165 protein-coding genes and 5 pseudogenes are annotated in these 175,917 nt (G+C 71.0%); 77 read left to right on the forward strand and 93 right to left on the reverse strand.

Translation table 11 applies throughout. The annotated features are described in order from the left end of the window. Positions 1-147 precede the first annotated feature (147 nt). On the reverse strand, positions 148-942 hold the full coding sequence (locus tag MMF94_RS29675; RefSeq protein WP_241040556.1) for a FadR/GntR family transcriptional regulator: 795 nt from the start codon (positions 940-942) through the stop codon (positions 148-150). A 194-nt stretch (positions 943-1,136) separates the two neighbouring features. Between MMF94_RS29675 and MMF94_RS29680 the strand changes: the two genes are divergently transcribed. The 5 genes from MMF94_RS29680 (at position 1,137) to fabG (ending at position 6,073) form a co-directional block, all read left to right on the forward strand. Further along, positions 1,137-1,814, forward strand: coding sequence for a PadR family transcriptional regulator (locus MMF94_RS29680; protein ID WP_241040557.1), 678 nt, complete (start codon positions 1,137-1,139; stop codon positions 1,812-1,814). Positions 1,815-1,909: 95 nt separating this feature from the next. Continuing rightward, positions 1,910-3,268, forward strand: coding sequence for an MFS transporter (locus MMF94_RS29685; protein WP_241040558.1), 1,359 nt, complete (start codon positions 1,910-1,912; stop codon positions 3,266-3,268). Beyond that, positions 3,265-4,263 (forward strand): substrate-binding domain-containing protein, encoded by a 999-nt coding sequence (locus MMF94_RS29690; RefSeq protein WP_241040559.1) that lies wholly within the window; start codon positions 3,265-3,267, stop codon positions 4,261-4,263. The genes MMF94_RS29685 and MMF94_RS29690 overlap by 4 nt, the downstream gene beginning before the upstream one ends. Beyond that, on the forward strand, positions 4,263-4,991 hold the full coding sequence (gene phtC, locus MMF94_RS29695; protein ID WP_241040560.1) for a 3,4-dihydroxyphthalate decarboxylase: 729 nt from the start codon (positions 4,263-4,265) through the stop codon (positions 4,989-4,991). The genes MMF94_RS29690 and phtC overlap by 1 nt, the downstream gene beginning before the upstream one ends. 320 nt (positions 4,992-5,311) lie before the next feature. Then, entirely contained in the window at positions 5,312-6,073 is a 762-nt protein-coding gene (gene fabG, locus MMF94_RS29700; RefSeq protein WP_241040561.1) for a 3-oxoacyl-ACP reductase FabG, read from the forward strand. A 99-nt stretch (positions 6,074-6,172) separates the two neighbouring features. Here the strand turns inward: fabG and MMF94_RS29705 are convergent, their stop codons facing one another. The 4 genes from MMF94_RS29705 to MMF94_RS29720 are packed head-to-tail and all read right to left on the reverse strand — an operon-like array spanning position 6,173 to position 9,099. Further along, positions 6,173-6,793, reverse strand: coding sequence for a hypothetical protein (locus tag MMF94_RS29705; protein WP_241040562.1), 621 nt, complete (start codon positions 6,791-6,793; stop codon positions 6,173-6,175). Next, the gene (locus tag MMF94_RS29710) at positions 6,790-7,545 is read right to left on the reverse strand and encodes a MerR family transcriptional regulator (protein WP_241040563.1); all 756 of its coding nucleotides are present in this window, start codon (positions 7,543-7,545) and stop codon (positions 6,790-6,792) included. The genes MMF94_RS29705 and MMF94_RS29710 overlap by 4 nt, the downstream gene beginning before the upstream one ends. Positions 7,546-7,597: 52 nt before the next feature. Next, positions 7,598-8,278 carry a methyltransferase gene (locus MMF94_RS29715; protein ID WP_241040564.1) on the reverse strand — a complete coding sequence of 227 codons (681 nt, stop codon included), beginning with the start codon at positions 8,276-8,278 and terminating at the stop codon, positions 7,598-7,600. A gap of 47 nt (positions 8,279-8,325) precedes the next feature. Then, positions 8,326-9,099, reverse strand: a complete 774-nt coding sequence (locus MMF94_RS29720) for an SDR family NAD(P)-dependent oxidoreductase (protein WP_241040566.1) — start codon at positions 9,097-9,099, stop codon at positions 8,326-8,328. Positions 9,100-9,223: 124 nt separating this feature from the next. Between MMF94_RS29720 and MMF94_RS29725 the strand changes: the two genes are divergently transcribed. Then, positions 9,224-10,222, forward strand: coding sequence for a zinc-dependent alcohol dehydrogenase family protein (locus MMF94_RS29725; protein ID WP_241040572.1), 999 nt, complete (start codon positions 9,224-9,226; stop codon positions 10,220-10,222). A 4-nt stretch (positions 10,223-10,226) separates the two neighbouring features. On the opposite strand, the gene MMF94_RS29730 is transcribed toward MMF94_RS29725, so the two are convergent. Together MMF94_RS29730 and MMF94_RS29735 are read right to left on the reverse strand one after the other, a co-directional pair. Continuing rightward, positions 10,227-10,691 (reverse strand): group II truncated hemoglobin, encoded by a 465-nt coding sequence (locus MMF94_RS29730; RefSeq protein WP_241040573.1) that lies wholly within the window; start codon positions 10,689-10,691, stop codon positions 10,227-10,229. A gap of 75 nt (positions 10,692-10,766) precedes the next feature. Continuing rightward, a complete protein-coding gene (locus MMF94_RS29735) occupies positions 10,767-11,315 on the reverse strand; it encodes a DUF1707 SHOCT-like domain-containing protein (protein WP_241040580.1) in 549 nt (182 codons plus the stop codon). Positions 11,316-11,581: 266 nt separating this feature from the next. On the opposite strand from MMF94_RS29735, the gene MMF94_RS29740 reads away from it, so the two are divergent. Next, positions 11,582-12,634, forward strand: a complete 1,053-nt coding sequence (locus MMF94_RS29740) for a hypothetical protein (protein WP_241040581.1) — start codon at positions 11,582-11,584, stop codon at positions 12,632-12,634. Between the two features lie 7 nt (positions 12,635-12,641). Here the strand turns inward: MMF94_RS29740 and ppk2 are convergent, their stop codons facing one another. The 5 genes from ppk2 to MMF94_RS29765 form a co-directional block, all read right to left on the reverse strand. Then, positions 12,642-13,628: a polyphosphate kinase 2 gene (ppk2, locus tag MMF94_RS29745; protein WP_241040583.1), complete on the reverse strand. Its 987-nt coding sequence runs from the start codon at positions 13,626-13,628 to the stop codon at positions 12,642-12,644. A gap of 326 nt (positions 13,629-13,954) precedes the next feature. Further along, positions 13,955-15,679 (reverse strand): phosphonate ABC transporter, permease protein PhnE, encoded by a 1,725-nt coding sequence (phnE, locus tag MMF94_RS29750; protein ID WP_241040586.1) that lies wholly within the window; start codon positions 15,677-15,679, stop codon positions 13,955-13,957. Beyond that, entirely contained in the window at positions 15,676-16,470 is a 795-nt protein-coding gene (gene phnC / locus MMF94_RS29755) for a phosphonate ABC transporter ATP-binding protein (RefSeq protein ID WP_241040588.1), read from the reverse strand. The genes phnE and phnC overlap by 4 nt, the downstream gene beginning before the upstream one ends. A gap of 26 nt (positions 16,471-16,496) precedes the next feature. After that, positions 16,497-17,450 (reverse strand): phosphate/phosphite/phosphonate ABC transporter substrate-binding protein, encoded by a 954-nt coding sequence (locus tag MMF94_RS29760; RefSeq protein ID WP_241040590.1) that lies wholly within the window; start codon positions 17,448-17,450, stop codon positions 16,497-16,499. Between the two features lie 202 nt (positions 17,451-17,652). Next, a complete protein-coding gene (locus MMF94_RS29765; protein WP_241040591.1) occupies positions 17,653-19,026 on the reverse strand; it encodes a diacylglycerol/lipid kinase family protein in 1,374 nt (457 codons plus the stop codon). Positions 19,027-19,229: 203 nt separating this feature from the next. Between MMF94_RS29765 and MMF94_RS29770 the strand changes: the two genes are divergently transcribed. Further along, positions 19,230-19,751, forward strand: coding sequence for an NUDIX domain-containing protein (locus MMF94_RS29770; protein WP_241040593.1), 522 nt, complete (start codon positions 19,230-19,232; stop codon positions 19,749-19,751). Between the two features lie 33 nt (positions 19,752-19,784). On the opposite strand, the gene MMF94_RS29775 is transcribed toward MMF94_RS29770, so the two are convergent. Continuing rightward, positions 19,785-22,355, reverse strand: a complete 2,571-nt coding sequence (locus tag MMF94_RS29775) for a winged helix-turn-helix domain-containing protein (RefSeq protein ID WP_241040594.1) — start codon at positions 22,353-22,355, stop codon at positions 19,785-19,787. Between the two features lie 539 nt (positions 22,356-22,894). Between MMF94_RS29775 and MMF94_RS29780 the strand changes: the two genes are divergently transcribed. From MMF94_RS29780 to MMF94_RS29795, 4 genes are all read left to right on the forward strand, one after another. Beyond that, on the forward strand, positions 22,895-23,443 hold the full coding sequence (locus MMF94_RS29780) for a hypothetical protein (RefSeq protein ID WP_241040595.1): 549 nt from the start codon (positions 22,895-22,897) through the stop codon (positions 23,441-23,443). Positions 23,444-23,657: 214 nt separating this feature from the next. Next, complete coding sequence (locus tag MMF94_RS29785) at positions 23,658-23,939, forward strand: hypothetical protein (protein ID WP_241040597.1); 282 nt, start codon at positions 23,658-23,660, stop codon at positions 23,937-23,939. A 118-nt stretch (positions 23,940-24,057) separates the two neighbouring features. Continuing rightward, complete coding sequence (locus tag MMF94_RS29790; protein WP_241040605.1) at positions 24,058-26,277, forward strand: phage holin family protein; 2,220 nt, start codon at positions 24,058-24,060, stop codon at positions 26,275-26,277. Further along, positions 26,270-26,560 carry a hypothetical protein gene (locus tag MMF94_RS29795; protein ID WP_241040607.1) on the forward strand — a complete coding sequence of 97 codons (291 nt, stop codon included), beginning with the start codon at positions 26,270-26,272 and terminating at the stop codon, positions 26,558-26,560. Before MMF94_RS29790 ends, MMF94_RS29795 begins: the two co-directional genes overlap by 8 nt. On the opposite strand, the gene MMF94_RS29800 is transcribed toward MMF94_RS29795, so the two are convergent. After that, on the reverse strand, positions 26,530-26,688 hold the full coding sequence (locus MMF94_RS29800) for a hypothetical protein (protein WP_241040855.1): 159 nt from the start codon (positions 26,686-26,688) through the stop codon (positions 26,530-26,532). The two genes, MMF94_RS29795 and MMF94_RS29800, sit on opposite strands and share 31 nt — an antisense overlap. Between MMF94_RS29800 and MMF94_RS29805 the strand changes: the two are divergent. Further along, positions 26,657-27,930: pseudogene (locus MMF94_RS29805) on the forward strand (DUF2254 domain-containing protein). The gene MMF94_RS29800 and the pseudogene MMF94_RS29805 sit on opposite strands and share 32 nt — an antisense overlap. A 17-nt stretch (positions 27,931-27,947) precedes the next feature. On the opposite strand, the gene cydD reads toward MMF94_RS29805, so the two are convergent. Continuing rightward, positions 27,948-31,343: a thiol reductant ABC exporter subunit CydD gene (gene cydD, locus MMF94_RS29810; protein WP_241040608.1), complete on the reverse strand. Its 3,396-nt coding sequence runs from the start codon at positions 31,341-31,343 to the stop codon at positions 27,948-27,950. Between the two features lie 128 nt (positions 31,344-31,471). Here cydD and MMF94_RS29815 point away from each other — a divergent pair, with 128 nt between their 5' ends. After that, positions 31,472-32,032, forward strand: coding sequence for a MarR family winged helix-turn-helix transcriptional regulator (locus tag MMF94_RS29815; protein WP_241040610.1), 561 nt, complete (start codon positions 31,472-31,474; stop codon positions 32,030-32,032). Positions 32,033-32,066: 34 nt separating this feature from the next. Here MMF94_RS29815 and MMF94_RS29820 read toward each other — a convergent pair whose 3' ends face one another. Then, positions 32,067-32,759 (reverse strand): DJ-1/PfpI family protein, encoded by a 693-nt coding sequence (locus MMF94_RS29820; RefSeq protein WP_241040612.1) that lies wholly within the window; start codon positions 32,757-32,759, stop codon positions 32,067-32,069. Positions 32,760-33,014: 255 nt separating this feature from the next. Here MMF94_RS29820 and MMF94_RS29825 point away from each other — a divergent pair, with 255 nt between their 5' ends. Continuing rightward, the gene (locus tag MMF94_RS29825; RefSeq protein WP_241040613.1) at positions 33,015-34,364 is read left to right on the forward strand and encodes a hypothetical protein; all 1,350 of its coding nucleotides are present in this window, start codon (positions 33,015-33,017) and stop codon (positions 34,362-34,364) included. Here the strand turns inward: MMF94_RS29825 and MMF94_RS29830 are convergent. The 7 genes from MMF94_RS29830 to MMF94_RS29860 all read right to left on the reverse strand — a co-directional run bounded on the left by MMF94_RS29830 (position 34,351) and on the right by MMF94_RS29860 (position 41,992). After that, complete coding sequence (locus MMF94_RS29830; protein WP_241040614.1) at positions 34,351-34,995, reverse strand: methyltransferase domain-containing protein; 645 nt, start codon at positions 34,993-34,995, stop codon at positions 34,351-34,353. The two genes, MMF94_RS29825 and MMF94_RS29830, sit on opposite strands and share 14 nt — an antisense overlap. Beyond that, positions 34,989-35,702, reverse strand: coding sequence for a TIGR04282 family arsenosugar biosynthesis glycosyltransferase (locus MMF94_RS29835; RefSeq protein ID WP_241040617.1), 714 nt, complete (start codon positions 35,700-35,702; stop codon positions 34,989-34,991). The genes MMF94_RS29830 and MMF94_RS29835 overlap by 7 nt, the downstream gene beginning before the upstream one ends. Further along, complete coding sequence (locus MMF94_RS29840; RefSeq protein ID WP_241040618.1) at positions 35,699-36,352, reverse strand: glycosyltransferase family 2 protein; 654 nt, start codon at positions 36,350-36,352, stop codon at positions 35,699-35,701. Before MMF94_RS29840 ends, MMF94_RS29835 begins: the two co-directional genes overlap by 4 nt. A gap of 74 nt (positions 36,353-36,426) precedes the next feature. Further along, positions 36,427-37,497, reverse strand: a complete 1,071-nt coding sequence (locus tag MMF94_RS29845; RefSeq protein WP_241040619.1) for an NAD-dependent epimerase/dehydratase family protein — start codon at positions 37,495-37,497, stop codon at positions 36,427-36,429. Between the two features lie 17 nt (positions 37,498-37,514). Next, a complete protein-coding gene (locus MMF94_RS29850; RefSeq protein WP_241040621.1) occupies positions 37,515-38,930 on the reverse strand; it encodes an NAD(P)/FAD-dependent oxidoreductase in 1,416 nt (471 codons plus the stop codon). Positions 38,931-38,971: 41 nt separating this feature from the next. Continuing rightward, positions 38,972-40,351 carry a glucose-6-phosphate dehydrogenase gene (gene zwf / locus MMF94_RS29855; RefSeq protein ID WP_241040623.1) on the reverse strand — a complete coding sequence of 460 codons (1,380 nt, stop codon included), beginning with the start codon at positions 40,349-40,351 and terminating at the stop codon, positions 38,972-38,974. Positions 40,352-40,387: 36 nt separating this feature from the next. Next, positions 40,388-41,992: a GMC oxidoreductase gene (locus MMF94_RS29860; protein WP_241040624.1), complete on the reverse strand. Its 1,605-nt coding sequence runs from the start codon at positions 41,990-41,992 to the stop codon at positions 40,388-40,390. Positions 41,993-42,301: 309 nt separating this feature from the next. On the opposite strand from MMF94_RS29860, the gene MMF94_RS29865 reads away from it, so the two are divergent. Next, positions 42,302-42,451, forward strand: coding sequence for a hypothetical protein (locus tag MMF94_RS29865; protein WP_241040625.1), 150 nt, complete (start codon positions 42,302-42,304; stop codon positions 42,449-42,451). A gap of 40 nt (positions 42,452-42,491) precedes the next feature. Here MMF94_RS29865 and MMF94_RS29870 read toward each other — a convergent pair whose 3' ends face one another. Together MMF94_RS29870 and MMF94_RS29875 are read right to left on the reverse strand one after the other, a co-directional pair. Then, the gene (locus MMF94_RS29870; RefSeq protein ID WP_241040626.1) at positions 42,492-43,592 is read right to left on the reverse strand and encodes an alkene reductase; all 1,101 of its coding nucleotides are present in this window, start codon (positions 43,590-43,592) and stop codon (positions 42,492-42,494) included. Between the two features lie 28 nt (positions 43,593-43,620). After that, on the reverse strand, positions 43,621-44,346 hold the full coding sequence (locus MMF94_RS29875) for a DsbA family oxidoreductase (protein WP_241040627.1): 726 nt from the start codon (positions 44,344-44,346) through the stop codon (positions 43,621-43,623). A 105-nt stretch (positions 44,347-44,451) separates the two neighbouring features. On the opposite strand from MMF94_RS29875, the gene MMF94_RS29880 reads away from it, so the two are divergent. From MMF94_RS29880 to MMF94_RS29915, 8 genes are all read left to right on the forward strand, one after another. Next, the gene (locus tag MMF94_RS29880; RefSeq protein ID WP_241040629.1) at positions 44,452-44,889 is read left to right on the forward strand and encodes a winged helix-turn-helix transcriptional regulator; all 438 of its coding nucleotides are present in this window, start codon (positions 44,452-44,454) and stop codon (positions 44,887-44,889) included. Positions 44,890-45,026: 137 nt separating this feature from the next. Beyond that, positions 45,027-46,868, forward strand: coding sequence for a glycoside hydrolase family 15 protein (locus tag MMF94_RS29885; protein ID WP_241040631.1), 1,842 nt, complete (start codon positions 45,027-45,029; stop codon positions 46,866-46,868). A 1-nt stretch (position 46,869) separates the two neighbouring features. Beyond that, complete coding sequence (locus tag MMF94_RS29890; protein ID WP_241040632.1) at positions 46,870-48,255, forward strand: cytochrome ubiquinol oxidase subunit I; 1,386 nt, start codon at positions 46,870-46,872, stop codon at positions 48,253-48,255. Between the two features lie 12 nt (positions 48,256-48,267). Then, positions 48,268-49,497: a cytochrome d ubiquinol oxidase subunit II gene (gene cydB, locus MMF94_RS29895; protein WP_241040633.1), complete on the forward strand. Its 1,230-nt coding sequence runs from the start codon at positions 48,268-48,270 to the stop codon at positions 49,495-49,497. A gap of 82 nt (positions 49,498-49,579) precedes the next feature. Then, positions 49,580-50,764, forward strand: coding sequence for an AI-2E family transporter (locus MMF94_RS29900; RefSeq protein ID WP_338104380.1), 1,185 nt, complete (start codon positions 49,580-49,582; stop codon positions 50,762-50,764). A 221-nt stretch (positions 50,765-50,985) separates the two neighbouring features. Then, positions 50,986-51,651 carry a GAP family protein gene (locus MMF94_RS29905; RefSeq protein ID WP_241040634.1) on the forward strand — a complete coding sequence of 222 codons (666 nt, stop codon included), beginning with the start codon at positions 50,986-50,988 and terminating at the stop codon, positions 51,649-51,651. A 92-nt stretch (positions 51,652-51,743) separates the two neighbouring features. Continuing rightward, the gene (locus MMF94_RS43805; RefSeq protein WP_420852452.1) at positions 51,744-52,394 is read left to right on the forward strand and encodes an amphi-Trp domain-containing protein; all 651 of its coding nucleotides are present in this window, start codon (positions 51,744-51,746) and stop codon (positions 52,392-52,394) included. Between the two features lie 188 nt (positions 52,395-52,582). Then, positions 52,583-54,025 (forward strand): DUF2252 domain-containing protein, encoded by a 1,443-nt coding sequence (locus MMF94_RS29915; protein ID WP_241040639.1) that lies wholly within the window; start codon positions 52,583-52,585, stop codon positions 54,023-54,025. A 16-nt stretch (positions 54,026-54,041) separates the two neighbouring features. Here MMF94_RS29915 and MMF94_RS29920 read toward each other — a convergent pair whose 3' ends face one another. Then, the gene (locus MMF94_RS29920) at positions 54,042-54,530 is read right to left on the reverse strand and encodes a DUF2000 domain-containing protein (protein WP_241040640.1); all 489 of its coding nucleotides are present in this window, start codon (positions 54,528-54,530) and stop codon (positions 54,042-54,044) included. A gap of 104 nt (positions 54,531-54,634) precedes the next feature. Between MMF94_RS29920 and MMF94_RS29925 the strand changes: the two genes are divergently transcribed. Further along, on the forward strand, positions 54,635-55,093 hold the full coding sequence (locus MMF94_RS29925) for an Lrp/AsnC family transcriptional regulator (RefSeq protein WP_241040849.1): 459 nt from the start codon (positions 54,635-54,637) through the stop codon (positions 55,091-55,093). A 16-nt stretch (positions 55,094-55,109) separates the two neighbouring features. Here MMF94_RS29925 and MMF94_RS29930 read toward each other — a convergent pair whose 3' ends face one another. The 3 genes from MMF94_RS29930 to MMF94_RS29940 are packed head-to-tail and all read right to left on the reverse strand — an operon-like array spanning position 55,110 to position 60,604. After that, positions 55,110-56,849 carry a SulP family inorganic anion transporter gene (locus tag MMF94_RS29930; RefSeq protein ID WP_241040642.1) on the reverse strand — a complete coding sequence of 580 codons (1,740 nt, stop codon included), beginning with the start codon at positions 56,847-56,849 and terminating at the stop codon, positions 55,110-55,112. Between the two features lie 18 nt (positions 56,850-56,867). After that, positions 56,868-59,615, reverse strand: a complete 2,748-nt coding sequence (locus MMF94_RS29935) for a cation-translocating P-type ATPase (protein ID WP_241040644.1) — start codon at positions 59,613-59,615, stop codon at positions 56,868-56,870. After that, complete coding sequence (locus MMF94_RS29940; RefSeq protein ID WP_241040645.1) at positions 59,612-60,604, reverse strand: polyphosphate kinase 2 family protein; 993 nt, start codon at positions 60,602-60,604, stop codon at positions 59,612-59,614. The genes MMF94_RS29935 and MMF94_RS29940 overlap by 4 nt, the downstream gene beginning before the upstream one ends. Positions 60,605-60,963: 359 nt before the next feature. On the opposite strand from MMF94_RS29940, the gene MMF94_RS29945 reads away from it, so the two are divergent. The 5 genes from MMF94_RS29945 to MMF94_RS29965 all read left to right on the forward strand — a co-directional run bounded on the left by MMF94_RS29945 (position 60,964) and on the right by MMF94_RS29965 (position 65,372). Further along, complete coding sequence (locus tag MMF94_RS29945) at positions 60,964-61,446, forward strand: SHOCT domain-containing protein (RefSeq protein ID WP_241040648.1); 483 nt, start codon at positions 60,964-60,966, stop codon at positions 61,444-61,446. Positions 61,447-61,711: 265 nt separating this feature from the next. Then, positions 61,712-62,518, forward strand: a complete 807-nt coding sequence (locus MMF94_RS29950) for an ABC transporter ATP-binding protein (protein ID WP_241040650.1) — start codon at positions 61,712-61,714, stop codon at positions 62,516-62,518. Positions 62,519-62,542: 24 nt separating this feature from the next. Next, the gene (locus MMF94_RS29955) at positions 62,543-63,598 is read left to right on the forward strand and encodes an aliphatic sulfonate ABC transporter substrate-binding protein (protein WP_241040653.1); all 1,056 of its coding nucleotides are present in this window, start codon (positions 62,543-62,545) and stop codon (positions 63,596-63,598) included. Beyond that, positions 63,595-64,437 (forward strand): ABC transporter permease, encoded by an 843-nt coding sequence (locus MMF94_RS29960; RefSeq protein WP_241040654.1) that lies wholly within the window; start codon positions 63,595-63,597, stop codon positions 64,435-64,437. The genes MMF94_RS29955 and MMF94_RS29960 overlap by 4 nt, the downstream gene beginning before the upstream one ends. A gap of 47 nt (positions 64,438-64,484) precedes the next feature. After that, entirely contained in the window at positions 64,485-65,372 is an 888-nt protein-coding gene (locus MMF94_RS29965) for an alpha/beta fold hydrolase (protein ID WP_241040655.1), read from the forward strand. Between the two features lie 87 nt (positions 65,373-65,459). Here the strand turns inward: MMF94_RS29965 and MMF94_RS29970 are convergent, their stop codons facing one another. The 3 genes from MMF94_RS29970 to MMF94_RS29980 all read right to left on the reverse strand — a co-directional run bounded on the left by MMF94_RS29970 (position 65,460) and on the right by MMF94_RS29980 (position 68,747). Beyond that, positions 65,460-66,212 (reverse strand): Clp protease N-terminal domain-containing protein, encoded by a 753-nt coding sequence (locus tag MMF94_RS29970; protein WP_241040657.1) that lies wholly within the window; start codon positions 66,210-66,212, stop codon positions 65,460-65,462. 81 nt (positions 66,213-66,293) lie between these two features. Further along, a complete protein-coding gene (locus MMF94_RS29975; RefSeq protein WP_241040658.1) occupies positions 66,294-67,832 on the reverse strand; it encodes a GMC family oxidoreductase in 1,539 nt (512 codons plus the stop codon). A 204-nt stretch (positions 67,833-68,036) separates the two neighbouring features. Beyond that, entirely contained in the window at positions 68,037-68,747 is a 711-nt protein-coding gene (locus tag MMF94_RS29980) for an SDR family oxidoreductase (RefSeq protein ID WP_241040659.1), read from the reverse strand. A 136-nt stretch (positions 68,748-68,883) separates the two neighbouring features. On the opposite strand from MMF94_RS29980, the gene MMF94_RS29985 reads away from it, so the two are divergent. After that, on the forward strand, positions 68,884-69,363 hold the full coding sequence (locus MMF94_RS29985; RefSeq protein WP_241040661.1) for an SRPBCC family protein: 480 nt from the start codon (positions 68,884-68,886) through the stop codon (positions 69,361-69,363). A 41-nt stretch (positions 69,364-69,404) separates the two neighbouring features. On the opposite strand, the gene MMF94_RS29990 is transcribed toward MMF94_RS29985, so the two are convergent. After that, entirely contained in the window at positions 69,405-70,142 is a 738-nt protein-coding gene (locus MMF94_RS29990) for a PDC sensor domain-containing protein (RefSeq protein ID WP_241040662.1), read from the reverse strand. A 14-nt stretch (positions 70,143-70,156) separates the two neighbouring features. Further along, positions 70,157-70,963: a FadR/GntR family transcriptional regulator gene (locus MMF94_RS29995; RefSeq protein WP_241040663.1), complete on the reverse strand. Its 807-nt coding sequence runs from the start codon at positions 70,961-70,963 to the stop codon at positions 70,157-70,159. 144 nt (positions 70,964-71,107) lie between these two features. Between MMF94_RS29995 and MMF94_RS30000 the strand changes: the two genes are divergently transcribed. From MMF94_RS30000 to MMF94_RS30015, 4 genes are read left to right on the forward strand one after another with little or no spacing between them, the layout of a single operon-like run. Then, on the forward strand, positions 71,108-72,517 hold the full coding sequence (locus MMF94_RS30000) for a (Fe-S)-binding protein (RefSeq protein ID WP_241040664.1): 1,410 nt from the start codon (positions 71,108-71,110) through the stop codon (positions 72,515-72,517). Continuing rightward, a complete protein-coding gene (locus tag MMF94_RS30005) occupies positions 72,514-74,070 on the forward strand; it encodes an FAD-binding oxidoreductase (protein WP_241040666.1) in 1,557 nt (518 codons plus the stop codon). Before MMF94_RS30000 ends, MMF94_RS30005 begins: the two co-directional genes overlap by 4 nt. 56 nt (positions 74,071-74,126) lie before the next feature. Continuing rightward, entirely contained in the window at positions 74,127-74,354 is a 228-nt protein-coding gene (locus tag MMF94_RS30010; protein ID WP_241040667.1) for a hypothetical protein, read from the forward strand. Between the two features lie 24 nt (positions 74,355-74,378). Further along, positions 74,379-75,425: an LLM class flavin-dependent oxidoreductase gene (locus MMF94_RS30015; RefSeq protein ID WP_241040669.1), complete on the forward strand. Its 1,047-nt coding sequence runs from the start codon at positions 74,379-74,381 to the stop codon at positions 75,423-75,425. A gap of 135 nt (positions 75,426-75,560) precedes the next feature. On the opposite strand, the gene MMF94_RS30020 is transcribed toward MMF94_RS30015, so the two are convergent. Next, positions 75,561-75,848, reverse strand: coding sequence for a PASTA domain-containing protein (locus MMF94_RS30020; RefSeq protein WP_241040670.1), 288 nt, complete (start codon positions 75,846-75,848; stop codon positions 75,561-75,563). Positions 75,849-76,080: 232 nt separating this feature from the next. On the opposite strand from MMF94_RS30020, the gene MMF94_RS30025 reads away from it, so the two are divergent. The 3 genes from MMF94_RS30025 (at position 76,081) to MMF94_RS30035 (ending at position 78,916) form a co-directional block, all read left to right on the forward strand. Continuing rightward, entirely contained in the window at positions 76,081-78,294 is a 2,214-nt protein-coding gene (locus MMF94_RS30025; RefSeq protein WP_241040672.1) for an alpha/beta fold hydrolase, read from the forward strand. Positions 78,295-78,404: 110 nt separating this feature from the next. Beyond that, positions 78,405-78,671, forward strand: coding sequence for a hypothetical protein (locus MMF94_RS30030; RefSeq protein WP_241040674.1), 267 nt, complete (start codon positions 78,405-78,407; stop codon positions 78,669-78,671). A 59-nt stretch (positions 78,672-78,730) separates the two neighbouring features. Then, entirely contained in the window at positions 78,731-78,916 is a 186-nt protein-coding gene (locus tag MMF94_RS30035) for a DUF2795 domain-containing protein (protein ID WP_241040675.1), read from the forward strand. Positions 78,917-78,940: 24 nt separating this feature from the next. Here the strand turns inward: MMF94_RS30035 and MMF94_RS30040 are convergent, their stop codons facing one another. Continuing rightward, on the reverse strand, positions 78,941-79,570 hold the full coding sequence (locus tag MMF94_RS30040) for a protein-L-isoaspartate(D-aspartate) O-methyltransferase (RefSeq protein WP_277398854.1): 630 nt from the start codon (positions 79,568-79,570) through the stop codon (positions 78,941-78,943). A 768-nt stretch (positions 79,571-80,338) separates the two neighbouring features. On the opposite strand from MMF94_RS30040, the gene MMF94_RS30045 reads away from it, so the two are divergent. Then, positions 80,339-81,250 carry a DMT family transporter gene (locus MMF94_RS30045; RefSeq protein WP_241040678.1) on the forward strand — a complete coding sequence of 304 codons (912 nt, stop codon included), beginning with the start codon at positions 80,339-80,341 and terminating at the stop codon, positions 81,248-81,250. 30 nt (positions 81,251-81,280) lie between these two features. Here MMF94_RS30045 and MMF94_RS30050 read toward each other — a convergent pair whose 3' ends face one another. Further along, on the reverse strand, positions 81,281-81,724 hold the full coding sequence (locus MMF94_RS30050) for a MarR family winged helix-turn-helix transcriptional regulator (RefSeq protein WP_241040679.1): 444 nt from the start codon (positions 81,722-81,724) through the stop codon (positions 81,281-81,283). Positions 81,725-81,800: 76 nt separating this feature from the next. Here MMF94_RS30050 and MMF94_RS30055 point away from each other — a divergent pair, with 76 nt between their 5' ends. Continuing rightward, a complete protein-coding gene (locus tag MMF94_RS30055; protein ID WP_241040681.1) occupies positions 81,801-82,175 on the forward strand; it encodes a VOC family protein in 375 nt (124 codons plus the stop codon). A 104-nt stretch (positions 82,176-82,279) separates the two neighbouring features. Beyond that, a complete protein-coding gene (locus MMF94_RS30060) occupies positions 82,280-83,218 on the forward strand; it encodes an alpha/beta hydrolase (protein WP_241040683.1) in 939 nt (312 codons plus the stop codon). Positions 83,219-83,395: 177 nt separating this feature from the next. On the opposite strand, the gene MMF94_RS30065 is transcribed toward MMF94_RS30060, so the two are convergent. Together MMF94_RS30065 and MMF94_RS30070 are read right to left on the reverse strand one after the other, a co-directional pair. Next, a complete protein-coding gene (locus MMF94_RS30065) occupies positions 83,396-84,295 on the reverse strand; it encodes a helix-turn-helix transcriptional regulator (RefSeq protein ID WP_241040686.1) in 900 nt (299 codons plus the stop codon). A 560-nt stretch (positions 84,296-84,855) separates the two neighbouring features. Next, on the reverse strand, positions 84,856-85,041 hold the full coding sequence (locus MMF94_RS30070; RefSeq protein WP_241040688.1) for a hypothetical protein: 186 nt from the start codon (positions 85,039-85,041) through the stop codon (positions 84,856-84,858). A 1,129-nt stretch (positions 85,042-86,170) separates the two neighbouring features. Here MMF94_RS30070 and MMF94_RS30075 point away from each other — a divergent pair. The 3 genes and pseudogenes from MMF94_RS30075 to MMF94_RS30085 all read left to right on the forward strand — a co-directional run. Then, the gene (locus MMF94_RS30075) at positions 86,171-86,533 is read left to right on the forward strand and encodes a hypothetical protein (RefSeq protein WP_241040689.1); all 363 of its coding nucleotides are present in this window, start codon (positions 86,171-86,173) and stop codon (positions 86,531-86,533) included. Between the two features lie 4 nt (positions 86,534-86,537). After that, positions 86,538-86,717, forward strand: a complete 180-nt coding sequence (locus MMF94_RS30080; RefSeq protein ID WP_241040690.1) for a helix-turn-helix domain-containing protein — start codon at positions 86,538-86,540, stop codon at positions 86,715-86,717. Positions 86,718-87,228: 511 nt separating this feature from the next. Next, positions 87,229-87,573, forward strand: a pseudogene (locus tag MMF94_RS30085) (histone-like nucleoid-structuring protein Lsr2); the annotation flags it as partial. A gap of 250 nt (positions 87,574-87,823) precedes the next feature. Here MMF94_RS30085 and MMF94_RS30090 read toward each other — a convergent pair. The 5 genes from MMF94_RS30090 to MMF94_RS30110 all read right to left on the reverse strand — a co-directional run bounded on the left by MMF94_RS30090 (position 87,824) and on the right by MMF94_RS30110 (position 93,676). Beyond that, positions 87,824-88,687 carry an alpha/beta fold hydrolase gene (locus MMF94_RS30090; protein WP_241040691.1) on the reverse strand — a complete coding sequence of 288 codons (864 nt, stop codon included), beginning with the start codon at positions 88,685-88,687 and terminating at the stop codon, positions 87,824-87,826. Positions 88,688-88,981: 294 nt separating this feature from the next. After that, complete coding sequence (locus MMF94_RS30095) at positions 88,982-89,593, reverse strand: TetR/AcrR family transcriptional regulator (RefSeq protein WP_241040693.1); 612 nt, start codon at positions 89,591-89,593, stop codon at positions 88,982-88,984. A gap of 128 nt (positions 89,594-89,721) precedes the next feature. Next, complete coding sequence (locus MMF94_RS30100; RefSeq protein ID WP_241040695.1) at positions 89,722-91,440, reverse strand: GMC family oxidoreductase; 1,719 nt, start codon at positions 91,438-91,440, stop codon at positions 89,722-89,724. 39 nt (positions 91,441-91,479) lie between these two features. Beyond that, complete coding sequence (locus MMF94_RS30105; RefSeq protein ID WP_241040698.1) at positions 91,480-92,289, reverse strand: hypothetical protein; 810 nt, start codon at positions 92,287-92,289, stop codon at positions 91,480-91,482. Between the two features lie 94 nt (positions 92,290-92,383). Then, positions 92,384-93,676: an MFS transporter gene (locus MMF94_RS30110; protein ID WP_241040700.1), complete on the reverse strand. Its 1,293-nt coding sequence runs from the start codon at positions 93,674-93,676 to the stop codon at positions 92,384-92,386. Positions 93,677-93,775: 99 nt separating this feature from the next. Between MMF94_RS30110 and MMF94_RS30115 the strand changes: the two genes are divergently transcribed. Next, positions 93,776-94,648, forward strand: a complete 873-nt coding sequence (locus MMF94_RS30115) for a LysR family transcriptional regulator (protein WP_241040702.1) — start codon at positions 93,776-93,778, stop codon at positions 94,646-94,648. 28 nt (positions 94,649-94,676) lie between these two features. Here the strand turns inward: MMF94_RS30115 and MMF94_RS30120 are convergent, their stop codons facing one another. Next, the gene (locus MMF94_RS30120) at positions 94,677-96,221 is read right to left on the reverse strand and encodes an FAD-dependent monooxygenase (RefSeq protein WP_277398855.1); all 1,545 of its coding nucleotides are present in this window, start codon (positions 96,219-96,221) and stop codon (positions 94,677-94,679) included. 35 nt (positions 96,222-96,256) lie between these two features. On the opposite strand from MMF94_RS30120, the gene MMF94_RS30125 reads away from it, so the two are divergent. From MMF94_RS30125 to MMF94_RS30140, 4 genes and pseudogenes are all read left to right on the forward strand, one after another. Next, entirely contained in the window at positions 96,257-96,994 is a 738-nt protein-coding gene (locus MMF94_RS30125) for a TetR/AcrR family transcriptional regulator C-terminal domain-containing protein (RefSeq protein WP_241040706.1), read from the forward strand. Between the two features lie 154 nt (positions 96,995-97,148). Further along, positions 97,149-97,343, forward strand: coding sequence for a bL9 family ribosomal protein (locus tag MMF94_RS30130; RefSeq protein ID WP_241040708.1), 195 nt, complete (start codon positions 97,149-97,151; stop codon positions 97,341-97,343). Between the two features lie 226 nt (positions 97,344-97,569). Next, positions 97,570-98,196 carry a LysE family translocator gene (locus MMF94_RS30135; RefSeq protein WP_241040711.1) on the forward strand — a complete coding sequence of 209 codons (627 nt, stop codon included), beginning with the start codon at positions 97,570-97,572 and terminating at the stop codon, positions 98,194-98,196. Between the two features lie 39 nt (positions 98,197-98,235). After that, a pseudogene (locus tag MMF94_RS30140) lies at positions 98,236-98,856 on the forward strand (DJ-1/PfpI family protein); the annotation flags it as partial. A gap of 291 nt (positions 98,857-99,147) precedes the next feature. Here MMF94_RS30140 and MMF94_RS30145 read toward each other — a convergent pair. The 10 genes and pseudogenes from MMF94_RS30145 to MMF94_RS30185 form a co-directional block, all read right to left on the reverse strand. Next, positions 99,148-100,134: an Acg family FMN-binding oxidoreductase gene (locus tag MMF94_RS30145; RefSeq protein WP_241040713.1), complete on the reverse strand. Its 987-nt coding sequence runs from the start codon at positions 100,132-100,134 to the stop codon at positions 99,148-99,150. Between the two features lie 6 nt (positions 100,135-100,140). Continuing rightward, entirely contained in the window at positions 100,141-100,584 is a 444-nt protein-coding gene (locus tag MMF94_RS30150) for a pyridoxamine 5'-phosphate oxidase family protein (protein ID WP_241040714.1), read from the reverse strand. A 99-nt stretch (positions 100,585-100,683) separates the two neighbouring features. After that, positions 100,684-102,495: a sensor histidine kinase gene (locus MMF94_RS30155; RefSeq protein WP_241040715.1), complete on the reverse strand. Its 1,812-nt coding sequence runs from the start codon at positions 102,493-102,495 to the stop codon at positions 100,684-100,686. Positions 102,496-102,631: 136 nt separating this feature from the next. Further along, positions 102,632-103,105 (reverse strand): CBS domain-containing protein, encoded by a 474-nt coding sequence (locus MMF94_RS30160; RefSeq protein WP_241040718.1) that lies wholly within the window; start codon positions 103,103-103,105, stop codon positions 102,632-102,634. Further along, positions 103,102-104,004, reverse strand: a complete 903-nt coding sequence (locus tag MMF94_RS30165) for a universal stress protein (RefSeq protein WP_241040724.1) — start codon at positions 104,002-104,004, stop codon at positions 103,102-103,104. The genes MMF94_RS30160 and MMF94_RS30165 overlap by 4 nt, the downstream gene beginning before the upstream one ends. Before the next feature lie 156 nt (positions 104,005-104,160). Next, the gene (locus tag MMF94_RS30170; protein ID WP_241040727.1) at positions 104,161-105,240 is read right to left on the reverse strand and encodes an acetamidase/formamidase family protein; all 1,080 of its coding nucleotides are present in this window, start codon (positions 105,238-105,240) and stop codon (positions 104,161-104,163) included. After that, positions 105,237-105,686: a RidA family protein gene (locus tag MMF94_RS30175; RefSeq protein WP_241040729.1), complete on the reverse strand. Its 450-nt coding sequence runs from the start codon at positions 105,684-105,686 to the stop codon at positions 105,237-105,239. Before MMF94_RS30175 ends, MMF94_RS30170 begins: the two co-directional genes overlap by 4 nt. Positions 105,687-105,688: 2 nt before the next feature. Continuing rightward, complete coding sequence (locus MMF94_RS43810) at positions 105,689-106,606, reverse strand: amino acid ABC transporter ATP-binding protein (RefSeq protein WP_379660295.1); 918 nt, start codon at positions 106,604-106,606, stop codon at positions 105,689-105,691. A 114-nt stretch (positions 106,607-106,720) separates the two neighbouring features. Next, a pseudogene (locus MMF94_RS43815) lies at positions 106,721-107,338 on the reverse strand (amino acid ABC transporter permease); the annotation flags it as partial. Further along, entirely contained in the window at positions 107,338-108,288 is a 951-nt protein-coding gene (locus MMF94_RS30185) for an ABC transporter substrate-binding protein (protein WP_241040732.1), read from the reverse strand. The gene MMF94_RS30185 and the pseudogene MMF94_RS43815, both read right to left, overlap by 1 nt. A gap of 137 nt (positions 108,289-108,425) precedes the next feature. Here MMF94_RS30185 and MMF94_RS30190 point away from each other — a divergent pair, with 137 nt between their 5' ends. Next, positions 108,426-108,614 (forward strand): hypothetical protein, encoded by a 189-nt coding sequence (locus MMF94_RS30190; RefSeq protein ID WP_241040734.1) that lies wholly within the window; start codon positions 108,426-108,428, stop codon positions 108,612-108,614. Positions 108,615-108,728: 114 nt separating this feature from the next. Here MMF94_RS30190 and MMF94_RS30195 read toward each other — a convergent pair whose 3' ends face one another. Beyond that, on the reverse strand, positions 108,729-109,328 hold the full coding sequence (locus MMF94_RS30195) for a hypothetical protein (protein WP_241040736.1): 600 nt from the start codon (positions 109,326-109,328) through the stop codon (positions 108,729-108,731). Positions 109,329-109,647: 319 nt separating this feature from the next. Here MMF94_RS30195 and MMF94_RS30200 point away from each other — a divergent pair, with 319 nt between their 5' ends. Further along, positions 109,648-110,409, forward strand: coding sequence for an SDR family NAD(P)-dependent oxidoreductase (locus tag MMF94_RS30200; RefSeq protein WP_241040738.1), 762 nt, complete (start codon positions 109,648-109,650; stop codon positions 110,407-110,409). A gap of 15 nt (positions 110,410-110,424) precedes the next feature. Here the strand turns inward: MMF94_RS30200 and MMF94_RS30205 are convergent, their stop codons facing one another. Together MMF94_RS30205 and MMF94_RS30210 are read right to left on the reverse strand one after the other, a co-directional pair. Further along, on the reverse strand, positions 110,425-111,249 hold the full coding sequence (locus MMF94_RS30205) for a LysR family transcriptional regulator (protein ID WP_241040739.1): 825 nt from the start codon (positions 111,247-111,249) through the stop codon (positions 110,425-110,427). Positions 111,250-111,433: 184 nt separating this feature from the next. Next, positions 111,434-111,952 carry an Lrp/AsnC family transcriptional regulator gene (locus MMF94_RS30210; protein WP_241040742.1) on the reverse strand — a complete coding sequence of 173 codons (519 nt, stop codon included), beginning with the start codon at positions 111,950-111,952 and terminating at the stop codon, positions 111,434-111,436. 118 nt (positions 111,953-112,070) lie between these two features. Between MMF94_RS30210 and hppD the strand changes: the two genes are divergently transcribed. Next, entirely contained in the window at positions 112,071-113,276 is a 1,206-nt protein-coding gene (gene hppD, locus MMF94_RS30215; protein WP_241040743.1) for a 4-hydroxyphenylpyruvate dioxygenase, read from the forward strand. A gap of 20 nt (positions 113,277-113,296) precedes the next feature. Here the strand turns inward: hppD and MMF94_RS30220 are convergent, their stop codons facing one another. Continuing rightward, complete coding sequence (locus tag MMF94_RS30220; protein ID WP_241040746.1) at positions 113,297-114,025, reverse strand: TetR/AcrR family transcriptional regulator; 729 nt, start codon at positions 114,023-114,025, stop codon at positions 113,297-113,299. A 123-nt stretch (positions 114,026-114,148) separates the two neighbouring features. On the opposite strand from MMF94_RS30220, the gene MMF94_RS30225 reads away from it, so the two are divergent. Continuing rightward, on the forward strand, positions 114,149-114,889 hold the full coding sequence (locus MMF94_RS30225; RefSeq protein WP_241040747.1) for an SDR family oxidoreductase: 741 nt from the start codon (positions 114,149-114,151) through the stop codon (positions 114,887-114,889). A 36-nt stretch (positions 114,890-114,925) separates the two neighbouring features. Here MMF94_RS30225 and MMF94_RS30230 read toward each other — a convergent pair whose 3' ends face one another. Then, positions 114,926-115,489, reverse strand: a complete 564-nt coding sequence (locus tag MMF94_RS30230) for a zinc-binding dehydrogenase (protein ID WP_241040749.1) — start codon at positions 115,487-115,489, stop codon at positions 114,926-114,928. A gap of 228 nt (positions 115,490-115,717) precedes the next feature. Between MMF94_RS30230 and MMF94_RS30235 the strand changes: the two genes are divergently transcribed. From MMF94_RS30235 to MMF94_RS30245, 3 genes are all read left to right on the forward strand, one after another. After that, the gene (locus tag MMF94_RS30235) at positions 115,718-116,719 is read left to right on the forward strand and encodes a DUF1996 domain-containing protein (RefSeq protein WP_241040750.1); all 1,002 of its coding nucleotides are present in this window, start codon (positions 115,718-115,720) and stop codon (positions 116,717-116,719) included. Positions 116,720-117,309: 590 nt separating this feature from the next. Then, entirely contained in the window at positions 117,310-117,858 is a 549-nt protein-coding gene (locus tag MMF94_RS30240) for a sigma-70 family RNA polymerase sigma factor (RefSeq protein ID WP_241040752.1), read from the forward strand. Further along, the gene (locus MMF94_RS30245; RefSeq protein WP_241040753.1) at positions 117,858-118,562 is read left to right on the forward strand and encodes an anti-sigma factor; all 705 of its coding nucleotides are present in this window, start codon (positions 117,858-117,860) and stop codon (positions 118,560-118,562) included. Before MMF94_RS30240 ends, MMF94_RS30245 begins: the two co-directional genes overlap by 1 nt. Before the next feature lie 6 nt (positions 118,563-118,568). On the opposite strand, the gene MMF94_RS30250 is transcribed toward MMF94_RS30245, so the two are convergent. The 7 genes from MMF94_RS30250 to MMF94_RS30280 form a co-directional block, all read right to left on the reverse strand. Next, the gene (locus MMF94_RS30250; protein ID WP_241040754.1) at positions 118,569-119,054 is read right to left on the reverse strand and encodes a potassium channel family protein; all 486 of its coding nucleotides are present in this window, start codon (positions 119,052-119,054) and stop codon (positions 118,569-118,571) included. 89 nt (positions 119,055-119,143) lie between these two features. After that, on the reverse strand, positions 119,144-119,314 hold the full coding sequence (locus MMF94_RS30255; RefSeq protein WP_241040755.1) for a hypothetical protein: 171 nt from the start codon (positions 119,312-119,314) through the stop codon (positions 119,144-119,146). Between the two features lie 76 nt (positions 119,315-119,390). Further along, entirely contained in the window at positions 119,391-119,912 is a 522-nt protein-coding gene (locus MMF94_RS30260) for a DUF7144 family membrane protein (protein ID WP_241040756.1), read from the reverse strand. Between the two features lie 128 nt (positions 119,913-120,040). After that, positions 120,041-120,544, reverse strand: coding sequence for a DUF1269 domain-containing protein (locus MMF94_RS30265; protein ID WP_241040757.1), 504 nt, complete (start codon positions 120,542-120,544; stop codon positions 120,041-120,043). Between the two features lie 94 nt (positions 120,545-120,638). After that, positions 120,639-120,881: a hypothetical protein gene (locus MMF94_RS30270; protein WP_241040758.1), complete on the reverse strand. Its 243-nt coding sequence runs from the start codon at positions 120,879-120,881 to the stop codon at positions 120,639-120,641. Positions 120,882-120,990: 109 nt separating this feature from the next. After that, positions 120,991-123,639: a winged helix-turn-helix domain-containing protein gene (locus MMF94_RS30275; RefSeq protein WP_241040762.1), complete on the reverse strand. Its 2,649-nt coding sequence runs from the start codon at positions 123,637-123,639 to the stop codon at positions 120,991-120,993. Further along, positions 123,636-126,251: a winged helix-turn-helix domain-containing protein gene (locus MMF94_RS30280; protein ID WP_241040763.1), complete on the reverse strand. Its 2,616-nt coding sequence runs from the start codon at positions 126,249-126,251 to the stop codon at positions 123,636-123,638. The genes MMF94_RS30275 and MMF94_RS30280 overlap by 4 nt, the downstream gene beginning before the upstream one ends. Before the next feature lie 527 nt (positions 126,252-126,778). Between MMF94_RS30280 and MMF94_RS30285 the strand changes: the two genes are divergently transcribed. From MMF94_RS30285 to MMF94_RS30310, 5 genes are all read left to right on the forward strand, one after another. Next, a complete protein-coding gene (locus tag MMF94_RS30285; protein ID WP_241040764.1) occupies positions 126,779-126,991 on the forward strand; it encodes a hypothetical protein in 213 nt (70 codons plus the stop codon). Between the two features lie 70 nt (positions 126,992-127,061). Beyond that, positions 127,062-128,414 (forward strand): chloride channel protein, encoded by a 1,353-nt coding sequence (locus MMF94_RS30290; protein ID WP_241040765.1) that lies wholly within the window; start codon positions 127,062-127,064, stop codon positions 128,412-128,414. A 253-nt stretch (positions 128,415-128,667) separates the two neighbouring features. Beyond that, on the forward strand, positions 128,668-130,197 hold the full coding sequence (locus MMF94_RS43615; protein WP_338104381.1) for a SigB/SigF/SigG family RNA polymerase sigma factor: 1,530 nt from the start codon (positions 128,668-128,670) through the stop codon (positions 130,195-130,197). A 133-nt stretch (positions 130,198-130,330) separates the two neighbouring features. Beyond that, positions 130,331-130,648, forward strand: coding sequence for a hypothetical protein (locus MMF94_RS30305; protein ID WP_241040766.1), 318 nt, complete (start codon positions 130,331-130,333; stop codon positions 130,646-130,648). A 1,141-nt stretch (positions 130,649-131,789) separates the two neighbouring features. After that, a complete protein-coding gene (locus MMF94_RS30310) occupies positions 131,790-133,274 on the forward strand; it encodes a DHA2 family efflux MFS transporter permease subunit (protein WP_241040767.1) in 1,485 nt (494 codons plus the stop codon). A gap of 64 nt (positions 133,275-133,338) precedes the next feature. Here MMF94_RS30310 and MMF94_RS30315 read toward each other — a convergent pair whose 3' ends face one another. Continuing rightward, positions 133,339-133,548 carry an FDXHR family putative zinc-binding protein gene (locus MMF94_RS30315; protein WP_241040768.1) on the reverse strand — a complete coding sequence of 70 codons (210 nt, stop codon included), beginning with the start codon at positions 133,546-133,548 and terminating at the stop codon, positions 133,339-133,341. A 144-nt stretch (positions 133,549-133,692) separates the two neighbouring features. Next, a complete protein-coding gene (locus tag MMF94_RS30320; protein WP_241040774.1) occupies positions 133,693-135,144 on the reverse strand; it encodes an amidohydrolase family protein in 1,452 nt (483 codons plus the stop codon). Between the two features lie 203 nt (positions 135,145-135,347). Between MMF94_RS30320 and MMF94_RS30325 the strand changes: the two genes are divergently transcribed. The 8 genes from MMF94_RS30325 to MMF94_RS30360 all read left to right on the forward strand — a co-directional run bounded on the left by MMF94_RS30325 (position 135,348) and on the right by MMF94_RS30360 (position 144,806). After that, positions 135,348-136,157 carry an IclR family transcriptional regulator domain-containing protein gene (locus MMF94_RS30325; protein WP_241040775.1) on the forward strand — a complete coding sequence of 270 codons (810 nt, stop codon included), beginning with the start codon at positions 135,348-135,350 and terminating at the stop codon, positions 136,155-136,157. A gap of 96 nt (positions 136,158-136,253) precedes the next feature. After that, the gene (locus tag MMF94_RS30330; protein WP_241040776.1) at positions 136,254-137,456 is read left to right on the forward strand and encodes a CaiB/BaiF CoA transferase family protein; all 1,203 of its coding nucleotides are present in this window, start codon (positions 136,254-136,256) and stop codon (positions 137,454-137,456) included. Then, positions 137,449-138,261 (forward strand): citryl-CoA lyase, encoded by an 813-nt coding sequence (locus tag MMF94_RS30335; protein ID WP_241040780.1) that lies wholly within the window; start codon positions 137,449-137,451, stop codon positions 138,259-138,261. Before MMF94_RS30330 ends, MMF94_RS30335 begins: the two co-directional genes overlap by 8 nt. Before the next feature lie 5 nt (positions 138,262-138,266). Beyond that, positions 138,267-139,256 carry a quinone oxidoreductase family protein gene (locus MMF94_RS30340; RefSeq protein WP_241040782.1) on the forward strand — a complete coding sequence of 330 codons (990 nt, stop codon included), beginning with the start codon at positions 138,267-138,269 and terminating at the stop codon, positions 139,254-139,256. 14 nt (positions 139,257-139,270) lie between these two features. Then, positions 139,271-140,329 carry a 5-methyltetrahydropteroyltriglutamate--homocysteine methyltransferase gene (locus MMF94_RS30345; protein ID WP_241040783.1) on the forward strand — a complete coding sequence of 353 codons (1,059 nt, stop codon included), beginning with the start codon at positions 139,271-139,273 and terminating at the stop codon, positions 140,327-140,329. A 2-nt stretch (positions 140,330-140,331) separates the two neighbouring features. Continuing rightward, a complete protein-coding gene (locus tag MMF94_RS30350; protein ID WP_241040785.1) occupies positions 140,332-141,192 on the forward strand; it encodes a dioxygenase family protein in 861 nt (286 codons plus the stop codon). Positions 141,193-141,326: 134 nt separating this feature from the next. After that, on the forward strand, positions 141,327-142,928 hold the full coding sequence (locus MMF94_RS30355; RefSeq protein ID WP_241040786.1) for an LLM class flavin-dependent oxidoreductase: 1,602 nt from the start codon (positions 141,327-141,329) through the stop codon (positions 142,926-142,928). A gap of 246 nt (positions 142,929-143,174) precedes the next feature. Continuing rightward, a complete protein-coding gene (locus tag MMF94_RS30360; protein ID WP_241040788.1) occupies positions 143,175-144,806 on the forward strand; it encodes an AMP-binding protein in 1,632 nt (543 codons plus the stop codon). On the opposite strand, the gene MMF94_RS30365 is transcribed toward MMF94_RS30360, so the two are convergent. Together MMF94_RS30365 and MMF94_RS30370 are read right to left on the reverse strand one after the other, a co-directional pair. Continuing rightward, positions 144,793-145,455, reverse strand: coding sequence for a P-loop nucleotide/nucleoside kinase family protein (locus tag MMF94_RS30365; protein ID WP_241040790.1), 663 nt, complete (start codon positions 145,453-145,455; stop codon positions 144,793-144,795). The two genes, MMF94_RS30360 and MMF94_RS30365, sit on opposite strands and share 14 nt — an antisense overlap. Positions 145,456-145,472: 17 nt before the next feature. Next, positions 145,473-145,790 carry a TFIIB-type zinc ribbon-containing protein gene (locus MMF94_RS30370; protein ID WP_277398856.1) on the reverse strand — a complete coding sequence of 106 codons (318 nt, stop codon included), beginning with the start codon at positions 145,788-145,790 and terminating at the stop codon, positions 145,473-145,475. 106 nt (positions 145,791-145,896) lie between these two features. Between MMF94_RS30370 and MMF94_RS30375 the strand changes: the two genes are divergently transcribed. Together MMF94_RS30375 and MMF94_RS30380 are read left to right on the forward strand one after the other, a co-directional pair. Then, positions 145,897-147,195, forward strand: a complete 1,299-nt coding sequence (locus tag MMF94_RS30375; RefSeq protein ID WP_241040793.1) for a wax ester/triacylglycerol synthase domain-containing protein — start codon at positions 145,897-145,899, stop codon at positions 147,193-147,195. Between the two features lie 43 nt (positions 147,196-147,238). Continuing rightward, positions 147,239-148,393, forward strand: coding sequence for an NAD(P)/FAD-dependent oxidoreductase (locus tag MMF94_RS30380; RefSeq protein WP_241040795.1), 1,155 nt, complete (start codon positions 147,239-147,241; stop codon positions 148,391-148,393). A gap of 12 nt (positions 148,394-148,405) precedes the next feature. Here the strand turns inward: MMF94_RS30380 and MMF94_RS30385 are convergent, their stop codons facing one another. From MMF94_RS30385 to MMF94_RS30405, 5 genes and pseudogenes are all read right to left on the reverse strand, one after another. Further along, positions 148,406-149,437, reverse strand: a complete 1,032-nt coding sequence (locus tag MMF94_RS30385; protein ID WP_241040797.1) for a DUF2278 family protein — start codon at positions 149,435-149,437, stop codon at positions 148,406-148,408. 140 nt (positions 149,438-149,577) lie between these two features. Further along, positions 149,578-150,359, reverse strand: a pseudogene (locus tag MMF94_RS43820) (SDR family NAD(P)-dependent oxidoreductase). Between the two features lie 144 nt (positions 150,360-150,503). Further along, positions 150,504-151,823 (reverse strand): ABC transporter substrate-binding protein, encoded by a 1,320-nt coding sequence (locus tag MMF94_RS30395; protein WP_241040803.1) that lies wholly within the window; start codon positions 151,821-151,823, stop codon positions 150,504-150,506. A 28-nt stretch (positions 151,824-151,851) separates the two neighbouring features. Continuing rightward, a complete protein-coding gene (locus MMF94_RS30400; RefSeq protein ID WP_241040806.1) occupies positions 151,852-152,694 on the reverse strand; it encodes a carbohydrate ABC transporter permease in 843 nt (280 codons plus the stop codon). After that, positions 152,691-153,560 carry a carbohydrate ABC transporter permease gene (locus MMF94_RS30405; protein WP_241040808.1) on the reverse strand — a complete coding sequence of 290 codons (870 nt, stop codon included), beginning with the start codon at positions 153,558-153,560 and terminating at the stop codon, positions 152,691-152,693. The genes MMF94_RS30400 and MMF94_RS30405 overlap by 4 nt, the downstream gene beginning before the upstream one ends. Positions 153,561-153,756: 196 nt before the next feature. Here MMF94_RS30405 and MMF94_RS30410 point away from each other — a divergent pair, with 196 nt between their 5' ends. Together MMF94_RS30410 and MMF94_RS30415 are read left to right on the forward strand one after the other, a co-directional pair. Next, positions 153,757-154,080: an antitoxin VbhA family protein gene (locus tag MMF94_RS30410; RefSeq protein WP_241040811.1), complete on the forward strand. Its 324-nt coding sequence runs from the start codon at positions 153,757-153,759 to the stop codon at positions 154,078-154,080. Beyond that, a complete protein-coding gene (locus MMF94_RS30415; RefSeq protein WP_241040815.1) occupies positions 154,077-154,706 on the forward strand; it encodes a Fic/DOC family protein in 630 nt (209 codons plus the stop codon). Before MMF94_RS30410 ends, MMF94_RS30415 begins: the two co-directional genes overlap by 4 nt. Positions 154,707-154,786: 80 nt before the next feature. On the opposite strand, the gene MMF94_RS30420 is transcribed toward MMF94_RS30415, so the two are convergent. The 16 genes from MMF94_RS30420 to MMF94_RS30495 all read right to left on the reverse strand — a co-directional run bounded on the left by MMF94_RS30420 (position 154,787) and on the right by MMF94_RS30495 (position 169,063). Continuing rightward, positions 154,787-155,572, reverse strand: a complete 786-nt coding sequence (locus MMF94_RS30420; protein ID WP_241040816.1) for an MBL fold metallo-hydrolase — start codon at positions 155,570-155,572, stop codon at positions 154,787-154,789. Positions 155,573-155,668: 96 nt separating this feature from the next. Next, complete coding sequence (locus MMF94_RS30425) at positions 155,669-156,271, reverse strand: TetR/AcrR family transcriptional regulator (RefSeq protein WP_241040818.1); 603 nt, start codon at positions 156,269-156,271, stop codon at positions 155,669-155,671. A gap of 37 nt (positions 156,272-156,308) precedes the next feature. After that, complete coding sequence (locus tag MMF94_RS30430; RefSeq protein WP_241040819.1) at positions 156,309-156,503, reverse strand: ferredoxin; 195 nt, start codon at positions 156,501-156,503, stop codon at positions 156,309-156,311. 40 nt (positions 156,504-156,543) lie between these two features. Next, positions 156,544-157,749: a cytochrome P450 gene (locus tag MMF94_RS30435; protein ID WP_241040821.1), complete on the reverse strand. Its 1,206-nt coding sequence runs from the start codon at positions 157,747-157,749 to the stop codon at positions 156,544-156,546. Positions 157,750-157,834: 85 nt separating this feature from the next. Next, entirely contained in the window at positions 157,835-158,596 is a 762-nt protein-coding gene (locus MMF94_RS30440) for a thioesterase II family protein (RefSeq protein ID WP_241040823.1), read from the reverse strand. Between the two features lie 117 nt (positions 158,597-158,713). Then, positions 158,714-159,520, reverse strand: a complete 807-nt coding sequence (locus MMF94_RS30445) for an ABC transporter permease (RefSeq protein WP_241040825.1) — start codon at positions 159,518-159,520, stop codon at positions 158,714-158,716. Beyond that, the gene (locus MMF94_RS30450; RefSeq protein ID WP_241040827.1) at positions 159,480-160,337 is read right to left on the reverse strand and encodes an ABC transporter ATP-binding protein; all 858 of its coding nucleotides are present in this window, start codon (positions 160,335-160,337) and stop codon (positions 159,480-159,482) included. The genes MMF94_RS30445 and MMF94_RS30450 overlap by 41 nt, the downstream gene beginning before the upstream one ends. Continuing rightward, positions 160,334-160,831, reverse strand: coding sequence for a MarR family winged helix-turn-helix transcriptional regulator (locus tag MMF94_RS30455; protein ID WP_241040828.1), 498 nt, complete (start codon positions 160,829-160,831; stop codon positions 160,334-160,336). Before MMF94_RS30455 ends, MMF94_RS30450 begins: the two co-directional genes overlap by 4 nt. Before the next feature lie 56 nt (positions 160,832-160,887). After that, on the reverse strand, positions 160,888-162,309 hold the full coding sequence (locus tag MMF94_RS30460) for an NADH-quinone oxidoreductase subunit N (RefSeq protein ID WP_241040829.1): 1,422 nt from the start codon (positions 162,307-162,309) through the stop codon (positions 160,888-160,890). A 38-nt stretch (positions 162,310-162,347) separates the two neighbouring features. Continuing rightward, positions 162,348-163,856: a complex I subunit 4 family protein gene (locus MMF94_RS30465; protein WP_241040853.1), complete on the reverse strand. Its 1,509-nt coding sequence runs from the start codon at positions 163,854-163,856 to the stop codon at positions 162,348-162,350. A 5-nt stretch (positions 163,857-163,861) separates the two neighbouring features. Beyond that, positions 163,862-165,694: a proton-conducting transporter transmembrane domain-containing protein gene (locus tag MMF94_RS30470; RefSeq protein ID WP_241040830.1), complete on the reverse strand. Its 1,833-nt coding sequence runs from the start codon at positions 165,692-165,694 to the stop codon at positions 163,862-163,864. A gap of 4 nt (positions 165,695-165,698) precedes the next feature. Beyond that, positions 165,699-166,004 carry an NADH-quinone oxidoreductase subunit NuoK gene (gene nuoK / locus MMF94_RS30475; RefSeq protein WP_241040831.1) on the reverse strand — a complete coding sequence of 102 codons (306 nt, stop codon included), beginning with the start codon at positions 166,002-166,004 and terminating at the stop codon, positions 165,699-165,701. Continuing rightward, a complete protein-coding gene (locus tag MMF94_RS30480) occupies positions 166,001-166,564 on the reverse strand; it encodes an NADH-quinone oxidoreductase subunit J (protein WP_241040832.1) in 564 nt (187 codons plus the stop codon). Before MMF94_RS30480 ends, nuoK begins: the two co-directional genes overlap by 4 nt. Continuing rightward, entirely contained in the window at positions 166,565-167,521 is a 957-nt protein-coding gene (locus MMF94_RS30485; protein ID WP_241040833.1) for a complex I subunit 1 family protein, read from the reverse strand. Positions 167,522-167,525: 4 nt separating this feature from the next. Then, positions 167,526-168,722 (reverse strand): hypothetical protein, encoded by a 1,197-nt coding sequence (locus MMF94_RS30490; RefSeq protein WP_241040835.1) that lies wholly within the window; start codon positions 168,720-168,722, stop codon positions 167,526-167,528. Then, positions 168,713-169,063, reverse strand: coding sequence for an NADH-quinone oxidoreductase subunit A (locus MMF94_RS30495; protein WP_241040837.1), 351 nt, complete (start codon positions 169,061-169,063; stop codon positions 168,713-168,715). The genes MMF94_RS30490 and MMF94_RS30495 overlap by 10 nt, the downstream gene beginning before the upstream one ends. Before the next feature lie 424 nt (positions 169,064-169,487). Between MMF94_RS30495 and MMF94_RS30500 the strand changes: the two genes are divergently transcribed. The 3 genes from MMF94_RS30500 (at position 169,488) to MMF94_RS30510 (ending at position 174,614) form a co-directional block, all read left to right on the forward strand. Beyond that, positions 169,488-169,769: a DUF1490 family protein gene (locus MMF94_RS30500; RefSeq protein WP_241040841.1), complete on the forward strand. Its 282-nt coding sequence runs from the start codon at positions 169,488-169,490 to the stop codon at positions 169,767-169,769. A gap of 6 nt (positions 169,770-169,775) precedes the next feature. Continuing rightward, a complete protein-coding gene (locus MMF94_RS30505; RefSeq protein ID WP_241040842.1) occupies positions 169,776-171,914 on the forward strand; it encodes a heavy metal translocating P-type ATPase in 2,139 nt (712 codons plus the stop codon). 1,059 nt (positions 171,915-172,973) lie between these two features. Further along, positions 172,974-174,614: a purine-cytosine permease family protein gene (locus MMF94_RS30510; protein WP_241040844.1), complete on the forward strand. Its 1,641-nt coding sequence runs from the start codon at positions 172,974-172,976 to the stop codon at positions 174,612-174,614. A 111-nt stretch (positions 174,615-174,725) separates the two neighbouring features. On the opposite strand, the gene MMF94_RS30515 is transcribed toward MMF94_RS30510, so the two are convergent. Beyond that, a complete protein-coding gene (locus tag MMF94_RS30515; RefSeq protein WP_241040845.1) occupies positions 174,726-175,511 on the reverse strand; it encodes an IclR family transcriptional regulator in 786 nt (261 codons plus the stop codon). 89 nt (positions 175,512-175,600) lie between these two features. Here MMF94_RS30515 and MMF94_RS30520 point away from each other — a divergent pair. Continuing rightward, positions 175,601-175,917, forward strand: a 317-nt coding sequence (locus MMF94_RS30520; RefSeq protein ID WP_241040847.1) for an aromatic amino acid lyase, incomplete at its 3' end; no start/stop codon positions are given.

Raw genomic sequence — 175,917 nt, forward strand, 5'->3', positions numbered from 1 at the left:
CCTCACCGAACACGACCAGCGCAAGATCTTCGAACTCAACACCCGCCGCGTCTACCCACGACTCGACGCCCAACTCAAAGCCGCAGGGCGTTAGGAGGGCGCTGAGCAACTCCGCCGCGCAGTAGGACCGAGTTGCTCAGCGCGCTCCTAACCGCCGTTGACCGAGCCCCCGTCCTGCGCGGCCGAGCGGTCGTTGTGCCTCAGGCGTTGGGCCGTGCGGGCGAGGTGCTCGGTCATCACCGCGACGGCCGCGGCCTCGTCCCTGCGCTGCACCGCGAGGACGAACTCGCGGTGCTCCGCCGTGCCGCGGATCCCGACGTGGGGATCCTCCTCCTGTGCGCGGATCAGCGACATCAGCATCGGTCCGTGGAACGACCGGGCGAGCATCTCGACGGCTGCGTTGTGGGTGGCGCGTGCGACCCGGACGTGGAACTCGGCGGAGAGCGCCGCGGGGTAGGTGTTCTCCGCCTTCAGGTGGGCCTCCGCGCGATCGCAGATCTCCAGCAGGTCGGCGATGTCCGCCTCGTCGGCGCGCTGGCACACGAGGGACACGATCCCGACCTCGAACACCTGCCGGGCTTCGGTGACGTCGCCGGGCTCGATCACGGAGAACGTGAGCAGGTCCGAGATGCCCTCTCCCACGAGGGCGCTCGTCGGTGCGGTGACGAACGCCCCACCGCGGGCGCCCACGCGGATGGTGACGAGACCGTTGGCCTCGAGCCCTCGCAGCGCCTCGCGCACCGTCACCCGGCTCACGCCGAACCGCTCGCCCAGCTCCCGCTCGGAGGGCAGGCGATCGCCCGCCTTGAGCTGGCCGTCGCGGATCAGCAGGCGGATCTGGTCGACGATGAGCCTCGACACCCGCCCCGCGTTCACGCGGTTGAACATGTCGCCGTACCGGTCGGGCGCCGACGTGTCAGGTGCGTCGGAGTGAGCGCTCATGGCCTGATGATAAGGCCACACTCACCTCGCACCGGTCGGCCCGGCTCCGACCCTGGTCAATCGGGCGGGTCCGCGATCTTGTCACGGGCGTCGGTCACCTGCCGACGTGGCGCGGCGGCACGGCGCCGTGGCGGGAAAAGCCCGGTCACACGGCTGTGGGCAGCATGGGTGGATGTCGCCCGCGTGCCAGGATCGTGGCCCACGCGCGAGTGCAGGAGGTCGACCCCGTGGCGTTGCGGTATGCACTGCTGGCCTTGCTCGAGGCCAAGCCGATGAGCGGTTACGAGTTGACCAGGCAGTTCGACGCCTCGGCCGCCTACGTGTGGCACGCCCACCATCCGCAGATCTACACGGAGCTGCGCCGGATGGAGGCCGACGGTCTCGTCGAGGCCGAGGAGGCGCCGCGGGGGGCCGGCGCGACGAAGCGGCACTACTTCATCACCGACCTCGGGTGTGACGAGCTCCTGCGCTGGGTCTCCGAGGTGGCCGAGCCCGCCCGCGAACGGGATGCCGCGTACCTCAAGGCCACCTACTTCGAGTTCGGCTCGTTCGACCTGGTCCGCCGCCACCTGCGCAGCCACCTCGACCACTACGAGCGGATGGCGGTGCGGTGGCAGCTGCACGCCGACCAGCTCGAACGGCGGGACACGCCGCTCCTGCGGCAGCGTCTCGCGCATGCGCCACGGCATGCGCAGGCCGCGATCGTCGCGTTCAAGGTGCACGTGTACCGGGGCCTGACCGAGCGTGCGCACACCGAGGTGCGGTGGGCCCGGCAGGGATTGGAGCTGGTGGATCGGCTCGAGAGCGAGACCGGGCTGCCGGCCGACGAGACCGTCTACCGGCCGACGCCGCCGGAACGGTCCACCACCTGAGTCCGCCGTGAACGAGGGCGTTCCGCGACGCTGTTTTATGTACATCTTTACGTATATGGTGACTCACATCGGCGGCGGCAACGGGAGGGTCGACGATGACCGGAACGGCGACCGTGAACGTCGGCGAGGTGATCGAGAGGGCGCGGCTCAACCCGGTCCGGGTGCTCTGCGTCGCGCTCTGCGCGTTGGTCGCTCTGTTCGACGGCCTCGATCTGCAGATCATCGGGCTCGCCGCCCCCTCCATCGCCGCGACGATGCACATCCCCGTGGGGGCCCTGGGCGCCGTGTTCTCCGTCGCCCTCGCCGGGTTGGCCGTCGGCGGACTCGTGATCGCGCCGTGGGCCGACCGCCTGGGCCGCAAGACGGTACTGGTGGCCGCGGTCGTGACCTTCGGCGTGTTCACGCTCGCCACCATCACCGCGAACACGGTGACGACATTGCTGGTCTTCCGTTTCCTCACCGGTCTCGGACTGGGCGCCGCTGTGCCCTGCGCGATCAGTCTCGCCTCCGAGGTGGTTCCGGCGCGGCGGCGCGCCGCGGTCGCCGGGCTCCTCTTCGCGGGTTTCCCCCTCGGCGGGGTGCTCGCCGGGCTGCTGGGCAGCGCTCTCCTACCGGCCGGCGGCTGGCACAGTCTCTTCGTGGTGGGCGGCGTCGGCCCCCTTCTCACGGCCGTCGTGCTCGTGGTGGCGCTCCCCGAGTCGCTGATCTTCCTGGTGTCCCGGCGGGCACCGCGTCGGCGCGTCGTGCGGTCGATGGCCCGGGTGGCGCCCGACGTCTCCGTCGATCCCTCGCTGCTGGTGGCCGATGCCCGCGACCGCGCCGCGGGCGCCCCGGTGGGCCGCCTCTTCGCCGCCGACCGCCGGCTCGGGACGGCGCTGTTGTGGACCGCGTCCTTCGTGGCGTTCGGCGTGCTCGTCGTCAACACCTCGTGGGCGCCCTCCCTGCTCGCACCCCTCGGGCTGCCCGTCGCCCGCACGGCACTGGCCCTCGCCCTGTTCAACGCCGGCAGCGTGGTCGCCACGGCAGCAGGCGGCTGGTTGATCACCCGCTACGGCGCCCGCCGCGTGCTGCCCGCCGCGTTCCTGCTCGCCGCCATCGGGCTCGTCGGGGTCGGTGCGCTCGCCCCGTCGGCGGCCGGGGTGGCCTCGGCGGAGGTGCTCGTCGGCCTCGGCCTCGGGTGCGCGAGCTCGGGAGTGATCGCGCTCGCCGCCGTGGCCTACTCCACCGCGATCCGCTCGACCGGTGTCGGCTGGGCGCTGGGCATCGGCCGGGTCGGCTCGTTCGCCGGCCCGCTCGTCGTCGGCGCGCTGGCCGCCGCCGCGTGGGCCGTGGCCGGCGTGTTCGCCGTGCTCGCGGCCGCATGCCTGGTGGGCGGCGGCGCGGCGGCCGCGCTCCGGCCCGTCCGCGACGCCGGACCGTCCTCCCGTTCCCCCCTCCACGAAGGAGCCGCATGAGCCGCATCCCGCTGACCCTCGCCTGCTGGGACTACGACCGCACGCAGGCGCTCGCCGACGGATCGGTCCGTCCGGACGGCCTGGACCTGACCTACCTGTGCCTGCCGGTGGAGGAGACCTTCTTCCGGATGCTGCGTCACCGCGAGTTCGAGGCGGCGGAGATGTCGCTGGGGTCCTACGTGACGAACCTGGCCGCTGATCCCGACGGCACGGCGTTCGTCGCGATCCCGGTGTTCCCTTCGCGCGCGTTCCGGCACAACGGGATCTACATCCACAGCGGGAGCGGTATCGAGAAGCCGGCGGACCTCGTGGGCCGCACCGTCGGCGTGCCCGAGTACCAGCTCACGGCCGTGGTGTGGATCCGCGGCATCCTCGCCGACCACCACGACGTGCCGGTGTCCTCGGTGAAGTACCGGACCGGAGGGATGCACCAGCCGGGCCGGGTGGAGAAGCAGGCGCTGAACCTGCCGCCGGAGATCGACATCGCGCCCATCGCGCCGGACCGGACGCTCGCCGACATGCTGGTGACCGGCGAGATCGACGCCCTCTACGCCCCGCGCATGCCGCGCCCGCTGCTGGAGGGGCGGCCCGAGGTCCGGCGCCTGTTCGCCGACCCGCGCGCCGTGGAGGAGCAGTACGCCACCGAGACGGGGATCTTCCCGATCATGCACGTGGTGGTGGTGCGCCGGGACGTCTACGAGGCGCGGCCGTGGGTGGCGCAGTCGCTGTTCGCCGCGTTCGAGCAGGCCAAGGCGTTGACGGAGAGCCGGATGTCCGAGACCGCGGCCAACCGCTACATGCTCCCGTGGCAGTACGACGAGGTGGAGCGCACTCGGCGGGTCCTCGGCCCCGACTTCTGGCCGTACGGGCTCGAGCGCAACCGCGCCACCCTCGAGGTGTTCCTGCGCTACGCCCACGAGCAGGGCCTGACCGCACGCCGTCTCGCGCCGGACGAGCTGTTCGCCCGCGAGACCCTCGAGAGCTACGTGATCTGATGGGGACGACGACGATGGATCTGGAGGCGGTCCGCCACGACATCGCCGACGCCTGCCGCGTCATGGCCGCCCGCGGGCTCGCCGACGGCGTGCTGGGACACGTGAGCGTGCGCGTCGACTCCGAGCACCTCCTCGTCCGCTGCCGCGGCCCGCGGGAGCGGGGCCTGGCGTTCACCGAGCCCGCCGACGTCCGGCTGGTGAACCTCGACGGGGAGGGCGACCTCGACGGCGGCTACAGCGTCCCGAACGAGCTGCCGCTGCACACCGAGGTGCTGCGCAGCCGGCCCGAGGTGCGTTCGGTGGTGCACGCCCATCCCTTCGCCGTGGTGGCGGCCGACCTCGCAGGCCTCGCGATCCGGCCGATGCTCGGGGCGTACGACATCCCGGGCGCTCACCTGGCCGCGGGCGGCGTGCCCGTCCACCCCCGGGCGGTCCTGGTGCGCGATCGGCGCCTCGCGGCCGAGATGGTGACGTCGATGGGGGACCGGCCCGTGGTCGTGCTGCGCGGGCACGGGCTGACCAGCACCGGCGACAGCCCGGCACACGCGGTGCTGCGCGCGATCAGCGTCGACACCCTCGCCCGCATGGCGCTCGCCGTCGCGAACGCGGGTGGCACGCCCGTGGACCTGCCCGACGCCGATCTCGCCGAGCTCCCCGACCTCGGCAGCGGGTTCACCGAGTCCACCGCGTGGCGCCACGAGCTCGCCCGCCTCTCCGGCGCCGAATAGCCCGCGAGTCGCCCGGATCCGGGCACGAGTCCGCCCCGTCCGGCGATTGCTCGGGGGGTCGTGCCCGGATCTCGCGGTGCTGAGCGGTCAGTGCTCGTCGCAGGCTGACGAAACCGGTGATCTCGACCACGGCATATGGACCAGCGGCGCAGTGCAGGGTCTGATCCGGGGCATACCGCTATGCGAGGCACGGGTCTCGCGCATCATCATGTCGGGGACGGCCGGGATCGAAATGGCCGCCTGGAGCTGTGCTGGAGCCCGCGACCACCGGGGCTGGACCCCCGCTGCGACGGCGCGCGGGGAGGACGAGAGGGAAGAGCATGACCACTGCGACGAACCGTGTCGCCATCATCACCGGAGCAGCGCGCGGCATCGGGGCCGCGACGGCGCAGCGGCTCGCTGCCGACGGGATGGCCGTCGCTGTGCTGGACCTCGACGAGCCCGGGGCGAAGGCCGTGGCCGAGCAGATCGTCACCGCCGGTGGGCGGGCGCTCGGGGTGGCCGTCGACGTGTCCGACCCCGAGGCGGTGCAGGCCGCCGTCGACCGTGTCGCGGCGGAGCTCGGCGCGCCGACCGTGCTGGTGAACAACGCCGGCGTCACGCGCGACAACCTGCTGTTCAAGATGACCGAGGTCGACTGGGACACCGTGATGGGCGTGCACCTGCGCGGCGCGTTCCTCATGACCCGGGCCGTGCAGAAGCACATGGTCGAGGCGAAGTGGGGCCGGGTCGTCAGCCTGTCGAGCACGTCCGCGCTGGGCAACCGCGGCCAGCTGAACTACTCCACGGCCAAGGCCGGTCTGCAGGGCTTCACCAAGACGCTCGCGATCGAGCTGGGCAAGTTCGGCGTCACCGCCAACGCCATCGCGCCGGGGTTCATCGCCACCGAGATGACCCGCGCCACCGCGGACCGGCTGGGCGTGCCGTTCGAGGACTTCATCACCGCGTCCGCGAAGCAGATCCCGGTGGGGCGGGTCGGCCAGCCCGAGGACATCGCCCACCTGGTGTCGTTCCTCGTGAGCGAAGGCGCCGGGTTCATCTCCGGGCAGGTCGTCTACGCGGCCGGGGGTCCGAAGGCCTGAGGCCACCTCACCTGATCACCGGGGCCGGCCGGGGCATCTGCGCTGCGGCCGGCCTCGACCTATCACCACCTCTTGCCTGGCAGGTGCGGCGAGGAGTTCTCAGACGGCTCGGTCCGGGATCACGTCCACTCGTGCCCGGACCGCCGCCACGAGCACGGCGGCATCGTCAGCATGGAAGCGGAGCTCGGTGATCTCTTCCGAGCGACCCCCCGTCAGCGTGACGGTGACGGGCCGGTTCAGCGTGACCTCCACCGTGGTCTGGTTGGACACCACCACGTGCAGGGTGGCTCCGTCGACCTGCATCGTGCGGCCGTCGCGGCTGCGGCGTACCCGCCGGGCACCCGCGACCGCGTCCCACGGGATGCGCACGTCGAGGCCTGCTCCGTACCGCACGCGCAGCCCCGACGGCCCGGCCGTGTGCGGGTGGACGAGCACCCCGGCGAGCATCCCGAGCACCAGCACCGCGCCCCAGACGCCGAGGATCAGCAGCACCACGCGCAACCATTGCCACGGCCACGGCACCATCAGGTCCAGCGCCACGACCTCGATGACCGACAGGACGAGTATCACCACGATCGGCGCCAGCATCGGACCGTGGTAGGCGAAGGCCGCGTCGCCGGGCCCGGCGTCGGGGCGCCGCAGCACCCACCGGGTGAGGCTGCGCCACCCGGCGGCCTCGAACTCCGCGGCGCGCCTCGCAAGGATCGGTAGGGGAGTCATCGCCCGCTCCAGATCCCGTACACGCGGCGGACGGCCTCGGCCTGCGCCGGGGCGAGGTCGCGGAGGAACGCCGCGGCGAACGGATGGGCGTCGAGGTCCAGACCCGGGTCGATTCCCGTCACGAGCTCGGCGGGGACGGCAGCGGCGAAATCCCGGGCGAGTTCGGTGACGTCCGGGTCGTCGACCGACCGCGTCGCCAGCTCGTCGAAACGGCGGTACAGCTCCGCCGTGCGTGCCACCACCTCCGGATCATGGAGGACCTCCCGATACTGCTCGGCGACGAGCGCGGCGGCCCCGCTGGTGTCGAGAAGCGCGAGGAACTCCCGGTCGCGCCGGGCCGCGTCGCTGCCGGGGAACGCCGTGGTCATCCGGTCGAGCAGCTCGGCAGTGGGCACCGACACCGCGTCGTCGGCGTCCAAGGGGCCATCGGCCGCCCGGCGCAGCAGCTCCGCCAGCCGCTCCCTGCGCCGCCGGATCTCCACCTCCTGACGAGCGAGGTCGGCGTCGATCTCGGCGAGGATCTCGCCCAGCTCCCGGCCCTCGTCGTCGGCGAGCACGTCGGCCGCCTCGTCCAGGCTCAGTCCCAGCTCGGTGAGGCGCCGCACCCGGGCGAGCCGCAGCACGTCACGCACGCCGTAGGTCCGGTACCCGTTGATCCGCCGTGGGGGCTCGGGCAACAGCCCGATGCGGTGGTAATGGCGGACGGCGCGGGTGGACACCCCGACCGCCTCCGCCAGCTCGCCGATGCGCATGCAGCAATCACAAACCCTGACGCCGCGACAAGGTCAAGCCCCGGGTCGGGGATCAGCGCGCGAGACGGAAGGTGGAGTACGTCACCGTCGCCCCGCGCAGCGTCAGGTCCCGGGACGCGACCACCTCCGCCCGGAGCCCGGCCGCCGTCGCGAGGCCGAGCACATGGTCCTGGTCGCCGGAGGTGCCGAAGAACATGAGCACGCGACCGTCGGGCGGCAAGCGTGCATCGATACCGGAGAAGAACCGGCCCACGGCGGCGTAGCCCTCGTCGGCCAACGCGCGCTCGAGCATGTCCCGCGGGGCGAACCAGCGAAACGGTGGATCGATGACCATGAGGTCGAAGCTGCCCTCCACCGCCGAGTAGACGTCGCTGACGCGGAACGCGGCGCGCACCCGGTTGCGGGCGGCGTTCGCCGTCGCCGCCTCGACAGCAGCCGGGTTGACGTCGACGCCGACAACGTCCGCCGCGACGCCGGCGGCGAGGATCGCGTTGACACCGGAACCGGTGCCCATGTCGAGCACCCGGTCGCTGGGGCGCACCTCGTCGAGCACGGCGCGCCCCAGCAGGTCGGACGTGGGGGTCGGGGCGAAGACGCCGGGCGGGACCACGAGGTCGAGCCCGAGGTAGGACAACCGCTGCTCCCCGGCGCTGCTCAGCGCGTGGTAGGCGCGCTCGTGCCAGCGTCGGAGGTCCGCGATCCGCGCGTCGGACATGGCGGGCCGGTAGGTCACGGCCGCGACGCTAGGGCGGCTGCGGCCGCGCCGCGACCGAATTGGCCCTACATGTGCATCCACCCGCCGTCGACGATCCAGCGCTGGCCCGTGCAGGCCCGGCTGTCGTCGGCGGCGAGCCACAGCACCATGCGCGCGATGTCGTCGGGATGAAGGACGTGCGGCAGCGCCTGGGCCGCGGCTCGGAGGGCGTCCGCCTCGGGGGTCAGCCAGGTCTCCCGCTGGCGCGGTGTCATCACCGAGCCGGGCAGCACGCAGTTGACGCGCACACCGTCGGTGCCGAACTCGCGGGCCAAGGACCTCGTGAGGCCTTCGATGGCGGCCTTGGCCGTCATGTAGGCGGTGAGGTCGAGCAGGTCGATGTGGGCGCTGATCGAGCCGATGTTGATGATCGATCCGCGCCCCGCGGCGCGCATCGCGGGGGCGACGGCCTGCGCGGCGAAGAACATGTGGTCGAGGTTCACCCGCATCCGCTCGTCCCAGTACGCCGGCTCGACCGCGGTGACGGCGTGGCGGGTGTCGTTGCCCGCGTTGTTGACGAGCACCTGCACGTCGCCCAGTTCGGCGGCGGTCTCCCGGATCACTGCCCGGTAGGCGTCGAGGTCGCGGATGTCGCACTCACGGAAGAGGGGCCGGGGGTGGCCTTGCGCGGTCACGTGCTCGACGAGCGCGTCCGCGGCCTGCGTCTGGATGTCGACGAATCCGACGCGCGCGCCCTGCGCCGCGAACTGGGCCACGTACTCCGCGCCCAGGCCGCTCGCACCTCCGCTGATGAGGACCACGGCGTCGCGCAGGCTCGGGTAGGTGGCGTAGCCGGTCATGCCGGAACCCGTCGATCGAGATTCATGAGATCCGACTCTAAGGCCGTGATCGACCTACGGCCTGGCGCTCATCCTGCTGCCCGCGGTGATACAGACCGGCTGCGTGACCGGGCATGGTAGGGACATGCGTGCATGGGTGGTGGAGCATCCCGGGCCGATCGAGACCCGTCCGCTGCGTGCCGTCGATCTGCCCGAGCCGGAGCCCGGGCCGGGAGAGGTACGGGTTCGGGTGCTGGCCTGCGGGGTGTGCCGCACGGATCTGCACCTCGGCGAGGGTGATCTGCCGCCGCGACGGCCGTCGACGGTGCCCGGCCACGAGGTCGTCGGAGTGGTCGACGCGCTCGGCACAGGCGCGGATCGGTTCGCGGTCGGCGATCGCGTGGGGATCGCCTGGCTGCGGGGCACTTGCGGCCGCTGCCGCTGGTGTCGCACCGGCCGGGAGAACCTGTGCCCGTTCGCGACGTTCACCGGCTGGGACGCCGACGGCGGCTACGCCGAGCACGCCGTGGTGCCCGAGGCGTTCGCCTACCGGATGCCCGAGGGGATCGGGGACACGCAGGCGGCTCCATTGCTGTGCGCCGGGATCGTGGGGTACCGGGCGCTGAAGCGCGCTGAGCTGCCTCCGGGCGGGCGGCTGGGGATCTACGGTTTCGGGGCGTCCGCGCACATCGTCGCGCAGGTGGCGATCGCGCAGGGAGCCACGGTCCACGTCCTCACGCGATCGGCGCAGGCACGGAAGCTCGCCCTCGACCTGGGGGCGGCCTCGGCCGGATCGTCGGACGACCCGCCGCCCGAACCACTCGACTCCGCCGTGCTGTTCGCGCCCGCAGGTGGGCTCGTGCCGGTGGCGATGCGGGCCCTCGACCAGGGCGGCACCCTCGCGGTGGCGGGCATCTACCTGTCCGACATCCCGCGGCTCGTCTACGGCGAGGAGCTGTTCCGGGAGAAGCAGCTGCGCAGCGTCACGGCCAACACGCGGGCTGACGGGGACGAGTTCCTGCGGCTCGCGGTCGCGCTGGGAGTGCAGGCCACCGTCACGCCGCATCCCCTCGCCGAGGCCGACCGCGTGCTCGCCGACCTCGCGGCGGGTCGCGTCACCGGCGCGGCGGTCCTCGTCCCCTGAGTGCTCATCTCGCGGGCTCGTCCTGGAGTCCGCCCCAGTACCAGCGCGGCATGGCCAGACCAGCAGGCACTGCGGTTCCGGAATCGGAGTACGACAGCACCTCGTCCACGGCCCATTGCATGTAGGCCCGCAGCTCGGCACGGAATTCGGGGTCGCCGGGAAGCTCGGCGTCGTCGGCGGCCCGAACGAAGCACTCGACGAACCGGCGGCCCAGCTCGCTCATGTCGCCGTTTCCCGCGTGCAGATGCAGAACTCCCGAATGGTCGCCGCATTCTCGCGAGTAGGCGGGCGGGCCGCCCATGACCTCCGCCCAGTACGCCGCCAATCGTTCGACATGCCGCGGGTGCCGGCCCGGATGGGAGAACGGGTGGTTCAGCTCGGGGTCCTGCAGGCATCGGGTGTGGTGAGCGTTCGCCAGCGCCAGGAAGGCGGGCGAGCCCCCGGCGAACTCGAACAGCGTCGGCTGCACGACGCGACCGTGGCACAAGGGGCCGACGGACACAACGCTCGTGGGACCGCCATACCCTCAGGGACGTCGCTGCGCTCAGTGCCGGACCGAGATGTTCCCCAGCACGGTGCCGCCCCGGACGACGATGTGCGGCGTGCCGCGTTCGAAGCTCGTCACCGTCTTGTCGGCGATGGTGCCGATGGTCGTACGTGCCTGGTCGAGGTCGACCGTCGCGCCGTCGGGGATCACGAGATCGACGTTCCCGACCGCGACAGCCGCGTCGACGGTCACGATGGGGGTGGTGAATCGGGCCTCGCTGAAGTCGATCCGGGCGTTGCCGAGCTTGGTCCTGATGCTGATGGTCGCCGGGACCACCCACTTGCCGGTGCGCTTGAGGTCGCCCGCGGTGTTGTGGAGTTCGAGTACATCCGTGACCAGCGAGTCCGGAACGGATGCGCCGGGAAGATCGAGCATCAGTGCGTTGAGCTGGGATCGGGTGACCGCCGCGGTCGCCGCCTGCAGGCGTTCGGCGTACTCGTCCGGCGTGAGGCGGCCGGCGGCCATGTGGTTGCCGAGAAGGTCGGCCACGTGCTCGCGCTCGGCGGTGGAGACCTGGAGTTCCCGCGGGGCTGTGCTCTCGCTCATGGCGATCACTGTAGGAATTGACGAATCGGTGGGCATCGGGGTGAACCCTGGTTCCGGATCGGTCTTATCCCCCACCTGAACCTGGGCCTCAGACGGTCGCGCATTGCCGGGACGTTGTCCGCAGGTGTACGGACGGGGACGAACTGTTGGCGGACCGAGACCTGCCGTAACGGCGCGCACCCGCGTCTGCTCTGCTCATCGAACCGGCCGCGGGGATGCTGGGGGTGGGCGTGCTGGGTTCGGCGGTCCTGGACACCGTAATCGGATTGTCGTTCGTGTTCTTCCTGGTGGCGTTGCTGAGTTCGGCGGTCATCGAGTGGTGGGCGAATCTGCAGCGGAAGCGTGCGAAGTTCCTGCTGCGCGGCGTGCAGGCGATGCTCGTCGATGACAGGGGCCACCGCCCGCGGTACTGGTGGTCGCCGCTCGCGCTGTTCGAGGCGGCCCGGGCGGAGGAGGCCCTCTACCAGTCGGTGCTCCGTCCGACTGTGGGGCAGGCGGCGGAGTCGGATCTGGTGCGGGTGATGGCCCATCCCTTGCTGCGGGCCCGCCGGCAGAGCGGTCCGGATGGCCGCTACACCCGGCTACCGTCCTACCTCCCGGCCGCCGATGTGGCCACCGCCCTCGTGGATGTCCTACTGGGAGGAGTGACCGATGGCCGGATCGAGGAGCGGATCGCCGGGCTCGACTCGCCGGCGCTGGCCCGCTCGCTCGCCGGGCTGTGGAAACGCGCGCAGGGTGACCCGGGGCAGTTCCTGACCGCGATCGAACACTGGTACGAGTCGCAGATGGAGCGGGTGTCGGGCTGGTACAAGCGCTGGACGAAGCGCGGAATCGTCGTGGTCGGGGTGCTGATCGCGATTGCGTTCAACGTCGACTCGGTCCGGATCGCCACCGCCCTCTACGGCGACGGGATCGTCCGCGAAGCAGTGGCGCAGGTGGCGGGCAACCCGGCCATGTGCGGCACCCCGACCCCAGCGCCGACCGGTGGCGCGCTGGCCGCGAACCCTCCCGGAGAGGGAGAGGAGATCGCCGGGTCGGGAGCGGCCGACTGCGCGCGGGGCGTTCTGGAGCAGCTCGACGCGGTCGGACTACCCGTGGGCTGGCCTGCGGGCTGTCCTCTGGACCTTGCCGCGTGTGTCCGCGAGCCCGGAGTGAGCACCGCGGCGGCACCCGGCGTGACCGACTGGCTCGCCGCCGCCCTCGGACTCGCCTTCACCGCGGTTGCGGCCGCCTTCGGTGCCCCGTTCTGGTTCGACGTCCTGAACCGGCTCGGATCGCTGCGCAACAACGGCACCAAACCGAAGCCGGCCAGGCGATGAGCGCGGGCTACGAGGTGCGTTCGCTGACCTCGTAGACATCGGAAGGCGACCCGACGATGAGCGGGTCGGGCGTGCCGATGACGTCCGGGTCCTTCGTCGGATAGTCCAGGTTGGACAGCACCCAGCTCAGTGCGGCGATCCGTCCGCGCTTCTTGTCGTTGCTCTTCACGACGGTCCACGGCGCCACTGCGGTGTCGGTGCGGGCGAACATCCTCTCCTTCGCCCGCGTGTAGTCGTCCCAGCGCTCCAGAGCCGCCAGGTCGACGGGGCTGAGTTTCCACTGCCGCAGCGGGTCGATGACCCGGACCGTGAATCGCGTGCGCTGCTCGGCGCGGGAGACGGAGAACCAGAGCTTCACCAGATGAATGCCGGTGCCCACCAACGCTTCCTCGAGCGCGGGCGTCTGCTGCATGAACTCCTCGTACTCGTCGTCGGTGCAGAAGCCCATGACGGGTTCGACCACGGCGCGGTTGTACCAGGAGCGGTCGAAAAGAATTATCTCCCCCGCCGAGGGCAGCTGACTGAAATAGCGCTGGAAATACCATTGCGACTGCTCGCGCGGCGAGGGCTTCTCGAGGGCCACCACCCGGGCGCCACGTGGGTTGAGGTGTTCCATGAATCGCTTGATCGTGCCGCCTTTGCCGGCGGCGTCGCGGCCTTCGAACAGCACTACGATCCGTTGCCCGGTGTCCTTGGCCCAGGACTGCATCTTCAGCAGCTCGATCTGGAGCGCGCGTTTGCGGATCTCGTACTCGTCGCGGGTCATCCGCTCGTCGTACGGGTAGTCCTGCTGCCAGGTGGCGACCTCGTGCCCGTCCCGCGACAGGAGAAGAACCTCGTCGTCGTCGAGCTCCTGGATCGTCAGATCGTCGAGGCCGTCGAGGAGGTCGACGGCCGACAGTGCCTCCCGGAGCTCCCGGCGGGTCCGCTCGGAGTGACCCGCGGCCCGAGGCGTCTGGCGAAACGAGCTCACGATCTGGTCAACGGAAGTCAATCGAATCCCATCCTCGCTGCTTGAGCCGGCGACGCAGAGCCTGTGACGACCACGGCCGCGCTGTCAACAGCGGGCGCACGGCAGCCGATGGTCGTTTCCCGTCGGGTCCGATGACCGACATAAAGGCGATCCGGCCGGACATACCGGCCACCGACAGGCGGAGTAGCACTATTTGTCCGAACGGCGCCACTGGCGCTACCCCAGCCGGTCAGTCCTACGTGTACTGGTCGGACGCTTCCCGTCATCCATTGTTCAGCTTTCCGCCGTGGTATCTGCCCCCACGGCTGCCGCACTCTTACGCTTCGTGACTCCGCAGGGCCACGAGGTCACGAGACCGCGCGGCGCAGCCACAGCGTGAGCAGTTCGACGGCCATGACCGTGGCGAACACCATCGACGTGATCGTGGTGACGACGCCGAACTCCATCACTCGCGAGGCGTTGAGCAGGTAGAAACCGATCCCGCCCGCGCCGACGATGCCCAGGAGGGTGGCCGAGCGGATGTTGACGTCGAGCTGGTAGAGCAGGTGCGCCGCGATGGCGGGCGCGGCCTGGGGCAGCGTCACGGCGACGAACACCTGCGAACGGGACGCGCCCGAGGCCCGCACCGCCTGCTGCACGCGCACGTCGGTCTCCTCCAGGGAGTCGGCCACGAGCTTGCCCAGCAACCCCGTCGCGCCGATCGCCAGCGCGAGCGCCCCTGCCACCGGTCCTAGGCCGGTGATCACGACGAAGACGATGGCCAGCACGAGCTCGGGCACGCCCCGCACCACGACGATGACCATCCGGAACACGGCGGCCGTCTCCGGAGTGGGACTCACGTTCCGCGCGGCGAGCGCACCGACGGGCAGCGCCACCATCGCGCCGAGGAGTGTCGCCGCGAGCGCGATCTGCACGGTGACCGCCAGCTCGGCGAGCAGGACGGACAGGATCCCTCCGGTCGTCGGCGGCCAGAACAGGGCCAGCGTGGTGATCATGTCCGGGAGGCCTGTGATGATCCGCCACGGCGAGAGGTCCGCGCCGGCCACGGACGCGATGACGACGAGCGCGGTCACCCCGCCGAAGAGCGCGCCCCGGACGCGGTGCGGCGTCCACGGCGGGGTCACCCGTCCGGCATCGGGTACGGCCCTACCCGGTCCCGGCAGCGGGTGCGCGCGCAGGGCGTCGACGCGTCGCCCCACGGCGCGGGCCGCACCGCCCCGGCGGTGGGCGCGTTCACCGTGCCCACCGAGCAGGGCCCGGCGGACGGCTCCGGACACGAGTTCCGCGGCCACGCACAGGCCCAGGACGACCAGCGCGAGCGCCACACCCCGCTGGTAGTCCAGGCGGCGCAGCGCGTTCGCGATCTCGAAGCCCAGGCCGCCGACCCCGACGAACCCGAGCAGCACGGAGATCCGCAGGTTGATGTCGAATCGATGCAGGGCCGTGGCCACGAACGCCGGAAGCACTTGCGGGAGCACGCCGGCCACCAGCTCCTGCAGGGGGCGCGCTCCCGTCGCGCGGACGGCGGTGCGTGGGCCTTCGTCGATCTGCTCGATCGCATCGGCGTAGAGCTTCCCGACCATGCCCACCGAATGCAGGCCCATCGCGAGCACGCCGGCGAGCGCGCCGAGGCCGAAGAGGCGGAAGAACACGATCGCGAGCACGACGTCGGGCACCGCCCGGGCCACCACGATCACGGTGCGGGCGCCGTAGCGTGCGGCGAGCGCGGGCGTGGTGTTGCCCGCGGCCAGCACCGCGATCGGCACACTGACCAGCACCGACAGCAGGGTCGCGCAGACGACGATCGCGATCGTCTGCCCGGTCAGCGCCACGAGCTCGCCCAGCGGCGGGAAGTCCAGCGGCAGGGTTCTGGAGAGGAAGTCGGCGGCGTTGCCCACGCTGTCCACCAGCGTGGCGACATTCAGCCGGAGCTCGCCGACCGACCAGACCGCTGCACACAGCAACACGAGGAGGACGAGGGCGGCCGCGGTGCCCGTCCGCGAAGGCGGTGCGACCGTTGTGCCCGGATGACGGGGACGTGGATCGGGCGGCGAGGTGCCGAGTGCGCTCACCGGCCGGATCGCTCCGCGCCGGCGAGCACGGCAGGCAATGGCGCGTCCGCGTACACGGCCATCGCCTCGGAGCGGCCGACGTCCTCGGCAGGCCGATCGAGCACCACCCGTCCCGACCGCAACCCGACGATCCGCACGCCGAACGACAACGCCACGTCGACCTGATGGAGGCTGCAGAGCACGGTGAGGCCGTCCTCGCGGCTGACGTCGGCGATCAGCTGCATGACCTGTGCGGAGGACTCCGGATCGAGAGAGGCGACGGGCTCGTCGGCGAGCAGGATCCGAGGCCGCTGCAGCAGGGCCCGCGCCACCGCCACGCGTTGCTGCTGGCCGCCCGACAACGTGTCGGCGCGCTGGAACCGCTGGTCCGCGAGCCCGACACGGTCGAGCTGTTCGAGAGCGGCGCGGCGGATACGGCGTGGGTAGCTCAGGAGCCCGAGACGCGGCCCGTACAGCCCACCCAGTGCGCCGGTGCAGACGTTCTCGAGGACGTTCGCGCTCCCCACGAGGTGGAACTGCTGGAATACGAACCCGATGCGGGCGCGCAAGCGGCGCAGCTCCGCACCGCGGGTGCGGCCGACATCGCTGCCGAGTACCCGCACCGTCCCGGTCGACGGCCGGTGCAGACCGTTGATGTGCCGCAGCAGGGTCGACTTTCCCGAACCGGAAAGACCGAGCAGTGCCACGATCTCCCCGGCGCGGACGGTGAGCGAGACACCGTCCAATGCGATGACGTCCGGCGCGAACCGCTTACCGACATCCGTCAGTTCGATCACGTTGTCGCCGTGCATCCGAACCCCCTCCTGCGGCACCGGGCTCAGCCCAGGCTCGTGCAGGACTCGGCCTTGGTGATGTCGCAAACGCGGCGCACGCCGTTGTAGAAGGCATCGTCGACGGTGACGTAGCCCCAGCCGCCTTCCTCGCCGACCTCGCACGTGTCGGCCGAGGCGCAGAATCCGTTGGCGGTCAGGTAGTCGACGTTGGCCTTCTGCGTGAACGCGTCGGCGATCTTCTGCCGCAGTTGCGGCTCGACGTCACTGGCAACAGCCACGGGGGATCCGGCGATCGTCTCCGACTTCCACACCGTGCGCAGCAGGCCGGGCTTCAGCTGCCCGGACTCGATGAGCTGGGTGTCGACGATCGAGTCGTAGGCGAAGCCCGCCGCACATTGCCCGCTCGCGACGGCGAGGGCCGACGCGTCGTGCCCGCCGGCGAAGACGGGAGTGACCCCCGTGGCCGGATTCACCCCCGCCTCGATCAGGCCCGCCGTCGGGTAGAGGTATCCGGATGTGGAGTTCGGGTCGACGAAACAGACCGTCTGTCCGGCGAATCCGGCGAGATCGGTGATGGGGGAGTCGTTCACCGTGATCGCGTACGATTGGTAGCCCGGCTCGTCGCCCTTCTCGTCCACCAGAGCTGCCACCGGTGTGATACCCGCATCCTGGTTCTTGGCGAGCACGTAGGAGAACGGGCCGAATCCGGCGATGTCGATCTGACCCGCGCGCATTCCCTCGATGACCGCCGCGTAGTCCGTCGCGTTCTGGAACCGGACCTTCTGGCCGGTCTCCTTCTCGAGCAGGCTGATAACCGACTGATAGCTCTGCTGCAGCGAAGTCGATTCCTCGGACGGCACGGCAGCGAACACCACGGTGCCCGATTCGCCGCCGGCTGCCCCGGAACTCTCGACCGCGCTCTGACCGCAGGCACTCAGCACGAGCAGCGCAGCGCCTGCCGCTGCCACGGCGGCGGTACGTCGGACCGTGAATCTCATCGTGGCTCCTCCACGTCCGCTGCGCGCTGGTGGCGCGCCGGAGGCGGACGGCAGCGAGGGTGGAGCGGTCGCATGCCCGGCCAGACACTGTGTGGTTACAGACGAACGAACGGATCACGTCGCTTCAACCGATCAGTTCGGACATATCGGGCTACGCGATCAGCGCGCCCGGAGCATCGACCGGCGATCGTCCTCGACGAGGTCAGGCTTCCGCCGGAGCCGGTCGTCCCGCCGGGCGCCCGGCCAGCACCCGGGTGAGCGCGGCAGTTGCACCCCAGATGCCCGGCGCCGCGACGGCGGCGGGGGATGCACCGGGTGCGTGGAGGGGCGTGCGCACGCGGAGCGCGCCCGGAAGCGAGCGGAAGACCAGCGGGGGTGGCAGGGCGAGGGCCTCCCCGTCGACGCCGACGTTGACGAGCTCGTCGCCGGAACGCACCACGAACTCCCGTGCCGTCCACTCCTTGTAGCCACGGAAGTCCGCGATGCGCCCGGTGGCCTCGGCCGCGATCAGGCCCGGGACGTCCCGGGCGCGGTCGACCGTCATCGAGACGATTCCGAGGACGCCTGCGTCCAGCCGCTCCCGGGTGCCGAAGCCGGAAAGTCGGTCGAGCCGGTAGACGCCGTTGGAGACGAGAACGATGTCGGCCGAGCGGGTGTCCGCTCCGTCGGGCCCGGTGAAGCGCAGGTCGAAGCGCTGTGCGTTCGGTCCGAGCAGCTCGGGCAGCAACTGCGCCGTGGTCGCGAGCTTGGCGTCACGGTAGGCGTCGGACTGCACGACGGTGGCGTAGACGCCGAGCGAGGCGTTGTTGACGAAGACGCGCTCGCCGAGCATCGCGAGGTCGACGCGCCACTCCACCGCCGCGTCATAGGCGTCCAACGCGGCCACGACGTCGTCGCGGTCGAGCCCGAGGTCGAGCGCGAAGTGGTTGCGGGTGCCTGCGGGGACGCAGACGAACCCCACGTCGTGCTGTCGCGCCACGTCCGCGACCAGGGCCTGTGAGCCGTCACCGCCCGCCATGCCGATCACGTCCGCCCCGTCGGCCACCGCCTGCTCGGCCAGCGACCGCAGGTCGTCGCCGTGGTGCAGCACGACCGACCTGATGCCCCGGCGCATCGCCTCGTCCTCCAGGGCGAACTGCTTGACCTTGCCGCCCCCCGACCACGGGTTCATCAGGAGGACGCCGTGGCGGGAAGGCCCGACCGACCGGGCACCTTTCCGCACGGGCGCCAGGTCCCGGCCGAGTGCTACCCGGGCGGAGACCGTCGACAGGACCATCAGGCCGATCAGCACCGCGAGCTCCGCCACCGAGCCGATCAGCAGCACGACGATCCCCGCGAGCGCCAGGATCCCCGCGGCCGCGGCCGCGATCCGGCGCCCGCGGCGGTTCACCAGCGCGGTCCACCCGGCGATCACCGCGATGACGACCAGAGCCAGCGCGATCAGGACTCGACCGGGGTTCTGCAGGACGTGCACGATCACGACCACGAGTGCGGCGAGGAGCGCGGCCAGCGCCAGTGCGGCTGCCGCTCGTCGTCGGAGGTCAGGGGGCGTCCGGCCCGCCTCGCCGATCTGCATGCCGACCTCCTCGATCCGAATGCCGCGGATGCCCGCCATGGGCTCCCGCTGCTACCGGATCCCACGGTGGCGCCCCGATATCCCTCCGTCGTCACCCGGCCGGAATGAGTCGAGAGTCACCTCAGATAGGGGATGTCCCGCTTCGCCCTCAGGGTGACCGTTGGCGTGCAGCCGTCGTATCGAGCAAAGGGAGGCGGCAGGCGATGACGGAGATGGACGTGGGGTCCGAGTTCACGTGGGACGACCAGGTTGCGGTGCGGAGCGTGCACTTCCACGATCCCGCCGCCCCGGCAGCCACCACTGTCACGCCTTCGGTATTCGTCGCCGTTCATGACGAGCAGGGCAGGTTCCTGCTCGTGCAACGCCGCGACAGCGGGGCATGGGAGTTTCCCGGGGGCCGCATGGACGTGGGGGAGACCGCCATGGCGGCCGCGGTGCGCGAGACCGCCGAGGAGGCGGGCGTGCGCGTGCGGATCACCGGGTTGGTCGGGCTGTTCAGCGATCCGGCATTCGTCATCCGGGCTGTTGACGGCCGCATCCGTCAGCCGTTCGTCGTGTGCTTCCACGCCGTGGCCGAGTGGGGGTCTCCTCGCCCGGACGAGATCGAGACCTCCGACGCCGGCTGGTTCGAACCGGAGCAGATCGAGACGATGACGCTGGAGCCCGGTGCTTGCCGCTGGATCCACCACGCGATCGCCGGCTCGGGCGAGCCGCACCTCGAATGACAGCAGTCGAATGATCACGAGCAGCCGGGCGGGTCACGCCTGGCGCACGCCGCCGCTCAACAGGCCGTGCTCGTGGGCGGCGAGCACTGCCAATCGCCTGCTGCTCACGCCGAGCTTCGTGTAGATCGACCGCACGTGGCTCTTCACGGTGTTGACCGATACGGCGAGATCGGTGGCGATCTCGTCGAGCGACAGCAACGACGGGAGGAGCCCGAGGACGGTGAGCTCGCGCTCGCTGAGCATGGGTTCACGCTTCCCGCGGCCACTCGCACCCGCCACCACCGCGCGCTCGGCGAACGCGTCCGATGCCCCGAAGCTGCCCCGCTGGTGCACGAGAAGCTCACGGATGTTCGGCCCGGCGTACGCGAACGGGCGGAGCGCGTCGAGCGGCTCGGCCACGGCCAGCGCCCTGCGGAGGGCAGCGCGGGCGGCGGATCGCTTGCCGGCGGTGACGGCGAGTGACGCCTCCAGCAGCCACGCCTCCACGACGGTCTGGGGGAGCACCATGGTGGCTGCCCCCTCCAGCACCGGCATGAGGAGAGATCGCACGTGGTCGTGGCGGCATCCGGTCGTCTCGGCCCATGCCTGCATCATCAGGAGCTCGGCGGTCTCGCCGGTGCGATCGGCGAGCCAGCTCTGCACGGTGCGCGCCGCCGCGGAGTGTCCGAGCAGCAGGGCCGTGCGGAACTCGAGCATGGCGAGCGCGGCGACCAGCTCCGCGGGTGCCGGACGGCCGCCGAACTCCGAGCGGGCCTGCTGCAGCTCGGCCAGCCCGCTGGCACGGCCACCGGCGTCGAAGGCAGCGGCGCCATGGATGGCCTTCAGGGCGAACCGCAGCCGAGGCGAGGACGCCGTGACATCCAGGGCCAGGCCCTCCGCCGCAGATCGCTCGGCGTCGGCGGTGTCCGTGCGCATCAGAGCGGTGTAGGCCAGCATCGCCGTGGCGACCGCTGCCCAGATGGAGTTCTCCCAGCCGTGCTCGGCAGCGGTGGCCGCGGCCTCGATGCTCACCGCCCGCATCGAGTGCATGTCTCCCGTGCCGCCCTCGACGATGCCCAGCAGCGCCAGGCTCTGCATCGTCACGTAGTCGAAATGGTGGATGCGGCTCAGGTACAGCGCTCCCTCGAACTCCACGCGCGCATCGACCCGGTCGCCGCACTCGAGGTGGAAGGTGCCCCGGCTGAGGCGGGCGAGCGCCTCCAGTTCGGGCTCGGCGGGTAGTTCGCCGGTGTATCCGACGGCCGCAGGCGACGAGCCCGGTTGTGCAGGGTCGGCCACGCCCGCAGTGAGTTGCTCTGCCACGGCGCGCAGCACCGCCAGGTCGGCCGGGCCGTCGGTGGGCCACGCCTGCCGTGCGCGCCGCAGATCGCCGCGGGCGGCCGGGAGCTCTCCCGCTTCGAGCCGGATCATGGCCGAGGTCAGCGCGAGCCATGGGTCCGCCGCGACGGTCTGGGCGCTGACGCAGGTCAGCGCGTCTCGCAGCGGAGTGTGGTCGCCGGAGAGGATGAGCGGAATCGCGAGCCGATGCAGCATGTCCGTCAACAGGCCGCTGTCGTGGCTCTGGGAGGCGTGCTCCAGGGCCCGGACCGGCTCGGACTCGGCCGCCCACCACCGTGCGGCCACGGCGTGCAGCGCCTCCGCCCGGTTCACCCCCTGCCTGCGGAGGTCGGCGAGGAGGTAGGTCCGCAGGAGCTCCTGGATGGTGTAGGAGTCACGCCCCCTGCCGATCGGCGAGAGCAGGGACGTCTGGTGCTCGAGCCGATCGAGCAGGCAGCCGGCATCCTCGCGCCCCGACAGGGTGGTGGCGAGCCTGGTGGGCACCGGTTGACTGATGCTGATCATCCGCAGGAATTCCTGCACGTCTTCCGGTAGCGCGCAGAGGATCTCACCGACCAGATAGTCGGCGACGGAGCGCTCGTCGCCGGAGAACTGCGTGAGGAACGCGTCACGATCCGCGGACTCGGCCACTCCGAGCGCCGCCAGGCGCAGCCCGGCCGCCCACCCGCCGGTGCGCCGGTGCAGCATCTCGACCTGGGCCGGGGTGAGCTGCAGGCCCGACTTCTCGAGCAGCGTGGCCGCTTCGGCGGGGGTGAACCGCATCTGCGACGCTCGCAGCTCCCAGAGCCGGCCCGCGAGCCGCAGCCGTGGCAGGGACAGCGGAGGATCGCGCCGGCTGGAGAGGACGAGCTGCAGGCGCGCGGTGCGGTTGCGGGTGAGGGCCTCGATGCTGTGCAGGGCATCGGGTTCGACCAGCTCGTGTACGTCGTCGAGGATCAACCGGATCGGTTGGGGCAGGGCCGCGATGGCGTGGACCAGCTCGGCGAGGCACTCCGGCAGCTCGTCGTGGTGCCAGACCCACGGGTCGTGGAGCCGGCTCCCGCCGGGGATCGACGGGCATGCGGAGAGCGCCGCCACGATCGCCGCCCAGAGTCGCCCCGGGTCGTTGTCGTCGCGGTCGAGAGACACCCACGCGGTGTCCACATCGGTGCTCGCGCGCGACCAGTCCGCGAGCAACAGCGTCTTGCCGTAACCCGCGGGGGCGCAGACGAGGGAAACGTCGGCGGCGGCGCCGGCGTCGAGGGCCGAACGGAGTGCTGGGCGCACGACGAACTCGGAAGGAAGTGGTGGAACCGCAATTTTTGCCTGCGGCACGAGCGGCACGGCGATCATCCCCTGAACTGATCGTCCGGCCCCGCTGTCAGTGCAATTGCGCGGTGCGGCCTTCGAATAGATCTCTCGGCGGTCCGGATCAGTAAATCGATCTCTACGGCGCTAGCCCCCAGCGAGCAGGTTATAGCGATCCGCGAGTGATGTCCATGCATCAGAAAATTGTGACGATCGGCCTGGTAGTCGGCTTGAAACTGTGGGAGTTTGCTGTGAACTCGCAGGTCGGAGCGGGCGTGTTGCGCGGTGATAAAGGATCTCTCGTGCATGTCCGCTCCGTCACTGCAGGAACACTTTCCGTGTTCGACGATTTGCTACATAGTTCCTTTGGTTGCAGTTCTGGGACGGCCGGGACGGGTGCTTCCGGTGAGGGCTCACCTGACGTGGATGAGGCGTGGGTGGCGGTATTCGGCGACCCTGGCTGCGTCGGTCGCCCGATCTCGTGGCTCGGGCCGGCCCGCCCCAGGGAGAGGAGAGATATGAGTATCGGACCTGTTCAGTTGATCGTGCTCGGATTCCCGCAACCGAACTTCCACGGCGAGATCATCGCCGAGTTGGAGCGCCTGCGGGAGACCGACACCGTTCGCGTGATCGACGCGCTCGCGGTGCACAAGGGCACCGACGGCGAGGTCGAGGTAGCCCATCTCAGCAACCTCACCGAGGACGAGGCGATCGAGCTCGGCAGTGTCGTCGGAGCCCTGATCGGCCTGGGGATCGACGGCGAGGAAGGCATGCAGGCCGGTGCCGAGGCCGGTGCCATGGCTGCGGCCGAGGGTGGCGCCGACGTGTTCTCCGAAGAGGACGCGTGGAACGTGCTGGACGAGATCCCCAACGGCTCGGCGGCGGCGCTGGTGCTGCTCGAGCACACATGGGCCATCCCGCTCCGGAACGCCGTGGCGGCCGCGGGCGGCTTCCGCATCGGCGACGGCTTCATCAGCCCGCTCGACCTCGTCGCGGTCGGGCTGGTGTCCGCGGAAGAAGCAGCGGAGATGCACGCCATGGAGACGGCGAGCGTCGGCAGTTCCTGAGTGCCTCGCCCGGGGCCGGCCCGATGGACGTCGAGAGGAGGTGGAACATGTTCGGATCACGCAGGGTCGCGCGTCGCACCTCGCGAAGGACCGCCCGGCGAGTGAGCAGGCGTCGCGGGTGAACGACTTGTCCGCCCGGCGCGGGGGCCGCCCGCGCCGGGCCGCTGGTCAGGGCCCGGCCAGATGGTCGTGACCGGACCCGAAGGAGCGCGCCGTGAGAGAGAACAGCACAGGTCGTGACGAGTCGGTCGATGTCTACGTCCGGGCACGGACGTACGAGTCGGTCCGGGCTGTGCTCTCCGACGACCACAACTACGCCGAAGGGGTCGCGGCGGCCCGGCGTGTCGCCGCCGCCGTCGTCGCGGAAGCCGGTGCCCTCGTGCTGGCGGACGTCGTCGTCGGACTGTCGCTGGAGCTCGCATCCGCCCTCGAGCGGATCGCCGCCGACCAGGGCATGGCGGCCGTCGACCTGGCCGACGTGTGGTTCGTGGAGTGAGCGCCGCGCTGGTCCGCCTCATCCGCGAGGGATGAGGCGTTCAGCGGGCCGGCGCTGCAGCATCGGTCGCAACGCGCGCGTGGCCGATCGGCGCGCCATTCCCGGGGAGGACCACCGTGTGCCTGTTCACGAGGCGTCGCGTGGGCGCGACCTGACCGTGTCCGACTGGTGGCCGGGGCGGCGGGAGTTCGGGGCAGCGGTGTTCCGTGCGGTCCTGCTGCTCCTCGCCGGATGGGGCGCACTCGCACTCACCATCGCGGTGTTGCCGGGGGTCTCCGCTCGGGCGGAATGGGACGTCCTGCTCGCCGCCGCGTTCCTCGGACTGCTCGCGGCCGCGCTGCGCCCGCTCTTCACTGCGGTGGCCGCGTGGCTCGGGTGGGCCGGGGTCTTCGTGGGCTGGCTCCTGACCCAGGCCGTGCTGATGTACCTGGTCCTCTCCGTCACGCCGGGCATGCGGGTCGACGGGTTCTGGGACGCCTTCTGGGCGTCGTGGCTGTACGCGATCGTGGTCAGCATCGTGAGCTGGTTCGTCACCGCGGGCGACGACGGCGCTGTTGCGGCGCACCTGCTGCGCAGCACACGACGGTCCACCCGCACAGCCCCGAGGACGGACGTCCCGGGCGTCGTCATGATCCAGATCGACGGGCTCTCCGCGCCGCTCGCACGCTGGGCCGTGCAGGCGGGCAACCTGCCGACGCTGAGCCGCTGGATCCGGTCGGGCGGCCACCTGCTCGCCGAGTGGCACGCCGAGCTGCCCGCGACCACGCCGGCGAGCCAGGCGGGACTCCTGCACGGTGCGAGCGCGCAGGTCCCGGCGTTCCGCTGGTGGGAGAAGAGATCGGGGCGGCTGGTCGTCACCAACCACCCGCGGGACAGCGCGCTGATCGAGTCACGGATGTCCGACGGCCGCGGGCTGCTCGCCGACGGCGGGGTGAGCCTGTCCAACATCTTCTCCGGCGACGCGGCCACCAGCATGCTGACGATGAGCACTGTCCGGGCGAACCGGGCCCGCCGCGGGCCCGCCAGGTCGCTCTCGGCGTACGTCATGGACCCCTTCGGGCTGACCCGTTCCCTCGTATTGACCGGCGGCGAGATGGTGAAGGAGCTCTACCAGGGCCGCCGCCAGCGAGCGCGCCGGATCGAGCCACGCGTGCACCGCGGCGGGACCTACGTGCTCCTGCGCGGAGTGACGAACGTGCTGCTGCGCGAGCTGAACACCTACCTCGTCGCGGAACACCTCCGGAGCGGCGTGCCGGTGCTCTACTGCGACTTCGTCGACTACGACGAGATCGCGCACCACGCCGGTCCGACACGGCCGGAGTCGCTCGCCTCGCTCGAGGGGATCGACCGGGTGCTCGGCACCCTGGAGCGCATCGCGCTGGCCGCGCCCCGCCCGTACCGGTTCGTCGTGTTGTCCGACCACGGGCAGAGCCAGGGAGCCACGTTCCTGCAGCGCTACGGCGAGCGGCTGGAAGACGTCGTGCGACAGCTGCTCAGCTCGCAGGCCGACGTGCTCACCGCGGCGGACGCGGAGACCAGCGAGCAGCAAGGACGGGTCAACACACTGATCGACGAGCTGGGCGCGGAGGGTGGGGTGGCGGCCGGTCTGCCCGGGCGCGTCCAGCGGCGACGCCGCGCGCACGCTGTGCCGCAAGCGTCTGCGGAACCGCGGCCGGACGGCCCGCTCCCGGAGCTCGTCGTGGCCGCGTCCGGCAACCTCGGCCTCGTCTACTTCCCCAGGGTGCCCGGCCGCCTGACGCTCGAGGACATCCAGGAGACGCATCCGCGGCTGCTCAGCGGCCTGGCGGCGCATCCCGGGATCGGTTTCGTCATGGTGCGCTCCCGCACCCACGGTCCGCTCGTGCTGGGTTCGGCCGGCATCCGCAGGCTCGACGACGACCATGTGGAGGGCGTGGACCCACTCGTGCCGTTCGGGCTCTACGCAGCTGATGACCTGCGCCGCCATGACGGGCTTCCGCACGTCGCCGACATCCTGGTGAACAGCCGGATCGACGCCTCCACCGGCGAGGTGGCCGCGTTCGAGGAGCTCGTCGGCTGTCACGGCGGGCTGGGCGGATGGCAGTCTCGCGCGGTACTGGTCCACCCGGCGGACTGGCCCGTCGACTCGTCCCTCGTCGGCGCCGACGCCGTGCATCAGCAGCTCGTGGTCTGGCTCGACCGGCTCGGGCTGAGGGCTTCGCCCGCGCGTCCGCCGCTGCGCTGGTCATCCCTGCCGGGTGATGCGGACAAGCGGCAGTCGTTGCGAGGGTCGGAGCGGCGGAGCGGGTCTGCCGCGCGTCGTGATGGTGCCGAACCAGAGGAGGCGGGAGATGACTGACCGCAGGACCGACCCGTCCCTGCAGGATCTCGACGGCACGTTGCTGCTCGGCGCCGGGGTGGCGCTCGCCGTCGCGAGCATCGCCGGGCTGGCCGGTTTCGTGATGTGCGGCATCGCGGTGATCACCGCGAGCAGACGCTGGTATCAGCGAGTGGACCTGCCGCCCCACGAGATCGCGAACCTGAAGTGGCGGCAGGCACGGGCGGCGATGGGGGCAGGCGCGGGAGCGTGGAGCGATGCCGAGCGGTCCGGCTACTCGCCGCGGTCGCGCGGGAAACGATGACGTGAGTACGGCGGAGCGGGGCGCGGGAGTGCGCTGATGCCCCGGGCGCTGTCCTGGGCCACCCGCTTCGAGTTGCTCCAGTCGATCAAGGGCAGCATGTGGGTGCTGCCGGTGCTCGGCCTGGTCACCGGGGCACTCCTCGCGCAGGCCGCGATCTGGGCCGACAGCTCGGTCCGGGTGCCGTCGGGCTGGAGCTACTCGGCGTCGACGGCCGGTGGCGTGCTCACCGCGATCGTGGGAGCCATGGTCGCCCTGCTCGGCTTCGTCGTGACGATCGGTGTGCTCGTCGTGCAGCAGGCCACGGGCACGCTGTCCCCCCGGTACATGCGGCTCTGGTACCGCGACCGCCTGCAGAAGGTGGTGCTCGCGATGTTCGCGGGCACGTTCACCTTCGCGTTCTCACTGCTGCGCCGCGTCGAAACCGACTTCGTTCCGGACATCGGCGTCACCGCGGCGGGCGCGGCGGTGGCGACGAGTCTCGCGTTGTTGCTGATCTACCTGGACCGCTTCACGCATCGGCTGCGTCCGGTCGCGGTCGCCGCGCTGGTCGGGCAGGCGGGGCAGGACGTGCTCGCCCGCGGAGCGGACGAGGCCCGCTCGCGAGTCGTCCTCGATCAGCCCGCCGCGTCGGCCCTGCCACGCAAGGAGCCCGTCCTCGTGGTGCGGGCGGGCCGCGCCGGAGCCGTTCAGGCCGTGAACGTGGCGGCATTGGTCGTCGAAGCGGAGCGGCACGACTGCACGCTCGTGCTGGTCCGCACCGTCGGGGACTTCGTCACTCGCGGAACCCCCTCCTCGAGGTCCACGGGACGGTGCCCCCGCCGGATCATCACCTCCAGGGCCGGTTCGCGCTCGGGCGGGAGCGCACGATCGAGCAGGACCCGTCGTTCGCGTTGCGCGTTCTCGTCGACATCGCGATCAAGGCGCTCTCCCCGGCTGTCAACGACCCCACGACGGCGGTCCAGGTCCTCGACCACATCGAGGCGTTCCTCGCGGCCGTGGCGGGCACCCGGCTGCGCCGTCAGTACGTGCTCGCCGGTCCGCACGGGACCGCGCGCGTGGTGCTGCCAGGACGTGACTGGGCGCAGTACCTGCAGCTGGCGGTCACCGAGATCCGGGAGTACGGCGCGGCGTCCACTCAGGTGTGCAGGCGGCTGCGGGCGCTGCTCGACGGCTTGCTCGACACGGTGCCGCCCGACCATCGACCCGCCGTGCTCGACGAGCTGCGGCGGCTCGACTCCAGCGTCGACACGGCCTTCGCGGATCTCGCGAGGCGCTCGCTGGCGCGCTGCAGCGACCGGCAGGGCATCGGCGGCCGCATCGTGGACGCCGCGGTGACCGCGCCCGATGGACGACGCACCTCCAGCGCCTGAAGCTCCGGCTCGCGCGCCTACCGGTTTCCGTGGCCGATCTGCGCAGGGGTGTCGTGTCGGATGGGCAGACACACCCTCGGGAGTCCGGGCAGCTCCTGGGGGCGGTGGGTGACCACGAGCGCCGTGCGCCCGGCCGTCACGCGCAACAGGTCGGCACACACGAGCGCGGCGGCGTCCGCGTCGAGGTGCGCGGTGGGCTCGTCGAGCAGCAGCACCGGGCGGTCAGCGAGAAGGGCCCGGGCGAGCCCGATCCGCTGCCGCTCCCCACCGGAGACGGCGCCGCCGTGGAGCCCCACCCGGGTGTCGAGTCCCTCGGGCAGGGCGGCCGACCAGTCGCCGAGCCCCGCCCGGCGCAGGGCGTCGGTGATCTCGTCCTCACGGGCGTCGGGCCGGGCCAGCAGCAGGTTCTCCCGCAGTGTGCTGTCGAACAGGTGCGTGGCGGGGCCGCACCACGCGATCCGGGCGCGCAGGTCGTCCCCGAGCACCTCGCGCGTGTCCACGCCGTCGACGTGCACGGCCCCGGCCGACGGGTCGAGGGTGCGCAGGAGGGCGGCGAGCACGGTCGTCTTGCCGCTGCCCGTCGGACCGGTGAGGAGTAGTCGTTCGCCGTGACCGAGCCGCAGATCCAGGCCGGTCACGGCGTCGCGATCGGAGCCGGGCCACCGGACGGCGAGGGCGCGGGTGTCCAGCCGCCGCCCGGGCGGGGCGGGCCGCGGGTCGTCGGGTTCCGACACGGCGGCGGGGGCCCGCTCCAGCTCGACCAGCCGGCGCGCGGCCGGAAGCGCCGTGGCCAGGCGCATGGCGGCGTCCGGCAGCGCTGCCACCAGCTCCGCGGTGGCCAGCGGGGTGAGTGCCAGCACGGCCAGCGCCGTGCCGGGCAGCACACCCGCCCGCAGCGCGGCCACGCCGAGCGCCGTGCAGCACACGGTGGCGACCCCGACGGCCAGCACCGTCAGCGCGATCCCGAGGCCGGTGGCGGTGGCCGCCCGCCGGTGGAGTGCGAGGAGGCGCCCGTCGAGCGTGGCCACCGTGCGGCGGCGCTCGCCCGCGGCGCCGAAGGCGATCAGGTCGGGGCTCCCGTCGAGCAACTCGACGACGGCGCTCACGACCGCGCCCCTGGCCGCCGCGGTGCGACGGGCCGCCCGCCGGGCGAGCGTCACGGTGAGGGCGGGCGCGATGATCCCGGCGCAGACCAGCCCTGCTGCGAGCACGACTCCCGCCTCCGGAAGGAGCACGCCGAGCAGCGTCGCGGTGCCCACGCCCACCACCGCGGCCGATGCCGCGGGCACCAGCGCCCGAACCAGCACGTCCTGCTGCTCGTCGACGTCGCCGACCATCCGCGACAGCAGCTCGCCGGACCGCTGCCGGGCGCTCACCGCGGGCCCCATCCGCACGAGCGCGTCCCACAGCCGGACCCGCAGGCCGGCGAGCACCCGCAGCGCGACGTCGTGGGAGGCCAGCCGCTCGGCGTAGCGGAGGATGCCCTTCGACAGCCCGAACGTGCGCACCGCGACGATCGCCACGATGAGCGTCAGCACCGGAGGGTGCAGCGCCGCGGCCGAGATCAGCCACGCCGAGGTGGCCGCGAGCGCGACCGCGCTTCCCAGCGCCCCGCTACCCGCCAGCACCGCGACGGCGAGCCGCCCGCGGTATGGGCGCACCAGCGCGAGCAGACCGCTCCGTCCGGCCCGCTGTGACTCCGGCGTCGGCGGCTCGGTGAGGACCGGATCCGGCGGGCGGGTCGGCGCCGCCGCAGCCGGAGTGGCTGCCGGCTCGCGAGGGGCCAGGTCCGGGGGAGCGGGCGAGCCGGGGAGCGCGATGACCCGGTCACACAGGCCAAGCACCGTGGGCCGATGGCTCACCACCACGGCGGTGCGCCCGGCGAGCGCCGCGGGGAGGGCCGCGAGAAGCGCCGACTCCGTGTCGGCGTCGATGCCCTCGGTCGGCTCGTCGAGCAGGAGCAGCGGACGGTCGGCGAGCAGCGCACGGGCGAGGGCGACGCGCCGTTGCTGACCAGTGGAGAGCCCCTCGCCGCGCTCGTGCACGGGGGTGTCGAGCGGCAGGTCCAGCGCGGCTGTCGCGGCAACGGCGGCCAGCTCCGCATCGGTGGCGTGCGGCGCACCCAGCCGCAGGTTCTCCCCGACGGTGCCGGCGATCAGCACCGGGCGCTGCGGCACCCAGGCGACGTGGCGCAGCCAGGCGTCGCGGTCGACGTCGGCGAGGTCGGTCCCGGCGACGGACACGACCCCCGAGTCCGGACGCCGCCAGCCGAGCAGGAGGTCGAGCAGCGTCGACTTGCCCGCCCCGCTGGGACCGGTGATGCCGAGCACCTCACCGGGGGCGATCGCGATCGTCACGGCGTCGAGGACCGGGCCGGACCGTCCGTTCACCCCGACCGCGTCCAGCCGCACCGGCCCCGTCGACGGGTCGGGTGCGGCCGTCTTCTGCCCCGGTGCCGGCGCGTCGGCGGGCGTGTCGAGCACCGCGAAGACGCTTCCCGCGGCGGCGGCGCCCTCGGCGCTGTCGTGGAAACGGGCGGCCACGGCCCGCAGCGGCTGATACACCTCGGGAGCCAGGACGATCACCAGCAGCCCCGTCGCGAGGTCCAGGTCCCCACCGACGAGCCGCAGCCCCACCGACACCGCGACCAGCGCCACCGACAGCGTGGCCAAGAGCTCCAACGCCAGCGACGAGAGGAACGCCACCCGCAGCCCGCGCATCGTCTCGGCGCGGTACCGCTCTGACATCTCCGCGATCTGCCCGCGCTGCCGGCGCGCCCGCCCGTACGCGGTCAGCACGTCGAGCCCGGCCACGACATCGAGGAAGTGGTGGCCGAGCACCGAGAGCGCTCGCCACTGCCGGGCGGTCCGGGCCTTCGTGTGCAACCCGATCAGCACCATGAACAGCGGGATCAGCGGGATCGTGACGCCGACGACCAGCGCCGAGACCCAGTCGGCGGTGAGGATTCGCACGGCGACGACGAGCGGCACGATGGCGCCGATCACCAGCTGGGGGAGGTAGCGGCCGACGTAGCCGTCGACACCGTCCACCCCGCGGCCGGCGAGCGTCGCGAGTTCCCCCGTGGGCGGGAGCCCGGGATGGCGTGGTCCCAGCCGCAGCACGTGGTCGAGCACGGCGGCCCGCAGCTGAGCGACCGTCCCCGCCGCCGCCCGCTGGGCCGCGACCTCCCCGCCCCAGCCCAGCGCAGCCCTGCCCACCACGACACCCAGGAGGGCGACGAGCGGCACCGCGAGCTCGGCGAGTCCGGCGCCACCGAGGAACGCCCGCGCGACGGTGCTCGACAGCAGCTCGGCCTGGGCGATCACCAGCAGGGCTGTGACCACCCCGATCGCGGCGCCGAGCCCGATGAAACCGCGGACGGCCGGGGCATGGTGCAGCAGCCGCCGAGCCACCGCCCCACTCCTCTTCGCCGCCATGCCTCCCGCCTACCGGGGATGTGCCACCCGGCACAACACCCGCAAAGGACGGCTTTCCCGTCGCACACACGTCCCGGCCCCCGCACGAGGGTCCTGCCCAGCAGGTGGCAACCGGCCGCGACACCCTCGTGGGCAACCGCGACCCTCAGCGCGGGGAGCGTCGTTCCGGCTGGGAGAAGATGGCAGGCATGGCGGACGCAGACGAGCCCACGATGCCGGACTCGATGGCACTCCTGCTCGTGGCTGCCGGGCAACTGCTGAGCCGGCGGGTGGAGGACGAGCTCGCAGCGCTGGGGCTCACCTTGCGTCACTACGGAGCGCTGGGTCACCTGGCACACCGGCCGGACATGTCCTACTCCGACCTCGCCCGGCGGGCCGGGATCACCTCACAGAGCATGCACGCCACGGTGCGCATGCTGGAGCAGTCCGGCGCCGTGAAGCGCACCTTGCCCGGTCATGGCCACGCCGCCCGCTTGGAGGTCACCGACCACGGGCGACGACTGCTCGCCGCGGTCGGCGAAGCTGCCGTACATCTCGATCAGGAACTGTTCGCCCACCTCACCGACGAACAGCGAAGTGGGCTGCGAGCAGGCCTGCTGGCGCTCGCACCGCCATCGAGGAGTCCCCGCAGCGGGCCGTCAGAACAATCGGCTCGTGACCGGTGAACCTCTCGTGGCGTGACCCGCAGGACGGGTTTTCTCACACCGTGGCAGGTGGCTTCCAGATGCGATCGAGCACAGTTCGGCAGACCTCGCTGAAGGGTGCAAAAGCCTCGCGGGATGCCCTGGTCAGGTCCGGGCCCGCCAGGGCTGGACTGCCCGTGCCGAACGGTGGGTGCGGTGCGTACTCGATGTCCAGCTCGGTACGCCTGGCGACCTCCACCCCGCGCAACTCGGCCAGCACCATGAGGGCGGCTTCGTAGGAACCGCTGGCCGGTCCGGCCGTCCAGATGTTGCCGTCGCGGACGACCTCACCACCTTCGACCGGAGTCGCGCCGAACCGGGGCAGCTGGTCCAGGATGTGGAAGTTCGTCGTGGCACGCCGGCCGTCCAGCAGACCGGCCACTCCGGCCAGGATCGTCCCGGCGCACACAGCTATCACGTGCTCGGCCCTGCGGGCAGCGTTACCGAAGAACTCGATGACCTCCGGATCGGCGAGCACGTCCGGCATGATGGCGCCGACCGCGAGGACGTCGAGTTCTTCCGGGCAGTCGGCGAAGGACGTGGTCGGCACGGTCGGGAACGTCGGAAATCCGGTGACGGGTTCCAGGTCCCTCCAGAGCAGGTGAAGGTTCGTGCCGGGCTGGATGCCGAAAACGGTCTGCGGACCGACGATGTCGCAGACGGAGTAGCCGGGTGAAATGAGAATGCCGATGGTGAGGGGCTTCGACATGGGTGTCCTTCGCGTGAGTTGAGCACTGCTGTCCAGGAGCGGTGGCGCCGGGCGGAGCGGATGATCGGTTCGCTGACGGTGCGTCATGCGAGACCATCTTCTACTGGCTGTCGAACTTCTTGAAGTTTATCTGTAAGCCAGACTGAAAGTCCAGTGTCGAGGCGTCTGCGTCGATCCGTCCTCGGGCGGCTGTCGTATCTCTTACGGATCGCCGCAGGCGCCGCGGCCTCGGGAGATGCCGCGTTAACGTCGGGTGTGAGCTCACGTCCCACCCGAACGGCGTCCGTGGGCCGGGCTCCGGGCCTCGGGCCTGATCTGGCGGCTGTCTGCGCGGTCACCGGTCTCGTCGTCGCTGCCGCCCTCGTCGGATGGCGCCTTCTCCGCGCGGGTGTCGACATCTTCCTGGGCTTCCCGCCGCTGCTGGCGCAATGGCTTCCGCACGTCGGCCCGGGCACTCCGGTCGCGCTGGTCACGGCCCTGCTCGTGGCCGTACACGGGCCTCGGCTCGCCGCGCGCATGGACTGGAGGCCGCTCCTGTCCGCATCATGGGGCGCGGCGGTGGTCTGGACCCTCTCCCTCGCGCTCGTCGACGGCTGGCAGCGCGGCGTGGTCGGGCGGCTGACCAGCGACCAGGAGTACCTCTACGACGTTCCCAAGGTGGGGAGCGTGCTCGGGATGCTCCGCACGTTCTCCGACCACATCCTCACGAACCAGCCGGTGCACTGGACGACGCATGTCGGCGCCCACCCGCCGGGCGTGTTCCTGCTCTTCGTCCTGCTGGACCGGATCGGGCTGGGTGGCGGAGGGGCGGCCGGCCTGTTCGTGGTTCTGGTCGGCTCGTCGGCCTGCGTCGCGGTGGCGGTCGCGCTGCGCGCGCTCGGCGCCGAGGACGTGGCCCGGCGCACGCTGCCGTTCGGTGTCCTGCTGCCGGGTGCGGTGTGGGTCGGGGTCTCGGCCGACGGGATGTTCGCCGGTGTGCTCGCCTGGGGGGTGGCGCTGCTCGCGCTCGGCGCGACCCGCCGGGGGCGCCGAGCCGATGGGGCGGCGCTCGTGGGCGGGCTCCTGCTGGGCTACGTGCTCTACCTCTCCTACGGTCTGGCGCTGGGTGGCCTGCTGCCGCTCGTCGTCGTCGCGCTGACCCGCGCGTGGCGGGCGGCGGGCTTCGCGCAGCTCGGCGCGGCGCTCGTGGTCGCCGCGTTCACCGCAGCCGGGTTCTGGTGGCTCACCGGGTACGAGGACGTCCGCGTCATCTACGCGGCGAGCATCGCGCAGACCCGTCCCTACGAGTACTTCGTGTGGGCCGATCTCGCCGCGTTGGCCTTCGCCGTCGGGCCTGCCGTCGTCGCCGGCCTGCGCCGCGCGGCGGCCGCCCCGCGAGCCCTGCCCGCGGGGCCGGCGCTGCTCACGTCAGCCGCTCTGGCCGCGATCCTCCTCGCCGACGTCTCCGGGATGTCCAAGGGCGAGGTCGAGCGGATCTGGCTCCCGTTCGCCGTGTGGCTGGTGGTGCCGTGCGGGCTGCTGCCCCGGCGGCAGATCGGCTACTGGCTCGCCGCTCAGGCGGTGCTCGCGTTGGCCGTGAACCACCTGCTGCTCACCGTCTGGTGACCGTCTGACGGCCACGGCCGACCGTCAGCTCCACGAAGCTGCGCGCCCCCGTGTGGCATCGGGTCAGGTACAGGCCGGCTTCGGCGGCGATCCGGGTGACCGCGCGGGCGCCCACCGCCGCCCACGGCACGGGAGCGCCCGCCATGGCGGCGGTGCGGACGCGAGCCGTGCCGCGCCAGAACTCCTCCGGCCGGGCACCGGTCTCCACGAGTACCGTGCCGCCCCGGCGCACGAGTTCGGCGGCCCGTCTGAGCAGGCGTAGCGGGTCGCCGCCGATGCCGATGTTGCCGTCGGCGAGCAGCACGTGGCCCCACCGCCCCTCGCCCGGGAGCGGGGCGAACAGGTCGGCGCGCACCATCGGCGCCCGCCGCCTGCGGCACGCGGTCTCCGCCACGGCCGAGACGTCCACGCCGAGTGCCGGGAGACCACGTCCGACCAACGCCTCGACGAGCCGGCCGGGACCACAGCCCAGGTCGAGCGTCGGGCCCGTGCAGTTGTCGAGCAGCCACCGGTCCTCACCCCCTGCCTGGTGCCGCCAGCGATGCACAGCGAGCTCGACCTCGATCCCGTCGCTGCGGACGAGCCGCGCCGCTGCACCGGTGAGCGCGGGGTCGAAGCCTGCGATCAGCACGGGCCCCTCGCGGTGCGGAACGCCGGGATCGCCCCGAGGGTCGCCGCGAACCTCGTCCACGGCGCAGCCGAGGCCACGGCCAGGGCGTCGGCCGCGGTGTCGACGTCGGTGAGGGTCGGCAGCACACCGACCCGCAGTCCCGCGTCCTGCAAGGCTCGCAGCGTGCGCTCGCCGGTGTCGGCCCGGGACGTGGGCACATCGGCGATGACGGCCGCGGCCCGCGGGTCCCGCAGGCCCAGCGCCCACCAGCCGCCGTCGGCCGCCGGGCCGAGAACGGCATCGACGGGCCTCGGGCCGTCGGCGATCAGCGGGGCCGCGGCGTCGCCGAGCAGGGCGGCATCAATCTGCGGGGTGTCCATCCCGAGCTGCAGCGTCGGCAGCCCGGGGGCCAGTGCGGCGGTGTCGTCGTGCGCGGCGGCGATGCGGTGTCCCAGGTCGCAGCCGCGCTGGATCACGATCGGGACGCCGCACAGTGCCGCGCCGACCTCCCGTGCCCTGGCGGACTCCGCGAGCTTCCCCGTCATCGCGACGACCGGGCAGCCGCGGGGGACCGCGCGCACGGCGTCGAGCGTGTCCAGCAACGCTGCGGCGGCCAGGTACGCGGCCTCGTCGGGGGTGGCGGGGGGACAGAGCCGGGTCTTCACGCGGTGCGGCTGCGGTGCCTTGGCGAGCACCAGGAGCGCGACGCCGGGTCTCGCGGGGCTCACCGGAGCAGCCCGGCCATGTCCCTCGCGGCACGCAGGGAACCGCGCACCGACCCCGACACCTTCGACCGCCCCCCGGCGCGCGCCCGGTACGGCACGGGCATCTCCGCGATCCGCCAGCCGGCCGCGCCCGCCCGCAGCAGCATCTCCAGTGGATAGCCGAAGGCGCGGTCCGCGATCTGCAGGTCGAGCAGGGCCTGCCGGTGCGCCACCCGAACCGGCGCGATGTCGTGGACCGGAACGCCGCGGTGACGCAGCATCGCGGCGATGGCCGCATTCCCGGCGCGCGCGTGCCACGGCCACACCGACGCCGAGTCCGGAACCCGGCGCCCGACAGCGAGGTCGGCCCGGCCGGAGTGGACGGCCTCGGCCATCGCGGGCAGCACACCGGCGTCGAGCGAGCCGTCGCCGTCGAGGACCGCCACGACGTCGGCGCGCGCCGCCAGCAGGCCTGCGTGGACCGCGGCGCCGTAGCCGCGGTGCGGCTCGACCACCACGCGGGCGCCACAGGCGCGCGCGACGTCGCCGGTGGCGTCGGTGGAGCCGTTGTCGACGACGAGGACCGGCCAGCCGTCGGGGAGTCCGGCCAGCGCGGCCGGCAGGGCCTCCGCCTCGTCGAGGCAGGGCAGGATGATCTCAACAGAGCCGTACACGACCCTGATGGTGGACGGGATCAGTGTCTGGTGTGGCCACTCCGGCCCTTACCGATCCGTGACGTCTGCGCTGGTCATGCCCCTGCGGATGATCCAGCCGGGGCTCGCATCGGATCACGGGCGAACCGCGTGACGCCCTCGGCGAAGGTCGTCGCCGCCCGCACACCCAGCACGGCGGCTGCCTTCGCAGGGTCCGCGACGACGTGCCGGACGTCGCCCGGCCGGGCGCCTCCCGCGATGACGGGTGGCGGGCCGTCCATCGCCGCCGCGAGGGCGGCGGCGAGCTCCCCGACGGTGTGCGGTTCACCCGAGCAGACGTTCACGGCGTTCACGCCGGGTCCGGGCGGCTCGGTGGAGAGGGCAGCCACGTTCATGGCCGCCACATCCGTGACGTGGACGAAGTCGCGCCGCTGGCGGCCGTCCTCCAGCACCCGAGGCGCCTCACCCCGTTCCAGCGCGGAGCGGAAGAGCGAGGCCACGCCCGCGTAGGGGGTATCGCGTGGCATGCGCGGGCCGTAGACGTTGTGGTAGCGCAGCGACCAGACGCTGCCGGCCGTCTGCCGCGCCCACGCTCCCGCCAGGTGCTCCTGGGCCACCTTCGTGGCGGCGTAGGTGCTGCGTGGGTCGAGCGGGGCGTCCTCCGGGACGAGCCCCGGCACGAGCTCGCGGCCGCAGAGCGGGCACGTCGGTTCGTAGCGGCCCGCGTCGAGGTCCTCCTGGGCGCGCGGGCCGGGCCGCACGACCCCGTGCTCCGGGCAGTCGTACCGGCCCTCGCCGTACACCACCATCGACCCGGCGAGCACCAGCCGGTGCACCCCGGCGTTGTGCATGGCGGTGAGCAGCACCGCGGTGCCGAGGTCGTTGTGCGCGACGTAGTCGGGAGCGTCCCCGGGGTCGACGCCGTGCCCCACCATCGCGGCCTGATGGCAGACAGCGTCCATCCCCGGGAGCAGCCGGCCGAGCAGCTCGGCGTCGCGGACGTCGCCGTGCACCAGCTCGTGGCCCTGGACCCACGCCGGCGGCGCACCGGCGTGCGCCTGGGGCAGGAGGGCGTCGAGCAGCAGGACGTCATGTCCGTCGGCGGTCAGGCGATCAGCGACGTGCGAGCCGATGAAGCCCGCTCCGCCCGTGACGAGTACGCGCATGCTCCGGAGGCTAGGGGCTACTGGCTGCGCGCCGGTCCGTCCGGTGTGCTCGCCGGGGTGTGGCGGGGTGCCGGTCCGACGGCGGGCCGGCCCTGTCCCGGCTGCGCCTGATAGACGTCGCGCAGCTGGTCGATCTGCTGTGTGGTGTACGTGCGCTCGTGGCGCTGGTCGCGGATGAAGGAGGAGGCCCACGTGATCACGGCGCTGAGCCGATTGCGGTAGCCGGTGAGGAAGGCGAGGTGGATGAACAGCCAGGCCAGCCAGCCCGGAAGCCCGGCGAAGCGCAGCGGCCCGGCGGAGACGATCGCGTTGCCGCGCGACAGGTAAGCGGCCGATCCGAGGTCGTGGTAGCGGAACGGGCCGACCTCCCGGGCACCGGGGTTCTCGACCTTGTGCTTGACCCGGCGCCCGGCATACAGCCCCGCCTGCATCGCGACCTCGGCCACGCCGGGCAGCTCGTCGCGGCTCATCATGTCGCCGACGACGGAGATGTCAGGATGTCCCGGAATCGTGAGATCTGGCCCCACCTGGATGCGCCCGGCGCGGTCCTGCTGGGCGTCCGTGGCGGCCGCGAGCGCCGTGGCGAGCGGTGGCGCCTCCACCCCCGCGGCCCAGATCACGGTGCCCGCCTCGTAGCGGGCGGTCGTTCCGGCCTTGTCCCGGACGTCGATGCCGCGGGCGTCCACGTTGCTCACGATCGAGCCGAAGTGCAGCTCCACACCCATCTCCTGCAGCGCCTCGGCAGCCTTGCCCGACAGGGACTTGCCGAAGGACGGAAGCGGTGCGGTGCCGCCGTCGAAGAGCAGGACACGGGCGTCCTCCGGGCGGATGCGCCGGAACTCCGACCGCAGGGTCCGGGTGGCGAGCTCGCGGATCTGCCCTGCCAGCTCCACCCCGGTGGGCCCGGCACCGACCACGGCGAAGGTGAGCCAGCGCCGCTGCTCGTCGGGGTCCGAGGCGGTCTCGGCGAGCTCGAACGCACCGAACACCCGGCGCCGGATGTCCAGTGCGTCGGCGATGGTCTTCATCCCGGGTGCCCATTGCGCGAACTCGTCGTGCCCGTAGTACGACTGCTGCACGCCTGCGGCGATGATCAGGTCGTCGTAGGGCAGCGTCATCCGTTCGCCGCCCGGGCGCAGAGCCACGACCTCGCGGCCTGCCGGGTTCACGTCGACCACCTCCGCCAGCACGCACTCGACGTTGGTGTGCCGCTTCAGGACGTCGCGCAGGGGCGCGGCGATCTGGCCCTCGGACAGGATCCCGGTGGCGACCTGGTAGAGCAGCGGCTGGAACAAGTGGTGCTGGGCGGAGTCGACGAGCGTGACGGCGATGTCCCCGCGGCGCAGTGCACGGGCAGCGAACAGCCCGGCGAAGCCGCCCCCGACGATCACGACACGGTGTGCGGTGCTCCGACTCAGATCATCTGCCGACACGGTGTCCTCCGGTCTCGTACCCGTACTCCCTGCTCTGCCCGTCAACCCGTGGGGTCGTGCCAGTCGTCGCCATTGGACAGCAGGCTATCTGCCTCCTTCGGGCCCCACGTGCCCCGCTGGTACGGGTGCACCGGGACGACGTCACCCAGCACCGGGTCGACCACCCGCCAGGCCGCCTCCACGGTGTCCTGACGGGCGAACAACACGCGGTTCCCGTCGAGTGCTGCGCCGATGAGGCGGTCATAGGGTCGCATGTCCGCCCCGCTGTCCTCCGCGAACACCAGGTCCTGCAGCTGAGGTTCGCGTCCGGCGCCGGGTTTCTTCCCCGCGAGGGCGAGCCCGATCTCGGTGCTCGGCCAGATCCGGAAACGCAGGGTGTTGCGCAGGCGGGTGCGGCTGACCCCGAAGACGTCGAAAGGAACGGGCCGGAACCGGATGCTGACCTCCGTGGCGGTCACGGGCATCGTCTTCCCGGCGCGGATGAGGATCGGCACGCCCGACCAGCGCCACGAGTCGAGGGCGAGCCGGACCGCGACGTAGGTCTCCACCGTCGACTGCGGGTCGACGCCCTCCACGTCGTGGTAGCCGTCGTACTGGCCGCGGACGGTGTCGGCGGGGGTCAGCGGGCGGAGCGCGGAGATCACCCGTGCCTTGGCGTCGAGCCACGAGTCCGGCCCCGAGCCGTCCGGCGGGTCGGCGATGACGGTGGCGAGCACCTGCAGCATGTGGTTCTGCACGACGTCCCGGATCGCGCCGGTGTGGTCGTAGAAGCGGCCGCGGTCGGCGACGTCGAACGCCTCGGCCATCGTGATCTGGATGCTCTCCACGTGGTCGCGGTCGAGCAGGGGTTCGAACATCGAGTTGGCGAACCGGGCGACGAGGACGTCGTTGAGCGGGTCCAGGCCGAGCCAGTGATCCACCCGGTAGATCGCGTCCTCGGGGAAGTGGGCGTGCATCGTCCGGTCGAGGGCGATGGCGCTGGCCAGGTCTGTGCCGAACGGCTTCTCCACCATCACCCGGGCTCCGTCCGCCCGGCCCGCGCCGGCGATCCCCTCGGCGATGCGTCCGAACAGTACGGGGGGAACTTCCAGGTAGAACAGGGCACGCCGGCAGTCCTTGCCCATCTCCTGCGACATCGCCTCGTAGGTGGCGGCATCGTCGAGATCCCCGTCGACGTAGCGGAGCAGACCGAGCATCTTCCGGGCCGCCGGTGCGGCCGGGTCCATGTTGTTGTCGCGCAGGGACTGCGCCGCGTACTCGCGGAACCGGTCCAGGTTCCACCCGCTCTTCGCCACACCGATCACCGGCACGGTGAGCACGCCCCTGTCCACCAGCCCGACGAGCGCGGGGAACGTCTCCAGCTTGGCCAGGTCGCCGGTCGCCCCGAAGATGACCAACGCGTCGACTCGGTCCGTCGCCATGATGTGCTCCTGTCCGTCCGATGTCGTCGGGTCTGGTCAGCCGAGGCGTTCGAGCACGTGGTCGCCGACGCGCAGGGCGTTCGCCATCGCCGTCAGCGACGGGTTCACGGCTCCGATGCTCGGGAAGAAGCTCGTGTCGACGACGTAGAGGTTGTCGACCTCGTGCGTCCGGCAGTTCACGTCCAGCGCGGAGGCGAACGGGTCCACGCCGAACCTGACCGTGCCGGCCTGGTGCGCCGTCGCGCCGATCGGCATGCCCTTGTGAAGGTAGATGCTGTGGTGCAGCAGGTTCTCGTGCATCCCCAGGTCGCAGAGCCGTGACTCGAGCTCCTTGCGCAGCCGTTTGAGCCCTTCGAGGTTGTTGTTCTCGTCGAGGGTGAGCCGGATGCGCCCGTCGCGGTCGAGGGTCACCCGGTTCTCGGGCAGCGGGAGGTCCTCGCCGCAGAGCCAGAAGTCGACGGCGTGGCGGGCGAGCTCGTCGAAGGGCATCTCCGGGCTGACCCGTCCGGCCCAGTGCGGGGCGTTGGCCCGGATCTGCTCGGCGTCGGACTTGCCGAGCATCTGGATGCCGCCCATCGGGTGGTCGAAGTCGTCGGAGCCGAGGTACCAGTCGTGCAGCGCGAGGGTCTTCTGGAACCGGGTGGGGTTCGGTTCCTTCGACACGGCCATCAGCGCCAGGTTGTTGTGGCGCATGTAGTGCCGCCCGACCATGCCCGAGCCGTTGGCGAGTCCGTCGGGGTGCCGGTCGTTCGCGGAGCGCAGCAGGAGAGCCGCGGAGTTCACCGCGCCACAGGAGACCACCACGATGTCGGCGCTGAAGCGGACGACCTCGCCGTTGCCGAGCTCGGTCACCACGGCGGTGACCGTGCGGCCGCTCGGGTCCGTCTCCAGCGTGGTCACGTGGGCACCCGTGATGAGCTGGACGTTCTCGTGGCGCAGCGCCGGGTCGACGCAGATGACCTGGGCGTCGGACTTGCCGTCGACCAGGCACGGGAACCCGTCTACCCGGTCGCAGCGGATGCACGTGCTGCCGTGGGCGGCGGCGCCGTTCGGCTCCTGGGTCAGCCGCACCCCGATCGGGAGGTGGAACGGGTGCAGGCCCTGCTTCTCGAGATCGTCGGCCAGCTGCTGGATCCGGGGCGCGTGCATGACCGGGGGGAAGGGGTAGTCCGAGGTCGCGTCGCCCCCGGTCGGGTCCTCGCCGTGGCGGCCGTGCACGTCGTAGAGGTGCTCGGCCTCGGTGTAGTACGGCTCCAGGTCGGAGTACCCGATCGGCCAGGCGGGGGAGATGCCGTCGTAGTGGCGCAGCTCGCCGAAGTCCTGCGGGCGCAGCCGGAACAGTGCGGCCCCGTAGAACTTCGTGTTGCCCCCGACGTAGTAGTTCACCTCGGGCGGGAACTCGTTGCCGTTCCTGTCCAGCCAGAACTCCGGCGCCCGGTAGCGGCCCTTCACGAACACCTCGGTCGAGTCCCAGTTGGCCCGCTCCCGCGGCAGGTAGCCACCGCGCTCGAGCATCAGGATCCGCTTTCCCGACGGGGCCAGCCGATGCGCGAACGTGCCGCCGCCGGCACCCGTGCCGATGACGATGACGTCGTAGTGGGTGTCGGGGCGCGTGATGTCGGAGTGCGGATCCTCAGGCACCGGGCCTCCTCGTGGTGGGCGCGCCGGCGAGTGGCGCGGGCGCGCCCACGGTGCGACGGGTCGCGGGACGGCACATCACCTGCGTGAGGTGAGCGGGATCCGGCAGCCGGAGGCGCCGTCACCGGCCCAGGGAACTGGGCTCCCCGCCCTGCGTGGGACGTGCTCCCGCACGCCGTGGTGGTGGGGCACCCCCGCCACCACAGAGGTGGGTACACCCCGGCGGCCCGGGTGCTGCCTCCCTCCTCGCGAGAGGTGACGTCGCGGATGCTCGGTCGTGACATCGTCGCGAGAACGAGAGGGGAGGCGGTCGTGACAGCTCGAATCGTCGCGCATTGGCACTGCGGATCCTGCGACGTCGCGGGCCGTGATCCCGAGTCGGAGCCGAGCTGCTGGAACTGCGGCGGCGCCGTCACCGTCACGGCGCGGCCGTCGCAGGTGTGGTCGGAATCGGTGGACTGAGCGGTCGGTTCGAGGGCCGGGCGGGGACCGCTGGTTTCGGCTAACCGGTCTGCCCGTCGTCGTCAGGCGTCGCCTGCGACAGGGTCGGGTAGTCGGTGTAGCCCCTGTGGTCGCCGCCGTAGGCCAGGCTGAAGTCGGGGGTGTTCAACGGCCCGCCGTGCTGCAGCCGTCGCGGCAGGTCCGGGTTGGCCAGGAACAGCGAGGCGAAGGACACCAGGTCGGCCGCGCCGGTCTCGATGAGCTTCAATGCCTCCGGTCCGGTGAATCCGCCCGGGGTGTACGGATTGAGGATGAACGTTCCGTTCCAGCGTTCCCGCAGATGTTCGGTGAACTCCGTGTCGGTTCCCTCGGCGATGTGCAGATAGGCCAGGCCGATCGGGCCGAGCGCATCGAGCAGTGCGAGATAGGTGTCGCGGTGGTTGTCCTCGAGGATGTCCTGGTAGCCGCTGACCGGCGAGATTCGCACTCCCAGCCGGTCGGCGTCGATCGCATCCGCAATCGCCGTGGCCACTTCCACCGTGAACCGGATCCGCCCCTGAACGGTGCCGCCCCACCCGTCGTCGCGCTGGTTGGCATTCGTCGACAGGAACTGGTGTGGCAGGAAGCCGTAGCCCGCGTGCACCTCCACGCCGTCGAAGCCTGCTGCGATCGCGTTGCGCGCCGCCGCCGCATAGTCCTCGATCGTTGCCCGGATGCCCGCTGCGTCCAGCGCTCGCGGGGTGACGAACTCCTGCGGACCGTCCGGGGTGAACGTCGTGCCGGCAGCCTTCACCGGCGACGGGCCGACCGGGGTGAGGTTGTCCTCGTGCAAGCTGGGGTGCCCGACGCGGCCGGCGTGCATCAGCTGCGCGAAGATCAGGCCCTCCTGCTCGTGGACACCTCGGGTCACCGCGTGCCACGCCTCCACCTGTTCTCCGGAGTGCAGGCCCGGCGTGTTCGGATGAGCCTGGCCGATCCGTGACGGTTGAGCGCTTTCGGCGATGATGAGCCCGGCGCCGGCTCGCTGGGCGTAGTAGGTCGCCATCAGCGGGGTCGGGCCGCGCCCCGGCCCGTATGCGCGGTTGCGCGTCATCGGCGCCATCACCACGCGGTTGCGCAGGGTGTAGCGGCCGAGGGTGGTTGGTTCGAATGCGAGGGACATGTCTCTGCTCCTTGGTGGGCGCGCCGGCTCAGTTGCCACTGGCGGCGGACGTCGCGCAGCCGTCCGGGGCGCACATCCCGTCGGCTTCGGTCACGGGCAGCAGCGGCGTGACGCCGGTCGAACGGCCCTCGTGCCGGACGGCGGCCATGGCCGAGTGGAGTTCGTCGGTTCCGACGGCGCCGGAGAGGGCGTACCGGCCGTCCAGGACGATGAAGGGCGTGCCGCGAGCACCGAGTCGTCGGGCTGCGAGCTGGTCGGCCGCCACCTGCGTGCGGTAACGCCTGCTCTGCAGTGCCTCGGCCGCGCCGTCGCGATCCAGGTGCACCTCCGCGGCGAAGTCGAGCACCTGTTCGGCTGTCCACAGCTTCCGGGCCTGGCCGAAGTGGACCCGGAACATCGCCGACCAGATCTCGTTGCCACGGCCCTGTTCGGTTGCGTACGCAAGCAGTTCGTGAGCGAAGTCGGTGGGGCCGAGCGTGCGATCCAGCGCGTAGTAGGGCGAAAGCCCTTCGGCTGCAGCGAGCTTCTCGATCGATCCCACGAGCTGTTCACCAGCGGCGCGTTCCACACCGAACATCTCGAACAGCCGACGTTGCGTGACCCCTTCCCGTGGCAGATCGGGATGCAGCTGAAACGACCGGTGAGTGATCCGCACGTCCGCGCCGTGTTCGAAACGGTCCACAGCCCGTCGCAGCCGGTGGTCCATCAGCCCGCACCAGGGGCAGACGATGTCCGACCAGAATTCGATGTTCATCTCGCTCCTTACTTACGATTTGTGCGTAGCCGCATCCTCTATTAGTTTCGAGAGGCCTACAAAAGGCACATTCATGTGCGTGGCGGCGACGAGCTGGGAGCGGCTGTGAGCGGGAAGACCGTGCGAGCGGCACGCACCGGCGTCCGGAGGGCCGTGCGAGAGGTGCCGGGTCCCTGCGCGCACTGGAACGACGAGGACGCGGACTTCATCCGGGAGATCCTCGACCTGGTCGGCGACAAGTGGAGCGTGTTGATCATCGGCTCCCTCGAGCGGGGCCCGACCCGCTACTCCGACCTCGCCGACCTGATCCCCGGCATCTCGCAGCGGATGCTGACACTCACGCTGAAGCAGCTGCAGCGCAACGGGCTCGTCACCCGAACCGCCTACCCCGAGGTCCCGCCGCGCGTCGAGTACGCCCTGACGGAGCTGGGCACCTCGTTGCTGTCCACTGTGCTGGCGCTGGCTGCGTGGTCGGCCGACCGGCACGGCGAGATCCGTCGCCACCAGCAGGCGTTCGACGCCGACGTGGCCTCCCCGTCCTGAGCGTCGCGGACCCGCGTCGGATTGCGGCGGGTCCCGCGGCGGTGTACGCGCTCCGGTCTCCTCCTTATCGGGTGATGCATCGGTGCACCGGCAACCGCGACGGTTGGCCTGCCGGCTCCACGACGCAGGAGGCCACCATGACCGAGGCAGCGATCTCCGACCACGGCCTGATCGGTGATCTCCAGACTGCTGCGCTGGTCAGCACGGACGGTTCCGTCGACTGGTTCTGCTGCCCGCGCTTCGACTCGCCGAGCGTGTTCGGCGCCCTCCTCGACGACGAGAAGGGCGGCCACTTCCGGATCCGGCCGCACGCCGACTACGACTCGCGGCAGCTGTACCTACCGGACACCGCTGTACTCATCACCCGGTTCACCACCGCGAGCGGGATGGGCGAGGTGGTCGACTTCATGCCCCCTGCAGGCAACGTTGCCACCGCGAACCACAAGCTCATCCGGATGGTGCGTTGCGTCCGCGGAGAGATGACCTTCGACTTCGACATCGCGCCGCGCTTCGACTACGGCCGCAAGGCCCACCGCACGGACATGACGCGCAACGGGGTGGTCTTCAGCACCGACACGCAGACGCTCACCCTGCACGTCGTGCGCGAGCCCGGCGACGAGCTGCTGGCCCAGGTCCGCATCGACGAGAACGACCTGCACGTCTCGGTCGCGCTGAAGGCCGGTGACGTCCGGGGTGTGGTGCTGGAGTCGGCCGCGGAGGGCCCACCGCGGGAGATCCGGGTGGCGGAGTTCCAGCAGATGCACGACGAGACCGTCCGGTACTGGCGCACCTGGCTGCACCGCAGCACCTACACGGGTCGCTGGCGGGAGATCCTCCAGCGCTCGGCGATCACCCTCAAGCTCATGACCTACGCGCCGAGCGGTGGTCTGGTGGCTGCGCCCACGACCGGGCTGCCGGAGCAGGTCGGCGGTGAGCGCAACTGGGACTACCGCTACACCTGGGTGCGGGACGCGTCGTTCTCGGTCTACGCGCTGCTGCGGCTCGGGTTCCTGGAGGAGTCTGCGAAGTTCAGCCAATGGCTGCGAGACCGTGCCGACGAGCGGGTGGGTGGGGAGGGCGGCCCGCTCAACATCATGTACCGGGTCGACGGGTCCTCGGACCTCAAGGAGGAGTCGCTGGACCACTGGTCGGGCTACCGGGGCTCGCGCCCGGTCCGGATCGGCAACGGCGCGGCCGACCAGCTCCAGCTCGACATCTACGGCGAGGCGCTCGACAGCATCTTCTTCGCCGACAAGCGCGGCCTCGAGGTCGGGCACCGCGGCTGGCTGGCGGTGCGGGAACTGCTGAACTGGCTCACGGAGCACTGGGACCAGCCGGAGGAGGGCATCTGGGAGACGCGCGGCGGGCGCAAGGATTTCACCTACGGGCGGCTGATGAGCTGGGTGGCGTTCGACCGGGGGATCCGGATGGCGGCCGTGCACGGGCGTCCGGCCTCTCTCATGCGGTGGACCGAGGCACGTGACGCGATCTACGAGCAGATCATGGAGAAGGGCTGGAACCCCGAGAGCCGGGCGTTCGTCCAGCACTACGGCAGCGACACGCTCGACTCCTCGTTGCTGCGGATGTCCAGCGTCGGGTTCATCTCACCGTACGACCCGATGTGGGCCTCCACGCTCAGGGCGATGGAGGACCAGCTGGTCACCGACAGCCTCGTCTACCGGTACAACCCGGAGGCCTCGCCCGACGGACTGCGGGGCTCGGAGGGCACGTTCTCGCTCTGCTCGTTCATGTTCGTCGACGCGCTCGCGCGGGCAGGCAGGCTGGAGGACGCGCGGCTCGCGTTCGAGAAGATGCTCACCTACGCCAACCACGTGGGGCTCTTCTCCGAGGAGATCGCCCTCTCCGGCGAGCAGATCGGCAACTTCCCCCAGGCCTTCACCCACCTCGCTCTGATCGACGCCGCGATCACGCTCGACGAGGCGCTCGACCGGGGCCGTCCGGCACTGATGGGGGACTGAGGTGGACGCGGTCGACCTGGCGCGCCTGCAGTTCGCGAGCACGTCGATCTACCACTTCCTGTTCGTGCCGCTCACGATCGGGTTGGCATTGCTCGTCGCGCTCCTGCAGACGCAGTGGTACCGCACCGACCGGTCGGAGTACCTCCGCCTGACCAGGTTCTTCGGCATCCTGCTCGTGATCAACGTGGCGGTCGGGGTGGTCACCGGCCTCGTGCAGGAGTTCCAGTTCGGGATGAACTGGTCGGGCTACTCGCGGTTCGTGGGCGACGTGTTCGGTGCCCCGCTCGCGATGGAAGGGCTCGCCGCGTTCTTCCTCGAGTCGACGTTCCTCGGGCTGTGGCTCTTCGGCTGGAACCGGCTGTCGCGCCGGGTGCATCTCGCGACGATCTGGATGGTCGCGCTCGGAGGCGTGCTCTCGGCCGCGTTCATCATGGCGGCGAACTCGTGGATGCAGAACCCGGTCGGCTACACGATCAACCCGGACACCGGACGTGCGCAGCTCACCGACATCGGGGCGGTACTGACCAACCCCGTGTTCCTGCGCAGCTACCTGCACGTGCTGCTCGCGTCGCTGATCACCGCGGCCGTCGTCATGCTGGCGATCTCGGCGTGGCACCTGCGCCGCCGGCCCGACGACTCCGGTTTCCGCCGCTCCGCGCAGCTCGCCCTGGTGGTGCTGGCGCCGGCCACGATGATCAACCTGCTGGTCGGCAGCGAGCTCGGCGTCACCGAGGGCGAGTTCCAGCCGATGAAGATCGCGGCGGCCGAGGCGCAGTGGGACACCTGCCAGCCGTGCTCGTTCTCGATGTTCCAGATCGGCGGCGGCAACAACGACCAGACCCCGGACAAGATCATCGCGATCCCGCATCTCCTGTCCCTGCTCGCCACGAACTCGTGGGACGGGAAGGTGGTGGGCATGAACGAGCTGCAGGCCCAGTACGAGCAACAGTACGGGCCGGGCTACTACATCCCCAACGTCTTCATCCAGTACTGGGCGATGCGGGTGATGGCCTACCTCGCGAGCCTCATCCTCCTGATATCGCTGTGGGGCCTGTGGCGATGGAAGCGGCTGGAGTCCTCGCCGTGGTTCCTGCGGGTGGCGTTGTGGAGTCTCCCGCTGCCGTTCATCGTCAACACCGCGGGCTGGGTGCTCACCGAGAACGGCCGCCAGCCCTGGATCGTGCAGGGGTTGCAGCTCACCCGCGACGCCGCGTCGCCGTCGGTGAGCGCGGGCACGATCGTCGTGAGCCTCGTGGTCTTCGTCGTGCTGTACGGCGTGCTCGCCGTCGTGGACTGGACGCTGATGGCGCGCTACGCCGCTCGGGAGCTCGAGCCCGAGGAGGCTCCGGACGAGGCTGAGCAGCCGGTCCACGCGCCGAGCTACTGAGCGGGAGGCCCGATGGAGATCTTCTGGTTCATCGTCCTGGTCGTGGTCTGGATGGGCTTCCTGCTGCTGGAGGGCTTCGACTTCGGCGTCGGGATGCTGCACCGTGTGGTGGGCCGCGACGAGGAGGGCCGGTCGCTGGCCATCCGGACGATCGGTCCGGTGTGGGACGGCAACGAGGTCTGGCTGATCGTCGCCATCGCCGCGACCTTCGCCGCGTTCCCCTCCTGGTACGCGACGGCGCTCTCGGCCTTCTACCCGGTGATCCTCATCGTGCTGGTGGCGCTGATCCTGCGTGGGGTGTCCTTCGAGTTCCGGTCGCACACGACGTCCGATCGGAGCCGGAATCTGTGGTCCGGCGCGCTGGCCGTCGGGAGCCTGGTCGCGCCGCTCGGCCTCGGGATCATGCTCGGCGGCTTCCTGGGCGGGATCCCGATCGACGCACAAGAGGAGTTCGTCGGAGGGTTCGGTGACCTGTTCCGGCCCTACGCCGTGCTGACCGGTGTGACGATCACGCTGGTCAGCCTGCTGCACGGCGCCGTGTTCCTCGCCATGCGCACCACGGAGGACATCCGCATGCGGGCGCTGGGCATCGCGAAGGTCCTCGGACCCGTCGTGGCGCTGGTCGTCATCGCCTGGGTCGCGCTGACCCGCTTCGACTCGGGGGGCGCGCTGCTCTCGGTGATCGAGCTCGCCACCGCGATCGTCGTGATCGCCGCCGCGCTGCTGGTGCACGTGGAGCGGGAGGTCGCCGCGTTCGTCGCGACGTGTGCCACGACGGTGGGTGTGGTGGTGTCGCTCTTCTCGGAGCTCTACCCCCGCGTGATGGTGTCGAGCCTCGGCGCCGCGAACGACCTGACGGTGGCCGGTACGGCATCGGGACCCTACGCGCTGGGCGTGATGACCGTCGTACTCGTCGTGTTGTTGCCGATCATTCTGATCTACCAGGGCTGGACGCTCCACGTGTTCCGCAACCGCGTGACCCGGGCGGACCTGCCGGAGGACGGTGGCGGGCACGGTCCGCCGCCCGCTGCGCCGGCCGTCGTGGGCGCCGAGCGTGACGGTGGCCGCAACGGCCAGGACCTGCCCCCGGGCGAGCCCGAGAACTCCTACCGTCGCGGCTTCCGGTTCGCCGCGTGGGTGCTGTCGTGGGCGGCGGCGCTGGCTGTCGCCCTGTTCAGGGGGCGTGGTGGCCGCTCCGGTGCGGGCCGCACTCCGAGGCCGCGGCCTGCGGCCCAGCGGTAGGGGAGCGGAGGACACCATCGGCACCCGGTTTCGCCCGTCGCGGGTGACGTAGGCGGACAGACGCCGGTCCTACCGTTTCGCGGTGGCCACGCCCGTCGTCCCGAACGCGCCTCCCCCGAGCGAGGAGGGCGGGCAACGGAGTATGTTCCCCCGCGCTCTCGTCATCCTGCTCGGCATCGCCGCCGCGGTCATCGTCGCCGCGGGGGTGCAGGCCGTCGCCTGGCTGATCGGGCCGGCGTTCATGGCGCTCATCATCGTGATCGCGGTGGCGCCGGTGCAGGGCTGGCTCAAACGCCACGGTTGGCCGGGATGGGCGACGACTGTCGTGGTGATCCTGCTCGTCTACGGGATCCTGGTCGTGCTCGCCCTCGGGATCATCATCTCGGTGGCCCGGCTGGCCACGGAGGTGCCGCAGTACGCCGACAAGTTCGACGGCCTGGTGGCCTCGGCCACCGCCGAGCTGGCCAGGTGGGGTGTGGGCCCGGAGCAGCTCCACAAGGCGGCGAGCTCGCTGAACATCAGCAACCTCGCGGGAGTGCTCACGGCGCTGCTGGGAAGCGTGGCCGGACTGGCGACGAACCTGGTGTTCCTGCTGGCGCTGCTGCTGTTCCTCAGCGTCGAGTCCGGCGGGTACGGCCAGCGGCTCGCCCAGATCGAGGCGGACCGCCCGCGGATCACCGCGGCACTGGAGCACTTCGCGTGGGGCACCCGCCAGTATCTGCTGGTCACCACCGTCTTCGGGCTCATCGTCGCGGTCCTCGACACGATCGCGCTCGCGCTGCTGGGCATCCCGCTCGCGTTCACCTGGGGCCTGCTGTCGTTCATCACCAACTACATCCCGAACATCGGGTTCGTGCTCGGCGTGATTCCGCCTGCGCTCCTGGCGCTGCTGACCGGCGGCCCGAAGCTGATGGTGATCGTCATCGTCCTCTACTGCGTGATCAACTTCGTGGTTCAGTCGATCATCCAGCCGCGATTCATCGGGGACGCCGTCGGGCTGTCGGTCACGGTGACGTTCCTGGTGCTGTTCTTCTGGGCGTGGCTGCTGGGCCCGCTCGGCGCGATCCTGGCGATCCCGCTGACCCTCCTGGCGAAGGCGCTGCTGGTGGACATCGATCCGCAGGCCAAGTGGGCCGCCGTGCTGCTGCGCGACAGCCCGACGGAACCGGACCCGCAGGCACCCCCGAAGAAGTCGCGCCGCGAGCGGCGACGTGAACGACGCCAGCCCGCGCCGGACCTGCCACCCGCGCCGCCCGCGCCGACCTGACCTCGTGCGATCGGAGCGGCGGCAGAGTGATGGGAGCTTGAGGTCCTGACACCCGTTGGGGCGGCGTGAGCGAGCTTGCGAGCGAGCGATCGGACACAGCAGCTTTGCGAACGTGACCGGCGAGCGTCAGCGAGGAGGGCGGCGTGAGCGAGCTTGCGAGCGAGCCATCGGACACAGCAGCTTTGCGAACGTGACCGGCGAGCGTCAGCGAGGAGGGCGGCGTGAGCACGGAGGCGCTCGTCCTCGCCCTGACCACTGTGGTCCGTCCGATGAGCGCGGCCGCCGTGGTCGCGATGCTCTCGACGGCGCACCCGCGGCGCCTGCTCGTGTCCTACATCGCCGCAGGCCTCGCCTTCAGCCTGGCCGTCGGCACGGCGGTGGTCCTCCTCGCCCAGGGGCTCGGCCCGGCGACGGATGCGGGCGGGCGTCCCCTCATCGACACCGCACTGGGTGCGCTGGCACTCGCCTACGCCGGAGCCGCCGCGTTCGGGTGGCTGCCCCGGCCCCGGTCCGGTAGCAGGCCGGGCTCGGAGTGGATGCGCAAGCGTCTGCAGCACCTGTCGCCTACAGCCGCCGCGGCGGCGGGCGTGGTGACCCATCTGCCCGGGCTGGTGTACCTGGCGGCGCTGAACGCGATCGTGGGCGATGCCACCGGAACGGTGGACGCGGTGGTGCAGGTGGTGCTCTACAACGCCATCTGGTTCAGCCTTCCGATCGCGGCGCTGGTGCTTGCGCATTACCACCCGGAGCTGGCGAAACAGAGCCTCGCGGAGGTCGGTACCTGGATCCGGCGCCACCAACGTGTCATCACCATCGTGTTCCTCGTCGGGCTGGGCGGCTACCTGCTCGTCATCGGGGTGCTCGGCCTGGTGTATCCCCCCAACTGACGCTCGACCATCCGTCGCAGGCGATGCCGCCGGGCGCCGCCCGGCCGACACTGCGGGGTCCGGAAGCCCTCGCACGCGGAACGGAGCACCCGATGTCGGACGTCGAAGTCAGCCGCACCGAGACCCTCAGCCGCCGGCAGGCAGCCAGCAGGCTCTCGGCGCTCGCCGCCGCGCTCTCCGAGGGCGCAGGCGTCGAGGTCGAGCTGGGTGCGAGCGCTCTCAAGATGCATGTCCCCGATCAGGTCAGCTACGAGGTCGAGGTGGAGGTCGATGGCGATGAGGTGGAGCTGGAGATCGAACTCACGTGGTCGAGGGCGAAACCGGCGTCGGCTGCCAAGCCTGCAGCGACCCCGGCCAAGTCTGCGGCGGCGGCCAAGCCGGCAGCGACCCCGGCTCGGTCTTCGGCGGCTGCCAAGCGTGCGGCGGCGAAGCGCGCGCCCGCCAGGAAGCCTGCGGCGGCTGCGGCTCGGTCTTCGGCGGCTGGCAAGCGTGCGGCGGCGAAGCGCGCACCGGCCAGGAAGCCTGCGGCGGCTGCGGCGAAGCCTCCCGCAGCGGCAAAGCCTGCGACGGCCTCGGCGAGGCCTGCGCCCGGCAGGAAGCCTGCGGCGGCTGCGGTCAAGCCTGCTGCGGCGGCGAAGCCTGTGACGGAGTCGGCGACACCCACGAAGCCCGCCCGCGGCTCGTCCGGGTCGTCCCGGGCACGCAGCACGAATAACGTCGCTACGGCTCGATCCCGCCGCTGAGTCGGCCTGGTCCGAGCGGTGCCTGCCTGAACCTCGCACGCAGCACCGCGGCCCTCACCCGGTGCGGACGATGCCGCTGACCGGTTCGTGGCCCACCGTGGGACCCGCGCGTCCGGTGTGGAAGCGCCCGCCCCCGAAGCCGCAGGGCGAACGGGGGTGCCCAGCGCTCGACCGAGGAGGACCCGGCGATGGGTCAGGCGACCAGCGCACGAGCCCGCAAGGTCACCGACGCGGAGGGAACGACCCGCCCGACGCGGGAAGAGCGGATGGATCGGGGCCGATCCGCCCGCCGGGCCGTCCCGCGGGCAGGCCAGGCGGAGTTCACTCCTGCCCCCGACCGCCCCGACCCGCTCGGCCTGCTGGAGAAGCAGGCACAGCAGCGTGTGCAGGAGCTGCTCCCGATCCGGTACGGACGGATGGCCGCGTCCCCGTTCGCGTACTTCCGCGGGGCCGCACTGCCGATGGCGAGCGACCTCGCCGGCACGCAGAGCACCGGGCTCGTCGTCCAGTGCTGCGGCGACGCCCACATGACGAACTTCGGTGTGTTCGCCTCCCCGGAGCGACGCCTCGTCTTCGACGTCAACGACTTCGACGAGACCCTGCCCGGGCCGTGGGAGTGGGACGTCAAACGGCTCGCGACGAGCATCGAGATCGCCGGCCGTGACAACGGCTACCCGCCGAAGACGCGCCGGGAGATCGTGACCGCCACGGTGGCCGCGTATCGGCGGGCGATGCGCGAGTTCGCGGACATGACCACGCTGGAGGTCTGGTACGCCCACGCCGACATGGACAGCGTGCAGGCCCGCGTCGATGAGCATCTCGACCGCGAACGGCGCAAGCGCCTCGCCCGCAGCATGGCGAAGGCGCGGACGCGGGACAACCTCGGAGCGCTCACCCGCTACGCCGGGGTGAAGGACGGCCAGGCCGCGATCCTCGCCGACCCGCCGCTGGTCGTGCCCGTCGCCGACCTCGCAGGCGCCGGGACGGATCCGGATCAGCTGTTGAGCCAGCTGCAGGCGATGCTGATGGACTACGGGGAGTGCCTGGAACCCGAGCGGCGCGCGCTGCTGGACCAGTACCGGCTGGTGGACTTCGCCCGCAAGGTCGTCGGGGTGGGCAGCGTGGGTACCCGCGCGTTCATCGCGCTCCTGCTCGGGGACGACGACCGCGACCCGCTGTTCCTGCAGGCGAAGGAGGCGGGCCCGTCGGTGCTGGAGGAGTTCGTCGGGGCGAGCGAGTACGACCCCGGCCGTCGGGTGGTCGTCGGGCAGCGTCTCATGCAGGCGGTCGGCGACATCTTCCTCGGCTGGGTGCGCGTGCAGGGGTTCGACGGGCAGAGCCGGAGCTTCTACGTGCGCCAGCTGCGGGACTGGAAGGGCTCGGCCGACGTCGAGGTGATGGTGCCGAAGGGGATGCTCGCCTACGGCGAGCTCTGCGGGTGGACGCTGGCCAGGGCGCACGCCCGCACCGGCGACCGCGTCGCGATCGCTTCCTACCTCGGCGCCGGCACCACGTTCGAGCGTGCCATCGCGGAGTTCGCCCGCGCGTACGCCGATCAGAACGAGCTCGACCACGCGGCGCTGGTGGAGGCGATCGGCTCCGGCCGGATCGATGCCGTGGCCGGGGTGTGAGTGTCCGGGAACGTGGTCAGGCGAGTAGCGCGAGCCTCCTGACCAGCTTGCTGACCCGGTTGCGTGGGCCGATGATGCTGACGGCGCTGCACGCGAGCTTCTCCGGCTCGGTCTCGGCGAGCTCGGAGAGGTAGTCGTCGTAGACACGGTGCGACTGCGCCGCCTCGGGCATGTCCACCACGAGCACTCCCTCGGCGGAGGCCGCTGCGGCGCGGGTGGCGGCCAGCGCGTCCGGCGTCGCGGCCAGGACCGTGCAGCCCGCCCAGGGCAGGCCGGGGTGCTCGTCGCCGGACGCGTCCGGCCCGCCGTGTGCGATCAGCCCCTCCACGGCGGCGCCGGTGGTGGCGGCGACACAGGCGACGGCGTTGGCCGCCCGCCCGGCCGAGAGCGTCTCGTCGACCACGACCACCCACTTCAACCGGGTCGAGCGCGTCGGCTCGCTGGTGACGACCTCGTCGGGCGCGTACCCGATCCGGTGACGAGCAGGCGCGGGCTCAGCTCCCACGGTGACCTCCATATATACGAGAAACTCACTCGATGCTATGAACACATGCGGCAGAGGGGCAATGAATCCGTACTTAATCCGGCGAGGGGCTCGTGGTGGCGCATCTGGACGAACTTGATAAGGCGATACTTGCGGAGCTGCAGGCAGATGCACGGCGCACGAACCGCGACATCGCCGCGGCAGTCGGGGTCTCGCCGACCACGGCGCTGGACCGGACGCGAGCACTGCGCGAGCGCGGCGTGATCCGGGGCGCCATCCTCGATGTCGATCTCGGCAAGATCGGCCGGCCGGTGCAGGCCCTGATCGCGGTGCGGATCCGGCCGCCCTCGCGCCGCAACATCGACGCTTTCCGCAACTGGGTGAGCACTCTTCCCGAGACGATCGGCGTCTTCGTGGTCACCGGCGGCGAGGACTTCCTCATCCACGTGGCCGTCGCGGACAACGAGAACCTCTACGCCTTCGTGATCGACCGGCTCACCGAGCGGCCGGAGGTCGCCGACGTGCGCACGAGTGTGGTCTACGAGCACCTGCGCAACACCACGGTCACACCGGTGACCGGCTGAGTCGCCGGTCGCACGGTCAGCTTCCCTGTGGTGGGCTCACCCACTCCGCCCCCGTGTCTCTCCGGAACGCCTCGACCGCGTCGTCGAGCGTCGGGAAGAAGTGCGACGGCCCGATCGCCGGGATGAGCCCGTAGCGGTCGAGCTTGCGCCGGACCGGATCCTTCATCTCGGCGAAGACGAGGGTGGTGCCGCCGGCGTCGAGTGTGCCGTCGAGGTCGCGAAGCATGTCGGCGGCGGTGACGTCGACGTCGGTGATCGGCTCCGCGGCGACGATGATCCATTTCGGATGTGGGTCCGACCGGGCGATCCCGGTCAGCTGCTCGCGGAACGTGCGTGCGTTCGCGAAGAAGACCGGAGCGTCGAAGCGGAAGATGCGGCATCCCGTGAGTTGCTCGGCATGCGGATAGCTACTGATGTCGTGGTATCCCGCGATTCCCGGAACGCGGCCGAGGGTCGCCTGGTAGGGCCACCATGCTCGGCGGAACACGTTGCCGATCGAGAGGGCGACGGCCACCAGGATGCCGAGGAGCACACCGAATGCCACGACGCCGGCGAAGGCCGCGATCGACAGGTAGAACTCGGTTCGCCGGAGACGGAAGAGGCGGAGCGTGCCCGGGATGTCGGAGAGCGAGAGGGACGCGGCGATCACCACGGCAGCGAGCGTCGGCTGGGGCAGGTTGCGGAGCAGTCCGGGAGCGAGCAGCAGGATCAGCGTGATCGCGCCCGCCCCGACCAACCCGGTGACCTGTGTCTTGGCGCCCGCCTGTTCCGCCACCGCCGTGCGTGACCCGCTGGTGCTCACCGGGAACCCCTGGAACAGCCCGGCGGCGATGTTGGCGACCCCGATCCCGGTCATCTCCCGGTTCCCGTCGACCGTCCGGCCGGCACGGGCAGCGAACGCGGTGGAGGTCGAGATCGTGTCGGCGAGCGACACGAGCGCGATCCCGAAGGCGCCACCCACGAGCAGTGCGATGTCGGAAAGCGCGACGTGCGGCACCGTGAGTGGCGGGAAGCCCTGGGGGAGCACGCCCACGAGTGCCACTCCGCGTGCGGCCAGCCCGAACACTCCTGCCGCGGTGATCGACAGCACCACCACGACCAGTACACCGGGGATCCGCGGAGCCACGCGCTGCAGTACCAGGATCAGGATCAGCCCGCCTGCGCCGATCGCCAGGGCGGCCGGCACCATCTCACCACCCGACACACCGCCCACGAATGCCGCGATCTCCCCGAGGAAACTCTCGGCGTCCACCGAGAATCCGAAGATCTTGGGAAGCTGGCCGACCAGGATCGTCAGGGCCAGGCCGTTCATGTAGCCGATCATCGTGGGCTTCGAGATCAGGTCCGCGACGAACCCGAGCTTCCCGATTCCCGCGAGCACCGTGATGGTCCCGGTCATGAGCGCGAGCGCAGAGGCGAGCGCGACCGCGCGTGCCGGGTCCCCGTTCGCTCCGACCAGGGGCAGCACCGTGGCCGCGATCATGGGGCCGAGCGCGGAGTCGGGCCCCAGCACCAGAATCCGCGACGGTCCGAACAGCGCATATCCGAGAAGGCACAGGATCGACGTGTACAGACCGGTGATCGCGGGCAGGCCGGCGAGTTCCGCGTAGGCCATTCCCTGGGGAACCAGGAGAGCGGTCAGGACCAGGCCTGCCACCACGTCCTTCGGCAGCCAGCGCGCCTCGTAGGAGAACAGCGTCGCGAGCCCCGGGGCGAACGTCGACCCGAGCCTGCCGGCCATCCTGCGACTCGTCACCGGCTGCACGGCAGCCGGTCAGGTCACGGCCGGTTGTGGTGTCGCCGTCTGTCGCTCGAGTCGCCGCGCGACGAACTTCCCGGCCTCCCACAGGATCAGCAGCCCTACCGGAGGAACCAGGGCCCACAGGAACTGCTGGAAGTTGATGTCGACGGTGCCCAGTAGCCGCTGGAACCCGTCCATCTGCGTGACGAGCACCGCAAGCGCGAACTCGCCGAAGATCGCCCAGTTCATCTGTTTGCTGTCGAACGTGGACGTGGTCAGCACGGTCTCCGTCTCGCTGCGGCACTCCAGGGCCGCGACGATCAGGCAGAGCGCGAAGGACGTGAAGGCGATCGATCGGCCGATCTCGAGGTCACCGAAGCGCGTCGTGCCGGCGACGATCAGTCCCAGCAGCCCGACCGCGATAGCCAATCCGGTGAGCCCGACCGTGATCATCAGGCCCGGGGTCAGCACGGACTGGCCGCGTGGGCGCGGTCGCATCCGCATGAGCCCGGGGGTCTCCCGGTCGAAGCCGAGCGCGAACCCGAACGCGGCGTTGACGAAGAAGTGGATCCAGAGCACCTGGGCGGGCGTGAACGGCTCGCCTGCGGCGATGTTCAGCAGGCTGGCCCCGAGGAAGGTGAGGACGAACACGACCAGCAGGATCAGCACGAACCGGATGTACTTCGTCAGGTTGTCGTAGATCTTGCGGCCTTGTTCCACCGCGAAGACGATCGTCGCGAAGTTGTCGTCGGACAGGATCATCCGCCCGGCGTTTTTCGCCACCTCGGTGCCGGTGCCCATGGCGATGCCGATGTCCGCCGCCTTGATCGCGGGCGCGTCGTTGACACCGTCGCCGGTCATCGCGACGACGTCGCCCTTCTTCTTCAAGGTGTCGACGAGGAGCACCTTGTGCTCCGGGGCGACCCGCCCGACCACACCGATCTCGTCGATGCGGGCGAGCCGCACGTGCTCGGGCAGCGCGGCGAAGTCGGCGCCGAGGACGGCCTCACCGGGAATCCCGAGCTGCCCGGCGATGGCCGCACCGGTGGTGACGTCGTCGCCGGTGACCATCCGGACCCGGATGTTGGCGGCCTGCGCGCTGGCCACGGCCCCCTTCGACTCGTCCCGGGGCGGGTCGACCATGCCGACCAGGCTCGTCAGCTCGAGATCCCGGACGCACGCGAGCAGGTCGCCGTTCGGGTCGAACCCGGCCGGGTCGACGTCGCGCACGGCCGCCGCCATCACCCGCCTGCCGTCCTGCTCCATGCGGTTCATGTGGACGTTCATCCGGTCCTTGAGCCCGGCATCCCACGGGATGCTCCCGCCTGCGCACAGCGCGGTCGCCGCCCGGGCCATCACGGCAGGTGCGGCCCCCTTCACGAAGCACCGCACCACCGGGCGTCCCGTGGCATCGGTAGCTGAGGTGAACGTGGCCATCAGCTTGTAGGTCGGGTCGAACGGCAGGGTGGCGAGGCGGGGCAGCGCCTCGCGCGTGGCGTCGATGTCGAGCCCGGCCTTGTGGGCGAGCACGAGCAGCGCCCCCTCCGTCGGGTCGCCCACGACCCGGCCGTCCACGAGCTGGGCATCGCTCGCGACGAGGTAGGGCAGAACGGCCGCCTCGATCGACGGCGCCGTCCCCGCGGCGTGGTGGACCTTGCCCTCCAGGTTGTAGCCGGTTCCCGAGACGGTGTAGCGGTCGCTCGGGGTGACCACCTCCGCGGCCGTCATCTGGTTCATCGTCAGCGTCCCGGTCTTGTCCGAGTTGATCGCTGAGGTGAACGCGAGCGTCTCGACGGACGGCAGCTCCTTCACGATCGCGTTGCGCTTGGCGAGGTCGACGCCGCCGAGCGAGAGGATCATCTGGGTCACGGTCGGCAGCGCCTCGGGGATGGCCGCGATCGCCAGCGCGACGGCGCTGATGAACAGCACGTCCCAGGCCTCACCGCGGGTGCGGCCCAGCACGAACATCACGACCATCGTGATGCCGGCGGCCGCCGCGATCCACAGGGTCAGCCGGTCGAGCTCCCTGGTGAGCGGCGACTTCTCCCTCGCCGTGGCAGAGAGCATCGCCGAGATCCGGCCGAGCTCGGTGGCGGAGCCGGTCCCGGTGACGATCATCGTGGCGCCGCCGTGGGTCACCGGCGTGTTCATGAACGCCATGTTCGTCTGGTCGCCCGGGCCGAGCCTGCTGCCGTCGAGGGTGCGTGCGTCCTTGGCCGCGGGCGTGCTCTCGCCGGTGAGCGACGACTCGTCGATCTGCAGCGCACTGGCGTCGACGATGCGCCCGTCCGCAGGCACCTGGTCCCCGGCGGCGATGAGCACGACGTCCCCGACGACGACCTGTTCGGCCGGGATCTCCGCCGCGTCTCCGTCGCGCCGCACCCTGGCCGTGGCCTTCATCATCGACCGCAGGGCGTTCATCGCACTCTCGGCCTTGCCCTCCTGGCGCAGCCCGACCACGGCGTTCAGGACGGTCAGCACGAGCAGGAGCAGGGCCGTGCCCCATTCCGCGATCACGGCGGACACGACGGCCGCGGCGATCAGGATGATCTGCATGTAGCTGCGGTACTGCTCGAGGAACCGTTGCCAGCCGGGCTTGCGGCGTTCCTCGGGAAGCGCGTTGGGGCCGTTCGCGTGCAACCGCTCCGCTGCCGTCGCCGAGGACAGGCCGGTCCCGGGGTCGACTCCGACGGCCTCTGCCACGGCGTCCGGCGACCGCGCGTACCACTCGTCCCGGTCGGCGCTGCCGGTCTCCGGAGCGGGCCGGACCGGCCCGGTCATGCCCGCACCTTCTTTCGTTTCTCGGCCCTCTTACCGTCACGTGACGCGCCCTCGTGTTCTGCGAGGTAGGGATCGCGCGCGGCGCCGTGCGGGGCCTCCGCCTCGAGCTCCTTGCGGGCCTCGGCGAGGTCCCGCCGGACCTCGTCGCTGACCGTCGGATACTGCGGATCGATCCCGATCAGGGTGTGGGCGAGCACCGCGGCCGCGCAGATCCGGGCCAGCCACTTGCGGTCGGCAGGCACGACGTACCAGGGCGCCCACGGCGTGCTGGTCGCCGACAGCATCTCCGAGAAGGCCCGCTGGTAGTCGTCCCAGTACCCGCGTTCGTGCACGTCGGCGGCCGAGAACTTCCAGTTCCGCTCCGGCACGTCGATCCGCTTGAGGAAACGGGTCCGCTGCTCCTCCTTCGACAGGTTCAGGAACAGCTTCACCACGGAGAATCCGTTGTCGCTCAGGTAGCGCTCCCAGTCGTTGATCTCCCGGTAGCGCCGCTCCCACACATCCGCGCCCTTCGCCGACTGCGGCAGCTTCTGGCGGTCCAGGTTCTGCGGATGCACCCGGACGACGAGGACCTCCTCGTAGTGCGACCGGTTGAAGATCCCGATGTCGCCCCGCGCTGGCAACCGGCAGGCGTAGCGCCACAGGTAGTCGTGGTCGAGCTCCTCGGTCGACGGCACTTTGAACCCCTCGACATGTACGCCCTGTGGGTTCACCCCGCTCATGACGTGCCGGATCGTGCCGTCCTTGCCGCCCGCGTCGAGCGCCTGGAGGCAGAGGAGCACGCCGTGGGTGTTCTCGGCGGCGAGGCGCCGCTGGTAGTCCGCCAGGAGCGCGATCCCCCGGTCGAGCAACCCGGCGGAGTTCTTCCGGCGGAGTCCGAGCGGCCGGAAGGCCGGGTCGAAGTCCTTCGCCAGGTTCACCTTTCTTCCCGGCCGCACCCGCAGCGGCTCGATGAACTCCGCGATCCGCCTGGCCTGCTTGCCGGTCATGCCAACCAGCCCCTCCCGCTGACGCCGGCCGACAAGACTGCGCCACCGCACGCGGTGGCCGCCTCGTCCGGGCCGGGTGATAGAGCGTCGACGCGCACTCCCCGCTCGTGACGAGACGAGGAATCTGCACCGGGCGACCCGTTCGGTCTCACCCGCTGCGGGTGACCGCTCCGGCACGGAGCGCGCGCGTCCCAGGAGGCCGTCGACCGGTGTGTCCGGTTCGGCCCTGGCCCGAGCGGGCGATACGAGCCGCGGAACGGTCCCGCCGGGTGCAGGAACCGTGTTTCCTCCGTTGCGGGTGAGGTCGGACGACGTCCGCGCGGCCACTGTGGTGCGAGGCGAAATCCACCTGCGGCTCAATGGCTGGAGTGATCGAGATGGTGCTGGCGGCGAACCAGGACAACAGCTACCCGTTCCTCGAACTGATCTGGACCATGTTCGTCCTGTTCGGCTTCGTGCTGTGGTTCTGGCTCCTCATCGTCGTGTTCAGTGACCTGTTCCGCCGGCACGACATGTCGGGCTGGGCCAAGGCGGCCTGGACCATCTTCGTGATCGTGCTCCCGTTCATCGGGATCCTCACCTACCTGATCGCGCAAGGCAGGTCGATGGCCGAACGCCGTGGGAAGGATGTCGCAGCGGCGCGCGAGGCGTACGAGAGCGACGTCCGGTCCATCGCGGGGAAGGCGGACCAGCCGGCCGACCAGATCGCCACGGCGAAGCGCCTGCGTGACTCCGGCGACATCACCGCCGAGGAGTACGAGACGCTCAAGCGAAAGGCCCTCGGCGCGACCACCGCGGCAACCAGCGGGGACACCCCGGCAGGCTCAGGTTCCGCTCGCTGAACCGGGCTGCCGTGCCCGCGGACGTACCGGAGATGTCCTGAGCCGGTGTGACAGCGAGCTGAGTGGTGCCCCGGCTGGTTCGTGCCTTGCGCCGCTCAACAGTCACCCCATAGCGTGATCACGTGGCGCACACGGTTCGCGGAGTCGGCGAGGATCTCGCCGCGCGGCTCTGGCTGGATCTGGGTTACGCCGCCAGCGCTGCCTGTCGGGCCTGAGGCACGTTCTCGCTCCCCTCAGCACCTCCCGACAAGGAACCGAACCCCTCGTGCAGACCACCGCCACGCGAGTGGCCGCTGTGACCGTGACGCTGCGTGGCGTCGACCGGACGTTCGGCGCCGCCGACGGCGCGCATCACGTCCTTCGCGGGATCGACCTCGACGTCGATGCAGGCGAGGTGGTGGCGCTGCTCGGAGCGTCGGGCTGCGGAAAGTCCACCTTGCTGCGCCTGGTCGCAGGGCTCGACCGGCCGTCGGCGGGCCAGGTCATGATCGACGGGGCCAGGGTCGACGGGATCGAGGCGCGGGCGGCGGTGGTCTTCCAGGAGCCGCGGTTGCTCCCGTGGCGCACGCTCGCCGAGAACGTCGCCTTCGGCCTGCCGGACGGCTCCCCGCGGGGCTCGCGTCACAGCGAGGTGACCCACGCGCTCGACACCGTCGGCCTCGGGTCGTTCGCCGGGTACCGCCCGCGGGCCGTCTCCGGCGGGATGGCGCAGCGCACGGCGCTCGCCCGTGCGCTGGTGCGGCGTCCCGGCGTGTTGCTGCTCGACGAGCCGTTCGCGGCGCTCGATGCGCTCACCCGGCTGCGGATGCAGGATCTCGTCGACGACCTGCAGCGCACCACCGGCGCCACCGTGCTGCTGGTCACCCACGACGTGGACGAGGCGCTGCAGCTGGCCGACCGGGTGGTGGTGCTGGCGCCGGGCGCCGACCGCGCGGCCGGCTCCGGGATCGCGCATCTGCTCGACGTGCCCGGCGCGCGCCCGCGTGACCGGGCCGATCCGGTGCTCGCCGCGCTCCGCGTGGAGCTGCTCGACCGTCTCGGGGTGCCCCGCCAGAGACCCCTCCCCGCCTGACCCGCCTCCACCCAGGAGACACCGATGCCCCGTGCCCCGATGCCCCGTGCCCTGCCCGCCCTCGCCCGCCTCGGGGTGCTCGCCGTGCTCGTGGGGGTGCTCGCCGGCTGCGTCTCCGGTGAGAACTCCGACGGCTCCGTCGGCGCACCTGCCGCATCCGGGGTCCAGGTGCGACTCGACTACGCCTACTACAACCCCGAGAGCCTGGTGATCAAGGAACAGGGCTGGCTGGAGCAGGAGCTCGGCCCCGGCTCGGTGGAGTGGGTGCTGTCGCAGGGCAGCAACAAGGCCAACGAGAACCTGCGGGCCGACGCGATCGACATCGGCTCCACGGCGGGCACCCCGGCGCTGCTCGCGAGGTCCAACGGCTCGCCGATCCGCGCGATCGACGTGTTCAGCCGGCCGGAGTGGTCGGCGATCGTCGTCGCGAAGGACTCGCCGATCACCGAGCCCGCACAGCTGCGTGGGCAGAAGATCGCGGCGACCCAGGGCACCGACCCGTACTTCTTCCTGATGCAGACCCTCGCCGTGGCCGGGCTCTCCGCGTCGGACGTCGAGATCGTCAACCTGCAGCACTCGGACGGGAAGCTCGCGCTCGAACGCGGTGACGTCGCCGCGTGGGCGGGCCTCGACCCGTTCATGGCCCAGACCGAGCTGGAGGCCGGGTCGCGGCTGATCTACCGCAACCTCGACTTCAACTCCTACGGCCTGCTGAACGCCAACGAGAAGTTCCTCCAGGAGAAGCCGCAGGTCGCCCAGACCGTCGTGACGGCATACGAGCGGGCCCGCGCATGGATCACGGAGAACCCTGACGCGGCTGTCCAGGCGCTCGTGACCGCAGCGAACATCAAGCCGGAGATCGCCCGCCAGCAGCTCTTGACGCGCACCGACCTCGCGATCGACCCGGTGCCCGGCGAGCCGCAGCACGCCGTCCTGTCTCGGCTGCTGCCGCTGCTCGTGGCCGAGGGGCTGGTGCGCTCGGAGCAGGAGGCGACCGCCGCGCTCGCATCCCTGTTCGAGCCGCGCTTCGCCGAGCAGGCGAAGGGCACCTCGTCCGCCGGTGGAGCGGCCGGCTCGTGACGCTCACCGACCCCGACACCGCGGCACCTGCGCCGAGCACCCCGCGGGCCCCTGGCGATTCGGCTCCCCGATGGGGGCGCCGTGCCAGGGGAGCGGCGGGCTCGATCGTGCTCGGAGCGCTCGTCCCGGTGCTCTTCGTGCTGGTGTGGCAGATCCTCGCGACATCGGGGGAGTTCTCGCCGTCCCAGCTGCCCACCCCGGGCGCGGTGCTGGCGGCGCTCGTGGAGCTGGTGACACGCGGGGAGCTCTGGCAGCACATCGCGATCAGCACCCAGCGGGTGCTCCTCGGCTTCGCCGCGGGTGCCGGATTCGGGCTCGTGCTCGGCGGTGTGGTCGGGCTCTCCCGCCCGGTCCGGGCGCTGTTGGCGCCCTCGATCCAGGCGCTGCGGGCAGTGCCGTCGCTGGCCTGGGTGCCGTTGTTGCTGCTCTGGCTGGGAATCGGCGAGACCCCGAAGATCGTGCTCGTCGCGATCGGCGCGTTCTTCCCGGTCTACACCACCGTGTCGGCCGCGCTGGCTCACGTCGACCGCCACCTCGTCGAGGTGGGCCGCGCCTACGGACGCTCCGGCGTGCGGCTGTTCCTGCAGGTCCAGCTGCCGGCGATCGCCCCGGCCGCGCTGTCGGGGCTGCGCCTCGGCCTGGCCCAGGGATGGCTGTTCCTGGTGGCGGCGGAGCTGATCGCGTCCTCGATCGGGCTCGGGTTCCTCCTGATCGACAGCCAGAACACCGGCCGCACCGACATCCTGCTCCTCGCGATCGTGCTGCTCGCGGTGATCGGGAAGGTGACCGACGGGTTGCTCGGCCTCGCCGAGCGCCGGCTGTTGCGCCGCTGGAGCTGAGCGCGTCGAGGCATCCGGCTCGCTCACCACGGATCTACGGTGAGGGGATGCAGCCCACGGAAATGCGGCGCAGCACTGCCGTCGACGGATTCCGGCTGGCCTATGACGATCACCGTCCGGACGGATCTCCCGAGATCGCCGCCGCCGTGCTCCTGCACGGGTGGCCGGGGGACCGGCGCGACTTCCGTGAGGTGGTGCCGCTGCTGGCGGGCCGGTGCCGGGTCGTCGTTCCCGATCTGCGCGGCTTCGGCGAGTCCGAGATGCCGCAGGGCACCTCCCCTGCCGACTACGCGGCGGTCGCGCAGGCGCGCAGCGTCCTGGGTCTGATCGAGGAGTTGCAGCTGGGGCCCGCCGTCATCGCCGGCTACGACGTCGGCTCGCGAATCGCGCAGGGCGCCGCGCGGGCACGCCCCGATCTCGTACGGGCGCTCGTCGTCTCGCCGCCACTGCCGGGCGCGGGTGACCGGGTGCTCTCGCCCGACGCACAGCGCGAGTTCTGGTACCAGGCGTTCCACCGCCTCGAGCTCGCCGAGCAACTGTTGGACGGGAACCGGGCGGCAGTGCGTTCGTACCTGGAGCATCTCTGGACGCACTGGTCCGGGCCGGACTACGTGCCCGCCCCCGCCGAGCTGGACCGGCTGGCCGACGTCTACGCACGTCCGGGCGCCTTCGTCGCCTCGATCAACTGGTACCGCTCCGGGTCGGGAACCGTGGCGATGTCACTCGCCGAGCGTCCACCCGCGCCGTCCGAGCGCATCGCGGTGCCCACGACCGTGCTGTGGCAGGAGCATGACCCGCTCTTCCCGCGCGCGTGGTCCGACCGGCTCGACGACTACTTCGCCGACGTGCAGGTGCGGTCGCTCGACGGCGTCGGGCACTTCACACCGTTGGAGGCGCCGGGCGAGTTCGCCGACGCGGTCCTGGAACGGATCTGACGCAGGAGCGTGGCACCGGCTGACGCCGCCCGTGCTGGGGCGGCCATCAGCGCGATCGTGCCCGACGCGCTTCCTGCCCGGCGACGGTCAGGGTCGGTCGCCGACGCCGACATGGCGTTCCAGGGCGGTGAGCCTCTCGGCGAGCGGCGCGAGCTCGCGGCGCACGGCTGCGGCGACGAGCCCTTCGGCGGCCGCGGGGGTCGCCACGGTCTGGGCACGGAGGTGGACGTAGCCCGCGAGGGCCGCGACGACCGCGCGCCGGAGCGTCTTGTGTTCCGCTCCCTGCGCGCGCAGCGCCCGTCCGGCGATCCCCTCGGTCTCCGCCGCCAGCCCGAGGAGGAGGTGCTCGCATCCGATGTAGTTGTGGTCGAGGGAGATCGCCTCCGTGACGGCCGCCTGCAATGCGGAAGAGGCCGGGGCGCTGAACCGCCGGACGCCGTCGGCGGCATCGCCCGACAGCGGTTCGGGCGTGGATCGCGAGCCGAGGGAGCGCGTGAGCTGGTCGACGTCCACGTCGGCGGCGCGCAGTACGTGGAGGGCCAGATTGGTGCCCTCGGACAGGATCCCGCCCAGGATGTGCCCGGTGTCGAGGGCGGGCGCAGCGTCGGCCTGGACCTGCTCGATCGCGAGCGTGAGTGCCTGGCGCGTTCGTGGCGTGAGCGCGGTCAGCCGGTCGAGCGCGGCCTCGGGGGCCAGCTCGCCGGCAACGGCCGCACGCACGTCGGCAACGCGGCGGACCGCCTCCTCCAGCGATCGCTGGCAGATCGCGGAGACGGGGATCCCCGCCTCCTTCACGGCATCGGCCAGGTCGTCGGGCAGGTACACGTTGATCTTGGGCATTGTCGGCCACCTCCGCCCGAGACTATACCCCCAATTTATGACCCCAAGAAGGGGGTATAGTCGCGCGACGGCGAAGCCGGTCTAGGGAGCCTGGTCGGGGCTTCTGCCGAGGATGAGGTCGGCCGCCTTCTCGCCGATCATGATCGACGGTGCATTGGTGTTCCCGGACGGCACGGCCGGCATCACCGACGCGTCCGCGACCCGCAGGTTCTGCAGCCCGTGCACGCGCAGATCCGGGTCGACGACCGAGAGCGAATCCTGGCCCATCCGGCACGTGCCGCACTGATGGTGATAGGTGGAGACGGTGCGACGCACGAACTCGCGCAGGTCGTCGCGGGTCTTCGCGTCGGGGCCCGGCGCCACCTCCGTCTTGAGCCAGTCCTTGAACGCGTCGGCGCGGCCGATCTCCCGGCAGATCTCCAGTGCGTCGACCATCCGCTCCAGGTCGTGCGGCTCGCCGAACATGTTGGGGTCCACCAGCGCCGGGCTGTCCGGGTCGGCGGAGGCCAGTCGGAGCGTGCCGCGGGACAGCGGCCGGACCATGCCGGGCGCGATCGTGTATCCGTGTTCGGGCACCGGATATCCGTCCGCCGGGTAGGCGAGGTGGAGGAACAGTGGCTGCAGATCGGGTGCGACGAGCCGTGGGTCGCTCTTCCACAGCAGGCTGCTCTCCATGCTGCTGTACCGCCCCGCCGGCATGGGCTGCTTCGACTCGTAGAGGTTCGAGGCGAGGGTGTGGTCGTGCAGGTTCTCCCCGACGCCGGGCAGATCGTGTCTGACCTCGACACCGACCTCGCGCAAATGGTCCGCCGGCCCGACTCCGGACAGCATCAGCACTTTCGGTGATCCCATCACGCCGGCGCTGAGCACCACCTCGCCGGATGCGTAGGCCTGACGCATCGCACCGTCGACGCTGTATTCGAGGCCGACGGCGCGCGTGTCGTCGAACAGCACCCGATGCGCCCGGGCGTTCGCTGTCACTTGCAGTGAGGGCATCGCGCGCACCGGTTCCACGAATGACACCCACGCGCTCGCCCGCTTCCCGTCGCGGATGGTGAAGTGGTGATACCCGACGCCCAGCGGTTGCTCGCCGTTGAAGTCGTCGGTGAGTGGGAACCCGAGTGACGTTCCGGCCTCGACGAACGCCGTGGACGTCGGGTGTGGGTCGGCGACCCGGCTGACGTGCAGCGGGCCTCCGCTGTGGTGCCACGGTCCCGGCCCGTCCTCGTGGTCCTCCGACCGGAGGAAGTACGGAAGAACCGAATCCCAGTCCCATCCGGTAGCGCCTTCATAAGCCCACGTGTCGTAGTCGCTGCGGACACCGCGGATGTAGATCATGCCGTTGAGGGAACTGGATCCGCCGACGATCCGGCCCCGGGGAAAATGCAACGAACGGTCGTTGATGTGCGTCTGCGGCGTGGTCGTCACCGCCCAGTCGAACTCGCTGTGGAAAAGAGCGGGCCAGCTGGCCGGATTGGTCACCAACGGGCTCTGGACGTCCGGCCCGGCTTCGATGACGTGGACCGAGTGGCCGTGGTCGAGCAGTCTCCGGACGATCACGCTTCCCGATGAGCCTGCGCCCACCACGACGTAATCATGCTCGGCGCGTGCAATGACCATCGTGCTCCTTGTCTCCCGCGACCGTTCCGGTCGTCGGCGGATCACCCCCGCGCCTTGCGGCATGGTTGTGCAGGGAGGTGTCGCTGATGGCGGATCGACCGAATTATGAACTAAACGACTAGTTTAGTTTAGCTGCCGCGAGATGGAGCTTGTGAAAGAGCTGGGGCGGAGGTCGTCGCGTGGCTGGTCGGGAGCGTCGAACGGCTATCGCGTTGTGATACCGACCGGGTCGATGCCCTGCACCGTGTGGGACAGAGCCGCCTTGACGCTCCGCGTGGTCTCGTCGGTGAGAACCTCGGGCTGGTCGTGGAGGATCGCCTGCATCGTCTGCTCGGCCACCGACTCCGCCGAGATCTTGGGTGCGTCGATGTGGGACACGAGCTCGGTGTCGACATACCCGGCGTGCACTCCCACTACGAGCGTTCCCTGCTCCCGCAGTCCCGTGCGCAGCGCGTTCGTGAGTGCCCACTCGGCGGACTTCGACGCCGTGTATCCCAGCGTCTCGACGCGGGCGCGCCACGACGCGACGGACAGCATGTTCACCAGTGCGCCGCCCCCGTTGCGGGCGAGCACGGGTGCGAAGGCTCGGGCGAGGGACCAGGTGCCCAGGTAGTTCACTTCCATCTCTCGCCGAGCCCCGTCCAGCGCGCCCTCGAACAGTCCGGTCCCGCTCGCGGTCCCGGCGTTGTTGATCACGATGAGGGCGTCGCCCACGCGCTCGGCGGCCGCTGCCACCTGGTCGGGATCGGTGATGTCCAGGGCGAGCGGAACGAGTCGTGGATCCGCGACGGTGGAGGGGTCGCGGACGCCTGCATAGACGGTCGCTGCACCGTGGTCCAGCAAAGCCTGTGCGAACGCCAGGCCGATCCCGCGGTTGGCTCCGGTCACCAGCGCTGTTGCACCTTCGATACGCATCTGACGCTCCACTTCTCCCGATCGGTGTCGGCCTTCTGAGTACTGCTTTTAAACTCAGACGACATGCCAGGCCTTCCCGGCCGGCGTGACTGTGACGAGAACGACGGAGGACGCCCGGCCCTTAGGGTCGTCGGCCATGTACTCGACGCAGGTCTCCCGCCACGTGAAGGCGCCTCGATCAGCTGTCTATCGGGCACTCCTGGATGCCGACGCGATCGCGAGATGGCGTGTCCCGGCCGGGATGAGCAGTCAGGTCCACGAGTTCGATGCCCGTGAAGGTGGCACCTTCCGTGTGTCGCTCACCTACGACGTGCCGAGCGGGACCGGCAAGTCGGACTCGAACACCGACACCTATCACGGGCACTTCGCCAGGCTCGTGCCGGACGAGCAGGTGGTCGAGGTGTTCGAGTTCGAGGCGGTGGATCCCGCACTCGGCGGGACCATGACGATGACGACCAGCCTCCGCGACGTCGACGGCGGCACGGAGGTCCTCATCGTGCACGAGGGGATTCCGGACAGCGTGCCTGCCGCCGACAACGAGACGGGAACGCGGATGGCGCTGGACAACCTCGCGGCGCTCGTCGAGGAGAGGGAGGCGATGCCACGAGGGCGTTGAGTTACCCCGGCGAGTTCCCCCGGCCCTGACGCGCCGACGGCTCAGCCAGGGAAGACCACGACCTGCCACGGCGGATCGGCCAGCGTCACCGTCCGGGCCCGGTCCGCATCCTGCATGGCGCCGGGGGTTGCGAGCGATCCCGCCAACCATCGCGCCGACGTCGACAGCACCACGCGGTGCTCGGGATTGACCACCACGACGTCGACAGCGAGATCACACAGCTCCCTCAGCACCAGCGTCTCGAAGCGCGCCACCGGGATGTCCGCACCCGCGACGCCGACGAACTCCCCGTCGGCGACGACGGGCACGGTGAGCGTCAGCAGGTACCGGTCCGTGCCGTGCACGTCGACGTACGGGCCGACGACGTGCCGGTGGCCGGTCCGGCGCGGCACGACGAACCACTCCGCCGCGGCGTAGTCGTAGAAGCCGACGCTGTGGGGGTTGAGGTCGACCTCGAGCTGTCTCGGGTCGCCCCGCTCCGGCTCGCACTGCCACCACTCCAGGCGCAGCGGCTGATCGGCGAGGAAGCCCGGCGCGACGATCACACCCAATCCGACCGCGATCTCACGCTTTTCGTGGAGCAGGTCCACCAGCGTCTCGCGCATCGCGGTGACGTCGCAGTCGGCCATCGGCTCGCCGCGCTGCCGCGCCGTGCGGTGAGCGTCGAGCACGCTGTCCCGTACCGTCGCCACGGAATGGAAGACACGCTCGACGACGGTGCCGATCAACGCCGCCGCCTGCCGGGCCGCGGCGTCGTCCACGCGGTCGGACGTGCTCACCTGATGCTCACTCATCACCCTGCCCCTGCCGCTGCGGGAGGAAAGTGCGAACCGTGCCAGGTGCTGCGGTGCTGTCCTCGGCGGGTCAGGCGGAGGTGTACGTCGATCAGGTGCCCGGTGACCTCGCCGATGTGGTCCTCGGTGATCCGCCGGGCGCGGTCGCCGTCGCGCGCCTCGATCGCGTCGACGACCTGCCGGTGGTTCGCCACCGTCGACGCCAGTTCGGGGGCCGAGCGCGGGGTGCCCCACAGCAGCTGGCCCAGCTCGGCCTGCAACTCGATCTCCTTGCGCGCGAGCCGGACGGACTGGGCGGCGGCTGCCGTGTCGATGTAGTAGCGGCTCTCGATCCGGCGCTGCTGGATGCCTTCCGGGGAGGCCGCCATCCGGTCGAGGATCTCGCGCAGGCGGGCGATCTCGCTCGCGGTGGCCCGCTGGGCGCACAGCCGCGCCGCGGTGCCCGCCACCGCCGCGTGGACGTCGCCGAGCTCGCGCAGGTCGGTGCTGCCGATCTCGTGCAGCCGGCCGAGCGACAGCTCGGTGAGAGCTGCCTCCGAAGCGCGCACGAAGCTGCCCCCGCCTCGTCCGCGTCGTGTCGACACCAGGCCACGGGCCCGCAGCTCGGACAGTGCGTCGCGCAGGGTGACGGTGGAGACGTTCAGCATGGCGGCCAGCTGGGTCTCGGACGGCAGCTGTTCGCCGTCGACAATGATGCCGAGCGCGATCGCGCTCCCCAGCCGGCGGACCACCGCCTCGCTGCGTCCCGAGCCGTCGTCGAGTGGTGCGAACACCGCTTGTCGCGCATCGCCGGAGAGCAGCCGCATCAGCGCACCTCCCGCACATTTCGTCTCGCGGTGGAGTCTGGCACGAGAGCGGGCGCGGGTCGGGGGCGGTGTGTGGCTTGACCGTTGAAATGTGATCTCATAGGTTTCGCGTGCTCGTGTCCTACCTCACATCCAGGAGACCTCGTGACTCCGATCGACCCCGACGCGCATCTCGCTGGTGACGCGCTCACGCGGCCGTTCACTCCCGGGATGGCGTCCAACGATCCCGGTCTGGCCGGGTACCCCGAGTCGGTCGCCGCTCCCGTCGACATCGAGATCGTCGATCGTGAGACCCGTGAGTTCGTCGAGGAGTGGCGTAACGCCTCGTACAACTGTTATTCGTCGGGCCACAAGTTCTGCCGTGAGGTCTGCCCGGTGATGCAGGTGACGCGCAACGAGTCCTGGACGCCGACGGCGTTTCACGCGAACGTCGTGGCGATGGAGCGCGGTGAGCTCGAGGTGGCCGACGTCGCCGCGGATTACGTCAACTGCACCCAGTGCGGTGCCTGCGAGCTGCGGTGCCCGAACACGCTGTTCACCGGCGACTTCTACCGGTTCCGGACGCGCACGGTGGATGTGGTGAAGGCGGTGCGCGCCCTGGCCGTGGACAAAGGGGTCCACCAGCCGGGGTGGCGCACCTGGAACGCGCGCACCGACGAGCGGACCCACGAGCCGGTGCTGGGGGACGTCGAGGTCAGCCAGGACGCCGTGCGTGACTGGGCCGAGGGCCTGGAGCTGCCCATCGGTGGTGAGACGGTGCTGTTCGTCGACTGCGAGGCCGCGTTCTACCGCACGTCGGTGCCGCGGGCGGTGGCGCAGATCCTGCAGCGGGCCGGGTATGAGTTCGGGTTGATGGGCGAGCAGTGGTGCTGCGGAGGCCCGGCCGCGGAGATGGGTTACGTGGAGCAGGCGCAGCGGTTCGCCCGGCACAACCTGGACAACTGGCGGTCCACGGGCACGCGGCGGGTGCTGGTGCTGGATCCGCATGACTACATCTCTTTCACCGAGGACTATCCGCGGTATTTCGGCGAGGAGTTCGATATCGAGGTCGTGCTGGTGGTGGAGTTGCTCGCCGAGCTGTTGCGCGACGGGCGGATCACGCCGTCGGTGCCGGTGGAGCGCACGATCACCTATCACGATCCGTGTCGGCTCAACAAGCGTAAGGGGGTCTGGCGGGAGCCGCGGGAGATCCTGCGTGCGATCCCGGGGTTGACCTTCACCGATGTGGACCGGGTGACGCAGTGGTCGTTCTGCTCCGGCGGGGGTGGGGGCCTGCCGGTGGAGAAGCCGGAGTTGGCGGCGGCGATCAGTGACAGGAGGCTGGACGCCGCCGCCACTCTGGGAGTCGACACGCTGGTGAGTGCCTGCCCGTGGTCGGAGCGGCCGCTCGCGGCGGCCGGGGACGCGCGTGACATCGATGTCGTGGACATCCACGAGCTGCTCGCCGAATCGCTGGGGATCACCGTCGGCGGCAGCCGCGGCGAGGTCGGTGACCGGCGCGGTGGCTGCTCCGGAGGCGGCTGTGGTGGCGGCGGGTGCGGGGGTGCGTCGTGAGTGTCACGACCGAGCGGTTGTCCGCCGAGCAGGTCGAGCGGGTCGTGCAGCGGCTGCGGACCGTGCTGGGTGAGGAGCAGATCCTCACCTCGAAGACCGACCGCTACAACCGGGCTCGGGTGCCGGCGCCGTTCCCGGTGCACCGGTGGGCCGAGCGGGTGCCGGATCTGGCGGTCCTGCCGACGTCCACCGAGGAGGTGGCGGCGGTGGTGCGGATCGCCAACGAACTGCGGGTGCCGGTCGTGCCGCGGGATGGGGGCACCGGGTTGACCGACGGGGCGGTCCCCCTGCGGGGCGGCATCGTGGTGGATGTCAAGCGAATGAACGAGGTCCACGAGCTGGATCTGGACAACCGCACGGTGACCGTCGGGGTCGGGATCAACATGCTCAAGCTCAACGAGCAACTGGCCGCGCACGGGCTGATCTATCCCGACAACCCGGCCTCGTATCCGTGTTCGCTGGTGGGTGGGCGGATCGGGACCTCGGGGTGGTCGCTGATCGGTGCCCGTTACGGGCACACCCGTGACCTGGTGCTGTCCTTCGATCACGTCCTGCCGACCGGGCAGGTCATCCACGTCGGCGACGGGATCGGCGGCAAGATCTCCAAGTCCTCCAGTGGGTATCAGCTCAAGCATCTGTTCATGGGGCATCAGGGCACGCTGGGCATCGCCACCCGGGCCACGTTGAAGCTCTACCCGAAACCCGAGGCGGAGCTCTCGCCGTTCTGGGCGTTCGACAACTACGACGACGCCTACCGCTGCGTGGGGGCACTGGCCCGGGCGGGCGTCGCGACGTTCGCCGGGGCGGTGTTGTTCGACGAGTGGAAGGTGGCTTACCTGCGCCGGGATGACGAGGCCTACATCCCCCAGCCCGCCGACGTGCGCGCGCTGGTGTGCGCGGTGATGTACGGCTACGAGGACGAGGTCCGCCCGGCGGGGCGGCGGCTGTTCCGGATCGCGAAACAGCACGGGGCCCGCTACCTGGGCGACGAGATCTCGCAAGGCGACTGGGCAGCGCGGCACGACCGTTACGCCACCCCGCTGCACGGGCGCACCAAGGCCGGGCAGGTGGTGCCCATGAGCTGGCACTGCGAGGACGCCGCCATCAGCTACACCAAGATCCCGGCCGTCACGAAGGCCTGGCACGAGATCGTCGCCGATCTCCGGCGCCGCAGCGACGTGTTCGACGACTGGGGGATGTTCGCCTACACCTCCGCCGACACCGGTGTGGACTACCTGACGGAGATCGACATCGGGATCTGGGAACAGCACCTGGGTGATCAGGCCTGGGACATGTGGGTGAACGCCAAACGCGACATCGCCGCGGCCGCGTTGCGCCACGGCGGCTCGATCAGCGCCTGCCACGGCTCGTGCCGCGAGGGCGAAGTCGATCTCGTGCCCCAGGAACTCGGCGGCGGGTTCGAGGTGATGTTGCAGCTCAAACAGGCTCTGGACCCCAACAACATCATGAACCCGGGCAAGTACCACCTCGACCTCGCCTACGCACCCGACGCTGCCGCGGCACTGGCCACACTCCGGGGAGGGTCAGGATGAATGGGACGAACGGGTACCGCTACGGTGAGCAACACACCCCACCCGCACCGTACCGAGTGAGTGATGTCGCGCTTACCACGTTCGAGCACGTGTTCGAGGTCGACCCTCGACTCATGCAGCGGTGGGTGCTGCAGCAAACCTTCCCGAACTGGGACACGCTGCGGATCATGAATGCACGCCACGACCACCTCGACTGGATGCACCGGCACTTCGCAGACAAGGTCCTCTCCGGATCCGAACTGCTCGCGGAGGTCGACGGCGAGGACGGCTCCCCTGATTCCTGACACACCCCCCACCAGGAGTTCATCGTGAAGTTCAGCTACGCCATGCTGCCCGACTACCCGCTGACCGAGTCGATCGAGTCGATCAAGCTCGCGGACGAGCTCGGCTTCCACGCCGTGTACGCGGCGGACGAGACGTGGCACAAGGACCTGTGGCTGCTGTTCGCGGCTGCCGCCGACAAGACGAGCAACATCCGCATGGGCCCGAGCGTCTCGCCGGTCGTGCTGCGCGAGCCGAGCCTGATCGCGCAGGCCGCGGCCACCCTCGACGAGCTCACCGGCGGCCGTGCCGAGGTGGTGCTGTCCTCGGGCAACTTCGGGCTGCTCGCCCAGTACGGCATGGACTGGAGCACGCAGAAGCCGCTGTCGCGGACGAAGGAGGGCGTGCAGGTTGTCCGCACGCTGCTCGACGACGGCGCGATCACCTTCGACGGTGAGTTCTTCAGCTACAAGGGCCTGTTCAGCTTCGCCCGCCCGGTGCAGGAGCGGCTGCCCGTCAAGATGGGCGCGATGCGTGGCCCGAAGTCGTTCCAGGCGGCGGCGGAGCTGTCCGACGGCTGCCACCACGCGCTCAGCTACACCAAGGGCGCGTACGAGTACATGTACGAGAACATGAAGATCGGTGCCGACCGCGCCGGGAAGAACGTCGACGACCTGGACATCGGCGCCTGGGTCGTGTTCGCGACGGGCGAGGACTCCGCGATCGCCAAGGACGCGGCCCGCTCGATGGTCGGCCTGTACGCCTCGGCCATGCCCGACGAGCAGCTCGAGCGCAACGGCGTGTCGCCCGCTTCGATGAAGCCGATCATCGACGCGCTGGGAGCGGGTGACCTCGCCGGTTCCATCGACGCGACCACCCCGGAGATCGGCGAGACGCTCTCGATCGCCGGCACGCCCGAGGAGTGCGTGGCCAAGCTCAAGGAGATCGAGGCCGCGGGGGTCAACCACATGATCCTCGCGATCACCGACGCAACCCTGGTGAAGACGTTCATGGGCCGGGAGATCGAGGGGGTCGCGGACGTGAACGCCCAGCTGCGGCTCATTCACGACCGGATCATGCCCGAGTTCGCCTGAGCGAACCGCTACACAGCACGATGGGCGGCGTCCTACGAGAAGGACGCCGCCCATCGGCGTTCCGGCGCAGTGCCGTCGCGGCGCGACCGGGGGAGCGATCACTCACCGATCGACCTGTACCGGTGGTTCTGCGGCCTACTTGGTTCCGGCGGGATCCATCGGTCCCGGCGGGGGTGGCTCGGCCAGGCTCCCGCCACCGCCGCCGCCGCCACCACCGGGGTCGACGGCGATGATGACCGGCGCGGCGGGCACCACCCGGGTGCCGGGCGCCGGGGCCTGAGCGGTGACGGTGCCGGTGATGGGCAACGGAGTGTCGGGGTCGGGCGCGACGGCGACAACTCTCGCCGTGAAGGCGAGCTGGTGGGCGTCACTGACCTCCAGCCCGACGAGCGCCGGCACCAGAACCTTCTCCTGCTTCCTCACGGCTCCCCCCAGCAGGTCGTATCGGGCGCGCGCTCGCATGGCGCCGCGAGCGCTCAGCTGGTCTACCCGCTCGGGGCTGATCGAACACGCCCGGCAACAAGCTTCTGACGGCCCGTCGGACAGCATCCGAATTCTGGCGCGCGAGGGCCTGACTGTCGGCGTGGCCCGTCGGGGCGTCCCGCGCCCGGGTCGTTCGTCCCATAGGTTTCGGATGGCGCGACGTCGTCCACGGATGACCGGAGCGGGCCGTGGAACCGGATGGGGGCATGTGGTGACGGTGCTGGAGCTGACCGGGCGGCCGAGGACGCGCGACGGCATCTCGAGTCGCTGGACGCAGGTGGACGACCTGCGGATGCATGTCAGGGTGACGACGGCCGCTCCGGACGGTGCGCCGGATGTGGTGCTGCTCCACGGGTTGGGCGTGTCGAGTCGTTACATGCTCCCGCTGGCCCGAGAGCTTGCGCCGCATTTCCGTACGTCGGTCCCGGATCTTCCGGGGTTCGGCCACAGCGATCATCCGTCTGCGGCGCTGGACGTGCCTGGGCTCGCTGGTGCCCTGCTGGCCTGGATCGACGCCGCCGGGCTCACCACGCCTGCGCTGGTCGCCGACTCGGTGGGCTGTCAGGTGGCCGTTGCAGCGATGCGACGCTCGCCGGAAGCGTTCGGGCGGGCGGTGCTGATCAGCCCCACCGTCGACCGGCGCGGCCGCAACCCCGTGGCCCAGGTGGGCCGGCTGTTGCGCACCGGCCTGCACGAGAATCCCGCGCTCGCCGTCGTCCTGGGGAGGGACTACCTGGCGTGCGGTGCCCGACGGGCCCTGGCCACGGCATGGCACGCGCTCGCCCACCCGATCGAGGACGATCTGCCGGAAATCGAGGTCCCCGTGCTGGTGGTGCGGGGCGGCGCCGACGCGGTCGTGCCGCAACGGTGGGCCGAGGAGGTGGCCGAGACGCTGCCGGACGGGCGGCTCGCCGTGCTGCCCGGACAGAGCCACAGCCTCAGTCACTCCGCTGCGGGGCCGCTCGCCGCGGCGATCGGGCCGTTCCTCGGCGGGCCGCCGCCTGGTCCTGACGCGCCCACCATCCGGCAGGCGGCCGACAGCATCGCCTCGTTCGACTCCGCCACGGTCGTCCTGCGCGCGGCGGCCACCGCCCTGCACGGCAACGACCTGCCTGCGCTCGGCGCCGTGCCGCGGCCACTCGCCCCGCTGCTCGAACGGGTGATCCCGCTGGCCGACGCGCTGCCTGCCCCGGTGCGGGAGCAGGTGCACCGGCTCGGCCGCGGCAGCGCGGCCGTGCCGCCCGCTGAGCTGCACGCCGTCAGCGCCGAGGCGGTGGCGCGATGGATGGTGGCGCAGTACCCGCGGCGGTCCTTCCCCGTGGCGATCGTCGGCTCGACGAGCGGCGCCGTGGCGCACCTGGCCGCCGCGCTCGGCGCGCCCTTCCTCCCGCAGACCTTCCTGCTCCCCGTCGCGCGGCCGGACGTGGATCCGGGCGATCCGCGCGGTGTCATGACCGCCGGCATCGGCCCGGCCGAGCTGTTGCTCGACGCCAACCCCGAGGTGGCGCTGCACCACACGCACGATCCGGCCCAGGATCGGCTGTCGCACGCGCGCATGACGTACTTCCGTCTCAAGCGGCGCCGCCTCGGCGCCGCGTTCACCGGGTTCCTCACGGAGACGCTGCCGCCGGGCGCCACGTTGTTCGTCGCCGACTGCCGGCTGAGGTGGCCGGTCACCCGGCTCGGTGATCAGCACGTCTTCCAGTTCGGGGCGTCCCGCGGCACGTCATCTGAGGAGTTCCGCAGCGAGAGCGAGTGCCGGGGGTGGGACGTGCCGCCGGCCGACGAGGACGCCCCGGAAGCCGAGTGGGGGTTCGATGCGGCGCTCGGCGACGATCTGGCCGCCCTCGCAGCCGCACGGGGATGGCGGTTGCGCCGCGTGGTCTTCGACGAGCCCGCGGCGCTGAGCCCGCTGGTCGCCGACCTCTACCGCTGGTGGTACCTCCGTCGGGGGCGCCCGGCGCAGCGACTCCTGGTCGAGTCGTTCATGCGGCTCGACCCGCACCTCGCACTGGCGACGGGTTCGGTGCCCTTCTGGTCGCAGTTCCCCGTGGAGCGCTCGGCCGACGCGCTTGAGCACTACCTCGACCACACCGAACCCTTCGACGAGATCCTCATGACGCTGTTCCCTCCCGGGACGGAGGACGTCGCAGTGGCCCCGGCGAAACGGTGGCGGGATCTGATGGGCCGCGCCCGCCGTCGCAGTGCGTTCCTCGGCATCGATCCGGCCGCCTTCCCCCGGGACACCAGCGGCTTGGGGCGCTTCCACCGCGAGCTGTCCGCCTTGCCGCGGGTCGACCCGCCGGCGCCCCTCACCCTGTCCGAGCTGGACGTCTTCCTCGGCGAGCGCTCCTCGTCGGACGGGCCGCCGATCCACTGGGAGTGATTCGCTCACGACCGGGGGACCTCGCTGTTGCCGGGGACGGACGCGGGTACCCCTGTCCGTGCCGCATCGCGGAGGCGTGCGGCCCGACCCGAGCGAACGGAGGCATCGCGATGGCTCAGTGCGAGGTGTGCGGGAACGACTACGACATGGCGTTCGAGGTGCACGCCCAGGGCGCCGTGCACGTGTTCGACAGCTTCGAGTGCGCGATCCACCGGATGGCACCGGTGTGCGAGCACTGCGGATGCAAGGTGGTCGGCCACGGTGTGCAGGCGGACCGCAGGTTCTTCTGCTGCGTGCACTGCGCGCAGACCGAGGGTGTGGGGGCGCAGCTGCGCGACCGCGTGGACGAGCCCCAGGCGACGGGCAGCGCCCGGTGATCACTCGACCACCATGCCGCATCGTGCGTGGCGGCCGGGGGTAAGGCATCGGCATGGCGATGACGGCGAGCACCGTGGTGCAGAAGTACCTCATGGGTGACTACCCGGCGAGCCGGGACGAGCTGGTGGACCGGGCGCGGCGGCAAGGAGCGGACCAGGCGATCGTGAGCCTCGTGCGCAACCTGCAGGTCGAGCGGTTCACGTCCGCCGCCGACGTGGAGCGGGCACTGGGGGAGGAGCACTGATCCTCGGCGCGCTGCCGGTACGTCTCAACGTCTCGCCGGCAGCCCGCTCACCAGCGGAACGAAGACGACCTCGGCGAGCTCTTCGGCGCAGCCGTCGCGGTACCGGACGAGGATCCCCTCCTGGCCGTGCCCGACCGGGCAGATCATCGCTGCGCCCGGCGCGAGCTGGTCCAGCAGCGCCGGCGGCGGCTCGGTGTCGGCCATGGCGGTGACCACGATGCCGTCGAACGGGGCGCGGTCGGGAGCACCGAGCGACCCGTCGCCCGTGCGAACCTCGACGTTGTGGCAGCCGGCCATTGCGAGCGATGCCCACGCCCGTTCCGCGAGCTCCGCATGACGTTCGATCGTCACCACGGAGCGGTGGCACCGCGCGAGCACGGCCGCGCCGTAACCGGAACCGGTGCCGATCTCGAGAACATGAGCGTCGTCGCGGGCCCCCAGGGCCGCCGTGCTCAACGCGACGATGATCGGGGCCGAGATGGTCTGGCCGTGCCCGATGTCGAGTGGTTCGTCCTGGTAGGCCGCGGACGCGAGACCGACCGGCACGAAGAGCTCCCGCGGGAGCGCGCGCATCGCGCAGAGCACCCGGGGATCGTCGATCCCGCCGGCGCGCAGCCGTTCGACCATCAGGGCACGATCTCGTTCAGCGGTCACAACGCCTCCGGTTCACGCGCTCCGGGCCGGCATGACCGCGGCATACCCGCCGTAGTGCGCCGCAATTCGTGTGGTCGTGCCGGCAGCGGAGGACCGGGGCCACCCGGGCGTCGGTTCCGGGCCGGGACGAGGAGGCGGGATGGGCGGTGTGGGCCGCGGTCCGGGGACCGGGGGCGGCCCCGGTGGGGGAACGGGCGGTGTGGGCTCCGGGCCTGGTTCGGGCGGAGGGAGTGGCCCGGGACCGGGCGGTGGCGGTGGGACAGGTGTGGGTACTGGTCCGGGACCGGGTGGCGGCGTCGGGACGGGTGGCGGTGTCGGGACGGGCGGTGGCGTCGGGACGGGCGGTGTCGGCTCTGGTCCCGGACCCGGGATCGGTGGCGGCGTCGGGATGGGCGGTCCTGGTTCCGGATCCGGGCCGGGGGGCTCCGGCGCCGGGATCGGCGGTCCGGGTTCCGGTCCGGGGGGCGGCACCGGTACCGGCACCGGCGGCGGCTGCGGGCGCGGCCCCGGCTCAGGCGGCTCGGGCGTTCGCGATTGCGTGGGAGGCGGGGTGACTGTGGGCGCACGAGTGATTGCGGTCATGCCCCCGGCTACCCGCGTCGGCCGTGGCGGACTCATCCGGCCGGTCGCCGCGGTGCCGCCCTGCTCCGTCGCCCTCGTGGAGCAGCTGAGTGCGGCCACGGCTGTTTCGATTGCGCTCGGGTGAGGGAAGGGTGGCCACGTGGATCTTTCCGCGCGCTGCCGTGGAAGCCGGAGAAACGGCAGCCGATGCTGAGCATCGTCCTCGCAGTGCTCGCCTCGATCGGCAACGCGGTCGCCTCCGTGCTGCAACGCCGGGCTGCCGCCGCTCTACCGGAAGACCAGTCCGGCGGCCCGATCACGATGCTCTGGCGGCTCGCCCACCGCCGTGACTGGATCGGTGGCATCGCCGCGATCATCGTCGGGTTCCTGTGCCAGGCGGCGGCGCTGGCGACCGGTCCCATCGCGCTCGTGCAGCCGATCCTGGTGCTGGAGCTGGCGTTCGCCCTGATCCTCGCCCAGGTGGTGTTCCGATCGCGGCTGCACCGGCGCGAGTGGGGCGCGGTGATCGGGATGTCCGCCGGGCTCGCCGTCCTGCTCTACGCGCTGCAGCCCGGTGGGGGAGACCCGGCACGTGCCGCCGCAGGCGCCTGGGTCCTGGGCATCGGGGTCACGTTCGCGGTCAGCGCCATCTTCGCCGTCATCGGGTACCGCTCCACGGCATCGCGGCGAGCGGCGTTCCTGGGACTCGCCACCGGAGTCGGGTTCGCCCTCACCGCCGTGCTGCTCACCAGCATCAGTGCGGCCTACTCCACGTCGGGCTGGAGCGGTGTCGCCGGCTCACCGCAGACCTATCTGCTGATAGTGCTCGGCCCGGCGTACTTCTTCCTCCTGCAGAAGAGCTTGCAGGCGGGCAGTCTCGTCGCCGCCCAGCCGGCACTGACGCTGTCGAATCCTGTTGTCGCCATGGCCTTCGGGGTGGTCGTGTTCGGTGAGCGCGTGCGCACCGGCGGCTGGCTCGTCCTCGCCGTCGCCGGAGCCCTGGTCATCGCCGCGTCCACGGCGGTGCTGGCCCGATCCCCGCTCCTGCACAGTGGCGAGGCCTCGGCTTCCGGCATCGGCCGACGTGACAGACGTCCTCCTCGCGACGAGCGGCAGTGATCGCCCACCCGGCCGCGGGTCAGCCCGTGCTCAGGCTTCGACCTCCGACGCCAGTCGCTGCAGATAGCCGGCGAACTGCGCGCGGTCTCTCTCGTCCCAGGTGGCGGTGAGCTCGGCGAACGTGGCGCGTTGCCAGCGGTGCGAGGAGTAGATCAGGGCGCGGCCCGCGGGGGTGAGACGGAGGACGCTCCGTCGGCCGTCGGCCGCTGCCCGCGAGCGCTCGACGTACCCGGCGGCCGCCGCGGCTGCCACCATCCGGCTCGCTCCCGACTGATCGAGGCCGAGCCGGCGGGCGACGTCACCGACCGTGGCACCGTCCGGGTTGCCTGCACCGCGCGCGCAGGCGATGACGGCCTCGACGGTGAGTACGTGCTGCGCGGTGTCCCCCGCTCCCGCAGCGACCCCGCGAACCCATCGTCGAGACCAGAACCTCACGAGCCGGAACAGCGCCGGCCCTCCCTCCGCGCTCGTCATGATCACACCGTAGCCAACGTATGCGTGTCGCATCTAATATGTATGCGATACGCACACGATGTGCCGAGAGGAAACCGTGACGATCATCCTGAACCACACCGTCGTCCGCGCCAGTGACAAGGAGCTGGCCGCACGGTTCTTCGCCGACCTGCTCGGCCTGGCCGTCGGCACGCCGGCCGGCCCGTTCACCCCGGTTCAGGTCAGCGCCGACCTGACACTGGACTTCGACGACCGTGGGCCGGTGGCGGCAGGCCACTTCGGGTTCCTCGTCGACGACGCCACCTTCGACGCACTGCTGAAGCGCCTTCACGACCGTCCGCAGATCCCGTTCGGATCCGGGCCCGAAGGCGGGTGGGACCGGCGGATCAACCGGCTCTGCGGCGGCCGGGGCGTCTACGTGGGCGATCCCGACGGCCACAGCTACGAGTTCTTCACCGCGGTGCCCGAGTGACTTCGCGTAGTCATGAATGATATTTCCGGCGTGTGGCGGATGCCGGTGGTGACGGGAGCGCGCATGATCGGGTCGTAACGTGATCGATCTGGAGGAATCCTCGCATGACGTACGCCTTCGATCCCGAGCTCGCCGCCGCCATCTCGATGTTGCCCGTTCTCGACGTCAACGATCTGCCCGCCGCCCGCGCTCGCGGCGCCGAGCTCCGGGCCGAGCTTCCCGCGCCCGACGCGACGGGCGTGCAGGTGGAGGACCGGGCCGTCCCCGGCCGCGACGGCGACCCCGACGTGACCCTGCGGATCTACCGCCCCGAGCGGCAGGCGGCCCCGGCGGCGATCTACCACGTCCACGGCGGTGGGTTCATCATCGGTGACCTGGAGATCGACCACGCGCGCAACCTCGAGCTCGCTCGCGAGTTGGGTGTCGTCGTGGTGTCGGTCGACTACCGGCTCGCGCCGGAGACCCCGTACCCGGGCCCGATCGAGGACGTCTATGCCGGGCTGGTCTGGACGGCGAAGAACGCCGCCGAGCTGGGCGTCGATGCCCAGCGGATCGCGATCCACGGAGTGAGCGCCGGTGGTGGACTGTGCGCCGGTCTGGCTCTGCTGGCGCGCGACCGCGGAGGGCCCGACATCGCGTTCCAGTTCCTCGCCATTCCCGAGGTCGACGACCGGCTGTCGACCCCGAGCATGGTCGCCTACACCGACACGCCGGTCTGGAACCGGCCCAACGCGGTGGTGAGCTGGGACTCCTACCTCGGTGCCGGCGTGGCGGGCAGCGCCGACGTACCGCCCTACGCCGCACCGGCGCGCGCCACCGACCTGGCCGGACTGCCGCCTGCGTACGTCTCGGTGATGCACTTCGACCCGTTGCGTGACGAGGGGATCGCCTACGCGCTGGCGCTGCTCTCCGCAGGGATCACGGTCGAGCTGCACCTCTTCCCGGGCACGTTCCACGGCTCCGCTTTGGTGGAGCAGGCGGCGATCGTTCAGCGCGAGCGCGCCGAGGAGGTCGCGGTACTGCGCCGGGCACTGGCGCTGTAGCGACAGGCCGGTGGTCTCGGTGCCTTCGCTGACGGCTCGGTGGCGAAGGTCAGCCCGTCGCCGACGGCCTCGAACCGCGTGGCCGTCGGCGGCTGTGTGTGGCCGAGCCTGCGCGGCGGTACCCCTCGTAACCGCCGCGGGTGTGGAGATCCCCACATGCGCGGGAATCCGTCCATCTCACTCTTGTTGTCGGTCATCGGTTCTTTCGGCCGCCGAATGGATGGACTGCAGATTCGGGATGTTCATGGCGAGCAGGCGCCGCAGCCGCTCGGGAGCGTCGGTGGTCAGCACCGGCGTGTAGATCAGCAGGCGCACATGCGGGTGGTCCGACGGTGCGAGACGGTGCTGCTCCAGATGGAGGTCGCCCACCACCGGATGGCGAAGGAGCCGTTCCCGCGAGGAGAACCCTTCGATGTCGTGGTTCTCCCAGCCGGCGCGAAACTCTTCACTCGCCTCCATTAGTCGCTTCACCAGCCGTGCGCACGACGGGTGGCCCAACCGAGGTCCGGCCTCGGCGCGGAACTGGGCGAGGTGGCTGCGGCTCACGCGCTCCCAGTCCGGGGTCATCTCGCGTACGTCGGGATCGGTGAAGATCAGCCACAGCAGGTTCCGGTCCGCGATCGGGATGCGCGACAGGTCCTTGTACAGGGCCGTGAATGCCGCGTTCCAGGCCGAAATCGCCCAGTCCGGAGATATGGCATAGGCGGGAAATCCGCCGAGTGCTTCGAGCAGCCGCTGCACGGGTGCGGGGGCCGCCTGGGAATCCGGCTCGGGCACGGGTTGCGGGGCGGAGTAGCCGGCCAGCGACAGGATGTAGTTGTGTTCGGTGACCGACAGGCGCAGGGTGCGGGCGAGCGCATCCAGCACCTGCCGGGACGGCTTGATCTCGCGGCCCTGTTCCAGCCACGTGTACCACGTGACACTCACGCCGGAGAGATAGGAGATCTCCTCACGGCGTACGCCGGACGCGGTCTTCCCCACGACCGGGGGCAGGCCCAGTTGTGTGCGCACGAGTTGCCGGCGGCGTGCCTTGAGGAAGGCGCCCAGTTCGTGACGCTGTCGTGCTTCGGGATTCACGCTCGGCGCCCCGGCTCGTCCGTGTCGCGGGGGAGAGCCCCGCGATGGGCCGGCGGCACGACGAAGTCGCCCTTCGCGGCCACGACATTGCCACGACGCATCCTGTTCTCCTGTTTCCAGACGGCTCGTGTCCTGGTTCTCGACTCGTCACTCGAGCCCGCCGGCCTGCGGGTCCCACAATGGTGCCCGCGGCGGCTTTCCCACCCCGGAGTTGTCCCTGGTGAATACCCTGGCGGGCCGGGCCAGGGTGTCGGGGGCTGCCCCGGCGCGGCCGCGCCCTGGTCGGGTGCAGCCACGCTCAGCGTGAACGGCACGACGTGAGTTGCCCAGGTGGCCACTACGTTCCGGCACTGCGCTCCTCGGTCGGTCACACGCCTCGTGCGCATGAACTCGGCCTCCGTCGGCGAACAGCACGAGCGGCGGCCCGTCGTCGAGACGGGCCGCCGGGAGCATGCCGATCCCGATCGCGGTGACCGCGCCGGAACTGGACAGAGATGCCTTTCTTCCGTTCCGGGGCCGGACGGTGGAACTCGGGCGTGCCGATGTGGCCCGGCGTGGAGTCAGCGCGCCGGGTGGAGCCGGCGATGCAGCGCTCTGCGGGTCAGTTCGAGTTCGTGCGTCACTTCGGCGGAGATGAGCTCGGCGTGGAGCCCACTGTGCAGTTCGGCGGTTTCCCCACCGCCCAATGAGAGGGTTCGATGCCGCTTCACGAGTCGTTCGAGCGAGCTGAGCAGATGGTCGGCCACGGACGCCTCGTCGGATTCGCGGTCCATGGGAGGAGTTGTTTGTGGCATCGAGCAGGATCTCAGCTCTGGCATGTACCCAGAATTCATTTCGATTTGCCGACGGGTGAAGACGGCACTAGTGCTAGTAGTGAGACCAACAGGGTGAACGGGCGGTCTCGAAACTCTCGAGATTCCCCTCGTCGGAAAGCGGTGATAGGTCCGCCCGGTTCCGGATACGAGGATCATCGTCAACCGTGAATGAGCTGTTTCATCAGAGGTACCAGTAGGAACACCAGTCCCGCGAGCCCTGGGGGCGGTGAGGACGGCGAGCGTGGTCCCCAGGGCGTTCGAGCGGTCGAGTCCGAGCGCCGACCGGTCGAAGCCGTGCTCGGGCACCTGTCGCGCCACGATCGTGCAGACCGTTGCGACGAGGTGGACCAGCAGGTCAGAGGGGTCCTTGGGGCCGGGTCCATCTGACCGGGGGCGAGTGTGACGTCCGGGGTCGGGATCGGCTCGGGCCGAGGTGCGCGGTGGTGCCGAGCCGGTCGACGGGTGTGGGCAGGGCGCGTCGGCCGACCTTGTTGTGTGGGGCCATCGGAATGGCGGTGACATGGTCGAGCCATGTGGGGATCATGTATGACGGGACCCGTTCGCGCAGACTGGAGGTAATTTCGGTGGGTCCGGGCGGGGTAGTGCCTGCGTACACACGGTAATGGTCCACGAGTTCCCCGATGCCCGGTGCCGGCTCGACCGTGTCGACCGCGACCGCGGTGACGTCCGGTACGTGCCGGTGCGCGGATTCGATCTCGGCGACATCGATGCGGCGGCCCCGGAGTTGGAACTGAAGTCACGACGAATTCCCGGTAACACCGAGGAAATCGGGAATCAAAGCACTGTCAGACGGGTCGCCGAAAACCCACGCTGCTAGATCGATGCAGCACGATCTACGAGGACCGGCATAGCAGGCGTGCGCGTCTCGTAGTCGCGAGCGTCCGGTTGCCCGGCGGGGCAGCCCCCGCTCCTACCATCGGGCATGGTGAGGCGCATCGGCTCACCCGGATCCGGGTTGCGCGGCCGGCGCCGCGAGCGAAGACCGCGTTGCTCGATGTCGTCAGCGAGCAGGCGTCGGGATGTCGCGTTTGCGCGTGTCGTGGGCGTCGATTTGAAGGCGGACCTCCCGTACGCCGGCCTGCAACGGCTCTGCACGTCGATGGTGGGTCGGCTGGAGGGTCTACCCGGTCCGCAGCAGGATGCGCTGCGCATCGCGTTCGGGCTGCGCGACGGAGCACAGCTTGCACCGCAGGCTCCGGGGCGCCCGGCTGGCCTGCTCCTGGACGGCCTGACGACATGGTTCACCGAGGGCTGCGCAACGGCCCTGCCGCCGTGGCTGCGCCGGGAGGGCCGGCGCAGCGCTGCGCGCGAGCACCTCAGCGATGCACACGACGCTTTCCGTGAGATGGGGCGCGGTCGCGTTCGCCGAGCGTGCCCGCCGGGAGTTGCCGGCCTGCTGTGAGCCCGTGCCCGCGGGCAGTCCCGAGGCGCGCGACGAGCTGACCGCCCAGGAGGCGCAGGTCGCCCGGCCGGCCCGGGAGGGCCGCACGAACCATGAGATCGACGCGGGGCTGTTCCTGAGTCCCCGGACGGTCGAGTGGCACCTACGGAAGGTGTTCGCCAAGCGCGGGATCAGCTCGCGCTGAGAGCTCTGAGGAGCCCCCGCGGAGGAGGGTGCTCCATATTCTCGGACTATCAGTGCTGCCGATAGCCCGCATGGGCCACCGTTAGTCCGAGAACGGGCCGGGCGGCTATCATCGGATGCGCACGGGTTCACGAATCCCGTCTGCAACATCCACCGTCATCTTGTGCCGGCGCGGCACCCTGTAGTGTCGGCGGCCTCCGTCACACCTCGACGCCGGGTTCGTGCACCGACGTTCGTCCGGATTGGGTGGGCCGCAATTGTGTCACCGGTACCACGAGGCCGTTCCTCAGGCCGTCTGACCTGTGCGAACGCACTCCGCCGCGAGCATCCAGTTCGTCACGTCCACACCTCCGCCGTAGTGCATGATCGGCGGCTTTGGGCTGGTGGAGTTGCCGTTGCTCCGTGTGCTGCCGCAGGGCGCGTACCGGGTGTCGCTATGCCAACTTGACGTTCTCGGCGTTTTCCGGAGAGTATCGGCCGGTCTGGACAGATCTAACCGAACGGAAGTGACCGTGGCGCAGCACGTTGAAACCCGGCTTGTCGACGACCTGGATGGTTCCGAAGCCGACGAGACGGTGACCTTCGCTCTCGCAGGGCGCCAGTACGAGATCGACCTGTCGGGCGAGAACGCGGCCAAGCTTCGCGACTCCTTGGCGTCGTTCGTCGCTGCAGCCCGGCGTAGCGGTGGCCGTCAGCGCCCCACCTCCACCCGATCCGCCGGCCGAGCCGTGAGCGCGGTTGCGAGCGACCGCGAGCACACGGCAGCGGTTCGGGAGTGGGCCCGGCAGAACGGCCACGAAATCTCCGACCGCGGACGAATCCCCAACTCCGTGCTCGAAGCCTACGAGCAGCGGAACGCGGCTCCGTCGGCCGCGGCGGAGGAAGCCCCTGCGGAGAAGGAAGCCCCTGCGGAGAAGCGCAAGTCGGCGCCGGCCGTGGCCAACCCGTTCGCGGTCGGTCAGTAGGTCGGGCTCAACCGGCGGCCGACCGGCCCCGGCCCCGGGGCCGGTCGGCATCACAGGCGTGCTTCGAGACCCGAGGTGACCCGGTCTCGATCGTGAATGTGCCGACGGTGGCCCATTTCCACAGTGGGAAACAGATCGCCGTTCACCGTCGAGCAGTGTGACCGCCAGTGAACGGATAGCGGCGGACGAACCCCTCGATCGTCCGTGCGACCGCAACCGGATCCTGCAACGGCATTGCATGCGTGACGCCCGGGACGCACACCTGATCGGCATTCGGGAGCTCGCAGGCGAGTGCGCGATTGCGTTGTGAGTACGACGTGGTGAAGTACACGCTCTCGGCTCCGTCGACGAGGAGGACCGGTTGCCGGACAGACGCGATCTCCCGCACCCCGAATGTCCACTCGGTGAGCGCCGGGAGGTCGTGGCCGAAGAAGTACGCGCTGCTGCCGATCGCTTCCGCGAGCCCGTCCACGCCCAGTTGCTGCACGAAGGCCTCGCGGTAGCCGGGCCCGCACGTCGCCCGCAGGAAAAGGTCGAACCCGTCGTCGAACCGTCCGCCGGCCACCGCGTTCATCGCGCGGGGCATCGCCGGAACAGGTGGCTCGTCCGGAGCGTGCGGGCGGGCCGGCTCGATCAGCACCAACGACCGGACCAGCTGCGGGTGCGTGACTGCCATCTGCAGGGCGACGCTGGCGCCACTGGAATGTCCCACCACGTGCGCCCGTTCGATGCGCAGCGATCGCAACGCCTCGGCGCAGTGGCGTGCGTGGTCGAGCACTGTGAGTGATCCGGTCAAATTGCGGCTGCGACCGTAGCCCGCGCGATGCGTGCGGACCACGCGGTATCCCCGCAGCTCCCGGGCGACCGGCAGGAACCAGTCGGCGCACAGGCCTCCGTGCACCAGCAGCAGCGGCTCGCCCGTGCCGCTCTCCCAGAACGTGATGCCTGCGTCGGAGAACTCCAGCTGGTGCGCGGTGGGCGTCAGGTCGAGGCCGGTGCGGGACACCTCCCGTGAGAGTCGTCGGACACGGGGATGCAGCAACCGGTGTGTGAGGGTGTCGAGCTGTCGGTCCATCTCGGCATTTCCATCGTAAGGTCCGTTTCTGCGGGTTCGCGCACCTCGTGCAGGCCGGTGTTCTGAACGGCTTTTCGAGACGCTGCACGGGAACGGATGTCCTCGGGGCGTCGGCGGCCGGATCGAGACATGCTGAGTATTGCGGCATGACCGCCCACACACCACGGGTTGTGATCTAGATTCCTACTGCTCGGTCGGAAATTGACTTCGTGAGCAGTGCAGAAGTCAGGCGCTCCAAGCGGCCATACGCAGGGAGAGGCCGTCGAGGGCCCGGTGTGCGGAATCCTCCAGCTCCGTGCGCGGCACACCGCCACAGGCGAGCACGGCGAGGCCGTGCCGTACGACGCTGATGTAGCGGGCGAGCGACGCCGGATCTTCGTCCGGAGGGAGCTCTCCCTCGGCCTGGGCCTGTTCGTACCGTTCTCGAAGGGCGCGTTCCGCCGCGACGCGCAGCCCCACCATGTGGTCGGCGACGTCGCGGTTCTCCGGCCCGCACACGAAGGCGCCTTGGAGGACGAAGCATCCCATCGGGCGCTCGGGATCGGTGAGCTGTTCGACGCTGCGCAGGAGGTACTGCCTCGTGACCTCCTGTGCGGTCGGCGCCTCCAGCGCCTGGAAGGTGTGGACGGCGTCGACGGCGTAGTAGCGGTCCAGCGCCCGGAAGAAGAGCTCCTTCTTGCTGCCGAACGCGGAGTACAGGGCTGGGCGGTTGATGCCCATGGCCATGGTGAGGTCGGTGAGGCTCGTGCCCTCGTAACCGTGCCGCCAGAAGACCTCCAGCGCGGCGTCGAGCGCACGCTCGGGGTCGAACTGTCGGGGCCTGCCCACTGCAGCCATGACCAACTCTCTCTTGCGACCTGCCAACCGCCCACGACAAGTCGCGACAAGAGACATGTTATTCCACCGCTTCGGGGCAGGTTCTGCGATCTGCGGTGTGGCGGACGCGACCATGCCGACGGCATTCGTCAGTCTCCTTCTCTGACCAGCTCGGCGCCCCGTTCCGCGATCATGATCGTCGCGGCGTTCGTGTTCACGCAGACGATTCGGGGCATGACGGACGCGTCGATCACCCTCAGGTTCTCCACGCCCCGCACCCGCATGTCCGGGTCGACCACGGCCTCGTCCCCGGTGCCCATCGCGCACGTTCCGACGGGATGGAAGTAGCTGCCTGTTCCGCGGCGCACGAAGGCCTCGATGTCCTCGACGCCCGTCACCGAGCGCCCAGGGTGCACCTCGGGGCCGCGCCAGTCGTCGAATGCGCTGTCGGCGACGATCGTGCGCGCCACCTCCACCCCGTGGACGAGGCGGTCGATATCGCGAGGTTCGCTCAGATACTGCGGATCGATGAGCGGTGGCGAATCCGGTTCGGCGTTCTGGAGCCGGATTGTGCCACGGCTGTCCGGTACCGCTGCGACAGCCAGGGTGAAGGAGTTCGGCGGTACCTGCAGGGCCGCCACATGGAACGGAACATGGATGCACATGATCTGCATGTCGGGCCCGGCAAGTGCCGCGTCGCTGCGCCACAGCAGCGAGGACTCGGCGAGGTTTTCCCTTCCGGGTGGAATCTCTTTCTTCCCCTCGTAGATCACGGACGTCAGAGGATGGTCGTGCAGGTTCCGGCCGACGCCCGGAAGGTCCTGCACCACGTCGATGCCGACGTCGAGCAGTTCCGTCCCCGGCCCGATCCCTGACAGCAGCAGCAGGCGTGGAGAGTCGACGGTGCCGCACGAGACGATGACCTCGCGATCGGCCCTCATCTCCGTGGCCTCACCGCCGTGGCGCACCAGCACCCCCTCGCAACGGGCACCGCGGAGCAGCAAGGTCATCGCTCGCGCCTCGGTGAGTACGGTCAGGTTCCGTCGTCCCAGTACGGCGGGGGTCAGGTAGGCGGCGGCCGTGCTCTGCCGCTGACCTTGCGTGATCGAGAGGTCGTGCCACCCCACTCCCTCCTGGTCGTCGGCGTTGAAGTCGGTGGTGAGCGGGTGCCCGAGGCGGACGGCCGCGTCGACGAAGGCCCCCGACACCGGGTTCGGCTCCTGCGCCGGCGCCGGTCGCATGGGCCCGTCCGTGCCGCGAAAGCATGGATTGCCCGTGGGCACCGATTCCGCTCGCCGGAAGTAGGGGAGCAGGTTGTCGAACTCCCAGCCCGAAGCGCCTGCCCTGGACCACGCATCGAAGTCGTTGCGATGTCCGCGCAGATAGACCATTCCGTTGATCGACCCGCTACCGCCGACTGTTTTTCCGCGCGGCCAGTGGTGCCGGGCTCCATCCATCTCGGCTTGTGGTGTCGTCCGGTACGAGTAGTCGATTTCGCTGCCCAGGAGTGTCGGCCACATCGGGGGTGTCCGAATCTCGGGCAGGACGTCGTATGAGCCGTTCTCGAGCAGGAGGACGTTGACGTCGTCCTGCTCGGAGAGCCGGGATGCGAGAACGCATCCCGCTGATCCTGCGCCGACGATGATGTAGTCGAAGGTGGATGTCATCAGAAACCTTCCGATGGCTCGAGCCGCGCGGCCGACGGCGACGCTGGGAGCGGGCGTGGCAATCCGCGGGCCCGCCGCGTCGACGAGCCCGTGTGAGGTGAAGGAGTGCCGCCGTATTTCCGACTGTTCGGTAGGAAAGGAAGCTAGCACGGTCCCGTCGCGCTGACAACGGCCCGGAATTGTGCGGGCCTGATCAGGCACAGGGAGAAATGCGGCCGATCCGGCGGCGACGCAATTTCCTTACAAACCGGTGAAAATCGCCACGACGACGACCATTGTCGCGTAAGCGACGGCGGCCGCGGCGACCGCCCGCACGCGACGCCGTTCGCTCCAGCTCGTGCGTCCGAGCGCCCATGCCAGCGCGGGCAGCACCAGGATCGCGTGCAGAGCCACGCCGTGCACCGGCTTGAGCGTGCTGATCGCGCTGTAGGCGAGCTGCGCGTTGCCCGTACGCGCCTCGGAGACGCCCGAGCCGATCATCACGCCTCCGACGGCCAGGCCGACGACCAGCAGGGTGAACCCCGAGCGCACGGCCAGGCGCATGCTCGGGGGAAGACCGCGGGCGCCCCCCACCGCGCCCGCGGCGAACCCCAGCACCGTCACGATGATCAGCCCGCCGCCTGCGGCGAGGGTCATCGAGACCGCGGTGTCGAATCCGGTCGCGAAGTTGAGGTGGGAGGGGACACCGCGCCAGGCCTGCATCGTGACCAGCGCCGTCTCCAGCACGCTCACCGCGGTGAACGTTCCGAGCAGCACCGTCCGGAGCGCCGGCCGCAGCGCCAGGGGCGACGTCACCCGGGTGACCGCGGCCAGCGTCAGTCCGAACGACAGCCCGAACGTCAGGGCCTTGCGCAGGGACACCGGCCCCAGCCAGGGGCTGCCGGTGGCGACCAGCACGCCCAGGTGGGCGAGCCCACTCGCGACGAGCAGCGCGGCGACGAGGTACGCGGCGCGCTCGATGCTCCGCGCCCCGCTCCCGACGCCGAGCGGGGCCCGCTCACCCGCGGGCCCTCGCTCGTCGAGCGTGATCGGCTGCCCGTCACCGTTCATGGCAGCGACGCTAGGACCGGGCCGGCGATCAGCGCGTCCTCTCGGCGGAGGACCCGTGAGTACCACCACGGGTGTAGCCCCGGCCGGCCCTCGATCACCCCGCGGTGGCCTGCGCCACCGGACCGCGCTGCGTGAGCCGCCCGCGTGCCTTCAGCCACAGCACGAGCCCCACGGCCACCGCGGCGAGGGCCGGGACGATTCCACAGAACGCCATGGCGACCCGTGGTCCGTAGGCCGTGGTGATCCACCCGATCATCGGGCCACCCAGCGGCGTGCCGCCGACGAACACCAGCATGTAGAGCCCCATCACCCGGCCTCGTACCTGTGGGTCCACCCACGACTGCACCGAGGAGTTGGCCATCGCCTGGAAGATCAGATTGACCATCCCCAGGGCCACGAGCGCGGCGAGGAAGGTCGGGACCCCGGGGGCCAGCGCGGCGGCGGTCTGCGCGAGACCGAACCCCACCGCCCCCAGGACCAGCGTGCGCAGCCGCGTGTCGGTGCGCCCGCCCGCGATGAGCGCACCGGCAACCGAGCCGACCGCGAGCACGGCGTTGAACAGGCCGTAGAGGTCGGCGCCCCCGCGGAACGTCTGGTCGGCCATCGCGGTCAGCACCACCGGGAAGTTCAGGCCGAAGGTCCCGATCACGCCGACGAGGAAGATCGTCCAGACGATGTGCGGACGCGCCCGCACGTAGCTCAGAGCCATCCGGAGCTGTCGCGGTGTCCGAAGCGCTGCGGGAGCGCGCGTGAGCTCGGCCGAGCGGATCAGCGCCAGTCCGATCACGGGTGCGACGTAGGACGCCGAGTTCGCGGCGAACGCCCATCCCGTGCCCACCGTGCCGATCAGCACACCGGAGACGGCGGGCCCGATCAGCCGGGAGGTCTGGAACACCGCCGAGTTGAGTGCGATCGCGTTGCGCACGTACGGCGCCGGCACCAGCTCGTTGACGAACACCTGGCGCGTCGGGTTGTCGACGACCATCACCAGGCCCTGGGCGAGTGCGAACGCGTACACGTATTCGACGCGTACGTGCCCCGTGAGCGTCAGGACGGCGAGGCTTCCGCTCAGCGTGCCGTTGAGGGACTGGGTGATGATGAGGATCGTTCGTTTCGGGAAGCGATCCGCGAGCATGCCGCCGTGCACGCCGAACAGCAGCATCGGCAGGAACTGCATCGCCATCGTGACGCCGACGGCTGCGGAGCTGCCCGTCAGCTCCAGTACCAGCCAGTCGAGTGCGATGCTCTGCATCCACGTGCCTGTGCTGGCGACGCCGTGACCGGCGACGTAGATCCGGTAGTTGTGCACGCGGAGCGCGGCGAATGTGCCCCTGCGGTGCGTCGTAGCGGTGGTGCTTGCGGGTATTTCGGCCGTAGCCGTTGTCACAGAGAGCCCTTCATAGCGTCGAAAGATCACCTCCAGTCTGGAAGGAGAACGGGATATTGTGAACGTCGATCAGCCGACTTACTGTTATTGCGGGGCGTTATGGCCATCACGTACGACCCGATCCAGCTCCAGACCTTCCTCGCCGTCGCCCAGACCCGCAGCTTCACGCAGGCGGCGGCCCGCCTCGGTATCCGCCAGCCCACCGTGAGCCAGCACATCCGCAAGCTCGAGGAGGCCACCGGCCGGGTGCTCGTGCAGCGCGACACGCACTCGGTCACGATCACCACGGACGGCGAGGCCATGATCGGGTTCGCCGGCTCGATCCTCGCCGTGCACGAGCAGGCGGCCGCCTATTTCAACGGCGAACGCCCGCACGGCAGGCTGCGCATCGGCATGTCCGACGACCTCGCGCTCACCCGGCTGCCGCAGATCCTGCGCGACTTCCGTCGTGACCACCCCCTGGTCGATTTCGACCTCACCGTCGACCAGAGCGGCAGCCTGCACCGGAGGCTGGAGAACGACCGGCTCGACCTGTTCGTGGGCAAGCGGCCCCGCGGAGAACACCGCGGCCAACTCGTGCGCCGTGACCGCCTGGTGTGGGTGGGCAACGGCTCCACCAGGCTCGACTTCGACAAGCCGCTCCCGCTCGTCGTCTACCCGATGCCGAGCCTCAGTCGCTCGGCGATGCAGAACGCGCTGGAGCGCACCAACACGGCCTACCGCAGCGCGTGTATCTGCCGGGGCGTCAACGGCCTGATCGCCGCCGTCGCTGCCGGCATCGGGATCTCCGCGCTGGCGAGCAGCCTCGTCCCGGTGCAGCTGACGTCGCTCGGCCCGCAGCATCGCCTTCCCGAGCTCGGCTACATCGATCTCGTCTTGCTCACCAACCCCCGCACGGAGCAGCGGCCGGCCGCGAAAGCACTGGCCGCGGCCGTGCTCGCGAGCGGTCCCACCAGCCTGTCGGCCACCTGACGGCCGGACGAGTGGGCGCTGTCGTCCGCTAGGTCCGGACCGCCGCGGCGCTCGTGCGGAGGCACTTAGCGGCGCCCGTCAGAAGCCTGCGCAGCACGTCGGCGGGTGCCGTGGGATCGGTGCCGCGCCACCCGACGACCTGATCGGGGCGCAGCAACAGCGCGCAGCCCTCAGGGAGGAACCCGGCCGCCAGCCGGTGTACCGGCAGGGGCAGCGGTGCGGACGCGGCGCCGTGCTCCCAGCCGGCCGGGTCGTCGTTCACGACGAGCGCCCATCCGGGACCGGCCAGGTCGAGGGTGGAGCGCGTGTGGGCCTCGTCGAGCCATTCGTGCGGTACCCGTGTGCCCACGCGGCCCGCGGGTGCGAACACGTCGACGGGTTCGATCTCGCCGCCTTCGTCGGGGCCGCCCACCAGGGCGCCGGACGGGTACTGGAACCCGCCGGCGGCCAGCACGAACGGGTGCGCGAGGGCTTCGTCGGCCGTGGCCGCCGACCGCAGGTCTGCCGAACGCCTGCTCGACTGGTCCGCGGCGAACCAGCCGGCGGGCCGCCGCTCGGCGTCGTAGCTGTCGAGGAGATCCGGTGCCGCGGCACCGGTCAGCACGGCCGCGAGCTTCCAGCCCAGGTTGTGTGCGTCGGCGATGCCGGTGTTGGCGCCGGTCGCTGCGAACGGTGGCATGACGTGCGCGGCGTCGCCCGCCAGGTGCACCCGCCCGGCAGAGAACCGGTCGGCGACGAGCATCTCCGGCTGCCAGGCCAGCACGCTCAGAACCTCGAGATCGGGCGCGGGCACGCCGAGCGCGGTCCGGAGCAGGGCCGCCCAGTCCCGCTCGGTCCCGCCGCCTGCCATGAACACCCAGCGGGAACGACCGTCGATGGAGGCGAGAGCGCCGGGAGCGTCCGGGTGCTCGATCTGGCAGAGATTGAACTCCCGGCCGTGCACGACTTCGGCGAGGTCCGCGCGGAAGTAGACGTTCACGGCGGGGCCGCCGATCGCCCCACGTCCGGAGCGGCCGATCCCGAGCGCGGTCCGTACCGGGCTGTGTGCGCCGTCCGCCGCGACGAGGAACGGCACATGCAGCTGCTCGTGCCGCCCGCTCGCCCGGTCGTGGAGCTCGGCGACCACACCGTCCGGCCCGGAGGTGAAGCCGGTCAGCTCCGTGCTGAACCGGACGTCGGCGCCGGCCTCGGCCGCCGCGCTACGCAGCACGGGCTCCAGGACGTCCTGGGCCACGAGGCAGGGCAGCTCGGGACCGGGCTCCAGATACGTCCCGTCGGGAGCGGACGGTAGCCAGAGCGGCAGCTGCTCGGCCTCCGCGAGCGTTCGCCCCGCGGCCATGTGGTGGTGTTCGGCCAGGTCGCGGGCGGCCTCGTGCACGAGGCCGGCGATCCCGAGCTCGCGGAACACCTCCATCGTTCGCCTATGGAACCGGCGGGCCTTGGGCTGCGGCGACGTGGTCGCCCGCTTCTCCACGAGCGTCACCTCGACGCCGTGGTGGCGCAGTACGAGGGCTGTCGTCAATCCGACGAGCCCGCCTCCGGCGACCAGCACCCGTGTACTTTGTACATTCACGGTGTACTTAGTACACGACAGCTAGGATCCCGGCAATGTCCTCGTCGACCGATCCGAGTCAGGTGCCGGGCGGGCTGGTCTGGTTCGACGAGCCCCCGCCGCCGCGTGCCACGGAGCAGCTCAGTCGCGAGAAGGTCGTGGCGGCCGCGATCGCCGTCGCGGACGCCGAGCTGCGAGGCGACGTCACGATGCGCGCGGTCGCGGCCCGCCTCGGCGTGCGCAGTCCGATGGCCCTCTACCGGTACGTCGGCAGCAAGGACGGGCTGGTCGACCTCATGGTCGACGAGGTGTACGGCGAGATCGACGTGCCTCCGGCCGGCGACTGGCGGGAGTGCCTGCATGGGCTGGGGTGCTCGACGTGGGACGCCGTGCGGCGGCACCCCTGGTTCGCCCGGCTCGCCTTCAGTCGTCCGCCTCTCGGACCGCACGCCCTCGCCACGTACGACGCGGCGCTCGCCGGGCTCGCCGGGCTTCGCCTGGACGCTGCGACCCGCATGGGATTCATCGACACGGTGCTCGGCCAGGCGCTGGCGTCCGGGCTCGCGCTGCTCGAGGAACGGGCCATGCGCGAGCGCGTCGGCCTGCTCACCGACGAGCAGCTGGGCGCCGCCGCTCGTCCCTACCTGGAGCGGATCACGGCCGAGGGTCGCTACCCGCACTTCATCGCGTGGGCCAACGACCCCGGTCGCTTCCAGCAGCCGCCGAACTCCTTCGAGCAGGTGCTGCAGTGGCTTCTCGACGGCCTTGCCCGCCTTGCCGACGATCGCGCCTGACGCGCGGACATCCCTTTCGTCCGCCGGTGTGCAAGCGTTGATGCCGATATGTGACCGACGCGGCAACCATGATCACACTGATGCAACGCCGGGCGAGGCGGTGCCGATGGATCGATGGCGTCCACGGCAGGACGCAACGCGATGTGTGGAGGCGATGGTGCAACACCTGGTGGCGACGCGGTTGCTGCAGAACCCGCTGGGCCAGCCTGCGGCGCCCGGGACCCGTGGCGACATCGTCCGGGTGAGCGACGGGCGGGCCTCCGTGTACCTGCTCCCGCACGAGTACGAGGCCGCCGACGACCGCTCGCTGCGGTGGTTGCTGGCCCAGAAATCTGCGCGGGCCTCGTAATTGACCGCCTCGTCGCGATGAGTGCCCTGATCCGACAACCGTCGGCCGAAAAGAGACATGAGATGCCGATGGGTGACGAGTGGGATTGGCCGGACGAATTGTGATCGCTTCTCGATAAGTGCTGTGCGTACACTGAGCATCTCCGGTGATCACCTTCGAATGTGATCAGCCCACGATGTCGCCGAGTTGATCAGCCGGATTCGAGTCGAACAGATCCGGGGGACGCATGAGCTTGTCGTTGATGGGTGGTTTCCTGCTGGCGGTCGTCGTCGGCGCGATGGTGCCCGGTGCGACGACCGCGCTGGTCGTCCGCCGCAGCGCGCTACACGGCCCCGCAGCGGCGGTCCCGGTGATCGCAGGCGTGGAGCTGGGGTTGTTCGCCTGGGCGTTCGCCACGGCGGTGGGTACGGCGGCCCTGGTGGCGGTCAGCGAGGCGGCGTTCCTGGGGCTGAAGATCGCCGGTGCCTGCGTGCTCGTGTACCTCGGGATACAGGCCTGGCGTGCCGCCCGGAAGGACGTCGTCGACGAGTTGCCGCAGGCCGGGGCGTCGCGCGGCCGCTGGCGGGACGCGGGCGCCGGCCTGCTGACGAACCTGGCCAATCCCAAGGTCGCGGTGTTCACCTTCGCGTTCTATCCCCAGTTCGTCGCGGCCGGGCCCGGGATCGTGCACCGCACACTGCTGCTGGCCCTGGTGCAGGTGGTCGTCGACGGCTCGTGGTTCCTGCTCGTCGCGATGATGGTGGGGCGGGTCCGCGGGCTGTTCTCCCGGGCGAAGGTCCGGCGCGTCCTGGAGCGCGCCACGGGCACCGTGCTCGTGGCGCTCGGGCTCGGCGTGCTCGCCGAGAACGGTTGATTTCGGCTTCCCACGGTTTCGCTTCTCGCCACCGAGCACGGCGCTGTGGCGGAATGCGACCGACATCTTCTCGGTCCGGGTTGGCGCAACCCGTTCCCGGCGGAGCCCGCGGTGGTCGCCACATACCACCGCATGGCGGCTTCCCCGAACTTCCGACGGCCGATCCGGTACTCGGAGATCGACGCTTCGCAGTTCGACGCGGTGCATCTGCCGGGCGGCCACCCGCCGGGTATGAAGCAGTATCTGGACAGCCGGCTCCTGCAGGAGAAGGTGGCCACGTTCGACGCCGCCGGAAAACCGATCGGCGCCGTGTGCCACGGAGTGCTCGTCGCGGCGCGAGCACGCAACCAGAAAACGGGAAAGAGTCTGCTCGCCGGGCGTACCGTGACCACGCTGATCAAGCCGATCGAGCAGTACGCCTTCCGCAGGACGTTCTATCGAGTCGGGCGCCGCTACCGCACCTACCGGACGTACACCGAGGACGAGGTGCGTGCCGCCGTCGGTCCTGGCGGCCGGATCGAGCACGGTTCCTCGTGGCAGGAGCCGCTGGTGGTGGTCGACGGAATGATCGTGACGGCCCGGTACCCGGTCGACGTCGAAGCGTATGCGGAGCGTTTCGCGCGGTTGGTCGAGAATGCGAGGTCGAAGCCCGTCAGCTGACGATCGGCGCCGAGCGGGTAGTTGCACCTGATGAGTAGGGACTTTCGCCTCTGCTCGTTTCCCGCCCGATCCGGCGATTCTCGACGGGTCGGAGGGAACGCAGCACCCGCCGGCCGACGGCCGGCCGCGGCAGCGTCCGTGCCGGAACGGCGCGGGATGCGTGACGCGCTGTGAGCCGTGACGGACGGCTCGCACGCACCTCCGGCAGGCCCGGGGGCTGTGCCTCGTGTTGGGGAGCGACGGAGCGCCGCCCCCGGGCACCTGGCCTCTCGGCCCCGATCCGGACGACCATCAGGTCAGGAGGAGATCGGCGACGTCCCTGCGTCGTGTGGCCGGAACGGGCCATCCGCGGCCGATCCGCAGCCCTGCCTGCGGCGGCCTGCTGTCGCCCACGAGCCGGCCCAGCTCCGCGCGCGCCTGCGGCACCTCGACCACATGCGACAGGAGCGACACGGCCAGACCATCGGCGGTCGCCGTGAGCAGCACACGCTGAAGGGCCTGTCCCGCCTGCACGTCCCCGGCCGGGCCGGGCAGGCTGGTCGTCAGAACGGCGATGAGTGGCTCCTGCTCGAAGTCCTTGCCCGGCGCACGCACCTGGCCCGAACCCGCCGTGAAGTCGCGCAGCACCCATCGGTCCTGCGGTTCGGGGAGTGGGCCGCCTGCCGGTAGGGGCACCCCGTCCGACCGGTCCGGAGCGACGCCCGTCCATCGTGCGGTCTCGGCCTGGACGAGGGGGTCGGCCAGTTGGATGCGGTGTGCCTCGGCCGCGATCCGCTGCATCTGCGCCCGTTGTCCGCGGTGCTCGATGATGTGCAGGCGCCCGCCCTCCTCGGCGGCGGCGCGGCACAGTTCCCGCTGCTCGGCCGCGGAGACCCGCACGTCGCTGTACGGATGGCGGTTGCTGCGCCGTTGCGGGATCGCACGGAGCAGACGGAGCTGTTCCGGCGAGGGTGGAGCCGCAGCGCCACGGTGTACGAGGGCGACGAGGCCTGGCCGATCGTGGTCGGGGAGGACGGTGACCCGCGGGCGGAAGCCGAAGCCGTGCACGGCGATGCGGAGGTTGAACAACGCGGCGCCACACGCGAGCCGCAGTTCGCGGTCGTGCGGGTCGGTCGCGGGGAGCCGGCGGTCCGGATCGGCGTGCAGCTCGATGACATCGTCCGTCACACGGAAGAGCCACGGCTGGGAGTTGTGCAGCGAGGGCGCTCGCCCCGCCGCCCGCAGCACGTCGGCGACCTGAGCCGGGGAGAGGCCGAGTGCGCCGGGAACCGTGGTCATCGGACGTCAGCCCGCGGCGGCGCGTCGTGGGCAGAGGCGGTGTCCCGTGAGGCGCTGCAGGGGGACGGCGACGACGTGTGCGGCGGGGCCGGACGCCCACCCCTCGGGCACACCGCCGGTGATCACGGCGAGCCGTGCGGAGTCGACCACCTCGTATGCCTGTCCGACTCCCAGCACGCTCCACCCGGTCCGCGTCGCCGGGTCGAGGTTGTCGACCTGGAAACCGACGACTGCCGGGCGGGCCGCCGTGAAGTAGCGCCCGCCTCCGGTGCGGAAGAGGACTTCCTCACCCTCGAGGAGGTAGTGCACGGGCAGCGCGGCAGGCATCGCGGCCTCGGTGAAGACGATCCGGCCGACGTCGACCTGGGCCAGCAGCCTCAGGCATTCGCTGCGGTCGAGTTCCACGAGCTCCGCGACGGCGGCCGCGCCACGCGGGTCCGATCCGGTCACGCCGTCGAGCTTCTCGGACCGTTACCGCGCCGGGGTAGGGCCGGACGCCTCTGCCGATTCTCCAACGGACCCGATCGGGCCTGGGATCGTGTGCTCGCCTCAGCCGTTCGGGATCGACCAGATGACCACGGTGCCGCTCGGCTCGCGCGCACCGGTCTCGAAGCTGCCTCCGTGCCGCTCGGCTCGTCTCTGCATGTTCGCGAGCCCGCTGCGACGGGTGGCGTGCACCATGCCGGTGCCGTCGTCGCGGACGGTGAGGACCAGCCGGTCGGGCCGGACGACGAGGTCGACCTCCGCGGTGCGGGCGCGCGCGTGGCGGGCCACGTTGGTGAGCGCTTCGCGCACCACCGCGACGAGGTCCTCGGTGACGTCGGTGGGCAGGGCGTCGACCGTGCCGGTGAAGCGGACGGCCGGGTCGAAGCCCAGCGCCGGAGCGGCCTCGGCGGCCACGGCGAGTATCCGGGCCCGCAGACCGGCAGGGTCCGTCCTCGGAATGTCGTGGAGCTGGAAGATCGTGGTGCGGATCTGCCCGATGGTGGCGTCGAGGTCGGCCACGGTGCAGAGCACGCGGTCGGTCATCGGCCCCGGCCCGAGCCCCATGGCCACGCTCTGCAGGGACAGGCCCGCGGCGAAGAGCCGCTGGATGACGTGGTCGTGCAGGTCGGCGGCGATGCGGTCGCGCTCGTCGAGCATGGCAGCGCGTTGCTGCTCGGCCCGGGCCTCGGCGAGCTCGATGGCGACGGCTCCCTGGTTGGCGAAGCTGCCGGCCATGTCCAGGTCGTCGGCGGTGAACGCGGTGCGTCCCCGAACCCGGGCGGCGCTGAGCACGCCCTGGACCCGCCGCGAACCGACCAGTGGCAGGACCATGATCGGGCCGACGTCCAGAACGGCCGGTGCGACCGACCCGAGGCGGGTGTCGCCGTCGGCTCGGGAGAGACGCAGCGGTTCTCCGGTGAGGAGCACCTGCCCTTCGAGGGATCCGTCTACCGGGAGGGACCGGCCGGCAAGCTGCTCCGCCCCGATTCCGACGGCGACGTCGACACTCAGCTCGCCGACCGCATCTCTGTCACCCGGAGGGAGGGCGACGGTCACCAGGTCCGCGTCGGCGATCTCCCTGCTCCGCTCGGCGATCATCTGGAGCGGGTGGACGGGCTCGCTGTTCGTACTCGCGTCGGGGGAGGCCAGGAGCTTGCGGGTGATCGCGGCGGAGGCCTGCAGCCACTCACCGCGGGTGCGGGCGGAGGCGTAGAGCCGGGCGTTGTCGACGGCGACCGCGGCCGTGGCGGCGATCGCCGTGGTGAGCTCCTCGTCCTCGGCGCTGAACGCACCCCGGGTGCTCTCGGCGAGGTAGAGGTTGCCGAAGATCTCGTCGCGGATCCGGATGGGCACGCCGATGAAGCTGCTCATGGGCGGGTGTCCGGGTGGGAAGCCACACGAGCGGGGATCCTCGGCGATACGGACCAGCCGGATGGGACGAGGGTCCTGGATGAGCGCACCCAGGAGCCCCTTGCCCTCGGGGAGGTTGCCGATCCGTTCGACGGCGTCCGGCGGCATCCCGATGTGGATGAACTCGGACAGGCCGCCCGCCGGGGAGATCACGCCGAGCGCGGCGTACCGGGCGCCGACGAGCTCCCGCGCCGCCTCGACGATCCGCCGCAACACGACTGGGAGCGTCAGATCGGTGATGATGAGCTGGTTGGCCTGGAGCAGCCCGCGCAGCCGCCCCTGCGTGGCCATCACCTCCTGGGCGCGATCGACGAGCTGACCCAGCAGCTGGTCCAGCTCCAGCCTCGGCAGGTCCGGGAAGGTCAACCGGGCCCGAGCGCTTTCCGCGCTGCCCGGCCCGTCGGCCCGCGGCGCGTCAGCCGGCCGGTGGGCCTCAGGAACCGATGCACCGTGGTCGGTCGACACGAGCACCTCCTGCGCTCGGTGGACGCCCACCTGGGCCGGCAGGGCGGCGTTCCGAGCCGAGGCGGGTCTGCCTGTGCCGTCCACCGTACCGGCCTGCCGGTCGCGCGCATGCCCGACGACCTGGTCAAATGCCGAATCACCCCTCTTCGTCCGGGTCCTCGTCGCCGGGTCCCGAGCTGCCGGCGAGTGAGTGGACGAGGTCCGTGGCCGTCACGATTCCGACGAGGCGGCCATGGTCGGAGACCAGGACGGCGTCGCCGTGCTCGTCCTGCATGCGGCGGGCGGCATCGGAGCGGCGAGCCGTCACGGGCAGCGGCGCGGCGGGCCGGGTCAGGTCACCGACCCGGAAGTTCGCGCGCACGAGGGGCGAGCAGGCCGACGTGGCGAAGCGCGCGAGGTCGATCTCGAAGACGACACCGCAGCAGCGGTTCCCGTCGAGCACGGGCAGGTGCCGGACGCCCGTTGCGGCCATCAGATAGAGGGCCGTCGTGCACGGGGCGTCGGCGGTGATGGCCACCACACGAGTGGTCATGAGGTGGGTGAGCAGCGGGTCCTCGTCCGCTGTCTCCGGGGTTGCCGCAAGTCGTCGGCGGTCGGTCGGCACGGTCACGCCACCAGATCGGCCGGATGGGGGCGGACGACAGCCACCGGGCACGGCGCATGCTGCAAGACGGTGTCGCACACCGAGCCGAACACCCGCTTGCGGAAGGTGCTTCGCCCCCGCGAGCCCACGACGACAAGTTGGGCGAGAGCGGCCTGTTCGAGAAGCGCGTGAGCGGGACGGTCCCTCGCCACCACCCGCCGGATCTCGACGTCGGGCTGCTTCTCGCTCCACTGCGCCAGCCGCGCCGCGAGCATCTGGTCCTGGTCGGCGTCGATCGCACCCCATTCCTGCACCGGCCACACCGCTGGGTCGGCGATGTACTCCATCCAGGCGTGCACGGCCACCAGCGGCACGTCGCGGGCAGCGGCCATCTCGAGCGCGAAGATGAGTGCCGCGTCGCTCGTCGCGGAGATGCCGATACCCACGACAACGGGTCCGGAGGCCGCAGGTTCCGGCTCTCCACCGCGGACGACCACCACGGGGCAGCGTGCCTGGGTCGTCAGCCCGACGGCCACCGAGCCGACGAGCAGTCCGCCGTACCCGCCGAGGCCGCGTTTGCCGACCACGATCGTGCCGGCGTGCTTCGACTCGTCGACGAGCACCGAGAGTGGACGGCCGTCGACCACGTCCTCGGTGACCTCGATGCCGGGCGCTGCGGCCGCGGCCACCGTCGCCGCCTCAGCAACGGCTGCCCGGGCGCCCTCCAGCATCACCTCGCGGTAATCAGGGTCTGGTCCGGGTGCCCCGATGCGCTTGGACGGCCGCTCGAGAAACGCCTTGACCACGCGCAACCCGACCCGCCGGCGCCCGGCCTCACGCGCTGCCCACCGGGTGGCCGCGAGTGCGGGACCGGACCCGTCGACGCCGACGACCACCGGTTGGGCGAGTCGCCATGCGCCCGCCATGACCCCTCCTCGGCTCGACGGTTCCAGGTTCGCGAGCGAGCATGCTCCACGGCAGCGGCGGTGGTCCCGGATCCGTAGGTCGTTCGGCCTATCGGGGGCCCGGCGTCCGGACCCCGGTGCTCGGCCTCAGCTGTGCCCGCGACGTCGGTGCCGAGGTCAGAACCACTGCGCGAAGTCGGCCTTGCGGATCATGCAGTGCACGCCCTTGGTCCTGTCCACGACCTGGCTCACCTCGAAGTCGCCCGCGGCCGAGAGGTAGGCCATCGCGGTCGACCGCTCGAACCCGAACCGCTCCACCAGAAACGTGATCGCGTGGCGGACGCACTTCCGCATCGCCTCACCGAGGTCGGGGTCCATGCCCGTCGGAATCCAGTACCCAGGGGACTCCAGCAGCGGGTTGCGCAGGCCGCCCATCGCCGCCGTCGCATCGGCCCCGGAGAGCACGGTCAGCCGGAGGGTGGCGCGCAGGGACGCCTCCAGCGCGGTGAGGGCGACCTCGCCGTTGCCCTGCGCGTAGTGCGGGTCTCCGGTGTAGAAGAGGGCACCGGGCACCGAAACGGGGAGATAGAGCGAGCTGCCGACCTGCGCCCACTTCACGTCGATGTTGCCGCCGAAGTCGCCGGGCGGCACCGAGTGCACCGGTTCGTCGGTTGCCGGGGCCACCCCCATCAGGCCGAGGAACGGATCCAGCGGGAAGCAGGCCTGCCTGCCGTCGGTGGCAGCCATCCAACTGACCATCCGCCCGCCGCTGAGGCCGACGCGGCAGAACTCGTACGTGGCTCCGGGTCCCTCGGGCAGTTCATCGGGCAGTGCGCTGTAGCCGTGGCGGCTGCTCACGAAGCCGTACGGCGTGCGGGGCAGGAGTTCGAGTACGTCGATCTTCAGGACGTCGCCCGGCTCGGCGCCCGCGATCTCGATCGGCCCGGTCACGACGTGGGGCCCGTCGTCCGGGCCGTGGGGGATCCCGCTACCCGCGATCGCCGTGGCGTCGTGCAGCACGTCCGTGGCCTCGACGCCGTAGCTGCCCAGGAACTCGACGGGGTTACGCCCCTGGTCGGGAAGGATCCCCTCGTGGCTGAGCGTGTCGATCGTGACCGTGTCGCCCGAGTCCACCGTGATGCACGGGGTGGACTTCTCGTTGGGAAGCCAGCCCCAGCTCACCGTCTCCGTCGTGGAGGTGAGCAGATGGCGGCCGGCGATGGTGCCCTCGCCCGGCTGGAGCAAGGTCGAGTTCATGCGGGATCTCCAGGGTTGTCGTGGCCGGTGTTGTCCACTGCTTCGTGGCCGGGCAGGCCGACGATCAGGTCGATCTCGACGTCGGCGCCCACGGCGAGCGCGGTGGTGCCGACACAGGTGCGGCTGGGCAAGGCGCCGGTGAACCAGGAGCGGTACACGGCGTTGAACGCCTCGAACTCGGTGAAGTCGGTGAGATAGACGCGCGCCATGAGCACGTCGTCCATGTCTACCCCGAACGGGGCGAGGCAGGCGAGCAGGTTGCGCCGTACCTGCTCGGCCTGGGGGAGCAGGCCACCGGCCACCAGCTTTCCGGTGGCCGGGTCGGTCGGCATCTGCCCGGTGACGAAGAGCAGCGTTCCCCACCGCGTGACGTGGGAGAACGGGGCCACTGCCGGCGGCACGCCCTGCTCGGGCGTGAAGCTGAAGGACTCCCGATGCGGTATCACGATCAGACCTCCACGGTATGCACGGCCCGGAGGAACCGGGCGGCGGTCGGATGCTTGGGGTGGTCCAACACCTCCGTGGTCGCGCCCTGTTCCAGCACCCGGCCGCCGGCCATGAAGACGGCCCGGTCGGCGACCTCCCGGGCGAAGCCCAGCTGGTGGGTGGCGATCAGCATCGTCAGGCCTTCGTCGAGGGCGAGCGAGCGGATCACCTCCAGTACCTCCTGGACCCGCTCCGGGTCGAGCGCCGAGGTAGGTTCGTCGAGCAGTAGCACCTGGGGGCGCCCGGCGAGCGCCCGCGCGATGCCGACGCGCTGTTGCTGCCCACCGGAGAGATGGCGGGGGAGCGCGTGTGCCCGCTCCGCGAGCCCGACCCTGTCCAGCAGACGATCCGCCTGGGCCATCGCCTCGTCCTTGGGCACTCGGTGCACCCAGCGCAGCGGCACGGCGACGTTCTCCCGTGACGTGAGGTGCCCGAACAGGTTGAAGTGCTGGAACACCATGCCGACGCCGGCGTCCACCCGCTGCCGGGCGACCTCCCGCTCCGGCAGGGTCGCGCCGTCGTCCCGGTATCCCACCTCGATGCCGTCGAACGAGATCGTGCCCCGGTCGATGGTCTCGAGGTGGTTGATCAGGCGCAGGAGCGTGCTCTTGCCCGAACCGCTGGGACCGAGCAGCGCCACCACCTCGCTCTTGCGGATCTCCAGATCGATGCCGCGCAGCACCTCGTGATCATCGAACGACTTGTGGACGTCGGTGATGGTCAGCGCGACCCGGGCCCGGCGGACGGCGGCGTCGCGGGACACGGCCCCGTTGACGACCGTAGCGTTGGAGACGGCGCCTTCGGGAGCGGCACCGTTGGTGACCGCGCCGTTGACGAACGCGCCGTTGACGAACGCGCCGTTGTGCACCGCACCGTTCATCGGCTGTGGAGCCGGCGTCTCCGCGGGCTCCGGGGTGGCCGCGGTGTCCGGAGCCGTGGGTCTGCCGCGGCGGCGGCTCCCGATCCGGCTGAGATCGGCGGCCCGCTCGATGGTGAGCTGCAGGCCGGTGATCGCCCCGGTCAGCACGAGGTACATCAGGCCGGAGGCGAAGAAGATGCTGAAGTAGTCGAACGTGGCAGACGCGAGTTGGTTGCTGCGCAAGGTCAGCTCCGGCACGGCGATGATCGAGGCCAGCGCGGAGTTCTTCATCGTCGCAACCGCTTCGCTCCCGATCGCGGGGATGGCCGCGCGCGCTGCCTGCGGTCCGACGATCCGGCGCATCACGATCCAGGGCCGCAGCCCGACCGCACGCGCCGCGTCCGTCTGGCCCTTGTCGACGCCGAGCACCGCGGAGCGCAGGATCTCGGCGAAGAAGGTGGCCTCGTTCGCGGCCAGGGCGACCCCGGCGGCCATGACCGGGCTGAGGACCACGCCTGCGTGCGGCAGCGCGGTGAACACGAACACCAGCTGCAGCACCAACGGGGTGCCGCGGAAGATCACGCTGTAGGTGCGCGCGATCCCCGAGACGACGCGATTGCCGCTCAGCGCCATCCCCGAGAGCACCAGGCCTCCGGCGAACCCGCCGAAGAAGCCCAGTGCCGTCGCCTGCAGCGTGACCAGGATCCCGCCCAGCAGGTAGGGCATGGACAGGTAGTGCAGGAAACTGCTCATCAGCTCGCGGTGACGAGAGACGGCGCCTGGATGGCGGACTCGTCCAGCTGCCACTTCTGGGCGAGCTGCGTCTGCAGCCCGCTCGTCTGGATCTGGGTGAGCGCCGCGGTGAAGGCGTTGCGGATCGGCATCTGGCCCTTGGGCACGGCGATGCCGATCGAGTAGGGAAGAGTCAGGGTGGTGGCCCTGGCCAGCTTGTCGGACTGGTCCTTGACGAACCGGTTCACCGTGTTGACGTCGTTGATGTAGGCATCGGCGCGGCCGGAGAGGATCGCCTGCTCGCAGTCGGCGTTGTTGTCGAACAGTGCCGTCTGGGCCTGCGGCTTGCCCTTCGACTGGCACGTGGTGTTCTGGGCGTTCACCAGCGGTACCTCGACGAATCCCTTGTTCAGCGCCGTGGTGGTGCCGCACAGCGAGTCGTCGATTCCGGTGATCTTCTTCGGATTGCCCGCAGCGACCAGGACGCCGTCGAAGACCTTGGAATAGGTGATGAAATCGGCGGACGCAGCCCGCTCCTTGGTCGCGTAGATGTCGGAGACGATGAAGTTGGCCTGCCCGCTCTGCAAGGTCGGCAGCAGCGCGTCGAAGGCCACCGGCAGGTAGTCGACCGTGAAGCCGAGGCATTCCCCCATCGCCTCGGCGAGGTCGATGTCGAAGCCCTCGTACTTGGTCGGGTCGTTCACCGAGATCGACTCGTATCCGGGTGTGTGCGGATTGATCGCGTCGGTCAGCGTCTTGCCGTTCAGATCGGGGTTCTGTGAGCGCAGTTGCATGCAGGCCGGTGACGACACCAGCGCCGGGTAAGCGGGAGCGCCGCCGCCGGGGGAGGGGGACGAGCCGCCACTGCCGCAGGCGGTCGCCAGCATGGTGATGGCACCGGCGGCGGCGAGGAGCGCGGCAGGCCGGAGCAGGCGGTTGAGCATGTCGGAGGAGTTCCTTCGCGTGGTCACCTGGATCGAGAATCCGTTGGTCGGACCAGCGCACTGTAGGTCGGAAGAAAACGTGGAATCGGACGGTCGATATTGTGTTTACGCTGCAGAAACGCGGCTGTGACCGCCCGAAACATCGATCGGGAAAAAGGTCGCAAATGCTGTGTTCGGTCCTCTGTGCGGGCCGCGCGGGTGCCTTCCCATGGCTCGAGGTCGAGCATCTGGTCCAGCGGCGCGAGCAGGCGGAGCGGGTGAGCCGGCAGTACTCCGAGCTGGACGGCGGCACTGCCGCCTCGCTCGGCGACGCCACCGGAGGATGCGCTCACTCGCTCCGCGCTGCGGTTTGACGCGGAGTTCCTGCAGCTCGACCTGCTGCTACCGGACGGTGCGGGCGCGCGACGCCGTGATCGCCCGGCGCCCCGACGGAGAACGCTTTCCCGGGCTCGGCCTGCTCGGTGGTCTCACCATGCGGAGACCCGGATCGCCACGAGGATGGCCACTGCGGAGATCGCCGAGAGAACGAGCATGGCGAGTGTGATCTGGACGTGCAGTACCTGCTGCCCGTGTGGGATGAGATGGACGTAGAGCATCAGACTGACCGCGGGCGCGGCCGTGGCCGCCAGGGTGCCCGCGACGAGCTCCGCCGGGACGCGGCGGACGAGGTGGCCGACCCGCGCCAGCAGCCGCGCTACGCGGGCCGGGTCATAGGCATCGTTGTTGCGTGACCGGGCATCCGTGATCAACCGGCCCACGATCGGCAAGGAGAGGAAGCCCACGAGGAACGTGCCGAGCGAGGCCAGCGCGGCCGCAACCTGCGAGTCGGACGGGAGGAACTGCTCGGCCAGAACCAGGCCGGCGGCCACGCCGTAGGCGAAGAAGGCAAAGCGGTCGATAGTCGAGCAGAGCTGCGCCATGACGACGCGGAACGCCCGGAGCGTGCGATGCAATATTTCTTCCGTGTGGCGGGTTTGCCCGCACGCAGTTCTCGGCGGATGGGGATTGTCCGCGGTAGGGTTGGCCATGACGAATCCTTTCGGGGAGCCGGTGTACTCGGCGGCCACGTCGAACGGTACGCGATAACCGTTGAGAAGCGCGACAGGTCGTTAATCTGTGACCTGTGAAGATCAATTCGCAGGTGCGGTTTAGTCGGTCGTTTCGGCGGCGCGTCTGTGGACGTTTCCTGCCGACGTCTCGCGAACGTGACCGTTGGCCTGCTCCAGTCGCATCGTCCGTTGCCGGTCGAGAACGGACAAACTCCACCGGCTCCGGGATCGATACCTCGGCGACATCGCGCCGATACCCGAATCGTCATTGCTGGGGGATATGCGGGCTGCTGGACTCGTGGTGTCCGGAACGGAATACGGCAGCGGGGACAGGTGCATGGGAAAGCTCGACGGCAAGATCGCGATTGTTACGGGTGGGAGCGCAGGTATCGGCCTCGCCACCGCGCAGCGATTCGCGCAGGAGGGGGCCCTCGTCTACCTGACCGGGCGCCGTCCGACCGAATTGGAATCGGCGGTGGCGAAGGTCGGGCACGGCGCCGTCGGAGTGCAGGGCGACGTGGCGAAGGCCGAGGACATGGAACGCGTGTACGACACGGTGCGGCACAACGGACACCGGATCGACGTCATCGTCGCAAACGCCGGCGGTGGTGGCTTCGCGCGTCTCGAGGACGTCACCGACGAGCATGTCGAGACGATTTTCGCGGTCAACGTGAAGGGCGCGCTGAACACCGTGCAGAAGGCGCTTCCACTGGTGAACGACGGGGCGTCGATCGTTCTCGTCACCTCCATGGCGGCCACGACCGGGCGGGAAGGCCTGGGTGTCTATTCCGCCGCCAAGGCCGCCGTGCGCTCCTTTGCGCGCACCTGGGCGTACGAGCTGCGCGGGCGCAACATCCGCGTGAACGCCCTCGCCCCCGGCGCCACGGACACACCTGCAGTCGATCTCGCGATCAGCCCGTTCGCCGAGGACGACGCCGCACGGCGGGAGTGGAAGGCGAACCACGCGGCCGACGTGCCGCTCGGCCGGATGTCCCAGCCCGAGGAACAGGCCGCGGCTGCGCTCTTCCTCGCCTCGGCGGAGAGCAGCTATGTCACGGGCGCCGAGTTGGTGGTCGACGGGGGAATCACGCAGGTGTGAACTCGGCGCCCACGGTCACGAGGCCCGGTCGAGGGTCGCCGCGGCAGCGATGATCCTCGCCGTGCGAACGAATGCGGTGCGCGCGGCCGATGCGGCGCCCGCGGACCAGCCGATTACCAGCACGGTCGGCGGAAGATCGACCACGGGAACCGCCAGCACAGAAGGTCCGAGCCGGTCGGAGACCTTCGCGCCGACCACGACGATCATGTCCCCCAGTGCCACCCGGTCGACGATCTGGTCCAGGGACTCGATGGGCCAGTCGTCGCGGTATGCCGGCTCCTGCGCGAGATCGGCGGCTGTGACGGCGGGGCGCGCGGTCAGGGGGTGGCCGGCCGGCAACAGCGCGACGGGCTTCTGCTCGGTCAGCTCGACCGTTTCCAGGCCGGCAAGGTCGTTGCGGCTGCACATCAGCCCGATGTCGGCGGTGCCGTTGCGCACCGCCGGCACCGGGTCGCGGGTGAGAACGATCTCGAGCTCGGCGGCGCCGGGCTGCCTCCGGTAGGCGCGGATCACGTCGGCGAGCAGGCCGGTGTCGGTGCCCGCCCGGACCGCCAGCACGAGCCGGTCCGGGTGGCCGCTCTGCTGGGCCCGCAGCACGGCGGTGTCCACGGCGTGGAGTGCCTTGCGGCTCTCGGCGAGGAAGACGTCTCCGGCTGCCGTGAGCGTGACGCGGCGGCTGGTGCGCTCGAAGAGCTGCACGCCCATCCGGCGTTCGAGCCGGCTGATGGCCCGGGACAAGGGTGGTTGCGCGATGCCGAGTCGCTCGGCCGCCCGCCCGAAATGCAGCTCCTCGGCCACAGCGACGAAATAGCTCAGCTCGCGCGTCTCCACTCGATCCACACCCCAAGCGTAGGAGTGGCCCGAGCCGGGCGTGCCGGACGGAGGGTTAGGGAACCGTTCGATCGCATGCTCGTGGCCCAGGCACGTGTGGAGGGGCTCACCATCGTGACGGCCGACAAGGCCGTCACTGCGTACGACGTGGCGATCCTCCCGGCCACCGAGTGACGAGGCGGGCCGTGAGCACTTACCGTGCGTCGCGGTATGCCGGGGCTCGTCGTGGGGCCGTGCGGGGGCGGTTCTCGAGCAGCTGCAGCGTGCGGGGGGCCACCACCACCGACAGCACCACCACGCTCGTCGAGCGGGACACGGTGGGCGAACGGTTGAGCTGCAGCAACGTGTCCTGCAGATCTTCGTGGGACGACGCCGCGAGCCGGCACAACACGTCGGACGTGCCGGTCGTCGCGTACGCCTCCAGCACCGCCGGCCGCGCGGTGAGCTCGGCGGCGACGTCGTCGAGGGCGCCCTGTGCGATCTCCAGGGTGACGAACGCCTGCACGGGATATCCCGCGGCGACCACGTCGACGTCGGGGCCGTAGCCGGTGATCACCCCGGCGCGTTCCAGGCGCTCCAGCCGGGCCGCCACCGTGCCTCGTGCGACGCCCAGCGTCCGCGCCAGCTCCAGGACCCCCGCACGCGGGCTGTCACGCAGCGCGCGGAGCAGGTCGACGTCGAGTGCGTCGAGTGTGAGCGGTGCTGTCATCATTCCGCCTCATCTGGTCGATATGCACAGCAGATGTCCGAATGGTCTCGTCGATCTGCCATTGTTGCCACTTCGGTGCGCCTCTCTTGCCCAGAACAGGCAGCCGCGGTGTCATGCGGCCATGACCGTTGAGCACACCCTCACCGACCAGGAGCGCTCGGCCGAGCTGGACCTGCAGCAGCTGCGCCAGCTCGTGGGGCTGGTCGAGTACGACCCGGAGGGCGATCCCTTCCCGGTCACCGGCTGGGACGCGGTGGTGTGGGCGGTCGGCAACGCCACGCAGGCGGCGCTGTACTACCAGCTCGTCTTCGGGATGGAGCTCGTCGCGTACTCCGGTCCCGAGACCGGCAACCGCGACCATCACGCCTACGTGCTGCGTTCCGGCGCGGTCCGCTTCGTCCTCATGGGCGGGGTGGACCCCGCGAGCCCGCTGCACGACCACCACCGCCGCCACGGTGACGGCATCGTCGACGTCGCCCTCGAGGTGCCCGACGTCGATCGCTGCATCGCGCATGCCCGCCGCGAGGGTGCGCAGGTGCTGGAGGAGCCGCACGACGTCACCGACGAGCACGGCACGGTGCGGATCGCGGCGATCGCCACCTACGGCGAGACCCGTCACAGCCTGGTCGACCGGTCCCGCTACACCGGCCCGTACCTGCCGGGATACGTCGCCCGCCGCTCGGGCTACGTCAAGCCTGCGGGTGAGCCGAAGCGTCTCTTCCAGGCGCTCGATCACGTGGTCGGCAACGTCGAGCTGGGTCGCATGGATCGGTGGGTGGAGTTCTACAACCGCGTCATGGGTTTCACGAACATGGCCGAGTTCGTGGGCGACGACATCGCGACGGAGTACTCCGCCCTGATGAGCAAGGTGGTGGCCAGCGGCAACCACCGCGTGAAGTTCCCGCTCAACGAGCCCGCGGCAGGGAAGAAGCGCTCGCAGATCGACGAGTACCTCGAGTTCTACGGCGGGCCCGGCGCCCAGCACCTCGCCCTGGCGACGAACGACATCCTGACCACGGTGGACGTGCTGCGGGCCAAGGGCGTCGAGTTCCTGTCGACGCCGGACTCGTACTACACCGACCCCACGCTGAGGGCGCGCATCGGCGAGGTGCGGGTGCCGATCGAGGAACTGCAGTCGCGCGGCGTCCTCGTCGACCGCGATGAGGACGGTTACCTGCTGCAGATCTTCACGAAGCCCCTCGGCGACCGGCCCACGGTGTTCTTCGAGCTCATCGAGCGGCACGGGTCGCTCGGATTCGGCAAGGGCAACTTCCAGGCGCTGTTCGAGGCGATCGAGCGCGAACAGGCCCGTCGCGGCAACTTCTGAGCCGTCCGGCCCCGGGTGGGTCAGCCGGCTCCGTCGGCGATCCGGTCGAGCCACTCGCCGAGCAGGGCCTGCTCCGTTGCGCTGAGAGCCGCCGTGGGCTCGGAGCGCAGTGCTGCCTTGAGGGCGACGGCCCGGGTGCGGGCGGCGTCGCCGGGTTCCGACGCCGCCCGGGATCCCGGCACGCCGTCGATGGTGACCTCGCGCAGCACGTTCTCCCGAGCGATGGTCAGCAGTTCGAGGTCCCGGTCGTCCTCGGGGGTGGCGATGAGCGAGAGGACCAGGCCCATGGCGGTGCCGTGGATGAGCCGGGCGGCCCGGTCGACGCTGTAGCGGAGCCGGCCGGCCGCGGCGACCCGGGAGACCATGCGCAGAAGCACGGCCTCCGCCTCCCGTGCGGCGGGGCAGGGGGCGGAGTCGGCGTACATGAGCGTGTAGAACGCGGGACGGGACAGCCCGAACTGAACATGCATGTCCCAGCCTCGCCGTAGGTCGGCCACCGGATCGTCGGACTCGTCGAGACCGTGCTTCTGCACGAGGTAGGACTCGAATCCGTAGGCGGCGACCGCCTGGAGGAGGCCGGCCTTGTCGCCGAACAGGCGGTAGAGCGTGGGCGCCTGGACACCCGCGGCCGTGCCCACCGCGCGCGTCGACACCGCGTCGCGGCCCTCGCGTTCGAGCAGGGCCGCCGCGGCCCGCAGGATCCGATCCCGGGTGGTGGGCGCGGCTGAGATGTCGGTTTCGACGGACATGTGGCGAAGTTACCGCTCCGCTCCCGAGTGTTGGCAGTGCTAACGCCAGCTTCTTACCGTAGCTATGGTAACAATGGTAACGTTCAAACGTTAGCAAAGTTCCGTACGGCAGGAGTAACAGAGATGACCACTTCGGTCCCACGTCGCGTCGCGATCGTCACGGGCGGAACGCGCGGTATCGGCCGTGCGAGCGCCGAGCGGCTGGCCGCAGACGGCATGGCCGTGGTCGCGGTGTACGCCGGCAACAAGGATGCGGCCGAGGAGACGGTCACCGGAATCATCGCCACCGGCGCGCGGGCGGTGGCCGTGCAGGCGGACGTCGCCGACGAGCACGCCGTCGCCGCCGCGTTCGACGTGGCGGAGCAGGAGTTCGGTGGCGTCGACGTCGTGGTCAACGCCGCAGGTATCATGCTTCTCGGTCCGCTGGCCGAGTTCGACCTCGACGCGCTGGACCGGATGCACCGCACCAACATCCGTGGCACGTTCGTGGTGAACCAGCAGGCAGCTCGCCGGGTGCGCAGCGGCGGCGCGATCATCAACTTCTCGTCCACGGTCACGAAGCTCGCCCTGCCGTCGTACGCCGCCTACGCCGCGAGCAAGGGTGCCGTCGACGCGGTCAGCCTCATCCTGGCGAGGGAGCTTCGCGGACGGAACATCACCGTCAACGCGGTGGCACCGGGCCCCATCGCGTCCGACCTGTACTTCGAGGGCAAGGACCAGGAGACGATCGAGCGGGCCGCCAAGGCCAACCCCATCGAGCGGCTGGGTGTGCCGGCCGACGTCGCCGAGGTCATCTCCGCCCTCGCCGGACCCGCCCGCTGGATCAACGGTCAGACGATCTACGTGAACGGCGGGGTGATCTGACGACGGTGCCGGTTGCGGCGCCGGTTCGGACGGGTATCAGGGCCGCAGGATCAGGCGGATCGGGTTGCCCTTCTTCTGTGCCAGCCGGTCGACGGCGTCAGCGGCGCTCGCGAGGGGGAGTACTCCGCTGACCGAGCGGGAGAAATCGAGGCGTCGGCGGCGGACGAGGGCGACGAGCTCCTCGACGTGCACGGCGAGCGAGCCGTAGTGCCCGAGGACCTGCTGCTGGAGGTAGCTGAAGCGGGTGCCGCCCGTGATCGTCAGGGGCTGGTCCGTGAGCCCGACGAGGACGAGCTTGCCCTGAGGTGCCAGGCACCCCACCGCCTGCTCGCGGACCGCGGGCACGCCGGCGAAGTCGAACGCGACGGCGAGACCCCCGGACTCCGCGAACACGCGCTTCGCGAGGGCCGGGTCGTCCGGATCGAGGGCGAGGTCGGCACCGAACTCGAGAGCGCGGTCGCGGGCGGCGGGCAACGGGTCGATGGCGATGATCGGCGCCGCTCCGACCATGCGGAGCAGCTGGACGGCGTGAGCGCCGAGACCGCCCGTGCCCCAGACGCCCACGGCCTGCGCCGGTCTGGTCCCGGCCGTCGCGGTCACGGCGGCCCACGGCGTGGATACGGCGTGCAGCCCGGGATGCTGCTGTCGGGCGCCTGCGCCGGGAACGTGCCGGAATCGGTGAAATACGGGCGAATTTCTCGGACAGAACGTGACGCGCAGCCGGGATCGGCTTCCGTAAATGATTGTGATCGGCATGGCTGTTGTGGGTCAATTGGTGACCGAGAGTGCGCACGGACCATGGCTCGGTGACTCTGCGACAATGCGAGTGTGCGCGGAATCGAGGCGTGGAGTTCATCGTCCGGGAGCTTCATCCACATCTTTGTGGCTTTCGTGGCGGTGGCCGCGCTGGCCGCCTGCAGCGCATCGGGCGATTCCGGCGGAATGGATGACTCCGGTGCTCCGCCCGCCGACTACGTCGACATCTCCCAGGTTCCCGTCGCGCCGCCCGTGCCTGCGGTGCAGCTGGGCGGTTCGACGGGAACCTGGCGTATCGACTGCGGGCGCAACATGCAGGGGATCCACAACTCGGACAACGTGGTCGCCGACCCCGGAATCGTCGGCGGAGCACATCACTTCCACGACTACGTGGGCAACGTCTCCACCAACGCGTTGTCCACCGACCAGAGCCTGGCCGCAGCGGCGACGACCTGCCCTGACGACGACAAGTCGACGTACTACTGGCCGGTGCTGCGCGAGCCCGGTCCGGACAATGCCGCCAGGTTGGACAACTCGGCCGACCACAACATGGGCCGCATCCTCGTGCCGGACTCGGTGCTGCTGGAGTACCGCGGCAGCCCGGTGAGCTCCGTGGTGCCGATGCCGGAGTTCCTGCGGGCGAGCACCGGCAACCCCCACGGGTTCAGCCAGGGCGGCGTCAACTCCGAGCATGTGCAGTGGACCTGTTCGGGGACCAGGGACCGCATCACGCGTCAGCAGTACCCACGCTGCCCGCAGGGCCAGCAGGTGGTGCGGATCTTCGACTTCCCGAACTGCTGGAACGGGCGCACCACCGACAGCCCGAACCACCGGGCGCATCTGCAGTTCCCGGACGCGGCCGGCGCGTGCCCGTCCGACACGTTCCCCGTGCCCCAGCTGCGCATGGAGATCTCCTACACGGTCACGCCGGGCTCCAACTACACGATCGACAGTTTCCCGGAGGAGTTGCACAGCCCCATCAGTGATCACGGCGACTACATCGATGTGATGCCCGACTCTTTGATGGACAGGGTGGTCGCGTGCATCAACTCCGGACAGCAGTGCACGGCGTGAGTGTTGCCACCGACATCTGCCGGAAATCGCCGGAATACGCCCGAGATGTCCTGTTCGAGTAGCGCTGAGAGGGCTTCTGTGGCGGTGCCGCCGGCCGGTAGACGCACTCACCGCGGAAAGACGGTGAACCATTTTGCTGCGCCGCCCGTCATCTCAGGCGATGCGCTCCACAGCTCCCCGTCCGCTCGCATCGGGCCAATGCGCGAAGGGCGATGAAACGATGAAGGCGTCCGTGACTCGGCTGCCGCTCGCAGAGAGCGGTGCTGCCCGTGATCGCGCCTGTCGTCATGCCCGCATCGGCGGCTGCCGGCCGGGCGGCGGAGCAGGTGGATGCGCTCGTTCCACCGCCTTCGGGGGACGTCCTGTGCTCGCAGGGGTGATCGGGGGAGCCCTTCCGTTCCACAGGCGCGTCCAGAGGCCGGGGCCTCATTGGGTGGAGTCGCATCTCGTGTGCCGCTGGGTGCTCGGCGTGCGGCGAAGTGGGTGTTCGTGATCGACAGGCCGGCCGGCAGGCCGCGTGGCCTGCCGTCGTCGCGCCGCGTTCAGGCACGACTCGAGGGGACCGCATCGCGGGGGAAGGTGGTGGGGGGATGGCGGGGCCGAAAGCCCGTGACCGCCGGAACATGGCGGACGAGGCGCTCATCCGCTCGTTGTTCAACGAGCACGGGAAGGCCATGCTCGGTTACGCCACGCGGCTGACGAACGACCGTGCTGCCGCAGAGGACGTCGTGCAGGAAGCGATGCTGCGGGCGTGGCGCAGCCCGGACAGCCTGATCAACAGCAAGGGGTCGGTGCGGGGCTGGCTCCTCACCGTGATCCGCAACATCGTCATCGACCGGGCCCGCGCGCGCAACGCACGGCCACCCGAGGTCGCGGAGACCCAGAACACCGTGCCGGTCGAACGCGACCACGCGGAGCAGGTGGTGGACCACATCGTCGTGCTGGACGCGCTGGAGCGCCTGTCCAGCGAGCACCGCGACGTTCTCGTGCAGATGTATCTGCAGGGCCGGACCGTGGGGGAGACGGCCGAGGTACTCGGCATCCCGAGCGGCACGGTGAAGTCGCGTTCCTACTACGCGCTGCGGGCGCTTCGCGACCTCTTCCCGAAGCGCCCGACGGGCATGGAAGGAGCGGCCTGATGAGGTTGTCGGACAATCACGCTGACATCGACGGCTATGTCATCGGCGCGCTCGATCCCGCGAAGGTTCGCGTCGTCGAGGAGCACCTCGCCCGGTGTCCCGGCTGCCGGGAGGAGGTGCGGTCGCTGCGCGAGGTGCAGCGGCTCCTCGCCTCGGTCCCGATGGAAGCGATGCTGGACGGGCCACCCGACGACGCGGATCTGCTGCTGCAGCGGACGCTGCGCGAGGTACGGACCGAGGAGACGGGCACGACCGCCCGCCGCACGAAGTGGGCCGCTGCCGCGGCGGCGGTCGTCGCGGTCGCCGCGTTGTGCGTCGGCGTGCTCGTCGGCTGGACCACGGCGGACTCCCAGCAGATGGCCTCCTCCGCGGTGCCGTCCCCGACTCCCATGAGGCCCGGCACCCGCTTCGTCACCGCGCAGGACCCGGGCACGGGGGCCCGCTTGACGGTGCGCCTCGTCCCGGCGCCCGGGTGGGTGCGGCTCAACGCGGCCGTGAGCGGAATCCCGGCAGGTCAGGCGTGTCACCTGGTCGTGATCGGCCGGAACGGCGACCGGGAGACGGCCGGGGGCTGGCTCGTGTCGGCAAAGGCCGCGACCATGGGCGTCACGCTGGACGGCGCGGCGCTGATGGACCCCGCCAAGGTGTCGATGGTCGTCGTGGAGAGCACCAACGGGAGCCCGCTCGTCTCGGCGGACGTCTGATGCCGGTCACTCGGAGGGCGGCGTGGCGTCCGGGCCACCCCGCTCGCGCCGGCGTACCGCCACCTGCACAGCACTCAGCAGCATCCGGGCGACGAGCCCGACCAGGATCAGCCCCATGACCATCTGGAGCATTGTGACGATCCGGGCGACCTCGGTGCGCGGCACGATGTCCCCGAACCCGACGGTCGTGAAGACGGTGAGCGTGAAGTAGAGCGCGTCGGTGCGATCCAGCGTCTCGGAGAAGCTGTCGGGCCGGTTGTTCGCGATCACCAGGTAGATCGTGGCGAACAGGAGAATGAAGATCGGTAGCCCGGTTGCGGCGGCCTCGATCGCGCGCACCCGCGGGGTCTCGGACCTGAGCACGGCCTGCACCTGCCGAACGGCGAGCACGCCCAGTAGCAGGAGCACGAGCGCGAACCGGAGCCAGGTGCGCAGGTCGAGTGTCATGCGCAGCGGTGCGAGGTAATAGACGGCGACCAGGGACGTCGTCATCACCAACGACCGGAGCAGGCTCACTGCGACAGCGCGGCGGTACCGATGCTTCCTGTCACCCCCGCTCGGCACGGCCCGTCCCTGGCGGCTCAGTCCGTCCGCGTCGTCGCGGGCCCGATGGACGAGGGTGTCGTGTCGGATGACCCCCCGGCCTCGCGGTCGGGTCTGCCGCCCAGACGCTCCTCGACCCGTTCGAGCGCGAGCACCCCCGCGATGATCGACGGCGGCAGCAGCGCTGCCAGGAGGAACTCGACGACCATCACTCCTCCAGAGGGACGGCGAGGTGGACCTCGATGCCGGCGGCCCCGACGGCGGCCGGGTGCTGGTACCGGCGCATCAGATGGCGAGGGCCTTGCGGTCGGCCGAGCACAGCGCCCAGATCACGAAGACGTCGAGAGCGATGATCAGGAGGGACCAGAGCGGGTAGTACGGGATGAACATGAAGTTCGTCAGCATGCTGATCACGGCCAGCCCGACACCGACGACGCGGCCCCAGATCTGTCCGGTGAGCACCGCGGCACCGGCGAGGGCGACGATGATGCCGATGATCAGGTGGATCCAGCCCCAGGTCGTGACGTCGAAGGAGTAGACGTAGTTCAGGCCGACGACGTAGACCTCGTTGCGGAACAGCGCCACGAGCCCGGCCAGGAACTGGAAGATGCCCCCGACGATCATGATCGTGCCGGCGAAGACGAGAAGGCCGGTCTTCCAGGGCGACGTTTCGGTACCGGTCGCGTTGTCGTAACCGCTTGTCGTGTCGGTGGGGCCGGCGCCGGTCGTGCCGCCGCCGGTGGTCCCGCTGCCGGGCGTGCCGCTGCCGGTCGAGCTGGTGGGAGTGGCCTCAGGCGATGTGGACATCGAAACTCCTCCTCGGCGTGCGTTTCGGTGGGATCGTGTCTCGCCCGCAGGGCTCACCCCTCATCCGTGGGGGGTGAGCCGGGCTACCCGTGGCGCCTCCGGTCACGGCGAGTGAGCGGGGGCCTGTGTCAGACCTTCTCGGGGTCTGTCTCGGAGAAGGCCTCCCGGAGCTTCGCCTCCTGGTCGGCCGACAGGTTCGTGCTGATGAGTTCGGCACGGGTGCCATGGAAGGCATCGACGACACGGTCCGTGACGGCGTCCTGGGTCATCGCGAACAGGGCGGACGTACCGGGAGTGACCTTGTCGCGCACCTTCTTGATGAAGTCGTCGTCGATGCCCACGTCGGTGAGGGAACCGGCCAACGCCCCCACAGCGGCACCGACGGCGAGGCCGAGCAGCGGCACGAAGAAGATGAGGCCGAACAACAGACCCCAGAAACTACCGCCGAGCGCGCCTGCGCCGGTGAGGTTGTGCAACTGCTGCGTCCGTGGCTTCTTCCGATCGGCGGGCCAGGTCACCACCGCCGCGTCCACCACACGGATCAGCTCCTGCTTCTGCAGCCGTTCGAGTGTGGTGAGCGCGTTCTGCGCACCGTCCCCCGTGTCGAACTTCCACACCGTCAGCGTCGCCATGTGGGGCCCTCCTCGTGAGCGATCGGTCGCGGCGACTCTGCGGACCGCGGACCGCGCGGGCATCACCCCGCCGGGGTGAAGGTCCACGCGTTCGCTATCCCGGCCGCTCCACGTCCCGCGGCTCGTCCTCCCGGTTGGCGTCGAGCCGCTGCATCGACACCACCTGCAGACCGAGTGACTGGATCAGTGCCAGCACGGAGTGCATCTCCGCGTCGTCGACCGTGCCGGTGAGGACGGTCTGCGCCGGCACCTCCACCACGTCCATCCCGGCGAAGGCGTCCCGGGCGCGCTCCGACAACCGCCCCGCCAGACGGAACTCGTAGCGTCGTCCCGGCACGGCAGGCCTCCTCCCACTCGCACCGGCCGACACACCGGCGAGAGCCGAACCACGACAACGATCGTCCCGTCGGTGCGCCGCGTCCTCCCCCGGCGCAGGTGATTCCCCGTCAGGGCAGAAGCCCGCGCTCGGACGCCCGCTGCACCGCCTCCCGCCGGGTGGAGACACCGAGCTTGGCGTAGATCGAGCGGATGTGGCTCTTGACGGTGTTCACCGAGACGGTCAGCTCGGAGGCGATCTCACCGGCGCCGCGCAAAGACGGCAGCAGCGCGAGCACCACGAGCTCGCGTTCGCTGAGCACAGCGGCCGGTTCGGCGCACACCATCAGCGTGGCGAGCCGCGCTTCGAGCTCCGGTGATCCGGTGGGCCTGCCGCGGTCGGCCAGCAACTGGCGGGTCCGTGGCCCGGCGAGGGCGAACGGCCGGACGACCCCGATCGTGCCGGCCGCGGCGAGGGCCGCATCGAGCGCCCCGCGTGCCTCGGCGTCGTCACCGCTCTCCAGCGCCGACTCGACGTCGAGCAGGTGGATCTCGAGCAGGGTGTGGGCCAGCAGAACAGGCACGGCGCCGGCGCGCACCGGGTCGACGGTGGCCCGTGCGATCTCGTACCGGCCGGTGATCATTTCCGTCCAGGCGTGCAGCAGCAACACCTCGCCGGTCGGGCCGATACGGGATTCGAGCCAGTGCTGGATCTCAGCGGCGACCGGGGTGTTGCCCTGCAGCAACGCCGTCCGGTGCTCGATGACGCCCAGCGCGGCGCGGAGCACCCGCGGTGCCGGTGCGCCGCCCAGCTCACGCCGTGCCGCCCGCATCTCGGCGGCTCCGCGGTCGCGTTCGCCCTCGTCGGCGAGGGCAGCGCCGTGCACGGTACGCAGTGCGTACGCGGCCTCCGGCGTGATCGGGTCCGATGCCGCGAGGGCCGTCTCGGCACGGGCCCGTGCTCCGGCAGCGTCGCCCTCGAGCAGGTCGGCGTAGGCGAGCATCCCGGTGGCGCAGGCGGACCAGCGCGACGGGTGCAGGTTGTGGCGCAGCGCCGCCGCGGCAGCCCTCCCGGCCGCGGCCACCATGCCGCGGTGGTCGCGCCGCAGCGCTGCCACGGCCGCGGCGAGTGTGCTGCTCTGCACCTCGACCCGGCCGAGGTCGTGGGTCGTCGCGAGGATCGTGCACTCCGCCAGCTCGGCGACCGCGACGTCGAGGTCCCCGTGGCCGTCCGGGGACAGCTCGGCCGCAGCGCGGCTGAGGTGCAGCAGCGCCGTGAGCTCCGGCCGGACGTCGGGCGACCCGTCGCCGGGCACGGGTGGCGCGGCCACGTCATGGGTGGGGATGCCGGGCGCGAGCAGCTCGGCGGTGCTGCGCAGGACCTCGAGCTCGCGATCGGCCGTTGCGGGCCAGGTCAGCCGGGCGTGCTGCAGATCGACGGCGGCCGCCGCGAACGCGCGCTCCTCGAGGTGGGCGATCGCCGAGACCAGGGCGAGCCATGGGTCGGCTGCCCGGGCCGTCGGGCCGACGGCGGTCAGCGCGCGGCGCAGCGGCGTCAGGTCGGCGCTCGCGAGCAAGGGCACCGCGGAGCGGAGCAGCTGGGCGAGCTGCTTCTCGTCGCCGGCGCGTTCCGCGTGACGGAGCGCGTGGACGTGTTCGCCGCGTTCCGCCCACCACCAGGCCGCCACCGTCTGCAGCCGTTGGTGCAGGCCGGGCCGGTGCCGATGCAGGCTCGCGCGCAGGTACGACCGGAGCAAGGCGTGAATGCGGTGCTCACCCGGCCCCGCCCGCTCCACGAGCGCCGTCTCCCGCCCCATCTCGTCGAGCAGGCGCCCGGCGTCCGGCCGGTCCGAGAGCGCGACGGCCAGTGCGGTCGGCAGCACGGAGCACACGCTGACCGCGCGCAGGAAGTCCTGGGCGTCGTCGGCCAGACCGGAGAGGATCTCGCCGGTCAGGTAGTCGGCGATGGACCGCTCGTCGCCGGAGAACTGCAGCAGGAACGCCGCGGGATCCTCGCTGCGCCGCAGGGCCAGCGCCGCGAGCCGCAGTGCGGCCACCCAGCCGTCGGTGCGCGCATGCAGGAGCGCTACCTCGACCGGATCGAGGTCCAGGCCGGCGCTCTGCAACAGCGTCACCGTGTCCGGCACGTCGAACCGCAACTGCTCGGCGCGGATCTCGTGCAGCCGCCCCTCCCGCCGGAGCCGCGGCAGCGCGAGCGGCGGGTCCACCCGGCTCGAGAGCACCAGGCGAAGGCCCGCGGGGCGGCGGGCGACCAGCCGGCCGAGCTCGCGCAGCTGCCGTGGAGCGGTGAGCTCTTGCAGGTCGTCGAGAACCAGCCGGACCGGCGGGTCGACGCCGTCGAGAGCATCGCCCAGCCAGTCGAGCACGTCGCCGTCCGGGATCTCGTGGCCGGGACCGCTGCCCTGGACCGCGTGCCGGACGGCGCTGTCCGCGGGCACCGACGGGAGGGCGGCGAGCGCGGTGAGAACGGCCGGCCACAACCGGCCCGGATCGTCGTCGTCGGCGTCGACCGACACCCATGCGGTGTCGGGGAGCGCCCGGCTGCGCACCCAGTCGGCGAGCAGGAGCGTCTTGCCGTAGCCGGCGGGGGCGCTCACCACGACCAGCTGCGCGGCGCCGGCGGCGTCGAGCCGGTCGCGCAGCGCGGGCCGGGGGACGAACTCGGCTGGCAGTTCGGGCACCGTGGTCTTGCCGCCCGGGATCCGCGCCGCATGGCCGCGGGCGCCTCGGGTCGTGCCGGTCGGTGAGTGCCCGATCACGTGAGCAGGCCCTGTTCGTGGGCGGTGAGGACCGCGGTACGGCGGCTGCTCACGCCGAGCTTGCCGTAGATCGCCCGGACGTGGCTCTTGATGGTGTTGAGCGAGACGTCGAGATCGTCGGCGATCTCGTCGAGGTTGTGCAGGGACGGCAGGCGGGCCAGCACCTCGCGCTCACGTGCGCTCAGTTCGGCCGCCGGGTGTGGTGCGCTGTCGCGGCCGGCGGCGAGCGCGCGCACGGCGAAGGCCCCGCGGTCCTCCGTCCCACCGAGCTGGTCGACGAGCACCGCGCGCAGCTCGGGGCCGACCAGGGCGAAGGGGCGCAGCGCGTCCTGCGGCTCGGCGAGCTCCAGCGCCGTCTGCACCGCGTGCCGGGCGGCGGATCGCTCGTCCGTCGCGATCGCCGCCCGGGCCACGACCAGCCATGCCTCGACGATCGTGTACGGCAGCAGCGACGGGATCCGCCCGTCCAGCACCGGCTCGACCGCGCTCCGCAGCACGTTCGGTGCGGCAGCACCCGTTCCCGATGCGGCCTCCGACCAGGCGCGCATGACGGCGAGCTCCCCGCACGCGGGGCTGCGGGCCGCGAGCCAGCCCGCGGTGGTGAGGGCGGCCGTCGCGTGGCCGAGCAGGAGTGCGGCACGGTGTTCGAGGACCGCGGCAGTCGCGGCGAGCGGGGCCGGGACCGGGTCCTCGCCGAGCTCGGTGCGGGCGTGCTGCAGCTCCATCAACCCCGCGGTCCGGTCGCCGGTGTCGGCGAGCGCCGCGCCCCGTGCGGTGCGCATCGCGAACCGGACCACCGGGTCGATATCGTCGGGCGCCCCGCGTAGGCCGTCGGCGGTGGCCTGCAGGGCGACGGTGGGGCGGGCCCGCAGCACTGCCGCGTGCGCGCGCACCGCCTGTGCCGCCGTGGCCCACGCCGAGCAGTCCCCGTGCCGGGCCGCCGCTTCGCTGTCGACGGCTTCGGTGGCGGCGGTCTCGGCGGCCGGCAGGTCGCCCAGTACGCACGCCGACACCCCGATGAGGGTGAGGCAGTGCACCTCGAGCAGATGCAGGCGCTGGTCCCGGGCGAGCTGCAGCGACGCCTCCAGCTCCGCCTGCCCGGCCAGGACCACCCCGGTGGCGAGGTACGCGACCGCCCGGCCGGCGAGCGTCCACGCCGCCAGAACGGGGTCGGCCGGCGTGGGCTCCTCCGGCGAGGGCACGGGGCCGATCCCGGCGAGCCGCTCCGCCGCGCGGTGGAGGACCGTCAGGTCGGCGCCGACCTGGTCGCCGTCGTCGGGCGGCTTCCGCGAACGACGCAGCGCGGCTCGGGCGGCGACGCGATTGCCGTGTCCGAGGTGCAGCAGCGCGCCGACCAGCGCCGCCCGCGGGTCCGCGCCGGCGCCCTCGGCCAGGGTGCCCGCCGCATCGAGCGCGTGGCGCAGCACTGTGTGATCGCCGCGCGCCGCCAGTTCCGCTGCCGAGTGCTGCAGCAGGCGGGCGATGCGGCCGGCGTCACCGGCGTCCACGGCGTGCCGGAGGGCCACCGATGACCTGCCGTGATCCGCCGACCACTCGGCGGCGCGGCCGTGCAGCCGGATCCGCGCGCCGGGAGTGCACCGCTCCAGGTCGGCGAGCAGGTAGGAGCGCAGCAGTTCCTGGGTGCGGTATCCGCCGTTCCGATCCACCCCATGGCCGTCGGTCCGGACGACGAGACCCGTGTCTCGCTCGAGACGATCGAGGACGGCGGGGGCGTCGTCCCGCCCGGACAGCTCGATGGCGAGCTCGGCCGGCAGGACGTCGCAGATGCTCGTCCGGCGCAGTAGCTCCCGCTCGTCCTCCGGGATCTGCGACAGCACCTCGCCGACCAGGTACTCGGCCACCGGCTGCGCGTCCCCGGAGAAATCGGCGAGGAACGCGTCGGGATCGGGATGCCCGCGCAGCGCGAGTGCCGCCAGCTGCAGGCCCGTCGCCCACCCACCGGTACGGGCGTGCAGCAGCCCGGCCTGTGGCGGCGTCAGGCGCAGCCCGCAGCGCGCGAGCAGCGCCGCGGTCTCGTCGGGGGAGAACCTCAGCTGCTCCGCCCGTAGCTCGCACAGCCGCTCCTCCAGCCGGAGGCGGGCCACCGGGAGCGCGGGATCCACCCGGCCCGCGAGCACCAGCCGCAGCCCGCTGCGGGTGGCGCGCACGAGCGTCTGCAGGCCGTGCCGGACCTCCGGCGCGCGCAGGTGGTGAGTGCCGTCGAGGACGAGCTGGACACGCACGGGCAGGGTGTCGAGGCCGTCGAGGAGGTCGTCGAGGAAGTCCAGCCCGACGGTCGTGCGGGAGGGGACCAGCCGGCACAACCGGCTCGACGGGGGGACGGCAGGGCAGGAGCGCAGTGCGGCGAGCACACCGCCCCACAGCCTGCGCGGGTCGTCATCCTTCTCGTCGAGCGCGAGCCAGGCGCTGGGCACCTCGCTGGTGCGGACCCAGTCCGCGAGCACCAGCGTCTTGCCGAAGCCGGGCGGGGCGCACACCAGAGTGAGTGGGCGTTCGAGGCCGCGCTGGAGGATGTCGGAGAGCGCCGGCCGCGCCACGAATTCCGGCGGCGGCACCGGGGGCGTGGTCTTGCACCGCGGCACGTGGCCCATCACACCCCCCTCCCGCCCGTGATCGGGGGCGGTGCACGGATCCGGAGGGTTTCCGCCATTACGCGCGGGGGCGGGAAGCCCTGCCGGCGCGTCGGGGACCGGGACGCGATTGGTGGCGTCACTTTAAGAGCGCGAACACCGGCCGTCCAGCCCGCGGACCAGCCACGACCGGCGGGCGAACCAGTTACCGGGAACGGGGGGACCAGCGTTGTCACCGCCCGCGCAAACACCACGTCGACTCGGTGTCTGCCGTTCGGAGAATGCTGCGGCCGAGTGAGTGACGGTGCAACCGAAACCGGTTTGCGAATGGTGTGGAGACCCGGCGACGAAGCATGGTTCCGGACGCCGGAAAGGCGAGGAAGCGGGTTGCCGGGTGCGTCCGCGGCGACAGTCACCCCCGTCGGGTGGTCCACCGGGGCCTTCGCACATCGACACTTCGACACTGCCCGCGCGGCCCACCCTTGCGGGTCCCGCGTGCCGACAGTGAGAGCTGCGACCGAGAGCACCGACCGAGAGAGCACCGCGCGATGTCGATGGACTACGAGTTCCGGGTGGACGGCCTGCTACCGGAATGGGGCCGCGACGCCTTCTGCGACATGCGGATCGAGGAGGTCCCGGCGCAGACGGTCATCTCCGGCACGGTGATCGACGAGTCGCACCTGCACGGCATCGTGGCGCAACTGCGGGCACTCGGGCTCACCGTCGTCTCGGCGCGCCCCGTGCCGCAGGCGCCGCCGTGAGCGTCCCCGGGCGCACGACCTGGCCCGTCGAAGGGGCCACGGCAGGGGCCCGGCGAGGGGAAACGCGACGATGACGACGGACATGGCGCACCCCAGCTCTCGCGAATACCTGCGGCTCGTGTTGCTCGGAGCGCTGGTCGGCGTGCCGGCCGTGCTGGTCGCGGCGGGGTTCCTGGCGCTGGTCCACACCGTCGAGCACGCTCTCTGGAACGAGTTGCCCGCCGCGCTCGGGGCGTCGTCGCCGCCGTGGTACCTGGTGATGGGGTTGCCGCTCGTGGGCGCCGCGCTGGTGGTGGCGGCCCGGAAGCTGCTTCCGGGCGACGGCGGGCACCGGCCGCTGCAGGGGTTGAGCATGGCGGGCCAGCCCCTGCGCGCCGTGCCGAGCGTTGCGCTCGCGGCGTTCGGCACGCTCGTCTTCGGCGCCGTGCTCGGCCCGGAGGCGCCGCTCATCGCCCTGGGTTCCGCCGTCGGGGCGGTGGTGGCCGGGCTCGCGCGCGTGAACCAGAAGCACGCCCAGCTGCTCACGATGGCGGGTGCGTTCTCGGCGGTCTCGGCGCTCTTCGGCGGCCCGCTCGTCGCGAGCTTCCTCCTGGTCGAGGTCGGCATCGCAGCAGGTGCGGCGCTGATCCCCGCGCTGCTGCCCGGCCTGGTGGCGGCCGCTATCGGCTACCTCATCTTCGTCGGGCTGGGGAACTGGGGCGGGCTGGGGGCCACGGTGCTCTCGGTGCCCGGCCTCCCCGCCTACCAGGAGACCCACATCGTGGATCTCGTGATCGCCGTCGTCGTGGGCGTGGCGGTCGCGGTCGTGGTGGGAGCGGCTCGCCGGCTGGCGCTGGGAGTCGCGGCACGGTCGGAGGGGAGGATCGCGGTCCCGCTGTTCATCGGTGCGCTGTGTGTGGGCGCGCTGGCCATGATCGTCCGGGCCCTGGGCGGTGACTCGCAGGACGTGCTCTTCTCGGGGCAGGCCTCCTTGCCGGCGTTGGCCGTGGCGACCTCCGTGCCGATACTGGTGATCCTCATGCTCGCGAAGGCGATCGGCTACGCCATCTGCCTGGGGTGTGGCTTCCGCGGTGGACCTGTGTTCCCGCCGATCTTCATCGGCATCGCGGCGGCGATGATCCCGGTACTGCTGTTCGACCGGTCACCGACCGTCGCCGTGGCGATCGGAGCGGCCGCCGGTATGGCCGCCGCGACACGGCTGCTGTTCTCCCCGGCGTTGTTCGGCGCGCTCTTCGTGGGCATCGGCGGCCATGACGCCGTGCCGCCGGCCATCCTCGCCGCCGTGGCCGCGTGGCTCACGATCACCGCGATGTCGAAGGGCCCGACCACGGATGCTCACGAGGCGCAGGCCACGACGGCAGAGGGACCCCGCGCCGCTGACGCGAGCAGGCCGCAGGCCCCGGAACCGCGGGAACAGCAGTGACCGTGATCACCGTTACGCCGCGGATCCCTGATCCCGCGAGCTGCGACGTTCCCGTGCGGGGTCCGGCATCGCCCCCTCCCGCGTCCGGGACGAGGCCCGGCGAGGAGGACCGCCCGTAGACTGACCTCGTACGGTCCGGCAGTGGGCCAACCGCTGCCGTGTGCCGACCGGAAGGGCCATTGCCATGTCATCTGGCTTGTCCTCCGCCGCATCGGCTGCCGATGGAGCCGCTCCACCCACACCGAGGTCTAATGTGCGGCCTCCGCTGGAGGTGGCGGTCGGGCGGCACGGGCAGGAGACGCGTCTGCTGATCCAGGGCGAGGTGGATCTGTCCACTGCGGCGCAGTTCTCGGCGGCGCTGTCCGTCGGGCTCGCGGTGGGAGCCGATCGGCTCGTCGTCGATCTCCGAGGCGTCGCGTTCTTCGACTGCGGCGGTCTCGAGGCCCTGGCGCGAGCCGCCCGGCAGGCCTGCACGGAGCGCACGAGGCTCCACGTCGTCCCGGGCGCCGTGGTCGGTGATCTGGCCGCCATGCTGGGCGGCTGGGCGGAGCTTCCCGAATGCGTCGCGGTGTCCGCGGTGTCGGAGGACGAGCCGTCGGCGATCCGGCAGGGGAACGCCCTGACGGTCGGCGTGGACGAGCCGCGTCGCGGAGCGCTCGTGCTGCGGCCCGACGGCGACCTCGACCTCGCCACGGTCGACCTGTTGGACGACGTCGTCACCGCCGCGCTGGCGGACGCCGGCCGTGTGGGGTCCCGGTCGATCGTCGTGGATCTCGACCGTGTCCGGTTCATGAGCGCTGCGGGAGTCGCGGTCCTCTGCCAGGGGCAGCTCAGAGCCGGTGCGGACGGTGTCTCGTTCCGGCTGGCCGGCGGCTCTCCGGTTGTGCGGCGGATTCTCGGCGTCACCGGGGCCTCCGCGGTTCTGGAGCCGTACGGCTCGGTGGCCGAGGCGCTCACACCGGCGGTCCCCCTCCCGCAGACGGTGGAATCGGGCGCCGCAGACCCGAGACGCCGCGATGACGACTACGCGCGCTTGGCACCCCTGTTCACTGAGCGGGTACGGCTCCCCGCCGACGATCCGCGGCAGCAGATCCTGCGGACCGAGCTGATCAAGGGGTACCTGCCGGTGGCGCGCAACGTCGCCCGCAGGTATCAGTACCGGGGCGAGAACCTGGACGACCTCGAGCAGGTCGCGACGATCGGGCTGATCAACGCCGTCGACCGGTTCGATCCCGCGCGCGGCGTCGAGTTCCTCTCGTTCGCGATTCCCACCATCAACGGCGAGGTGCAACGTCACTATCGGGACCGCACCTCCACGATCCGGGTGCCGCGCCCGATCCGGGAGCTGCAGGTCCGGGTGTACCAGGTTGCGGACGAGATGAGCCAGAAGATGGGACGCGCCGCGACGCCGAGGGAGCTCGCACTCCACCTGGGCGTCAGTCTGGAGACGGTGATCCAGGCGCTGCAGGCCGCCTACGAGACCCGCCCCTCCTCCCTCGACGAGCCGCGGCACCACGACGACGGGGGCAGCGACGCCACCCCCATCGCCGACACGGTCGGTGACGTCGATCCGGAGTTGGACCTCGTCGACAACCGCGAGTCCCTCACGCCCCTGCTCGACAGGCTGCCGGAGCGCCGCCGCAAGATCGTCCTGCTGCGGTTCTACGGCAACATGACCCAGACCGAGATCGCAAAGCGCACGGGGATCTCCCAGATGCACGTCTCGAGGTTGCTGGGCTCGACCTTGGCGCAGCTGCGCCGTCAGCTGGTCGAAGGGGCCTGAGGCGCCGGTCCGGCTCACCGGTGTGCGGTGCGGGCCTGCCGGATCGGCCTGCCCGATGGGCCTGGTGGTGCGGGTCGCCGGGCCTGGTCAGTCGAGGTGGGGAAGGCCCGGGGTCGGGTGCGGTGGTGGTGAGGTGACCGGACTCGTCGTGGCCGGTGTCGTACCGGCGGGCGGGGCCGAGGTCGGTGGCGCCGAGGTGGGTGGCGCAGACGTGGGTGGCGTGGTCGGTCGGACCGTGGTCGGGCGGGGCGCCGAAGTGGTGGTCGGGGGAGCCGGGGCGGTGGAGGTGGGCGGCGGGGTCGTGACCGGCGGCCTGGTGGTCGAGGGCGGGGCCGGCGGGGCAGGCGGGCGCGTCGACGTGCTCGGCGGTGCCGGTTGCGGCGGAGCGGGATGTGGCGGCGCGGGATGCGGTGGCGCCGGGTGTGGCGGCGCCGGGCGGGGCGGACCCTGATGTGGAGGCTCCGGGTGCGGTGAATGCGGGTGGTGCGGGGCCGGCGGCGGCCATGGGCGGGGCGGCAGCGGGGCGGGCGAGTGCGGCCGTGGTCGTGGATCGGGTGAATAGTCCGGGGCCGGTGCCGCGGCCGGCGGGTCGACCCGCTCCGGGCGTGCCACGGCAGGCGGGGGTGCGACCGGGCGTGGCGGGGCGGGAGCAGCTGCAGGGGTGGTGACCAGCTCGCCGGCCTGCGGTGCGGGAACGGGTAGGGGCGCGGGCTGCTCGCTCGGAGCCCGGCCGGCGGTGGGGGCGGCCCAGCGCACCGGCGGTGAGGGGGCAGGCGGTGGAGGCGGCGCGGGCGCGAACGCCGACGGAGCCGGGGTGGTCGACGGGGCCGGCGCGGCGGTGGCGCGCGCCGGGGCCGGCTCGTTCGCCGGCCGGGGCGCAGCGACCGGAGGGCCGGGCTGCGGGGACGTCGTGAGCGTCCAGACCGCGACGAGCGCTCCGACGCCGACGACCGCGGTCACGGTCGCGAGTGCGGCACGGGTGCGGGCACGCACCGGGGAGTCGGGGCGGTACAGCAGCATCGCCACCGACACGGCTGCCCAGCCGAAGATCGCCAGTGTCGCGATGACGACCGCCCACCGCTGGGACACGCGGCACTCCCTTTGCACAGCGCCGTCCAGGCGCCGGACGGCATTTCGATCATTCTGCGCCGAGGAGCGCATCACTCGTCAGGGGGTACGAAGCAGAACTTCGCCCCTTTTCCTACGGGCAGCAGCGCGCGGTGGGACCCGCTCCGGCCCGGCCGAGCAGGTGGGCAGCTCGCCGGGGTCGCGATCGCACACGGTGAAGAGAACCGGGTGGAGTGGCCGGATTCTGCTGATCCGGTTCGAAGCGGACGAACGGGCGTCTGTGATGTCGATCTCCCGTACGCTTTGCCCACGGCTGGCATCTCGCGGCTGACCAGGTGCACTGCGCCTGTCCAGCGGTCGGCGGGACGCACCGGGCGGCAGTGGCGCTCCCTGGAAACCGCCGGTCTCGGTTCGCCGAGCGATTAACCCGACGCTTCCTGTCGGTCCTAGCTCATAGATTGGAACCAGATGATCCGGGCGCAGATCGCCCGGATCATGCGCCTCCTGCTCCCAGAAGGAAGATCGTGACCAACCCATCCGACGTCCTCGATCCGTCGGCGTCCACTCCCGACAGACCCGATCGGCTCAGCCCGCGGGATCGCACGGTGATCGCCGTGCTGCTCGTCTCGACGTTCGTGGTTATCCTCAACGAGACGATCATGAGCGTCGCTCTGCCGGTCCTGCTCACCGACCTGCAGGTCGAGGCCAGCGTGGGCCAGTGGCTCACCGCCGGATTCCTCCTCACGATGTCCGTGGTCATCCCGGTCACCGGCTTCCTCATCCGCCGCGTGCCCACGCGGCTGCTGTACGGCGTCGCCATGTCCCTGTTCAGCGCAGGCACGCTCATCGCGGCGCTGGCGCCGGGATTCGCGGTTCTGATGGTTGCGCGGGTGGTTCAGGCCGGCGGCACCGCGATCATGCTTCCGCTGCTGATGACCACCGTGATGACGCTCGTGCCCCCGGCACGCCGAGGCGCGCTGATGGGCAACATCTCGATCGTCATCTCGGTCGCGCCGGCGATCGGCCCCACCGTGTCGGGGCTCGTGCTCGGCGTCCTCGGCTGGCGCTTCATGTTCTGGCTCGTCCTGCCGATCGCGCTCGTCGTGCTGGTGCTGGGTCTGCAGCGGATCTCCGACGTGGGAGAGCGCAGCAACACACCGATCGACGTGGGCTCGGTGGTGCTCTCCGTGCTGGGCTTCGGTGGTCTGGTCTACGGCCTGAGCACGATCGGCGAGTCGGCCACGGGCGTGTCCCCGTCCGTGTGGGTGTCGTTCGCCGTCGGCGTCGTCGGGCTGGCGCTCTTCGTCGCCCGCCAGATCGTGCTGCAGCGCACCGACCGCGCGCTGCTCGACCTGCGCACGTTCAGGGCGCGCACGTTCACCGTCGCCACCGTGATGACGATGCTGATGATGAGCACCCTCTTCGGCGCCATCATCCTGCTGCCCATCTACATGCAGAGCGTGCTGATGCTCACGCCTCTCGCCACGGGTCTGTTGCTGCTGCCGGGCGGGCTGCTGATGGGCCTGCTCGGCCCGGTCGTCGGCAGGCTGTACGACCGCTTCGGGGCGCGCGCCCTCCTCGTGCCCGGCACGGTGGCCACGAGCGCTGCGCTCTGGTTCACCACGCTCTTCGGCATCGGCACGCCCGTCGTGCTGGTGCTGGGCTTCCACCTGCTGCTCAGCCTGGGGCTGGCGCTCAGCTTCACCCCGCTCTTCACCGCGGGGCTCGGCGCCGTGGAGCCGCGGCTGTACTCCTACGGCAGCGCGATCGTCGGCACCACCCAGCAGCTCGCGGGTGCGGCCGGGGTGGCGCTGCTGGTGAGCGTGCTCAGCGTCCGGTCGGCCGATCTGGCCGCCGAGGGGGCATCCGTGATCGAGCAGACGGCGGGCGGGGTGCACACCGCGTTCGTCGTCGCCGCCGTTCTCTCGGTGATCGCGATCGCCGGCTCGTTCTTCTTCGGCCGCAAGCCGGCCGTGGGCGGCACGACGGTGCAGGCGGCGATGCACTGACCTCTCTGCCCGGGCCGTTACCGGCGGCCCGGGCGGGACGCCGCGGTCCTGGAGAGCACCGCGCTCAGGAGGCGGTGCTCTCCAGCCAGATGCCGTTCTTGGTCTGCACGAGGTCGAGGGAACGCGGATCGATGCAGCCGGCCTGCGGGCGGTGGGCGTCCCACAGCTGCGCTGTGTCGAAGACGTGCCCGCATCCACCGGTGCGCCTGCAGCAGTGCGCGCGCTCGACCCCGACCCAGGACGAGCCGCAGCACGCCATCCGCAGCAGCTCCATGATCGGGAGGTTACGACGTGGCCTCCGCCGGCTCATGATCGGTAGGTGTCGTGATCGAGATGCCGCGCATGATCGTTGCGAGATCCGGATTTTCCGCCCTCACGAGGGCGCGCAACCGCATCTCGCGGCGACCTTTGCGCCGGCTCAGCGTCCGTGTGTGCTGGCGCTGTGGTACTCGGTGTAGGTGTAGGGGTTGTCGAGGATCGTGGTCTCGGGAACGTCGGGGTTCATGCCCTTCTCCCAGGCCTCCTCGCCCAGCACCGACCGCAGGTGTTCGACCGTGGCCTCCACCTCGCGACGAGCGGCGGCGAGGTCGACGCCCACGAGCTCGTGCTCGTGCTTCACCACGCGTCCGTTGACGATCACGGTGTGCACGTCCCCGCGCTGGGCCTGGAAGGCCACGTGGCCGTAGGGGTTGAGCACCGGGAACGACACGGGCGAGCGGTCGTTCCTGAGCAGCACGACGTCGGCCTTCTTGCCCGGCTCGAGGCTGCCGAGCTCGCTGTCGCGGCCGAGGGCATGGGCTCCGCCTCGGGTGGCCCACTCGACCACGTGCTGGGCGCGCAGTGAGACGTGGGTGACGGTCTCGCCCGTGGCGTGGGCCTCGAAGTGCTCCCGCGAGCGGTCGGCGCCCAGCGTGGTGCGCATCGCCGAGAACAGGTCACCGCTCCACCAGACGCTCGTGTCCATCGACAGCGACACGGGGATGCCGTGCGCGCGCAGGGCCCACGTGGGCGGGTAGCCCTGCCCGGCGCTCTGCTCGCTCTCGGTGGAGACGGAGACCGATCCGCCGGTGGCGGCGATGCGGTGGTAGGAGTCGGCCGAGAGGGTGGCGGCGTGCACGAAGACGCTGCGCTCGTCGAGGAAACCGGCCTCGTGCGCGAGACGGATGCCGTCGTCGTTGGTGGCGCCCCAGACGCCGGCGTGCGTGGTGACGGGCACGCCGAGCTCGCGGGCCACCTCGTACGCGGCCTTCTCCGGGAAGGCGGGGTCGCCGGTGACGTCGAAGGCGATCTGGAAGCCGAGCATGTCGTCGGCGGCGTCGATCCGACGGCGGGCGAAGGCCTGGAAGTCGGGGGAGGTCGCCCACTCCCACGGAGCCTGCTGGATGTTGCCGTAGGCGAGCACGAACCGGCCGGGAACGGCCCGCAGGGCGTCGACGGCGGCCTCGGCGTGGTCGGTGGTCTGCAGGCCGTGGGACCAGTCGACGGTGGTGGTGACACCGGCGTCGATCGCCTCGATCGCGGCGAGCAGGTTGCCCGCGCGGACGTCCTGGGGGCGGAAGTGCTTCCCCGACTCGAGGTAGTACCAGACGAAGTACTGCGTGAGCGTCCAGTCGGCGCCGTAGCCGCGCATGGCCGTCTGCCACATGTGCCGGTGAGTGTCGATCATGCCGGGCATGACGATCCCGGTGCGGGCGTCGATCTCGGTAGTGCCCCCCGGCACCTCCAGCCCGGGGCCGACGGCGGCGATCCGGTCGCCGACCACCAGCACGTCCGTGTCCGGGAGCACCCGGCGCGCGTCGTCGAGGGTGATGACGAGTCCGCCGCGCAGCACCACGGAGCGGTCGGCGCCGACATCCTGCGGGTCCGTCATTCCAGACGCTCCTTCGAACACGGGGGCATTTGCGGACGTCTGTCCGTATGCCGTCAGGGGGCTGCCGATCACCTTCTCGGACGGTGGTTGCGGTGTCAATCCGCCGTGATGGGGCCCTCCATCTGGCACCTATCGTGTGCTGCGTCCGCACAACGGACGTTCGTTACGCTATCGGGACGCCACATCGAGCTGGGGAGTGAGTCATGCCGCGGGCTGGGACCGGACCGGACTTCATCGAGGCGCTCGCCCGCGGTCTCGAGGTGATCGCGGCCTTCCGCACGGGCCGGCCCGCCATGTCGCTCACCGAGGTGGCCACGGCCACCGGACTCGCCCGCCCGACGGCCCGCCGGATCCTGCTGACGCTGGAAGAGCTGGGCTATGTCCGGACGGGAGACGCCGGGTTCACCCTCACTCCTCGCGTGCTGGAGCTCGGGGTCGCCTACGTCCGGTCCACCGGCCTGTGGGACGTGGCGCGTCCGCACATGGAGCAGCTGGTCGCGCGCACCGAGGAGTCGTGCTCGATCGCGCAGCTGGACGGCTCGGACATCGTCTACGTGGCGCGTGTCGCGGTGCCGAAGATCGTCGGGCTGTCGGTGCAGATCGGCACGCGGTTCCCCGCGCTGCCCACATCGCTGGGCAAGGTGCTGCTCGCCGCGCTACCGGCCGACGAGCTCGAGCGGGTGCTGGAGCAGCCCACGCGCTCGGGGCTCACCCCGCGCTGGCAGCCCGACCGCGCCCAGCGCGACACGGAGCTGCGCGAGGTGCGGGCGCGGGGATGGGCGCTCACCGACGAGCAGCTCGCGCTGGGCATCCGGTCCGTGGCCGCGCCCCTGCGCGACGGCACCGGCCGGGTCGTGGCGAGCATCAACGTCAACACCCACGCGGCGGAGACCCCGGTGGAGCGCCTGCTCGAGGAGCACCTGCCGCTTCTCCTGCACACCGCGGGGGAGATCAGCGCCGACTTCGCCCGGCTCGACACGGTGCCGCATCTGTTCCGCACCGCCGCGTCCTGACCCGCCCCCGCGGGCTACGGCTTTGCCTCGCCCCGGGCATATGTCACGATCGAGCTGCGGACGGTCGTCCGTGACGCGGACGGAGAGGCCGATTTGATGTCAGGTGGTACGCCGGAGGGCGCCGGGGGAGCGGGACCTCTCTCAGGTGTGCTCGTGGCCGACTTCTCACGGGTGCTCGCCGGCCCCTACGCCACGATGCTGCTCGCCGACATGGGCGCCGAGGTCGTGAAGGTCGAGGGCCCCGATGGCGACGAGACCCGCACGTGGATGCCCCCGGTGCGCGACGGGGTCTCCACGTACTACCTGGGCGTCAACCGCGGGAAGCGGTCGATGGCGCTCGACCTGCGCGACGAGGGCGATGCTGCGCTCGGCCGCGAGCTCGCCCGCCGCGCCGACGTGGTGATCGAGAACTTCAAGCCGGGAGGCCTTGCGAAGTTCGGGTTGGACTTCCCCTCCGTGAGCGCCACGAACCCGGGGGTCGTGTACGCCTCGATCAGCGGCTTCGGCTCCGGGAAGGGGGCACACGTCCCCGGCTACGACCTCATGGTGCAGGCGATCTCGGGGCTGATGAGCCTCACCGGCGACCCGGACGGTCCGCCCTACCGGGCGGGCATCTCGGTGTTCGACGTGATGGCGGGCAACCACGCGGTGATCGGGATCCTGGCCGCACTGCGGCACCGCGATGCCACCGGGCAGGGCCAGCACGTGGAGGTCAACCTGTTGTCCTCGGCGCTGACCGGCCTGGTCAACCACAGCTCGGCCTACGTCTCGGCAGGCGTGGTGCCCTACCGCATGGGCAACGCCCACCCGAGCGTCTTCCCGTACGAGCCGCTGCCGACAGCCGACGACGACCTGATCGTCGCCGCGGCCAACGACCGGCAGTTCCGCAAGCTGTGCGACGTGCTCGAGATCCCGCAGGTGGCCGACGACCCGCGGTTCGCCCGCAACGCCGACCGCACGGCCAACCGGGAGGAGCTGCGGCCGATCCTGGTGGAGCGGCTCGCGCAGCGCAGTGCCACGGAGTGGTTCGATGCGCTGGTGGCTGTCGGGGTGCCGTGCGGGCCCATCCAGACGATCGACGGCGGCTTCGCCATGGCCGAGCGCTTCGGGCTCGACCCCGTGGTGCATGCCGGGGAGGGCGAGCGCGCCGTGCCGAGTCCGCGGCACCCCATCCGGTTCTCCGAGACCCCGGCCCGGTACGAGCTACCGCCCCCGGAGCTGGACGAGCACGGCGCGGAGCTGCGCAAATGGCTCGCGACCCCCCAGGATCAGGCGACGCAGGAGGACACGCGTGGCTGAACAGCCCACCTACCCGACGGCGCTCGGCGCGTCGAGCCCCACGACCATCACGCTCCTCGGCCAGGACCTCGCCACGGACGTCATGGGCAACGTCGGGTTCGGCGAGCTGGCGTTCTGGCTGGCCACGCAGGAACGCCCGTCGAAGGGGCAGGTCCGGGTCTTCGAGGCCGTGCTGGCCGCGCTCGCCGACCACGGGTTCACGCCGACGGCGATCGTCACGCGGCTGACGTACCTGTCGGCACCCGACTCGGTTCAAGGCGCGCTCGCCGCCGGGCTGCTCGGTGGCGGCTCGCGGTTCCTCGGCGTCACCGAGGACACCGGCCGATTCCTGCACGACGTGCTGGCCGATGCGCAGGACGTGCCGTCCGACGACGCCGGCTGGGACGCGCTCGCGCTGGAGACCGTCACCGCGCAGCGGGCGGCGAAGCGATTCGTGCCCGGCCTGGGGCACCACGTGCACAAGGACGGCGACCCTCGCACGCCGCGGCTGATGCAGATCGCCCGCGAGGAGGGCCAGTTCGGCCCGCACCTCGCGCTGTTCGAGGCCATCGGCCGTGTCCACCCGCAGGTGCTGGGGCGGACCCTGCCGCTCAACGGCGCCGGGGTGTGCGGGGCCGCGCTGGCCGATCTCGGGCTACCGCTCCCACTGCTGCGCGGCTTCGCGCTGCTCGCTCGCACGGCGGGGCTCATCGGGCAGCTCGCGGAGGAGCTGCGGCACCCGGTCGGCAACGACATCTTCCTGTCGGTCGACCTGAACAACCGTTCGGTCGCCCCGGACCCGTGGACCTCGGACGGCGCGCGGTGAGCGCCGTGAACGCAGTCCCCGCGGCCGTCATCGAGAGCCTGGGGGCGCCGCCCCGTGTCGTCGACAGGGACATCGCGGAGCCTGCCGCGGACGAATTGGTGGTGGCTGTCCGCGCCGCCCCGATCACCCCGCTCGACCTGCTCTGCGCTTCCGGCACGTCCTACTTCGGCCGTCCCGCGACGCCGTACGTGCCGGGGGTGCAGGGTGTCGGCGTCGTCGAGCGGGGAAACGGGCAGATCGCCCCCGGCACTTCCGTGTGGTTCGCCACCTCGGCGGGGATGCGCCCCGGTGACGGGAGCATGCGCGCGCGGGTGCCGGTCCACGAGCGCGACGTCGTTCCGCTGCCGGACGGGGCCGACCCCGTGCTCGTCGCCGCCCTCGGGCTGTCCGCCGTCGCGGCGTGGATGGCGCTGACCTGGCGCGGCGAGCTGGCGGCGGGGGAGCAGGTGCTCGTCCTCGGCGCCGGTGGCGTGGTCGGTCAGGTGGGCGTCCAACTGGCGCGAGCCGGCGGAGCCGGACGGGTGGTCGCCGCAGCCCGATCAGCGCGGTCGCGCGAGCAGGCGCTCCGGCTCGGGGCGGACGCGGTGGTCGCGCTGGAGGCGTCGGACACCGTCGACGACCTTGCGGAGCGGATGAGTTCGGCGTGTGACGGCCCGGTCGACCTCGTGCTCGACCCGCTGTTCGGCGTCCCCGCCGCCGCGGCCGTGCGTACCCTGCGGACAGGGGGGCGGCTGGTCAACCTGGGCAGCTCGGCGGCCGAGACCGCTCCGATCGACTCCTCGACGCTGCGGAGCAGACTGGTGCAGGTGATCGGCTACACGAACAACGCGCTGACTCCGCAGCAGCGCAGCGACGCCCTCAACCGGGTGGTCGCCGAGGCCGTCGCCGGCAACGTGACGGTGGCGCACGAGCAGATGCCACTCGCCCACGCCGCGCAGGCGTGGACCCGGCAGGCCGAAGGCCGGGCAACCGGCCGGATCGTTCTCACGCCCTGAAATCTGGAGGCCCAGTGACAGCTGTTCCGGAGACCCCTCTGCCGTTCCTGCCGACGTCGCTGGTCGGAAGTTACGCCCAGCCGGACTGGCTGATCGACCGGGCGAAGCTCGCGGGCCGGTTCCCGCCGCGGGTGCGGGCGAAGGAGCTGTGGCGGGTGGAGCCCGCGCTGCTCGCCGAGGCCCAGGACGACGCCACCCGGCTCGCCATCCGGGCACAGGAGCGGGCCGGGCTCGACCTGCTGACCGACGGCGAGATCCGCCGTGAGAGCTACTCCAACCACTTCGCCACGGCGCTCGACGGCGTGGACGTCGACAACCCGGGCACGGCGCTCGACCGCAGCGGCCACCCCAACCCGGTACCGCGCATCACGGGCCCGATCCACCGGCCGCACCCCGTGCAGGTGCGCGACCTCGAGTTCCTCCGGGCCAACACCGACCGGCCGGTGAAGATCACGGTGCCCGGCCCGTTCACGATGAGCCAGCAGGCACAGAACGACCACTACCCCGACCTGGAGTCGGCGGCGATGGGCTACGCCGCTGCCGTCAACGCGGAGGTCAAGGACCTGTTCGCCGCAGGTGCCGACGTGGTGCAGATCGACGAGCCGTACATGCAGGCCCGTCCGGATGCCGCTCGCGCCTACGGACTCGCCGCCCTGAACGCCGCGCTCGACGGGGTCACCGGCACCACCGCCGTGCACATCTGCTTCGGCTACGCCGCGATCATCCACGAGCGCCCGGAGGGGTACTCCTTCCTCCCCGAGCTCGCAGGCTCCCCCGTGCAGCAGGTCTCGATCGAGACGGCACAGTCCGGGCTCGACCTGGGCGTGCTCACCGACCTCGCCGACAAGACCGTGATCCTCGGGGTGATCGACCTGTCGAACCCCGAGGTCGAGACCACGGAGATCGTGGCCGACCGCGTGCGCCGGGCGTTTCGCTACCTTCCGCCCGAACAGCTCGTGATCGCCCCCGACTGCGGAATGAAGTACCTGCCGCGGGACTCCGCTGCAGGGAAGATGCGCGCGATGTCGGGCGCGGCGGCGCTCCTGCGCGCTGAGATCCAGGAGGGACGCTGAGAATGCAGCTCGTCACCGAGGACAACGTCACGGAGCTCGCCGAGGCGCGCTGGGGCACCGCCCGCGACCCGCGCACCGCCGAGGTCCTGACCGCGCTGGTGCGCCACCTGCACGCGTTCGCGCGTGAGGTCCGGCTCACCGAGGCGGAATGGATGGCCGCCGTGCAGTGGCTCACCCGCACCGGGCAGATCAGCGACGAGAAGCGCGAGGAGTTCATCCTCGCGTCCGACGTGCTGGGCCTGTCGATGCTCGTGGTGCAGATGAACCATCGCTTCGACCAGGCCGCGACGCCCGCCACCGTGCTGGGCCCGTTCCACATCGACGGGTCCCCGGAGCTGGAGTACGGCGCCGACATGTCCGACGGACTCCCCGGCACCCCGCTCTACGTCCACGGCACCATCCGTGACCTCGACGGCAAGCTCGTCGGCGGGGCGGTGCTCGACGTGTGGCAGGCTGACACCGATGGCGCCTACGAGGCGCAGCTCGACGTCGACGAGGCGCGGTTGCGGGCGAAGTACACCAGCCGTGAGGACGGCACGTACTGCGTGCGCACCGTCGCCCCGCTCGGCTACGGCATCCCGTTGGACGGCCCGGTCGGTGAGCTGATCGGGCGCACCGACATCAGCCCCAACCGGCCTGCCCACGTCCACTTCCTCATCAACGTGCCCGGCTACGAGCCGCTGATCACGCACCTGTTCCGCGAGGGTGCGCCGTACCTGGACAGCGACGTGGTGTTCGGCACCAAGCAGGAGTTGGTGGTCGCCTTCACCGAGCACGAGCCCGGCCCGACTCCCGAAGGCGGGGAGTCCGCGGTGCCGTTCCTGACGGCAGAGTACGACTTCGTGCTGCAGCCGAAGGCCTGATCCACGCCCGGGTCGCTCGGCTCTCTCGGCCGGACAGGATCGTCTGTGATGCAACTCGTCTAGATAGAATACTATCTAGACGTAGACCGGCATCGGCGCGCGTGTGCGCGTCCCGAGAGAGTCGAGGCGTACCCATGGCCGATCATGGCCACGACCTGCTGTTCGGCACGTTCCTGACGCCGACGGCCGATCAGCCGGCCGAGGTGGTGGCGCTCGCCCGCCTGACCGAGCAGGTCGGTCTCGACCTGGTGACGGTGCAGGACCACCCCTACCAGGCGAAGTACCTCGACACCTGGACGCTGCTGTCAGTGATCGCCGCCCGAACGGTCACGCTGCGGGTGGCGCCGAACGTGGCGAACCTGCCCCTGCGGCTGCCCGCGGTGCTCGCGCGCAGCGTGGCGTCCCTGGATCTGCTCAGCGACGGCCGTGTCGAGCTCGGGCTGGGTGCGGGCGCGTTCTGGGACGCGATCGCCGCCAACGGTGGCGCCCGGCTGACCGCGGCGGAGAGCGTCCGGGCCCTCGAGGAGGGGATCGCGGTCATCCGCGCCATGTGGGCGGTGGACGGCGGGAGCGTGCGGGTCGACGGGCGCCACCACCGGGTGTGGGGTGCCCACCCCGGTCCGGCTCCGGCGCACGACGTCGGCATCTGGCTCGGTGCGTACAAGCAGCGGATGCTCGCGATGACCGGCCGCCTCGCGGACGGGTGGCTGCCCAGCAGCCCGTACGCGGCACCGGACGCCCTCCCCGCGATGAACGCCGTGATCGACGAGGCTGCTGCATCGGCAGGGCGGCAGCCGTCCGCGGTTCGGCGGCTGTACAACATCGCCGGCACCTTCGCCGAGCGCGGGAGCGGGTTCCTGCAGGGGCCGGCGGGCACATGGGCCGAGCAGCTCGCCGAGCTGACCCTGACGCAGGGGATGAGCGCCTACCTCCTCATGACCGACGACGCCGAGGTCATCCGCCGTTTCGCTGCCGAGGTGGCACCGGCCGTGCGGGAGACCGTGGCGGCGGAGCGCGGTGCGGTGTCCGGAACGGTGCGGCCAGGGGCAGCCGAGGGTTCGACGGAGGTCCCTGCCGCCCGTCCGGTGGCCGCGCGTGCGGACACTCCGCGGCCGACCGCTCGGGGGGCGGCGCGCTCTGCGTTGCGGACCGTGCCCACGCCCGACGGCGGCACCCGCCGCAGCGACGTCCGGGTCTGGGACGAGTCCGCCCGCCCCACGGGCCCCGCGCCCGATCCCGGGCGCACCTACACCGCCCACGAGCAGGCCACCGGCCGGCACCTCGTCCAGGTGCACGACAACCTGCGTGCCGAGCTGCAGCAGCTGCACGATCTCCTCGATCAGGTCACGGCCGGTGCGATGGACGCGGGCACCGCGCGCGATCACATCAACGCCATGACGATGCGCCAGAACAACTGGACCCTCGGTGCGTACTGCGAGTCGTACTGCCGCATCGTCACGGTGCACCACACGATCGAGGACCAGAGCATGTTCCGGCATCTGCGCCGCGCCGACCATCGGCTCCGGCCCGTGATCGACCGGCTCCAGGAGGAGCACGGGATCATCCACGACGTTCTCGACAGCGTCGACCGCGCCCTGGTTTCCTTCGTCAGCGGGCCGGACGGGGTGAAGGAGCTGCGTGCGGCCGTGGATCTGCTCACCGACGCCTTGTTGTCGCACCTCTCGTACGAGGAGCGGGAGCTCGTCGAGCCCCTCAGCAGGCTGGGCTTCTACTGACCGGCCGAACCCCGGATCAGGGGCGGGAAAATCCCTCGCGGATCTGTTGCCCGATTCGACGCCGTATCGAATTGTGCCCGGTTCAGGGCTCGTTGTCGTCGTGGCCGCCATGCGAGTCACCGGCGTAGCGTGGCAATCGAAATCGCGCATGCCGATCATCGATGTGCTGCATATCTGTCGGCAGCATGATCTGCGTTTCCGTGGGGGGCCTTTCCTGTGCAGCATTCCACCTTGCGGCCATCCGAGGTGCGAGCGACGGAATACCGGTCAAGCGGCATCTGGCGCAGTTCGGGGCCGATCGGGGATCTTCGCCAGTGGCGCGTCGAGACGCCGGATGCGATCGCGATTCGTGCGCACCGGTCGGGAGGGCCGCAACGGCAGATCAGCTACGGCGAGTACGCCGGTCACGTGGAGCGGTTCGCAGGCGCGTTGGTCGAGCTGGGCGTGCGGCCGGGAGAGGTCGTCGCGCTCCAGCTGCCGAACTGGTGGCAGGCCGGTGCGCTGATGCTGGCGGCCGCCCGGGTCGGCGCGGTGCTGACGCTGATCCCCCCGAACATTCGTTCCCGCGAGCTGGAACGTGTGCTGGCCGGCACGGATGCGAGCCTGTGCGTGACGGCGGATGAATGGACCGGCTTCGACCACGCCGCGGCGGTGCGGGAGATGGCGCCACGCTTGCCGCAACTGCGGACTCGGGTGGTGCTCGGGCGGCCAGCCGGAGGCGACGAGATCGGCTTCACCTCGTTCTTCGAGGACACTCCGTGGGAGCGGCGTCATCCGGTGGCGTTGGAGGACGCGCAGGAGGATCCGGATCGGGTCGCCGTCGTCTGTTTCACCTCCGGCACGTCGGGCGAGCCGAAGGGGATTCTGCATACCTGGAACACGTTGCACGCCACTGTGGCCCAGCTTGTCGAGATCGACGGAGGTGGGCCTGGAGAAGCGCTGTTCACTCCTATTACGATCGTGCACCTCTTCGGCGTGGTCTACAGCGTTCTCACCCCGCTGCTCACCGGCGCGTGCAGCGTGTTGCTCGATGCCTGGTCGGGTGAGACCGGATTGGCTGTGCTCGCCGAATCGGGCGCTACACAGTTCACCGCGACCCCGCTCCACTTCTTCGACCTGGTGGCGGCTGCGGGTACAGGAGCCCTCGCCTTGCCGGCCCTGCGCGTGCTCTTCGCTGCAGGCACGACCATCCCGAAGCAGCTCGTGACCGAGGTGCGGGACGCGCTCGGGGTGCCGTTGCGGGCGGAGTACGGGATGACCGAGATCGGATTGGGAACGTCGACCCGGGCCGATGACCCGGTGGACTGGGCCGCGCACAGCGACGGACGTCCCGGGTCCGCCACGGAGATCGACGTCCGGTCCAACACGGTCGTCACCCCGGACCAGCCGGGCCGGCTGTTCGTCCGGGGTCCCGGCGTGTGCCTGGCGAGCGTGGGTCGCGACTCCGGAAAGGTCACCGTCATCGCGGATCACGACGACGGCTGGTTCGACACCGGCGACCTGGCTGCTCCGGACGGGCGCGGTGGAATCCGGTTGGCGGGCCGAGTCGGGGACCGGATCGGTGGCAGCGCCATGATCCCGGTGACCGACGTCGAGTCGCTGCTGCTGTCCCACCCCGGCGTCACGGACGTCGCGCTGGTCGGCTACCCGGACGGCAAGGGTGGCGAGCTGGCGTGTGCGGTGATCCGTCCGGCGACGACGCCACCGGTCGGCCTCGAGGAGCTGCGCGTGTACCTGAGCGATCAGCGCATGACCGACTTCTACCTGCCGTCCCGCCTCGAGCTGCTGCCGCAGCTGCCGCGCAACACCATCGGAAAGGTGCGCAAGGAGCTGCTCCGGCGCTGGCTACGCGGAGAGGCCGACCTCACGGACGCATGACGGAAAGGCTTCGCTGTTCGGTGTCGGCGCAGCCCTGCCGGACCCAGCTCGTGACCGCGCGGACGGTCTCGTCCTGGGGGATCGTGGTGGTGTCGATCAGCTCGACCGGCGGCCGGAGTGTCGGACCCTCGCGACGGAGCCAGTCGTTGAACGCCAGTGTTTCGTCGATGCGCCGCTCGTCCCAGCCCCGCCACGCCGGCCGCGCCCGCAGCCTCGCGCGCAGCGCCTCGGGCTCCGACACCAGCGCGAGGTAGTGGATGTCGCCGAGGAACGCCCGCTCGGGCAGGCGTTCGAGCTGGGCCGGGACGACCGTGCCGACCAGCACGACCGGTCGCCCACTCTGGTGGATCATCGCGGCCATCCGCAGCCAGGTGGAGCGGAACAGCCGGAAGTCGTCGGCGGGGTCCTGCAGTCCCGCTGTCCACAGGACGTCCTGCTCGACCACGACGGCCAGGTCGCCGAGGGCGGGCGTGAGCAGCCGCCCGACCGTCGACTTGCCGGCGCCGCTCGGGCCGGTGAGCGCGAAGAGCGGCAGCCGTCGGAACGGCTGCCGGTGACCGCACTGCGCGCAGACCAGGACCGCCGCGTCGGGTGCGACCACCGGGGTGGTGAACCGGTCGCCGCAACCGACGCAAATCTGAAGGTCCACAGGAGTGGGCTTGCTGATCAGTCGAACAGCCCCTCGAGGAAGCTCTTCTTCCGCCGCCCGTGGCCCGAGTGGCCCGAGTGGCCGTAGGGCGGCGGGGAGTCGGAGTAGTGGCCGCCGTGGTGCCGGTCGTGGCCGTGTGAGCCGTAGGGCGGCGGGGAGTCCGAGTAGTGGCCCGGCGCGCCTCCCGTCGGCCCGTAGTAGCTGTGCTCGGCGTTGGAGATCTGCTCGAGCTCACCGCGGTCGAGGAAGATGCCGCGGCAGCCCTGGCACTGCTCGATGTGGATGCCGCCGCGGTTGACGGTGTGCATGACATTTCGACATTTCGGACAAGTCACCCTGTCATGGTACTGAAAGTTGATCGGCGGCGGCGGAACGTGATCGGGTGACGGCGCCCGCACGGGTGTCTTGTCCGGAAAGACGCAGGTGGGCGACAGTGTCTGGATGACGGCACCGCTGACGGCCGAGGACAGGGCGATCCTCGAGCTGGAAGGGCCCACGGTGGTCGGGCACACCTGCAAGGTGATCACGCTCGGGACTGGAGCGATCACGGCCGCAGCGCTGCAGGCCGCCGTGAGCAGGCGGCTGGCCGGCGCTCCCCGGCTGACCTGGCGGCTGAGCGGGCCCCCGACCGAGCCGGAGTGGTGTGTCGACCCGGCGTTCGACGTCCAGGAGCACATCTCGGAGACCCGGTCGCCCGCCGAGCTCGACAGCGTCGCGCTGAGGGCCGAGGTGGCCCGGCTGTTCGAGCAGCACCTCGACCGGCGCCGCCCGCTGTGGCGCATGGATCTCCTCGGACCGCTCGTGGGCGGAGGCACCGCACTGGTCTGGCGGCTGCACCACGCGCTGGCCGACGGGACCACTGCGATGCGGCTGGCGCGCAGCGTGCTGTGGGACATCGGTCCCGCGCAACCGGCCGCGCGGACCTCGCCGCCGGTGACCCACGCGGCCGACGACGTCCGCCGCCGCCACCACCTCGCAGGCCTGATCGAACGGGAGTTCCTGCCCAGCCTGCGCCGTTCGCCGTTCGACCTGCCGATCGGTCCCGACCGGCAGATCGCCTTCGCGCAGACCTCGCTGTCGCGACTGCGGACGGCGGCGCGGTCGCTTGCGGGTGCCACTGTGAACGATGCGGTGCTCGCGGTGCTCGCCGGGGCGCTGCGGACATGGATGCTGCACCGGCACGGGCCCATCCGCCGGGTCCGCGTCAAGGTGCCCGTCAGCCTGCAGAACGAGAGCGCGCCGGCCGGTAACCATGACTCCTTCTTCTGCGTCGGTCTCCCGCTGGACGTGCCCGAGCCGGTTGCGCGGCTCCGCGCGGTGCGCCGCGAGACGGCGTTGCGCAAGTCGAGCCACGATGCCGAGGAGATGGCCGAGCTGCTCGACAAGCTGGGGCGGGCGTCGCCCCGGCTGCGCCGCTGGTGCTCCGAGCTGCAGGCCGCCCCCCGCGCGTTCGCGCTCACCGTGTCGAACGTGCCCGGGCCGAGGCAGGATGTCTCCGTGCTCGGTGCGGAGGTCGAGGCGATCCACTCGATCGCGGAGGTGGGTGAGCGGCATGCGCTGCGCGTGGCGGTGGTCTCGGTGGCCGACCGGCTGTGCTTCGGTCTCTGCGGTGACCGGGGCGTGATCGCCGACCTCGACGTACTGGCCGCAGCGATCGACGACGAGGCTGTCGCGCTGGTCGCGGCCGGCGGCACTGGGACCGGAGCGACCCGGCAGGGACGTGCGGGCGGCGGCCGGTGAGCCGGATCGCTGTGCGCGTCCAACGGCCTGCGAGAGTGTGACGGTGCAGGTCGTCGTCATCGGAGCCGGTGTCGTGGGCGCGGCGGTTGCTCTCGGGCTGGCCGAGCGCGGGGCCGACGTCACGGTGCTGGAGGCGGGCCGGCCCGGCGCCGGAACGTCCGGCACGTCGTTCGCCTGGGTGAACTCGGCGAACAAGGAGCCGGAGCACTACCACGCGCTGAACCACGCCGGGGTGCGCGCCCACCACGAGCTCGCCGGTGATCGTTCGCCGTGGTTCTTCCCGACCGGCAACCTCGAGTGGGCCGTCACCGGGCAGCACCGTGCGTCGCTGGCGGCGAGGCTCGATCGGCTCACCGCCCGGGGCTACCCGGCGCAGCGGCTGACCGCGGAGCAGGCCCGGGAGCTCGAACCGGATCTGATGGTGACCGGTGAGGACGTCGACTTCGCGTTCTTCCCGGAGGAGGGGCATGTCCTTCCCCTCGTGCTGCTCGGCAGGCTTCTCGGCGACGCCCGGGACCGTGGGGTGCGCGTGCGCGTCGGGAGCGCCGTCGTCGAGATCGAGCGCACGCCGACGGGGGCGGTGATCGGCACGGCCGACGGTGCCCGTTATGCGGCCGACGTCGTCGTGAGCTGCACCGGACGATGGACGGGCGCGGTGGCCGGCCTGGCCGGGGCCGACGTGCCCATGGTCGACACCACCCGGGCCGGATCGGCAGCCGTCGGTCTTCTGGCTGCCACGGAGCCCGTGGCGGTGCGGTTGTCGCGAGTGCTCACCGGACCGCAGTTGAACGTCCGTCCCGATGGCGGTGGCCGGCTGCTGCTGCAGGGGCTCGACCTCGATGCGCGGGCGGACCCGGCTGTCCCTCTGACACCGGGCGGTGTGGAGGGCAAGGAGCTTCTCGGCAGGCTCGCGCAGGTGCTCCGGTCCACCGCGGACGCGGAGATCGCCACCGTCCGACTGGGACAGCGGGCGCTCCCCGGCGACGGCCTCACGGTGGCGGGGTTCACCGACGGCGATGCCTGGTTCTACGTCGTCGCGACCCACAGCGGCATCACGCTCGCCCCGCTGCTGCGACGTCTCGTGGCGGGCGAGGTGTTCGGTGAGGAGTCGGGGCTGCTCACCGAGTTCCGGCCCGGCCGGTTCGGCGACGGCCAGCAAGCCGCCGTCGCACCGGCTCGGCAGCCGGGCGAGCAGTGAGCCGACTGCTGGTCAGAAGACGAGCGTCCAGCCCTCGTCGTGCGCCTGCTCCGCCGTGTAGGACACGCCGTGCACCTTCAGCCCCTGTGGGTCCAGCAGGGTGATGGCGCCGCCGCTGTTGCCGAGCGTGACCCCGTCGGTAAGGGCGACGGCCAGCGTGGTGCCCGCGGCGAGCGGCCCGCCGGGCACGGCGCACGTCCGCTTCGCGCGGTCGGCGATCCGCCATCCGGTGAGGTCGAGGGGATCGGGAGAGACGTTGATCAGCGTGACGGTCTCCGCCTCGGGTGCGGGGCCTACCGGGTTGACCAGCGCGGCGACGATGCGGGCCATCCCATCACCGGTCGGTGCCGCCCCGCCGTCGCCCGGTGCCGGATGGGGCTCCTCGGCTCCCGGGATCGTGCGCCCCGTGGTGTCGTCGGTGTGCCACGCCTGGCTCTGGAACGCCAGGAAGATCGCCACCCACCGCGACTCGTCGGCGAGGTGCAGGAGCAGCCCACCGTCCTGCCAGACGCCGTCGTCCCGCGCGAACTGGGCCGAGTTGCCCTGGTTCATGTGGATGTCGTGCACCCCGTTGCCCGGCCGGAAGTCGAACACCTGGTCGGCCTGGTCCTCCGGGCCCCAGCGTTCGCCGAACACGTACGCGGTGACCTGCTGGTTCGCCTTCGCGCGCAGGATGTAGTGGTCGAGCAGGTCGGCGAGGTCGTTGTCAGGGCCGCGGGCGTCCGGCGGCAGCAGCCGCATGTCCGCCGGGTCGAAGAGGTTGGCCCGGATGTAGTCGAGGTTCGCCCCGCCCGGCCCCGGGTGCAGTGGCGTCCAGCCCGAGCCGGCCTCGGGCAGCGCTGCGGTGACCGGGTGGCGGAAGTCGTCGACGACGAGGTAGCGCAGCTCCGACGGCGCCTCAGCCGACTCGACGTTGACGGCCGCCCGGTAGTGCACACCGCCGTCGTCGACGAGGTGGATCTGGTAGTGCGGAGAGTCGGACGACCCCTCGCGGCGTGTGTCGACGACACGCCCGGACAGCACTCCGTAGGCCTTCAGTGGCATCGCAGCCCCCCAATCCCCATGTTCCTGATGCTAGGAACACGCAGGTCAGGTGTTGATGCGTTGGCCGGCAGGCGGACGGTGGGCGACGTGCGGGTGTGGAATGGGCGACTCGCGGGCGGGTGCGCAGCCGCGCTGATCGGTCAGAACAGGTGGGGGATGTTGCCGGTCAGGCCGCCGTCGACGGTGATCGTCTGCCCGGTCAGGTAGCTCGCGAGATCGGACATGAGGAACAGCACCGGTCCCGCGATCTCGGACGCCTGGCCGGCGCTGGCACGGGGGATGTTGGCGTCCACGCGGGCCCATCCCGCCTCGTCGAGGAGCGCGTCGAGGTGGGGTGTGTGGGTGAATCCGGGGGCGACGGCATTGACCAGGACGCCGAGCGGAGCGAGCTCGTGTCCGGCCGATTCGACCATGCGGTGGAGCGCGGCCTTGGCGGCGCCGTAGACGGTCTGGCCGGGGCGAACGTGTGCCCGGCGATGGAGCCGATGAACACCATGGACCCACCGCCTGCCTCGGCGATGGCCTGGCCACCGATCCGCAGCGCCAGGAAGGCGTGCCGGAGGACGACGTCGAACTGGTCGTCGTAGCGATCCTCGTCGTAGCTCAGTACCGGGCCCATCAGACCCCTGCCGACGATGTCGACGAGGCCGCTGACCGGGCCGATGCGGCTCGCCTCGGCGACGACGTGTTCCATGCCGTCGCGGCGGATGACGTCGGCCGTCACGGCGACCCCGCCGATCTCCTTCGCCACGGCCTCCACCGGCTCGATCCGCCGTCCCACGCAGACGACCGTGGCGCCCGCCTGTGCCAGCGCGTGGCTGCATTGGCGGCCGATCCCGGCGCCCGCGCCCAGCACCACGACGACACGGCCGTCCAGCCGCAGCTGGTGCGGGTTGTCGGGCACCGCATCGGGGCTGCTCACCGGTTCGGCCCGAGATGAGTGGGACGGACGAACGTGAGCCTCATGGGGCGCCTCCTTCGACGGCGGGCCGGACCCGACTTCCGTCGACGCTAGGTCGCCCCGGTCCGCTCGCGCTGCTCGTGGTGACGCAGGAGACGGGTCGGTTCAGCGCAGCGCGGCGTTGCCGGCGTCCTGGGCCGCCTGCAGTCCCTGCGGTACGGGCGTCCGGCCGGCGAACACGTCGTTGAGGATCGGCTCGAACGCCGTGGCGCCCGCACCGAACTTCGGTCCCGACGGCGCAGGGATCGTGGCGGTGCCGCCGTCGGCGCCGAAGTACCGCGTGTCGACCCCCCGCGCGGTCCAGTAGTCGAAGTAGCCCTTCTGGGCCGCGGAGACGGCGGGAAGGGCGGCACCTTCGGCGCCGACGAACGAGGCGCCCTGCTCCGAGCCGAGCCAGCGCAGCACCCGCAGGATGGCCTCGTGTCGCGGGCTGTCGGCGTTGCCTGCGGCGATCACGCTGTTCACGACGCTGACGCGACCCGTCGGCCCGGCGAGCAGCGGCGCGATGCCCCAGTCGAAGGTGGCCCCGTCGTCGATGTTCTTGAGGTTGTAGGTGCCCGACTGGAACAGCGCCATCTTTCCCTGCAGGAACTGGTCGCGGCTGAAGTCGGGGTTGTCGTTGGTGGCGGACGCGGGCGGGCTCACGTGCTGGGTGTTGATCAGATCGACGAGGTAGGAGAACGCCTGCTCGGTGGGCGGTTCGGTCATCACGAACGTGTCGTCGGGGGCCTGGAAGCGGCCACCGTTCGAGCCGATGAAGTTGTAGTAGATCGCTTGCAGGTCGCGCGCGGCGTTGAAGCCGTACTGGGTGACGGATCCCGGGTCGAAGCCGGGCTGGTCCGCGGTGCGTCCCGCCGCGTCGCGGGTGAGCCGGCGCGCCGCGGGCAGGAACGTGTCGGCGGCCGGGTTCGTCGGGTTCCAGGTCAGGTTCGCCGGATCCACACCCGCGGCGTCGACCATCGCCTTGTTGTAGTAGACGACGATGCGCCCGTCGGTGAGTGCCGGCACACCCCACAGCGTCCCGGCGCGGGTGTACTGCTGCACCGCGGCCGGCACCCAGGCGCCGCTCTCGCCTGCGAGCTCCCGGCCCACGTCGATCAGCTTGCCGCCGTCGGCGAGCGCGCCGAAGTACAGCGCGTTGAGCCAGTAGATGTCGTCGGCGGTGCCGCTGGCCACGTCGAGCGTCAGCCCGGTGAAGTAGTCGGCGTAGGGCACCGTCCGGATCTGCACGCGGATATCCGGGTTCTGAGTGCTGAACTCGGCGAACGACTTCTCGTACGCCGCGGCCACCTGGTCGTCCCACACCCGCATGGAGACGGTTGTGACGCCGTCGGCCGCGGGCCCGTCGTCCGGGCCCGCGGGAGAGCACGCGGCTAGCGGTACGAGCAGTGTGGCCGCGAGAACGGCCCGCCGGCTCAGTCTCATGCTGGGACTCCTGGTTCTCCTGCGTTCGTCACCGGAAGCCGGTGATGGTGATCGAGCGGATGACGTGGCGCTGGAAGACCAGGAACAGCACGAGCAGCGGCAGGATCGCGACGGTCGTCGCCGCCATGACGATGGTCCAGTTGCCGTTGTACTGCGACTGCAGCCCGGCCGTGGCCACCGTCAGCACCTGCCACTGGCGCCCGGTGGTGATCACCAGCGGCCACAGGAAGCTGTTCCAGTGCGTGACCACGGTGATGATCGCCAGCGTCGCGAGGATCGGCCGGCTGATCGGCACCACGACGTGGCGCAGGGTCCGCAGGGTGCCTGCGCCGTCGAGCTTCGCGGCGTCGAGGAGGTCAGCAGGGATGGAGCGGAAGTACTCGCGCAGCAGGAAGATCGCGTACGGCGAGCCGAAGACCTGGGGGAGCACCAGCGCCCAGAACGTGTTGCGCATGCCGAGGTCGGCGAACATCGTGTAGAGCGGGATGATCGTCACGGCCTGGGGCACCATCAGCGTGGCCAGATACACCCAGAACAGTGCGTCGCGGCCGGGGAAGCGCAGCCGGGCGAACGCGTAGGCGGCGAACACCGAGAAGAGCAGCTGCCCCACCAGGATCACGGCCACGACCTGCGCGGTCACCACGATCGGCGACACGAAGTCGTAGCGCCCGCCGAAGAGGTCGGTGAAGTTGGCCACCGTCGGCGGGTCGGGCGGGTTGAGCACCGGCTGGGAGGCGAACTGCAGCGGTGACTTGAGCGCCGTCATGATGCTGAGCACGAACGGGGCCAGCGTCACCACCGCGCCGAGGGCGAGCAGCAGGTACGTGGCGCCGGTGGGGACGGCCCGCCGGAACCGGGCGGGGGCCGTCACGTCGAGAGGTCGTAGGTCGTGCGGCGGGCGAACCACCGCTGCTGCGCGAGGGTGATCACCGCCAGGATCAGGAACAGCACCACGGCCATCACCGCTGCCTGCCCGATCGCCCGCGACTCGAACGCCTCGTAGTAGATCCGTCCGGCCACGACGTCGGTGACGCCCTGCGGGCCGCCCAGGGGGGTGAGCGCGTAGACCGAGTCGAAGACCTGGAAGCTCGAGATCACACCCGTCACGAGCACGAAGAACAGTGTCGGGCGCAGCAGCGGCAGCGTCACCAGGCGGAAGGTCTGCCACGGGCCGGCACCGTCGAGCAGTGCGGCCTCCAGCACCGTGGACGGGATCGCGCGCAGCCCGGCGACGAAGAACAGGGCCACGTACCCGACCTGCGTCCACACGGTGACCGCCGCGACCGACGGCAGTGCCAACGCCGGGTCGGCGAGCCACTCCACACGGATGCCGAGCAGGGCGTTGAGGGCGCCGTCGGTGGGGGCGAGGATCCAGCGCCACACCACGCCGAGCACCAGCGGCGCACAGATCCACGGCAGCACGTACACCACGCGGAAGACGGCCGAGCCGCGTAGCCCACGGTTGAGCAGCAGCGCCGCGCAGAGCCCCAGCACCGTCTGGGCGGGAATCACGATCGCCACGAAGACGGCGGTGACCAGCAGCGATCGCGCGAACTGCCCGTCGTGGGCCACCTCGACGACGTTGTCGAAGCCGACGAACGTGCGTGGGCCGATCAGGTCCCAGCGCTGCATGGCGAGCCAGACCACGATCAGGATCGGCAGCACCAGGAACGCCGCCACACCGAACAGGCTCGGGGCGAGCAGCAGGTAGGCAGTGCGCGTCTCACGGGATCTCATCGTGGCGAGCTACTCAGTGGGCTCCCGGTCCGACGCTCCGCCGGAGCGCTTCGTGCTGCCGTCACCGTGGTCCCCGAGATGCGTGTCGTCCGAGTTGGATGGTCATCGGAGCTAAGATCCTCTTCGCGTCGCTGTCAAGAAATGCGCTCACGTCCAGGCCGCCGGGATGCGTACGCATTCGTGTACCTTCGCGGACATGCGACCGCCGGAAGTCCTGTCGTTCCGGGAGTTCCGCGCCGGCCTCGCCGCCACGCTGAAGCGCGTGCAGAGCCCCGGGAGTGAGCCCGTCTTCGTGGGCGCCCATCGCAGGCCGGAAGCCGTGGTCATGTCCGTCTCACACTACGAGGCGCTCGTGGCCGCCGCCGAGCGGCGCGAGGCCGTGGCGGAGGCGCTGGCCTCGGTGCGGGCCGAGGGCCTCGAGCCCAGCGCGGAGGCACAGCAGCTGTTCACGGCGGTCGCGGCGGGCGACCTCGACACCGATGAGCTCCGCGAGCGGGTGCTGGCGCGCTACCACCGGTGAGCTGGGATCCCTACCTCGACCTGGACACCGGCGTCCTGCACAACCGGCTCGGGATCAGCGACCGCCTGGAGCTGGCGAGGGCCGAGGCCGACCTGACGGCGTCGCGGCTCTACGACCTGCAGCGCACCCGGCTGACCGGTGACTACGACATGGACCACCTGCGGTCCTTCCACCGGGTGATCTTCGGGGACGTCTACGACTGGGCGGGGGAGCTGCGCACCGTCTCGATCGGCCGCGGCGGGCTCTTCTGCCTGCCCGGCGATCTCGTCTCCTCCGGCAGCGCCGTGTTCGACCGCCTCGCCCACGCCCAGTACCTGCGCGGACTGGACCGGGAGACGTTCGTCGACCGCATCGCCGATCTGCTGGCCGACGTCAACTACCTGCACCCGTTCCGCGACGGCAACGGCCGGACGCAGCGCGCCTTCCTCGCCCAGCTCGCCCGCGACGCCGGTCACCGCATCCGCTGGGCGCTGATGGACCCCACGACCAACGTCGCCGCGTCCGCTGCGGCGCTTCGCGGTGACAACCGGCAGCTGCGTCACCTGCTCGACCTGCTCGTCGTCGGCGGAGGCTTCCCCGCCGGCAATCGGCCCGAGCAGCCGCCGCGGCCCTCCGAGCCGGGGTAGGACGGGGCCCGGGCGGGCAGGAGGCGTGCTGCACAACTCCGCCCGTAGCGCGCAGTAGGGCCGAGTTGTTCAGCGCGCTCCTATGTCAGGTGGTCGAAGTCACCCCGGACCCAGCCGATGTGCCGGTCGGCGGAGCGGCGCACGATCGCCCGGGCGTCGGAGTCGATCTTCAGGCCGAAGTTGCCGTAGAGCCGGTCGAACTCGAAGCCCTCGACCGCCTGGGCGATCCGCTCGACCACGGCGCCGGAGAGCGGGATGCGATTCGGATAGCTGCGCATGAAGCTGACGGACGTCCGGTCCGGGTTGGGCATGATCGTGTCGCCGCTGAGCAGCACGCCCGCGCCTGCCGCCCCCGCCGCCCAGTGGGCGACCGCGCTGCCGGGGAAGTGGCCGCCCGGCTGTGTCAGCGTGACACCCGGCAGGAGCTCCACCTTGCCCGACCACGGGCGGATGACGGGATCGGGCCGGGCCACCCAGTCCATGTCCCGCTCCGCGACCAGCACCTCGGGATCACCCAGTGCCCGGCTCCACTCCACCTGCACCCCGAACATGTGCGGGTGGCTCGGCACGATCGCGACGACCTCGCCCAGCTCGCGGATGACCGCGGCGGTCTCCTCGTCCAGGTAGCCGATCGGGTCCCACAGCAGGTTGCCCTCCGACGTGCGGATCAGCTTGGTGTGCTGACCGATGCCGACCTGGGGGTCGCTCGTGATGGAGAAGAGGTCAGGCTCCAGTTCGGACACGACGAGCCGCTGGCCCGCGGCCTCCAGCTCGTCCAGAGTGGTCCACTGCTGCCCCTCGGCCGGCACCCACTGCCGCTCGTCGGCGCAGATCCGGCATACCCCGATCGCTTCGGTGTGCTCCACCGCGCATGTCCGACAGATCGAGAAACCCACGGCTGTCCCCTCCACCTCGACGCTAGCCCCACACCACCTTGCCTCGTAGCGACAGTCTTGTCCTCGTCAGACGCCGTGAACGTCCGGGGTCGAGGGCGGTGGCAGAACGGTCGGGGCCGGGCGCAGCCCGTCGATCAGCAGGGCGAGGTAGCGCTTGCGATCGGCGCCTCCCGGATCGCGGGGGTGGACGGTGGCCAGAGCCATGATCGTGACGGCGGCGAGGTCACGCGCCACCAACTCCGGGCGCACGACACCGGCCTCGGCGGCGCGCCGCAGGGGCCGGTCCATCGTGGCGACGAAGCGGCGCATGCTCTCCAGGTCCAGCGCGCGCGTCTCGCGGGCGATCGCGAGCACCACCTTCCGCCCGGCGAGCACCTCGACCGTGGCCTCCAGCGAACTGACCAGGTCGCGCCAGGGGTCGTCGGTCTCCACCGCCATGGCGGGCTCGATCTCGGCGGCGACGATGTGCTGGAAGACGGCGCGTATGAGCTGTTCCCTGTTGCGGAAACGCCGGTACACGGTGGCGACGCCGACCCCGGCGCGGCGCGCGACCTCCTCGAGCGTGACGGCCGACCCGGCCTCCTCGAAGGCCTGGCCGGCCGCGACGACGATGCGCTCGTAGTTGCGCGCGGCGTCGGCTCGTAGGCCGTGCCCGTCCGTTGCCGTCATCCGCGCACGCTAACAACCACGTGGTGTGCGCGTGTCCTCAGTCGTCCAGGGCGCGCAGCGCACCGGACGGGCACAGGGCGACGGCCTGCCGGGCGGCGTCGGCGTCGCCCGGGGGAACGTCCTCGACCAGCAGCTCGACGATCCCGTCGTCGTCCTGGTCGAAGACGGCGGGAGCGGTGAGCACGCACATTCCCGCGCCGATGCAGGTCTCGCGGTCGGCGGCGATCTTCATTCCTGTCACTCCGTCCTGTCCGTGGTGGTGTCGGGGGTGGTCACCAGGTGACCGGCAGCGAGCGCAACCCGTAGATCGCGTTGTACACGTGGAAGTCGACCTCGTCGTCAGGCACCGCCAGCGCGAGGTTCGGGAAGCGCCGGAGCAGCGCAGGGAAGGCGGTGTGCATCTCCATCCGGGCGAGCGGCGCCCCGAGGCAATGGTGCACCCCGTGGCCGAACGCGACGTGGCCGGGCGCACCGCGGGTGATGTCCATACGTCCCGGGTCCTCGATGAAGCCCGGGTCGCGGTTGGCCGCCGGGAGGGCGACGACGAGCAGCTCGCCCTCGGGAATGACCTGACCGGCGATCTCGACCTCGGTGGTGGTGGTGCGCGGGATGCCGGAGTGCACGATCGACAGCCAGCGCAGCATCTCCTCGACGGCGGGCGTGACCATCTCCGGGTCGTCGCGCACCATCGCGAGCTGCTCGGGGTGGCGCAGGAGAGCCAGCGTGCCGAGACCGAGCATGTTCGAGGTGGTCTCGTGTCCCGCGATCAGGAGCAGCGAGGCGATGCCGACCAGCTCGTCGAAGCTCAGGTCGTCGCCGTGCTCCCGGATGAGCATGCCGATCATGTCCTCGCCGGGTTCGGCCATGGCGCCCTTCACCAGGCGCGTCATGTACGCCCGGTTCTCGCGCATCACGGCGACCCGATCCTCGGCGGACAGCGACACGTCGAGCAGTCGCCCCGTGCGCTGCTGGAACTCGGAGCGGTCGGCGTAGGGCACACCCAGGAGCTCGCAGATCACGAGCGAGGGCACCGGGAGGGCGAAGGTGGCGACCAGGTCGGCGGGCTTGCCTGCCCGCTCGATGTCGTCCAGCGCGGACTCGACGATCTCGACGATCCGGGGCTCCAGCCTGCGCATCCGGCGCACGGTGAACTCGGGCGTGAGCATCCGCCGAAGCCGGGTGTGGTCGGGCGGATCGAACGCGAGCATCTGTCCGGCCCGCATCTGCTCGAGCTCCTGCTCGGTGAACTGGGGACCGTCGGGCCGCTCGAACCTGCGGGTGCGGGCGTTGCTGAACCGGACGGCGTCGGACAGGACCTCGCGGACGTCCTCGTACCGGGTGATCAGGTAGGCGGGTGGGCCGCCGAAGAGCGTGGGCACCTTCGTGATGCCCCCACTGTCGCGGACCTGCAGAAGCTCCTCGACCGGGTCGAACTGCTCGCGCCGCATGTGCAGGGGCAATGCCGGTGCTTCGGTCATGTGCCTGCTCACCTTCTCCTTGCTGAACGGACAGCACCGATGCTAGCACCGAAGTGAAAGTGACCTATCGGATCACGTGACCAGGTCAGCGTTGTCCCGGGAGCCCGGAGAGCAGCTGGGAGATGTCGGCGAGCAGCTGCTCCTGGGCCGTGGTCAGGAAGAAGTGGTCTCCCGGCAGCATGCGAAGCTCGAACCCACCGCTCGTGTGCTGCGCCCAGTCCTGCGCCTCCGACCTGCTGACATGTGGGTCGGCCGCTCCGGAGAACGCCGTGATCGGGCAGGGGAGCGGAGCCTCGGGCGTGTACTCGTAGGTCTCGCTGATGGCGAAGTCGGCACGCAGCAGCGGGAGCGCAAGTTCGAGAAGTTCCGGGTGCTCGCGGATCTCCGGGCTGGTCCCGTTCAGCTCCAGGACGGCATCCAGGAGGCGGTCGTCGTCCATCTTGTGCATGGGCTCGCGCTCCTCGCTCGTGACGTGCGGCGGACGGCGGCCGGACACGAGTAGATGCTGGGGCAGCGGGCCACCGGTGCGCCGCAGGTAGCGGGCCAGTTCGAAGCTGACCAGGCCCCCGAGGCTGTGCCCGAAGGTCACGTACGGGGCATCGAGCAACTCACCGAGCGCGCCGGCGAGCGGCGGCAGCAGGTCCTGCATGCGGCTGTAGGCGTCCTCGCCCAGCCGGGACTCCCGACCCGGCGGCTGTACGGCGCACACCTCGACGTCGGGCGGGACCAGGCGTGGCCAGTCCCGGTAGACGGTCGCGCCGCCCCCCGCATAGGGGAAGCAGAACAATCGCAGGCGCGGCTGCGCCACCATCCGCCGCCGCACCACCCACGGGTTCTCCGTGCTCATCGCGCTCACCCTCACCTCTCGGCCCCCCGGACCTCCCCGATGTTGCCCGCTCGGTGGCGGGCGGGCAGCACCTCGACGGGGCAGATCACGGGACCCATCGGCCCGGCCGGCGTCGGTTCAGCGCACCAGCCGGCCCAGGAGCGATGCCGCCCCCATGATCCCCACGACGGCGGCGACGACGAGAACCGCGAAGTCGAGCCCGATGTCGGCAGGTGCGCCGACGAGCAGCCCGCGCAGGGCGTCGACGAGGTAGGTCAGCGGGTTGATCCGGCTGATCACCTGGAGCCAGGTGGGCATCAGCTCGATCGGATAGAGCGCGTTCGACGCGAAGAACAGCGGCATCGTCATGAGCTGTCCGATGCCCATCAGGCGGTCACGGGTCTGGGCGACGCCCGCGATCGCCATCGACAGGCAGGCGAAGAAGCCGGCGCCGAGCATCAGCGCGACGGCGGCGCCGATCAGCTCGAGCGGGTTGACGGTGATGGACACGCCGAGCAACAACGCCACGGGCACGAGCACGACGACGGGCGCGAGACCTCGCACTCCCGCGGCGAACGCCTTGGCCAGCACGATCGCGGCCCGCGGCGTGGGCGTCACCATGACCTTGGTGAGGATGCCGGCATCGCGGTCCCAGATGATCTGGATGCCGAGGAAGATCGAGATGAACAGGGCGGACTGGGCGAGGATGCCGGGCGTCAGGTACGCGAGGTAGGACAGGTCGCCGGTCGGGATCGCCCGGATGCGGTTGAAGATCGTGCCGAAGACGAGCAGCCACAGCACCGGCTGCGCCATGCGCGTGACGAGCTCGGTCTGGTCGCTGCGGAGCTTCTGCAGCTCGACCAGGCTGAGCGCCCACGTCCGCGCCCCGAGCAGGCGGACGGGCTCAGCCCAGCTTACGGGCGGTGTTGCGACTGCGACGGACATCCCTCATCCCCTTCTGCTCCTCGGCGTCGGCCAGGTCGGCACCGGCGTACTTGCGGAACACGTCGTCGAGCGTGGCGTCCGGGCCGATCTCGGCGCGCAGGGCGGCGGGGGAGCCGGTGACCCGCAGCCTGCCCCGGTGCATGAGGGCCACGACGTCGCACAGCTCGTCGGCCTCTTCCATGTAGTGCGTGGTCAGCAGCACGGTCATGCCGTAGTCGGCACGCATCTGGCGCACCCGCTCCCACACCCCGGCGCGGGCGATCGGGTCGAGCCCGACCGTCGGCTCGTCGAGCACGAGCAGTGGGGGATGGTTCACCAGCGCCTGGGCGAGCTCGAGCCGGCGGATCATGCCGCCGGAGTAGGTGCCCGCCTTGCGGTCGGCGACGGGGAGCAGGTCCATCGCGCCCAGCGCCTCGTCGACCCGCGCCGGCCGCTCGGCCCGGGGCACGTCGAACAGCCGGGCGAACCACATCACGTTCTGCCGCCCGGTGAGCGCCGCCTCGATGGAGAGCTGCTGAGGCACGTAGCCGAGCTTGCGGCGAACATCGGTGGCATGGCGGCGGACGTCGAGCCCGAAGACACGGACGCTGCCCTCCTGCACGGGGAGCAGCGTGTTCAGCACGCGGATCGTGGTGGTCTTGCCCGCCCCGTTGGGGCCGAGCAGCCCGACCACCTCGCCCGCGTTGATGCGTAGGTCCAGGTGGTCGACGGCGACGGTCTCGCCGAACCGGTGGACCAGCCCCGTGCACTCGAGCGCGATCGCCGGTTCCGCTTCGCGCGCCGACGCCTCGTCCGAACGCGTGGCCGACTCGCTCACGGCTTCACCTCCTCGCGTTCGTGCTCGCGCTCCAGCACCCGCAGCGCCTCGGCCAGCGCCTCCAGCGCGTCGATGCCGGTGGCCAGGTCGGCAACCTGCTGGGGGCTGAGCCGGTCCAGCGCGTCGTGCAGCACACTGCGCCGCCGCTCCCTGACGAGCGTTGCCTTCTCCTGGGCTCGCGGCGTGAGGGTGAGCCGCCCGACGCGTCGGTCGAGCGGATCGGTCTCGCGCACCATGTGACCCGCTCCGACGAGCTGCGTGACGATCGTCGAGACGCTGTTGGGGGCCAGTCCGAGCTCCTGGGCGACATCCGCCACGGGGCTGCCCGGGCGCTTGCTGACCGCCGCCAGCACCTCCCGCTGCGACACCGAGAGCGTGTCGCGCTCGAACATGTGGCCGGCGGCCCGGCGCAGCAGCCTGCGCAGCGCGCCGATGGCGGGCATCAACGCGTCGGAGACGGCGTCAGCGGTAGCAGGGGTGCGGGGCGGTGGCATGCCCGGCAGCATATACCTCTGAAGCAGAGTTAATCTGCCGCAGACATGATCACGCGTCAGCCGAGGAGTGAACCGGTGAGGACGGGCAGCACCGCGCCACCGGCGATCCCGAGCAGCAGCGACAGGGCGGCTGCAGTGAGAGCGCTGCTCCGGGTGCGGATTCCGGCCGGGCTCAGGACGTCCTCCCGCTCCGGGTCGGAGCCGCGGAATGCCGGCGCGATCCAGCGCAGGTAGTAGAAGACGCTGGCCACCGTGTTGACCACGGCGAGGACGGCCAGCCATGCGAAGCCCCCGTCGATGGCGGCGGTGAAGACGGTCAGCTTGCCGAGGAACACCGCGGTCGGCGGAGTGCCGACCAGCCCGAGCAGACACACGACGAGCGCCGCTGCCAGGCCGGGCAGGCGGCGTGCCAGACCGCGGTAGTCGTCGAGCGTGCGAGCGGCCGGCAGGGCGGCGACCACGGCGAACGCGCCGAGGTTCGTCACGGCGTAGCCGGCGAGGTAGAACAGCAGTCCGGGCAGCGCCTCGGCGGACCGCCCGGCGACGCTCACGGCGATCAGCAGGTATCCGACCTGCGAGACGGTCGAGTAGGCGAGCAGTCGCTGCACCGAGCTCTGGAAGAACGCCGCGAGGTTGCCGAGCGTCATGGACAGCGCGGAGAGCACCGCCAGGAGCAGCGGCCAGTCGATGACCTGCTCGGGGATCGCGACGTCGAGGAGCCGGTAGGCACCGGCGAGCGCGCCGATCTTGGGAATCGTGGTGATCACGGCCGCGACCGCGGCCGGAGTGCCGTCGGTGACGTCCGGAACCCAGAAATGGGCGGGCACGGCGCTCGCCTTGAACGCGAGTCCCGCGAGCACGGCGACCAGCCCCACCGCGGCGACGGTGGCAGGACCCGTGCCGAGCCCGGCACGCAGAGCGGCATACCCCGTGGCGCCGCCTGCCGCGTAGAGCAGGGCGGTGCCCGCGAGCATCGCGACGCCCGCGAACGCACCGGACAGGTAGTACTTCATCGCGGCCTCGGTGGCCCGCCCGGCCTTCGCCCAGCCGGCCAGGCCGTACATCGGCACGCTGGCCAGCAGGAACGCCGCGAACAACAACAACAGGTCGGCCGCGCCCGCCAGCAGGATCGTCCCGAGGGCGCCGAGCTGCAGCAGCACGGAGAACTCGCTCTCCCGGGGGTGCCCGTCCACCGTGTCGGCCGCGAGCCAGAGGGCGAGCAGGGTGGCGACGAGCACGATCGCGCGAGTGGCGTTGGTGGCGGTGTCCACCGCGTAGCTGCTGCCGAACACGACCTGCGGAGGGGCGGTCGCGGCCACGCCGGTCGCGACGAGCCCGACGACGCAGGCTGCGGCGGCGAGCAGCCGGACCGGCCGCTGGCGCCGTCGTGGGAGCCACGCCCCCACGAGCAGCCCGAGCACGGCACCGCAGAGCAGCGCCAGTTCCGGGATCAGCGCGGCGGGGTTCTCGTTCGTCATCGGCACCCGTCGTCACCCGCGCCGTGCCGGTCGTCGGCTCACCGCGAGACCAGCTGGTTGACGGTCAGTGCGGCCGGTTCGATGACGTCGAGCAGGAACCGGGGCGCTACGCCGATGACCGTGGCGAGGACGAGCAGCGGGATGATCGCCGCCGCCTCGCCGGCGCGCAGGTCGGGGAACGGGTGGGGAGTGCCCGGAGCGTCGGGAACCCGCAGCGGGCCGAGGAAGAGCCGCTGCAGTGCGAGCAGGAAGAGCCCCGCGGTGACCAGGATGCCGGTGACCGCCACCGCCGTGGCCACCGGCGCGGAGGACAGCGACCCGGTGAAGATCTGGAACTCGGCGATGAACCCGGAGAACCCCGGCAGCCCGAGCGAGGCGAACGCGGCCACCGCGAACAGCGTGGCGAAGCGGGGCGTGCGCGGCGCGAGCCCCGAGTACTCCGCCATGTCGTACGTGCGGCCTCGGTCGTACAGGACCCCCGTCAGCAGGAACAGGGCACCGGTGATCAGTCCGTGGGACACCATCTGGGTCACGGCTCCGGTGGTCGCGAGCTGGCGGGCCTGCTCGTCGGTGCCGGCGACGAGTCCTGCCGCGCCGATCCCGAGCAGGACGTAGCCCATGTGGTTGACCGAGGTGTAGGCGATCATGCGCTTGAGGTTGCTCTGGGCGAGCGCGACCAGCGCTCCGTAGACCACCGACACCACCCCGACGACCACCACGACCAGCGCGTACTGCCGCCAGGAGCTGGGCAGCACCGGCATCGCGATACGCACGAACCCGTAGGTGCCGAGCTTCAGCAGCACCCCGGCGAGGATCGCCGAGCCGGTGGCGGGTGCCTCGGTATGAGCGGGCGGCAGCCAGGTGTGGAACGGGACCGTCGGGGTCTTCACCGCCAGCCCGACACCGATCGCGAGCAACGCCAGACCGGCGTAGAGCCCGCCGCCTGCCAGCGGGTTGGCCGCGACCAGCTCCGGGACGTCGAACGTGTGCGGCTCGGCGGCCAGGAACAACAGGATGAACCCGAGCAGCAGGGCCAGCGAGCCCAGGAACGTGTAGAGGAAGAACTTCAGCGCCGCCGCCCGCCCCCGTTCGCCGTGGCCCCACCCGGCGATCAGGAAGTACATGAACACGATCGAGAGATCGAAGAACAGGAAGAACAGGATCAGGTCGAGCGCCACGAACACGCCGAGACACACCGTCTGCAGGGCGAGGAACAGCGCCACGTAGGCCTTCACCCGGCGGGTCTCCCGCAGCGCGAACACCGCGCACGTCGTGAACAGCACTGCCGTGAGCATGAGCAGCGGGACCGACAGGCCGTCCACGCCGACGTGGTAGGAGATCCCGGCGGTCGGGATCCACGGGAGCTTCTCCTCGAAGCCGAATGCGGGTGGGGCGGGCAGCCCCACCCAGACGGCGACGAGCAGCCCGATGTCCGCGAGGCCGGTGGCGATCCACGCGGCGACGAACACGCGGCGCGGCACACCGGCGGGCACACACAGCAGCGCTGCCGCGACCGCGGCGGGCAGGAACACGATCAGCGACAGCATCGCGCTCACCGCACCGTGATCACGACGGCGAGCGCGGCCAGAACGGCGAAGCCGACGGCCATCTGTGCGTAGTACTGGTGCAGCTGCCCGGTCTGCGGCCGCCGGGCCCACCGGCCGAGGGCCCGCGCAGCTGCGGCGATGGCGCTCACACCCGAGTCGAGGGGGTGCTCGGCCCGCCGGTCCAGCATCCGCGCCGCACGGAGCGTGGCACGGCCGGCACCATCGACAGCCCGGTCGAGCACCCGGTCGTCGAACCGGGCGAGCGCCGAGGCGAGGGCGAGTGCCGGGCGCACCAGCACCGCGTGCACCGCGCGCTCGATCCCGAGCCATCCGTGCAGCAGCGCCGGTGCCGGGAGCCGCGCGGCCAGACCCCAGGTCAACGCCGCGGCACCGAGAGCGAGGACCGCGGACACGGCCGGCTCCCATCCGGCCGGCGCCGGGACGGGCGCGAGAACGCCGGTTGCGAGGAGGGGCAGCAGGCCGAGCCCTGCCGCGAGCAGGGCGAGTACGACGAGCGGCGGACGCACCACAGCGGCGACGCGATTGGCAGGCTCCCGCTCGATCCGCCCGGTACCGGACACAGCGGGCTGCCACACGTACCAGAGGGCCTTGACGCTGTAGCACGCGGCGATCACCGCGGCGGCGAGCCCGGCCGCGTAGAGGGCGGGCGAGCGTTCGAGAGCGGCGGCCAGCACCGAGTCCTTGGTGGCCCACAGCGAGAGCGGCGGGATCCCGGCAAGGGTCAGCGCACCGACGGTGAAGGTGAGTCCGACCAGCCGGAACCGCCGGGCCGCGCCGCGCAGACCGTCCAGCCTGCGCGTGCCGAGCGTGACCAGCCAGACCCCGGCGACGAGGAACAGCAGGCTCTTCGTGGCAGCGTGCGCCACCAGCTGCAGCGTGCCGGCAGCCGTTCCGCCGACGCCTGCGGCGAGCACCATGTAGCCGATCTGCGCGCAGGTCGACGCGGCCAGCAGCTGCTTGAGGTCGCTCTGGGCGACCGCGACGAGCCCGAGCAGCACGGCGGTGGCCACACCGGTCCAGGCCACGGCCGGGGCCGCCCATCCGCTGGCCTCCAGCAGCGGCGCCAGGCGTAGCAGCAGGTACGCGCCCGCGGCCACCATGGTCGCCGAGTGCAGCAGCGCCGAGACCGGGCTCGGCCCCCGCATCGCACCGGAGAGCCAGAAGCTGAACGGCAGCTGCGCCGACTTGCCCAGCGCCGCCACCACCACACCGGCGGCGACGAGGTGCAGCCAGCCGCCCTGTGTGGCGGGCAGGGCCGAGAGGCCGAGCGAGCCGATCCCGCCGGCCAGCGCCGCACCCGTGGCGAGGTACAGGCCGAGGTCGGCGGTGCGGGTGGTGAGAAATGCGGTGTGGGCGGCACGGACGGCAGCGGGGTCACCCCGGTGGTAGGCGATCAGCGCCCAGCTGGTCGCGCCCATCACCTCCCACGCCATCAGCAGCACGGCGAGCGTGGTGGCGGTGACCGTCATCAGCATCGCTCCGGCGAACAGCAGCATCAGGCCGACGAATCGGCCGGTGCGCAGCCCGGGCTCGCCCGCCGCGACCAGCAGCACCGCGAGAAGAGCGCCGGAGACCGTGACCACCATCGTTGCGGACAGCCCGTCCACCGCCAGCCCGGCGCGGATCCCGGCGAACAGCGGCGCATCGGCGGTCGGGCGGAGCACCGCGGCGGCGATCGCGAGCGCCAGCACCGCCGCCGCGAGCAGGGCCGAGACGGGCGCGGCGAAGCGGTCGGCCCGGCGACCGGCGAGGGCGAGGATGCCACCGGCCCCGACTGGGACTGCGACGAGCGAGCACAACAGCGCCGATGCGGGCATCCGGTCAGCCCCGCAGGTCGGTCGCGCTGTCGGTCATGTCGACCTGGCGAGCGCGGTAGATCGCGGTGACCACGGCGAACCCGGCAGCCATCTCCACCGCCATCGCGGTGATGATCACGACGATGAGGACCTGGCCGTCGGTGCCGCCGGGGGCGAGGAAGTACCAGAACGCCGCCGTGGCGAGGATGACGCCGTTCAGCATGAGCTCCAAGCCCATCATGAGCATCACGATCGACTGCTGTGACAGCGCCCCGTAGAGGCCGATCGCGAAGAGCGCGGCCGCTGCGAGAAGGAACAGCTGGAGGGTCACCGTCCGGCCCTCCCGGCCGCGGGGTCGTCGGCGGGCCGGGTGCGTAGGTCGTCGCCGAACCGGTCGTAGCGGCCGCGGTTCGTGGCCAGCACGACGGAGGTGACGATCGTGGCGAAGAGGGCCACGCCGAGCGTCATCATGGTCAGCATCTGGCCGCCCATCAGGGCCTCGCCGAGTGCGAACGTCAGGTCCGGAGCCGGTGACCCGCGGCGCGCGGGCCAGTCGACCAGCAGGATCCCGGCGGCGAGCGCGACGAAGGTGGCGATCGCGATCGCCATCGAGCCCGCCTTGTTGTGATACATCGCCATCGGCATCAGCCCGGCGGGGTTCATCATGTACATGATCATGAAAACCGCCATGATGACCATCTCGATCACCATCATCAGGGCGATGAGCACCCCGAGGTAGCCGAGCCCGAGAAGCAGCACGAGACCGGCGACGGCCAGGAACGAGCCGAGCAGCGCGAACGTCACCCGTGCCATCGAGCCCAGCCGGAACACCGCGAACCCGGAGACCACCGCGGCGATCGCGAGGATCCAGAACAGGGCGGTCGAGGCCATTCACATCCCTCCTCCGCGGCCGAGCACGACGAGCGCGACGGCCAGCGCCTGGGCGATCATGAGCGGGACCAGCACGATCCAGGAGAACTCGGTCCAGCGATCCATACGGATCGTCGGGAAGCGGTGGCGCAGCCACACCACGGCGCCGAGCACCGCCGCGGTCTTGATCGCCACCCACAGCCAGGCGGGCAGCCACGGCCCGTTGCCGCCGCCGAGGAACAGCGGTACCGCCATGGCGGCGGCCACCACCAGCAACAGCCACCGCCCGCCTGCGAACACGAGCCGGTCGACGCCGGACAGTTCCGCGGCGGCCCCGCCCGCGACGCCGCGATCCACCGGCGCGTCGAACGGGCCCCAGAACGCCATGGCCGCGGCGGAGACCAGGTACACGACGAAGGCGACCGGCATGATCGCCACGAACCACAGGCCCTGCTGGGCAGCGACGATGTCGGTGATCCGGAGGCTCTGCGCACCCAGCGCGGCGGTGATGATCGCGAACATGTGCGGTAGCTCGTACGCCAGGCCCTGCGCGACGAACCGGTAGCCGCCGACCAGGCTCAGCGTGCTGTCGGGTCCCCACCCGGCCATCCAGACCGCGGCCCACGCCAGTACCTCCATGGCGTTGAACCAGACGACGCCGACCGCGAGATCGGCCACGGGCCGCGACCCGAGCGGGAGGACGGCGGCGGCGAGCACCGCGGCCACCGGCAGCACCGCGGTGCCGAGCCGCCAGAGCACCGGATCCGCGGCGACCGTGCGACGGCGCTGCCCGACCAGCAGCCGCGCGGACTCGCGCAGCGGCGCAAGCGTGGCAGGGACCGGACCGGTCGGTCGTCCGGCGGCGCGCGCGGTGAGGGCGGTGTCGAACGCGGTGGTCGCCCACGCCGCCAGCGCGAGGAGGAGCGGCAACAGCAGGACCCACCACACGGGCAGTGCGCCGGGCAACTCGGTGGGCATCGGCTCACCCATGCGGTGCCTGTCCCGCTCGGGGGACGGTGATGCGGTCGGTGTCCGGGTCCACGGCCGCGACGATCAGCCGCGCTGCGGCGAGCTCGGCCCCGACGAGCAGCGCCGCCAGCTCGTCGGGAGTGCGGGTGTCGGTGTCGCCGGGGTCGTCGTCAGCGTGCGCGGGGTCGTCGACGGCGGCCAGCGCGGTCGGCAGAGCCGCGAGCCGGGCGGCCAGCAGCGCGGTGACATCGCCCGCGCCGGAGCCGACCCCGCGCAGCATCCGGCGCAGCATGCGTGACCGACGGACCCTCTCCACCAGCGCATCCGCACGCGGACGTAGCGCCTGCTCCGGGGCGCCGGCGAGGAGCTCGTCACGCAGGTGGCGGGCCGTGGCCGCGGGGTCGCCCCAGCCTGCTGTGCCGAGCAGGCGGGCCAGGGCGTCGAGGTGGCGGGCCGCGCGACGGCGCGTGTGCTCCACGCTGCTGTCCGCATCGCTCCAGAACGCCGGCAGGGCGGCGTGGTCGTGGGCAGGCGGATCGAGGACCCGGGCACTGGCCTCCTGCACGACGTCGCCCTGGAGGACCACGTCGACGACCAGGCCGGCGGGCCAGTCGGGCAGAACCGGGCCGAGCGGGACGCGCAACCGGTCGAGCATCAGCCCGTCGCGGTCCGGGCCGACGTCGGCCATCGGCAGCCCACCCGCCATCCCCATCCCGCCGCCGTGCTGATGATGCCCGCTCTGCTGATGACCGGCGTGCTGGTGCGAGCCGGGTTGATGCTCGCCGTGTTCGTGCTGCTCGTGCTCGCCGTGTTCCGTGCCGCGCTCGCTCGGCAGGGGTTCGCGGTGTTCTCCGTGCCGGGCATGGGTGGAGGGCCGGGCGGGTTCGCGGCGTTGCCGGGCGGTGTCGGCGAGGTCCGCCGCGGCCCGGTCCAGTGCGGGCGCGGCTGTGCTCGCCGTCGCGACGTCCACGCGGGCGCGTGGGGCGGGTATCTGCTGCCACAGCCGTTCGACAACGGCTGCGAGCTCCGGTCCGGGGGTTCCCGCCACCACCAGCACATCGGTGTCGGCCGGACTCGGAGCGACGGGCCAGCCACGCCTGGCGAGCTCGGCCTCGACCGCCAGGCGCTGGGCGGTGCCGCCGACAGCCGGCACGACCAGCACGTGCGGCCGAGCGGCGGCGAAGCGCAGCAGGCGGGCGGTCAGGTCCACCGCAGGGCTCCCTCCCGCCACGCGTAGACGACCCCGGCCAGCAGGATGGCCAGGAACGTGAACATCTCGATCACCGCCGCCGGGCCGACCCGCGACACGACGAGCGTCCACGGGTACATGAACACCATCTCCATGTCGAAGGCCAGGAAGACCATCGTCACGGGGTACCACCGGACGTGGAAGCGGGAGAACGCGTGCTGGGCCGGGGGCAGGCCGCCGCTGAACGGGGCGACCTCCAGCGCCGGCGGGCGTACGGAGAGCATGCGGGACGCCCCGTAGATCAGCAGCACTGCCGCCACGACGACGCCGAGCAGGACGAGCACCGGCCGGAACTCGGCCATCGGCACTCCTCCCGTTCACTCGATTGATACCTATACCCCGCACGGGCATCGTTGCCCAGCCGTGGAGCGGTGTCCACCCGGAGCGCTCGTCCGGGTACTCATGTCGCCACCGCTTCGGAGCGCCCGGGTCGGGCCGCGAGGTGACCGTTAAGTCTGATTGTTCATGATTCTTCTGTACCGGCAAGGAATCGCCGCTGTAACGCCATCACATTCGGTGCGCGTTTTGTGCTGAACGGTGACTCCCGGAGATGGGCGAGGGGAGCGCCCGCCTCCGGGTTCAACGGGCTGGTACGAACCGACTACTGACCGCAAATGGTGATCGTTATCATGTCATTATGGTCGGCCATATGGGCGGAGAAGGCCGAATATGCGGGAGGCTGTCACGTACGCTCACCAGGTTTCTTGCGGACGAGGAGCTGGTGAGATGATCGGCGGATTCCTGGGCAAGGCCACAGGATTGGTGGCCAGCGGCGCGGTAGGTGCAGTCGCCTACGACGGGGTCAAGAGACTGATGCGCAGCGACGTGTTCCACGGCGCGGCGGTCACCGTCACCTCGTGGGGGCTGCGAGGAGCGCGGCTCGCAGAGACCGGAGCCGAGAAGGCCCGGCTCACCACCGCCGACATCGTCAGCGAGGCGCGGGACAAGGTCGGCGAACAGTCACCTGCTCCCGGCGGAGCGGCGTCGATCCACAACCACGAGCACTAGGCACGCGTGGCGATCACCGTTGTATCGGATGCGGCCGGCCGCGTCCGGTTCGATGCTCCGGAGCTGATCGGTAGTCCGCCACTCGCCGTCGCGGTCGAGGATGCCGTCGACGCCGTGCCGCACGTGCGTCAGGTGTACGCCTACCCGCGCACCGGCAACGTCGTCGTCTGGTTCGACCCGCAGCGCTGCGACCGCACCGAGCTCGTCGAGGCGATCGGCAAGGGACTGGGTGCCGACCCCCAGGCCACCGCCGAGCGCACTCCGCGTTCGGCGGACACCACCAACGGCGGACTCGTCCGCCTGGTCGTGGGCGGGCTGGCGCTGGCCGGGCTGGGACTGCGCCGGTACGGGCTGCGCAGGCCCCCGATGCTCGGGCCCACCAGTCGCACGGTGGCCACCGGGGTCACGATCTTCACCGGCTATCCGTTCCTGCGCGGTGCCCTGCGCTCGCTCACGGGCCGCAGAGGAGCCGGCACCGACGCACTCGTCTCCGCGGCCACCGTTGCCAGCCTGGTGCTGCGGGAGAACGTCGTCGCGCTCACGGTGCTGTGGTTGCTCAACATCGGCGAGTACCTGCAGGACCTGACGCTGCGCCGCAGCCGGCGGGCGATCTCCGAGCTGCTCACCGGCGCGCAGACCAGGGCCTGGATCCGGCTCGCGGACGGCACCGAGCTCGAGGTCGACATCGACCAGCTCGGGATCGGCGACCAGGTGGTGGTGCACGAGCATGTCGTGCTGCCCGTCGACGGAGTGATCGTCGAGGGTGAGGGCATCGTCGACCAGGCGGCGATCACCGGTGAGCAGCTGCCCATCACCGTCGCGCCCGGCAGGTCGCTCTACGCAGGCACCGTGGTGCTGCGCGGACGGCTGGTGGTGCGGGCATCGGCGGTGGGCCGCGACAGCGCGATCGGACGCATCATCAACCGGGTCGAGCAGGCCCAGCAGGACCGGGCGCCGATCCAGACCGTGGGCGAGAACTTCTCCCGCCGCTTCGTGCCCACGTCGTTCGCGCTGTCGGCGCTCACGCTGCTGGTCACCCGTGACGTCCGGCGCGCCATGACGATGCTGCTGGTCGCATGCCCGTGCGCGGTCGGGTTGGCCACACCCACGGCGATCAGCGCCGCCATCGGCAACGGCGCCCGGCGCGGGATCCTGATCAAGGGCGGCGCGCACCTCGAGGCAGCCGGTCGCATGGACGCGGTGATCTTCGACAAGACCGGCACGCTCACGATCGGCCACCCGATCGTCACCAACGTCGTCTCCTTCCACGACGCCTGGACACCGGAGCAGGTACTCGCCTACGCGGCGAGCTCGGAGATCCACTCGCGGCATCCGCTCGCCCAGGCCGTCATCCGGTCCACGGAGGAACGGCTCATCACGATCCCGCCGCACGAGGAGTGCGAGGTGCTGCTCGGGCAGGGGATGCGGGTGGAGTCCGACGGGCGGATCCTGCTGATCGGCAGCCGCGAGCTGCTGGCGCAGGAGGGGATCCCGATCAGTGCCGCGGCCGGCGACTGGGTCCGCAGGCTGCAAGCGGCCGCCGAGACCCCCCTGCTGCTGGCTGTGGACGGCACCCTGGTCGGCCTCGTGTCGCTGCGGGACACGCTGCGGCCGGAGTCCCGCGAGGTGCTCGACGCGCTGCGCGCCGACGGCGTGCGCCGGATCGTGCTCCTCACCGGCGACCACTCGGAAACGGCCGCCGCCGTGGCCGCCGAGCTCGGGATCGAGGAGTTCCAGGCGCAGGTCTCGCCCGAGATGAAGCAGGATCTCGTCCGATCCATGCAGGACGAGGGATACACCGTCGCGATGGTGGGCGACGGCACCAACGACGCCCCCGCACTGGCGCTCGCCGACATCGGCATCGCGATGGGCGTGGCGGGCACCGACGTGGCGGTCGAGACCGCCGACGTCGCCCTGGCCGGCGACGACCTGCGCAAACTCCTCGACCTACGAGACCTCGGGCGGCGCAGCATCGGGCTGATCCGGCAGAACTACGGCATGTCGATCGCGGTCAACGCGGCCGGCCTCGTCGTCTCGGCCGGGGGAGCGATGAGCCCGGTGGTGGCGGCCGTCCTGCACAACGCGTCGTCCGTGGCCGTGGTGAGCAACAGTTCGCGGCTGATCCGCTACCGGCTGGGTGGCTAGCCGACCCCTTCCGGGAGAGCACGGGCCGGGCGCCGATCTGCGGGTCGACGGCGTCCTCTGGCGTCCGGCGCAACGAAACCGAACCCGCCCGGTCCCGGCCCCTCCTGGGGATCGCGTGTTGCCCGGTCCGCGATGGCCGGCGGGCCGCGGACTGGGGCGGGCCGCCCGCCGCGGGTGTTGATCGTCATTTCGGGACGTGGAGCCGTGTGTGGCCCTGCTGCCGGTCCCGGACTGGTGATCATGGCCGGGGACGGGGGCTTCCGGTGCGCCTTTCGGAGGTTGATCACCGTTGTGGGACGCGGGGCAGTGTGCGGCGCGGTTCCCCGTTCCCGGTTGGCGATCATGACCGGGCGCGGGGCTGATGCGGGCCGTGCCGGCAGGGTCGCCGTCGCGGGTTGATCATCGCTTCGGGGCGCGGAACCGTGTGTGGCCCTGCTGCCGGTCCCCAGCCGGTGATCATGGCCTGGGGCGCGGCCCGGACGTCCGGCCTGCCCTATGTGGCCTGGGCCGTGATCACCATTTCGGTACCTGGAGCCGTGCGCGGTGCGGGTGGCGGTCCCCGATTGGTGATCATGGCGCTGGGGGTGCGGGTTGGTGCGTCCTGGGGCTGTGCTGACACGGTCGCTGTCGCACGTTGATCATCGCTTCGGGGCGCGGAACCGTGTGTGGCCCGGTTGCCGGCCCCAAGACGGTGATCATGACGGGGCGTGGGGGCGATACGGCCGGGGGACCGTGCCGGCACGGCCCCCTCCGGTGGTGATCGTTGTTTCGGGACGTCGAGCCTCTTGTGGCACGGTGGCCCGTCCCTGATCGGTGATCAACGGTGGCGGCCACTGCAAGAGGCTCTGCCGCCTCGGGGCGTTCGCCGAGGTGACTGCGCCCGCCCGGGCCGGCCTGTCGACCGGGTGCGGGTGCTGAACCGTGTCCTCGCGCGTGATCACGGGATTAACACAGCCATTATCGCGCGGAAACCGACTCCGGCGATTGCTGACTGATACTCGCAGGAGTATCTCAGCGTGAATAGTCGGAGGTCAGTGCGTGTCGCATGATCCGTCGCTCATGATGACCAAAACCGCTACTGGGGCAGGCGATGTGGGTAACGCCGCCCGGGAAACCTTGGAGGACTACACGCTGCGCTTCGCTCCGCGCAGCTATCGGAAGTGGTCCACCGGCGTGGTGGCTGTTTCCGCGCTCGGTGGCATCGCCTATCTGGCCGATTTCTCCATCGGTGCAAACATTGGAATCTCCTACGGCACCACGAATGCGCTATGGGGCATCCTGGTGTTCGCGGTCGTCATCTTCGCCACCGGGTTTCCGCTCGCGTTCTACGCAGCGCGGTACAATCTGGACCTCGATCTGATCACCAGGGGCAGCGGGTTCGGGTACTACGGGTCGGTGGTCACGAACGTCATCTTCGCGACGTTCACCTTCATCTTCTTCGCGCTCGAAGGCTCGATCATGGCGCAGGGCCTCGAACTCGGCCTGCACATCCCGCTCTGGCTCGGGTACGCCGTGTCGACGCTGATCATCTTCCCGCTCGTCGTCTACGGAATGTCGTTGCTGTCGAAGCTGCAGGTCTGGACCACGCCCCTGTGGCTGGTGCTGATGGTGCTGCCGTTCGCCTACCTGTTGATCACGCAACCCGACTCGGTGGGTTCGTTCTTCGCCTACCAGGGTCAGAACGGGCAGGGTGCGCCCAACCTCGGCTCGGTGATGCTCGCGGCCGGTGTGTGCCTGTCGCTCATCGCCCAGATCGCCGAGCAGATCGACTACCTGCGGTTCATGCCGCCCCGCACACCGGAGAACTCACGGCGCTGGTGGACGGCCATGATCCTCGCCGGGCCGGGCTGGGTGATCTTCGGCGCGATCAAGCAGGTCATCGGGCTGTTCCTGGCCGTCTACATCATCGCCAACGTCGCCGAGGGCGCCACCGTGGCCAACCAGCCCGTGCACCAGTTCCTGGAGATCTACCAGGACATCATGCCCGGCTGGGCCGCCCTGACCCTCGCCGTGGTGCTGGTCGTGATCAGCCAGATCAAGATCAACGTCACCAACGCCTACTCCGGGTCGCTGGCCTGGACGAACTCCTACACCCGCGTCACGAAGCACTACCCGGGCCGGCTGGTGTTCCTCGGCGTCAACCTGGCGATCGCGCTGATCCTGATGGAAGCCAACATGTTCGACTTCCTCAACACCATCCTCGGGTTCTATGCGAACTGCGGCATGGCCTGGGTCGTCGTGGTGGCCTCGGACATCGCGATCAACAAGTACCTGCTGAAGATCTCGCCGAAGAAGCCCGAGTTCCGTCGCGGGATGCTGTACGCGATCAACCCGGTCGGCTTCGGCTCCATGGTCATCGCTGCGGGCGTCTCGATCGTCGTCTTCTTCGGTGGCCTCGGAGCGGCGGTCCAGCCGTTCTCGCCCCTCGTCGCCATCGGCCTCGGCGTGGTCCTGCCCCCGATCATCGCGCTCGCGACCCGGGGGAAGTACTACCTCCGGCGCGACGACGACGGCATCGCCGAGCCGATGTACGACGAGCACGGCAACCCGTCCGGCGAGGTGCTCGACTGCCACGTCTGCCGTCAGGAGTTCGAGCGGCCCGACATGGTCGCCTGCCACACGCATGATGCCCACGTGTGCTCGCTGTGCCTCAGCACCGACAAGGTCGGCGACCACGTGCTCCCGGCTCGGAGTGGGTGACCGCCACGGGGCGTGAGGTCGCGCCACGCCCGGGAACGCCGGCCCGGCGGCTCGGGGACGCGTCGCTTCGTGTGACGGGGTCCCGGCCGCCGGGCCGGTTCCGCGTCCGGCTCACTCGGTGGCCGAGTGCAACTGCCCGCCGATGCGGTGGGCGACAGCCCGGGCGGTGCGGTTCACCTCGGCGACGAGCACGGTCTGCTCCTCGGCGGGTGCGTAGTCGGGGAAGGTGAGGGTCACGCTGGCCACGGGGTAGCCCGCGCTGTCGAGCACCGCCACGGCGACGGAGACGAGGCCGGGGGTCACCTCGCCGTCCTCGATCGCGTGGCCGCGGCGGCGGGTCTCCACCAGGATCCGGCGTAGCGCCGACAGCGACCGCGGCCCCACCTCGTGACGGGTGACGAACGCGTCGGGCTCCGGATACAGCGCTCGCACGTGGGCCCTGGTCAGGGCGGCGAGCATGGCCCGGCCGCTGGCGGTGAGGTGGGCGGGCAGCCGCACCCCGACGTCGGTGACGAGGGGCGGGCGACCGGGCGCGCGCTCCTCGATGACGTAGATGACCTCCCGGCCGTGCAGCACGGCCAGGTGAGCCGTGTGTCCCGTGCGGTCGACGAGCCGCCCGAGCGGCACCCTCGCAATGCGCTGTAGCGGCGCTTGCCGGACATACCCCGTGCCGAGCTCGTAAGCGGCCACTCCGAGGCTGTAGCGCCGTTCGTCGGCCAGGTGCACCACGAACCCGCTCTCGGCGAGCGTGGTGAGCAACTGGTAGGTGGTGGAGCGGGGAAGCCGCAGGTCACGGGTGATCGCGGCCGCGGGCACGGGTGTGGCCTGTCGGGCGAGGTAGCCCAGGACGGCCAGCACCTGGTGCGCCGCGGGCACCTTCACCGCCTGACCGGGCACCAGCTGACGCTAGCAACTGTCCGGGATCCCGGACAGTGATCTTGGGTGGCATGTGGTGGTGAGGTGGGCGTTCGGTGTCCCATGCACTGATGCAGCCAGTCACCGTCGGAACCGGCCCGCTGTCCCGTACAGAGATCCTCGCCGTGGCCCGGGAGGGGGCCGCTGTCGTTCTCTCGGCGGACGCGGAGTACGAGATCGCCGCAAGCCGCAAGGCCGTCGAAGCGCTCGCATGTGATGTGCGGCCGCACTACGGGGTGTCGACGGGGTTCGGGGCGTTGGCGACCCGGCACATTCCGGTGGAGCTTCGGGGGCAGCTGCAGCGCAGCCTGGTGCGGTCGCACGCGGCGGGGTCGGGGCCGGAGGTCGAGCGGGAGGTGGTGCGCGCGTTGATGTTGCTGCGCCTGTC

It is taken from the genome of Pseudonocardia alaniniphila (genome assembly GCF_022524485.1).
Lineage (GTDB): Bacteria > Actinomycetota > Actinomycetes > Mycobacteriales > Pseudonocardiaceae > Pseudonocardia > Pseudonocardia alaniniphila.

What these genes read in the sequence shown, in the direction of transcription:
- MMF94_RS29770 (WP_241040593.1), top strand. Translation starts at nt 19,230, where the DNA reads ATGACGGAGATGGACGTGGGGTCCGAGTTCACGTGGGACGACCAGGTT.
- MMF94_RS30510 (WP_241040844.1), top strand. Translation starts at nt 172,974, where the DNA reads ATGATGACCAAAACCGCTACTGGGGCAGGCGATGTGGGTAACGCCGCC.
- MMF94_RS30495 (WP_241040837.1), bottom strand. Translation starts at nt 169,063, where the DNA reads ATGGCCGAGTTCCGGCCGGTGCTCGTCCTGCTCGGCGTCGTCGTGGCG.
- MMF94_RS30355 (WP_241040786.1), top strand. Translation starts at nt 141,327, where the DNA reads ATGGCCGATCATGGCCACGACCTGCTGTTCGGCACGTTCCTGACGCCG.
- MMF94_RS29820 (WP_241040612.1), bottom strand. Translation starts at nt 32,759, where the DNA reads ATGTCGAAGCCCCTCACCATCGGCATTCTCATTTCACCCGGCTACTCC.
- MMF94_RS30440 (WP_241040823.1), bottom strand. Translation starts at nt 158,596, where the DNA reads ATGAGCACGGAGAACCCGTGGGTGGTGCGGCGGCGGATGGTGGCGCAG.
- MMF94_RS30265 (WP_241040757.1), bottom strand. Translation starts at nt 120,544, where the DNA reads ATGGCGACGCTGACGGTGTGGAAGTTCGACACGGGGGACGGTGCGCAG.
- MMF94_RS30050 (WP_241040679.1), bottom strand. Translation starts at nt 81,724, where the DNA reads ATGACGAGCGCGGAGGGAGGGCCGGCGCTGTTCCGGCTCGTGAGGTTC.
- fabG (WP_241040561.1), top strand. Translation starts at nt 5,312, where the DNA reads ATGACCACTGCGACGAACCGTGTCGCCATCATCACCGGAGCAGCGCGC.
- MMF94_RS30290 (WP_241040765.1), top strand. Translation starts at nt 127,062, where the DNA reads ATGACGACGGACATGGCGCACCCCAGCTCTCGCGAATACCTGCGGCTC.
- MMF94_RS30330 (WP_241040776.1), top strand. Translation starts at nt 136,254, where the DNA reads ATGTCAGGTGGTACGCCGGAGGGCGCCGGGGGAGCGGGACCTCTCTCA.
- MMF94_RS30245 (WP_241040753.1), top strand. Translation starts at nt 117,858, where the DNA reads ATGAGGTTGTCGGACAATCACGCTGACATCGACGGCTATGTCATCGGC.
- MMF94_RS29965 (WP_241040655.1), top strand. Translation starts at nt 64,485, where the DNA reads ATGCAGCCCACGGAAATGCGGCGCAGCACTGCCGTCGACGGATTCCGG.
- MMF94_RS30030 (WP_241040674.1), top strand. Translation starts at nt 78,405, where the DNA reads ATGGCTCAGTGCGAGGTGTGCGGGAACGACTACGACATGGCGTTCGAG.
- phtC (WP_241040560.1), top strand. Translation starts at nt 4,263, where the DNA reads ATGGGGACGACGACGATGGATCTGGAGGCGGTCCGCCACGACATCGCC.
- MMF94_RS30350 (WP_241040785.1), top strand. Translation starts at nt 140,332, where the DNA reads ATGCAGCTCGTCACCGAGGACAACGTCACGGAGCTCGCCGAGGCGCGC.
- MMF94_RS30165 (WP_241040724.1), bottom strand. Translation starts at nt 104,004, where the DNA reads ATGGCGGGCGCATGGCGACTCGCCCAACCGGTGGTCGTCGGCGTCGAC.
- MMF94_RS29915 (WP_241040639.1), top strand. Translation starts at nt 52,583, where the DNA reads ATGGGTCAGGCGACCAGCGCACGAGCCCGCAAGGTCACCGACGCGGAG.
- MMF94_RS30105 (WP_241040698.1), bottom strand. Translation starts at nt 92,289, where the DNA reads ATGAACGGTGACGGGCAGCCGATCACGCTCGACGAGCGAGGGCCCGCG.
- MMF94_RS30240 (WP_241040752.1), top strand. Translation starts at nt 117,310, where the DNA reads ATGGCGGGGCCGAAAGCCCGTGACCGCCGGAACATGGCGGACGAGGCG.
- MMF94_RS30220 (WP_241040746.1), bottom strand. Translation starts at nt 114,025, where the DNA reads ATGTCCGTCGAAACCGACATCTCAGCCGCGCCCACCACCCGGGATCGG.
- MMF94_RS30325 (WP_241040775.1), top strand. Translation starts at nt 135,348, where the DNA reads ATGCCGCGGGCTGGGACCGGACCGGACTTCATCGAGGCGCTCGCCCGC.
- MMF94_RS30260 (WP_241040756.1), bottom strand. Translation starts at nt 119,912, where the DNA reads ATGTCCACATCGCCTGAGGCCACTCCCACCAGCTCGACCGGCAGCGGC.
- MMF94_RS30060 (WP_241040683.1), top strand. Translation starts at nt 82,280, where the DNA reads ATGACGTACGCCTTCGATCCCGAGCTCGCCGCCGCCATCTCGATGTTG.
- zwf (WP_241040623.1), bottom strand. Translation starts at nt 40,351, where the DNA reads ATGGCGACGGACCGAGTCGACGCGTTGGTCATCTTCGGGGCGACCGGC.
- MMF94_RS29735 (WP_241040580.1), bottom strand. Translation starts at nt 11,315, where the DNA reads ATGAGCGAGAGCACAGCCCCGCGGGAACTCCAGGTCTCCACCGCCGAG.
- MMF94_RS29870 (WP_241040626.1), bottom strand. Translation starts at nt 43,592, where the DNA reads ATGTCCCTCGCATTCGAACCAACCACCCTCGGCCGCTACACCCTGCGC.
- MMF94_RS30410 (WP_241040811.1), top strand. Translation starts at nt 153,757, where the DNA reads ATGCGACCGCCGGAAGTCCTGTCGTTCCGGGAGTTCCGCGCCGGCCTC.
- MMF94_RS30115 (WP_241040702.1), top strand. Translation starts at nt 93,776, where the DNA reads ATGGCCATCACGTACGACCCGATCCAGCTCCAGACCTTCCTCGCCGTC.
- MMF94_RS30405 (WP_241040808.1), bottom strand. Translation starts at nt 153,560, where the DNA reads ATGAGATCCCGTGAGACGCGCACTGCCTACCTGCTGCTCGCCCCGAGC.
- MMF94_RS30385 (WP_241040797.1), bottom strand. Translation starts at nt 149,437, where the DNA reads ATGCCACTGAAGGCCTACGGAGTGCTGTCCGGGCGTGTCGTCGACACA.
- MMF94_RS30485 (WP_241040833.1), bottom strand. Translation starts at nt 167,521, where the DNA reads ATGCCCACCGAGTTGCCCGGCGCACTGCCCGTGTGGTGGGTCCTGCTG.
- MMF94_RS29935 (WP_241040644.1), bottom strand. Translation starts at nt 59,615, where the DNA reads ATGACCGGGCCGGTCCGGCCCGCTCCGGAGACCGGCAGCGCCGACCGG.
- MMF94_RS29725 (WP_241040572.1), top strand. Translation starts at nt 9,224, where the DNA reads ATGCGTGCATGGGTGGTGGAGCATCCCGGGCCGATCGAGACCCGTCCG.
- MMF94_RS30250 (WP_241040754.1), bottom strand. Translation starts at nt 119,054, where the DNA reads ATGACGACGTCCCTGGTCGCCGTCTATTACCTCGCACCGCTGCGCATG.
- MMF94_RS30145 (WP_241040713.1), bottom strand. Translation starts at nt 100,134, where the DNA reads ATGACCACGGTTCCCGGCGCACTCGGCCTCTCCCCGGCTCAGGTCGCC.
- MMF94_RS29985 (WP_241040661.1), top strand. Translation starts at nt 68,884, where the DNA reads ATGTACTCGACGCAGGTCTCCCGCCACGTGAAGGCGCCTCGATCAGCT.
- MMF94_RS29720 (WP_241040566.1), bottom strand. Translation starts at nt 9,099, where the DNA reads ATGACCGGCTACGCCACCTACCCGAGCCTGCGCGACGCCGTGGTCCTC.
- MMF94_RS29975 (WP_241040658.1), bottom strand. Translation starts at nt 67,832, where the DNA reads ATGGTCATTGCACGCGCCGAGCATGATTACGTCGTGGTGGGCGCAGGC.
- MMF94_RS30125 (WP_241040706.1), top strand. Translation starts at nt 96,257, where the DNA reads ATGTCCTCGTCGACCGATCCGAGTCAGGTGCCGGGCGGGCTGGTCTGG.
- hppD (WP_241040743.1), top strand. Translation starts at nt 112,071, where the DNA reads ATGACCGTTGAGCACACCCTCACCGACCAGGAGCGCTCGGCCGAGCTG.
- MMF94_RS29945 (WP_241040648.1), top strand. Translation starts at nt 60,964, where the DNA reads ATGGCTGGAGTGATCGAGATGGTGCTGGCGGCGAACCAGGACAACAGC.
- MMF94_RS43805 (WP_420852452.1), top strand. Translation starts at nt 51,744, where the DNA reads ATGTCGGACGTCGAAGTCAGCCGCACCGAGACCCTCAGCCGCCGGCAG.
- MMF94_RS30375 (WP_241040793.1), top strand. Translation starts at nt 145,897, where the DNA reads ATGACGGCACCGCTGACGGCCGAGGACAGGGCGATCCTCGAGCTGGAA.
- phnC (WP_241040588.1), bottom strand. Translation starts at nt 16,470, where the DNA reads ATGCACGGCGACAACGTGATCGAACTGACGGATGTCGGTAAGCGGTTC.
- MMF94_RS30035 (WP_241040675.1), top strand. Translation starts at nt 78,731, where the DNA reads ATGACGGCGAGCACCGTGGTGCAGAAGTACCTCATGGGTGACTACCCG.
- MMF94_RS29955 (WP_241040653.1), top strand. Translation starts at nt 62,543, where the DNA reads ATGCCCCGTGCCCCGATGCCCCGTGCCCTGCCCGCCCTCGCCCGCCTC.
- cydB (WP_241040633.1), top strand. Translation starts at nt 48,268, where the DNA reads ATGGAGATCTTCTGGTTCATCGTCCTGGTCGTGGTCTGGATGGGCTTC.
- MMF94_RS30445 (WP_241040825.1), bottom strand. Translation starts at nt 159,520, where the DNA reads ATGTCCGTCGCAGTCGCAACACCGCCCGTAAGCTGGGCTGAGCCCGTC.
- MMF94_RS30315 (WP_241040768.1), bottom strand. Translation starts at nt 133,548, where the DNA reads ATGGAGCTGCTGCGGATGGCGTGCTGCGGCTCGTCCTGGGTCGGGGTC.
- MMF94_RS29710 (WP_241040563.1), bottom strand. Translation starts at nt 7,545, where the DNA reads ATGCGCATCGGCGAGCTGGCGGAGGCGGTCGGGGTGTCCACCCGCGCC.
- MMF94_RS29995 (WP_241040663.1), bottom strand. Translation starts at nt 70,963, where the DNA reads ATGCGGCTGCTCTCCGGCGATGCGCGACAAGCGGTGTTCGCACCACTC.
- MMF94_RS29780 (WP_241040595.1), top strand. Translation starts at nt 22,895, where the DNA reads ATGAGTATCGGACCTGTTCAGTTGATCGTGCTCGGATTCCCGCAACCG.
- MMF94_RS30280 (WP_241040763.1), bottom strand. Translation starts at nt 126,251, where the DNA reads ATGGGCCACGTGCCGCGGTGCAAGACCACGCCCCCGGTGCCGCCGCCG.
- MMF94_RS29795 (WP_241040607.1), top strand. Translation starts at nt 26,270, where the DNA reads ATGACTGACCGCAGGACCGACCCGTCCCTGCAGGATCTCGACGGCACG.
- MMF94_RS30130 (WP_241040708.1), top strand. Translation starts at nt 97,149, where the DNA reads ATGGTGCAACACCTGGTGGCGACGCGGTTGCTGCAGAACCCGCTGGGC.
- MMF94_RS29845 (WP_241040619.1), bottom strand. Translation starts at nt 37,497, where the DNA reads ATGCGCGTACTCGTCACGGGCGGAGCGGGCTTCATCGGCTCGCACGTC.
- MMF94_RS29685 (WP_241040558.1), top strand. Translation starts at nt 1,910, where the DNA reads ATGACCGGAACGGCGACCGTGAACGTCGGCGAGGTGATCGAGAGGGCG.
- MMF94_RS30225 (WP_241040747.1), top strand. Translation starts at nt 114,149, where the DNA reads ATGACCACTTCGGTCCCACGTCGCGTCGCGATCGTCACGGGCGGAACG.
- MMF94_RS30470 (WP_241040830.1), bottom strand. Translation starts at nt 165,694, where the DNA reads ATGCCCGCATCGGCGCTGTTGTGCTCGCTCGTCGCAGTCCCAGTCGGG.
- MMF94_RS43810 (WP_379660295.1), bottom strand. Translation starts at nt 106,606, where the DNA reads ATGAACGGTGCGGTGCACAACGGCGCGTTCGTCAACGGCGCGTTCGTC.
- MMF94_RS29760 (WP_241040590.1), bottom strand. Translation starts at nt 17,450, where the DNA reads ATGAGATTCACGGTCCGACGTACCGCCGCCGTGGCAGCGGCAGGCGCT.
- MMF94_RS30210 (WP_241040742.1), bottom strand. Translation starts at nt 111,952, where the DNA reads ATGATGACAGCACCGCTCACACTCGACGCACTCGACGTCGACCTGCTC.
- MMF94_RS29705 (WP_241040562.1), bottom strand. Translation starts at nt 6,793, where the DNA reads ATGACTCCCCTACCGATCCTTGCGAGGCGCGCCGCGGAGTTCGAGGCC.
- MMF94_RS30135 (WP_241040711.1), top strand. Translation starts at nt 97,570, where the DNA reads ATGAGCTTGTCGTTGATGGGTGGTTTCCTGCTGGCGGTCGTCGTCGGC.
- MMF94_RS30465 (WP_241040853.1), bottom strand. Translation starts at nt 163,856, where the DNA reads ATGCTGTCGCTGATCGTGTTCCTGCCCGCCGCGGTCGCGGCAGCGCTG.
- MMF94_RS30200 (WP_241040738.1), top strand. Translation starts at nt 109,648, where the DNA reads ATGGGAAAGCTCGACGGCAAGATCGCGATTGTTACGGGTGGGAGCGCA.
- MMF94_RS29980 (WP_241040659.1), bottom strand. Translation starts at nt 68,747, where the DNA reads ATGCGTATCGAAGGTGCAACAGCGCTGGTGACCGGAGCCAACCGCGGG.
- MMF94_RS30425 (WP_241040818.1), bottom strand. Translation starts at nt 156,271, where the DNA reads ATGACGGCAACGGACGGGCACGGCCTACGAGCCGACGCCGCGCGCAAC.
- MMF94_RS29875 (WP_241040627.1), bottom strand. Translation starts at nt 44,346, where the DNA reads ATGAACATCGAATTCTGGTCGGACATCGTCTGCCCCTGGTGCGGGCTG.
- MMF94_RS30095 (WP_241040693.1), bottom strand. Translation starts at nt 89,593, where the DNA reads ATGGCTGCAGTGGGCAGGCCCCGACAGTTCGACCCCGAGCGTGCGCTC.
- MMF94_RS30395 (WP_241040803.1), bottom strand. Translation starts at nt 151,823, where the DNA reads ATGAGACTGAGCCGGCGGGCCGTTCTCGCGGCCACACTGCTCGTACCG.
- MMF94_RS30500 (WP_241040841.1), top strand. Translation starts at nt 169,488, where the DNA reads ATGATCGGCGGATTCCTGGGCAAGGCCACAGGATTGGTGGCCAGCGGC.
- MMF94_RS29675 (WP_241040556.1), bottom strand. Translation starts at nt 942, where the DNA reads ATGAGCGCTCACTCCGACGCACCTGACACGTCGGCGCCCGACCGGTAC.
- MMF94_RS30480 (WP_241040832.1), bottom strand. Translation starts at nt 166,564, where the DNA reads ATGGCCTCGACCGCCCTGTTCTGGATCCTCGCGATCGCCGCGGTGGTC.
- MMF94_RS30320 (WP_241040774.1), bottom strand. Translation starts at nt 135,144, where the DNA reads ATGACGGACCCGCAGGATGTCGGCGCCGACCGCTCCGTGGTGCTGCGC.
- MMF94_RS29940 (WP_241040645.1), bottom strand. Translation starts at nt 60,604, where the DNA reads ATGACCGGCAAGCAGGCCAGGCGGATCGCGGAGTTCATCGAGCCGCTG.
- MMF94_RS30430 (WP_241040819.1), bottom strand. Translation starts at nt 156,503, where the DNA reads ATGAAGATCGCCGCCGACCGCGAGACCTGCATCGGCGCGGGAATGTGC.
- MMF94_RS30190 (WP_241040734.1), top strand. Translation starts at nt 108,426, where the DNA reads ATGCTGTGTTCGGTCCTCTGTGCGGGCCGCGCGGGTGCCTTCCCATGG.
- MMF94_RS30455 (WP_241040828.1), bottom strand. Translation starts at nt 160,831, where the DNA reads ATGCCACCGCCCCGCACCCCTGCTACCGCTGACGCCGTCTCCGACGCG.
- MMF94_RS30285 (WP_241040764.1), top strand. Translation starts at nt 126,779, where the DNA reads ATGTCGATGGACTACGAGTTCCGGGTGGACGGCCTGCTACCGGAATGG.
- MMF94_RS30435 (WP_241040821.1), bottom strand. Translation starts at nt 157,749, where the DNA reads ATGACCGAAGCACCGGCATTGCCCCTGCACATGCGGCGCGAGCAGTTC.
- MMF94_RS30045 (WP_241040678.1), top strand. Translation starts at nt 80,339, where the DNA reads ATGCTGAGCATCGTCCTCGCAGTGCTCGCCTCGATCGGCAACGCGGTC.
- MMF94_RS29970 (WP_241040657.1), bottom strand. Translation starts at nt 66,212, where the DNA reads ATGCCCAAGATCAACGTGTACCTGCCCGACGACCTGGCCGATGCCGTG.
- MMF94_RS30460 (WP_241040829.1), bottom strand. Translation starts at nt 162,309, where the DNA reads ATGACGAACGAGAACCCCGCCGCGCTGATCCCGGAACTGGCGCTGCTC.
- MMF94_RS29690 (WP_241040559.1), top strand. Translation starts at nt 3,265, where the DNA reads ATGAGCCGCATCCCGCTGACCCTCGCCTGCTGGGACTACGACCGCACG.
- MMF94_RS30255 (WP_241040755.1), bottom strand. Translation starts at nt 119,314, where the DNA reads ATGGTCGTCGAGTTCCTCCTGGCAGCGCTGCTGCCGCCGTCGATCATC.
- MMF94_RS30025 (WP_241040672.1), top strand. Translation starts at nt 76,081, where the DNA reads ATGACCGGAGCGGGCCGTGGAACCGGATGGGGGCATGTGGTGACGGTG.
- MMF94_RS30170 (WP_241040727.1), bottom strand. Translation starts at nt 105,240, where the DNA reads ATGAACTCGACCTTGCTCCAGCCGGGCGAGGGCACCATCGCCGGCCGC.
- MMF94_RS29765 (WP_241040591.1), bottom strand. Translation starts at nt 19,026, where the DNA reads ATGCAGATCGGCGAGGCGGGCCGGACGCCCCCTGACCTCCGACGACGA.
- MMF94_RS29885 (WP_241040631.1), top strand. Translation starts at nt 45,027, where the DNA reads ATGACCGAGGCAGCGATCTCCGACCACGGCCTGATCGGTGATCTCCAG.